165 protein-coding genes, 1 tRNA gene, 2 pseudogenes, 1 riboswitch and 1 other annotated feature (1 of these 170 cut by a window edge) are annotated in these 230,686 nt (G+C 53.5%); of the genes and pseudogenes, 129 read left to right on the forward strand and 39 right to left on the reverse strand.

The window, feature by feature from the left end; translation table 11 throughout:
- The 5 genes from GC101_RS20500 to GC101_RS20520 all read left to right on the forward strand — a co-directional run.
- Positions 1-426, forward strand: a 426-nt coding sequence (locus GC101_RS20500; protein WP_281365906.1) for an alpha-L-arabinofuranosidase C-terminal domain-containing protein, incomplete at its 5' end; no start/stop codon positions are given.
- Between the two features lie 64 nt (positions 427-490).
- Positions 491-1,822, forward strand: a complete 1,332-nt coding sequence (locus GC101_RS20505) for an ABC transporter substrate-binding protein (protein WP_171718763.1) — start codon at positions 491-493, stop codon at positions 1,820-1,822.
- Between the two features lie 90 nt (positions 1,823-1,912).
- Complete coding sequence (locus tag GC101_RS20510) at positions 1,913-2,806, forward strand: carbohydrate ABC transporter permease (protein WP_039310521.1); 894 nt, start codon at positions 1,913-1,915, stop codon at positions 2,804-2,806.
- 1 nt (position 2,807) lies between these two features.
- Positions 2,808-3,641 carry a carbohydrate ABC transporter permease gene (locus GC101_RS20515; protein WP_171718764.1) on the forward strand — a complete coding sequence of 278 codons (834 nt, stop codon included), beginning with the start codon at positions 2,808-2,810 and terminating at the stop codon, positions 3,639-3,641.
- 65 nt (positions 3,642-3,706) lie between these two features.
- A complete protein-coding gene (locus tag GC101_RS20520; protein WP_171718970.1) occupies positions 3,707-4,669 on the forward strand; it encodes a glycoside hydrolase family 43 protein in 963 nt (320 codons plus the stop codon).
- Positions 4,670-5,383: 714 nt separating this feature from the next.
- Here the strand turns inward: GC101_RS20520 and GC101_RS20525 are convergent.
- The 3 genes from GC101_RS20525 to GC101_RS20535 form a co-directional block, all read right to left on the reverse strand.
- The gene (locus GC101_RS20525; protein ID WP_171718765.1) at positions 5,384-6,709 is read right to left on the reverse strand and encodes a DUF4179 domain-containing protein; all 1,326 of its coding nucleotides are present in this window, start codon (positions 6,707-6,709) and stop codon (positions 5,384-5,386) included.
- Positions 6,648-7,244 (reverse strand): RNA polymerase sigma factor, encoded by a 597-nt coding sequence (locus tag GC101_RS20530; protein ID WP_171718766.1) that lies wholly within the window; start codon positions 7,242-7,244, stop codon positions 6,648-6,650. The genes GC101_RS20525 and GC101_RS20530 overlap by 62 nt, the downstream gene beginning before the upstream one ends.
- Before the next feature lie 142 nt (positions 7,245-7,386).
- Positions 7,387-8,241: an AraC family transcriptional regulator gene (locus GC101_RS20535; RefSeq protein ID WP_171718767.1), complete on the reverse strand. Its 855-nt coding sequence runs from the start codon at positions 8,239-8,241 to the stop codon at positions 7,387-7,389.
- A gap of 453 nt (positions 8,242-8,694) precedes the next feature.
- On the opposite strand from GC101_RS20535, the gene GC101_RS20540 reads away from it, so the two are divergent.
- From GC101_RS20540 to GC101_RS20555, 4 genes are all read left to right on the forward strand, one after another.
- Entirely contained in the window at positions 8,695-10,323 is a 1,629-nt protein-coding gene (locus tag GC101_RS20540; protein WP_171718768.1) for a type 2 periplasmic-binding domain-containing protein, read from the forward strand.
- A 134-nt stretch (positions 10,324-10,457) separates the two neighbouring features.
- Positions 10,458-11,414 carry an ABC transporter permease gene (locus tag GC101_RS20545; protein ID WP_042134843.1) on the forward strand — a complete coding sequence of 319 codons (957 nt, stop codon included), beginning with the start codon at positions 10,458-10,460 and terminating at the stop codon, positions 11,412-11,414.
- A gap of 27 nt (positions 11,415-11,441) precedes the next feature.
- Positions 11,442-12,347, forward strand: coding sequence for a carbohydrate ABC transporter permease (locus GC101_RS20550; RefSeq protein ID WP_171718769.1), 906 nt, complete (start codon positions 11,442-11,444; stop codon positions 12,345-12,347).
- Positions 12,348-12,362: 15 nt separating this feature from the next.
- Positions 12,363-14,240 carry a beta-L-arabinofuranosidase domain-containing protein gene (locus GC101_RS20555; RefSeq protein WP_171718770.1) on the forward strand — a complete coding sequence of 626 codons (1,878 nt, stop codon included), beginning with the start codon at positions 12,363-12,365 and terminating at the stop codon, positions 14,238-14,240.
- Positions 14,241-14,388: 148 nt separating this feature from the next.
- On the opposite strand, the gene GC101_RS20560 is transcribed toward GC101_RS20555, so the two are convergent.
- Together GC101_RS20560 and GC101_RS20565 are read right to left on the reverse strand one after the other, a co-directional pair.
- Entirely contained in the window at positions 14,389-14,802 is a 414-nt protein-coding gene (locus GC101_RS20560; protein WP_171718771.1) for a hypothetical protein, read from the reverse strand.
- A gap of 204 nt (positions 14,803-15,006) precedes the next feature.
- On the reverse strand, positions 15,007-17,610 hold the full coding sequence (locus tag GC101_RS20565; protein ID WP_343049781.1) for a beta-L-arabinofuranosidase domain-containing protein: 2,604 nt from the start codon (positions 17,608-17,610) through the stop codon (positions 15,007-15,009).
- A 234-nt stretch (positions 17,611-17,844) separates the two neighbouring features.
- On the opposite strand from GC101_RS20565, the gene GC101_RS20570 reads away from it, so the two are divergent.
- Complete coding sequence (locus GC101_RS20570) at positions 17,845-18,120, forward strand: hypothetical protein (protein WP_171718772.1); 276 nt, start codon at positions 17,845-17,847, stop codon at positions 18,118-18,120.
- Positions 18,121-18,469: 349 nt separating this feature from the next.
- Here the strand turns inward: GC101_RS20570 and GC101_RS20575 are convergent, their stop codons facing one another.
- Positions 18,470-18,997 (reverse strand): hypothetical protein, encoded by a 528-nt coding sequence (locus GC101_RS20575; protein WP_171718773.1) that lies wholly within the window; start codon positions 18,995-18,997, stop codon positions 18,470-18,472.
- A 266-nt stretch (positions 18,998-19,263) separates the two neighbouring features.
- Here GC101_RS20575 and GC101_RS20580 point away from each other — a divergent pair, with 266 nt between their 5' ends.
- Complete coding sequence (locus GC101_RS20580; protein WP_246354431.1) at positions 19,264-22,050, forward strand: YhgE/Pip domain-containing protein; 2,787 nt, start codon at positions 19,264-19,266, stop codon at positions 22,048-22,050.
- Positions 22,051-22,200: 150 nt separating this feature from the next.
- Positions 22,201-23,595: a helix-turn-helix domain-containing protein gene (locus GC101_RS20585; protein WP_171718774.1), complete on the forward strand. Its 1,395-nt coding sequence runs from the start codon at positions 22,201-22,203 to the stop codon at positions 23,593-23,595.
- Positions 23,596-23,750: 155 nt separating this feature from the next.
- Here GC101_RS20585 and GC101_RS20590 read toward each other — a convergent pair.
- Positions 23,751-23,930 (reverse strand): annotated as a pseudogene (locus GC101_RS20590) (aldo/keto reductase); the annotation flags it as partial.
- A 355-nt stretch (positions 23,931-24,285) separates the two neighbouring features.
- Here GC101_RS20590 and GC101_RS20595 point away from each other — a divergent pair.
- From GC101_RS20595 to GC101_RS20615, 5 genes are all read left to right on the forward strand, one after another.
- Positions 24,286-25,896, forward strand: coding sequence for a GAF domain-containing hybrid sensor histidine kinase/response regulator (locus GC101_RS20595; RefSeq protein WP_171718775.1), 1,611 nt, complete (start codon positions 24,286-24,288; stop codon positions 25,894-25,896).
- Between the two features lie 55 nt (positions 25,897-25,951).
- A complete protein-coding gene (locus GC101_RS20600; protein ID WP_171718776.1) occupies positions 25,952-26,620 on the forward strand; it encodes an SGNH/GDSL hydrolase family protein in 669 nt (222 codons plus the stop codon).
- Positions 26,621-28,453: 1,833 nt separating this feature from the next.
- Complete coding sequence (locus tag GC101_RS20605; RefSeq protein WP_171718777.1) at positions 28,454-30,208, forward strand: cache domain-containing sensor histidine kinase; 1,755 nt, start codon at positions 28,454-28,456, stop codon at positions 30,206-30,208.
- The gene (locus GC101_RS20610; protein ID WP_171718778.1) at positions 30,198-31,835 is read left to right on the forward strand and encodes a response regulator; all 1,638 of its coding nucleotides are present in this window, start codon (positions 30,198-30,200) and stop codon (positions 31,833-31,835) included. Before GC101_RS20605 ends, GC101_RS20610 begins: the two co-directional genes overlap by 11 nt.
- Positions 31,832-32,674, forward strand: coding sequence for an AraC family transcriptional regulator (locus GC101_RS20615; protein ID WP_171718779.1), 843 nt, complete (start codon positions 31,832-31,834; stop codon positions 32,672-32,674). The genes GC101_RS20610 and GC101_RS20615 overlap by 4 nt, the downstream gene beginning before the upstream one ends.
- Here GC101_RS20615 and GC101_RS20620 read toward each other — a convergent pair.
- Positions 32,671-34,176, reverse strand: a complete 1,506-nt coding sequence (locus GC101_RS20620; RefSeq protein ID WP_171718780.1) for an FAD-dependent oxidoreductase — start codon at positions 34,174-34,176, stop codon at positions 32,671-32,673. The two genes, GC101_RS20615 and GC101_RS20620, sit on opposite strands and share 4 nt — an antisense overlap.
- A 231-nt stretch (positions 34,177-34,407) precedes the next feature.
- On the opposite strand from GC101_RS20620, the gene GC101_RS20625 reads away from it, so the two are divergent.
- The 8 genes from GC101_RS20625 to GC101_RS20660 all read left to right on the forward strand — a co-directional run bounded on the left by GC101_RS20625 (position 34,408) and on the right by GC101_RS20660 (position 44,740).
- Positions 34,408-35,643 carry a glycoside hydrolase family 130 protein gene (locus GC101_RS20625; RefSeq protein WP_171718781.1) on the forward strand — a complete coding sequence of 412 codons (1,236 nt, stop codon included), beginning with the start codon at positions 34,408-34,410 and terminating at the stop codon, positions 35,641-35,643.
- A gap of 132 nt (positions 35,644-35,775) precedes the next feature.
- Positions 35,776-37,197 carry an ABC transporter substrate-binding protein gene (locus tag GC101_RS20630; RefSeq protein WP_171718782.1) on the forward strand — a complete coding sequence of 474 codons (1,422 nt, stop codon included), beginning with the start codon at positions 35,776-35,778 and terminating at the stop codon, positions 37,195-37,197.
- A 69-nt stretch (positions 37,198-37,266) separates the two neighbouring features.
- A complete protein-coding gene (locus GC101_RS20635) occupies positions 37,267-38,166 on the forward strand; it encodes a carbohydrate ABC transporter permease (protein WP_171718783.1) in 900 nt (299 codons plus the stop codon).
- A 13-nt stretch (positions 38,167-38,179) separates the two neighbouring features.
- Entirely contained in the window at positions 38,180-39,082 is a 903-nt protein-coding gene (locus GC101_RS20640; protein WP_171718784.1) for a carbohydrate ABC transporter permease, read from the forward strand.
- Positions 39,083-39,118: 36 nt separating this feature from the next.
- A complete protein-coding gene (locus GC101_RS20645; RefSeq protein ID WP_171718785.1) occupies positions 39,119-40,129 on the forward strand; it encodes a glycoside hydrolase family 130 protein in 1,011 nt (336 codons plus the stop codon).
- Positions 40,130-40,157: 28 nt separating this feature from the next.
- Positions 40,158-41,588 carry an FAD-dependent oxidoreductase gene (locus tag GC101_RS20650; RefSeq protein ID WP_425497153.1) on the forward strand — a complete coding sequence of 477 codons (1,431 nt, stop codon included), beginning with the start codon at positions 40,158-40,160 and terminating at the stop codon, positions 41,586-41,588.
- Positions 41,585-42,583 (forward strand): SGNH/GDSL hydrolase family protein, encoded by a 999-nt coding sequence (locus GC101_RS20655; protein ID WP_171718786.1) that lies wholly within the window; start codon positions 41,585-41,587, stop codon positions 42,581-42,583. The genes GC101_RS20650 and GC101_RS20655 overlap by 4 nt, the downstream gene beginning before the upstream one ends.
- A 1,389-nt stretch (positions 42,584-43,972) precedes the next feature.
- A complete protein-coding gene (locus GC101_RS20660; RefSeq protein WP_171718787.1) occupies positions 43,973-44,740 on the forward strand; it encodes a nucleotidyltransferase domain-containing protein in 768 nt (255 codons plus the stop codon).
- 326 nt (positions 44,741-45,066) lie between these two features.
- On the opposite strand, the gene GC101_RS20665 is transcribed toward GC101_RS20660, so the two are convergent.
- From GC101_RS20665 to GC101_RS20675, 3 genes are all read right to left on the reverse strand, one after another.
- Positions 45,067-46,272, reverse strand: a complete 1,206-nt coding sequence (locus GC101_RS20665; protein ID WP_171718788.1) for an ROK family protein — start codon at positions 46,270-46,272, stop codon at positions 45,067-45,069.
- A 126-nt stretch (positions 46,273-46,398) separates the two neighbouring features.
- Positions 46,399-47,211: an ABC transporter permease subunit gene (locus GC101_RS20670; protein WP_171718789.1), complete on the reverse strand. Its 813-nt coding sequence runs from the start codon at positions 47,209-47,211 to the stop codon at positions 46,399-46,401.
- Positions 47,208-48,095, reverse strand: coding sequence for an ABC transporter ATP-binding protein (locus tag GC101_RS20675; protein WP_171718790.1), 888 nt, complete (start codon positions 48,093-48,095; stop codon positions 47,208-47,210). The genes GC101_RS20670 and GC101_RS20675 overlap by 4 nt, the downstream gene beginning before the upstream one ends.
- A gap of 175 nt (positions 48,096-48,270) precedes the next feature.
- On the opposite strand from GC101_RS20675, the gene GC101_RS20680 reads away from it, so the two are divergent.
- A complete protein-coding gene (locus GC101_RS20680; protein ID WP_076242560.1) occupies positions 48,271-48,870 on the forward strand; it encodes a TetR/AcrR family transcriptional regulator in 600 nt (199 codons plus the stop codon).
- A gap of 57 nt (positions 48,871-48,927) precedes the next feature.
- Here GC101_RS20680 and GC101_RS20685 read toward each other — a convergent pair whose 3' ends face one another.
- Positions 48,928-49,383 carry a CBS domain-containing protein gene (locus GC101_RS20685; RefSeq protein ID WP_039309990.1) on the reverse strand — a complete coding sequence of 152 codons (456 nt, stop codon included), beginning with the start codon at positions 49,381-49,383 and terminating at the stop codon, positions 48,928-48,930.
- 118 nt (positions 49,384-49,501) lie between these two features.
- Between GC101_RS20685 and GC101_RS20690 the strand changes: the two genes are divergently transcribed.
- Positions 49,502-49,936 carry a MarR family winged helix-turn-helix transcriptional regulator gene (locus GC101_RS20690; protein ID WP_171718791.1) on the forward strand — a complete coding sequence of 145 codons (435 nt, stop codon included), beginning with the start codon at positions 49,502-49,504 and terminating at the stop codon, positions 49,934-49,936.
- Between the two features lie 81 nt (positions 49,937-50,017).
- Positions 50,018-50,485 carry a MarR family winged helix-turn-helix transcriptional regulator gene (locus tag GC101_RS20695; protein WP_042134894.1) on the forward strand — a complete coding sequence of 156 codons (468 nt, stop codon included), beginning with the start codon at positions 50,018-50,020 and terminating at the stop codon, positions 50,483-50,485.
- Positions 50,486-50,583: 98 nt separating this feature from the next.
- Here the strand turns inward: GC101_RS20695 and GC101_RS20700 are convergent, their stop codons facing one another.
- Complete coding sequence (locus tag GC101_RS20700; RefSeq protein WP_171718792.1) at positions 50,584-52,218, reverse strand: MDR family MFS transporter; 1,635 nt, start codon at positions 52,216-52,218, stop codon at positions 50,584-50,586.
- A 206-nt stretch (positions 52,219-52,424) separates the two neighbouring features.
- Between GC101_RS20700 and GC101_RS20705 the strand changes: the two genes are divergently transcribed.
- From GC101_RS20705 to GC101_RS20745, 9 genes are all read left to right on the forward strand, one after another.
- On the forward strand, positions 52,425-52,925 hold the full coding sequence (locus tag GC101_RS20705; protein ID WP_039309982.1) for a MarR family winged helix-turn-helix transcriptional regulator: 501 nt from the start codon (positions 52,425-52,427) through the stop codon (positions 52,923-52,925).
- Positions 52,926-53,576: 651 nt separating this feature from the next.
- Complete coding sequence (locus GC101_RS20710) at positions 53,577-57,527, forward strand: X2-like carbohydrate binding domain-containing protein (RefSeq protein ID WP_171718793.1); 3,951 nt, start codon at positions 53,577-53,579, stop codon at positions 57,525-57,527.
- A 257-nt stretch (positions 57,528-57,784) separates the two neighbouring features.
- Entirely contained in the window at positions 57,785-60,076 is a 2,292-nt protein-coding gene (locus tag GC101_RS20715) for a helix-turn-helix domain-containing protein (protein WP_171718794.1), read from the forward strand.
- Between the two features lie 1,292 nt (positions 60,077-61,368).
- On the forward strand, positions 61,369-62,253 hold the full coding sequence (locus GC101_RS20720; protein WP_039307795.1) for an ABC transporter permease: 885 nt from the start codon (positions 61,369-61,371) through the stop codon (positions 62,251-62,253).
- Positions 62,254-62,268: 15 nt separating this feature from the next.
- Positions 62,269-63,174: a carbohydrate ABC transporter permease gene (locus GC101_RS20725; RefSeq protein ID WP_171718795.1), complete on the forward strand. Its 906-nt coding sequence runs from the start codon at positions 62,269-62,271 to the stop codon at positions 63,172-63,174.
- Between the two features lie 94 nt (positions 63,175-63,268).
- On the forward strand, positions 63,269-64,948 hold the full coding sequence (locus GC101_RS20730) for a type 2 periplasmic-binding domain-containing protein (protein ID WP_171718796.1): 1,680 nt from the start codon (positions 63,269-63,271) through the stop codon (positions 64,946-64,948).
- A gap of 156 nt (positions 64,949-65,104) precedes the next feature.
- A complete protein-coding gene (locus GC101_RS20735; RefSeq protein ID WP_171718797.1) occupies positions 65,105-66,460 on the forward strand; it encodes an SGNH/GDSL hydrolase family protein in 1,356 nt (451 codons plus the stop codon).
- 19 nt (positions 66,461-66,479) lie between these two features.
- On the forward strand, positions 66,480-68,318 hold the full coding sequence (locus GC101_RS20740) for a right-handed parallel beta-helix repeat-containing protein (RefSeq protein ID WP_171718761.1): 1,839 nt from the start codon (positions 66,480-66,482) through the stop codon (positions 68,316-68,318).
- A gap of 61 nt (positions 68,319-68,379) precedes the next feature.
- A complete protein-coding gene (locus GC101_RS20745) occupies positions 68,380-70,719 on the forward strand; it encodes a glycoside hydrolase family 95 protein (protein ID WP_171718798.1) in 2,340 nt (779 codons plus the stop codon).
- 502 nt (positions 70,720-71,221) lie between these two features.
- Here the strand turns inward: GC101_RS20745 and GC101_RS20750 are convergent.
- Entirely contained in the window at positions 71,222-74,038 is a 2,817-nt protein-coding gene (locus GC101_RS20750; RefSeq protein ID WP_171718799.1) for a glycosyl hydrolase family 95 catalytic domain-containing protein, read from the reverse strand.
- A 297-nt stretch (positions 74,039-74,335) separates the two neighbouring features.
- On the opposite strand from GC101_RS20750, the gene GC101_RS20755 reads away from it, so the two are divergent.
- The 10 genes and pseudogenes from GC101_RS20755 to GC101_RS20800 all read left to right on the forward strand — a co-directional run bounded on the left by GC101_RS20755 (position 74,336) and on the right by GC101_RS20800 (position 83,724).
- Complete coding sequence (locus GC101_RS20755) at positions 74,336-75,064, forward strand: DsbA family protein (RefSeq protein WP_171718800.1); 729 nt, start codon at positions 74,336-74,338, stop codon at positions 75,062-75,064.
- A gap of 45 nt (positions 75,065-75,109) precedes the next feature.
- Positions 75,110-75,967: an AraC family transcriptional regulator gene (locus GC101_RS20760; RefSeq protein WP_171718801.1), complete on the forward strand. Its 858-nt coding sequence runs from the start codon at positions 75,110-75,112 to the stop codon at positions 75,965-75,967.
- A gap of 266 nt (positions 75,968-76,233) precedes the next feature.
- Positions 76,234-78,357 carry an alkaline phosphatase family protein gene (locus GC101_RS20765; protein ID WP_171718802.1) on the forward strand — a complete coding sequence of 708 codons (2,124 nt, stop codon included), beginning with the start codon at positions 76,234-76,236 and terminating at the stop codon, positions 78,355-78,357.
- A gap of 2 nt (positions 78,358-78,359) precedes the next feature.
- Positions 78,360-78,704, forward strand: a complete 345-nt coding sequence (locus tag GC101_RS20770) for a thioredoxin family protein (protein WP_171718803.1) — start codon at positions 78,360-78,362, stop codon at positions 78,702-78,704.
- Between the two features lie 110 nt (positions 78,705-78,814).
- Entirely contained in the window at positions 78,815-79,723 is a 909-nt protein-coding gene (locus GC101_RS20775) for a LysR family transcriptional regulator (RefSeq protein WP_171718804.1), read from the forward strand.
- A gap of 64 nt (positions 79,724-79,787) precedes the next feature.
- Positions 79,788-80,123: pseudogene (locus tag GC101_RS20780) on the forward strand (DMT family transporter); the annotation flags it as partial.
- Between the two features lie 125 nt (positions 80,124-80,248).
- Positions 80,249-80,563: an SMR family transporter gene (locus GC101_RS20785; protein ID WP_171718805.1), complete on the forward strand. Its 315-nt coding sequence runs from the start codon at positions 80,249-80,251 to the stop codon at positions 80,561-80,563.
- A 145-nt stretch (positions 80,564-80,708) separates the two neighbouring features.
- Complete coding sequence (locus tag GC101_RS20790) at positions 80,709-81,608, forward strand: ABC transporter permease (protein ID WP_083442783.1); 900 nt, start codon at positions 80,709-80,711, stop codon at positions 81,606-81,608.
- A 37-nt stretch (positions 81,609-81,645) separates the two neighbouring features.
- Complete coding sequence (locus GC101_RS20795) at positions 81,646-82,788, forward strand: taurine ABC transporter substrate-binding protein (RefSeq protein WP_171718806.1); 1,143 nt, start codon at positions 81,646-81,648, stop codon at positions 82,786-82,788.
- Positions 82,789-82,818: 30 nt separating this feature from the next.
- Positions 82,819-83,724, forward strand: a complete 906-nt coding sequence (locus tag GC101_RS20800) for an ABC transporter ATP-binding protein (protein ID WP_246354432.1) — start codon at positions 82,819-82,821, stop codon at positions 83,722-83,724.
- Between the two features lie 93 nt (positions 83,725-83,817).
- On the opposite strand, the gene GC101_RS20805 is transcribed toward GC101_RS20800, so the two are convergent.
- Positions 83,818-84,087, reverse strand: coding sequence for an NUDIX domain-containing protein (locus tag GC101_RS20805; protein ID WP_171718807.1), 270 nt, complete (start codon positions 84,085-84,087; stop codon positions 83,818-83,820).
- 215 nt (positions 84,088-84,302) lie between these two features.
- Here GC101_RS20805 and GC101_RS20810 point away from each other — a divergent pair, with 215 nt between their 5' ends.
- Entirely contained in the window at positions 84,303-84,761 is a 459-nt protein-coding gene (locus GC101_RS20810; RefSeq protein WP_171718808.1) for a GNAT family N-acetyltransferase, read from the forward strand.
- 717 nt (positions 84,762-85,478) lie between these two features.
- Here the strand turns inward: GC101_RS20810 and GC101_RS20815 are convergent.
- Entirely contained in the window at positions 85,479-86,984 is a 1,506-nt protein-coding gene (locus GC101_RS20815; protein WP_171718809.1) for an amidase, read from the reverse strand.
- A 122-nt stretch (positions 86,985-87,106) separates the two neighbouring features.
- Entirely contained in the window at positions 87,107-88,072 is a 966-nt protein-coding gene (locus GC101_RS20820; protein WP_171718810.1) for an AraC family transcriptional regulator, read from the reverse strand.
- A 216-nt stretch (positions 88,073-88,288) separates the two neighbouring features.
- Between GC101_RS20820 and GC101_RS20825 the strand changes: the two genes are divergently transcribed.
- The 8 genes from GC101_RS20825 to GC101_RS20860 all read left to right on the forward strand — a co-directional run bounded on the left by GC101_RS20825 (position 88,289) and on the right by GC101_RS20860 (position 99,965).
- Positions 88,289-89,317 (forward strand): oxidoreductase, encoded by a 1,029-nt coding sequence (locus GC101_RS20825; RefSeq protein ID WP_171718811.1) that lies wholly within the window; start codon positions 88,289-88,291, stop codon positions 89,315-89,317.
- Entirely contained in the window at positions 89,317-90,312 is a 996-nt protein-coding gene (locus GC101_RS20830; RefSeq protein WP_171718812.1) for an aldo/keto reductase, read from the forward strand. Before GC101_RS20825 ends, GC101_RS20830 begins: the two co-directional genes overlap by 1 nt.
- A 718-nt stretch (positions 90,313-91,030) precedes the next feature.
- Complete coding sequence (locus tag GC101_RS20835) at positions 91,031-92,665, forward strand: type 2 periplasmic-binding domain-containing protein (protein WP_171718813.1); 1,635 nt, start codon at positions 91,031-91,033, stop codon at positions 92,663-92,665.
- A gap of 77 nt (positions 92,666-92,742) precedes the next feature.
- Positions 92,743-93,690, forward strand: coding sequence for an ABC transporter permease (locus GC101_RS20840; RefSeq protein WP_047014013.1), 948 nt, complete (start codon positions 92,743-92,745; stop codon positions 93,688-93,690).
- A gap of 9 nt (positions 93,691-93,699) precedes the next feature.
- Entirely contained in the window at positions 93,700-94,581 is an 882-nt protein-coding gene (locus GC101_RS20845; RefSeq protein ID WP_171718814.1) for an ABC transporter permease subunit, read from the forward strand.
- A 38-nt stretch (positions 94,582-94,619) separates the two neighbouring features.
- A complete protein-coding gene (locus GC101_RS20850) occupies positions 94,620-95,744 on the forward strand; it encodes a glycoside hydrolase family 88 protein (RefSeq protein ID WP_171718815.1) in 1,125 nt (374 codons plus the stop codon).
- A gap of 191 nt (positions 95,745-95,935) precedes the next feature.
- Entirely contained in the window at positions 95,936-98,299 is a 2,364-nt protein-coding gene (locus tag GC101_RS20855) for a helix-turn-helix domain-containing protein (protein ID WP_246354433.1), read from the forward strand.
- Between the two features lie 28 nt (positions 98,300-98,327).
- Complete coding sequence (locus tag GC101_RS20860) at positions 98,328-99,965, forward strand: extracellular solute-binding protein (protein ID WP_171718816.1); 1,638 nt, start codon at positions 98,328-98,330, stop codon at positions 99,963-99,965.
- A 64-nt stretch (positions 99,966-100,029) separates the two neighbouring features.
- On the opposite strand, the gene GC101_RS20865 is transcribed toward GC101_RS20860, so the two are convergent.
- On the reverse strand, positions 100,030-100,611 hold the full coding sequence (locus tag GC101_RS20865) for an LOG family protein (RefSeq protein ID WP_171718817.1): 582 nt from the start codon (positions 100,609-100,611) through the stop codon (positions 100,030-100,032).
- A gap of 202 nt (positions 100,612-100,813) precedes the next feature.
- Positions 100,814-102,682 (reverse strand): S8 family peptidase, encoded by a 1,869-nt coding sequence (locus GC101_RS20870; protein WP_171718818.1) that lies wholly within the window; start codon positions 102,680-102,682, stop codon positions 100,814-100,816.
- 400 nt (positions 102,683-103,082) lie between these two features.
- Between GC101_RS20870 and GC101_RS20875 the strand changes: the two genes are divergently transcribed.
- The 7 genes from GC101_RS20875 to GC101_RS20905 all read left to right on the forward strand — a co-directional run bounded on the left by GC101_RS20875 (position 103,083) and on the right by GC101_RS20905 (position 107,920).
- The gene (locus GC101_RS20875) at positions 103,083-103,973 is read left to right on the forward strand and encodes an endonuclease I family protein (protein WP_171718819.1); all 891 of its coding nucleotides are present in this window, start codon (positions 103,083-103,085) and stop codon (positions 103,971-103,973) included.
- A 20-nt stretch (positions 103,974-103,993) separates the two neighbouring features.
- On the forward strand, positions 103,994-104,992 hold the full coding sequence (locus tag GC101_RS20880) for a S8 family peptidase (RefSeq protein ID WP_171718820.1): 999 nt from the start codon (positions 103,994-103,996) through the stop codon (positions 104,990-104,992).
- A 27-nt stretch (positions 104,993-105,019) separates the two neighbouring features.
- Entirely contained in the window at positions 105,020-105,190 is a 171-nt protein-coding gene (locus GC101_RS20885; protein WP_171718821.1) for a hypothetical protein, read from the forward strand.
- 72 nt (positions 105,191-105,262) lie between these two features.
- Positions 105,263-105,523, forward strand: coding sequence for a hypothetical protein (locus GC101_RS20890; protein WP_171718822.1), 261 nt, complete (start codon positions 105,263-105,265; stop codon positions 105,521-105,523).
- 51 nt (positions 105,524-105,574) lie between these two features.
- Entirely contained in the window at positions 105,575-105,751 is a 177-nt protein-coding gene (locus GC101_RS20895) for a hypothetical protein (protein ID WP_171718823.1), read from the forward strand.
- 15 nt (positions 105,752-105,766) lie between these two features.
- The gene (locus GC101_RS20900; protein WP_171718824.1) at positions 105,767-106,432 is read left to right on the forward strand and encodes a YukJ family protein; all 666 of its coding nucleotides are present in this window, start codon (positions 105,767-105,769) and stop codon (positions 106,430-106,432) included.
- 75 nt (positions 106,433-106,507) lie between these two features.
- Positions 106,508-107,920, forward strand: coding sequence for a M14 family zinc carboxypeptidase (locus GC101_RS20905; RefSeq protein ID WP_343049786.1), 1,413 nt, complete (start codon positions 106,508-106,510; stop codon positions 107,918-107,920).
- Between the two features lie 68 nt (positions 107,921-107,988).
- Here GC101_RS20905 and GC101_RS36780 read toward each other — a convergent pair whose 3' ends face one another.
- The gene (locus tag GC101_RS36780; protein ID WP_171718826.1) at positions 107,989-108,843 is read right to left on the reverse strand and encodes a CPBP family glutamic-type intramembrane protease; all 855 of its coding nucleotides are present in this window, start codon (positions 108,841-108,843) and stop codon (positions 107,989-107,991) included.
- Between the two features lie 347 nt (positions 108,844-109,190).
- Here GC101_RS36780 and licT point away from each other — a divergent pair, with 347 nt between their 5' ends.
- The 4 genes from licT to tyrS all read left to right on the forward strand — a co-directional run bounded on the left by licT (position 109,191) and on the right by tyrS (position 115,659).
- Positions 109,191-110,024, forward strand: coding sequence for a BglG family transcription antiterminator LicT (licT, locus tag GC101_RS20915; RefSeq protein WP_171718827.1), 834 nt, complete (start codon positions 109,191-109,193; stop codon positions 110,022-110,024).
- A 120-nt stretch (positions 110,025-110,144) separates the two neighbouring features.
- Positions 110,145-112,052 carry a beta-glucoside-specific PTS transporter subunit IIABC gene (locus GC101_RS20920; protein WP_171718828.1) on the forward strand — a complete coding sequence of 636 codons (1,908 nt, stop codon included), beginning with the start codon at positions 110,145-110,147 and terminating at the stop codon, positions 112,050-112,052.
- Positions 112,053-112,518: 466 nt separating this feature from the next.
- On the forward strand, positions 112,519-113,973 hold the full coding sequence (locus GC101_RS20925; RefSeq protein ID WP_171718829.1) for a glycoside hydrolase family 1 protein: 1,455 nt from the start codon (positions 112,519-112,521) through the stop codon (positions 113,971-113,973).
- Between the two features lie 426 nt (positions 113,974-114,399).
- A complete protein-coding gene (gene tyrS, locus GC101_RS20930; protein ID WP_171718977.1) occupies positions 114,400-115,659 on the forward strand; it encodes a tyrosine--tRNA ligase in 1,260 nt (419 codons plus the stop codon).
- A 1,626-nt stretch (positions 115,660-117,285) separates the two neighbouring features.
- Here tyrS and GC101_RS20935 read toward each other — a convergent pair.
- On the reverse strand, positions 117,286-117,471 hold the full coding sequence (locus GC101_RS20935; RefSeq protein WP_171718830.1) for a hypothetical protein: 186 nt from the start codon (positions 117,469-117,471) through the stop codon (positions 117,286-117,288).
- Between the two features lie 298 nt (positions 117,472-117,769).
- On the opposite strand from GC101_RS20935, the gene GC101_RS20940 reads away from it, so the two are divergent.
- Together GC101_RS20940 and GC101_RS36580 are read left to right on the forward strand one after the other, a co-directional pair.
- Positions 117,770-118,801, forward strand: coding sequence for an FIST signal transduction protein (locus GC101_RS20940; RefSeq protein WP_171718831.1), 1,032 nt, complete (start codon positions 117,770-117,772; stop codon positions 118,799-118,801).
- A 17-nt stretch (positions 118,802-118,818) separates the two neighbouring features.
- A complete protein-coding gene (locus tag GC101_RS36580; RefSeq protein ID WP_171718832.1) occupies positions 118,819-119,934 on the forward strand; it encodes a methyl-accepting chemotaxis protein in 1,116 nt (371 codons plus the stop codon).
- A gap of 492 nt (positions 119,935-120,426) precedes the next feature.
- Here GC101_RS36580 and GC101_RS20950 read toward each other — a convergent pair whose 3' ends face one another.
- Complete coding sequence (locus GC101_RS20950; RefSeq protein ID WP_171718833.1) at positions 120,427-122,415, reverse strand: beta-galactosidase; 1,989 nt, start codon at positions 122,413-122,415, stop codon at positions 120,427-120,429.
- A gap of 244 nt (positions 122,416-122,659) precedes the next feature.
- Here GC101_RS20950 and GC101_RS20955 point away from each other — a divergent pair, with 244 nt between their 5' ends.
- From GC101_RS20955 to GC101_RS21015, 13 genes are all read left to right on the forward strand, one after another.
- Positions 122,660-123,628, forward strand: coding sequence for an ABC transporter permease (locus GC101_RS20955; protein WP_171718834.1), 969 nt, complete (start codon positions 122,660-122,662; stop codon positions 123,626-123,628).
- A gap of 16 nt (positions 123,629-123,644) precedes the next feature.
- The gene (locus tag GC101_RS20960) at positions 123,645-124,529 is read left to right on the forward strand and encodes an ABC transporter permease subunit (RefSeq protein ID WP_171718835.1); all 885 of its coding nucleotides are present in this window, start codon (positions 123,645-123,647) and stop codon (positions 124,527-124,529) included.
- Positions 124,530-124,563: 34 nt separating this feature from the next.
- On the forward strand, positions 124,564-126,171 hold the full coding sequence (locus GC101_RS20965) for an extracellular solute-binding protein (protein ID WP_246354434.1): 1,608 nt from the start codon (positions 124,564-124,566) through the stop codon (positions 126,169-126,171).
- Between the two features lie 89 nt (positions 126,172-126,260).
- On the forward strand, positions 126,261-128,627 hold the full coding sequence (locus GC101_RS20970; protein WP_171718836.1) for a helix-turn-helix domain-containing protein: 2,367 nt from the start codon (positions 126,261-126,263) through the stop codon (positions 128,625-128,627).
- Positions 128,628-128,746: 119 nt separating this feature from the next.
- A complete protein-coding gene (locus tag GC101_RS20975; RefSeq protein WP_281365908.1) occupies positions 128,747-131,650 on the forward strand; it encodes an exo-rhamnogalacturonan lyase family protein in 2,904 nt (967 codons plus the stop codon).
- Complete coding sequence (locus GC101_RS20980) at positions 131,647-132,342, forward strand: DUF1961 family protein (protein WP_171718837.1); 696 nt, start codon at positions 131,647-131,649, stop codon at positions 132,340-132,342. Before GC101_RS20975 ends, GC101_RS20980 begins: the two co-directional genes overlap by 4 nt.
- Before the next feature lie 573 nt (positions 132,343-132,915).
- Positions 132,916-133,716 carry a polysaccharide deacetylase family protein gene (locus GC101_RS20985; protein ID WP_171718838.1) on the forward strand — a complete coding sequence of 267 codons (801 nt, stop codon included), beginning with the start codon at positions 132,916-132,918 and terminating at the stop codon, positions 133,714-133,716.
- A gap of 107 nt (positions 133,717-133,823) precedes the next feature.
- Positions 133,824-135,020: a hypothetical protein gene (locus tag GC101_RS20990; RefSeq protein WP_246354450.1), complete on the forward strand. Its 1,197-nt coding sequence runs from the start codon at positions 133,824-133,826 to the stop codon at positions 135,018-135,020.
- Entirely contained in the window at positions 135,017-137,419 is a 2,403-nt protein-coding gene (locus tag GC101_RS36785; RefSeq protein ID WP_343049788.1) for a glycoside hydrolase family 88/105 protein, read from the forward strand. The genes GC101_RS20990 and GC101_RS36785 overlap by 4 nt, the downstream gene beginning before the upstream one ends.
- A 272-nt stretch (positions 137,420-137,691) precedes the next feature.
- A riboswitch (cyclic di-AMP (ydaO/yuaA leader) is annotated at positions 137,692-137,879 on the forward strand.
- 157 nt (positions 137,880-138,036) lie between these two features.
- The gene (locus GC101_RS21000; RefSeq protein ID WP_171718840.1) at positions 138,037-138,582 is read left to right on the forward strand and encodes an NfeD family membrane protein; all 546 of its coding nucleotides are present in this window, start codon (positions 138,037-138,039) and stop codon (positions 138,580-138,582) included.
- A gap of 22 nt (positions 138,583-138,604) precedes the next feature.
- A complete protein-coding gene (locus GC101_RS21005) occupies positions 138,605-140,026 on the forward strand; it encodes a flotillin family protein (protein ID WP_171718841.1) in 1,422 nt (473 codons plus the stop codon).
- 178 nt (positions 140,027-140,204) lie between these two features.
- Positions 140,205-141,590, forward strand: coding sequence for an MATE family efflux transporter (locus GC101_RS21010; protein ID WP_425497155.1), 1,386 nt, complete (start codon positions 140,205-140,207; stop codon positions 141,588-141,590).
- A gap of 641 nt (positions 141,591-142,231) precedes the next feature.
- Positions 142,232-146,260 carry a glycoside hydrolase family 10 protein gene (locus tag GC101_RS21015; RefSeq protein ID WP_171718843.1) on the forward strand — a complete coding sequence of 1,343 codons (4,029 nt, stop codon included), beginning with the start codon at positions 142,232-142,234 and terminating at the stop codon, positions 146,258-146,260.
- Between the two features lie 115 nt (positions 146,261-146,375).
- On the opposite strand, the gene GC101_RS21020 is transcribed toward GC101_RS21015, so the two are convergent.
- Entirely contained in the window at positions 146,376-147,353 is a 978-nt protein-coding gene (locus tag GC101_RS21020; RefSeq protein WP_171718844.1) for a Gfo/Idh/MocA family protein, read from the reverse strand.
- A gap of 184 nt (positions 147,354-147,537) precedes the next feature.
- Positions 147,538-148,383 (reverse strand): SDR family oxidoreductase, encoded by an 846-nt coding sequence (locus tag GC101_RS21025; RefSeq protein ID WP_171718845.1) that lies wholly within the window; start codon positions 148,381-148,383, stop codon positions 147,538-147,540.
- Positions 148,384-148,477: 94 nt separating this feature from the next.
- Here GC101_RS21025 and GC101_RS21030 point away from each other — a divergent pair, with 94 nt between their 5' ends.
- Positions 148,478-148,891 (forward strand): MerR family transcriptional regulator, encoded by a 414-nt coding sequence (locus GC101_RS21030; protein WP_171718846.1) that lies wholly within the window; start codon positions 148,478-148,480, stop codon positions 148,889-148,891.
- Positions 148,892-148,927: 36 nt separating this feature from the next.
- On the opposite strand, the gene GC101_RS21035 is transcribed toward GC101_RS21030, so the two are convergent.
- Positions 148,928-150,121 (reverse strand): MFS transporter, encoded by a 1,194-nt coding sequence (locus GC101_RS21035; RefSeq protein ID WP_246354436.1) that lies wholly within the window; start codon positions 150,119-150,121, stop codon positions 148,928-148,930.
- Between the two features lie 218 nt (positions 150,122-150,339).
- A tRNA-Pro gene (locus GC101_RS21040) sits at positions 150,340-150,416 on the reverse strand.
- Between the two features lie 512 nt (positions 150,417-150,928).
- Between GC101_RS21040 and alaS the strand changes: the two genes are divergently transcribed.
- From alaS to GC101_RS21095, 11 genes are all read left to right on the forward strand, one after another.
- A complete protein-coding gene (alaS, locus tag GC101_RS21045; RefSeq protein WP_171718980.1) occupies positions 150,929-153,562 on the forward strand; it encodes an alanine--tRNA ligase in 2,634 nt (877 codons plus the stop codon).
- 319 nt (positions 153,563-153,881) lie between these two features.
- Positions 153,882-154,157: an IreB family regulatory phosphoprotein gene (locus GC101_RS21050; RefSeq protein WP_036696603.1), complete on the forward strand. Its 276-nt coding sequence runs from the start codon at positions 153,882-153,884 to the stop codon at positions 154,155-154,157.
- Positions 154,157-154,573 (forward strand): Holliday junction resolvase RuvX, encoded by a 417-nt coding sequence (gene ruvX / locus GC101_RS21055; RefSeq protein ID WP_042140895.1) that lies wholly within the window; start codon positions 154,157-154,159, stop codon positions 154,571-154,573. The genes GC101_RS21050 and ruvX overlap by 1 nt, the downstream gene beginning before the upstream one ends.
- A gap of 13 nt (positions 154,574-154,586) precedes the next feature.
- The gene (locus tag GC101_RS21060; RefSeq protein ID WP_036696606.1) at positions 154,587-154,895 is read left to right on the forward strand and encodes a DUF1292 domain-containing protein; all 309 of its coding nucleotides are present in this window, start codon (positions 154,587-154,589) and stop codon (positions 154,893-154,895) included.
- Positions 154,888-155,196, forward strand: a complete 309-nt coding sequence (locus tag GC101_RS21065; RefSeq protein WP_039295631.1) for a DUF1292 domain-containing protein — start codon at positions 154,888-154,890, stop codon at positions 155,194-155,196. The genes GC101_RS21060 and GC101_RS21065 overlap by 8 nt, the downstream gene beginning before the upstream one ends.
- Before the next feature lie 134 nt (positions 155,197-155,330).
- Positions 155,331-156,377 (forward strand): endolytic transglycosylase MltG, encoded by a 1,047-nt coding sequence (gene mltG, locus GC101_RS21070; RefSeq protein ID WP_171718848.1) that lies wholly within the window; start codon positions 155,331-155,333, stop codon positions 156,375-156,377.
- 48 nt (positions 156,378-156,425) lie between these two features.
- Positions 156,426-157,358: a peptidase U32 family protein gene (locus GC101_RS21075; RefSeq protein ID WP_171718849.1), complete on the forward strand. Its 933-nt coding sequence runs from the start codon at positions 156,426-156,428 to the stop codon at positions 157,356-157,358.
- Between the two features lie 259 nt (positions 157,359-157,617).
- Entirely contained in the window at positions 157,618-158,940 is a 1,323-nt protein-coding gene (locus tag GC101_RS21080; RefSeq protein ID WP_042134976.1) for a peptidase U32 family protein, read from the forward strand.
- 656 nt (positions 158,941-159,596) lie between these two features.
- Positions 159,597-161,795 (forward strand): methyl-accepting chemotaxis protein, encoded by a 2,199-nt coding sequence (locus tag GC101_RS21085; protein ID WP_343049789.1) that lies wholly within the window; start codon positions 159,597-159,599, stop codon positions 161,793-161,795.
- A gap of 226 nt (positions 161,796-162,021) precedes the next feature.
- Positions 162,022-163,086 (forward strand): LacI family DNA-binding transcriptional regulator, encoded by a 1,065-nt coding sequence (locus tag GC101_RS21090; protein ID WP_171718851.1) that lies wholly within the window; start codon positions 162,022-162,024, stop codon positions 163,084-163,086.
- A 123-nt stretch (positions 163,087-163,209) separates the two neighbouring features.
- Positions 163,210-164,172: an alpha/beta fold hydrolase gene (locus tag GC101_RS21095; protein ID WP_343049790.1), complete on the forward strand. Its 963-nt coding sequence runs from the start codon at positions 163,210-163,212 to the stop codon at positions 164,170-164,172.
- A gap of 114 nt (positions 164,173-164,286) precedes the next feature.
- Here GC101_RS21095 and GC101_RS21100 read toward each other — a convergent pair whose 3' ends face one another.
- From GC101_RS21100 to GC101_RS21110, 3 genes are read right to left on the reverse strand one after another with little or no spacing between them, the layout of a single operon-like run.
- Complete coding sequence (locus tag GC101_RS21100; RefSeq protein ID WP_171718852.1) at positions 164,287-165,459, reverse strand: glycoside hydrolase family 130 protein; 1,173 nt, start codon at positions 165,457-165,459, stop codon at positions 164,287-164,289.
- The gene (locus GC101_RS21105; protein WP_076242601.1) at positions 165,459-166,673 is read right to left on the reverse strand and encodes an AGE family epimerase/isomerase; all 1,215 of its coding nucleotides are present in this window, start codon (positions 166,671-166,673) and stop codon (positions 165,459-165,461) included. The genes GC101_RS21100 and GC101_RS21105 overlap by 1 nt, the downstream gene beginning before the upstream one ends.
- 46 nt (positions 166,674-166,719) lie before the next feature.
- A complete protein-coding gene (locus GC101_RS21110) occupies positions 166,720-167,682 on the reverse strand; it encodes a glycoside hydrolase family 113 (protein WP_171718853.1) in 963 nt (320 codons plus the stop codon).
- A 267-nt stretch (positions 167,683-167,949) separates the two neighbouring features.
- Between GC101_RS21110 and GC101_RS21115 the strand changes: the two genes are divergently transcribed.
- From GC101_RS21115 to GC101_RS21125, 3 genes are all read left to right on the forward strand, one after another.
- Positions 167,950-168,972, forward strand: coding sequence for a glycoside hydrolase family 130 protein (locus GC101_RS21115; RefSeq protein WP_171718854.1), 1,023 nt, complete (start codon positions 167,950-167,952; stop codon positions 168,970-168,972).
- A 181-nt stretch (positions 168,973-169,153) separates the two neighbouring features.
- Positions 169,154-171,217 (forward strand): methyl-accepting chemotaxis protein, encoded by a 2,064-nt coding sequence (locus tag GC101_RS21120; RefSeq protein WP_171718855.1) that lies wholly within the window; start codon positions 169,154-169,156, stop codon positions 171,215-171,217.
- A 109-nt stretch (positions 171,218-171,326) separates the two neighbouring features.
- Complete coding sequence (locus GC101_RS21125) at positions 171,327-173,132, forward strand: peptidoglycan D,D-transpeptidase FtsI family protein (protein WP_171718856.1); 1,806 nt, start codon at positions 171,327-171,329, stop codon at positions 173,130-173,132.
- Here GC101_RS21125 and GC101_RS21130 read toward each other — a convergent pair.
- Positions 173,093-174,319, reverse strand: a complete 1,227-nt coding sequence (locus GC101_RS21130; protein WP_171718857.1) for an AI-2E family transporter — start codon at positions 174,317-174,319, stop codon at positions 173,093-173,095. The two genes, GC101_RS21125 and GC101_RS21130, sit on opposite strands and share 40 nt — an antisense overlap.
- A 251-nt stretch (positions 174,320-174,570) precedes the next feature.
- Here GC101_RS21130 and GC101_RS21135 point away from each other — a divergent pair, with 251 nt between their 5' ends.
- Positions 174,571-175,956, forward strand: a complete 1,386-nt coding sequence (locus GC101_RS21135) for a polysaccharide deacetylase family protein (protein ID WP_171718858.1) — start codon at positions 174,571-174,573, stop codon at positions 175,954-175,956.
- 512 nt (positions 175,957-176,468) lie between these two features.
- Here GC101_RS21135 and ilvD read toward each other — a convergent pair.
- On the reverse strand, positions 176,469-178,154 hold the full coding sequence (ilvD, locus tag GC101_RS21140; protein WP_042234058.1) for a dihydroxy-acid dehydratase: 1,686 nt from the start codon (positions 178,152-178,154) through the stop codon (positions 176,469-176,471).
- A gap of 384 nt (positions 178,155-178,538) precedes the next feature.
- A complete protein-coding gene (locus GC101_RS21145; RefSeq protein WP_171718859.1) occupies positions 178,539-179,579 on the reverse strand; it encodes an acyltransferase family protein in 1,041 nt (346 codons plus the stop codon).
- 201 nt (positions 179,580-179,780) lie between these two features.
- On the opposite strand from GC101_RS21145, the gene GC101_RS21150 reads away from it, so the two are divergent.
- From GC101_RS21150 to mgrA, 4 genes are all read left to right on the forward strand, one after another.
- Positions 179,781-180,530, forward strand: coding sequence for an alpha/beta hydrolase (locus GC101_RS21150; RefSeq protein ID WP_171718860.1), 750 nt, complete (start codon positions 179,781-179,783; stop codon positions 180,528-180,530).
- Between the two features lie 49 nt (positions 180,531-180,579).
- Positions 180,580-181,350, forward strand: a complete 771-nt coding sequence (locus tag GC101_RS21155) for an HAD family hydrolase (protein WP_171718861.1) — start codon at positions 180,580-180,582, stop codon at positions 181,348-181,350.
- 36 nt (positions 181,351-181,386) lie between these two features.
- Positions 181,387-182,127 carry an NAD-dependent protein deacylase gene (locus tag GC101_RS21160; RefSeq protein ID WP_171718982.1) on the forward strand — a complete coding sequence of 247 codons (741 nt, stop codon included), beginning with the start codon at positions 181,387-181,389 and terminating at the stop codon, positions 182,125-182,127.
- Between the two features lie 97 nt (positions 182,128-182,224).
- Positions 182,225-183,229: an L-glyceraldehyde 3-phosphate reductase gene (mgrA, locus tag GC101_RS21165; protein WP_171718862.1), complete on the forward strand. Its 1,005-nt coding sequence runs from the start codon at positions 182,225-182,227 to the stop codon at positions 183,227-183,229.
- A 100-nt stretch (positions 183,230-183,329) separates the two neighbouring features.
- Here mgrA and GC101_RS21170 read toward each other — a convergent pair whose 3' ends face one another.
- Positions 183,330-184,187 carry an AraC family transcriptional regulator gene (locus GC101_RS21170; RefSeq protein ID WP_246354437.1) on the reverse strand — a complete coding sequence of 286 codons (858 nt, stop codon included), beginning with the start codon at positions 184,185-184,187 and terminating at the stop codon, positions 183,330-183,332.
- A 229-nt stretch (positions 184,188-184,416) separates the two neighbouring features.
- Between GC101_RS21170 and GC101_RS21175 the strand changes: the two genes are divergently transcribed.
- The 14 genes from GC101_RS21175 (at position 184,417) to pulA (ending at position 204,848) form a co-directional block, all read left to right on the forward strand.
- Positions 184,417-185,595, forward strand: coding sequence for a galactokinase (locus tag GC101_RS21175; RefSeq protein ID WP_171718864.1), 1,179 nt, complete (start codon positions 184,417-184,419; stop codon positions 185,593-185,595).
- A gap of 1 nt (position 185,596) precedes the next feature.
- Positions 185,597-186,583: a UDP-glucose 4-epimerase GalE gene (gene galE, locus GC101_RS21180; protein ID WP_171718865.1), complete on the forward strand. Its 987-nt coding sequence runs from the start codon at positions 185,597-185,599 to the stop codon at positions 186,581-186,583.
- 331 nt (positions 186,584-186,914) lie between these two features.
- A complete protein-coding gene (locus tag GC101_RS21185; protein ID WP_171718866.1) occupies positions 186,915-188,498 on the forward strand; it encodes a UDP-glucose--hexose-1-phosphate uridylyltransferase in 1,584 nt (527 codons plus the stop codon).
- 851 nt (positions 188,499-189,349) lie between these two features.
- Positions 189,350-190,513, forward strand: a complete 1,164-nt coding sequence (locus GC101_RS21190) for an iron-containing alcohol dehydrogenase (RefSeq protein WP_171718867.1) — start codon at positions 189,350-189,352, stop codon at positions 190,511-190,513.
- A gap of 265 nt (positions 190,514-190,778) precedes the next feature.
- The gene (locus tag GC101_RS21195) at positions 190,779-191,315 is read left to right on the forward strand and encodes an NfeD family membrane protein (RefSeq protein WP_042135018.1); all 537 of its coding nucleotides are present in this window, start codon (positions 190,779-190,781) and stop codon (positions 191,313-191,315) included.
- A complete protein-coding gene (floT, locus tag GC101_RS21200) occupies positions 191,315-192,889 on the forward strand; it encodes a flotillin lipid rafts scaffold protein FloT (RefSeq protein WP_281365907.1) in 1,575 nt (524 codons plus the stop codon). Before GC101_RS21195 ends, floT begins: the two co-directional genes overlap by 1 nt.
- Before the next feature lie 89 nt (positions 192,890-192,978).
- Entirely contained in the window at positions 192,979-193,686 is a 708-nt protein-coding gene (locus tag GC101_RS21205; RefSeq protein WP_042234087.1) for an ABC transporter ATP-binding protein, read from the forward strand.
- Positions 193,679-195,298, forward strand: coding sequence for a hypothetical protein (locus tag GC101_RS21210; protein WP_171718868.1), 1,620 nt, complete (start codon positions 193,679-193,681; stop codon positions 195,296-195,298). Before GC101_RS21205 ends, GC101_RS21210 begins: the two co-directional genes overlap by 8 nt.
- Positions 195,299-195,439: 141 nt before the next feature.
- Positions 195,440-196,318, forward strand: coding sequence for a glucose PTS transporter transcription antiterminator GlcT (gene glcT, locus GC101_RS21215; RefSeq protein WP_076242614.1), 879 nt, complete (start codon positions 195,440-195,442; stop codon positions 196,316-196,318).
- A 239-nt stretch (positions 196,319-196,557) separates the two neighbouring features.
- Complete coding sequence (ptsG, locus tag GC101_RS21220) at positions 196,558-198,615, forward strand: glucose-specific PTS transporter subunit IIBC (protein ID WP_171718869.1); 2,058 nt, start codon at positions 196,558-196,560, stop codon at positions 198,613-198,615.
- 98 nt (positions 198,616-198,713) lie between these two features.
- Positions 198,714-198,989 (forward strand): HPr family phosphocarrier protein, encoded by a 276-nt coding sequence (locus GC101_RS21225; RefSeq protein WP_039309348.1) that lies wholly within the window; start codon positions 198,714-198,716, stop codon positions 198,987-198,989.
- Complete coding sequence (ptsP, locus tag GC101_RS21230; protein WP_171718870.1) at positions 198,982-200,694, forward strand: phosphoenolpyruvate--protein phosphotransferase; 1,713 nt, start codon at positions 198,982-198,984, stop codon at positions 200,692-200,694. Before GC101_RS21225 ends, ptsP begins: the two co-directional genes overlap by 8 nt.
- 181 nt (positions 200,695-200,875) lie before the next feature.
- Positions 200,876-202,117: an MFS transporter gene (locus GC101_RS21235; protein ID WP_246354438.1), complete on the forward strand. Its 1,242-nt coding sequence runs from the start codon at positions 200,876-200,878 to the stop codon at positions 202,115-202,117.
- A 328-nt stretch (positions 202,118-202,445) separates the two neighbouring features.
- Positions 202,446-204,848 carry a type I pullulanase gene (pulA, locus tag GC101_RS21240; protein WP_171718871.1) on the forward strand — a complete coding sequence of 801 codons (2,403 nt, stop codon included), beginning with the start codon at positions 202,446-202,448 and terminating at the stop codon, positions 204,846-204,848.
- An 83-nt stretch (positions 204,849-204,931) separates the two neighbouring features.
- On the opposite strand, the gene GC101_RS21245 is transcribed toward pulA, so the two are convergent.
- A complete protein-coding gene (locus tag GC101_RS21245; protein ID WP_171718872.1) occupies positions 204,932-205,309 on the reverse strand; it encodes a MerR family transcriptional regulator in 378 nt (125 codons plus the stop codon).
- A gap of 175 nt (positions 205,310-205,484) precedes the next feature.
- Between GC101_RS21245 and GC101_RS21250 the strand changes: the two genes are divergently transcribed.
- Complete coding sequence (locus tag GC101_RS21250; RefSeq protein ID WP_171718873.1) at positions 205,485-206,339, forward strand: SDR family oxidoreductase; 855 nt, start codon at positions 205,485-205,487, stop codon at positions 206,337-206,339.
- A 37-nt stretch (positions 206,340-206,376) separates the two neighbouring features.
- A complete protein-coding gene (locus tag GC101_RS21255) occupies positions 206,377-207,321 on the forward strand; it encodes an alpha/beta hydrolase (protein WP_171718874.1) in 945 nt (314 codons plus the stop codon).
- A 78-nt stretch (positions 207,322-207,399) separates the two neighbouring features.
- Here GC101_RS21255 and GC101_RS36790 read toward each other — a convergent pair whose 3' ends face one another.
- From GC101_RS36790 to GC101_RS21280, 5 genes are all read right to left on the reverse strand, one after another.
- Complete coding sequence (locus GC101_RS36790) at positions 207,400-209,004, reverse strand: diguanylate cyclase domain-containing protein (RefSeq protein WP_171718875.1); 1,605 nt, start codon at positions 209,002-209,004, stop codon at positions 207,400-207,402.
- A gap of 564 nt (positions 209,005-209,568) precedes the next feature.
- The gene (locus GC101_RS21265) at positions 209,569-210,741 is read right to left on the reverse strand and encodes an ABC transporter permease (protein WP_039310234.1); all 1,173 of its coding nucleotides are present in this window, start codon (positions 210,739-210,741) and stop codon (positions 209,569-209,571) included.
- A complete protein-coding gene (locus GC101_RS21270) occupies positions 210,738-211,439 on the reverse strand; it encodes an ABC transporter ATP-binding protein (RefSeq protein ID WP_076242620.1) in 702 nt (233 codons plus the stop codon). Before GC101_RS21270 ends, GC101_RS21265 begins: the two co-directional genes overlap by 4 nt.
- A complete protein-coding gene (locus GC101_RS21275; RefSeq protein ID WP_171718876.1) occupies positions 211,436-212,947 on the reverse strand; it encodes an efflux RND transporter periplasmic adaptor subunit in 1,512 nt (503 codons plus the stop codon). Before GC101_RS21275 ends, GC101_RS21270 begins: the two co-directional genes overlap by 4 nt.
- Positions 212,948-213,001: 54 nt before the next feature.
- Positions 213,002-215,665, reverse strand: coding sequence for a hypothetical protein (locus tag GC101_RS21280; RefSeq protein WP_171718877.1), 2,664 nt, complete (start codon positions 215,663-215,665; stop codon positions 213,002-213,004).
- A 271-nt stretch (positions 215,666-215,936) separates the two neighbouring features.
- Positions 215,937-216,224 (forward strand) — a binding site (T-box leader).
- Positions 216,225-216,282: 58 nt separating this feature from the next.
- Between GC101_RS21280 and pheS the strand changes: the two genes are divergently transcribed.
- From pheS to GC101_RS21335, 11 genes are all read left to right on the forward strand, one after another.
- A complete protein-coding gene (pheS, locus tag GC101_RS21285) occupies positions 216,283-217,317 on the forward strand; it encodes a phenylalanine--tRNA ligase subunit alpha (protein ID WP_171718878.1) in 1,035 nt (344 codons plus the stop codon).
- A 349-nt stretch (positions 217,318-217,666) separates the two neighbouring features.
- Positions 217,667-220,111, forward strand: a complete 2,445-nt coding sequence (pheT, locus tag GC101_RS21290; protein WP_171718879.1) for a phenylalanine--tRNA ligase subunit beta — start codon at positions 217,667-217,669, stop codon at positions 220,109-220,111.
- Between the two features lie 196 nt (positions 220,112-220,307).
- Entirely contained in the window at positions 220,308-222,479 is a 2,172-nt protein-coding gene (locus GC101_RS21295) for a cell division protein ZapA (protein ID WP_171718880.1), read from the forward strand.
- A 277-nt stretch (positions 222,480-222,756) separates the two neighbouring features.
- Positions 222,757-223,077: a hypothetical protein gene (locus GC101_RS21300; RefSeq protein WP_171718881.1), complete on the forward strand. Its 321-nt coding sequence runs from the start codon at positions 222,757-222,759 to the stop codon at positions 223,075-223,077.
- 480 nt (positions 223,078-223,557) lie between these two features.
- On the forward strand, positions 223,558-224,550 hold the full coding sequence (locus GC101_RS21305; protein ID WP_246354454.1) for a sugar-binding protein: 993 nt from the start codon (positions 223,558-223,560) through the stop codon (positions 224,548-224,550).
- Positions 224,547-225,980, forward strand: coding sequence for a sensor histidine kinase (locus GC101_RS21310; protein WP_171718882.1), 1,434 nt, complete (start codon positions 224,547-224,549; stop codon positions 225,978-225,980). The genes GC101_RS21305 and GC101_RS21310 overlap by 4 nt, the downstream gene beginning before the upstream one ends.
- A 29-nt stretch (positions 225,981-226,009) precedes the next feature.
- Entirely contained in the window at positions 226,010-227,590 is a 1,581-nt protein-coding gene (locus GC101_RS21315; protein ID WP_171718883.1) for a helix-turn-helix domain-containing protein, read from the forward strand.
- 41 nt (positions 227,591-227,631) lie between these two features.
- Positions 227,632-227,799, forward strand: coding sequence for a hypothetical protein (locus GC101_RS21320; protein WP_156118572.1), 168 nt, complete (start codon positions 227,632-227,634; stop codon positions 227,797-227,799).
- Between the two features lie 29 nt (positions 227,800-227,828).
- A complete protein-coding gene (gene xylF / locus GC101_RS21325; RefSeq protein ID WP_042140901.1) occupies positions 227,829-228,884 on the forward strand; it encodes a D-xylose ABC transporter substrate-binding protein in 1,056 nt (351 codons plus the stop codon).
- Positions 228,885-228,971: 87 nt separating this feature from the next.
- Positions 228,972-230,483 carry a xylose ABC transporter ATP-binding protein gene (locus tag GC101_RS21330; RefSeq protein WP_171718884.1) on the forward strand — a complete coding sequence of 504 codons (1,512 nt, stop codon included), beginning with the start codon at positions 228,972-228,974 and terminating at the stop codon, positions 230,481-230,483.
- A gap of 2 nt (positions 230,484-230,485) precedes the next feature.
- On the forward strand, positions 230,486-230,686 hold the start of the coding sequence (locus tag GC101_RS21335; protein ID WP_171718885.1) for a sugar ABC transporter permease. Its footprint extends 993 nt past the window's final position; the window shows 201 of its 1,194 coding nt (coding positions 1-201); it begins with the start codon at positions 230,486-230,488; its stop codon lies off the right edge, out of view.

Consider the following 230,686-nt stretch of genomic DNA (forward strand, 5'->3'; position numbering starts at 1 on the left):
GGTGCTGCCTGGAAGCAGACCATCTTCTATCCTTATCTGCATGCTTCCAAATATGGACGCGGTGTTTCGCTTCAGCCGATTGTGAATTCACCGAAATACGATGCACAGGATTACACCGATGTTCCTTATCTGGACAGCGCGATTGTACATAATGAGGAGCAGGGGGAGCTGACTATTTTTGCGGTGAACCGTCATTTGGAGGAAGGCCTGCACCTGAAGGCCGATATCCGGGGCTTCGAGGGGTATACCCTGCTTGAGCATATCGTTCTGAAGCATGATGACCTGAAAGCTGTGAATACGCCCGCAGAACAGAAGGTACAGCCGGTGCAGGCTGCCGGTACCGTATGCAAGGATGGATACGTAGACACACTTCTCTCCAAAGCTTCGTGGAACGTAATCCGGCTGAAGAAAAGCGCAGGCTTGTGAGCCGGACTGTAAAAGCAGTTCTTATATAACTGATATTTTGTACACAAATAAGGGAGGTTTAAGGATGAAGAAGAAGGGGTTTCTCGCATTAATGGTAGTGGCTATGGTAGTATTCCTGGCGGGCTGTGGAGGGTCATCGAAGGAGGAGGGCGGAGAAAGTTCGGTACTTAATGCCGGTGCCGGCGAGAGTGCGACTGAACTCTCCTACTGGACATTCGTTGAATTACACGGCCAGCATTTTGAGAAAATGCTAGAGAAATGGAATGCGGCCAATCCTGATCGTCAGATCAAGCTGAATGTTACAGTAATGCCTTATGACGATATGCACAACAAGTTATCGATCGCCGTGCAGACGGGCGTAGGCGCACCGGATATTGCCGATATTGAATTGGGTAAATTCCCTGACTTCCTGGCCGGAACACCACAGCTGGAACCGCTTAATGATGTAGCTGAGCCTTTCAAGGGTACAGTTGTGCAATCCCAGCTGGATTTGTACAGCAAAGAAGGAAATATCTACGGCCTGTCTACTCACGTAGGGGCAACCGTTGCCTTTTATAACACAGAAATTCTCGAACAGGCAGGAGTCGACTATAAGACGATTGTAACCTGGGATGACTTCAAGAAAGCCGGCATGCAAGTGTACGAAAAAACCGGCAAATACATGGGTACCGCTGACACAAGCGCTATCTGGCAAGAGTCGCTCCTTCTGGCACAGCAAGGCGCTGACCTCACTGATGAAGCCGGCAATCCAAAGGTGAATTCACCGGAGCTGGTGAAAGCCCTTACTATGCTCAAGGATCTGCAGGACAACAATGTAATCTCCACCATCGCCGGAGGGCAGCCGGATACAGAAGAAGCTTATGGTGAATACAACTCCGGTAACTATGCAGCAGCCTTCATGCCGCTATGGCAAATGTCGAGATACACCAACTACATGGCGGACTTGCAGGGCAAGATTGCCATTGCTCCGCTTCCGGTGTTTGAGAAAGGGATGCCAAGATCGTATGGCGGCGGCGGAACCGGTACTGTAGTTACCAAAACAGCCAAAGATGTACAGCTGGCTAAAGACTTCATTGCTTATGCGAAGCTTTCCCTGGATGCCAATATCGAAATCTGGAACACTCTCGGCTTTGACCCGATCAATATGAGCGTATGGGATATGAAAGACGTGACTCATAATCCTGAGAATCAGTTCGTGAAGTATTTTGTCAACAACCCGTTTGATGTATTGAATGAAATTAAAGACGAAATCCAGCTGATCAAATCCACATCGGCTTCACCGACCATCAATAATGTTCTTTGCACTGTTACCCTAAATGAAATCTTCGAGGACGGCAAGGATGTACAGAAGGCGCTCGATGATGCACAGGCACAAATTGAACAAGAGTTGAAATAACCGGATAGTTAAACTGGGAGAGCTACTCTGCGGGCAGAGTAGCTCTATTTTAAAGCACTATCCAAGTTCCACCATGAAAGGAGTAGAGCAATGTTTAAAAACTTTCTGTACTCGCAAAAGGTCGCTCCTTACGTGTTCGTGCTGCCCTTTGTGCTGGTGTTCCTCATTTTTTGGGTATATCCCCTGCTTAGCTCGTTCGGTATGAGTTTTCAAAAGGTAACACTAGGCCAGGAGGCACAGTGGGTAGGAATCGACAACTATACTAAGCTGATGAGTGACACGATCTTCTTCAAAGCCGTCCGCAACAGCGGCGTATATATGATCCTGACCCTGCTTATTCTTATTCCTTTTCCAATGCTGTTCGCGGTCCTGATCAACAATAAATTTATGTGGGGACGGGAATTCTTCAAATCCTCCTTCTTCTTTCCGGCACTTACCTCAGTGGTTGTAGCCGGTACGATCTTCAGATTAATGTTCGGTGAAATGGAGGGCTCATTGATCAACAGCCTTCTGGGCGTATTCGGTGTAGAGCCGGTTAAATTTCTGAAGGGGCAGGTCACAGGATTTATCGCCCTTGTCGCCTTGGCCAGCTGGAGATGGATGGGGGTCAATATGCTGTATTTTCTGTCCGGCCTGAAGAACATTCCGGATGATTATTATGAAGCGGCATCGATTGACGGAGCGTCAGCTTTTCAGAAATTCACAAGAATCACCATGCCTTTATTGAAGCCTACCACCATATATGTACTGACGATCAGTATTTACGCCGGTCTGGCCATGTTCATTGAGAGCATGATGTTATGGAACGGCAATAATTCCCCGAAGAATATAGGCCTTACCATTGTCGGGTATCTGTACCGCCAGGGAATTGAAAAGAACAATCTTGGATATGCGGCTGCGGTGGGTATTGTGCTGCTCTTGATTACTATGGTGATCAACCTGACACAACTGGCCTTTAGCGGCATGTTTAAGAAGGAGGATTAAGATGAAAAAAGAAACTGCAATCAAAATCGTCCTCTTTGCCTTCTTTACAGTGGTATGCCTCCTAATCCTGATCCCCTTCTATGCGGTGACGATTGCCTCCTTCAAGCCTGGTGAAGATTTGATCCGATATGGGCTGAATCTGAAGTTCGACCTTTCGGTAATGAATTTCGATAACTTCGTGTACCTCTTTACAGGCGATCATGCCTACTTTACATGGTTCTTTAATTCAGTCCTGCTTACGCTGGTGCAGGTAACGTTGACCTTGCTGGTAAGTGCCACAGTGGCTTATGGTTTCTCGGCATATGAATTTAGAGGGAAGAACTTCCTTTTTATATGTGTGCTTCTTATCATGATGGTTCCGTTTGAGATTCTGCTGCTGCCTCTGTATACCTTGACCAATAATATGGGGCTGATGAACAGCTACTCTGCAATTATTCTGCCGGGGATAGCCGGTGCAGCGACGATCTTCTTCTTCAGACAATATTTAAGCGGAATTCCGAAGGAAATCATTGCTGCCGGCAGAGTGGACGGGGCCAGTGAATACGGGATTTATCTGCGCCTGATTCTGCCTATTATGAAGCCTTCATTCGCCGCAATGGCGATCCTGAACGGTATGAACAGCTGGAACAACTTCCTATGGCCGTTCATGGTGCTTAGCAGTGAGCACAAATATACCCTGCCTATCGGACTCAAGACACTCCTAACTCCATATGGCAACAATTATGATTTACTTATTGTCGGCTCTTTTTTCTCCATTCTTCCCATTCTGGCCTTATTCCTGGCCTTCCAAAAGTATTTCATCGACGGGATGACCGCCGGAGCGGTAAAAGGGTAAAGCTTGCCTGTACTATTCCCAGATAATTTCTTAGATAAAATGCTCAGACCAAAGGAGAAACCATGATGAGTACAAATAGAGAGTACAGCAATCCGCTTGTGGAGCAGCGCGCAGATCCCTGGGTGTACAAACATACAGACGGCTATTACTATTTCACGGCTTCCGTGCCGGAGTATGACCGGATTGAAGTGCGCAGAGCTGCAACAATTGAAGGGTTGAGAGAAGCAATACCGGTCGTAGCCTGGCGCAAATATGAGAGTGGCCCGCTCAGCGCCAATATCTGGGCTCCCGAAATTCATTACATTGACGGCAAATGGTATATTTATTTCGCTGCCGCCCGGACCACCGAAACGAAGGAAGGGCTGTTCGACCACCGCATGTTCGTGCTGGAGAATGCTTCGGCGAACCCGCTGGAAGGGGAATGGGTAGAGAAAGGCCAGATGAAGACTGCCTGGGAATCCTTCGCCCTGGATGCCACTTCGTTCGAGCACAAGGGAGTGCGGTACTATGTATGGGCGCAAAAACACCCCGATATCGAGGGGAATTCCAACCTGTATATCTCGGCCATGGCGAACGGCTGGACGTTAACAGGTCCGCAGACGATGATCACCACGCCGGAGTATCCGTGGGAGATTATTGGCTTCCGGGTGAATGAGGGCGCAGCAGTGCTGAAGCGCAACGGCAAGATCTTCATGAGCTTCTCGGCCAGCGCGACCGACTACAATTACTGCATGGGTCTGCTCACGGCGGATGAGGACAGCGATCTGCTGGACGCGGCCTCCTGGACCAAACATCCTGAGCCGGTCTTCAAGACCAGTGAGGAGAACGGGCAATACGGCCCGGGGCACAACAGCTTCACGGTTGATGAGAACGGTGAGGATGTGCTGATCTATCATGCCCGCAACTATAAGGAGATTACCGGAGACCCGCTGTACGATCCGAACCGCCACACCCGGGCCCAGCGCCTGCATTGGAATGAAGACGGCACACCGGATTTCGGCGTGCCGGCGAAGGACGGCGGGAAGTAACGGACCGGTTCGCGTCCCGGAGCCGCAATGGCAGATGACTGGCCTGCAAGATGCGGAAAGCTCCTGTTCCGCAAGATACAGAATATCCCGCTCCCCTGGCAGGGGGGGCGGGATATTTTGCGTCTTCTTTTATCAGACGGGTTATAACTGTATTTGGTACAACTAAAGTCACCAGTTATTGCGCGGTAAGTATTATAGTTGTATTCTCTGCAATTATATTGACCTTTATGCCGCAAAGGAGCACTTTTCGCTACTTTTAGTTGCACAAAATACAATTAAGAGGCCGAATTTGCTTAGGGGCCGTCTTTTAAGTGTACGGAATACAACTATCGGTGAGAGAAGCTACTCTTAAGATATTCTTGATAACCTGCCGTTTGTGTGAGTGCTCTGAGTGGTCTATTGAATTCATGCGAGATCCTGCACAAAATACAACATTTTCCTCAGGATATCAGCCCTAATCCAAGATTGTTGTATGAAATACAGCATTTCTTCTCCGCCAAGCGGATTAGGCTGATAATTCTTGTATTTCGTACAACATTCCTCCCAAACATCCGGATATATAGGGGGCCAAGTTGTAAAACGTACAACATTTATACTTAGGTGAAGCTCTGTGCCGCGAATTGTGCATTGAACACAGAACATAGAACATAGAACATAGGAAGCTCACTCCACTCCTGCTGCCTGGCGCGGCACTTCGGAGACAATAGTGTGTTTTTAATGTTTCTTGCCATCTATAGGAACTGTAATGGTCTTGTTATAAGTCTTAATGTAGTGGTATCCATCCAGCAGCAGGAACTGCGGCGCATCCTCCGTATTGAACGAGTAGGTCCGTTCCCACAGGATGTTGCCGTTCTTCAAGTCCCACGGACGGGCCTGGGATATAGAAGCAACGGGAACTGTGGATTCTCCGGCTAGAACAGCTAAAGTCTCCGTGTCGAGGAAGGTGAACTGCTTCCCGGCGATCACGATATCATAGCTGGTACTGGTCCGGGTAACACTGCGGATCCAGAGCTTCTCCTCGCCAAGCAGAATGGAGCGGTCAGAGGGTGCGGACAGGGAGACAGGCTGTTCTATTTGCTCATATCCGGTGAAATTATCGAGTACCAGTTCAACACTTTGCAGCTTGTCTGTCGGGAGCACATCGTATTCGATTTCAAAATCTGTGAGTCCCGTTTTGCCGGAACGTGCCGAACGCATGGACCAGTAATTCACTTCCATCCCGTTCACATAGAGCTTGGTTACAGCCGAAAATCTCGGAGTTTCCCCATCTTCCAGTTCATAATGCCCCTTCACAAGGGTGGAGGTCGGAGAAGCTGTAATAGAATCATAGTGGACAGTTCCCTGATCCACCGGAACAGCTTGGGATATATCCGCTGTGAGCAGGCTTTTCATGGCTCGGTTCGCTTCAAATTTGAAGGAGACAGGATAGTGTGCCACTGTCCCATTCTCCAGCCACTCGCTGAATGTAACGGTCAATGTTCTGGAGAAGGGGCTGGCCGGCTCAAATTTGTATACTCCCTCGAAACGGGTACCGTCTTTGCTGCTGCCGCCGCTCCCCCCCAGGGGATCTGAATCCGTCAGGAACCCTTCCAGTTTATCTACTCCGTAACGGAGAGAATAGTTGCCGGCAGGGAAGTCGCCAGTATATACACTGCCTGAAGCCGGATCAATGCTGTAATACATCGTCAGGGCGTTGTCGTCCGCAATCACCCCGTTAATGGTAATAACCGTTCCGTCATCTAACGTTTTGCTTTTATGGACGCTTTGACCGTATCCGTGGTCCGCCAATTCAGTGAAGGCCATGGTATCCAGCTCGCTTTTACTAAACAGCTTCCCGCCGTAATAAGCAAATGCAGGATATTGATAGATGCCCACCGTCAGCATAAATGCTGCCGCTGCTGAGGCAACCCAGGTTCTTGCTCTAATCCGGGTTCTTGTCTTCACAGGAACGCGCTCAAGCGCTGTACGAAGTCTGCCCTCAAGTTCTGATGGGGTCATGATCTGCTGATGCTCCTGTAATCTCTCCTCGATCGTTCTCATAACGGTCACCTCCGATCATGGCTTTTAGTTTCTGTATGCCCTGCGAGATTCTTGACTTGATTGTACCCACCGGTGAATCGGTCATCTCGGCAATCGTCTGATAGGGAAGATCGTGAACATAGCGGAGTTCAATCGCTTCCCGCTGCCGCGGGTTCAGGTGAGCAAGCAGCGCCGACATGTCCATCTCAGACTCCGTATAGCGGTAGGGGTTATCTGCAGTCCATGCGGCAAGTGAAGGCTCCCGGTCGACTTCACCGTCCAGAGGAAGATAACGCTCCTGCTTGCGGAGGACGGTCTTGCAGCGGTTCACGAGTATCGTTTTGCTCCAGCTGTAGAAGGCCTCCCTTTTGTTCAACTGCTCCAGCTTCTCGTAAAGCGTAACAATCATATCTTCCATGACATCCATTGCGTCGTGTTCATTTCCCATATAGCTGTAGGCAAGCCTGTAATAAGCGTCCTGTTCGGCCAGGATTAGTTCTAATAAGGCTTCTTTGTTACCCCGCTGGGCTTGTCTCACAAGACGGCTTACATTCATGTTCTCACCTCTTTCATAGATAAGAGTCCGCAGAGGTTCTAAAAGTTCATTATGCACAAAAAAAATCTCCACAGCCTGTTCCGGGGGGAATGAGTAGCCCCTGGGAAGCCGCGGAGGAATTAGTATGATGAGCTTTCTTAATTCATTCGTAGAACAGCAGACGTTTGGCATAGGCATTGCGGAAGTCGGTGGGGGTGAGGCCGACGATCTTTTTGAACGATTTCATGAAATTATGGCAATCCTTATAGCCGAGCTGCAGGGAGACTTCACTGACATTGTGGTTGGTGTCTGCGAGCAGAAATTTCGCCAGCTCCATCTTCTGCTGCAGAATATATTGCTTCAGGGAGATCCCGGAGATCACGGTGAACAGATGGGAGAGATATTTCTCATTGTAGCCGAAGTAGGCGGCGATTTGCGATACCTTGATGTGTTCACTGCGGCTCCACTTGATGTAGTCCACAATATCGTTATAGAGCTGCTCCTGCTTCGTCTTTTTGAGCGGGTCAGCATCGGCATTGCAGGTCTGGTTGTACAGCTCGCATAGAATCACAGTAGCCATGTAGTTGTTGAGTGTAGTCTGATTGTAGCCCCGCACCGAATCCTGCAGCTGCTTCATCATTACGATAATTTTCTCCAGGCTCCGGAGGGTTCCGTACTGGGGCAATAGAATCCGGTTATCTTCCTTGTCATAGGTACGGGGAGCAAGATCGGCAACCTGAATTCCGCTTGTGGAATGAAAGTGCAGCCAGTAGAAACTGCATTCAGAGGGCTTGTACCCGTATTGCTTGGTGAGCGGAGGGAGGAGCAGATATTCCCCTTTGGAGACCGTGAATTGCTGGTTGTCACCGGCCAGATAGAGCACTCCTTCGGTCATAACGATAAGCTCGTAATCCTGCAAAATTCTGCTCAGGTGAATCCACTCTGCGGAGGGGGCGACAAACTTGCCGGTAATCTCCAGATTCACTGGCTTATCCACAATCAGCTCGAAGGCAGTCATTTGCATGTCCCCTTTTTTCTGACTTTAGTACACTTCTTCTAACCTTTATTATTCCTTAATCCCGGCATGAAGTAAAGCGCTTCCTAAATAAAAAGTTTAGGTAATGACTAACCTTTTTACACATATTCGAACATTAAACTATTTATCCGAATTTGAAATAAGGGTAAGCTGTAGATAAGACAAACAGACAAACTTAACCCATATTCAAACAAAGGAGATGAGGCAAAAAGCTTGTGAAATATGGCATTTGCGCTACAAATGGCGAGGGGATATTTTTTTAGAGTCTTATGTAAGCGTATACATTTTTGTGCGGGCAAAAAGCCGGAAACAAATTGGATCAGAAATGTGTGAGGAAAAATCCGGAAAAACAGAAGCGGTTTCGGTTAATTTTAACAAATGTTGAAATATATCTTGCTTGATCATAGAGGCGGACAGAAAAAGGGAGGATACAAAATGAAGAAGTTACTAACGGGTATGCTCGCGCTTATGCTCGGTGCGGCGGCGTTATCGGGATGCTCCGGCGGCAACAATACAAATACAGATACAGATGCTGCCGGTGGCGGAGATACGGGCAAGAAGGTGAAGCTTACAGCAATTATGACCAAACATCCGCTGACCCAGGAATTCTCCAAAATGCAATGGCTGCAGGAGGCCGAGGAACGCGCCGGAGTTGAAATTGAGTGGCAGGAGGTCACGGCGGATTGGGATCAGAAGAAGGGCACACTGCTTGCCAGCGGCGATATTCCTGACCTGATTGTAGGTGTGAATTCCATTACGGATGCCGATTTCTCGCAGTTCCCGGGCCTCTTCGAGGATATGACCGGACTGATCAAGGATTACGGCCCTAACGTACAGGCGATGTTCGATGCCAAACCGGAGACCAAAGTGATTGCCACACAGCTGGACGGCAAAATCTACGGCCTGCCCAAATACCAGAGATTCTGGCCGGAAACCACAACACGCCAGTTCATCAACCAGAAGTGGCTGGACAATCTCGGCTTGCAGATGCCTACGAACTGGGATGAGCTGTTCGATGTGCTGAAAGCATTCAAGGATGAGGATGCCAACGGAAACGGCGATAAGAATGACGAAATTCCGATGGATTTTGCCCCTACAGGAACGGTAGCGTTCGGTGCCTTTATGCCGACCGTGCTGATGGGCAGCGAAGGGATTACACTGACGGATAACAGCGGACTGGGTTATTTCGTCGAAGACGGCAAGGTGAAGAACTTCTTCACGGATGAGCGCTACAAAACGCTGGTCGCGTTCCTGAACAAATGCTTCAGCGCCGGACTGATCAATCCTGAAGTGTTCACCCAGGACTATACCAAATACCAGTCCGTTGCCCGCGGCAACGGTGAGACAGCAGCCGTCGGCTTCACCTGGGGCTGGGAGGTCACGGACAGAGTCGGTAATACGCTGGCTCCACAGTATGCCTCGATGTCCCCGCTCAAAGTATCGGCTGATTCAACCAGCAAGATTTCCTGGAGCTATGATTACAACTCCCTGAACTATGGGGTGAATGCAGTACAAATGTCCGCCCAATCCAAGCATAAGGAAGCGGCCATGAAGTTCATCAATGAATTGTATGATCCTACTGTAAGTATGCAGGTGCTGTTCGGCTCCCTCGGCACGAATATCGGTGACAATGGAGATGGCAGCTACAGTATTCTGCCTCCTGCGGATGCAGCGATGGACCCTGGTACCTGGAAATGGACCTCCTCCTGGGCCGATAACGGAGCTATGTATATTGCCGATTCCCTTAAGCTGACGCTGGGTACCGATATGCAGTCTGTCGGCAGCCAGACAGAGCCGCTCAAAGCAGCGCTGGACGGGATCAACAAGGATACGGATGTGCTGCCAAGCATGTTCATCAAGTACAGTGCGGCGGACAACAACACGATGAGCTTGAATAACACCGGTATGATGTCACTCGCCCTGTCGAAATGGTCGCAATGGATTACCAAGGGCGGCATTGATGCCGAGTGGGACGACTATGTGAAGAATATCGGGAAGACCGGTGTGGACAAGAATATTGAGATCATCCAGAAATATTACGATGACTATAAGAAGAATCAGTAATACAGCCTTGCAGCAGTTAACGCGCCATTAATCGAGGCACAGGTGCATAAGAGAAACCGGGACCGGAGGAAGCGTCAGCGGACAATCAGGCTGAGACTGCTTGTTCCGGCTCCTTGATGGAAGGGGCGGTTCTGATGATATCGAAGAATCTGTATGAGCATCCGGCTCAGCCAAGGGCACATAAGAAGCCCACCGTACTGAATACCTTCAAGCGGGATCATCAGCTGTGGATTATGATTTTTCCGGCTATTGTCGTGATCTTTATCTTCAACTATATCCCGATGTACGGCATCCAGCTGGCGTTCCGTGATTATGATTTCAGCAAAGGGCTGACCGGGGGCGCGTGGAGAGGGCTGTTCTATTTCCGGCAGTTTTTTGACAGCTATATGTTTGCCGATCTGATGAAAAACACGGTAGCGATCAGTCTCGCCACTGTAATTCTAAGCTTCCCCGCGCCCATCATTCTGGCGCTGCTGATCAACCAGGTGCGCTGGAAGCGCGCCAAAAAAACACTTCAGACGACCGTGTATCTGCCGCATTTTATCTCCATCGTCGTTATGGTGGGTCTGCTGAACGTACTGCTCTCCCCGAATTCGGGGGTAATCGGGCATATCCTCAGCTCGGTCGGATTGGGCGATGTCAACCTGCTGGGCTCAACGGGGACGTTCGTTCCGGTATATGTGCTCTCAGAGATCTGGCAGCATTGCGGGTGGAACAGCATCATCTATCTGGCCGCACTGTCTACTGTGGACCCGCAGCTCTATGATTCCTCCAAAATCGACGGGGCCAGCCGCTGGCAGACGATCAAGCATGTGGATATTCCGGCGCTGATTCCAACCATTATTATTCTGTTCGTGCTCAGTATGGGGAATGTGCTCAGTACGGGGTTCGAGAAGGTGTTCCTGATGCAGAATGCCCTGAACCTTCCGGTGTCCGAGGTCATCGCAACCTATGTCTACAAAATCGGGATTATCAGCAACCAGTTCAGCTATTCCGCCGCCATCGGGCTGTTTAATACCGTGATCAACTTTGTGTTCCTGTACGCGATGAATATGATTGCCCGCAAGTCCTCGGATATCAGCCTGTGGTAGCAGAGCTTACGGAAGGAGTGGAGTAACATGCAGCTAATCACTAACAGTAAAGGTAAAAATAAAACTGACATCCTCTTCGATGCTGTCGTATATCTGGTCTGCCTGCTCATCTTTTTGAGCATTGTGTACCCGCTGTATTTCGTCATTATCGCCTCTGTCAGTGACTCCACGCTGGTGTCGACAGGTCAGGTGACTATTTTCCCCAAGAATATCAGCTTCTTCGGCTATAGTGAAATTTTCAAGGATGCGCGGATCTGGACGGGGTATAGCAATACACTGCTCTATACGGTGCTTGGGACGGCCGTGAACCTGCTGTTCACCCTGCCTGCGGCGTACGTGCTGTCCAGACAGGAGTTCCGGGCCCGGCGTTTTCTGATGCTGACCTTTGTAATTACACTGTTCTTCAACGGAGGACTGATTCCGACCTACCTGCTGATGAAGGATATGCATATGACGAATACGATGTGGGTGTTTATTATCCCGTTCTGCGTGAATGTCTATAATCTGATTATCGCCCGCTCGTTCTTCGAGAATTCGATCCCGAGAGAGCTGTTTGAGGCGGCTTCGATGGATGGCTGTACGCATTTCAAATTCTTCCTCAAGGTCGCCCTGCCGCTCTCCAAAGCGGTGGTTTCAGTTATCGGACTGTATTATCTCGTTGCCCACTGGAATGACTTCTTCACCGGACTGATCTACATCCGCAGCAATAACCTGCAGCCGCTGCAGATAGTGCTGAGAGATATTCTGCTGTCCAACCAGGTGTTCTCGCAAGGTGCGGGAGCGGGCGGTTCAGCCGGAGGTTATGCCCAGCAGTATGCGGATCAGGTGAAGTATGGAGTCATCATCGTGTCTACCCTGCCTATTCTGATTGTGTACCCGTTCATCCAGAAGTACTTCGATAAAGGGGTCATGATCGGCTCGGTCAAAGGTTAAAGAGGAGGATGAGTGATGAACACAGATACGAATAATAATGCGGCAGTAAACTCAGGCATGCTGTACCAGCCGGGTACGGTGAAAATAACCCCTGTCATGCAGGCCTTCGGCTACAGCCATGTCGCGCTTAAGCCCGGCCACTGGAAACAGCAGCAGGATGAGACCATCGAGATGTATCTGGGCATTCCGGATGAGGATCTGCTGCATATTTTCCGGGTCAAGGCGGGTGTGCCCTCGGAGGCTGACGGTTTAGCCGGCTGGTACGGGGCGGGGGCAAGCACCTTCGGCCAGAAGCTGGGGGCGTATGCGAAGCTGTACCGGGTGACCGGTGATTTCAGACTGCAGGAAAAAGCAGAGCTGCTCGCAGATGAGTGGATCGCCTGCGCCGAGCAGTCCGCTGAATTATTCGACAATGACACCTATGTCTATGAGAAGCTGCTCGGCGGTTTCCTCGATCTGTATGAATATCTGGGCTATGAGCGGATTCTCCCTTATGTGCTGAAGCTGACGGAAGCCGCGATGAACCGCTTCAAGCAGGATATTGCCAGGGACGGGCTGCAGGACCACGGGCTGTGGTCCAGTCATATGATCGAATGGTACACGCTGCCGGAGAATCTGTACCGTGCGTATCAGCTGACCGGAGAAGAGAAGTACAAGGACTTCGCTAAGGTATGGGACTACGATTACTTGTGGGATAAGCTGAACAGCAGGGATTTCGCGATCGGCCCGCGTCATGCCTACAGCCAGGTGAACAGTCTATCCAGCGCAGCGCGCGCCTATGAAGTGACCGGGGATGAACGTTATCTGTCGGCGATGAAGATCGCTTACGATGAGCTTACGGCCCATCATATTTTTGCCACCGGCGGTTATGGGCCTGCGGAATGCCTGTTCACGGAGAAGGAGGGCTACCTGGGGGATTCACTGAAATCAACCTGGGACTCTACGTTGTCCAGCCTGACCTATACCAATTTCGCCGGGACGGAAGTCACCCGCAATGATACCTGGGGCAGCTGCGAGGTCTCCTGCTGTGCCTGGGCTGTGTTCAAATTCAGCAGCTACCTGCTGCAATATACCGGGGAAGCCAAGTACGGCGAATGGGTGGAGAAGCTGCTGTATAACGGAACGGGCGCGCAGCTCCCGGTGAAGCCGGACGGAAGAGTGATGTATTATGCCAACTACTTTCTGGATGGTGCAGTGAAGACGGTGGAGGACCGGAGACTGCAAGAGGGCGGGCATAATTTCGAGTGGCAATGCTGCACAGGCACCTTCCCGCAGGATGTCGCGGAGTATAGCAATATGCTCTACTATCACAGTGAGGATAGCTTGTATGTAACGCAGTATCTGCCCTCCCGGGTGAAGTGGGCCAATGACGGCATGGATATTACGGTGGAAAACTATTCGCAGTATCCGGAAGTGGAGGGTCCGGTCAAGCTGCGGATCAGCCTGGAGGGCAGCGTGGAATTCGGACTGAAGCTGCGCGTTCCGGCGTGGGCCACAGGACTGAACAGCTTGAAGATCAACGGGGAAGAGGTGGAGACGGCGGTTGTGCCCGGTGAGTGGGCTTCAGTCCGCAGGGAGTGGAACGATGGGGACATTGTGGAGATCGACTTTCCGTTCCCGCTCTATTTCAGAGCTGTGGATGCTGCGAATCCCGGCATTGCCGCCTTGAGCTACGGCCCGCTGGTGCTGGTAGCCGATAAGATGACCCAGTTCATCGGCGACACCGCCGACCCGTCCGGCTGGATACACCCGGCTGAAGGGCAGCCGTATACCTTTGAGACGGACAAAGGCCATGTGGCAGGATACAGTCACCTGACCCGCAGCTTCAAGCCTTATTACAAAATCGGAGAAATGCAGTGGTATTATATGTACAACGAAATCCAGCCGCGTTAGCGGCTGGATTGTTTGTTTGTGGTTATGAACCGTAATACGAGCGTTGCTAGATAAGCTGAACATAAAACCTTAACATGAAACCTGAAAAAACTTTAACATAAAACTTTAACATAAAACTTGAACATGAAATTTTAACATAAATCTAACCTTAACCTTGTGAATATTTGAACCTCCGGCGTAGCGTCAAGAAGTTCGTGTGAAAGAGTAGAAGTACCTCCCCTGGGTATGGGAGGAGTATGGGTAGGGGTAGGGGTATGGGTAGGGGTAGGGGTAGGAGTAGGAGTAGGAGTAGGAGTAGGAGTATGAGTATGAGTATGAGTATGAGTATGAGTATGAATATGAGTATGAATATGAGTATGAGTACGGGTTCGCCTGTTGTCGCAGGAACCCTTGATTCATCCGCTTTCTGGGTAGTGATCAGCTGACTTTTACTAACTTTTATAAAATCCTGCACATAATACAACATTTCCCTCGTCTTATCGGCCGAAATCCAAAATTGTTGTATCAAATGCAGGATTTCAGCTTTTTCCAGCGGTTTAGGAGGATTATTGTTGTATTTCATACAACAATAATCCCGGACACCTAGCTATTCATCAATCCAAGTTGCAAAATATACAACATTTATGTCTACTGTGCTTCCGAAGAAGTCTCCATTCTGCTGCAGGTCACGAATCAAGTGCAGGGCATTGACGTATTCCGCCAGCCTCGCTGTGACTGACCGGTAACCTGCAGGTGTGTTGTCTAAAGTGCAGCTTATATAGCGTACTTATTCCTTCACGATTGTAATCACATATTCCTGCTCCGTCGTATGATCCTCTGCCTTAACCGTGAGGTTCAGCGTAGTGCGGTTTTCGGTCAGCTTAACCTGGCGCGGGAGCGAGTCCTCGATCAGGATTCCGCCCGCATAGACCAGGGCATTCTTATGCTCTGGTGTGACATTCAGCTGTACACTGCCGGCCGCTTGCGGAACGGTAAGGGTATAAGCGGTTACGCCGCTGGTGAAGGGAGCAGAGAGCGTGCCTTCGCTAAAAGCAAGCTGGCGCAGCCCGGCGCTACGGCTGTAGCCGGTCATCATGCGCAGCAGATCGAATATACCATTTTCCTGCCCCGGAATGACGAATTTGACCTCCACTTCGGTCTTGCCACTGATGACTTCAGCCGGGATAAGATAACTCCGGTTGTAGAAGCTGCGCGCCTGATCGGTGTGCAGAATTTCGCTGCTGATCAGCTCACCGTCCGCATAAATAGCGATCTCCTTGCCGTTGCTGCCGGAGAAATAGGTAACCGAGAGGTAGTTGTCACTCTGCGGCGCCACCTTCAGCCGGTAGCTGAACCAGCCGCCATTCTCCGCCTTGCGGATATTGTATCCGTCCCATATAGCCACAGAGGTATTCTCCCCTTGAATTCCGTGCTCCAGCTCGTATTGGTCATTGCCGACAGGCAGACTGTCAAGGGTGGCATCCTGCACACGCTGCCGGATTTTGCCCTGCAGAATATGCTGCTGCAGCTCCGCCGAATCGGCTTCCACCAGCCGCCAATAGATGCCGTAACGCTCATTATGCTGCTTATAATGGGGCGTAAATACCAGCCGGTTGTCTTCATCCGTTCCCTGAAGCGCAAACGCCAGTTCATTCTGCTCCAGCCGGACAACGCGGTCCGCAAGCTGCTCCAGCCATGATTCCGGACTTTCATTCACCGTGGTGATGAAATCCTTCACTAGCATATTGCGGGTCGGCACACTGACATCCACACCTGTGGCAGACACAGCCAGATCAGTCCGGCCCAGGGCGGCGCTGAGCACTGCCGGCCCGTATTTGAAGGCTGCAACATGCCGGGCATCCGGGAGATTGAAGTAAGTAAGCTTCATCGGCAGCCGGAGCTGCAGAGTATCGCCGTCTTCCCATACTCTGCCCACTACAGCATATGTTCCGCTCCCGTTGAATACAGCATTGACCGGCTCCCCGTTCAATAGGAGCTCCGCTTCACCGGCCAGCCAGTCCGGCAGACGAAGCTTGAGCGCAAGGGGACTGGCCTGAGGCTGCAGGGTGTTTATTGTGAATTGTACAGCATCGCTATAAGGCAAATTGGCCGATTGTGTCAGCTTCAGCCCGTGTTCACTGGAGTGGAGGGTGGAGCTTAGGTACTGATTGACCACAATGCTTGCGGCATCATAGAAATACAGGCTGTCATTCAGCTTGGTGAAGCTCTCCATGCCGGTTCCGGTGCAGCACCAGAAATGCTCGAACGGTGAGCTGTACACTTTGAAGTAACCCGTTGCCATAGGCTGAAAATACATCGTCATCCCGGTATGCGGATGCTGTGAGGACACGATCGCATTCAGGTACGTATTCTCGTAAAACTCAGCGTACTTGGAGTCTCCGGTGATTTTGAACAGCTCGCGTGTCAGCTTCAGCATATTATAGGTGTTGCAGGTCTCCGCTGTGAAATTGGAGCGTTCCCGGTCCAGCATATCCGGATCGCCGAAATGCTCCCACTCGCTGTTGCCGCCGGTAATGTAGCTGTGATGATGCACAACCATATCCCAGAACTGCCTTGCGGCCTCCAGATAAAAGACCTCACTCTCCCCAAGGGTCCGGTAACGGTTCAGCGCCCCGAGGAACTTCGGAATGGTTGTATTGGCATGTTTGCCTTTGAGGATATCTTTGCCTTCACGGACCGGAGTGAACAAAGTCAGCTCATCAAAGCTGTGGGCGGCGCTTAAGTGGTTAGCGTTCCCGCTGATTTTGTACAGCTCATAAAGGCAGTCATTCATCCCGCCATATTCGACGGATAATACGCGCTGCTGTATTTCGTCAGACCAGGAAGCCGTACGGTTGTACACCCAATCCCCCAGCTTGTTCACTACGTTATACGCTGTTGCGCTGCCGGTAGCAGAGTAGGCGGCGGTGAGTCCGGCGATAATCTTGTGCATTGTATACCAAGGCACCCAGGCAGGCTGTTTATTCTCGACATTATCGAACAACTGCTCATCGAACGCTGACAGGTAACCGCTCTCAAGCTGGCACAGTGCAAGCTCACTGAGCAGGTATTCCAGTCTGAGCGCAAGCGCATCATCTTGGGTGGTGGCATAAGCCTGGGACAAGGCAGAGAGATAATGGCCCAGCGTATGCCCGCGGATTTCGGTATTCTCCCAGCCCGGATACTTCTCGCTCTTCTTCGGGAGTCCCCGCTTCTCACGGAAGCCGGCCAGCAGCCGGTCAGGTTCCAAGCTGGTGAGGTACGCTACTTCTTTGGCAAAGGCGTTGACGATATACGGATCGGCTATGGAAACCTGATGCATGCGGTACTCCTGATACATGGGTTTGCCCTGAGTCTGGGCCGCAGACTGCGTTTGGGGTGTAATTGTCACTTTTTATCACCATTCCTATGGATTCTATAATGTTAAAGCAAGGCTGGTATCCTATGAATAAGCTTATATTTAAAGGGCTTGTCGGTAAATAGTGATAGGTTCGAATATGTGTGAAAAGGTTAGATTTGCGAGATGGAGTGGGATAAGAGATGAGTTGCGGGGCGGAGGAACTGCTGGCCAAAAGGATGGAGAGGACGGGGAGTATGGGAGAGGGACGGGAAGTACGGAAAAGAGATGGGAGAGAACGGGAAGTACGGGAAAGGGATGCGAGAGGGATGGGAAAGGGATGGGAGAGGGACGGGAAAGGCCCCGGAAAAGAGTGGGGACGGAAGCAGATTAGAGGAGAAAGGGAGCAGGGAGAACGGTGATAGTAAGGTAAGAAGCGGGGAAAGCGGTGGGAAGGAAGGAAGGAAGGAAGGAAAGAAAGAAGGCGCGCGGAACATGGGCATCCATAACTCTATGCGGACTCCAGAGCCGTTATTTTCTCGAAACTCACCATTTTCAGCCTGAAGCGGACTACAGTTCCGTTATGCTCCAAATCATCGTCCAAATCCCTGTTTCCAGAGGAAATAAGCGATCTCCAGTCCGCGTGGAGGTGAAAACAGCGAAAATCAGCTGAATAAGGGATTCTCAGTCCGCTTCCCTGCCGATTCAACTCTTCGGAGCCGATTCGTGAATCCATGGGGTGGAAGCTTTTTGGAGGCAGGCTTTCTGTTCAGCCCTTCCGCAGAATCGTTAGGGCCGCTGATTGATCTAGCCGGCTAAAAGGCACACAAAAAAACCGCAGCTGCTGCTTAGGGCAACAGACTGCGGCTTGCGCGTGATAGACAATAAAGCTAATTGAACCCATATATCTTACTTAAGGTGTGTACTGCTGCACGATGGAGACGATCTGTCCGTTCTGGATGGTGATGTGGTAAGGAGACTGACTTAGATCGAAAACATCAGTTTTGGCAAATTCCTGAGTGAACTGCTGCAGGCTGAGCGCCTCGTTCCAGTTAATGTCCAGTTCCTCAATATTACCAGTGTGGTCGTAGATCTGCATAGTTACTTTGGCATCAGGGGCTACCGGGTAAGAAGTCAGCGAATCGCTGTCATTCACGATATAGTAACCGTCGGGTACACCGCCGATTTCGGCTGCGGCTTCAGGCTCACGTTCAGCGAAGATAGCATCGGCTGCTGCGCCTTCGTACCATGTAATTTCGTCCCCGGTAAGGGTGGTTTGCCCCTTATTGGTTTCGAGTGCGTGTATGTAAACCGTCAAGTGCTGGATATGATCGCTACTCTGGGCTTCTGCGGTCTTCATGGTCGTGCTGGCCGTAGTCACGAGGGAGAGGAACAACAGGACCAATACAGGAAACAGATAGACATTTTTGTTTTTTAACATTGTGGAATTTCCCCCTTGGCATAATATGACACGGTGTAAGTCTATATACCTAATTACCCTTCGGTATAGTTCTCAAACGTGTTCATACCCTAATAACGTTGATTTTCAAAAAATGTTGCAAATATATTTTCAGATCTCCCTGCAGGAGCCGATCCAATTATTGGGTTGCTTACCTCCAGCATCATCGCGTTGCCAGTTATCGTCGTATAAAGCCTTAATCCGGGGCATATTAAGTTATCCAACTATCGGCTGAGAGGTGACTGGGATTGAAGGAGATCTGGCAAATATACAAGAGGGATTGGCTGAGGCTGTTCAGGATACCTGTGGCCATGCTGCTGATTGCAGCGCTTGTTGTGCTGCCCTCAGTCTATGACTGGGTGAATGTGGCGGCCGTATGGGACCCGTACAGCAACACCTCCGGGATCAAAATCGCCGTAGCCAGTCTGGATGAAGGTGCGGCCGTGCAGGGTACAAGCTTCAATATCGGTGCGGAGGTACTGGAAAGCCTGCGGAGCAATAAGTCACTCGGCTGGAGGTTTACAGATGCGGAGGCTGCGGTGGACGGGGTGCGGCGGGGGGATTACTATGCGAGCATTGTGATTCCGGCGGACTTCTCTGAGCGGATGACCGGAATTCTTGAAGGTAAGATGGAGAAGCCGGAGATTGAATATACCGTTAATGAAAAAATCAATGCGATTGCTCCAAAAATTACAGCCAAGGGTGCTTCCACGATCACCACGCAGATCACCGAGCACTTCACGGAAACGATCAGCAGTACGGTTCTGACCGCCCTGCGCGGGGTAGATGAGGAATTCCAGTCCGAGCTGCCCGCTATCCGCAGAGTGGAGGCCGGGCTGTTCAAGCTGGAGGCGGAGCTGCCGGAGATTGAGCAAGCCGGCAGGCTGGTACTGAAGCTGCAGGAGGATTGGCCGGAGATCTCCTCTTCTGCGGAGCGGATTGCCGGACTGGCCTCCAGGCTCCCGGAGGTAGAGCAGGCGGGAAAAGCCGTGGAGCAGATCGACGAATATTGGCCGCAGATTACGGCTGCCGCCGGACATCTGGAGGAGCTGCAGGAGAAGCTGCCCCGGATTGAACGTGCTGCCCTGCTGGTATCCGAGCTGGATTCGAACTTCAGCAAGTTGGACGGTGTGCTGGACCGGGCAGAGGCCCGGTTGGAAGAGGCCGCAGCCGCAGTGGACACTGCGGCCAAGGTTCTGCCGCAGGCTGACCGGATCACCGCTGCCGGCAGCAGCTTCGGGCTTGCGCTGCAGCAGTTCCTGGCCGGGAACGGCACAGCCTTTGCGGCTGTCCCCGGGGTTGTGCAGCAGAACTTGTATCTGCTGCAGCAGGCCGGGGAAGCGGCCGTGCAGTTGACCGCGCAGCTGCGGCAAGATGCCGCGCAGCCAAACGAGGCGCTGCGGCAAGATGCCGCGCAGCAAAGCGAAGCGCTGCAGCAAGACGGCGCGCAGCCAAGCGAGGCGCTGCACCAGAGTGCGGTGCAGCAGGAGCCCGCGCAGCAAAGCGCTGCGCGGCAGCTGCAGCTTGCCTCGGCCCGGCTGGCCGCGGCAAGCGAAGGGCTCGCCCACACAGCGCAGCTGCTGGGCGCCCTGAACACACTTGCGCCCGGGACCGCGGGCGCAAGTGATCTCCGCGCCGTCGAAGCGGCGCGGAAGCCCTATGCCGCCGCAGCTGCGCAGGCGGCGGCACTGGCACAGGCTGCGCAGGCAGGCGCGCAGCCCACGGAGGCTGAGCTGGACCAGCTCAGCCTAGCGGCAGGGCAGGCGGGAGCTGCCCTGGAGGGGATCATCCCGCGGTACAACGCGGGAATTCTGCCCGCAGCGGAGCAGGTGCTGCAGCAGCTGACTGCGGATGCGGGGAATGCTGCTGCAGCGCTGCAGCATATTCCGCAGCGGCTGGCCGCGCTGGACACCATACTGGAGGAAGCGGGGACCGCCATCCAGTATGGACAATCCGGCCTGGCAGCCCTGCGGCAGGATTTGCCGGCCATCCGCGAAGAGGTGCATAACGCAGCGGGGGGCATGACTGAGAAGATGGCGGCATTCAGCAATCTGATCACTAACGTACTTCCGCGTATTAAGGAAGGACTGCCGGGGGCCGGCGCGCAGATACACGAAGCGGCCGAATTTGCCAGAACCGGACTGCCTGCGGCGGAGGTGAAGTTCCGCAAGGCGGCGGATTTCATTACTGCCGGATTGCCGCGGGCAGACCAGGGAGTGGAACGCGCGGCGGAGCTGGTGCGCAGCGATTTGCCTGCACTGATGGCATCGGTCCGCAAAGCGGCAGCGACGCTCCGCGATATCAAAGAAGAGGTGGATCTGGAGGAAATTGCCCAGCTGCTGGGCGGCGATATCCAGAGCCAGAGTGATTTCCTGGCGAATCCGGTTGTACTGAAGCAGCAGACGTTATATCCAATTCCCAATTATGGATCGGCGATGACGCCTTTTTATGTCGTGCTGTCCCTATGGGTAGGCGGTACCCTGCTGATCTCGCTGCTGCGCACGGCAGTGGATACCGGCGGAATCCGTTACCTTGGGTATCAGCTCTATTTCGGACGCCTGCTTACCTTTCTTACAGTCGGTGTTCTTCAGGCGCTGGTGGCGGTGCTGGGCAATATCTTCCTGCTAGGCTGTTATGTTGCTGATCCGGTCTGGTTTGTCCTGTTTGCCGTACTGATCAGCGTGGTATTCGTGACGATTGTCTTCACGCTGGTCTCGGTGTTCGGCAGTATCGGCAAAGGGATTGCCATCGTATTTATGGTGCTGCAGTTCTCCAGCTCCGGCGGCACCTTTCCTATTAGTACCACCGGACACTTTTTTCAGGTACTGAATCCGTTTATGCCCTTTACCTATGCTATCAGCCTGCTGCGTGAAGCTGTAGGCGGTCTGCTGCCGGAGGTAGCGATCCGTGATGCGCTGCTGCTGGTCTTGTTCGGCGTGCTTGCGCTGCTGCTGGGTCTTACGCTGCAGAAGCCGCTGCAGGGCTTCATCCGCAAAGCGGCCGCGCAGGCAGAAGAGTCGAAGCTGATTTCGTAGATAAAATGGGGATATATAACATTTATTCCGTCTTTGTCAACCTATTTTGAACCGTTCAAACCGGATTGACCTGTATAATTGGGAGACTTATTATATAGGAATATCTGGATTATTATTCGAATATATGGTTTTTTGAGGGGCGGTATTGGTTTGCATCACAAGACTACAATTCAAGCGGAGCTGGCCGCTTTCCTAAGAAATGAAGGAATGACGATTAATCAATTCGCAGGGGTATCCGGCGTTAACTCCGGAACACTGAGCAGTATTATTAACGGCAACCGTCCCATTGCCATGCAGCAGCTGGACCGGATTACCTCCGGGATGGGGCTGGCTGAAGGGGCGTTCTACGAACTCTATATAGATGAATGTGTCATTCATTCCACACCCGACTGGCGGCGTCTGGGCCCGTTCCTCCACCGCTGCGCGGAGCTGAACAAACTGGAGTGTATCCGGCAGGTCGTCCTTATTATAATGGACAATATTACATATGCCCCTGTGCTGTTTGATACAGCGGAGCAATTCTACGGGCAAGGCAACTATCAGGCGGCGGCTCTGCTCTATGAGGGCGTTGCCGATAGTGAGAAATACCAGCATTCGGAGCGGCTGGCCTTATGCCAGTACCGGCTGTTCACCATTAGGGTCGGCCAGGACCGGGAGGCGGACTTCCGGGCAGCCACGCGGTTCGAATATTTCGTGGAGCGGCTGGATGAGAGCGATCAATTAGGCGCTTTGCAGCAGCTGGCTGATGTCTATCTGTCATTGCAGTACTGGGATAAGGTATGGCTGCTGGCCGAAGAGCTGTACCGTAAGACAGCGATTCAATATGAGATTAAGCATCACAAAGTCAGAAAGCAGAAAGAGCTGAGGGAACCTCCGAAGCCGCTATGCTTTTATATTTTATACGCCTACTGGCTGCAGTCCGTGGTATGTGACGGGCGGGGCGAATATGAGCGTGCTTTGCATTATGTAACTTTATATTCAGAAATGGACTGGATTGTGGAAGATTCAGAGGAAGTCCGGCAAATTAAAGAGTATTTCAGCAGTCAGGCAATAGTTAATACTTATCTGTTCCGTTTAATGTGCGGAGATTTGGAAGTGCTTCATAACTATGTGGAGTATATCGGCACGGGCGGCACCGGCCTGCTCCCCGGAATGCTGAAGGCCGTTCAGGCAGCCAACCGGTTTCACTGGAATGTGGATGAGCTGATCGGGCGGTTCCTGCCGCAGGTAGAGCAGGAGTGGTCTGCCCCGGGGCATGGCAAGCCGGGAGCGGACCTGCGGGATAAATACGCGGAATTGCTCTATGAACTGGCGGGATATTACCTGCGTGCCGGAGAGCAGGAGCAGGGATTCCGCTACTTATTCCTAAGCCTGGAGGCTTCGGCGGAACTGGGCAGCGAGACCTGTGTGATCCGCTGTGTGCGATTGTTTGAACAATATCGGCCGCAGGCTTCGGCTGCGCAGCAAGAGGACTATAAGCAGCTGATCAATAAAGTACAGACTGCCCATGCCAGCAGACACCTCGCGCCGGCAGGCAAATTGTAAGAGGAATAATATCCGCTATAGGCTTGCAACTATAGTAAAGCACCGTCCCATTTGCGGACGGTGCTTTTAAGTGCAGATATTTGCTGCAAATTGAATTGCACGGCGGGCTATGCCGTATAAGAACACAATAAGACATATTTTCCTCCCGCAGTTGCTTATCTTGCAGGTGCGAAATCAGCCACTTCACGCAGAATGCCTTCAATGACTTCCAGTGTATCCGGCTGAAGAACGGCATTTACGGCTTCGCCGTTCTCTTCGATCTGCTCCGGTCTGCTGGCCCCGATCAGCGCCGAGCTTACTCCGGGCTGCCGCAGTACCCAGGCCAGTGCCAGCTGCCCAGGCCGATTTTACTGACTTTAAGTCCTGTATTGCCCAGTTTTCTGTATTTCATCTTCTTCCCATTCCTTTCATAGTTTTTTTGTGCACTTTTTTAGGTTGTCTCTGTGTTTTTTCTGTTATGATGAGGACCAGTCCAGTTGATCGTAAAATATCCTCTTAATTAAGAGTAAGAACATAGAGAGTTTCCTTTCTAACTTATCCCAATGGCTTATCATACCGGCTCTGACTGGACAATCGGGCAGTACCAGATGAACGGTGACAAATAGGAATAACGGGCAAAGTTCATACAGTGTGGGAATTAAAAATAAGTAAAATAGTTAAATATGGATTTTGGAATGGAGTTCTAGAAAGATGATGGAGAAGATGAATACCCGGAGTCCGGTCATTTGCAATTTAGAGGATGCTGCAGACCGGATGATTGAACTGCTTAGCCAGATTTTTACGTCAAATACGATTATGATTACGATTCACGGTTTAGGCTTGGTTCCCCTGCTGCGGACCTTCAACCGGGAAGCGCCTATCATGAAGGAGGAGGACAATTTCGCCCTTCTTGATCCTATTCGCAGTCTGGTTATTCTTAATGACAATAAGCCGACACTGGTCGCTGACACGCATAATCATCCCGGGTCCACTGCCCTTGAATTTATACATGCACGGGGCATACACTCGTTCATTGGCGTTCCTCTGATCACGGAGCAAGGGGAGTCTGTGGGGACGATCTGTCTGATGGACCCTGCAGCCGGCCTGCATACGAAGGAAGACCTGGATATAATAAGCGCCATGGCCTATTTTTTCACCTATATTATGAATTTGGAACGAAAAGTTGAATTCATAGAACGGCAGAGCCAATCCAAGCTGGACCTGTTTGCCATGCTCAGTCATGAAATCCGCACCCCGATGAACGGCATTATCGGCATGACCGATCTGATGATGACGACTGAAATGGACGAGCAGCAGCAGTATTACATGGAGATCATTGAGTCGAGCAATGCCAAGCTGCTGCAATTTCTGAATGATGTTCTGGATTTCAGCAAGATGGAAGCGGGCAAGCTGGTCATTGAAAAGGAACCGTTTGATATTATTACCGCACTGGAGGAGAGCGTCTATTTGTTCTCCACCAAGGCTTTTGAGAAAAATCTGGAAGTCATTCTGAATGTGGATTCGGAAATTCCCCTGTATGTTCTGGGTGATGCCCCCAAGGTACGCCAGATCATCATGAATATAGTAAGCAACGCCCTGAAATTCACCCACGCTGGGGAAATCCTTATCGAGCTGAAATCGTTGCCTGTCCGCGGTGAAGAAATAGGGATAAGGATTACGGTGCAGGATTCTGGAATAGGTATTGCGGAAGACAAGCTGAAGCTGCTGTTCAACAAATATACCCAGGTTCACCAGAGCAGTGAGCTTCATCATTACGGAGGCACCGGACTGGGACTGGCAATCTGCAGACAGCTGGTGGAGCTGATGGGGGGAGAGATCTCGGTTGAGAGCCGGGAAGGGGTAGGGACGAAGCTGGAAGTCACTCTGTATCTCGAAAAATATACAAGCCTGCCCTCGATTCCCTTCGAGAAAGATGTGCTTGACGCCATTAAAATCCTGGTTGTTGATGATAATCAGACCAGTCTGCATGTTATCTCTTCGGTACTCGAGGATTGGAGTGTTGCAGTTACTTCCGCCGAGACTGCCAAGCAGGCAATGGACTTTTTGGCAGTAAACAACGATTATGATCTGATCCTTATGGACAAGGATATTGAGGGCACAGAGGCTACAGAGATTGCCAAGCAAATGCGTCAGCTTGCTCCGGACAGGAAGCTGCCCGTAATTCTGCTTGCTCCCCTGGGAACGAATCTGGACGAGGAGACCAAAGCGCAGTTCGCCTCCATCATTATCAAGCCCATCCGCAAGGTGCATCTGCTCAATAACATATTGGCTTTACTGAAGCACAGTAAGCCGGAATCCTAATTGCGCATTCTCCTGATATAATTGAATCAAATTATAAGGCGAAAGGTGAGTATACATGTCTATATCCATTTCCGGTGCTAACAAGGTATTTCTGTTTCAAGGGGATTCGATTACAGACGGCAACCGTGACCGGGGCAATGATCTTAACCATATCCTCGGGCACGGCTATGCATACATAGTTGGCAGCAAATTAGGCAATGAGCTGGCGGAGCTGCGGCCGGTATTCCATAACCGCGGGGTGAGCGGAGACCGGATCTCCGATCTGTATGCGCGCTGGAACGAGGATGCGATCTATCTGCAGCCGGATGTACTCAGTATCCTGGTCGGGGTTAATGATATCTGGAGAACGATGATGGGCGACCCGGGCGGCATCACGGACCGCTTCGAACGCGCTTACCGCCATGTACTGGAAGAGACACGCGAAGTGCTGCCGCAGACCCGGCTTGTACTCTGCGAGCCGTTTCTCCTGAAGGTAGGGGCACCGGCAGAGAATTGGCCGGAATGGCTGAAGCTCCTGACTCATTATCAGGAGGTTGTCCGCAGCCTTGCGGAGGAATTCGAGGCTGTGCATGTACCGCTTCAGGACGTTTTTGAGGCGGCCGCAGCAAGAACGGATGACGTATACTGGGTCTGGGACGGTGTGCATCCAACGGCGGCCGGCCACGATCTGATCGCTGCAGAGTGGCTGAGAATTGTGGGACAGAGCGGGATTCTGCAAGGGTAAACCAGCCCGTTCTCAGCTCCTCTTAGGCAAATTCGGGTTACAGCGACAACAGTGACAACAGAAATAAGAGTAACACCAGTAAGGCAAGAGTAAAAGTAAGAGTAAAAGTAAGAGTAAAAGTAAGAGTGAAAGTAAGAGTAACAGTAAAAGTAAAAGTAAAGTAAAAGCAATTGTAAGGTATTTGAAGCAAAGTATACAAAAGATGCAGCGCTAGAGCCTGTTTGAAGCCGGGATGTTACCGGAATTCAAGCGGGCTTTTTTGGTTAGGTTACTGTAGGGAATCATGAGTTTCGTCTGTTGCGGATAAGTTTCATTGGGATGTGGAGCGGATCTGCCAGTCAAAGGGATAAATCCTTCTGAAGCCGCCGAAAGCGGGAGGCAGGAGGAAGTGAGGAGCATTAGTGCCTCTGAATCTGCCGAAAGCGGGCGGCAGGCGGGAATGAGGAGCATTAGTGCCCCTGAATCTGCGGAAAGCGGGCGGCAGACGGGAATGAGGGGCAAAAGTGCCCCTGAATCTGACGAAAGCGGGCGGCAGGCGGAAATGAGGGGCATTAGTGCCCCTGAATCTGCCGAAAGCGGGCGGCAGGCGGAAATGAGGGGCATTAGTGCCCCTGAATCTGCCGAAAGCGGGAACAGGCGGGAATGAGGGGCATTAGTGCCCCTGAATCTGCCGAAAGCGGGCGGCAGGCGGGAATGAGGGGCATTAGTGCCCCTGAATCTGCCGAAAGCGAGCGGCAGACGAATGAGGGGCAAAAGTGCGCTTGATTTCACCGGCGGCTGCCCGGAACTAGTCTGTCTGGAGTGGCGTGGGTGGCCTTAATCTACTTAAGCTGCACAGGCTCCATCAACTCCATCAACTCCATAAGCTCATAAGCTCCAGCCCAATTTGCCTTCCGGGTGATTTTTTTCTTTGCCGGGCAGAGGTTGGCGAAATAAGCTAGTTGCTAATTGCCTAGTTGCCTAGTTGGCTGCTGGTTATTGGCTACTGGGTGCTGGATGTTGCTTGTTGCTTGTTGCTTGCTGGTTGTTGGCTGTTGGTTGCTGATAGTTGGCTGTTGGCTGCTGATTGTTGGCCGTTGCTTGTTGCTTGCTGGTTGTTGGCTGGCTGTTGGCTGCTGATTGTTGGCCGTTGCTTGTTGCTTGTTGCTTGCTGGTTGTTGGCTACTGGTTGTTGGCTGGTGGTTGTTGGTTGCTGGAGCAGGTAAGCGTACCGTCAGCAGATGAAGCGGACTGAAAAGACCCTATTTTCCGGAAAACCCCTTTTCTGAGGTTTAAGCGGACTGAGAATCAGCTATTTTGTTCATTTGGGCGTGAAATGGGCTGCGGGAGAGCCATTAACGGAATCTGAGTCCGCTTAGCCAGCAAATCTTCCAGATTTGGGCAAATAGCGGATTTTCAGTCCGTTTGATTAGTTGGTTGTCCGGGCAGATGGGCTTTGATAAGCTCCGCCAAGCACTCGCAGAGGACATGCGGGAGTGCTAACATGCAAATCCGCTTCAGCCATAAAACCTCATCCATGAAGGCGGCAACTCGACTTTATTTTTCAGGAAAGAGGCTGCCTGGCGAAAGGAGAGGGAGGAATTCCTCTGAATCCGGCTGGGACGGGGAACTGGTGGAATGAGCGGGAACAATTCCCTCGAATCGGGTTGTCCCAGAGGAAATCCCCTCGAATCAGATTGGAGCGGGGAAATTGGTTCCCCTCCCCTTGTACATACGGTAAATCCATGCTCCGCATACGGTGATTTCACTGTATCTTAAGCGGCTTATTGCCCGGCCCCGGGTCCGGGTGACATAATCGAAGAGCAGGCATGTACACAGGAAGGCGTGAAGAACTTGGACTATTTCCGGAAGCAATCGTTCCGCAGTAAATTAAAAACCGCATTCCTGGCCGTGATTCTCCTCTCTGTGCTGATGACCGGAGGACTGTCCTATTCCATCTCGGCGGCGATCCTGGAGAAAAATGCGCTGAAGCTCACCCAGGATACCGTCGTCAAATCGGCACAGATCATCGACGAGAAGCTGAACAAGCTGACACTGATTATGATGACCTTTATGATCAGCCAGCCTTTTCACGATATGATGAGGGATGTCGTCTCCGGGGACACAGGCAGATATTATACCCATCTGAATGATCTTGATAACGTTTTCTCGCAGGCGCGGATTGCCGAGCCGCTGATTCAGTCCATCTATGTGTCCACGCCGATCGGGGAGTTCTACCCGTCGTCGATGAACCGCAACCGGCTGACGGAATTCAAGGATACGTTTCTATATGAGCGCATTGAACAGGAGAAGAAGAACCTGTGGGTCGAGGGCCATGAGGATATGCTGTTCTCCGGCAAGGACCGGGTGATCTCACTGATTCTGGAGCCCATATTCGATACTCCGGTCAGCGGTGTCTATATCGTAGTCAATATCCGCGAAGACGGCTTCCGCAAGCTGGTAAGCGGAGGTACCGGGGGCGGGGCGCGCAGCTTCCTGCTGAACGCTTCAGGTGAGCCTGTGTATTCTGTGAAGGACCCGCTGGTCCGCCAGGCGGTGGAGGGCAGTCACCTGACGGGTAGGATCAGCAGCAGCCGGGATCTCAGCAATACGTTTAAGCTAGGCGGTGAATCCTATCTGCTGAACTATTCTCATCTGGGCATCGCAGATTGGACGATGACCACAATCCAGTCCAAAGCCAGCGTGCTGAAGGATATGATCTATGTTAAGTGGATGCTTGTGGTGGTGGCCCTCGCCGCCTTCACGGTCACAATGATGGTATCCGGCGCATTTACCCGTTATCTGCTGAGGCCACTGCAGGGTCTGATGAAGGTGATGAAAAAGGTGGAAAGCAACGATCTGACCGCCCGGTTCGAGAGCAGCAGCGGGGATGAGCTGGCTCAGGTCGGGATCCGGTTCAACCGGATGCTGGAGCAGATTGTGGTGCTGATCGGGGAAGTCACCGAAGCAGAGACGAATAAACGCTCGGCGGAGATCAAGGCGCTGTCGGCGCAGATGGACCCCCACTTCCTGTACAACACGCTGAATACGATCTACTGGAAGCTGAATCTGAAGCAGGTGGAGCAGTCGCAGCGAATGGTAGTGTCGCTGTCCCGGCTGTTTCAGCTGGGGCTGAATAAGGGGCAGGAAATCACAACGCTGTCCAAGGAGCTGGAGCATGTCCGCCAGTATCTGGAGCTGCAGTGCAGCTGCTATGAAGGGTTGTTCCGTTATGAAATCCACGTAGAGGATGAAGCGCTGAATACACTCCCTATTCCGCGCATTCTGCTTCAGCCGCTGGTAGAGAACAGCATTCTGCACGGCTTCCGTGATCTGGAAAGCGGCGGAGTGATTGATATAGAGATACTGGACGAGGGAGAACGCTGGTGTATTACGGTCCGCGACAATGGAGCAGGCATGGAGGAGGATCAGGTCCGGTCACTCTTCTGGAGGGAATCGGATAAGGGGTATGCCGTGTCCAATCTGATCCGCAGGCTGCAGCTGTATTACGGGGACAGTGCGGCGTTCCGGGTGGACAGCGGGCCAGGCCGGGGAACGGCGGTCATCATATCTTTACCCAAGAGAGAGGAGCATCAGGATGGACGATAAGGGTGTGATCAGCTTGTGCATTATAGACGATATCAAAAGCGTAGTCGCAGGACTCACCTGCATGAACTGGGCGGAGCAGGGGATCCGGGTGGCAGGTACGGCAGCCAACGGGGAGGATGGGCTGGAGATGATCTCGGAGCTGCATCCGGATCTTGTCATAACGGATATACGGATGCCGCGAATGGACGGACTGTCGATGCTGCGGGCCGTGCTGGAACGCCACCGGGACTGTAAGGTGATTCTGATCAGCGGCTATGCCGATTTTGAATATGCGCAGCAGGCTGTCCAGCTTGGCGCTTTTGACTTTGTCGTCAAGCCGTTTACGGAAGAGGATATTATGAAGGCGGTGCTGCGGGCGAAGGCGGAGATTATGGAAGAACGGTCGAAGCTGCTTACCCTGCGGGAGATGGAAAAAAGATTGCGGGAGAGTCTGCCGGTGCTGCGGCAGGAATACTTCGCCCTGCTGGTCAGCCACCGTACAGCCTGGGAGCAGGCGGCGGCCCGCTGGGAATTCCTGAATATCGATCTGAACCCGCAGGGGTTTGTGGTGATGCTGCTTGAGATCGATCACTTTCAGGAGCGGGCAGCCGAGCTGTCCATCCGCGAGGTGGAGCTGATCCGCTTCTCGCTGCTCAATATCACGCAGGAGACGATTGCCGAATATGCGCGCTGCGTAGTCTTCCGCGCCAGACATAACCGCTATCTGGCGGTTATGAATGATTGCAGCGCGGTCAGTGCAGTGGAGATTGCGGAACGCTGCTGCCGGAATATTGAACGCTACACCAAGTTCACGGTTTCGGTCGGGGTCGGAGGCAGAGTGGAGGAGACGAGTGAGCTGCCCGATTCCTATCTGCAGGCCAACCGGGCGCTGGCCTATCATCTGTTCACGGAAGGCAATGCAGCCATCCGTTATGACGATATTCTCCCGGCCGGCAGCCAGGAGCCGCTGTCCCTGGAATACAAGGACGAGCTGCTGCTGGCGCTGCGCTCCGGGAATACCGGCAAGGCAGCGGCTATTCTGGAGGATATCTCGACAAGCCTCCAGAGTCTGGTCTCCCGGCAGAATCCGGATTATCTGCTCAGCCTGTACGATGAGCTGGCTGCCTCGGCGATCCGGAGCTTCTATGAGCTGATTCCGTATGCGGATATCCAGCCGCTGATCCAGAGATTCAGGGCTGTTCAGGGAACAGCCGGACTGCCGCTGGCTTCTCTCCAGCGGCAGCTGCTGGAGTTATGCGTGGAAGGGGCCGCACTGGTACGCAAGAACAGCCTGTCCGAGGGGCAGAAGGTTATCTATGCCTCACTCGATTATATTCAGAGCCATCTCTCTGAGGATATAACGGTAGGGGATTGCGCCGCTCACGTCCATCTCAGCGCGAGCTACTACTCCAGTCTTTTCAAGAAGGTGACCGGTATGACGGTCACCCAGTATGTGACCATGGAGAAGATCCAGAAGGCCAAAGCGCTGCTGGTAGAAGGGATGCCGGTGCAGGAGGTCGCCCTTGCAGCAGGTTACGAGGAGCGGCGGTATTTCAGCGAAATGTTCAAGAAGATCACCGGGCAGACACCTTCGGAATTCAGGGCAGGCTATCATCCTGACCGTCCGGAGGAGAAACCTTACCGATGACGAAGCCAGATCCGCATCGTTCCGGCGTCATTTATGCTAATTATTTCGCACACACGAAACCCCACTCCGTTAAGTACGAAGAGGGGCTGACCTACTATCTGTTCCGGTTTCAGGCGGAAGGTACCTGCCGGGCGCTGGTGGCGGGCAATTACGAGACCATCATCCCCGGAGACCTGCTCATTTATCCTCCCGGTCAGCCCTACGGACTAAACGTTCAGCCCCGAAGCGTAACGGCATCGGGTGAGACTCAGCCTGCTTCGGACTATTTCCTGGCCGGCAAGGGGGAGTGGCTGGACTCGTGGTGGGCTAACACAAGCCTGCCCGTAAAAACGAATATCGGTTTTGACGATACGGTGCTTACGCTATGGAAGCATATCATCAGCGAGAAGAAAAAAATGATGCAAAACCTGGACGAGATCATGGACTATCTTCTGAGAACGTTTTGCCTGACCCTGGAGCATGTGATTGGGGTCAATCCGCGCACCAAGGGAGTGGATACCGCGTACAAGCTTAAGTTATTCATAGACAACCATGCCCATGAACCGCTTAGCCTGGAGCAGATATCGGCCTCGGCCGGGTTAAGTGTGTCCCGCTGCTCCTATCTGTTCAAGGCTGCATTTGGCCAATCCATGTTCGCCTACTGTATCAGCGTAAGACTGAAGCTTGCGCAGCAGCAGGTGCTGTACAGTGGTCTGACGCTTGAACAGATTGCCGACAAAACGGGCTTCCAGAGCTATGCCCATTTCTGCCGGATGTTTCGGGGACACTTTGAACATTCTCCGGGAGAATACCGGCGCAAATTCGGGTTCCGGTTCCATCCGGATGGATGCACAGATTAGACGTCTGTATACAAAACCTGATTTTCTTGAAGCAGGATGGAATGCAGCTTCTCCACCTCTACATTCTGAACAATCCCGTCCGCATCAAGCGCCAGCGCGGCAGCCGCAGCAGCCGATTGCCCCAGGATCATGAAGACCGGCTCCATACGGATCGAGCCGTAGGCTGCATGGGTAGCAGATACACATACCGGTACGATCAGATTGGTGCATTCCGTCCGTTTCGGCACAACCGCCCGGTAGCTGATCGGGTAAGGGGCAGCCAGCCTCACATAGAATCCGCCCTCTGTGCTTACATGACCGTCTTCGTTCACATAGTATTGGGTGTGGTGCGAGTCCATGGCGAAGGAGCCCATTCCGATGGAATCCGGCACCGGGTTGTCCAGTCTGACATCATGCTCTGTAACCACATAATCGCCGATCATTCTGCGGGATTCCCTGATATATAATTGGGACGTCCAGTGGCCGCTGTCCGTGAATTCATCAAGCGGCAGCCCCCACGGCTTGTAGACCGCCCGGATGTCCTCCGGCACCCGCGGATGATTCTGCAGAGTCCAGACATAACCTTGCTGATAGATGCGGTGGGCCTCCCATATTGCTTCTCTTGCCGGATAATCCGCCTCCGCATAGCAATGGTTCATTCCATTGTAATCCGTTGAAATGCCGCTATTGTTATTGGAGTCCGTCTTCTCTGCAGTAACCCGGTTTAATTTGAAGAAACGGGAGCGCTGTCCCTGCTCAATGGCCCGGAACAGAATTTCATAATCGGGCTCGTTATACCCCTCAGGCTTTCCAATCTCCAGGCGGTTGCCGGGATTGTCCGTCAGGCACATGCGGAAGTTATATGCCTGAAGCTTGTTGTCACCGTCACCGATGCCGCCGCCGCGGGTAGCATTGACACGCGGAAGCAAGCCGCTCGCGGGTACTCCTTTAATGATATAGGGATCAATACCGGCTGGAAGCTCGTTTAGCTCGTCGCCGGGCTGAATACCGTTGAGCGTCTCTCCGTAAGCTGAATTCGGCTCCCGGCCGACAGTATAGGATACACCCGATTTGCCCATCAGATCGCCTTCATACGTAGCGTCAATAAACATCCTGCCCCTATAGATGTTCCCCGATTCCATGCGTATAGAAGTGATTGTCGTGCCTTGTCTGGTCACCCCTTCCTGAAGCTCAAGCCTATCACCGCAGACAACTTCGATTTGGTGTTCGGCTACCAGGTCCTGCAATACTTCGAGCGCCACCTTGGGTTCGAACAGCCAGCGTGCCCCGTCCTGATTATATTTCCGGGCTACCCGCCGGTAGAACTCCAGGGACAGGCCGCCGACCGCCTGCTTCATCCCGACATCCGTATCTCCCAGACCTCCGCTGGTCAAGCCCCCAATACGCTGTCCCTGCTCGATTACCACCACGGTTTTGCCCATGTTTGCGGCTTGGACAGCAGCTGTAATCCCTGCTGCGGTTCCGCCGTAAATGACAATATCATACACTTGTTCCCGGTTCATAGTATGCCTCCTAATGCCTGATTTCACCTGCAGAAATTATCATAACCGCTGGCCGGCCAAGCGGGAATGATGGATCTTCCTTTTTGATTTGACGGATCTTACTGTTTTGTTCAAGCGGCTGATTTTATGGAAAAAGCCTTTTGAAATCAGGGGTTCCGTATGATAAGGTGATTCCTGAAAAACGGGGAACGCCCTTATCCTATGATGTATAACAGGAGGAACTATGAAACTATGAAACCGAAGAAACCGAAATTCCGCTATTTGGACAAACCGGCGCTTGAGCCTGTATCAGGCTGTGACTGGGCGGATAAAATGGTGTTGAATCCGGCGATTATTAAGGACCCTGATTCTGATGAAATCCATATGCTATTCCGGGCCACCGGACCATGGACGCACAAAAGAAGAGAGGGCTGTCATGATCCGTATCCGATTTTTCTGGGTTATGCGTGCAGCAGGGATGCGGGAGAAACCTGGGAGGCAGACTTCTCTAGACCCGCTCTGGCGCCCGCACTGGGGTATGAGGAGCACGAGCTGTACATCACGGATATTTACGGAAATGAAGTGCGGAATTATGCCAACGGCTGTGTGGAGGACCCGCGTATCTTTTATGTCGAAGAGGAGTTATACGTCACGGTGGCCTGCCGGCCGTTTCCCCCTGGCCCCTATTGGCTCAGCAGCCAGCAGCCTCCGGTGCAGACGCGGTTTGAATATGTTCCCGATTGGATTTTTACTGGAGATGAGGCAGACCCGTTCATTCAATCGGCCCGGGCCAATGACACCGTGAGTGTGCTCTACAAGCTTAATCTGGATAAGCTGAAGCAGGGTGAATATGAAAGCGCTTTTCAGTATGTGGGTCCGCTCACCGAGGGACATGTCAGCGATAACCGTGATGTGTTCTTATTTCCCCGGAAAATGAGGATCGCCGGTAAAATGCAATATCTGATGCTGCACCGGCCGATGAATGTCCTTCCCTTTGAAGGGGGAGAGAAGGCGGGTAAGCCCTCGATTTATTTGGCGGCAGCGGAAGCCGTAGCGGCTTTTGCCTCGCCCAAAGCGGCCCATCGGCTGCTGGCTTATCCGGTCTTTGACTGGGAGGAGAACCGGGTGGGTGCAAGCTGGCCGCCGATAGCCTTGGGGAATAGAGAGTGGCTGGTACCCTATCACGCGAAGAAAAATGTACAGTTCGGGTACACGCAATCCTTCATGATCCTCAGGGAGCAGGATAATGATTTCCCGGCTGTTATTCACCGGTGCTCCGACCGTCTGATGTATGCCGAGCGGGATTGGGAAATGCCGGAGGATTACCCGACACCTTGCCTGTTTACGACCGGAGGCATTGTCTTGGGCGAAGAATTAATCATGTCTTATGGCGCGGCAGATCAGAAGGCGGGGATATCGTGGGTTAATTTTGCAGAATTGCTGGCGTATATCCGGAAATACGATGAGAACGGGAACCTGACCGGATAAGGAAGCTTCAGCAGCTAAGAACCATGGATTTCTGTCCCTAGAGAGTGAGACTGCCGCACTCCTTTTGCGGGGGAGGGGGCTTATAATGAGAACGAGCTCACAATACAAATGTTAATCAAAGGGGTAGAACGTATGCAGAAAAAATGGTTGGGTCTCAGCTTGAGCCTTATGCTGGCGGCAGGAATCGCAGGCTGCGGCGGCGGGAACAGCAACAAGGGTTCGGCAACTGAAGCACCTGAAGCGGGTACGGCAGTTCCCGCAGCAACGGCTGCTGCTGGCAGCAATACTGCCGCAAGCGAGCCTGTACAGCTTAAATACTGGACGGACGACCGTCATGACCAGGAATATATCAAAGAGCTGATCAACAAGTTCAATGAGACGAACGGCGAGAATATCCAGGTGGAGCTGACGGTGATGTCCGAGAACTACGCGCAGAGCGTCGATATCGCTTTTACCAGCAATCAGGCACCGGATCTGCTCCGCCTGAAGAGCGGCAATACAGCCGAATTTGTCAAAAAAGGATATCTGGCACCGATTGACGGTTATCTTACCGATGACATCAAAACGAAATTTGGCAGCGTAATCATCGATAATGTTAACCGTTTTGACGGCAAGGTGTACTCATTAGCTAATACCGGCCTTACCCTGCGCCTGATCTACAACAAGGACCTCTTTGCCAAAGCGGGGATTGCGAATCCCCCGGTATCGCTGCAGGAAATGGTCGATGATGCCAAGAAAATTACCGAGCAGGGCAAAGGAGAGGGTGTGTATGGCTTCGCGCTGAACTTCAAAAGTCCGAAGTCGGCTTTTGACCGTTCGATCCGGGAGATTCTGTCCTTGAGCGGCTATCAGGGACTCGGCTTTGACCTGAAGACAGGGCAGTTTGATTTCGCACCTTACTCGCAGACCATCGAGTACTTCAAGCAGATGTATGAAGACGGCAGCATTCTGCCAGGTGCAGAGACACTGGACATCGACCCGCTGCGCGCCCAGTTTGCGGCAGGCAAAATCGGGATGTACCTCTCCTTCTCGACAGAGCCGGGGGTGTATCAGGACCAGTTCCCGACTGAAATCAACTGGGCAGGTGCCCTGGCTCCAACACTGGAGGGACAGATTAAAGGAACCTCTGAAATCGTATCCGCCGGTACCTGGCTCGGCATCAGTGCCAAATCAGCGCATCAGGAGGCGGCCTGGAAATTCATGCAATACATGTACGGTGACGATATTCTGAAGACGTATCATGAGAAGGGCTTCGGGATTGCCGTAGTGCCAACCATTGTAGAACAGGCCAACAATCCCGAAATTAACGGCATGGAAGGGTTCCTGGTCGGCGAGCATGACTCGCTCTGGCCTGCAGTGCCAAGTGTTACTCCTGAGGGCTCTACCTATGCGGATGCTTTCTTCAAATATATCCTTGCAGGCGGAGACGCCAAGGCCATTACTGAAGATTTGAACACAAGATACAATGCCGCCTTGACCAAAGCGGTAGAGAAGGGCGAGGTTACCGTTACGCCGGACCCTGCCTTTGATCCGCTGAAACCGCAGGGAGAATAACAGGTTAGGAAGGGGCTTGTACGGGATTCCCGGCGCAGCCCCTTTGCTTTCCCCGAAGGAGGACCACATATGATTTACAAATGGAGAAGGCTTGGGGAGAACTCCCTGTTCCTTGCGCCAAGCATTATTCTGACGATTACTCTTGGCATCTATCCGCTGTTCTGGATGCTGCGCTATATGTTCTATGATTATGCCGGATATGGCGAGGCACTGTTCATCGGGCTGGACAATTTCCGCCGGCTGCTGCGGGACGGCCTGTTCTGGGAGTCAGTCCGCAATACCTTCGTCTTTGCCGGAGGCAAGCTGCTGCTGACCCTGCCTCTGTCCCTGCTGCTGGCGGTTATTTTGAATGGCAAACTGCGCGGGGTGAGTCTGCTCCGGGGCATCTATTTCATGCCGACCGTGATCAGTACGGCAGTGATCTCCGTTGTTTTTTATAACATCTTCAATTCCTATAACGGGATGGTTAACACAGTTCTGATGAAGCTACACCTGGTCTCAGCGCCGGTCGACTGGCTGGGTCCGAAGCATGCGATGCTGACGGTTATCATCGTGGCGGTCTGGGGTGCGGTCGGCAACTATATGCTGCTCTTTCTCGCCGGGCTACAGAGTATTCCGCAGGATCTGTACGAGAGCGCGGCCATTGACGGGGCGAACGCCGGAAGACGCTTCTGGAATATTACGCTTCCGATGCTGGCTCCGGTTGCCCAGATGGTCATTATGCTGGCGATTATCGCTTCCCTGAAGGGCTATGAGAGCATCATGGTCATTACAGAAGGCGGACCGATCGGCAAAACCGAGGTCATGTATCTCTATCTCTACAAGCTGTTGTTCCCTGTATCCACCGGTTCGCCGGTAGCGCAGCAGTTGGGCTACGGCAGTGCCGTGGGCTTCGCCTCCGCCGTGATTGTCGGAGCGGTTACCGGACTGTATTTCTTCTTCAGCCGCAAAATGAACAAGGTGTATTAGGAGGTTGATTCAAATGAACGAACATGTGATATCCAAGCAGCCGGCCGGGCTGAAGCAGTCCGTCCCCCGAGAGCCCGGCGGCCATGCGGGAAGAATAGCGGTCCGGACGGTGATGTGGGTGTTCCTGCTGGCAACAGCGCTCCTGACCTTGTTTCCGCTGCTGATGACGCTGGCAGGCTCGCTGAAGACAGGGGCAGAAATGATGACCGGCGGCAGCCTGCTTCCGGCGAAGCTGCAATTCGCCAACTATGCGGAAGCCTGGAAACAGGCCAACTTCGCCCGCTATACCTGGAACAGTGCTTTTATGAGTGTAATGGTTACGGTGGGGACGCTGCTGGTAGCCTCAATGGCCGCCTATGTGGTGGACCGGCGTGAGTTCCCCGGCAAACGGATATATGTCACGGTGCAGGCGTCCATGATGTTCATCTCGGTTGGTGCGATTGTGCTGCGCCCGCAGTTCGATCTGATGGTTGCGCTGCATCTGAATACGACGCTGTGGGGAGTCATTCTGATTCTGGTCAGTGCCCATTCCAGCACCTTCTTCATGCTGCAGGGCTTCTTCAAAGCGATCCCCCGTGAGCTGGATGAAGCTGCTATGGTCGATGGCTCCGGCTTCATCCGTACCTTCTTCCGCATCATTCTGCCGCTGCTGACTCCAGGACTGGGGGTTGCCGGACTATTCGCTTTCCGCCATTCGTGGAACGAATACATCCTGCCGCTGGTATTCACCATGACCAATCCGAAGCTGCAGACGCTGACTGTCGGGCTGGCGAATCTCCGCTACGGCTCCTCGGCCGCGATGCAGATCCATCTGATGATGGCCGGGGCCTGCCTGTCCATTCTGCCGATGCTGCTGGCATATATTCTGGCGAACAAGACATTCATTCAGGTTACGGCCGGTTCGGTGAAAGGGTAGCTATAATCTTGTATGTGCAAAGGAGAATCTTCCATAATGAACGATCTGACGATAGGAACACTTACCTCAAGTCCGGTGATGGTCCGGCATCCGCTTAACCCCATTCTGAAGCCTGTGGATGTCCCGTACGGGCCGGCCATGGTCTTCAACGCTGGAGTGACGAAATTCAAGGGCAGATATGTAATGGTATTCCGCAATGACTACGGGGATCAGAGCAAGGGGATCGTCGCTCCCCACCATACAACGAATCTGGGACTCGCCTTCAGCGACGACGGAGTAAGCTGGGAGGTGCAGCCGGAGCCGTGCTGGTCCTGGCATGATGAGGAAGTGGTCCGGGTGTATGATCCGCGCCTGACCGTGATTGGCGAACGCTGCTATCTGTGCTTCGCGGTCGATACGCTTCACGGCCTGCGCGGCGGGATCGCCGTGACGGACGATTTCCGCTCCTTCGAGGTGCTGAGCCTGTCGCTGCCGGATAACCGCAATATGGTACTGTTCCCGGAGAAGATCGGCGGCAAATATGTTAGGCTTGAGCGTCCGCTGCCGGTCTACAGCCGGGGAGGACTGGACCGCTTTGACATGTGGATGAGTGATTCCCCGGACCTGAAGTATTGGGGGAGTCACAAGCTGCTGCTGGCTGTCGAGAATGTGGCGTATGCCAATGACAAGGTGGGTCCCGGCGCCCCTCCCGTTAAGACGGACAAGGGCTGGCTGACGACATTCCATGCCGTGGATCTTGACCGCAGCCGGGGCAAGAACGGCTGGGAAGACAGCTGGAAGAAGCGCTATACCGCCGGGATTATGCTGCTTGATCTTGAAGATCCGGGCCGGATCATCGGCCGGGCGGCAGCGCCGATGCTGGCACCGGAGGCGCTGTATGAGACCTCGGGCGGGTTCCGCAACGATGTGATTTTTCCCGGCGGGATGATCCTGGAGGATTCCGGGGAGGTCAAAATTTATTACGGTGCTGCGGATACGGTGGAATGCCTGGCGACTGCGCATGTAGATGACCTGCTCCGGCTGTGTCTGGAGAAGGGGACTGAATAACTAAACCGGCCTTACAAGGAGGACGATTATGAATCAGGAACATATGAATTACGGAGATATGGATTACGGACAGATTACTCTACCATCTGCAGCTGTGCCGGTCTCCCGTGAGGTAGATGTGCTGGTGATCGGCGGCGGGGCGGCGGGCATTGCTGCCGCCATCTCCGCTGCCGAAGGCGGTGCAAGCACCATGATCGTGGAGCAGCGGGGTTATTTTGGCGGCATGGGGACTGTAGCGCTTGTGCCTGCCTTCTGTCCCTACACGGACAAGGTCAAGCCGATTATCCGCGGCCTCGGCCTGAAGCTGATGGAGCGGATGAAGCAGGCCTGCGATCCCGGCTATCAGGAGGAATACCGCGAAATGCTGGACTGGGTGCCGATTGATCCTGAGGTGCTTAAGCGTGTCTATGACGATGCCATTCTTGAGAGCGGTGTGACGCCGCTGTTCCATACCTTTGTCTACGATGTTGTGCTGTCCCCGGATGGACAGAGTATCGAGGGCGTGATTATTGTCAATAAATCGGGTCGGTCCTTCATCCGCTGCCGGTATATTATCGACTGTACGGGTGACGGGGACATCGCTGCCCTGTCGGGCGTTCCTTTCCAGAAAGGCGGCGGGGAAGGGGAGCTTCAGCCGGGCAGCATGTGTTATCTGCTGGCAAATGTAGACCGCAAGGAGTTCAGCCGGTTCCTGGAAGAAACGGGAGATACGGGTCAGCTGCACCGGACGGTTGAGCAGGCTATGGCTGAAGGGGCGCTGCCGGAAGGCCGCAAGTCCATTTCCGGCCTGGCCTGGGTGAGTGATTATCTGGTCGGGGTCAACTTCGGCCATGTGTTCGGGGTAGACGGAACGAAGGCCGAGGAGCTTACGCTTGGAGCCATCGAAGGCCGCCGGACCGTGCTGCGGCAACTGGAATTCTTCCGCAAGTATGTGCCGGGCTTCGGGGCGGCACATCTGGTGGCGAGCGGTGAGCAGCTTGGCATCCGGGAGACGCGGCGGATTCAGGGCGATTACATGCTGACCGTAGACGACTTCATTGCGGCGCGTTCCTTCCCGGATGATATTGCCCGCAATGCCTATTACATTGATATCCACCTGGCTACCAGCAAGAGTGATATGACCTTCAATCATCTGCCGCCGGGCGTCTCCCACGGCGTGCCTTACAGGGTCATGCTCCCCGTAGGCATCCGCAATCTGTGGGTGGCCGGGCGCTCCGTGTCCTCGGACCGGGCGGTTCAGGGCTCCCTGCGGGTGATGCCGAACTGCTTCTCGATGGGCCAGGCTTGCGGAACGGCAGCATCGCTGGCGCTCCGGGATGGCGCGGATTCCCGCAGCATCTCGATCCCTGAGCTTCAGCAGCGTCTGCTGGATCAGGATGTATGGCTCGGGGAGGGTTTCGTTCCGGGCACCGGTGCGGCGGACAGCAGGGAAGCAGGGGAAGCAGGGGAAGGGCATTGAAGAGCCTTCCTCTGACAGATGAATGGTTTCACGGCGCAGTTTCACTGGAGCACCGGGAGGAGGGGATCAAGCCCTGGCGTATTTCTTACCGGGATTATGAGTTGTATCCGCCGGACGGGATCGATGGCAAGGCGGAAATCTGCTCCGGTATCCGGCTGCGGCTGGCCACCGGCTCCAAGGCACTGGCCTTGTCGTTCAGTCCGCTTGCGGAGGCTGCCGCACTGGACTGTCTTATTGGCGGCGTGCTGTTCCAGAAGCTCCGACTTGCTGCGGGCGGCACGGAAGCCTTATTCACCGGGCTTCCGCCCGGTATGAAGGATCTGGAAGTCTATCTGCCGCAGAATACCGGCATTACACTGAGCGGCTTGCGGATCGAAGATGAGGCGGCTGCTGAACCGCTGCCGGATCACCGGCCAAGGTGGATCACCTATGGAAGCTCCATCACCCAGTGTGTGGCAGCGTCCAGCCCTTCGCGCACCTGGCCGGTCATTGCCGCCGGGGAGTGCGGCTATCATCTGACCAATCTCGGCTTCTCGGGCAACTGCCTGATGGAGCCGATGGCGGGCCGGCTGATCCGGGATTTGCCGGCTGAACTGATTACCTTGTGCGTAGGAGTCAATATATATGGTGCAGCAGCCTCCAGCCCGCGGATGTTCAAGCCGCTGCTGATCGGCATGCTGGAGACGATCCGTGAGAAGCACAAGGAGACGCCGCTGGCCGTCATCTCTCCGATCTACGGGACGGAGCGGGAGACGGAGGAGAACAAGCTCGGCTTCACCCTGCCGCTCATGCGGCGGCAGATCGTAGAGACAGTGAAGCTGCTGCAGGAGCGGGGAGACCGCCATCTGCATTACCTGGATGGCCTGGAATGGTTCGGCCCGGAAGATGGGGAGCTGCTCACGGATGGCCTGCATCCGGGAGCCGAAGGCTATGAGCTGCTGGGAAGCCGTTTCGGCAGCAGGCTGGCGGCAGCGCTTCAGGTGGGGCGGGTGTAGCCAGGGGATGGAGCGCCTGAGCGGATTCAATGGGCGAGTATAACAGCAGGTGAAAGACAACTATAAAAGGCAGCAGCCTTCCCGGTTAAGGGATGGCTGCTGCCTTTCCTGTTGTATAGGAAATTCTGATATATGTCAGTTGTGGACAAATAAGTCCCTTGGAATTAGGAGCAGATCCGTAATCCCATTGAATCTCCTGGTAAGCGGGCCAAAGGTTGGCTAATGTACGCGAAAAACCGAACACAATGAGCTTCCGTGAAGGCAAACAGACCAAATGTATGCGAAAAACCGAATACAATGTGCTACTGCGAAGGTAACCGGAGCAAATGTATGCGAAAAACCGAACACAATGTGCTATCGCGAAGGTAACCGGGTCCAATGTATGCGAAAAACCGAACACAAGCAATGTGCTATCGCGAAGGTAATCAGGCCTAATGTATGCGAAAAACCGAACACAATGAGCTACTGTGAAGGTAACCGGAGCAAATGTATGCGAAAAACCGAACACAATGTGCTATGCGAAGGTAACCGGAGCAAATGTATGCGAAAAACCGAATACAATGTGCTACGCGAAGGTAACTGGACCAAATGTATGCGAAAAACCGAACACAATGTGCTACTGCGAAGGTAACCGGAGCAAATGTATGCGAAAAATCGAATACAATGTGCTACGCGAAGGTAATTGGGCCCAATGTATGCGAAAAATCGAATAGATTTTGTCCTTGTTAAGGCAATTATACCGTTTGTTGCTTGAACAATTGCTGATCACTCACACCTGCCAATGAAGCGGACTGAGAGGACGCTATATCTCCCAAAAGCCACTTTATGAGGCTGAAGCGGACTGAGAATCGCTTATCTTGCAGATTCGGGCCATAAATGAGGTGAATTCGCCCACATAACGGAATGTGAGTCCGCTTGTTCCCCAAATCTGCCTGATCTGCCCGAATAACGGAATCTCAGTCCGCGTTGCCGGCTGGTAGGCTGATTTGATGAGCCGCCAAGCATTCTGTGAACATCGGCACTCTACAAGGCCCGCCAAGCACTCACTGCGAATATTCGCAGTCAATAAGCCCAACCAGGAATCACCCTGACGCACCATTAGGAGTGATTGTCGGTATGCAAGAGTGATAAGCGGCGTGCTAGAGTAAGAATCAGTGCGTAAGTGTGATTACCGGTACGTTGACTATCGATGCTTTAGTGGGATTACCGGTGTCAAAAGATAATAAAGTTCTAGACTGAGAAAATAAAGTATTAGACTGTCAATACTTCATTAAGCTCTAACGGGCAGGATAGTTGAATGATTACGCGAATAACTTAAGTCATGACGAATTTACGAAGTTCGCAAAAAGATGTTAGCCGAAAGAAGTTCTTAGTTTAGGAGGAGTCTATATGATATTAGAAAAAGTTATAAATAAAATTGTAATACAAAGTGAATATAAGGATTTTGTTGATAAGTATATAGATAATATACTTACCGAATTTAAAGATAAGATTCATAGCATTTATATGTGTGGCTCGATTCCAAAAGGAACTGCTAAACCTTTTAAGTCAGATGCAGACTTTACTATTGTATGTGTAAATCCCAAAGATATTGATTACGAAAGATTGTCAAATATTAAAGACAGGCTTTTGGAAGAATATCCAGTAGTAACTAAGATTGATACGATAATTTGCTCGATTGACGATGTATTAAGTAAACCAAATGAGTGGGGTTTTTGGGTAAAGATAATTTGTGTTTGCATATATGGTCATGACGTTGGTGAAAAAGTACCACCGATAATTATTTCTCCAGAGTTTATTTTAGACTTAAATACAGAGACCAAGGAGGAAGTAGCTCGTATACATAGTTCACTTTCTAATGCTAGTGATAACACAATGAAAGCTAGATATATTAAAGGTTACTCTAAGAGATTAATTCGTGCATTATACTCTTTGGTTATAGAAGATACAGGTGTATGGCAAGATGACATCATTAAGATGAAGAATGCCATATTAAACTATTGTGAGATTGACTCCGCTTTAGTTGATTATCTGTATGCTTGTTACTTGGATAGTAATGTACTTGTTGAAGAGTTTCTGGGAGTTGCAGATGAAGTATATAGCTATTTTGAGAACGCCTTAAATGCAATGGCTGCTTCCAGAACTTCCTTCGGCTAAAACCATATTGACGCTCCGGGTCACTCTGAGAAGCGAGTGACCACATCCAGCCTCCTAAGCCCGTGGGGACATCACTGCGTTAGGGGTTCAGCAAGCCTCACAACTATAAGCAGCGACTCTAATTAAAACATAAGACGATTAAGCTAACCGGAAACGTTAGTCGAACGACAACAGCGGCAGTCAAAGACTTTATTTATCAGTCTTTGACTGCCGCTGCTTTTATTAATGGATCAGTCTAAGACTTTATTTTCACCGAACAACCAGTACGTTGACTATCGATGCATTAGTGAGATTACCGGTGCGTAGAGTGATACCGGCACTGTTCCCTAGTTCGTCAACTGGTGCAGCACCATAGCGCAAGCGCCTGCTGCCACCGAGCGTTCACCCAGTCTGCTGCGGGTGAAGCGGACGTTATACTGCTCGCGGTAATAGGTCCGCTCAAGGGCGATCCGGGTCGCCTCCTGATAGAAATCATCGGCCGCGAGGAATAGCGGGCCGCCGAGGATGACTTCCTCGGGATGGAGGATATTGATCAGATTGGCCAGCCCGATGCCGCAGTAGACGGCCATCTCGTGGAACAACCGGACAACCTCGGGATCACGGGCATGGAGCGCTTCTATTAGATGGGCGAATTCCAGCTGCTCCGCACTCTCGGCCAGGCTGCGGAGCAGCCCGCTGCTGCCCAGCCGCCAGACTTCACGCGCCTGTCTCTCCAGGGTGTGGATGGACACATAGCTCTCCCACGCACCGGCGTTGCCGCCGGGAATATGCGGCGGCAGCCCGGAGCCTTCGATGATCATCTGTCCGACAGCCCCCTCGGTATCAATCATGCCATAGAGCAGCCGTCCATCATTCATGATGGCGGAGCGCAGGCCGATTCCGGCATGGAGGTAGAGCAGATGATGCTGCATCCGGTTACTGCTGGCCCAGTATTCGCCCAGCAGAGCCGTATTGGCTCCATTGTCCAGATATACCGGCACAGCCAGCCGCTGTTCCAGCAGCTCCTTAATATGTACCTGAGACCAGCCCGGCGCAGTGAACCGTGCCGGATTCAGGATAACTCCGGCCTGGCGGTCCAGCGGGCCGACTGCGCCGATGCCAAGTCCCGCGACCCGGCCAAGATCAATGGAGGCTGCAGCTAGCATCTGCAGTGCCTGACTATGTAAGGATTCCATCAGATGCTCCGGGGTAAGGGCGGTATCCATGTTCCAGGTATATTCGCCCAGCAGCTGCAGATGAAAGTCCATCAATACGAGCTTGGCATGGGTACGGGAGATCTCCAGTCCCAGCAGATAGGCATAGGAAGGATTGGTCTCATAGAGAGTGGGACGGCGGCCTCCGGTAGATTCGCCGAAGCCGACTTCAACCAGCAGCTCCAGGGACAGCAATTCATCCAGTATGCGTGTTAACGTGCTTATGGTCAGTCCGCTTTCGTCCAGCAGACTTTGTTTGGAGACGGTGCCGTGTTTTCTTACAGTGAAATAGATTTCCCTGGCTTTGGGATTGGCGATAAGTTCATGAATAAGCAGCAAAGACGGTTCTCTCCTTATGAATATACTAAACCTGATGAATAGACAAGACCTGCTTTTACAATGACACAAAAAGCAAGGTGCCGCAACTGTCCCAAGGAGAGAATAGACTTGCAGGGTTCCATCCGGTTATAGCGGTAAATCCCGCCGTCTGAACAGCTGTATGCCGATCGTGAAGCAGGCCAGCCCAATCATCAGCAGCCAGATGGAGACCTCTGCCCAGGCTGCTGTTCCCTGGACAATCTCGCCGGGACGGTAGAAGCTGAATAGGGTGAAGAAGCGCAGCACATCCAGCTTATCACTGATTTTGCCGAGAATATCGAGGGTGAAGAACCCGAAAGTGACCGCCCCGGAGATTCCGAGCGCCTTCTTCTCGTCATTGCAGGCACAGGAGACCAGGAAGCAGAATCCGCCGATGGCGAAGAACAGCAGAAAAGCCACCAGGTTAAGCTGGCTGAACCGGGCAATTCCGAACTCGTAGCCGCTGCCGAGGAACCAGGCTTTGCCTGCGAAGCCGGATAGTGTGGTCACAGCCATTATGATGAACAGGGAGGTAACCAGCACCATCGCCTGGGTGAAGGCCACCTTGCTCCGTGTTGTCGGTGTAGCCAGCAGGTAGGCCATCGAGCCGCGGTCCACAAGTTTGGCCACCAGCTGTGTGGACATCTGTACGCAGACTATAGCCAGAATCAGGACGAGAATCAGCCCGTAATATTCGCCCGAGATGAAGCCCTCCGCGCTTGAGAAGCCGTTATTCAGCCCGAAGGCCTTGCCTACGCCTTCCGGCATCGCCTGCACCAGATCGTTCAGCGCCTTCGTGTTATCTGCCAGGCCGGGGTAGAGCCAGATCATGAACAGAATATAAAAAGCCGAACCCCCGGCGTAATTCATAATCCCCCGCAGGTTGACACGCATCATTTCCTTATATAGGGCCAGATTCATTGCACCTTCGCCTCCCGGTCATAATAGTCCATGAAGATATCCTCCAGGTTCTGGGTAAAGATATCCATGCTGCGGACCGGATATTTCGCAAGCTCAGCGGTGAACGGATTATAATTGCCTTGCACGGCAATCCTCACCCGGTTGCCTGCGATAGAATCTATTATCAGGCCGGAGGCGGCGAACCGCTGTGCATCTTCCGGGGTCTCGAATAGGATTTCAAACAGCTTGCGCTGCATGGATTGCAGCTCATGAATATTCTTCACGGCCACGATGCTGCCGTCTTTGATAATCGCTGCGCGGTCGCAGGTCCGTTCAATCTCCTGAAAGCTGTGCGAGGACATCAGGAAGGTGGTTCCGGCTGCTTTTTCCTCCAGCACCAGCTGGGTGAAGATCTTCTGCATCAGCGGGTCCAGGCCGGAGCTGGGCTCATCGAGAATGATCACTTCGGGGCTGTGCATGAAGGCGGCGACAATGCCGACCTTCTGCTTCATGCCCTTGGACATTTTGCGGATCGGGGTGGCCGCATCAAACTGAAGGCGCCGGATCAGCATCTCCCGTTTGGCTGTGTCCTTCACGCCCTGCATGGAGGCCATGAACTGCAGGAAGCTTGCTCCGGTCATGCCGTCGATGAAGCTGATCTCGCCCGGCAGATAACCGGTATGGCGCTGCACCTGGCCCTGACCCTTCCAGGCATCGAGGCCATTGATCGTTACCGAGCCGCGGTCTGGGCGCATGAAGCCCATAATATGCCGGATCGTTGTCGATTTGCCGGCGCCGTTGGGGCCGAGGAACCCGAATACCTCACCTTTATTCACGGTAAATGAGACATCGCGAATCCCCTTGCCGTTTGAAAATTGTTTCGTTAAACCTTCCACTTGCAGCATGCTGCCACCCCCGACAGAAAATAATGAAATAGTATTGAATGGATATTTCAGATGTTATAATAGTCCCAGGCTACGCCTAAGTCAATATAATTATGAAATGAATTCATTCATATATTTCATTATTTTTTCGGGTAGGGAAACAGCCCGGCTACAACGTCAAGTTAGGGTGAAGGAAATGAACGGTTTTGAGAAGCGGACGGCTCTAATCAAGGACAAAATCATGAAGACAACGATCTCCATGCTAAACACCTGGGAGCCGAAGCGGCTGAGAATTGCGGACATTGCCCGGGAAGCCGGCGTGTCACAGGTAACGATTTATAATTATTTCGGGAGTAAAGAGGCGCTGATTAGCGAATCTTTCAAGGATTTTATCCAGCAGGCTATTGATGAGTTCAGGGAGGAAATGAGGCGGCAGCAATCGCTCAAGGAACTGATTGCCTATAGCCTTTTTAAGGAGAAGGAGACCTATTCCAGCCTGCCGCCGGCGTCAATCAAGGAGATTATGGTTGATGATCAGGAGATGTACGTATATATTCAGCGGCAATATGAAGAGCAAATTGTACCACTGATGGTACAGATGGTGGAAGAAGGCAAAGCCCGGGGAGAAATTTCGGATAAAGTGTCAGTGAAAGCGGTTCTGCTGACCATACAGTTATATATTAAGAGCTCGGGAGAGATGCTGGGCAGCCTGGCAGGGCATGAGGATAAGGATGCGTTTCTGGAGGAGCTTATTCACATCTTCTTCTATGGCTTATGCGGCCGGGAGCCGCAATAGACGCGGCGCCGGCAACAGTCCGGTAAGGCAGCTTGCATAGCAGAACACAGCATCTGGCTAGAGCAGCGCCTTGAAGGAATGGCGGATCACATCACCGCGGCTGATGATCCCGACCAGCACACGGTTACGCTCAACGGGGACCTTTTTGATCTGCTTTTTGCCGAGAATGGTGGCGATCTGTTCAATGTCCTCTTCGTAGTGCACAGTGACCACTTTCTTCTTGGCGATGGCCATGACGTTCAGATTGAGCAGCTTGCGCGTCCGTTCTTCGAACTCATCATTATCCCCGACGAATACATTGATCTGGAAAAAAGAATCCACAATCAGATCCTCATGCCTGCCGATATAGCGCATAATATCTCCGTCGCTCAGATAAGCGACAATCTCGTTCCGGTCATTGACTACAGGCATGCCGCTGATCCGGTGGGTGATGCATTTCTCAATAAAAGTCCGTACAGTGTCTTCCTGCTTGACCTTGTAGACCTGGCGGATCATGAACTCATGGGCTTTCATATAGGTTCCCCCTGAAAAGTATCTCATGCACAAATAAGTTGCATAATGAAAGTATATACTTGTATTATACAAGTGGAAAGAACGATGTCAATGAAGAAAGAGAAGAGGATGGAATCGCATGGAGAAACGTTCAATAGAGACGATAGAGCTGGAAATGGCGGTTCTTGTCCGCCGTCTGACCTCACTTACCACGTACAAAAAAATCGGCAATCTCGACCGGGCGGCCTACCTGCTGCTGCATCAGATTGCTTTCAATAACGGAACTGCCGGAGTGAAGATGCTCTCCGATGAATTCCAGCTGGATATCTCCACCGTCAGCAGGCAGGCGGCTGCACTGGAGAACAAGGGATATATCATCCGTGTACCGGACCCTGTAGATGGACGGGCCTATACATTGCAGATTACGGAGCTGGGCGGAGAAATTCTGGATGAGAACCGGCAGATGCGGCAGGAAATAATGGGCAAGCTGCTGGTAAACTGGTCGGATGAAGAGGGAGATTCCTTCGGGGAGCTGCTGCGGAAATTCAATGCGACTTTTCTGGAAGAGGATTAACCAGGGCGAGCCGTTTCCTGAGTGGAGGGTTTGGGCTGTTTTGGGCTATACTTAAGTTAATAAAGCTTATGGGGTGTACCGATGAACGAAGATAAATATGAACATATTGATGACTTAATAGAGGCTTTTCAGCAGTTTGCCCGGATGAATTGGCGCAAGACGACGCTCTGGGGACTGAAGCCGAGTGAAATCCGCGTGCTGGTCTCGATCAAAAAGGGTATGGAGCAGGAAGGCAACAAGGGGCGGACGGTTTCCGATATCAGCAAGCTCCTCAAAGTGACTTCTCCCACGGTCACGCAGATGGTGAACAGCCTGATTGCCCAAGGCTACGCTGTGCGCACGCCGGATAGCCAGGACCGCAGAATCAGCGACATTACACTAACGGACAAGGGTGCGCATCTTGCCGATATGGCGGTGGCGAAATCCCGGGAGACCTTCCAGGGGATGATTGACCATCTCGGCAAAGAACGAAGTGAGACCTTAAGCGAGCTGCTGAACGGGGTATACGAATATTTCGAGCAGCTGAATAGCCAGCAGAATGATTTCTGAACAGTAATATTGGGCATTGTATACAAAAAGAGATGTCCCGCAGCTGCAGCTGTTCCGGGACATCTCTTTGTTGTTTATAGGATTAACTTGTGAATCTGTTAATGCCCTGCAGGCGCAGTTTCCTTCCGCAGCTTGCTCCCCGCACCGGATTCCTCTGCGGCAGCCTCTGTCTTGGATTCGCTGGAACGCAACGGAATCTCCTTCAGGAACAGAACAAGCACGGCTGCAATAACGAGCAGCGCAGTACCGCTCAGGAACACTACCGTCAGGGAGTCGCTTAGCGCCCCGCGCAGCATCTCAATCAATTGATTGAAGAGCGGCCGGATCTGCTCCGGCAGCGTTGTATGCAGCTCTTTCAGCTTAGGCTGGTCTAGCAGTAGCTGCGGATTCATGAAGGCTGTAAGCTGCCCCGCGGCTTCCGGATCAAGCTTGGACAGGTCGGGACCTTTGCCGGAGGCCACTGCAGATTCCAGCTTATGCGTAAGAGTTGTGTTCATCACGGTACCCATAACGGCAATCCCGATAGTACCGCCAAGGTTACGGAAAAGAGTTGTGGTAGCTGTAGCTACGCCCAGCATCTGCGGAGCCACGGCGTTCTGCACGGTCAGCGTGAATACCGGCATCGCCAGTCCGAGTCCGATCCCGAACACGATCATGCTGGCCACAGCCATAATTATGCTGTTCATGAAGGCCATCATGATCATGGCGGCGACCATAAACGGCATGCCGATCATGGCGTAGCGCTTGTATTTACCAGACTTGGAGATCCAGCGTCCGGCCAGTGTGCTGAGCACAATCATCATCAGCGACATCGGCATGTTGATGAAGCCGGAATTGGTCGGGGACACGCCCTCGACCCCTTGCACGAAGAACGGCAAATAGATCATGGCGCCCATCATGCCCGCATTCATCAGGAAGCCGATAATCATCGAGATGGTGACAATCGAATTCTTGAACAGGGAGAGCGGCAGCACCGGACTCTTGGCTTTGCGCTCAATCAGAATCAGAATGACTGCACCGGCAATCGCTGCCGCGAACAGTCCGAGAATCTCCGGTGAACTCCAGGCATATTTGGTGCCTGCCCAGGAGAAGCCGAGCAGCAGGGCGACGATGCTGAGGGACAGGAAGATGGAGCCCGGATAGTCAATCGTTTCGGAAGTTGCGCGCGTTCCTTTGGGGAACATTCTCCAGATCATGATGAACGCTACAATCCCGAGCGGCAGGAAGATCCAGAAGATCCAGCGCCAATCCATATGATCGACCATGAATCCGCCGAGGGTAGGACCGATTACGCTGGAGAAGCCGAACATGGCCATCATAATTCCCGTCCACTTCGCCCTTTCCCGCGGAGCGAACAGGTCGCCTACGGCAGTGACGGTGGCCGACATCAGAATTCCGCCGCCGACGCCCTGTATCCCGCGGTAGGTGATCATCTGATAGATGTTGTCAGACAAGCCCGACAGGAAGGCCCCAATGATAAAAATAACAATCCCGGCGAGCAGGAAGGGCTTGCGGCCGTAAATGTCGGATAACTTACCGACCAGCACCGTGGCAATGGTGGAGGTCAGCATATAGATGGTGATTACCCAGGTGTAATGCTCAATTCCGCCCAGGATGGCAATAATCCGGGGCATTGCGGTGCCGACAATTGTCTGGTTGATCGCCGCGAAGAACATAGCCGCCATTAAGGCGATCATAATGGTTACTTTCTTTTTTTGCGTGAGATGCTCCATGGCAGGGTACTCTCCTTTGATCCTATACGTATTATAGTTTGGCTTTTTATGATATTCTAATTAGGTAGCCAAACTACCTTTTATGTATAATACACAACTATTTTAAACATCACAATAATTTTATTTTTTATCGGAAGATAATAGCGGTTTGTATTGATTTTCACATGTTAGGTAGGTAATCTAATGATATAGAACGGAGGTGTCTCATGAGTATCCAGGACAGTCAGGAAAGGCAGCTGCTTATCACACTGGAAAATATAAAACGCCTAACCCCCCGTCAGCAGAGCATGGACTCTATCCCGCATGGAGAATTTGTAACGATGTTTGTCATACATGCAGCCATGAAGCAACAGGAGGCGGATGAACAGGAACGCGGAGGCCCGTGCCGCGGCCTGATGGTCTCCAGATTAAGTGAGCTGATGCAGGTCAGCCGGCCGACGGCTTCACAAATGGTCAGTACGCTGGAAGAGAAGGGTTATATTGAACGCGTGATGTCCGAAACCGACCGCAGGGTCATCTATATCTGCCTGACGGCCAAAGGCCAGGCGGTATTCGGCAGCAGAATGGACCGTTATTCGGATGTGCTGGCCGAGATTATCGATAAAGTGGGCCGGGAGGAGATTGATCAGCTGATCTCGACCTGCGGCCGTCTGATGGAAGCCGTGAACGAGGTACGGCCGCGGGTAATGGGGAATGCGTCCGAATGAGCCGTAATCCGGGTAACTTATAAACCTGTAAGCGATGAAGACTTTAAACTATAAATTCCACTTTTGCTAACCGTCTGATTTCAGGCGGTTTTTCTGTTGCGTTATTATCGCAGATTGGGCCAATGTCCTCTCCACAGCAGGCAATTTCTGCTTGGTCCACACGTAAAGAAGAAGAGAAGGCAGCTAAGTGGAAAAACGACATCTAATAACGCAGAAACCTCTGTATACGGTAGATAGTTGGAGAAATAGCACTTGCTGCCACACGGATCGGAGAAAAACGAGGGAAGAGGGGAAATTAGGTGGAGAAAATCCAGCTAAAATCGGTAAGGCTACCCGTGAGGCCGTGGGAAGTGGAGGAAATCCATTTAATCTCTGGGGCGCCATTCACCATCACAAGGAGCAATAACTGCAGGAAAACTGGATGCCCGCCTGAGTTTTGTCCCCCGTGAACAGGGGAAGCTGTACGCCGAACACCGCAGATGTACCTATCCAAGGAGGGCAGAACCCCTCTATGATCAACTCGTATGGAAAGCGCTACCATTATTGGCCGTCTCATCATGAGTAAGCAGAGAGCATGCAATGAGCATGCAGTGGGCAAGTTGCGGCAGGAATAGAAAGCGCTTTATAAATTGCCGAGGGGAGCTGGGATATTTGAAGTCTTTGGGTAAGGAAATCGGCTTGTGCCTGCTGATGCTGATCATGACAGCAGCGCAAACCGGACTTGCGGGAACCAGGCAGAATGTAGCGGAGGCAGCTGACAAGGAGCTGGCACAGAAGCCTTATATGGGCTGGAGCAGCTTCAGTATGCAGGTGTATGAGCCTTCAGGGAACTGGATATCGGCGGACAGCATCAAGAAGCAGTCGGATGCCATGCATGAGAAGCTGCAGTCGCACGGCTATGAGTATATTAATATTGACGCTGGCTGGAACGGAAGTATGGATGAATACGGCAGGCCTATTCCAAGTACTGAGCGTTACCCGAACGGGTTCCAGGAGGTCATCGACTATGTCCACAACAACGGGCAGAAAATCGGAATCTACCTGATCCCCGGCTTGTCCATCGACGCCTATAATCAGAATCTTGAAATCTACGGAACTGCCGGTGAATGCCGGATGCAGGACATTGCCGTGCAGCCGCTCAAGATTGTGGATGCCTGGAATGCCTACAGCTACAAGATCGATTTCAGCAACCCCTGCGCGCAAAAGTATATTGATTCCATCGCCGATATGCTTGGCGAATGGGGGATCGACTTCGTCAAATTTGACAGTGTAACTCCAGGGTCAGGCATCAACAATCTGAGTCTTGATGCACGCGGCGATGTGGAAGCCTGGTCCAAGGCTTTGGCCCGGCATGACATCTGGTTCGAGCTCTCCTGGGCGCTCGATCATAATTATGTGGACTTCTGGAAGAAATACGCCAACGGCTGGCGAATTCAGTGGGATGTTGAAGCCTACGACAGCAATGTGGGATTAACCCAGTGGGGCAATATCGCCCGGCTATTCCCGGATGCTTCCGTATGGTGGCGGGATGCCGGTCCCGGCGGATGGAATGACTTCGATTCGCTCAATGTCGGAAACGGGGCAATGGACGGTCTGACCAAGGATGAACGGCAGACAGCCATGACCTTCTGGGCCGTATCTGCGGCGCAGCTCTATATCGGCAACGACATGACCCGGCTTGACGACTATGGCCTGCAGCTGCTGACGAATGACGAGGTCATTGCCGTCAACCAGTCCGGGCGTCCTGCTCATCCGGTGTCGATGGATACGAAGCAGCAGGTCTGGTATGCGAATAACGGCGACGGCACCTACAATGTGGCCTTGTTCAATCTCGGCAGCCGCAGTGCAGCAGTGGAGGTGAAGTGGAGCGATATCGGACTCGAAGGCCCGGCTTCTGTCCGCGATCTGTGGAGCCACACGGAGCTTGGAACCTTCGGGGACGGTTACAATGCAGGAGCGCTTGAACCGCATGCTTCGCGGATGTTCAAGGTGACAGCCAAGGAGGGCACCTCGATTGTTAATGATGATGATACCGGGCTGCGCTATACCGGCTCCTGGCAGCGTAACGGCGGGAAAGAGCAGGTTCCCGGCAGCCAGGATATGAATATCAGCATCACTGATACATCTCCGGCTCCGGGTGAGGGAGATCCGGGGGACGGCGGGCAGCAGGGCGGCGGCGGAACAGACCCGGGTGATCCGGGGACTGGCGGGGGAACTTCGGTTACCCGTTCAGTCTATGTCAACGACAGCAATCCGGCTATTTCCTACAGCGGCTCCTGGTCAGCCTCGACCGGCAGATCTGCCGGAGACCACAGGGCAGATGTGCACTATACGGAGCAGAACGGTGACTATTTCCAGTATACCTTCAGCGGTACGGGAATTGAGCTGCTGACGGAGAAGGACCCCGCACAAGGCGATATGCTGGTGTATCTGGACGATGCCGTAAGTCCGGACCGGGTGAGCACGTATACGTCCGGGGATAAGGAAGCCCAGCAGATCGTATATAGCGCTTCGGGGCTGGCGGAAGGTGAGCATACTCTGAAGGTGGTCAAGGACTCCGGCCAATATATGCTGCTTGATGCGCTGCGGATTACGGCAGGCCAGCTGATTAATCCGCAGGCAGGCAGCTTCGACAAGGCGCCCGGCAGCCAGGCGGATCTGGAGCTTGCACTGGCAGCCGGCAGCGACTCGCTGCTGGCAATCACGAATAATGGCGTTGCCCTGCTGCCGGGCGCCGATTACACTGCTGACGGCAGCACAGTCATCCTGAAAAAGGAGTATCTGTTCAACCAGCCATCCGGCCTTACGGAGCTGGCGCTTAGCTTCGACGGTGGAAGCAGTGAGCTGTGCACTGTCCAGATAACAGGCTCCTCTACAGTGCGCTACGAACAGATCAACAATGATGATCCCGGAATTACCTATAATGGCTCCTGGTCGCGCAGTACAGGAAGAAACATGGGAGACTACAAGGATGATGTGCAGTACACCGAGCTGAACGGTGATTCCTTCGAGTACGCCTTCAACGGGACAGGGATCAGTCTGTATACCGAAGTAGACAGCTCGCAGGGGGATATGGATATCTATGTCGATGGAGAATTCAAAGAAACCGTAAGCGCGTACCGCAACGGGCGGCTGGCCCAGCAGAATCTGTACAGCATTTCCGGTCTTCCGGAAGGCATTCATACTTTGCGGGCAGTGAAGAAGTCAGGCCGGTTCATGCTGCTGGATATGCTGAAGGTGGAGATTCCCGATCTCGTTAATCCTGTGGAGGCTGTCTTCGACAAGGCAGCTGCGGCTCAGGCCGATATAGACGTGACGCTGCTCCGGCAGCCGGGACTGTTCGGCGGCATCCGCCAAGGGTCTTACACGTTGGTAGAGGATACGGATTATACGCTCTCCGGCAGTACAGTTACGCTCGCGAAGTCCTATCTGGCCGCTCAGCCGGCTGGAACACTTACGCTGACCTTTGAATTCAGCGGTGATTATCAGAATGATGTGCATTACACGGAGAGTGATGGTGATTATGTCGAATATGTCTTCAAGGGTAGCGGGATTTCGCTCGTAGGGCCGACGGGCCCGGAAATGGGCGACATTGAGCTGTACGTGGACGGCGAACTGCGGCAGACAGCCAGCGCCTATAGCGCGAACCGGCAGATTCTGCAGAGTATTGCCGTGATTACAGGACTTGAGGCAGGCCCGCATGTGCTGAAGGCTGTGAAGAAGTCAGGCGGTCTTATGCTGGCCGATCAGTTAAGAATCACCTTGCCGGCTGCTGACGAGGGTCCGGGTGAAGAGCCGACGGCAACACCGGCTCCAAGTGCAACACCGGAACCTGCTGCAACGCCGGAAGCTACAGCCACACCACAGCCCGGAGCCACGGCGCAAACCGGAGGTAATCCGGCTCCGGCTGCAACCGCTTCGCCTGCAGTAACTGTAGCGCCATCGCCGACATCTGCGCCGGTTCCATCTTCTACGCCGGGCATTGCAGAGGAACATCATTCCGCATATGCCAAAGGATATCCGGACGGCTTATTTAAGCCGAATCAGAAGATTACCCGCGCCGAGATGGCATCGCTGCTGTTCGCAGCCATCACACCAGAGGCCGGCGGATCAGCGGCATCGTTCAGCGATGTAAGCGCAGATTACTGGGCAGCAGCGGCGATATCCGCTGTGGCCGAAGCCGGGATGATGACCGGTTACAGCGATGGCAGCTTCAAACCGGCGCAGCTGATTACCCGTGCAGAGATGGCGAGTCTGGCAGCCGTACTGATACCGGCAGACACGGCAGACACGGCGGCAGGCCGCGGATTCCCGGATATTGCCGGGCACTGGGCAGAGGCAGCCATCCTGAAGGCGCAGGTTGCCGGAATACTGAGCGGCTACAGCGACGGTAGCTTCAAGCCCGGCAATCCTTTAACCCGGGCAGAGGCGGTTACGGTGATTAACAGACTTATCAGCAGAGGACCATTGCGCGGGATGGCAGTTCCCCCGTGGCGGGATGTTCCGCTTACCCACTGGGCTTATGCGGACATCATGGAGGCTTCGGTGAATCATGCCTGGAAGCCTGCAGACGGAGGCGGTGAGCAGTTCAGCGGCTCCTGATTCCTGGATTTCTAACATCTGACTAATGTTAATCATCCGCTTGCACTGCCGCTCGCGCGAATCTCGCGCCGGGCGGCAGTTGTCTGCAGCGAGATCGGAATTACTAATAAAAAGCAGTGATGCCGGCCTGCATCGCTGCTTTTTATTAAATTCCCGATGGCCGCCGCGCGGAGGCGCAGGACAAAAGCTTGACTGGGCGGCAAATTGTTTTAAGCTAATACTATGATAGCGCTACCAATAGAGGGGAGAATCTTACCATGCCCAAGTACTCCAAGGTGTTCCGCAGATTTCTGATCTCCTATCTGGTCATCTTAATTATTCCCAGCATTGGGGGCTATATGTCGTACCACACCTCAATCTCTGTAACCCAGTCCATTTCGATTGAGAACAGCGTGACCCAGCTGGAGAAAAGCCAGGAGATTCTGGAGCGCCGCATGGCTGAGGTTGAAGGGCTTACCCGGCAGCTGGCCATTAATCAGGAACTGAATGTTCTGATGAATGAACAAGGCCGTGAAACGAATGTGTTCGGGATCTGGAGAGCCATGCGCAATGTCCTGACCTTCGGACAGACGAATGATTTTTTGCAGGACTATTATATTTATCTGGCCAATTATGATCTGGTGCTCACTGCCGGCTCCTCCTACCGCCCGGATCATTATTACGAGATCTATCACTACAAGGATCTCCCGCTGGAGGAGTGGAAAAAGGAGATTCTGGACCGTACGCACCGGAGTGAGATTAAGCCGCTTAGCGCTTTTGTGAGTAAAGGTACACCTACCTCGGTAATCACCTACATGCAGTCGCTGCCGCTGGATAGCTTCAATAATTCTTCGCCGGCTGTCGTGGTGGTTAATATTGACGAGAAGATTATCGCCAGTCTGCTGTCCGGGCTGACCGAGCGTGATGGCGGCTGGGTGCATATCAGCGATGCGGACGGCAATACCATAGTGCTGCAGGGGCAAAATGATGGTTACGTGGATAAGCTGGCTGCTGATCCTTTTTTTGACGCGGATAAGGTAAGCCAGTTCTACAGGGATGATCTCGTGATCACGACCCGCTCCGGCACGAACGGCTGGGTGTACCAGGCGGGGATTCCCCGCAGTGTGTTGATGGAGAATGCCAATAAAATTAAGCATATGACCTGGCTGATTACGGCCGGCGCCCTGTTCCTCGGTCTGCTGGCCGGGCTTGTGCTTGCCTACAGAAACAGTATGCCGATTAACCGTCTGCTGGCCGTGATGAAGGAGCAGTTCGGCAAGGAGGACAGTCCGGAGCGCAATGAATTCGACTTCCTGAGCGGGAATATCGCCGACATGATTACGAAGAACAAGCTGCTGGAGACTGAGCTGAACCGTCAGCTGCCGCTGGTCCGGGATGCTTTCCTCAAACGGCTGATCGCCGGGGAATTCGAATCCAGGGAGGAGATTGTCTCGGCAGCCGAGCAGGCGGATATCGGACTGGGTGAAGGAACCGGGTATGCGGGAATTCTGCAGATCAAAGGGTATTCCGGTATGGACAGTGTTGAAATCCTGAATGAGCTGAATGCGGCCCGGCTTCTGCTGAAGCAGACGTTTGCCGAGCTGGCGGGTCCGCTCCCGATGACAGATATGGGCTCTGACAAAATAGTCATTTTGTTCTTCTCCAGCCCGGCTGACGGTGGCCCGGCGGGCAAGGAAGATGGGATGGAACGCCTGATGGATCAGGGGGTTCAGCGGGTGTTTGAGGAATACCGCATTTCGGTGCAGGGCGGCTTCGGGGAGTATTTCTCGTCGGTTACTGAGGTTAGCCAGTCCTTCGAGCAGGCCAGACAGGCGCTGGAATATGCCGTATATACGAACCGTAAAGGAGTCATGCGCCATCAGGAGGTGCAGATTGAGAATACGACCTACTATTATCCTCTGGAGACGGAGCAGCGGCTGATCAGTACGATCCGCGCCGGCGAGCTGGCCGAGGCGGAGCGGATTATGGAGGCCACTTTTGCACAGAATCTGGGGCCCCGCGAGCTGTCGATGGAAATGAAGCATCAGCTGATCGGGGAGATGAAGGGCACCTTCCTCAAGCTGCTGGATCAAAAAATATTCATGGAGTCCCCCCTGGGGGAGAGCGTCAAACGGCAGATTATCGACATTGACACCTCGGCGCCGCTGGAGAGAATCCAGACGGAATTCCTTGAGCTGACCGGAGAGCTATGCGGATTCATCACCAACAAAAAGAAGGATGCGCACACCCAGATCATCAAGCAGATGTACCAGTATACCGCAGAAATGTACGCCGATACCGAGCTCACCCTGTACCGCGTCGCCGAGCATGTGGAGCGGCCCGAGAAATATATCTCGCAGCTGTTCAAGGAAGTGACGGGGGTCAATTATTCGGATCACCTGATTAAGGTGCGGATGGATGAGGCGGCAGTCCTGCTGAGAGAGAGCCGGTACACGGTGGATGAGATCGCGGCCAGAGTCGGCTACAACAGCTCACATTCTTTCCGGCGGGCGTTCAAGCGGCTGACGGGCATTTCGCCGAGCACCTACCGACAATCGCATGGCGAATAGTATTGATTTCACATGCTTAAGCGGCTGCAGCTGTCCATGGTCCGGACGCGCGGCCGTTTTTTATTGTCTGGTAAAGTACAACGTTTAGAAAAGAACACCATTAGGAAAAGAACACCATTCAGATAACTGTTGATAAAACAAATTTTCTCATTTTAAATTAGTACCAAGTTGAGTTAGCCGGAAATAGCAGCTGCCTTTAACTGCGCCGGAAGTGAGCGGGAAGGCAGGGTGAGAGGGATAAATCCCCTTAAATGTACCGGAAGTGAGCGGGAAGGCAGAAAGAGAGGGATAAATCCCCTTAAATGCGCCGGAAAGTGGGCGAGATGGGAGAAAGAGAGGGATAAATCCCTTTAAATGTGCCGGAAAGTGGGCGAGATGGGAGAAAGAGAGGGATAAATTCCTTTAAATGTGCCGGAAAGTGGGCGGGACGAGGAAATGAGGGGCAGAAGTGCCCCTGAATCCGCCAAAAGTGGGCGGGATGAGGAAATGAGGGGCAGAAGTGCCCCTGAATCCGCCAAAAGTGATCGGGATGAGGAAATGAGGGGCAGAAGTGCCCCTGAATCCGCCAAAAGTGATCGGGACGAGGAAATGAGGGGCAGAAGTGCCCCTGATTCCGCCAAAAGTGGGCGAGATGAGGAAATGAGGGGCAGAAGTGCCCCTGATTCCGCCAGAAGTGGGCGGGACGAGGAAATGAGGGGCAGAAGTGCCCCTGATTCCGCCAAAAGTGGGCGGGACGAGGAAATGAGGGGCAGAAATGCCCCTGATTTGGACAAGGTATAAGCGGGATGCGGGATGTAAGCGTATGCAATGGACCCCGGAATCCGGGTGAACTGTACGCAAAATACGGAAATGTACCTGTTCAAGACCCGGCGCAGCACCTTATGATCGAGTCGTGGAGAAAGCGCTATCACACAATTTAGCCAGTCAAACCTAAACACCTGCTTCCGCAGCAAGTTCTGCTTGAAGCAATCCAAGTGAAGCAACTTAGCACAACCAAGTACCTGCTTCCGCAGCAAGTTCTGCTTGAAGCAATCCAAGTGAAGCAACTTAGCACAACCAAACACCTGCTTCCGCAGCAAGTTTTACGCAAAATGAACTAACGAAGCAACACGGAAACCAATCGCATGCTTCCGAAAAGATTTTTGCACGAGGTACAATCATGGGCACAAACCAACGCAATAAACGCTGGCACAACTTTAGGGGGGATTAATCTGGAGAAAAATCTGATATTAAACAACAAGCCGGCGCCCCGGAGGAAAGGCCAGAGCTGGCTCTCGAACGCCGGAAAAAGCATGCTGAAGCACTGGCAGCTCCATCTGCTGGTCATTCCGCCTTTGCTGTTTTTTCTGATCTTCAAGTATTATCCGATGGCGAATGCGGTTCTGGCGTTCAAGGATTATAACGTGATCAAAGGCATATGGGGCAGTCCATGGGTAGGCTTCAGGAACTTTGAACTCTTTTTCGAGAATCCGATGTTCTGGACGCTGGTGAAGAATACCATTCTGCTGAGCGGCTTCCTGCTGCTGGCGGGGTTCCCGATTCCCATCCTGCTGGCACTGATGATCAACGAAATCCGCGGCGGACGGTTCAAACGGTTTGTCCAGCTGGTCTCCTTCGCACCTTATTTTATCTCGACGGTGGTCATGGTATCGATTATTATGCTGTTTCTCGCTCCGCGCCTCGGCTTCGCCAATATTGCCCTGAATTTCTTCGGGCTGGAGTCGGTGAATTTCCTCGGGGAGCCTGGCATGTTCCGCTCGATTTATGTCTGGTCCGATATTTGGCAGACCGCAGGCTATAGCGCCGTCATCTATCTGGCCGCCCTGGCCGGCATTGACCCTACGCTGTACGAGGCCGCCAAGGTGGACGGAGCTTCAAGGTTCCAGAAAATCCGCCACATCGACCTTCCGGGCATCGTCCCGACAATCGTGATTATCCTTATTCTAAATGTAGGCAATGTGATGGCGATCGGTTTCGAAAAGGTCTATCTGCTGCAGAATCCGCTGAATATCGTCAATTCCGAGATCATCGCTACTTATGTGTACCGGATCGGCCTGCTGAATGCCAATTACAGCTTCGCCACCGCAGTCGGTTTATTCAATTCCCTGATTAATCTGGTCCTGCTGCTTACGGTTAACGGCTTGGCCAAACGAATCACGAACAACAGCATCTGGTAGGAAAGGAGTGCTCGTATGGCCGCTTCGGCAGCAATTTCCCAAAAAATCAAAGAATCCACCGGTGACCGGATTTTCCTCACTGTGGTCTATACGGTGCTCATCCTAGTGGTGATAGCCGTACTGTATCCGCTTATCTTCATTATCAGCAGCTCCATCAGCAGTCCGGCGGCTGTAACCTCAGGGCGGGTATGGCTCTGGCCCGTCGATATTTCCTTCAAGGCGTTTAAGGTGCTGTTCAGTACACATGAGATTGTTTCAGGTTATGCCAATTCAATATTTTATACGGCGGCCGGCACACTGATCAGCGTCACCCTGACGGTTATGATTGCTTATCCGTTGTCGCGCAAAGCGTTTTTTGGACGGAATGTGTTAATGATGGTAATAACGTTCACGATGATCTTCAGCGGCGGGCTGATCCCCACCTATATGGTGGTCCGGCAAATGCACCTGATCGATACCCGCTGGGCGCTCCTGATTCCGAATGCCATCTGGGTGTGGCAGGTGATCATCGCCCGTTCCTTTTTCCAAGCCTCAATTCCCGAGGAACTGCTCGAAGCCAGCGAGATCGACGGCTGCAGTGACATGCGGTTCATCCGCAGCGTAGTGCTTCCGTTATCCAAGCCGATCCTTGCGGTGCTGGTGCTGATGTACGCCGTCGGTCAGTGGAACTCCTATTTCGACGCACTGATCTATCTGAAGACGGCGGATCTGTTCCCGCTTCAGCTGGTGCTGCGCAGTATCATTATCCAGAACAACAGCTCCGGAGCGATGGATGCGATGGCGATGGTAGAACGGCAGCAGATGGCGGAGCTTCTGAAATATGCACTGATTGTTGTAGCTACGCTGCCGGTGCTGGTGATTTATCCTTTTGTGCAGCGTTATTTTGTTCAAGGAATGCTGGTCGGGTCCGTTAAGGGTTGAGTCACGGCAGATACATCTGCAAAGGGGGTGAGTTCATCCGCCGGCAGCAAGAAATATCCACCCTGTTCAACTCAAAAAAAGGGAGTGATTGATTTTGAAGAAAAGCCTTATTAGTCTGTTAATGCTGGTAACGGTATTTACAGTTGTGATCAGCGGATGCTCGGGCAAAAATACAGACAGCCCTTCGGGCGCCCAGGCCACCAGCGGGAATGCAAGCGGAAATACACCGGCTGCGGCAGCACCTGTTGAGGTCAGCGTCTTTGCCGTCCAGGAATCGGGCATTGATATTCCGACCAATAAATTCACCACCTTCCTTCAGGACAAATTCAACATCAAGTTCGATTGGCAGATCAACCCGTCCGACGGGGCCAAAGAGAAACGCCAGATCTCGCTGGCCAGCGGCGACTATCCCGATGCGTACCTGCTCACCGCCTACATTGATGAATTCTCGCAGGGCGATGTGCTGAAATACGGCCAGCAGGGCGTTCTTGTGCCGCTGAATGATCTGATTGACAAGTATGCACCGAACATTAAGGCAGCAATGGAAAAAACGCCTGCGCTGAAGACGCTGAACACGGCGCCGGACGGCAATATTTACGGTCTGGGCGCTTACACGGAATGCTTCCACTGCTCTTATCCGAATAAAATGTGGATCAACACCGAATGGCTCAAAAAGCTGAATCTGGAAGAACCGAAAACTACCGAAGAGTTCAAGCAGATGCTGGAAGCCTTCAAGACACAGGACCCGAACGGCAACGGCAAGGCCGATGAAGTGCCACTGAGCGGTTCCACTGAAGATTTCGGTGTACGGATTATTCCTTATCTGATGAACAGCTTCGTCTATGACGATGACCGCAATTATCTCAACCTGACGCCGGACGGCAAGGTCGAATCGGCAGCCATCAAGCCGGAATGGAAAGAGGGCCTGACCTATATCAAATCCCTGTTCGATGCCGGGCTGATTGATCCGGGGGCTTTTACACAGAATGCTGAAGCTTTCAAGAAAATCGGCGAGAACGCCGATGCGGAAATTCTTGGCGCCGGTGCGGGCATGCACCCTGCCATCTTCATCAATATTGACCCGGGCAACACGCGTTCAGCTCATTACAACCCGCTTGCTCCGCTTACCGGTCCTTCCGGCGTATCGTTCGCCACCCATGATGCAGGCGGTGTATCGCCGGGAGCCAAGTTTGTCATTACCAACAAAGCGAGTGAAGAAGCGCAGATTGCTTTGATCAAAATGGTCGATTATATGTTCACGCCGGAAGGCCAGACCAACTCGGCCAGCGGGATGAAAGGCATTGACTGGACCGATCCGGGTGAAGGCGATGTGGCACTCGGCAAGGATTCGAAGCCGGTGATCAAGCAGATTCCGATGGCAGAAGGCGAAGCGCCGCGTAATGCGGGCTGGAGCGGAATGGGCCACTTCTATATGCCGAAGGAGTACCGCGATACTTTTGTCCAGGGAACAGATATCTATGCTTCCAACGGATATGAACGCAGACTCTATGATGCTACGCTGCTGTATGAGGGCCATGAACCGAAGGATCTGTTCCCGCTCTGGTCGATCTGGATTGACCCAAGTGACATCGATGAAGCCAGCATGCTGCAGACGAACCTCAGAAACTACATTGAGCAGAACGAGCTGCAGTTCATTACGGGCAACAAGGATCTGAACAAGGACTGGGATGCTTATGTAAAAGGTCTTAAAGACCTGAAGCTGGACCGCTATCTGGAGATTCTGCAGAAGGCTTATGATGTGTCAGCGAAATAAAGCCGGATAGCGCGGAAAAGCGGGCGGCCTAACCGCTGCAAAAACGGATGCCGGCCTCCTTGGCCGGCATTGCTGTTTGTGGGTATGCAAGCTGAACTAAAGGACAAATAAAAAGGCATAAGGACGTATCCATTTATGGCTTCTGGAGGTGAACTCATGGGCAACAAGAACAGCGGCGGCAATCCAGGTATTACGCCGCGCCGGGGGCTGCCAGGGATGAAAAGTAAGCTTGCGGGGAATGCCCCGCTTACAGCCGCTTTTCTGGGCGGCTCGATTACGGAGGGGGCAGGCGCTTCGGATGCGGATACCACCAGCTGGCGTGCACTGACCGGAGCGTACCTGCAACGGTTATACGCAGGCCATCCCGTGCGCTGCATCAATGCCGGGGTCGGCGGGACCACCTCCACCTTCGGTGCACACCGGTTGCAGGAGCATGTGCTGCGCCACGGGGAAATAGACCTGCTGTTTGTTGAATTCAGCGTGAATGACGGGGAAGACCGCGGGGAGTCCATCCGCGGTATGGAGGGAATTGTCCGCCAGTGCCGGCGGCTGTCACCGGAGACGGAGCTGATCTTCGTGTACACGGCAGCCGACAAGAACCTGACCGGCTACAAGCCGTTCAATATCGCCGTGCATGAGGAGGTGGCAGATCATTATGGCATTCCGTCGATTGACTGTGCGGCGAAGGTGTACACCATGATCCACACGGGTGAGCTGAGTTGGAAGAGGTTCGCTCCGGACGGATACCATCCGCTCGATGCGGGGCATGCGCTGTATGCCGGCTTGGTGCAGGAGTACTTGCAGCAGGCGATTGTGCCATGCGGCGTTCAGCCGGGATGGCTGGAGGAAGCAGGGCCGGAAGCGGGGGAGGAAGTATCGGTGCCTGGAGAGGGAGCAGAAGCGCAAGAGACGGTGGTGCTGAAAAAGGAAGCGGGGCGGGAAGCAGCCGTACCTGGAGAGGAAGCGGATGCGCAAGAGACGGCGGTGCTGAAAAAGGAAACGGGGCGTAAAGCAGGAGTACCTGGAGAGGAAGCAGAAGCGCAAGAGACGGTGCAGCTGATAAAGGAAGCGGCACTGCCCGCTCCGCTGGATAGCCGGAATTACGAGTACGGCGGATTGCTGGATTACAGTGCCGCCGCCTATTCCGCAGGCTTCCACACCCAGGAGCTGCAGCCCGGCGAGCCGCTGATGAATTGGCGGTTCTCTACGGAGCATACCCATACAGATGATCCGCAGGCAGAATTCAGCTTCACGGTGACGGGACAAGGTGCCGGAGTGGTGCTGCTGTACGGGCCGGACTCGGGTATTGTGGAATATTCGCTGAACGGCGGGCCTTACGCTGAAGTCAATCTGTTCGATGACTGGTGCCTGAATGCTTACCGTCCAATCCTGGCACTATTCCCGGTTCAAGAGAAACGCGGCATATTGCAGGTTACAATTCGCAATACAGTGCACAAGGACAGCCGGAGTACCGGGACCGGTCTGCGGGTACTTAAGCTGCTCTGCAACTGAATAACTATTCATCCGGGAGGTGTTTGATATTCATCACGAAATTCATCCCGCAGACGATGAACAACCGGCTCACCGGACTGTGCTCCGGCTGACCGACTTCGGCGCGGTTCCGGATTCGGACGGGGATACCCAGCCTGCGATGCGGCGGGCGATAGAAGCCGCAGGCAGGCTGGAGGGTCCGGTGCTGCTGGACTGCCCGCAGGGCTGCTATCATTTCTACCCGGACGCAGCGTTCCGGGTTCCTTATTACATTACCAACACGGCCAGCGAGGAAGAGCTTCCCAATGTGACCAAAACCGCCGGGCTACTGCTGAAGGGGCAGCGTCAGCTGACACTGGACGGGAACGGCTCGCTGTTCCTCTTCCACGGGAAGCAGACGATGCTGATTCTGGACGGCTGCACGGACATGGAGATCCGCAACCTGCATCTGGATTATGTCCAGCCTACAGTAGCCGAGATGACCGTGGAGCAATGCGGTGCGGACTTCTGCGAAGTCACCGTGCACCCGGATTCACGGTATGAGCTGATAGGCGGCGGGCTGGATTGGATAGGCGAGGGCTGGCGGTTCCGTGAAGGTCCGATGCAGGTCTATGATCCCGTGCAGAACATAACCTGGCGGACGGATAACTGGCTGGCGGAAGCGCGGCTTGTCGAGGAGCTCAGCCCGCACAGGCTGCGTTTCAGTTTCTGTTTCCGGCCGGATGCTGTTCCGGGGACGGTCCTGCAGGTGCGGGACGGCATCCGGGATCAGGCCGGAGTCTTTATCACGGAGAGCTCCGGCGTGACGTTTCAGAACGCAGGCATACATTTCATGCACGGGCTGGGGATCGTGGGCCAGTTCAGCCGGGATCTTGTCTTCCGGCATCTGGATCTGTCGCCGCGTCCTGAGACCGGGCGGACCGTTGCTGGATTCGCCGATTTCATTCATCTGTCCGGCTGCCGGGGGCAGATTCTGATCGAAGACAGCCGCTTTAGCGGGGCACATGATGATGCAATCAATGTGCACGGCACCTATCTGCGGATTGCCGGGCAGTCTGCCGGAAACACGTTGAAGGTCCGCTTTATGCATCCGCAAACGTATGGGTTCATGGCCTTTCACCCGGGCGATGAGATTGAGTTCGTCCGTGCGGAATCCCTGACAGCTTATGCAGCCAGCCGGGTTGCCGGTGTCCGGCAGCTGAATCCGCGTGAACTGGAGTTAACGCTGGAAGGGCCGGTTCCGTCGGGCATCGGCGGAACTGATGTCATTGAGAATGTCACCTGGACCCCGGAGGTAGAAATCAGGGGGAATGTTTTCTCGCGGATTCCGACCAGGGGGATTCTGGCGACTACAAGGCGCAGGACTGTGATTGCGGACAATGTATTCGAGCGGATGCAGATGAGCGCCATTCTGGTTGCTGCCGATGCGGAGTCCTGGTATGAGTCTGGTGCTGTCAGAGATATGACCATTACCGGGAACACCTTCATTGCCTGCGGCAGCAGTGAAGCTCCGGTCATCCACATAGCCCCGGAGAATAAAGAAGCGGACAACAGGGCGCCTGTGCACCGGAATATCCGCATAGAGCACAATCTCTTTGAGACTGGGGATACCCCCGTTCTCAGTGCCAGAAGCACGCAGGGGTTAACGTTCAGGCATAACCGTGTGGTTGTTGCGGCGGCAGATGCGGGAGATCGAAACAGGAAAATGGGCAAAGACAAGGACAAAGACAAGGACAAAGACAAGGACAAAGACACAGACAAGGACAAGGACAAGAGCATGGACGAGGAAAGGTTCTCAAGCCTTGAGAATGCTGTCCGGCTTACAGCCTGTAGCGGGGTAGACGTGACAGCGAATTCTTTTTGCATAGAGGAACAGTGAATGTAAGCGTGCCTTGAACCTGCTGGAGGCGGGCAGATTATGACAGACAGGAGAATGCGGTATGAATGATTTCAAATTATGGTATTCTGAGCCGGCAGTGAGCTGGGCCCAGGGATTGCCTCTGGGGAACGGCAGATTAGGGGCAGTCGTGATGGCTGCTCCACACCGCGAAGTATGGAGTATGAGCGAGGTCACCTACTGGTCGGGGCAGAGCGACCCGGTACCTTCCTCCGGAGGGGGTAAGGCTGCGCTGGAAGAAATGCGCCAGCATTTCTTCAGCGGGGATTACGAAGGGGGCGACCGTCTGGCTAAGCGGCATCTGCAGCCTAAGAAGCAGAATTTCGGCACGAACCTCGGACTATGCGAGGTGGTGATTGATTTTGCAGAGCAGATGCAGAACCGGGAGCAGGAATCAGGAGATGGCGGACAATTCCGGCGGGAGCTTGATCTGACGAATGCCGTGGCCGGAGCGGTGCATCAGGGTAAGAGTTCAACGCTGCACCGTGAGGTTTTTGCCTCGCATGCGGGTGATCTGGTAGCGTCAAGGATCTGGGGCGGACTGCCGGGTACAGTGTCCTTTTCGCTCAGTCTGGTGAACGGGACGGGGCAGTTTAGAGCGACAGCCGTGGAAGGCGATATGCTGGAATTCAAGAGCCAGGCAACAGAAAATATACACAGCAACGGCACTTGCGGAGTCTATGCCAAAGGATGGGTCAAGGTGGTGATATCCGGCGGTTCGATTCATAGCGGTGACGGCCAATTGACTGTCAGCGGAGCGGATGAAGCCTGGATTTACTTCGCCGTCAGCACGAATTACCGCCGTACAGATGCGGACTGGGAATCAGAAAGCCGCAGCACCATTGAGCAGGCGGCAGGCAATGGCTATGAAATGCTGCGAGAGGAGCATGTTGCCGATTACCGCCGGGAGTATGACAAGGTGAATATTCACCTGGGGCGCTCAGATAAGGCAGATCTCCCTACCGGTCAGCGTATTCAATCCCTGGCCCGGGGCGGCGGGGATGATCCCCAGCTGTTCGCACTGTTCCTGCAGTACGGGCGTTATCTGACGATCGCCGGTTCACGGGCGGATTCGCCGCTGCCTATGCATCTGCAGGGCATCTGGAATGACGGGGAAGCCTGCCGGATGGGCTGGAGCTGTGACTATCATCTGGACGTCAACACCCAGATGAATTATTACCCTACGGAGATTACGAATCTGGGGGACAGCCATCTTCCGCTGATGCGCTATGTTGAAGAGCTGGCACAGGCGGGAAAATCAACTGCAGGCCATCTATACGGCAGTAAGGGCTGGGTTGCGCATGTATTTTCGAACGTCTGGGGATTTACGCTTCCCGGCTGGGAGACTTCATGGGGACTTAATGTTACAGGCGGACTATGGCTTGCCACACATCTGATACAGCATTATGAATATAGTCTTGACCGTGAGTTCCTGGCGCGCCAGGCCTATCCGGTGCTCAAAGAGGCGGCAATCTTCTTCCTCGATTACATGTGTATCCACCCCAAGTATGGCTGGCTGGTTACCGGCCCGGCGAATTCACCGGAGAACAGCTTCTATCCCGGTCATGCCGGGGAAAGAGCACAGCAGCTGTCCATGGGTCCGGCGATGGACCAGATTCTGGTCCGGGAACTGTTTGAGTTCTGCCTGATGGCGGCAGAGCTTCTGGACCAGGATGAAGCGTTTCGGCAGACGCTTCAGGCGGCTGCCGCTAAGCTTCCACCGCTCCAGATCGGCAGGAAGGGGCAGCTGCAGGAGTGGCTGGAGGATTATGAGGAAGCTCAGCCGGAGCACCGGCATCTGTCTCATCTGTACGCGCTGTACCCCGGCAATCAGATTACTCCCGGCCGGACACCGGAACTCAGCAGGGCAGCCAGAGTTACACTGGAGAACCGGATGCAACAGAACGAGCTGGAGGATGTGGAATTTACGGCGGCGCTGTTCGGACTCGGGTTTGCCCGGCTGCATGACGGGGAGAATGCCTATAAGCATATTTCTCACCTGATCAGCGGCCTGTGCTTCGATAATCTGTTCACCTACTCCAAATCGGGTATTGCCGGAGCGGAGAGCAATATTTTCGTCATCGACGGGAATTTCGGCGGTACAGCGCTTATAGCAGAGATGCTGCTGCAGAGCCACGCGGGAGAGATTCATCTGCTGCCTGCCCTTCCTGCGGCATGGAGCACTGGAGCGGTATCCGGCCTGCGGGCCAAGGGTAATGCGGAAGTGGATGTTGCCTGGGATAACGGCCGGCTGACTGCAGCCGAGGTCCGTACCTTTTCTCCGGGAACGGTGACGGTGCGATGGGGTGATGTACGAACAGACTTCCAGGCGGAAGCAGGCGGAAGCTACAAATTGGGCAGTCGGCTGGAGCTGTTGGCATAAGGAAGGCGGGGGCGAAATTCGCCTCCGCTTATTTGCTGCTTTTGCACGATAACCATGTGTTCTTGTTGGGAATGAAGCCTTAGGGGACTATGGCGCTATGGAACTGTCGACTGAATCGTACTACATCAGAGCTAGAGTAGTGGGTTCATTCAAACATTTCATACATGCAGCAATTTGAGTATTCAGTTCCAACGGGGAATTCCGTGATAGTTGTATAATGTACAACTAAAAAAGGCGAAAAGGGCTGCTCGCCTCTTATAACTGTAGTCTGTACAACTAAATTTGCCGAATCGGTAAAAACCATCTAAGTACGGCAGTTTAATTGTACGGAATACAACTAAACGGATAATCCGTGCTAAATCAGATAATATAGTTGTACAAAGTGCAACTAAGATTAAGCCTGCCGCATAAAACGGAATCCAGTCATTGCAAATCCTCAGCAAGCAAGCTGCCAAAGTGGCTTCACCTAGTTTGTTCTCTGGCGATTGATTTGATTTAGGAGCTATCCCCCCGCTTTAACGATGCGGATAATTTCCCCGGCAGAAGTCTGCATATCCGCGGTTATACCTGTGAAGGTCTGCATCTCCCCGGAGGAACGGGTACATTCGGCCCCTTGCTCCCAAGGAATGTAGAAGGACAGCGGAGCTCCTGCTTCACTGAACACCTCGATTTGCTGCACTTCACCTGCCCGGATGGACGCACTGACGAGGAAGCCGCCTACCGCGCGCAGGCTGCGGAATTCTGCGCTGTCATGCTCCAGCCAGTTGGGAAAAAAGCGCAGCACGCCGTTATAACTCTGAAGCAGGCATTCGTTGATAACGGCGGGCAGGGCGAAATTCTCGAACCAGATACCCATGCGCGCCATGAAGCTGAAGTCGTCCGTATCGGAGTAACGCCCGCCGCTCATCAGCACTTTATCTGTGCAGGTGCCGTTAGGCAGCAGGCAGTACCGGATCTGCCGCTTGAACCTCTCCAGATCAAGGATACCGAGCCGTGCCCCGGCCAGGGGCTGGAAAACCAGCTCATTTCCGCCTTCATTGAGATGATTGCGGTAAGTATTCACCGCCGTCTGATACTCTGCCGGAGGAGAATGCAAACCGTGTTCCTCGCCGGGGAACACGGTGGTCAGCGGAACCGGAACGTTGTAGACGGTGTCCGGGTCTTCGCCAGCTACGGATACAAATACACGGCCCGAAGCGGATTCGGCTGCCGGATACTCCGGGAAGTGATTCAGGATGTCCTGTACTTCTGTTAACAGGGCTCCTTCTGCTTCATCCTCTCCCAGAACGGCACAGGCACTGATGAATGCCCGGAAGATAAATTTGGTCAGCGTCAGATCGATCAGGCAATCGCTGTTGCGGGCAAATCCCGGTGTGATCTCATACAACTCAGGCACCACCGTCGGGAAAATATGATAACACCCGTCCTCCCAGGGCTGACCATAGGCTTCAGGACGTTTCATATAAGCCGTCATGAACAGGACGGCTTCCTTCATGGGCGTGAAGGCGCGGCTGCGCAGGAATTCCTTATCCATGGAATATAGATAATGCCACCATAAACTCTGTACAGTCCATGGGGTCTCGCATATTTCCCAGCCCCAATGCGGAACAGGGTAAGGCATCATGTTCATTGCTACCGGATAGGCAGAATGCGGGAAATTGGCGCCGGGCAGACCGTAATAGTTACGCGCCCACTTGCGGCTGACCGGCAGTACATGATCCACCATGTCTGCGTAGGGCAGATGCTTCTCCAGATGGTTGCTGGAGAACGTCACCCAGAATGGCTGCTGGGTGTTGTAGTTCATATGATAATCTCCGTGCCATTCCGCTCCGATGGAGCCGTAGCTCCAATTGGCGAACAGTCCGGGGCAGGTTATTCCCGCTTTGACGGAGCAGTTCAGGAAGTAGAGATTCCGGTACCAGATCTGCTCCAGGAATTCATCCTCCAAGGCGATGAAGGAATGCCCCCAGTATTCCTGCCATGCTTCCCGGGTCTGCGCCAGCGCGTGGTCGTAAGCGGCGCGTGTCGGCGCGTTCATCCCAGCAGATGCGCTAGGTCCAGGTTGAGCACACATTACAGTTCCGGTGTCAGCTATAGCTCCAGCATCGGCTTCAGACCCGTGTTCGGCTCCGGACCCGTTTCCGGTTCCGGTTTGTGGCACAATCCCAGATTTCGCTCCGACTCCAGGTCTGGACTTATATCCGGCTCCACACCTAACTCCGCCAGTCGCTATCTCCGCTGCCGGTCCCTCCCGCAATTCTGCGCAGGCCAGGAAGCCGCTGGATTTCCCGGAGATATCCAGCCGGGCAATGCTGCCGCTGCCGGTGAATTCTGCCCCCGGAAGCCGGAACGCCAGCCGGAACGCCTTGTCCTGCTCATGCGGAATATACGGCGAAGCGGGGAACTCCATGTGCGGCAGAATTTGTGTAAAAGCCAGCAAGCCAGCACCAGCATCGTTTTCCCAAGACGCCGGAGGGAACTCCTGCGGTGTCTTGGGATCGGGGATGAGCCTGGCCTCATGGAACAGCGGAACCTGCGAACCGGTCGCCGTATCTGTTACCGACATCCACACCCGGTCCTGCTCCGCCTCCACAAACAGCTCGAATACCGCCGGTTTGCCATTGATCAGGAAATCAACCGTGCAGCGTCCGTCGCCAATATGCACCGTGTGGCCGAGTACCTCCGCGCGGCGCCGGTCATACCGGAGCAGCAGCGAGCCGCAGGGCATCGGGCGCGGGTAGGGCTTGCTGTAGTTGTCTCCGGCCATTTCGCAGTATTCGCGGTACCACGGGTTGTCCGTAAGCTGGCGTAGATCAGCGGGAAGCGAAGCGAAGCGGTCGTACACTTCCTGGAAGTTCAGAATATCCTCTGCGTGATGCTCGGCAATGCGGATATCCCAGACATTGTTGTGTCCGAAGTGCAGTATAACCGCATCCGGCCGGGTGGTCACCACCACACCAAGCCCGCCGTTGCCCAGCAGCGCCCCTTCGAAGAAGTCCGCCGCCGGACCGCTGAAGGTAATATTATGCCGCCCCGCCTGCTCTTGGGTATGAAGCAGACTGCCTGCCGCTGTACAATCCGCCGCTGCCCCAGCCTCCGCCTTAGCTTCTAACGCAGTGACCGCCATAGAATCTACCTCCGCAGCTACTGCCTTAGCCTCTACCGAAGTGACCACCATAGAATCTGCCGCCCCAGCCTCCGCCCCAAACTCCTCCTTATCCTCTGCCGCCGCCACCGCCCCAGCCATCCCAAGCTTCACCACCTCTGCCTTCGCCGCCTCCGCACCCTCCGTCACCGATGATACCTTAGTTTTTTTCATCTTAGTTATGCCTCCTCCAAGCTGTATTGACCTGTTTTTCCAGATACACTAAATCGTCTATAGGGTTTGCCTGTATAAATCGTAGGCGAATCCCGCAGGAAAGTATTTAGCAGAGGGTCCGGTTGTTGCACGATCGGCGGGTGAATTAACGCTGGACTGTCACGCCCGCTCTGAACGGGGGAAAGGTACCCCGCTGCCGCAAGTGTACCTTTACGCTGAAACATCCCCCGGCTTATATTCAGCATAGAAAGCGCTATCAATAAGCGGTGTCAATTTGTTCTAGGGGGATAAATAGGGATGGCTAAATCAAAGGTAAAACAAACAAAGAAAAGTTACGGATTCGCAGTTCCGGTCATTATATTCATTATGCTGGTGCTGGCTGTATCCGTAGCGTTCCTTAACCGGACCAAGGCGGCGGGCGGGTTGGACGGACTGCCCAATTATACGGAAATCCGCGGAGACTTCGATGCGAATGGCCTGAAATATGAGAAGCAGCCGCATCTCGGCAGCACCACAGCCAAAGCCAAGGTGATTGAATTCGCCGATTTCAAGTGTCCTGCGTGCAAGAAGTGGAAGGAAACCTATTTTGAACAGTTCAAACAGGAATTCATAGATACCGGCAAGGCAGAGCTGTTCTTCATTAACTTCGCCTTCATCGACCGGGATTCGATTATGGCAGCCAGCGCGGGTGAAGCGGTATTTGCCCAGGACAACGATAAATTCTGGGAATTCATGAGCAAGCTGTACGACCATCAGGGGAATGAGACGAAGATTTGGGCTACCCCGCAGTTCATGCTTGATTTCGTGAAGGACAACATCAGCGGCATTGATTATGACCGCTTCGCGAAGGATCTGCAGGCGCACACGTATATGCTTCCGGTAAAAGAGGATTTCAAAACCGCAGGGAATTACGGGGTAAACGGGACTCCGAAGTTTATGGTGAACGGCCAATTGCTGCCGGGTTCATCTTACGAAGAGCTGGCAGCCGCCATTGAAGCCGCGCAGGCTTCGAACGTTACAGAGTAATCGCACCAACGAAAGGAAGGAAGGAAGGGAGGGGGGAAGAAGCGTATGAACTTTTCCGCTATGCATCCTTACGTCTATCTGGCTACCCGCTATCCCTTTGCCAAAGGGCAATCCAGCTCCCCGAGAATCTGCTATATGAGCTCGGTTTACCTGATCAGCGAAGGCTACGGGATGCTGTTAACCGGCGGACAGTCCCAACGGGTCAGTCCGGGAATGCTGATCCATCTCCCGCCCGGGCAGCTTCATGAATGGCGTGCGGACGCTGCCGAACCCATGGTTCATCTGTGCTGCTATTTCGATTGGCATCATGTGGACCGGGAGGGCGTCTTTGACTGGGCCTGTCCGATCTGCTATAAGCCGGAGCAACTGAAGGAGGAGCTGCTGGGACCTCTTTTCCCGTATCCGCTTCCGCTGTCCATGGATGTGGGGCTGCTGCGCGGGTGGACAGAGCGGTTTCAGAAGTTCTATAAGGCAGGAGAGTTCGATAATGAGCAGACCTTCATCCGCAATCTGAATATTCAGCGTCATTTCCAGGAGTTTATTGATGATCTGCTCCATCTGCTGCTGAGCGGCCAGCCCATACCGGACCGGAGGATCAGCAGTCTGCTGGAGCAGATGGAGCAGGATCTGCTGCATGATGTACCGAAGCCGCTGGAGGCATATTACAGCAGTCTTCAACTGAGCCGGGGGCATTTCTTCGAGCTGTTCCGCAAATCTACCGGGGTCTCACCTGTGGAGTATATGAACCGCTTCCGGGTCAACCGGGCCAAAGAAGACCTGCTGCATAGCCGGCTGAGTATTACCGAAATAGCCGAGAAATACCACTTCAGCTCACTCCACTACTTCTCCCGCCTCTTCCACCGCCAGACCGGCCAGACTCCGCGGGAGTTCCGCACGCGCTGAGCTAAGCTTCCGGACTGAAGCGGAATAGCGAGTCCAGAGGATATCCTGCAACTGTAATGGGGCGGGATATTTCGCTTTGAAACGATCCCGCCCTTTAAAAGGACAGCAAAGCCGAATCCACTCGTCCTGCGGGGATAAGCGCCGCTTATACCACTATAAGCAACGTCTATTTAACAAGCTCACGGGCTGCCGTCTATAATAACCACAGAGATTAATTCCTAGTTATCTCATTGGAATATCTAAATATCCCTGGACGGAGTGAGGTTATGGCAAACGGCAAAGATGGTGCTCACGGCAGCAGCAACAACAGCGACAACAATAACAGCATCAACAGCAAAGCGAAGAAGGTAATGCTGCTGGGTCTTGACGGCGCAGATCCTGCAGTCATCCGCAAATATGTGGCAGAAGGCAAGCTTCCGGGTTTCAAAAGAGCGCTCGATGCCGGTGTAACCACCAGCGATCTGGGTATGCAGAGCGTGCTTCCGGCGATAACGCCGCCGAACTGGGCATCTATTGCTACGGGCGCGTATCCGGCGACCCACGGCATTACCTGCTTCTGGAACCATACGCTCGGCAATGAGCTGGATGTGCTGGATTACGGCTTTGACTCGGGGCTGCTGAAGGCGGAGACCATCTGGCAGGCTTATGCACGGGCGGGCAAAAAGAGTATTATTTTCAACTATCCAACGTCCTGGCCGCCGCAGGTGGAGGATGCAATCTATGTGGACGGAACGAGCATCTACACCAATCTGCGCGGTTACATTGACTATGAGAAAGTATATGAAGGCCGCGCGGAATATACCGAGCTAATTGAAATCCCCCATGTCGTGGATAATACCGGGGCCAACTGCCGGTTTGAAGGAGAAGAAACGTCGCAGAAGGCCGAGATCAGCAAGGATACTTACGAAGGCTATGGCTATACCCAGCCGGGGCTGGTCACGACGACCCAGGATGGAGAGTTGTCTGCAGATGTGCCGACTGCGGATCAGATCTATACGCCGCTGAGACCGGCTGAAGGCTGGACTTCTGCTCCGGCAGGAGCGCGTGAGTTCGCGGTTCCGGTAAATAACGGCCAGGCCAGACGGTACGGTCTGCTGGTTGCCGACGAGCAAGGGCAGTACAGCAGAATTCAGATTTATGCCTCCAAAACGGCAGCAGAACCTCTCGGTGAAGCCGGACCCGGAGAATGGAGCGGCTGGATCTATGACACCTACAGCATAGAGGGCGCGGACATTCCAGTCGCCTACAAAATCCGTGTGCTGGAGCTGGACCCCGCCGGTAACAGCTTTAAGTTCTACGCCTCATACGTGCTCGATTTGAAGACGGGCAAATACTTTTATCCGCAAAATATCGGAGAGGAGCTATACAGCAAAGTCGGTCCGATGCTACAGCCCTCCAATTACAGCCGTCTGAATCCGCAGGCGGATCAGGTGCTGCTGGAGTCGATTGAGGAAATGTACAGCTGGCATGTGGATGCGATCAATCATCTGCTGGATAACAACGAGTGGGATTTGTTCTACACTCACATGCATGGTATTGATATGTTCAATCATTTCTACCTGGACCATACGCTGCCCGCTGCGTCTGCGGAGTATGAACGTTATCAGGAGATTATCTATAAAATCTATGAGATCAGCGACCGCTTCATCAGCGCTCTCTTGGACCGGCTGGATGGCGGGACGGCGGCCTTTATTGTCTCCGACCATGCGGGAGTGGCGAAGAACCCCGAGACTGATCATCCGCTGATCGGCGACATGTGGGGGATCAACGTCGGTATTCTCGGTGATCTGGGGTACACGCAGCTTAAGGAAAGCGGAGGCAGCTATGAGATCGACTGGAGCCGCACGACGGCCGTTGCCCAGCGCGCCACATTCATCTATCTGAATGTAAAAGGCCGTGATCCGCAGGGGATTGTAGATCCGGCGGAATATGACAAGACTGTAGCGAAGATCATCGATGATTTGTACAGCTACCGTGATCCCAAAACAGGCAGAAGAGTCATCAGCTTCGCGCTGAACCGTAATGACATGGAAGTCGTGGGTCTTGGCGGAGAGAACTCCGGCGATATTTTCTACATCCTTGAGCCTGACTTCACCCGCTGCCACGGCAACGGCCTCAGCAACCACACTCTGCTGGGGTACTCCATGAGAGCTTTGTTTATTGCCCTGGGAGCCGGGGTGAAGAGCGGGGAAGTCATCGGCCGCAAAGTCAAAGTCGTTGATATCGTGCCGACCATCTGCCATCTTACCGGGTCCCCGGTGCCGGAGAATGCTGAGGGCGGGATCATCTATCAGATTCTGGCCGGTTCTGCGGAGGAGGAAATTCCGGCGGCAGGACAACCCGCAGAGGCGGGAGAGCCAGTGACAGCAGGTACGGGGGGCGGAGCGTAAGCATGCGCCCGGAAATTCCGCGCAGGCCGGTCTCCCATATTACGGACAGTGAATTCGAAGCGCTCGCTTTCGGCAGTGAAGGTCCTGTACTTGTCTTCTTCGGCTCCCGGCGCTGCAAAATCTGCAGGCAGCTGTTCCCGGTAGCCGAGGCCATAGCCCATGATTTCCAGGGCCGGATGAATGTGTATGGCGTAGATGCCGGCAAATACCGGCTGCTGTTTCAGAGTCTGCGCCTGCGGGGCATCCCGCAGCTGGTGTTGTTCCTGAACGGCGAGGTCAAGCTGCGGCTTGGCGGGTTTCACCCGCATCCGGTACTGGTGGAGCAGTTAAAGCAATGGGTGCCTTGAACACTGGCGTAGCAGGACGCAGCAGGAAATGAAGCCAGACTTTTTTCCTAGTAGTCACATTGGTTTTATAGTTATATAATGAGGCTATTAAGAATCAAGAGGGAGAAGCCATGCGTCTGGAACAGCTCTATCATATAGTGGCGATAGCCCAAACGGGCTCCATATCGACGGCTGCCGAGCGCTCCTACATTTCCCAGCCTGCGCTGAGCTCATCGGTATCCAAGCTTGAGGTTGAACTCGGCATTCTGCTGTTTAAGCGGACCAACCAGGGCGTTCAGCCGACCGATATCGGCCAGGCTGTGATTCAGAAGGCGATGGAAGCTATCGACCTGCTGGAGGACATCAAGGCACTGGCTGAGGAGAATACGCAGGCCATGACCGGGAGTATCCATCTTGCGGTGGAGCCGTTCATCAGCAACACGATCATGGTCAATGCGCTAACTACGTTCAAATATAGGCATCCTGGTGTCAATGTGCTGATGAAGGTCGGGGAATCGAACAATAATCTGCGCGACATTGCGGCCGGCAAGGCGGACTTCGGTGTCGTTATGAAGACCTGCGGACAACAAGAGGAGAAGGATCTCTGCATCAAAGAGCTGTTCCGCGACCGGCTGGTGCTGCTTGTCAGCAAGGATTCAGAATTGGCAGGCCGGGGGGCAGTTCCCCTGCAGGAAGCGCTGGCCCAGCCGCTGGTGCTGTATAATACAGAGTTCGCCACCGACTGCTGGGTGTCCGAATTGCTGCAGAAGCACGGAGACTACAACGTAGCCTACCGGCTGGACAGCTTTCCGATGCTGGAGAATGTGATCGGCCAGAACCTGTGCGCAGCTTTTGCCCCGAAATTCATGAGTGATTATTTCCTGAACAAGGGCAGCATTGTGCCGCTCGATATTGCCGATACGGAGCTGGATGTGTCGATTGTCCTGGCCTGGACGAAGCGGCACCATCTCTCCTTAATGGAGAAAGAAATGATGGAAACGATCAAATCCTTCAGCTCCATGCTCCAGTTCATCGGCTAGACGGATAAGGAGAAGCACAGATATGAATGCACTGAAACAGACTTCTGCATTGCAGGACAGCAGCATGTCGGCCTGGTTCTATGTTGTTGTCGGAGGACTGGTGGATATCTTCTGGGCCACCGGGCTGAAATACAGTCAAGGCTTCCGCCTGTTCTGGCCGAGCCTGCTGGTCCTGTGCTGCATTGGAATAAGCTATACCTTATATGTAAAAGCCATGATGCGGCTGCCTGTTGGAACCGCATATACCGTATTTACCGGCATCGGGGCGGCAGGCACTGCCGCCGCCGGAATGCTGCTGCTGAGCGAACCCGCCGGGTTCTGGCGGATCTTCTTCATTCTACTGCTGCTCTGTGGCATGATCGGCCTGAAGCTGACGGCTGGGGATGAGAGTGAGCCGCAGGAAGGCGGCGGTGAAGCAGATGCAGCGCTTCGGGGCGGTGAGCCTGGCCGGGCACTGAAGAAAGGGCACTTCCTGCCATTGTCAACGACGTCCCCGGCAGACCGTGAACAAGGAGGCCTGCGCTAGTGGGCTGGCTGCTGCTGATCATTGCCGGATTGTCGGAGGTCGCCAGTGTTCCTCTATTAAAATATTCCCGGGGATTCCGTCGGCTCTGGCCCTCTGTTGCCGCAGTTGCCGCCCTTGCACTTAGCTTCTATTGCCTGTCGCGCTCGGTAATGACGATACCTGTCGGGACGGCCTATGCCGTGTGGACGGGCATCGGCTCCTGCGGAGCGGTCGTGCTGGGGGCCATGGTGTATAGAGAATCGCTTAGACCGTCCAAACTGATATGCCTGGCCATCATTATTATCGGCATGATCGGCTTAAGGCTGACATCGTAACGGGTTCAGAATAATAAATTCATAAATTCAGGTACAAGCCTACCGGACAGCCGGAGGCCTGATTAGCCGGAGCAAGGGCGGAAACTGCCCTGCTTGCCGGAGTCAGGCCTTTTTGTATGCCGGCAAGAGAGAGGAGACCCGCAACATGCAGAGCAATACACCGAAGGCAGCGCGTCCTGAGGAAGGGCAGAGTATCAGCGTTAGCGAACCAAAGGGCAACGGCCGGAATCCGGTTGAATCAACGGCATCCGCGTTACCGCCTGCAGCAGCAGGCTGGTCCAAAGAATGGCTGTACCGGGGAATTTCGGTGGCTTCCCTGCTGGCCGCACTGCTGCTGTGGTGGCTGGTCAGTGCCAGAGAGTGGGTGAATCCGCTGTTCCTGCCGGAGCCGCAGACCGTATGGGCAGCCTTCACCGATGTTCTGCATGAAGGGTACAAAGGCCAAACGCTGCTGAATCATATCGGCACCAGCATGCGCAGGCTGTTTCTCGCGCTGGCCGCAGCCTTTGTTACGGCTGTGCCGCTAGGAATATTGTGCGGACGTTACCGGGTGCTGCGCGCGGTTATTGATCCTTTTATCGAATTCTACCGGCCGCTGCCGCCGCTTGCCTACTACACTTTACTCATTCTCTGGTTTGGCATTACAGATGTGTCGAAGGTGCTGCTGCTGTTTCTCGGGGCTTTCGCTCCGCTCTTCATTACGGCCGTGTTCAGTGTGCAGCGGCTGAGTCCGGACCGGATCAACGGGGCCAGATCGCTGGGCGCACGGGGCTGGAAGCTGTATGCCTTCGTGATCTTTCCCTCGGTGCTGCCTGAGCTGTTAACCGGATTGCGGACCGCAGTCGGGGTAAGCTATTCCACACTGGTAGCTGCGGAGATGGTGGCTGCCGTATCTGGAGTCGGCTGGCTGGTGCTGGATGCGAGCAAGTTCCTGCGCAGCGATATTATGTATCTGGGCATTATCATCATGGCACTGATCGCCATCGTGATTGATCTGATTATCCGCAGCTTAATCCGGCGTGTATCGCCTTGGACGGAGCAATGAATAACTATGGTTTTCATAAAAGGAGAGTAGAAAATATATGAAACAGCTTCATTCAAAGTTTCGCTTAGGGACCCTTCTGGCAATATTCGCTTTGCTGGTGGTGGTATCCGGCTGCGGCAATTCTGCCAGCAATAGCGGGAACAGCGGTAATACAGCGAAAGCGGCGGCTGCCACAGAGAACGCCAACGCTACGGAGGCAGCTGCAGCGGTGGCTGAGGAAGCTACGCCAGCACCTGCAGCGGCGGAAGAGCTGCCGAAGGAAATCCGCATCGGCTATCAGGTCTCACCGAACGGAGAGCTGCTGGCCAAGTCCCTCGGCCTGCTGGAGAAGAAATATCCCGATATCGAAATATCCTGGCTCAAGTTCGATTCCGGCCGCGACGTGAACGTGGCGATTGCCAGCGGCGGAATCGACTTCGGCCTGCTGGGTACCCCTCCGGGAGCGTCCGGTGTGGCCCAAGGTCTGCCGGATCAAATCTATTATATTCATGATGTCATCGGCGAGAGTGAGGCACTGGTAGTCAAGAGTGCTGCCGGAATCAGCTCCCTCGCCGAGCTCAAAGGCCACAAGATCGCTACCACCTTCGGCTCCACCTCGCATTTCAGCCTGCTGTCGGCACTGAAGCAGGAGAACATTGATCCTGCATCCATTACCATACTTGATATGCAGGCTCCCGACATCGTTGCCGCCTGGCAGAGAGGCGATATCGACGGCGCTTATACCTGGCAGCCGAGCCAGTCGAAGCTGGTGGAGGATGGCGGCAAGGTCATAATTACCTCAGCCGATGTGGCGGCCAAAGGCGGCATTACCGGAGAGTTCGGCGTGGTGCACAAGGATTTCATCGGGAAGTATCCGAATGCCGTTAAGGGCTATATCGCTGTGCTGGATGAAGCGGTGAAATATTACCGGGATCACCCGCAGGAGTCGGCGGAAGCGATGTCTGCTGAGCTTGGACTTAGCGCCGAAGCCACGCTTAAGGCGATGAATGAAATTATCGTGCTGGATGCCTCGCAGCAATCAGCCCCTGAATATATGGGCACGCCGGATCAGCCGGGCGCATTCGGACAGCTGCTGAAGGACACGGGTGATTTCCTTGTAGAGCAGAAGTCGATCACCGATTCACCTGACCTCTCGGTCTACCAGCAGGCTTTGCGGAGCGATTTGTATACCGGTAATTAGACCAGCAATGACAAGGAGGCGGGTGGCGCGATGATCTTGGAAGAAAAACTGGACGGTCCCGGTGGTACAGGTGTACTGAGTGCCGGGAATTACGGGGAGAGCGGACGCAGGGGGGCGGCTTCCGGTATGGCCGGAGCTGCTGCGGTACCGGTAACCTCCAACGGCAGCGGACAGGGTATCCTGCTGGAGAGCATCGGCCTCACCTATGGCAGAGGGACCACAGCAAGGCAGGTGCTGCAGGATGTTAACCTGCAGCTGACACCGGGTGAATTCGTTGTAGTCCTTGGACCTTCGGGCTGCGGTAAAACCTCCTTGCTGAACATTATCGCCGGGTACCTGAAGCCTTCGCAGGGCAGCATCGCCATTAACGGCAAACGCCATACCCGGCCGGATTCCGAGGTCGGCGTGGTGTTCCAGCAGGCGAACCTTTTTCCCTGGCTGACGCTAGCCCGTAACATTGAGTTCGGGCTGCGGATGAAGAACCAGCCCAAGGCTGAGCGCAGGGAGCGTGTCGCTTATTTACTGGAGCTGATGGGCCTTACGGCCTCAGCCGGGCTGTATCCGCATCAGCTCTCCGGAGGCATGAAGCAGCGGGCGGCTATCGCCCGCACCCTGGCTGCCGAGCCGGAGATCGTCCTGCTCGACGAGCCGTTCAGCGCGCTGGACGCCCTGACCCGCGAGAATATGCAGATTCACCTGCGGGAGATCTGGCGCAAGACCGGGAAATGCATGTTCTTCATCACCCATGATGTGGATGAGGCCCTGCTGCTGTCCAGCCGCCTGATTGTCATGCATCCCGGACCGGGCAGAATTGTCGAGGACTTCGCCAATCCGCTCACTGAAGGCAGCGTTAGCCGCTCTTTCGCTGACATCCGCAGCGGCGGGGAGTACAGCAGTCTGCGCGAGTATCTGGTGTCGCGGATGGACGCGCCGTAGGAACAGCAGGCGCCATGGACACAACAAAGTCCATGGCGCCTGCTGTTATTTTATAGAACATGATCAGGTTCTTAGAAGTCCTATGGCCTTTTCTCAGATCATGACAAACACAACTTCATTTCCATTAGGATAGGTGTACATCATTCTTGCTCCTGTATAAATGGAGAGTAGATTATAGTGATTGACCTCAAGTCCGGTTTCTTCTTTAACTTCTCTGATCATGGTCTCTTCAATCGTTTCACCGGCCTCCATTCCCCCGCCGGGCAATCCCCAATCCCCGTAATCAGACCGTTGTTGTAACAATATCCGGCCGTGTTTATCTTTAATAATGGCTCCGCCTGTAACAATAATACTTCTGGTCATGATCTCAGTCCTTTTATTCGTAGTAGGCTGCTTCTTGCATGAATCTCACATACAGTATCGTTTAGCGGCCTTCTTTTTCACAGGGGAAAAGTCACAGTTGATTACGGCAGGAATCATTTATGATAGGGGCAAGAGATTAATCATCACGCTATTTTCAGCATCATCAGAGCCTTAAGCCATTCCAAATAAAATGGAAACGGAGATGAAACGGGACTATGCTGACGATAGCCAAAGCCGGGACAGAGCATCTGGAAGAAATGTGCCTGCTGCTGCAGGAGCTGTTTGGAATGGAGCAGGATTTCGCCAGTGCGGCGGCTAACCTGGATAAGCAGAGGGCGGGACTGCGGCTGATTCTGGCGCATCCGGAACGCGGTCAATTACTGCTGCTCAAACGGGGAGATAAGGTGGCTGGTATGGTGAATCTGGTGTTTGCGTTCAGCACGTTCGAAGGCGGGCCGGTAATCATGCTGGAGGATTTCATTGTAGCAGCTGAAGAGCGGAGGCAGGGCAGCGGCCGCTTTTTCATGGACGGTATAGTTGCTTACGCCAAAGAGCGCGGATTTCTGCGGATCACCCTGCTGGCCGATGCGGAGAACGCGCGGGCGCTGCATTTTTATGAAGCGGCGGGCTATGAGTACTCTAATATGAGATGTCTGCGGCTGGCGGTGAAGTGATGGAGAGCAGGGAGCCTGCCTGGTCATTCTTTTGAATGAGCGTTGTTGGCACCAAGACAATGAGCGTGCGAGGAAGTATATGTAATGAAGCGGATGTTAAAAAGCATATTTCGCGGTCCGGGAGCAGCGGGATGGCCTGCTGGATTCCTTGTTATTCTTATGTGCTTTTTGGCGTAACCCCTGCGCAGGCAGCGGCCCCGCTAAGTGCTTCAATTATAAGGTTGTTCCGGCAGGCAAGCCTACATGATGCGTGTGAGTTATGAAATGTAGAGTATTCCTGCCGGGACAACCTTTGCTATTAAGAGTAACCTTTCAATTCATATGCACAGTGAGAGCAGCCAGAAGCTGCGTCTAGGCTAATCTGCATATTCATAATACTCAGCTAATCCGTTCATAGACAGAACTATGATAAATTACAGCCGGAAGCTGTAATAAGTGGATTTATGACACTTAATTTTTCGCGCCATCTGCTGAATCGGAATTAGATGGATTTATGACACTTAATTGTGCCCAATATGCTCATATCAGCCAATATGCATGGAATTAAGTGTCGTTTATCCAACTAAAATCTCATATTCGAAAATTTCGAGGGAATTAAGTGTTGTTATTCCACTTATTAGTCGTATAGCCCTCGTTCCGCCAGCATACATCGCACGCAGCCGCAGTCAGTCTGCATCTCGTCCAGCTTTACACACACTCAGCCTCAGCAAATACATATCAGGCAAACAGCGGGTTCCCCTTCATTCCCACCCACAGCGGTGATTGTTCCAGACAAGCGGCCAGCTGGAGCAGCAGGTCCTCACGGCCTTTGGAGGCCATGACCTGAACCCCGATCGGCAGGCCTTCCGCCGTGAGATGCACTGGTACGCTCATCGCCGGCTGACCGGTCAGATTCGCCAGCTGGGTGAAAGGCGTATAGGCTAGGCTGGGCTCGAACATCTCATAGATCATCCGCCGCTGAGCGTCTTTGGACAGACTGCTGACTTCCAGCAGCTGCTGAATCTCCTCAGGCGTCTGGGTCAGCTCCCCGATCTTCGGTGCGGAATCCGCATTCGCAGGCGTGATGTACAGGTCGAACCGGTCCATCAGCGCCGCCATCTGCGCGGCGGCCACATCCCATTCATGCAGACTGTGTACGAATTCTGCAGCTGAGACCTGTTTACCGGCTTCGGCCAGCACCCAGGTAACAATATCCACTTCGCTTGCCGCAATCGTACGGCCCATACCGCTCTCGAGCGACAGGAACATCGCCGATACCTCACCGGCATTCATCGTATAGTAGTTATCCATCAGTCTGACCCCGTTAACCGGACTCAGCTTTTCCTCGACTGCATAGCCTTCCGATTCCAGCCACTTTACAGTGTTCATCACAGCTTGTACAGCTTCTTCCGATACCGGTGTACCCACCGGCGAAGCTGTAGTGTACGCAATCCGCAGCTTCCGCTGCGCAGGCTTCAGCAGATCATCCAGATAGACCCCCGGATACAGCGGGGTCTGAAAAGCAGCTTCCGGCTGCACCACCTGAAGCAGATCAAGCATCGCGGCACTGTCGCGCACAGTCCGCGTCAGGGCGAAGTCGATCGACGCGCCCTGCCACTGGCGGCCGATACCCGGGCCGACCGGCGTGCGCCCGCGCGTCGGCTTCAGTCCGAACAGGCCGGTGAACGAGGCCGGTATGCGGATGGAGCCGCCACCGTCACTGGCTCCGGCGGCCGGAACGATCCCTGCGGCTACGGCCGCCGCAGCACCACCGCTGGAACCGCCGGGGGAATAGGCGGGGTTCCACGGATTACGAGCCGGGCCGTGGAGCAGGGGCTCGGTAATATTTTTGAGGCCGAATTCCGGGGTATTCGTGTGTCCCAGCGGTATGAAGCCGCCGCGGCGGATACGGGCTACGTAATTAGAGTCCCGCTTGGCAATATTGTCCTTCATGAGCAGGGCACCCGAAGTCAGCGGTTCTCCGCCGATCGCCTGGGAGATATCCTTCAGCAGGTAGGGCACGCCGGCAAACGGCCGGGAAGTGTCATCATCAAGAACCGGCATCTCATCCGCTTCCTTCAGCGCTGCCTCCCGCCGGGTGCGGACTACTGCATTCAGCAGCGGATTCATTTCATCGAGCCGGGCGAAGGCGGTTTCCACGAGCTCGCGGGGTGAGACTTCACGTGCCTTAACAAGGGCGGCAAGCCCCAGAGCATCATGAGCGGAATAAGAAGACAACGACATGTGTACAACCTCTTTCTGGCAGGTGTGCAGGCTATAATCGCTATAGATGCGTCTGCGGATAGTAATAGTTGGGACCAGCTTCTCTAGTATACTTCGGGAGCGTCAGACTTCCCAATCGGCTGCTAGAACTCACCTGGGTCGATGCTTCTTCGCACAGCCCGGATATCCTTGAGCGGCGGGAGGCCGAACAGTCTGCGGTATTCGCGGCTGAACTGCGAGGCACTCTCATAGCCTACTTCCATGGCAGCAGCCGTGGCACCCATGGAACCGCTCAGCATGAGCCGTCTGGCTTCCTGGAGGCGCAGCTGCTTCTGATACTGCAACGGTCCCATTGCCGTAATGGCTTTGAACTTATGATGCAGGCCGGACACGCTTATATTATGGGCATCAGCAAGCTCATGGACGGTGAAGGAGCGGCTGTAATTCTGGTGAATCCATGCGATGGCCTGGCCGATACCTCCGGCATTCTGGTCAAAGAGCACCTCCTGCAGGAACAAATGCCCGTAATCGCCGGTCAGCAAATTGAAGATCAGCTCATGCTTGATGAGTCCGGACAGATAGACGGCTTCCCGGGGATTACCGTTGCCTGTGAGCTTCAGCAGCCGGCTGAACACCTCCAGAAGGCTGGCGTCGGCTTTGCCAATAAAGGTGGCATTATTCACCTTCTTGTCTCTGGGCTTTATGCTGATTCCGGCCTGCGTCATTACAGAGGCGATTTCCTGTGTAGTGATGTCAATGCGAAGACCGATATAAGGCATTTCCCTGGAGACCCCGGCAATTTGCGCGAAGGCAGGGAGATGGATCATGGACACCATGTAGTCTCCCGGCAGATATTCAAGACTGGTTGAGCCGTAGTGCAGCTTCTTCATGCCTTGTAGGATCAGACAAAAGGAAGGCGTTAAGACACTTGGAATCAGCGGGGTTATCCGGCTGTTGCGGGAAATCGAAAGATACGGGATCACAGTGGGATGGCGTCCGTCCGCAAGGGTGATTTTCTCAGTCTGCGCGATGATCCCGGCGATCTGCTCCTGATGATTACCGGTACTCTGTCCAGGAGCGGAGCGGGTCTCGAGCTGTTGCTCTGTCATTGTACATCCCGCCTTCCTGTTTATATAGGTTCAGTTCTCTCTAGCCTGTACTGTTAGTGTACAGTATAGCCGTAACTTGTACGGAAGCAATAGGCAGAATGGGATGGTAAAAGAGTGATTGCAGCTTTAGGCAAGTTTTAGGCAGAAACGGTCTATGATGTCTATGGAGGGCAAGCGATAATAGCCTTGAGATGTTATTCAAGGAGGTCCTGGATCATGACAGTTAACCAGCAACAACCTATCGGCTCCGGTTTTGGAGCCTCCACAACTGCCGAGGAGATTCTGCACGGCACAAACCTCAGCGGCGTCACTGCCATTATTACCGGCGGATACTCCGGGATTGGGCTCGAAACGGTGCGCGCACTGGCTTCGGCCGGTGCAGAGGTCCTTGTCCCGGCGCGGGATACCGCCAGAGCGGGAGCTGCACTTGCCGGAATAGACAATGTCAGAATTGGGCGGATGGATCTGATGGACCCGTACTCCATTGATGATTTCGCAGCACTGTTTCTTGCCACAGGCCAGCCGCTGCATATACTGATTAACAGTGCGGGTATTATGGCTGCTCCCCTGGTGCGCGATAAGAGGGGATACGAGTCTCACTTCTCTACCAATCATCTGGGACACTTTCAGCTGACGGCCCGTCTATGGCCCGCTCTGCGTCAGGCCGAGGGGGCTAGAGTCGTCTCGGTATCTTCATGGGGACACCGGCAATCCCCGGTCATATTTGAAGATCCGAACTTCGTACACCGCAGCTATGACCGCATGTCCGCCTACGGCCAGTCGAAGACGGCCAATATTTTGTTCGCGCTGGCGCTGGACAAGCGCGGCAGGGACGAAGGCGTACGTGCCTTCTCCGTTCATCCGGGCAGCATCGCCGGTACGGGCCTCGAGGAGCATCTGTCCTTCCAAGAACTTCAAGCCGCCGGTGTGATTGACGGAGCTGGCAACCCTATTCTAGATCCTTCGCGGAATCTCAAAACAGCACAGCAGGGGGCAGCGACCAGTGTATGGTGCGCGTTAAGCCCGCAGCTGGAAGGGAGGGGCGGCGTCTACTGTGAGAACTGCGATATTGCCCCGCTGGTGGAGAATGCCGAAGCTGTCACCCGTAACGAGGCTGCCCGCCGTATCGGCTCATTGGCACTTGGCGTGATGCCGCACGCAGTCGACCCTGAAGCGGCGGACCGCCTCTGGAGCCTGAGTGAGCAGCTGACGAATGTGGAATTCACAATTGGAGGGGAGGAATAATGACACTGCACACACGCAAGCTTGGCAGTCAGGGGCTGGAGGTACCCGCCATCGGCCTGGGCTGCATGGGAATGAGTCAATCCTATGGACCGGCGGATGAGGGTGAGTCCAATGCCACACTGCACCGGGCCATTGAACTCGGCTGTAATTTCTTCGACACGGCCCAGGGATATGGTCCCCTTACGAATGAAGAATTGCTCGGCCGGGCATTCAAGGGCCGCCGCAGCGAAGTCATCTTAGCAACCAAGTTCGGCTTCCGGTTCAAGGACGGCAAGCAGGTCGGTGCCGAGAGAGCCAGCCGGCCGGAGGAGATCCGCGAGGCGGTAGAAGGCTCGCTTCTGCGGATGGGCACCGACTATATTGATCTGCTCTATCAGCACCGCATTGATCCGGCTGTGCCTATCGAAGAGGTAGCCGGAACAGTAGGTGATCTGGTCAGAGAGGGCAAGGTACGTTACTTCGGCTTGTCCGAAGCGGGTGCCCGCAACATCCGCCGCGCCCATGCGGTTCATCCGGTATCTGCGCTGCAGAGTGAAAATTCGCTATGGGAGCGTAATCTGGAGGCGGATATCATTCCTGTGCTGCGCGAGCTGGGCATCGGGCTCGTACCGTTCTGCCCGCTGGGGCGGGGATTCCTGGCAGGAGGGGTGAAACGTTCGGAAGAGTATGCCGAAGGCGATACCCGCCGCGCCGATCCCCGCTACCAGGGGGCCAATTATGACGCTAACCTGAAGGCTGCGCAGATTGTGCATGAACTCGCTGCACTGAAGCAGGCGAAGCCCGCACAGATCGCGCTGGCCTGGATCCTGCATAAGAGTGCAGATTTCGTGCCGATTCCCGGCACGAAACGCCGGAAATACCTTGAAGAGAATGTGGCCGCGGGCAGCCTCGCGCTTAATCCGGCCGAGATGAAGCGGCTGGACGATGCATTGGCGCCGGGGACAATCTCCGGGCAGCGTTACCCCGACTGGATTATGGCAACGATTGACCGCTAAGACGTATCATAAGCGATATCCCCGTTAGAACCGCCCTGCATGATGGCAGCTGATGCCTTCATTATGCAGGGCGGTTTTTCATGAAATTTAAGAAATCTGACAGTTGAGCAAAAATTGCTGAGCATTTGGTGATAATCCAAGCTTTTATTTTATACGTAGTACCAACTCATCTTTTGTCCCTGAAAATAGACCCCGCATGGAGAAATTAGAGGGATAAATCCCTCTAATTTGGCCCGGAAGCGGGCTATGGGGGAAATTAGAGGGATAAATCCCTCTAAATTGGCCAGCCGCAGGCTATGGGAGAAAATTAGAGGGATAAATCCCTCTAAATTGGCCCGGAAGCGGGCTATGGGGGGGAATTAGAGGGATAAATCCCTCTGAATTGGCCCGGCAGCAGGCTATGGGAGAAAATTAGAGGGATAAATCCCTCTGAATTGGCCGGCAGCAGGCTATGGGAGGAAATTAGAGGGATAAATCCCTCTGAATTGGCCGGCAGCAGGCTATGGGAGGAAATTAGAGGGATAAATCCCTCTAATCCCTCCAGAAATGCCCAAAATGGCGCTGTCAGAGCGATTTTGCCCATTGCATTGGAGAAATTGTCACTGCAGCAGCCGGAAATCAGCATACAATCCCTGTTTTCGCCCATATCGTAAGCCCTGCCCATTCGTTAATCTGTGGAAGAGATGCATCTCACCACACCTTATTCGGAGGTCATGTAATGAAAAGACGGTTAACATCTGCACTGATTCTTATGATGCTCGCAGCATCGCTCTCCGCCTGTTCTTCTAATAATGCGGCGGCGGGCAACAACGGCAATACAGGCAACACGGCCAATGATACCGAAGCAAGTGGGCCGGTCACTTATCCGATCCAGACGGACGAGAAGCTCTCCTATTGGGGGGAAATCAATGGCAATCTGATCAGTGTTGCGGCGACGCATGATGAAATTCCTTTTTTCCAGGATTGGCAAAAGCAAACCGGCGTTCCGCTGAAGTTCACGGCCCCGCCGACCGGCCAGGTCAAAGAAGCGCTTAATGTCATGCTGGCTTCGGGCGATCTGCCGGATATGATTGAGTACAACTTTTTGGGCGACTTTCCGGGGGGGCCTGAGAAAGCGATCAATGACGGATACATTCTGAAGCTGAATGATCTGATTGACAAGCATGCGCCGAATCTGAAGAAATATCTGCAGGATCATCCGGACATTGACAAGATGGTCAAGACGGACAGCGGCAGCTATTATGCGTTCCCTTTTATCCGGGGGGATGAGTTCCTGCGCGTGTTCCAGGGGCCGATTATCCGCAAGGACTGGCTGGATGAGCTGGGCCTGCCGGTGCCGGAGACCATTGATGACTGGACCAAGACCCTGACCGCCTTTAAGGAGAAAAAAGGGGCGGCCGCACCGTTCTCCGTCGTCAGCAAGCCGCGTTTCTTCAATGAATCCGGCAACGGCGCCTTCCTGGGGGCTTTCGGCGTGACCCGCGGCTTCTATCAGGAAGACGGCGCGATCAAGTTCGGCCCTGCCGAGAGCGGCTTCAAGGAATACCTGAAGCTGTTCCGCCAGTGGTATGCGGACGGCCTGCTGGACAAGAATATCGCCACCTCAGATTCCAAAGCACTGGACGGCAACATGGCTTCAGGAGAGACCGGCGCATCCGTAGGCAACGCGGGCGGAGGGATCGGCAAATGGCAGCCGCTGGTCGAAGGCAATGATCCGAAGGCTGTGCTGGTCGCCGCACCTTATCCGGTGCTGAACAAAGGCGAAACGCCTAAGTTCGGACAGAAGAGCCAGGCCTATGCCTCCGAAGGAACGGTAGCCATCACAACCTCAGCCAAGGACCCGGTGCTCGCCGTGGAAATGCTGGATTACGGCTACAGCGAGGAAGGCCATCTGTTCTTCAACTTCGGTACGGAGGGCGTCAGCTACAATATGGAGGATGGCTATCCGAAATACACCGACCTGCTGCTGAAGAATCCGGACAAGCTGGCTCCGGCGCAGGCGATTTCGAAGTATGCCCGCGGCAGCTACAACGGTCCGTTTGTCCAGGATCAGCGTTATGCCGAGCAATTCTTCGCCCTGCAGACCCAGCGTGACGCGGTGGGCATCTGGAAGAACACGGATGCGGACAAATACAATCTGCCGCCGATTACACCGACTCCGGAGGAGAGCTCCGAGTATGCGACGATTATGAATGATATCAATACGCTGGTGGATGAAATGACGCTGAAGATTATCCTCGGCCAGGAGCCGCTGGAGAAGTATGAGAGCTACGTGGACAAGATGAAGTCGCTGAAACTGGACCGTGCGATTGAAATCCAGAAGGCAGCACTGGACCGCTATAACGCCAGATAATGGCCGGATAACAATGGGCTGAGGGCGGAAGCCCTCGCTCAACCCTGGATTTGAGGTGAAACAGCCGCATGGCAAAAATGCAAACCGGCGCAGCACAAAGAGCCCTGGCACCTGCGCGGACGACAAACCGTTTTCTCCGTGATTTCCGGATCAACAAGTACCTGTATCTGATGATGATTCCGGTCATCGCTTATTATTTTATTTTTCATTATGCCCCCATGTACGGTGCACTGATTGCCTTCAAGGAATATTCGCCGATGAAGGGCATTCTCGGGAGCGACTGGGTCGGACTGAAGCATTTTCACGATTTCTTCAACAGCTATTACTTCTGGCGGATTCTGAAAAATACGCTGGTCATCAGCTTCTACTCCCTGATCTTTGAATTTCCCGCGCCGATCATTCTGGCCCTGCTGATCAACGAGATCCGCAGCAAGTCATTCAAACGGGTGGCCCAGACGATCACCTATATGCCCTATTTCATTTCACTCGTAGTCATTTGCGGAATTATTACCGACTTCACGAACGCTGACGGTGTGATCAACGGGCTGTTTACGTTCTTCGGCTATGACGGGCAGGCCATGCTGCAGAAGCCGGAGTTATTCCGTCCCATCTACATCCTCTCGGAGATCTGGCAGCGGATCGGCTGGGAGTCAATCATCTATATTGCCGCCCTGATGAGCATTGATGTGGAGCAGTATGAGGCGGCGCGGATGGACGGAGCCAGCCGGATCAAGCAGATGTTCTATATCACACTGCCAGGCATTCTGCCGACCATCTCTATTATGCTGATTCTCCGGATGGGGAATCTGCTGAATGTCGGTTTCGAGAAGATCATCCTGCTGTACAACCCGATCACGTATGAGACAGCCGATGTGATCTCGTCCTTCGTCTACCGCAAAGGGCTGCTTGAATTCGGCTGGAGCTACAGCTCTGCCGTAGGCTTGTTTAATTCGGTAATCAACCTGTTCCTGCTGATTACCGCGAATTACGTGAGCCGTAAAGTCAACAAAAATAGCTTGTGGTGAGGTGAACCCGTGAAGGAACAAAGCTCTCTTTTCGATAAAATCTTCTATGCCGGCATCTACGTGCTGCTGGTCTTTCTGATCATCGTTACGCTCTATCCGCTGCTGTATGTGCTGTTCGCATCCTTCAGTGACGCCGGCCAGCTGATGGTGCATAAAGGCATCCTGTGGCGTCCGCTTGGCATCAGCTTCGATGCATACCGGAGCGTGCTGGCCAATTCGGGCATTCTGACCGGATACCGCAATACACTGTTTATCGTCGTGGCCGGACTTGCCGTGAATCTGGTGTTGACGGCCCTGGGCGCCTACGTGCTGTCCCGCAAAAATGTGCTCTGGAACAATACGTTTATGCTGCTGATCCTCTTTACGATGTTCTTTAACGGCGGGCTGATCCCCATGTATCTTGTGGTTAAGGGAGTGGGGCTGCTGGATTCACTGTGGTCTACGATTCTGCCCTTCTCCATCAGCACGTTCAATCTGATTATCATGCGCACGGCCTTCATGGGCATTCCCGACAGCCTAGAGGAATCGGCCAAAATCGACGGGGCTAATCATTTCACGATTCTGTTCCGCATCATTATTCCGCTCTCCATGCCGGTGATTGCCGTTATGATCCTCTATTATGCCGTCGACAAGTGGAACGGCTGGTTCTATGCCTCTGTATTCATCAGGAGCAGGGAGCTGTACCCGCTTCAGCTGGTGCTCCGGGAGATTCTGATCGCGAATTCTACGGACAGCATGTCAGCAGGAGCCAGCGCCGGCGACCGCCAGCAGATTGGCGAGACGATCAAATACGCGACGATTATGGTCGCCACGGTACCGATCCTGTGCGTGTATCCTTTTGTGCAGCGTTTCTTTGTCAAAGGGGTCATGGTCGGCTCTGTTAAGGGCTGACGGCAATCCCCAATCCACTATTGAAAAGGAGACTGGTTATGGCAGCAATCCAGCAGTTACTTGATATTCCTGTCCTCTGGGAGAAGCTGGAACATAAAACAGAGCAGATGCTGACGCTAATCGGCGGTAAATCGCCGCATGTTGCCAAGGATAACGGCAAATATGACGATCAGCGGCTGGACTGGTGGACGTCGGGCTTCTGGCCCGGCATTCTGTGGATTATGCATGACATGACCGGCAGAGCCGCTTACCGCGAAGCGGCCTGGAACTGGGATGAACGGCTCGAACGGCTAACGCTGGCCCCGAATTCCTTCGATCATGATGTCGGTTTTCAGTTTTTGCCGACGGCTGTAATCAAGCACACGCTGACTGGTGATCCGGATGCCCTGCGGCGGGGCTTGTCCGCAGCGGACTTTCTGGCGGGACGCTACAATTTGAACGGCAGGTTCATCCGGGCCTGGAACGGCGACAAAACGGGCTGCTCCATCATCGACACCTCGATGAACCTGTCCCTGCTGTTCTGGGCTTCGCGGCAGACCGGCGATCCCCGGTACGCCCAGATCGCGCAGGCGCACGCCGAGACCGTGCTTAAGCATTTCATCCGCGAAGACGGCTCGGTTAAACACATCGTCAGCTTCGATCCGCATTCCGGCGAAGTCCTGGAGGTGCTGGGCGGCCAGGGCCATGCACCGGACTCCGGCTGGAGCCGGGGAACTGCCTGGGCACTCTACGGCATGGCGAATACTTACCGCCATACGGGGGACAAGACGTTCCTGCATGCGGCCCGGCGCGTAGCCCATTTCTTCCTCGCCCACCTGCCGGAGGATCATGTGGCCCATTGGGACTTCCGGGCAGGCAGCAGCCTGGACGGTGAACCGCGGGATACTTCCGCAGCAGCTTGTGCGGCATCAGGGCTGCTGGAGCTGGCGGAGAGCTTGTCCGCTGTAGACGGAAGAGTCTACCGGGAATCCGCAGAACGGATACTGAAGTCCCTGTATGAGCACTATGGAACGTGGGAAGATGCAGAGCATGAAGCGATCCTTCTGCATGGTACGGGGCACAAGCCTGCCGGAGACAATGTGGATGTGTCGCTGATCTACGGAGACTATTTCTTTGTCGAGAGTATGGCCAGGCTGGCGGGCTGGAAGCACCGTATTTTCTAGTGCGGGCCCGCTCTGCCCATGTGTGTACCAGCCTGTCAGGCAATCTATCAGAACACCCGAAATGGCACCGGCCGTTCGGGTTGTTTCTGATTTTGTCTATCGGTTTCTACTTTTTAACCATTCCCTCTTCAGAGATGGCCGTTATAATAAGGTTACGCTGAATCCAAAACATACAGATATGAGGGGTCTTCTTGAATTTTAAATATTTGTGGGAGAAACGGAAGAGTATTATCGTGACCTGGCTTGTTTCCTACAGCGCTGTGCTGGTTGTACCAATGGCAGTCAGCCTGCTGGTGTACATGCAGTCCAGCCAGGCACTGAAGAGCGAAATTCACCGTGCCAACGACTCCATGCTAAGGCAGGTCCGGTATACGATTGATACCCAGATTGATTTAATGAAACGGCTGAATATGGAGATTACCTGGAACACCAAGCTTCAGGATCTGATGTATTCGAGCAAATCCTCCGGCGATGCCCAGTTCACCGCCTATCAGCTGGCCAAGGAATTCCGGATGTACCAGACCTCTTACGCGTCAATTGATGAGTTCTATGTAACCTGGGAGCAGGAGGCGGCTGTCATCCGGCCGGGCAATGTACGCGATTTCGCAACCGCTTTCAACACTATTCATAACACAGGAACTATGAATTATGGACAGTGGCTGGAGAATATTCATCAATCGGCCAATAACCGTTTTCTGCTGCTGCCGCATCTCGATTCCGCTGAACCCCGGACCGGAATCGCCTATCTGATCCATCTGCCCAAGGATCTGAACGGGCGGGAGACGGGGACGGTTGTGGTTATGGCGGATACCGGCAGGTTTCAACAAGCGATTGAGAGTATCTCCGGCTTCAGCGGCGGACAGGTGCTCATCCTGAATGAAGAGAATGAAGTGCTGCTCTCCAATCTGCCGGTATCGATCAATCAGGACAGCCTGCTGAAGCATTTGCCGCCGGACGGCAGCCGGATGGTCAATATGCCAGCGAGAGACGGCGATTCGGAGCTGTTCTATATTCAATCCTCCGTCTCCAAACTGAAATATGTGCTGGTGATTCCAAGCAGCATCTATTGGGAGAAGGCGGAGTATGTCCGGAGATTCACCTATATCAGCCTGTTCATCAGTCTGCTGAGTGCCGGAGTCTTAACCTGGTTCTTCATGCGCCGCAATTATTCGCCGATCCAGAAGCTCGTCCAGCTGCTGACGGACAAGAATTCCCATGAAGAACGGACCGACTGGAATGAGCTGAGCTTTATTCAACGGGCCATCTCGAATACGAGGAGAGAGAAGGAGACCATCGCGCTGCAAATGCAGATCCATCAGCATGTGCTGCGCTCCAATATGCTCAACCGGCTGCTGAAAGGGAAGATGGATACCCTCCTTCCTTACGAAGAAGCCCTGAAGTCCTTCGATATTCAGCTGCGCTCGGATGATTTCGCGGTGATCCTGTTCGTGGTGGAGAATAGCGAGAGCCTGTCGGCCCAGCTGCCGGGCATTGACCTGAATGAGAAGAACAAGCTGGTCCAGTTCATCATCAGCAATGTGGTGGAGGAGCTTGCAGGCCATTATCATCACGCCGGTTACATGGTCGAAGTGGATGAGATGATGGTATGCCTAGTGAATTGCGGAGAGCCGGAATCCGCCCTCTTCAGAGAGGATCTGGCCACCATTGCCGCTGAAGCACAGCGGTTCCTGAGCAGCTATCAGATGGATCTTACCGTATCCATCGGAGGCATCCATTCCTCTCTGCCCGGGATTGCCGAAGCCTATCGTGAAGCCGTCGATGCCATGGCGTATAAGATGGTGCTCGGCAAGCAGGAGATCATAACCTATGACGAGATCCGCAGTGAACAGGCGGATCATCCGCAGACCGGATACTACTACCCGCTTCAGGTCGAGCAGCAGATTATTAATATGATCAAGGTTGGCGACTTTGAGCAGGCGACCCGGCTGATCAGCGAGGTGACGGACCGCAATTTCAATCAGCCTATCACCTCGCTTACCCTCGCCAGATGCCTGATCTTCAATCTGGCCGGAACCATGGTCAAGGCGGTCAATGAGCTAGGCGGCGGGGACAACAGCCTGCTCGGGGACAATCCGCTGTGGCTGGACAAGATTATTGCCTGTGACACCATTCTGGAGATGAAGGCAGAGCTTCAGACGCTGCTCGCCGAGGTATGCGCCTACGCTGCGGCCCGGCTGGAGCAGAACGTATCCCATGAACGGGCCGAATCGCTGCGTGATCTGGTGGTGAAGGTAACGGAGCATATTGAAGAGCATTACAGCGACTCGAATCTGAGTGTTAATCTGATCGGCGAGCACTTCAATCTGAAGGGCAGCTATCTGTCCAAGCTGTTCAAGAATCAGACGGGGGAAGGCGTTCTGGATTACATCAACAAGTACCGGATCGGACAGGCCAAGGCCATGATCCGGGCCAGACAGGGATCAATTGCCGACATTGCCAAGCTGGCAGGCTATAATGAGGCAGCGACCTTTATCCGGGTATTCAAGAAATATGAAGGGATTACTCCGGGCAAATACAAAGAGATCAATGGATAAATTAACGAAGCGGACGGGGGATTAACCAATGCGGATCAAGAGAAGTAGCAAGTCTGTCCTACTGTTGCTTCTGAGTCTGATGCTGTTGACATCCTGCAGGGAATGGAGTCCACAGGCAGATCAGACGCAGCAGGTACCACCGCCGTCAGCAGCGGAGGTCCTTCCCGGAGCAGACGGTTATCCGTTACAGACGGACAAGACGCTGACCTATTGGGCGGAGCTGAACGGCAACGCCGGGAACATTAAGCCTACCTTCCAGGAGGTGCCCTTCTTCCAGGAATGGCAGCGCCGCACCGGGGTGAAGCTGGACTTCATCCAGCCTCCGGCGAATCAGGCCAAGGAGGCGATCAATGTCCTGCTGGCTTCAGGTGAACTGCCGGATATGCTGGAATATGAATGGGCCAGCTTCCCGGGCGGCCCCGAGAAGGCGATCAGCGACGGATATATTCTGCGGCTGAATGATGCAATCGAGAAGTATGCGCCTAACCTGCGGCGGTATTTGAGCCAGCATCCGGAGATCGACAAGCAGGTGAAGACGGACAATGGCAGCTATTATGTCTTCCCGTTCATCCAGGGAGATGATCCGCTGCTTACCTACCAGGGGCCGATTATCCGCCAGGACTGGCTGGATGAACTGAATCTCCCGGTCCCGGCTACCATTGATGACTGGCATACGGTGCTGAGGGCGTTCAAGGACAAGAAGGGGGTTGCCGCCCCGCTTACATTCCTGGGAGTGCCGAATCCGTTATTCGGAATTGAGAGCGGTGCTTTCGTTGGCGCCTACGGGATTAAGAAGGGATTCTATCTTGACCAGGGAGAAGTGAAGTATGGACCCGTCGAGCCCGGCTATAAATCTTTTTTGGCCTTATTCCGGAACTGGTATGCAGAGGGCCTGATTGATAAAAATATCGCGACCGTGGATACGAAGACGCTCGATGCCAATATGATCTCCGGCAGAAGCGGGGCCAGTATATGGAATGCCGGAGCCGGAATAGGCATGTGGCAGCCTGCAATCAAGGACCTGTGGCCGGAGGCGAAGTTTGTTCCGGCACCTTATCCGGTTCTGCATAAGGGAGAGAAGCCGAAGTTTGGTCAAAGGGCTAACGCTTATATGGGCAGCGGAGGCGTAGCGATCTCAAGCGGCAGCAGGAATGTGGAGGAAGCCGTCCGGATGCTGGATTACGGCTACAGCCCTGAGGGACATCTGCTCTTCAACTTCGGAATGGAAGGCACAAGCTATGCCATGAAGGACGGTTACCCGAAATATACGGATCTGATTATGCATAACCCGGATAAGCTGGCTCCGTCGCAAGCCCTTGCCATGTATACCCGTGCCAGCTACTTCGGGCCATTCGTCCAGGATGTCCGGTATCTGGAGCAATACTATTTCCTGCCGGAACAGAAGGAGGCGGTGCAGATCTGGTCGGACACTGATGCCAGGAACACCATGCTTCCGCAAATCTCCAAGACGGAGAAGGAGAGCACCGAGTTCTCCGCCATCATGCTGGATGTGACGACGCTTGTGGATGAGATGTCCCTGAAAATTATTTTTGGCATTGAGCCGCTGGACAGCTTCGATGATTATGTAGCCCAGATTAAGGCGCTGGGTATTGACAGGGCGCTTGAGATTCAGACAGCGGCGCTTACCCGGTATATGAAACGGTAGAACAAACCCCCTGCAGAGAGGCTCTCGCAGGGGGTTTACTATGCTCAATCACAATATGTGTCAATCAAGTCCGCTCATCCGTAAGATATTTCTTCACCGGAGGCGGACTATAATCAGCCAATTGCTGCAGAATTCCCTCCGCAGTCGTATCGTTCAGCATGATGGAATGCTGTTTCTCCTGCATGAACTTCTCCTGGACCATGTTGCCAAACAGGGCAATCAGCGGATCGTAATAACCGTTGACGTTCAGCAGCCCGCAGGGCTTCTGGTGCAGACCGAGCTGCGCCCACGTGAAAATCTCGAAATACTCCTCCATCGTGCCCGGCCCGCCCGGCATGGCAATGAATCCGTCGGCAAGCTCAGACATCTTCAGCTTCCGTTCGTGCATGGAGTCCACCATAATCAGTTCGGTCAGACGGGTGTGCTCGATTTCTCTTTTTTTGAGAAAATGGGGCAGAACCCCGATCACACGTCCCCCCGCCTGCATTACGGCATCAGCAATCGCGCCCATCAGGCCGACAGTGGCTCCGCCATAGACCAGTGTGATGCCCCGTGCAGCCAGCTCTTTGCCCAGAGCAACAGCATACTCCTTGTATACGGGCGAAGCTCCATCATTCGAACCGCAAAAAACAGCGATACTCTTCATATAATGCTGACTCTCCTTTGCCTAAGTATCTGAAAATAGCTTCATGTATGATGTTGCAACTGTATCTACTTCAAAGATACCACACGATGTCGTGCGGTAGAAGGATATGCTCAATGTTTAACTCTGTATTACATTCATTTTACATAAGAGTCCTATGTACAACAGGAGCCAACCAATGTTGTTGGCTCCTTTGCGGATGAGCTTAATGGACAGGCGTTAATTCGCCGACTAATTGAACGGCTTTAGCAGCATCAATGCGTCCAAAGCCATAACGGTCATGCCAGCTGCCCGACATAGGTCTTGCGGATTTGCGGAGAATCTCGTGGATTTCTTCACTGGATAAAGAAATGCCGTGGGCCAACGCTTCTGCGAGCATCAGGGCAATAATACCGGTTACTGCCGGGGCCGCCATGCTGGTGCCCATCATAGGAGTAACACCATCTATTGATCCCGATTTAGCGGCCATAACTTTGAATTTCACAGGTTCATCTTGGGTTTCATTTCCTCCAGGTGCGCTGATCTCGGGCTTTTGTCTTCCGTCCCGTGTCGGGCCGGCGCTGGAGAAGAAGGAAAGTGGTGTGCCTGCTTCTTTGGCGCTGTATGAACCGACAACGACCGTTTTTTTGCCGCAGCAGATTGAACCGAGGGTATGGGTATTATCCAGCGGTTCCTCGAAATGGGATTGGCCAAAATCATCCCGTTCAATCCAGGCATGATATTTCCCTGACCGGATCTTCTCTCCGCGCAGTCTAAGTGTCCATGCACCGGCCGGTAAACCTCTCTCCATGAAGATATTGATGACATTGTCACCGTTGTTCGGATCTTGTTTCCGGTGGGAGATGAAGATCAGGATTTCATTCCGGTTCCCGACCGCCTGGTGAGTCGTACCGAGCTTAACCTCACCGAGGTTCTGCCCATCCGGGGTGATTAACTGGCAGGAGAATTCATCTTCTGCATCGTACCAAAGCTCGATTTCATTAGAAGTACGGTCTGATTTTTCCACGATCCAGCTGAGATCCTTCACCTCATTCTGGCGGATTGTGCCACTGGCGTGTATGCCGTCAGTATAAGAGTTGCTGGCAGCCAATACGATGGCCCGATTGTTAGCAGCACTTAGGAGTGTATCGAATCCGACCTCAACCAGAGAAGTGCCGTCATGCGGGCCGCCATTGGTGCCCAGGCTTATATTGGTGACACACGGCCGGTCTCCGGCGAGCTTATAGATGTATTGCAGAGCCTCCAGCAGATGCACTGAACTCCCGAAATCCCCTTTTACCGCGTCAGGTCCCGACCATGGAACATCCTCGGCATTCAATTGCACAAATACGATATCTGCCTGAGGAGCAGGACCGGGTGTGTTGGTTCCGTTACCGTTGCCCGCAGCAGTATCCATAACGTGGGTTCCGTGCCAATCTTCAATATCATCTTTAGGATCAGGAAGGTGTAACGCCGCGAACGGAGCATCTGTTTGCAGAGCACGGCTTAACTGCTCTTGCGAGTACACCTTGCCATATCCAAACTCAGTGTCACTAGAGGCAATGGCCGTCTGATCCCAGTAGCTGAGAATCCGGCTTGTCCCGTCTGAATGGATGAAGTTCTTATGGGTAAAGTCACATCCATCATCTACAATCCCGATGACGACGCCTTTCCCGCCGTTGCTTTTAGTATTTTGATTCAGCAAATCCGCCCGGGCTTTAGTTTCTTCAATGGTCTTAAAGAGCTGGGGCTTTAACAATTGTGATGCCTTCAAGCTCATTACGGCCGGTGATTTGCGGATCTGCTCAATTTGGTCTGCGGCAATCCGGGCGGTGACGAGCCGTACATTCTTCTGCTCCTCAGGCACGCTGCCCAGGTCGGCAATTTGCCGGACTCCGGACAGGTTTTTCCACGCCTCAATATCCTTTACCTTAGCGATAACCGCGATTTCACGGGCATCTGCTGTCTCCGCTGATTCTGCGTTGAACAAATGCGGATGAGCCTCTTTGTGTTCACTTTGATTGAAAGCAATGACCCGCTGCAGTCTTGGATCAAGGTTAGCGGGGATCTCATTCGTGGTTTCTTTGAGTTTCATGTCATGTCTCCTTTAGCTGGCTAGTGTGCCGGAAAATACAACGTCCATATACTTTCACTAATTTGAATTTTTATAAAATCCATTATATTCAAGCAGAGACGTCATAAGGGGTGTGAAGAGTACAGCATGAAAATTATGGTCTTTTATACACGGTCATTCTGATTAAATACATAAATAGATAATGATAAAAAACAAATATGTAAATAAAAGTAAGTATCATCGAGTGAACGTTTTCACATAATAGCTCCGTTCCTTTTGGAGGTACCAGAGAAAATATAAACAGTTAGGGGTGAGCAACGCTTCAGGTGATACAGGCTTGAGCGTGGAGGGGTCAAGGGGCAGGGCTGGGCTATGAGGTCGTCGATGCATTTGATTTCTAAACTACAAGGAGATGTTAACTATGGGGACTTCAATTCGTTCAAATGATCAGTCAAGTACAGCAAGCAAGCTGCAAACGCTGGATGCCAATCTGGAGAGATTCAGTGCCGATGCCAATGCGTATTATGACGCTGTCAGGGATAAGGCCAAAGTGGAACAGTATTATGCCCGTTTGAACCGGAATGAACCGGATGGAAAGGTATTGTTCAAAGCATTAACCCAGTTGCTGGAGGAGACACATACTGAGAAGGTCCGTTACAACAAAAGTGACGATTATCTGAAAACCTCAGTAGACCTGCACGACGACGGACTTCTGCGAAGCATTTATTCCGGCAAAGAAGCCGAACCACATAAGGTTATTGAGGAAGATGCAGCTATGGTTGTTGCTGCGGGTGGCGTAAGTTCTACCGGACATATACTAAACGTTGAGCATGTGGTTCCGCAATCCTGGTTTAATGAAGTTGAGCCGATGCGTGGTGACTTACATCATTTGTTCTATTGTGAAGAAAAATGCAACTCATTCAGAGGAAATAAAAGATATGTCGATTTTGCCGACTACAATCCCGATGAGTTCAGAACAGATACAGTGCGGGGAGAATGCGGCAAAGGTGTCGGTGGTGACGGGGCGCTTGACGGCGAATTCGAACCTGAGTACGCCAAAGGCGTGGTAGCGAGAGCAATGCTCTATTTCATTCTCCGCTATCCGAAAGGTATTGAATCAAAGCACGTCAAAAAGCAAGACATAAATGTACTCCTGAAATGGCATAAGGACTTCCCGCCCAACCTGAAATACGAAAAGCACAGAAATCAGGAGATCTTTGCAATCCAGGGCAACCGGAATCCCTTTATTGATCTCCCTGAATTGGCTGACCGGATCGATTTCAGTGTGTATAAGCCGTCTTATAATAATTAAAACAGAGTGGGGGTTACACAATGTCTGCAATAAGTACGCTCACAAGCGATGCCGTAGAGCTTCAGCCTTTTCAAGCCGATGACGTAACGCGCCATATCAAAGAAATCCCCAAGGGGGTGCAGATGATCCAGGCTCCGGCTTTTTGGGAGAAAGGTAAATATGGCAAAGGTGTAAAAATTGCTGTTCTGGATACCGGCTGCGACAAAGACCACCCGGATCTGAAGGACAGGATTACCGGGGGCTGGAACTTCACCGATGATGACGGGGGCACCAAAGAAAGCTACAAGGACTACAATGGGCACGGCACCCATGTGGCCGGAACCATTGCTGCTACCAAGAACGACAAGGGCGTCGTCGGAGTCGCACCGGAAGCGGATCTGCTGATTCTGAAGGTACTGAACCGCAAAGGGAGCGGCCGTCCGGAATGGATCGCAGAAGCGATTGATTACGCCATTAAGCAGCAGGTCCAAATCATCAATATGTCCTTCTCTGCCGGAGCTGGTCATGATGGCATGCATGAAGCTATTAAACGGGCAGTAGGTGAAGGCATCATCGTAGTCTGCGCAGCTGGAAACAGTGACCGGAATGAGAAACGCTACCCGGCAGCATACAATGAATGCACTTCTGTAGGCGCGGTTGATTTTAGCGGAGAGCACGCCGAGCTCCTGACGAAGAATAATGAGGTAGACCTGACTGCCCCCGGTGTTAATGTGCTGTCCTGTTATCCCCTTGATCTGGTCCCTGACCGTAATGAACCCTATAAAGTAATTTCAGGTACCTCGATGTCTTCTCCGCATGTCGCTGGGGCATTAGCCCTTGTGCTCAACTATTATCAAAGTGAATCCCAATTCAACCGCAAGTTAACTGAAGATGAGTTATATGCGCAGATTGTCAGATGTACTTTGCCGCTGGGCAGTTCCAAAGCAGCTGAAGGTAACGGCTTGCTCTTTCTGACCGCACCGGAGCTGCTGGCCGAGTATTGGAGAAACAATAAACCGGATTTGAACTCATATTCATAATCCGCACCCTGACAAGGAGGTCCAATCATGCCCGAAGGAATGTCCTTTGAATTCAAGCTTTTCCTTGACCCTAAGCAGGTGCTGGCGGGAGATGGACAGTTGCTTCCCAAGATAGCGGGGCTATCCTTTGAACTCAAGGACAAAATGCAAATTCACCTGCTCGATACGCCTGAGTTGAAGCTTTATGAGACAGGGTAGATTGTCCGTAGCCGTTTCAAGGAAGAGAAATGGGAGCTTACCTACAAGAGACGGATCAGGGATTATCCGGATATGCGTAGCGCTATGGAACAAGCGGTGCAGGAAGGATTTACACTTGCAGAATACGAACTTGAAGTCGAGTGGGGGTACAAGAAGCAAGCGTTATCTCTGGCAAAAGACTTTGACATTGCTCTGGAAGACAAGCCTGAGGGACAATGGAGGCAGCTAATCCTGGACAAGGCCCCGCAGCCTTTTAAAGATAGCAGTGTCTTCAAGTCTATAGCAGATACCCGGGTGATGGGTCCTATCCGGTCCGAGAAATATAAAAGTTAGTGGGAACAGGAGAAAGTTCACCTGGAAGTCTGGACCCTCGGGGCAGAGCGCATGGCTGAAGCAACAATGAAAATAAAGAACGCCACCGAAGCCGAAGCAGCGGACAAGCATCAACAATTCATTACTCTGTTTAAAGAGGCTAAGCTGCTGCTCGAGCAGGATATGTCCAAAACCAAATGGGCACTTGAGCGGTTGAAGCAAGCACATACAACACAAACTACACACTAAAAAGGAGCGATTATTATGCCGCTGAATCCATACGGAGTGTTAAAAGGAAAGATCATCAGAGGAATACCTGCACCACCCACAGGTGACAGCACCCCGCATTATCATGCAGTAGTCAAGGCTGACGGCAGAGAATACAAATTAGCCATCAACGTTCAATCCAGAGAGACTCCTTCGGAGCTGTTATATCTGGTCGGTGATCAGTTCCATTCGGAGCAAATCACCCATTTGCAGGGGCTGAACGATGGCTTTACAAAAATCGGTAAATCCAACCGTGAAATTGCTTTGGATTACATCCGTGGCGGACTGTTTGACCCCTCCAAGATGGTTGCACTTCCATATAATGAAAACGGTCCTGACAATGATCTGAATGAGAAGCTGGATGCTTATCTGCAACGTGCCATCAAGGATGAAACAGCTGAAATTTATGTATACGGTGAGCCTTTCCCGGGCGGTATTCACAACATTCATATGAATCAAGGGAACGTTGAGCAATACAGAAAAGACGACGGCATCTGGCAGGATGGCGGAATTGTGATTCATTTCGAGCAGGAGGACAAATGGCTCGGCCTGTTCCTCGCCTTCCAGTCGCAGTCGTGGTGCACAGACGACCAGGGCCATATGGAACGGCCGGTTAGCAAGTGCAGTCATAAAACCGTTAAGATTGCCGAAGTGTCGAGATAACTGTATGAAGGACCAGCAATCATGCTGGTCCTTCACCTCATTATTGAACCCGAAGCAGAAGAAAGGGTGATAAAAGTGAAAGTAGTACAAGCGGTTATTCATGCTTCATCGCTGGAAAAATTGCATGAGCTGGAGAATTACAATCTGGATCTGGCAAGAAGCAGTGCCAAGCAAATCACAGAGGCAGAGTATTCCGTCTCCGGGATTCTGTCTGCAGAACAGGCGGAGCTCTTGAAGAAAGAGGGCTACACTCTGGAGATCGAGCTGGATGCTACAGATATTCCTGCTCAGCGACTACAGGAGGTTTACCATGGAAACCGGTTAGAGTCCGAATCCCAAGCCGCGAATTTCACAGCTGAGTCGGTGCGGGGCGGTTATATGACTGTGGACGAAATCGATAATACATTGCTGCAGCTTAGCCGGCAAAACCCGGGGCTGGTCTCGCTGATCACTCTCCCTAACCGGACGTGGGAGGGGCGGACATGCCGTGCGGTTAAGCTCAGTGCTGCCCGACAACAAGCCAGAGTAAAACCGGCCATTCTGATTACTGGTAATGTGCATGCGCGCGAGTGGGGTGGTTCTGACATTTGCATTAACTTGTTAACCAAGCTCACCCAGGCCTATACAAGCAGGCAGCCCATCCAGTATGGGAACAAAAGCTTTACTTATGAACAAATTAAGCAGGCGCTGGAATCTGTAGACCTGATTATCTTTCCGGAGGTTAATCCGGATGGCAAGGTGTATTGTCAGGAAAACCATGGTCAAGATTCATTGAATGATCAGCTGGCGGGTAATGGCTTCTGGTGGCGGAAGAACCGCCGGCCTGATGAGAACGGGAGACCGATGGGCGTTGATTTGAACCGGAATTTTGATTTCTTGTGGGGCAGTACAATCGGTACCTCAGCAGATAAAAACAGTCTGGTTTACCTTGGACCAGCCCCATTCTCCGAGCCGGAATCGCAGAATATCAAGTATCTTCTGGATACGTATCCGCAAATCCGCTTCTATGTAGATATTCACAGCTTTGGAGAGAAAATTATGTACAACTGGGGGGATGACAATAACCAAACCACTGACCCCGGCCAGAATTTCTTGAATCATCAGTATGACGGAATGCGTGGAACTACTGAGTTTATGAGGGACAGCTACAAAGAATACATTACGCCGCAGGATGAGAAACTGGAACGGGAACTTGGGAACCGGATGAACTCAGCGTTACAAGCTGTTCGAGGCAAGTCCTATAAGGTTGAAGAGTCGGCCCAATTGTATTATACCAGCGGGACGACGCAGGATTATGCCTACAGCCGTCATTTAAGCGACCCATCCAAGCCTAAGATTTACAGCTATACTTTTGAATTTGGTATCACCTTTGTCCCTCCTTATGAAGAGATGCAGCTCATCATTGCTGATGTGAGTTCTGCGTTAACGGAGCTGACTTACGCGGTATCCCAGATAAATGCACTAGAGCCTGTTCGCCCGGGTAATTAGAACCCATTAAGCAAGACCCTGCAGCTTCAGTCCGCAAACAGGGTCTTGCTTTTTTTACAGTTAAAACGTCAATAATGTATCACGGATTTCCGGTTATGTACTTTCTTTCTCCGCAGCAGGAGAAGAATTCCGATAGCAAAGCCCATACAGGTAAGCGATGCAGTGGTAGCGTAGCTGTTAGACCAGATCACCAGATTCACATTCAGCAGCGAGTGGACGCCCACTACGATGAACAGATTCCGGGTCAGGACATAGAGGAGTGCAAACAGCATCCCGAGAATGACCAGCTGGATAAAATCATACACAAACTCCATTCCGTGAAGACCGCCGTAAATCCGGTTCGGGATATGCATGAGGGCAAAGACCGTTTGCGAGATGAGCATCGCCTTAACTATGCGGGAAGAAGGCTTACCCGTTCCAGACAACCAATGATGAATCTGCACAAAAAGGAAGCCGCGGAAGATAATCTCCTCCAGCAAGGCATTGCCGAACAATTGTCCGAGTAAAGCGCCCAGAAACAGATTCGGAAAGTTGGCAAGGTCCTGATTCCATGTAAGTGCTGTACCGGCAATGAGATTAATGCAGGCACTCATTACATTGACAGCCAGCCAGAACACAAATGTCCATAGGCATCCGGCCAGCAGCTTCTCCCGTCTCAGTCCCAGATCCCGCAGCGGAATCCGGACCATTACCCATAAATAAATAATGACAATTACCATGAGACCGAGCAGTCCTGCGCATAACGTGGCATTTATCCACCCGTGGGTCAGCCGGTTAATGCCATCGAAGGTCCCCTTTTCAAAGAAAAGGAGGTTCACTGTCATCGCGAAAATAATCTCCAGAATAATAAGGCCAAAGATAAACCAGGCTGAAATACGTTTTCCGGTAAAAATCCCTGCATGTTCCCCTGTCTTAAGCTGCACCTAAGTAACACTCCTTTGAATGAAGAAAAATTTACCAGTTAATCCCTCCCCATTACTATATTGGCTATGCAATGGTTTCACTGTCACAGAAGTCACAACAGTCACAGAAGTCATTGAGGTCACACCGCTGCACTGCTACAATCCTGCCACTCATAAAAAGAGCACTGCTATGGGCATAATTAGCAAAGCAGATTTCTGATAATTACGGTTGACACCGTTTTCAGCATATGTTAAATTGTTTCCGAGGCTTGTTACCGGTAATGCGGGCAAAACCACAATGGGAATGATTGATTCGTTTCCGTTGTTGTTTTGCCCTTTTTTATTCCTCAAAAGCAGGTGGGTCGAAAGTGATAATCAAACAGATTTTTAACAATAATATCGTCAGCACCGTGGATGATAAGGATCAGGAGCTGCTTATCCTCGGCCGGGGTATCGGTTTCCAGTTCCGGGCGGGCGACCCGATTGACGAGGCGCGGATTGAGAAAGTCTTCCGGCTTCAGGATTCCTCCATCTATGAGCGCTTCAAGGCGATTGTTACAGAAATGCCGGTTGAAATCCTGCAAGTGACAGATGATATTGTAAGTCTGGCGCGCATGCAGCTGAATAAGCAGATCAGTGACGGGATTTATGTATCGCTGTCGGATCATATCCATTTCGCTGTGCAGCGGATGGAGCGGGAGCAGATTGTCCGCAACCCGTTATCCTGGGAGGTACAGCATTTCTACAAAGCCGAGTACGATGTGGCGAAGGAAGCACTGACGATTCTGCGGGAGCGGCTGGGGATTGATTTTCCCAAGGATGAGATCTGCAATATCGCGCTGCATTTCATCAATGCCGAAGTCAATGATTCGATGAACGATGTGACGCATCTGATGCAGCTGCTGCAGGAGATTATGAACATTATCAAATATCATTTTGGCATGGATTTGGACGAGGACAGCGTCAACTATTTCAGATTCATTACGCATCTCAAATATTTCTGCCAGCGGGTCATCACCCATACCAGCCATGACGATACCGAGGAGTATTTGTACAAGGTGGTTAAGAAGAATTATCCGGACACCTTCAAATGCATCCGCAAGATTGAATCTTTTATCCTGAAGAACTACGAGTACGTCATGACCCATTCCGAGCAGCTCTATCTGACCCTGCATCTGGAGAGGCTGATGAAAACCAAATAACAAGGGGCTTGTTACTGTTCAATCAGGCAAAACCCGAATGAAAACCGGCATGCGTATCTTTCGCGTATGCACGTGTTCATTCGGGTTTTTTTATTACCTACAATTTAGGGGGAAAGACGAATGAAACACCAGGAAACAGCACAGCAAATCGTCAAGTCGGTGGGCGGAGTATCCAATGTGAAGTCGGTGTACCACTGTGTAACGCGTCTGCGCTTCGAGCTGAAGGACAACAATAAAGCGGATCAGGCCGCGCTCAAAAAGCTGGATATGGTGATGGGCACCAATATCTCGGGTGAGCAATTCCAGGTCATTATCGGCAATGATGTGCCTAAGGTATTCGACGAAATGGTTAAAGAGTACCCGGCGCTCAAGCAGACAGCGGAAGGAAATAAGCAGGAGGACGGGAAGAAGCAGAATGTGATTCTGAAGATTTTTGAGACAATCGCCGGTGTATTCGCACCGATGCTGCCCGCAATCACGGCTGCCGGTATCCTGAAGGGACTGCTCGCTCTATTCGTGACCCTGGAATGGCTGTCAGCGGGAACAGACACGTACCGTATCCTGTCTGCGATTGGCGATGGCGTATTCTACTTCCTGCCGATGCTGATCTCCTTCAGTGCAGCGCGTAAATTCGGCAGTAACCCGTATATAGCAGTTGGTGTCGGCGCGGCGCTGATGTATCCGGATATGGGCGCACTATTGTCCAGCGGTAACCCCGTATCCTTCCTCAGTATTCCGGTAACAGCGGTCTCCTACGGATCTTCCGTAATTCCAATTCTGCTCGCGATCTGGATCCTTTCTTACGTGGAAAAAACAGTAGACCGCTTCATCATACCGTCTCTCAAGCTGCTGCTCGTTCCGCTGATCTCCCTCCTGGTGATGGTTCCGGTCACGCTGATCGCAATTGGACCTCTGGGAACCTTCGTCGGAGACGGATTGTCCGGCGGCATTAACTGGCTGCTGAATGAAGGCGGCCTGATCTCCGGGATCGTGCTTGGCGGGGCGATGTCCCTGATTGTTATGACGGGTATGCACTACGCACTGGTTCCGGTTATTATCAGCAACCTGGCTACACTCGGCTTCGATAAGTTCCTGCCGCTGACCTTCATCTCCAATATGGGTCAGGCGGGCGCTACTCTGGGCGTATTCTTCCGGGCCAAAGACAAGAAACTGAAATCCGTCGCCCTGTCCACCAGCTTCACCGCACTTATGGGTGTTACTGAGCCGGCCATGTATGGCGTCAATATGAAATACAAAAAGCCGTTCATCGCGGCAATGATCGGTAGTGCGGCAGGCGGCGGCTTCGCGCTGGCGTTCGGTGCCAAGGCATATGCGCTGGCTGGTAACGGCGGTATCCCGGGTCTGCCGGGATTGGTTGGACAGACCTTCTGGTACGCCTTTGGCGGGATGGTCATTGCCTTTGTAGTTGCAGCGGTTGTTACAGTGTTGCTTGGTTTCCAGGAAGAGGCTGATGATGCGGAGCAGATTTCCGGCAGTATCGCCGCTAAACCGGCAGATGTGACCCCGGCAGCTCCGGCACAGGTAGAGGTTGAGGTAGAACCGGCATCCGCTACCGCAGAAAGCACAGCTTATGCACCAATGACGGGTAAGGCGATTCCCTTAAAAGAAGTCAATGACCCTACCTTCGGCGATGAGCTGATGGGTAAAGGCATTGCGTTTGTGCCTACGGTCGGCGAGCTCGTATCTCCAGTCAGCGGTACTGTAATGAATGTCTTCAAAACCAAGCATGCTATGGTTATCCGCAACGCTGACGGCATGGAACTCCTGATCCACGTCGGGATCAACACCGTGAAGCTTCGCGGCCAATTCTTCGAAGCGCATGTGCAGGCCGGTGATCCGATTCAGGCCGGCGACAAGCTGCTTACCTTCGATCTGGCGCAAATTGCCCAGAATTATGATATTACGACCGCTATGGTCGTTACTAATACGGCCGATTACAAGCAGATTCTGCCGCTTAAGCTGGGCGAAGTTGCTTTCGGTGAGCCGGTGTTGAAGGCGGAGCTGTAAGGTTCGGTTGCCGGTTTAGGTTTGGTCGTATCTTCGATCTTTTATGGGGATTAGCTTGGATCTTCGATTTGGACTTTCGATTTTGGTTTTTGGGTTTAGTTTTTGGTCTATAATTTGGATTTTAGTTTTGGATCTTAGTTTTTGGTCTTCAATGTTGAGCTTAGCCTGAGTTATTTCCAGGCGCCAGCTCCGGTCTTAGCCTGAGTTTGAGCTTAGTGATTTCGGAACGAAGCGATCGGGTTGGCTTAGAATTTTGTCACCTTCGAATCCGCTTCATCCTAGCAAAAGGCTATTAGTAACGGAGGGAAGTTTGGAACTGTAGGAGCGATAGCGTCCGCCTTTGTCTCCGGATGTTATCCGCTAATAGCGGTATAATTCAGAACATCTGGAGACAACAGCGGCCGGAAGTCCAAACATCACGCAGTTACGGCCTGCCTTTTTATAACGAACAATGGGAGATGACAAAATGACCACTTTTCCACATGGATTCCTATGGGGCGGAGCAATCGCCGCCAACCAGGCAGAGGGCGCTTTTGACGCAGACGGTAAAGGATTATCCACGGCAGATATGGTGCCATACTATAAGAAAAAAGATTACACCAACCTCAAAGAGCTGATGCATGTCACCAGTGAAACGATCGAGCGCGGAATGCAGCATGCCTCAGCGGAGGGCTACCCGAAACGGTACGGGATTGATTTCTATCACCGGTTCAAAGAGGACATCGCCTTGTTCGGCGAGCTGGGCTTCAAAGTGTTCAGGATGTCGATCAACTGGTCACGGATCTTCCCGAATGGGGATGATGCCGAGCCTAACGAGAAGGGCCTGCAGTTCTATGACGACATGTTCGATGAGATGCACAAATATGATATTGAACCGCTGGTTACGCTCTCCCACTATGAGATGCCGATGTCGCTGGTGCTGAATTACGGGGGCTGGAGGAACCGTGCGGTGATTGCTTTTTATGAGAAATATGCCGAGACTGTGATGACAAGATACAAGGACAAAGTGAAATATTGGCTGACGTTCAATGAGATCAATACTACCGTCATCGAGCCGTTCACCGGAGGCGGGGTAGTAGAGGATACGGTGGATAACATCCGGGAGGCGTCCTATCAGGCGCTGCATCATCAATTCGTGGCCAGCAGTCTGGCGACCCGCAAAGGGCGGGAGATTAATCCGGAATTCCGCATCGGCTGCATGCTCGCGCGCATGATCCATTATCCGGCGACCAGCGATCCGGAGGATGTGCTGCAGGCCCAGATTGATAATCAGCTCAATCTGATGCATACCGATGTGCAGGCGCGGGGAAGCTATCCTCCGTTCATGAAGCGTTATTTTGCCGACAATCATATTCAGCTTGTGACTGAGCCTGGCGATGAGCTGCTGCTGCGTGAGAACACGGTGGACTTCATCTCCTTCAGCTACTATACATCGCTTATTTCCACAGTTACTCCTGAGAAATATGGTGTGACCGGCGGCAATCTGTTCAGCACCGTGAAGAATCCGAACCTGAAGATTACCGAGTGGGGCTGGCAGCTTGATCCGGTTGGCCTGCGGATTGTATTGAAAGAGCTGTACGACCGTTACCAGCTGCCGCTGTTTGTGGTGGAGAACGGGCTGGGTGCGAAGGATAAGGTCGAAGAGGATGGTTCCATCCAGGATGATTACCGGATCGATTATTTGCGCAAGCATATCACTCAGGTCAAGGAAGCGGTTCTGGACGGAGTCGAAGTCATGGGCTACACCGCCTGGGGGGCGATTGATATTATCAGCGCATCGACTTCGGAGATGTCCAAGCGTTACGGCGTGATCTATGTGGACCAGGACGATGACGGAAACGGAACGCTTGACCGGAAGAAGAAGAAGAGCTTCTACTGGTACCAGAAGGCAATTGCCAGCAACGGAGCAGATTTGGAGTAGGCAGCTCCTGGCTGGCGCTGCCAGCGCATTGACAACGATTTTAGAAGCGGCTATACTTTCTGTAATCTTATAGTTGGTATACGTTGAACGAGCCAGTAGCAGACTTGTCCCTGTTCCCAGAAAGCCGGGGGTTGATGGAACCCGGTATATACAATGGACTGCGAATTACACCTCGGGAGTATCTTGGGTAATGCCAAGCGGAGCTAAGCGAACGATAACTCGCGGAAGAGTGGTACGGACATACTGTAACATAGTGTCTGTGCAATTTGGGTGGTAACACGGTTAATGATAATCGTCCCTGTGTCTGAATAGACAAGGGGCGATTTTTTGTTGCCCAAATTCGGGAATTGCAGAGTTACCCGGTAAGCTGGCTGTTTTTCAATGCATACCAATTACACAACAAACAAACCAAAGGGGCTGTACATGTTGAACATTATCGACGAGTTGCTGTGGCGCGACGCCATTAACCAGCAGACAGATGCGGACGGACTGCGTGAATTAACGAATAGTAAGGCTGTTTCACTGTATTGCGGCGTGGACCCGACAGGGAACAGCATGCATATTGGTCACCTAATTCCTTTTATGATGCTTAGACGCTTCCAGCTGGCCGGGCACCGTCCGGTCATTCTGATCGGCGGGGCTACCGGAACGATCGGCGATCCGAGCGGACGCCAGAGCGAGCGCTCCCTGCAGACGCTGGAGCAGGTACAGGAGAATGTGGATGCGCTGACGGCCCAGATGAAGAAGCTGTTCATTACCGAAGGCGACAATCAGGTGCGGATGGTGAACAACTACGACTGGACCAAGGATATGAACGTCATCGAATTCCTGCGCGACATCGGCAAGAACTTCAGCATCAACACGATGCTGGCTAAGGACGTAGTATCCAGCCGTCTGGACAGCGGAATCTCGTTCACCGAGTTCTCCTACCAGATTCTGCAGTCCATGGATTACCTGCATCTGTACCAGCATGAGGATGTGCAGCTGCAGATCGGCGGCTCGGACCAGTGGGGCAATATTACGAGCGGCCTCGATCTGATCCGTAAAAAAGAAGGCAACGAAGCCAAGGCCTTCGGCCTGACGATCCCTCTGATGCTGAAGGCAGACGGCACCAAGTTCGGCAAATCGGCCGGCGGCGCGGTATGGCTGGATCCGAAGCAGACCACACCTTACGAGTTCTACCAGTTCTGGGCGAATACCGATGACCGCGATGTGGTGAAATACCTGAAATACTTCACCTTCCTGAGTAAAGAAGAAATCGAGGCGCTGGAGGAGAAGGTTGCGACGGAGCCGCACAAACGCGAGGCGCAAAAAACACTTGCCGAAGAGATGACCCGCTTCGTCCACAGCGAAGAGTTGCTGGAGCAGGCCAAACGCATCAGCGCAGCGCTCTTCAGCGGTGATATCAGCTCCCTGACTGCCGATGAAATCGAAGAAGGCTTCAAGGAAATGCCGACCTTCACCGCCGCTAAGGAATCGAAGAACATTGTCGACTGGCTGGTCGACCTGGGCATCGAGCCATCCAAACGCCAGGCGCGTGAGGATATTACCAAAGGTGCAATCTCCATTAACGGCGAGCGCGTCAACGAGCTGGAAACTGAGATTACGGCTGAGCTTGCCATCGGCGGCAAATTCATCATCGTCCGCAAAGGCAAGAAAAACTACAGCCTGGTGAAATTGGGCTAAGCCCTGCTGCTGGCTGAGAAGTCCATAGGTAAACAGGTAAACGGGCAAACAAGTAAAGAAGTAAACAGGCAAACAGGTAAATAGTAAACAAGGAAACAGGTAAATAGTAAATCGGCAAATAGGTAAACCATAAGAGGCTATCCCGCTGTGTCAGCAATGACGGGGATAGCCTCTTTTTTATAAGGTGATTAATTTGTTTTAGGGTGCCTGCAGAGTACGTGAGTAGTCAGCGTGGTTGTGAGTGAGGTGATCAGTAGTCAGCGTGGTAGGGAGTGAGGTAATGAGGAGGTGATCAGTAGTGAGTGTGGTAGTGAGCGAAGTAACCAGTAGTCAGCGTGGCAGGGAGGAGGTAACTAGTAGTCAGTGCGGTAGTGAGCAAGTAATAATGGTCAGCGAGGTAGGGATGAGGTAACCAGCAGTGTAGTAGTGAGTGAGTTGATGTGTGGTCAGCGTGGTAGATGTGGTAACCAGTGGTTAGTGTGGTAGGGATGAGGTAACCAGTAGTCAGCGTGGTGCGAAGTAAACAGTAGTCAGCGTGGCAGGGGGAGGTAACTAGTAGTCAGTGTGGTAAAGTAATCAGTGTTCAGCGTGGTAAGGAGGAGGTAACCAGTAGTGAGTGAGGTAATCAGTTGTCAGCGTGGCAGGGAGGAGGTAACTAGTAGTCAGTGCGGTAGTGGGCAAGTAATTAGTGGTCAGCGTGGTGCGAAGTAAACAGTAGTTAGTGTGGTAGTGATTGAGGTAATCAATAGTTAGCGTGGTGAGAAGTAATCAGTGTTCAGCAAGGTAGTGAGCGAGGTAATCAGTGTTCAGCGTGGTAGTCAACGAGCATAAGCCCCGCTCTTTTGGGGCTATTTCGTTGGACTCGCCGGGCGGACAGTGCCTGCTGGACGAGAATCCTGCACAAAATACAACATTTTCTTCCTATATCCGCCTCAAATTGAGAATTGTTGTATGAAATGCAACATTTCCTTTCTTTCCGGCGGCTTAGCCTGACAATTGTTGTATTTCATACAACAATCCCCTCAAACTCCTTGGAAACTAGGGGGCAGAGTTGTAATACGTACAACATTTCTGCCTGGACAAGGCTGTAAAGTGTAATCTTTGCTCAAAAACTCAATCGATGCCGGGCAGAACGCTCGGAATAACGCTCAGCACGCACCCAGCACTCAGCACACACACAACGCCCAGCACACACAATGCTCAGCACCTACCCAGCACCTACCCAGCACCTACCCAGCACTCACCCAGCATACCCAGCATCCACTCAGCACACTCCAGCACTCACCCGGCATACCCAGCACCCACCCAGCATACTCCAGCACTCACCCGGCATACCCAGCACCCACCCAGCATATTCCAGCACACTCAGAACAACCCCACATTCCCCGCACCGCAGCAGCCCGAAGCCCGGCCCTACACCGAATGACTATCGGTTTGCTTGAGAAAACAGGTGCCTCTTGCGTCGCTGCTGGAATCTGCATCTTTTTTGTCATTGATAATCATTATCACATGATCTATTGTTAGAGATAGAATCGAATCGAGAAGTGACGGTACTACAATAATCGGCTTAGTCAGGCTTAGTCAGATGTAATCAGGTGTAATCGGCGTAATCAGATGTAATCAGGTTTAATCCTCAAGTTGCGCCAGCTCATCTTCGAGTTTGGCAATTTTCTCGCGGATGGCCTCTGCCCGGGCTTCGTCTTGCGCCTTTACTGCCACCGCCAATTCTTCTGCAGCTAATTCGATCTGGTATTCCAGATAGGTGTAGTCCGATGCGGCGGCAGGGTGACTGGAACGCTGTGAATAAGTCATGGTCTCACACTTCCTTTCTATTATTAATGTGATGCCCGGCTCTGGGCATCGTATCCAACGTATCCATCGTATCTACAGTATGTTCATGATACAGCCTTTCTGTGAGCGGCTCAACCTTAGTCACCCGTGACAGCCGTATTTTTGCGCCGGAAATAAGGCTTTGGCGAGGGAATTGCGACATTATTCACAGACAGTAGGCCCGGTTCTGGTTTTACCATAAGAAGTATTGAAAATTAAAGCTTAATTTTTCAGTAACGTTTTCAGGGAGAGATCCCGCGAAGGAAGGTTGATATACATAATGAAAGCTTTATCTTTTAACACACCGGGCGAAGCCAGGCGGCATCTGGAACAACTGGATAGCAACAGAGGCTTGGTGCTGTTTGCTTCCGCTGCGGCAGTCAGCGAATTGTCCCGGCATGCACCCTCCCGGGCGGTATTGTGCTCGACCAAAGGCGAATATACCCCGCAGGGCTACCGCAGCGGCGTAGTCACAGGGTTCGAATACGAATCAGGGATAGCCGATATTGTGGAGATCCTGCATCCGCCCGTGCTTAGCGGCAATATACTAAGTGCCTCATATCACAAAGTCCAAGGCAACGCTAATGCCTTTCTGCTGCTGCTATGTGACGGTACAGGCGCGATGGAGGAGACGCTCCTCTCCTCGCTGTTTTTCATTGCCCCGGAATTCAAGATCGTCGGGGGAAGTGCAGCGGATGATGAGCATGGAGAGACTTATATTTACATAGGAAGCCGACGGGTGCGGAACCTGGGGATTTTCTTCAATATGCCGGGCCGTACCGCACTGGTTAAAGAGAATATTTATGTTCCCACCGGGACAACGCTGCTGGTGACAGAAGCCGATGTGTTCGGCAGAACGGTGTATTCCTTCAACGGACGTCCTGCTGCGGAAGAATACGCGCGCGTGCTTGGTGTCCCGGAGGCGGACCTGGCAGAGCATTTCCTGAGCAGCCCGCTGGGCAAAAGATACGAAGACGATCTGATCATCGCCTCACCGATGACAATTAACCCGGATGGCTCTGTCACATTTTACAGCCAGGTTATGTCTAGTACTTATGTGGAGGTGCTGAGTGCAGCAGATCCGCTTGCTGTGCTGGAGGAGACGCTGGGCGGGAGCCCGTACAAGCCATCCTTTGTGCTCAACATTAACTGTACGCTGCGGGATCAGCTCTTCATCCGGGACGGTCTGTGGGCGGATTTTGACAGGACGATGCTCGGATTCTGCGGCAACACTACAGGTTTCATCAGCTACGGAGAGCAATACTATAAAAAGCATGCCAACCAGACCATGATTCTGCTGCTGGTTGAATAAGGGAGAGTAGATTGATTATGCAGTGGATAACCAGATTACGCACTTCATGGGGCAAAAGCACCTCTGCCGGAGGTGTTCAAAGTCATAATACACTAGCCGTTCTTGAAAAAACGGACAGCTCCGGACAATCAGCCGGGACGGTAAATATAGCTGGAACAGCGGCAAATGCTCCTGAGCCTCCAGAGAATACTGGCGGGACAGCTGCCGTTAACGCCGCTTCAGCCACTGAATCCTATGGGATGCACGCCTATACCCTGGCCGGACAGATCCGCCGCGAAACTGATGAGATTCTCAAGGAAGAGGCACAGCTGGTAGAGGAGTTTGCGGCTTTACGGGCGGGCAGCGGTGAGCTGATCAGCCAGATCGGCGGCACCCAGCAGCTGCTGGAGCATCTGAAGACCAACAGCGGGCAGACCGAAGATCTCATCAATGAAATGTATGGCAGCCTCTCTTTTTCCTCCAATAAAATTGAATTCGCCAAAGAGTCCAATATCCAGATCTCGGCTGAAATGCAGAAGGCTTCGGCGGTATTTACTGAATTTGTCACCTTGAATGAGGACCTGCGGGGGCATTTCCGGAGCATCGAGCAGCTGGCGAAGATCATTACGGATATTGCTGAGCAGACGAATCTGTTGTCGCTGAATGCAGCAATCGAGGCGGCGCGGGCCGGAGAGCACGGACGGGGCTTCTCGGTGGTTGCCACAGAAATCCGCAAGCTGGCCGACAGCACGCGCAGTCATGTGAAGGAGATCATGGGCTCCCTTTCGGGGATGACCCAGGTAATGGAGCAGCTACACAGCAAGTCCGGTGACGGGACAACAGCGATGACAGAGACGAATGCGAAGATCAGCCAGTCCACGGTATATATGAACGAGATCGTGGAGGCGGAGGAAGAGGTGTTCCAGCATCTGGAGAAGATTCAGGAGTCGCAGGAGAGCAGCATGGAGGATGTGGAGCAGATCAATGGCGATCTGCTGCGTATTCTGGAGAAATCGGGACAGGATGCAGGTCAGTTCCAGAAGATGGTGCTTACCGTCCAGAAAAAAGCCGATCACTATCAGCAGCTGCTTAATCATCTGCACCAGATAGAGCAGTTGCAGCAGCTTGATGCAGTACAGAAGACTGGCGTATAAGCAGACGCAGGTATCGATAAAAAAAGACTACACCCGGCAGAGGGAATGCTGTGGTGTAGTCTTTCGTATGATTAGGTCAGCCAGAAACTTCTGGCTGGCCTTTTTGGTTACCGGGCAGAGGTTCGCGAAGATAAGGTACAGCGTGCTGGAGCAAGGGATGTCAGCAGAGTGAAGTGGACTGAAAAGCGCTTATTTCCCGGAAAACCCTAATATTGAGGCCGAAGCGGACTGAGAATCACCTATCCTGTTCATTCGTGCCCAAAATGGTGGCCAGCCGGCCCATTAACGGAATCTGAGTCCGCTTATCCCGCAATTCAGCCTGATTGGCCCGATTAGCGGATTGTCAGTCCTCCAGAGCAGCTGATGTGCAATTATAGCCTGGGCCTGAGGAGGCTGAGCAGTGGCGGTAAACTCCGCTGCGTTACTGCCGGATTCAGATTGCAGCAGCTCCAGCCCGGATGAATTCTCCCCCGCCCGCTTGGCGCCCCTTGCCTACAACGCAATAAGTCTGTAGCCGTAAGCACCGACCGTCAGCGGACCGGCTGGCACGTGCTCACCGCTCAGCACATCCTGTCCGCCCCGCGGCAGGGTTACACTGCCTCCGAGTCCGTCCATATTCACGATCGTCCATAGTTCACCGGACGCTCCGTGTCTTGGACAGACGACCGTGCCCTGGGTGACATCGCTCCGCAGAGTCACACCGGCCCGGGCTGCATAATGATCGATCAGCGCGCACAGCAGCTTGTCCCCCGCTTCTCCGGAGGGCAGGGAGCCGAGCATTACGATGGCTCCGCGGCCATAGGGCTGCTCGGTCAGGAAGGCCAGGCCCGGCGTCCGGCCTGCCGTGATCCTGCCGGTCACGGTTGCACCGCCCGGCAGCGGCTCGAACACCGCGCTCCACAGGGACAACGGTGCGGAGAGGCCGAAGGCCTCGCCAATGCTGCCCGTTCCCTCCATCGGGTAGACATATCTGGTGATTACCCCGGCGATGCGCTCCAACCCGCCCAGTGCAGCATCGGTATGCAGGGTATGGTCGGCCGTGCGGCCTCCGCTCAGCGGACCGGCGATCCAGATGCCGCCAGCCTCAGCAAAGCTGAGAGCCTTCTGGATATATTCCGGCGACAGATAATGCACAAAAGGGGTGAACAGCAGCTTGTAGCCGCTAAGCTCTCCGCCTTCGGGCAGCAGGTCACGGTGTATGCCCATATCGAGTATCCGCTTGTAGAAGTCCCCCAGCAGGGAGCGGTAGCTCAGCTTCCGGTGCGGCTCCGTCGCCAGGTACGCCTTGGTCCGGTCTGAATAGGTGATGGCGACCTCAGCCTGCGCCGGCCGGGTAGCCAGCAGGTGCGGCTCGATCAGCAGGCGCGCTGCGGAGGCTTCCCGCACATTGTCATAGCCGAGCGCAGGCTTGCCCCAGGCGCTGATGATGGAGCTGTGCGTCTGCTCGCTGCCGGTGCGCTGCTGCCGCCACAGCCAATAGCAGAAGGCTCCTGCCCCCAACGCATAGGCAGACACAGCTTCAGCGGTGAGATAGCCGTCCGGATGGGGTTCGCCGTAGCTCATGAGCGAACCGGCATAGGCCGGACTGGTCTCCAGCAGCCAGAAGTCCCGCTCTGGCTTGATATTACGCCACAGATCACAGTTCAGCAGATAGGCATGCTTATTGGCCTGTGAGGCGTAAGTGTCGTACGAGGCGAAATCGAGCTCCCGGAACAGCTGTTCATTGTCCACATGGAAAGCGACGCTGCTGTTATGGGTTATGGGAGCTGGCGAATAGCGGCGGAGAATCGCTGCCTGTTCAGCTGCGAATCCGGCGGTTGTCTCCATCTGGAACAGGCGGTACAGGGTTACAAGAGATGAGTTATGCAGGAAGGGAGTAGCCACCGGCTGCGGCACCTGAACGAATTGCTGATAGGTCTGGCTCCAGACTCCCGTTCCCCAGGCTTCGTTCAGCTTCCCGATATTGCCGTAGCGGCTCTCCAGCCACTCATGCCATAGGGACTTGCAGGTCCCGCACATGCATTCTGAGACATGTGCCTTGAGTTCATTATCGAGCTGCCAGGCGACTAGACCCGGCAGCTGCCCCAGCTCTTTTGCCAGCTGTTCAGTGATTATCGCAGCCCGCTGCCGGAAATAAGGGTGATTCGTGCAGACATGCTGCCTGGACCCGTGGCCCATAACCGCCCCGTCCGCCCTGATGATCAGGCGTTCCGGGTGCCCGTGTGTCAGCCAGACCGGCGGAGTGGCCGTCGGGGTGCACATTATGGTGTCGATGCCGTAGGCATGCAGCTGCCGGATCTGCTCAGCGAATGGCCGGATATCAATGGAGCCTTCCTCCGGCTCCAGCTCCGACCAGATGAACTCACCCATCCGGACGAGATTGATGCCGGTTTCCTTCATAAGCTGAAGGTCATGCTTCCGTTCAGCTTCCCCCCAGAGCTCGGGGTACCATGCAGCGCCGTAATATAGCTTATGATTCACTTGCTTTACCTCCCGGGGAGCCCATTATGAGCGTTTTGGTCTCCCGGCATCATAGTTGCCCACTGTGCAGCAGGCAATAGTAAAGTTTTGCCGGCTTTGCACTTTATTGTAGCGGGGCGGATCAGGGCAGGACAGGCCCCTGTCCAAAAAGTCCGATTGCCGGAAAAATCCGCTGAAACCATAATAGGAAGCGCAGCCAAGGCACGGCAGTGCAAGGCTGCTTATCTATATGGAGGTGAATGTAATGAAGCAAGGAGCGGCAATAGGGACAGCAGATATACATGCTGCTGCAACCTACCGCAGCAGGCGGGAGCTGCGCTTCAGACGTCTGAAGCGGGACAAATGGCTCTACATCCTGCTGACCCCGGGACTCCTGTATTTTCTCGTATTTAAATATGTACCCATGTGGGGAGTGCTGCTCGCGTTTAAAGATTATCAGCCCTTTCTGGGCTTCTGGAAAAGCGATTGGGCCGGTCTTGAGCATTTCCGCACGTTCTTCCAGAATCCTGACTTCTTCATGCTGCTGCGCAATACACTCGTGTTGTCGCTGTATAATCTGGTGTTCTTTTTTCCGGCCCCGATCATACTTGCCCTGCTGCTGAATGAAGTCCGGCTGTCCTTCTATAAAAGGACGATTCAGACGATGATTTATGTACCGCATTTCATATCCATGGTCATCGTCGCCAGTATATCGTATGTGTTCCTGACTACACAGGGCGGCGCTGTCAACGAATTCCTGTACTCCGTGACCGGGAGCAAGATCGATTTCCTGGCCAGCCCCGACTGGTTCCGCCCGCTGATCATCCTGCAGACCATCTGGAAGGAATGCGGCTGGGGGACGATTATCTTCCTGGCGGCGCTGGCCGGTGTTGATGTTGAGCAATATGAAGCAGCCGTAGTGGACGGGGCCAGCCGCTGGCGCCAGACCTGGCATATTACGCTGCCGGCGATCCGCAGCACCATTGTCATTCTGCTGATTCTGCGGATGGGAACCATTCTGGATAATGGGTTTGAGCAGATTTATCTGATGATGAATGCGCTGAACCGTGAGGTGGCCGAGGTGTTTGATACCTACGTATATGCACTTGGGATCACACAGGGGGCGTTCAGCTACAGCACCGCAGTCGGACTGTTCAAATCGGTGATCGGGGTTGTACTGGTGCTCGGCACCAACTGGCTCGCCAAGAAATCGGGCGAATCGGGACTTTATTGAGAGGGAGGCTGTGTGCGTGGCTAAACATTATAAGAGCCCCGGAGAGATTACGTTTGACGTATTTAATTATTTTGTATTGGGAGTTATCGGAATCGCCGCAATCCTGCCATTTCTGTTTGTGGTCTCCGGTTCGTTCGCAACCGAGGCGGAAATTACGAAACGCGCTGTCTTTCTGATTCCAACTACCATCTCGTTTGATGCCTACCGGTTCATTTTCTCCACGGATACCATTGTAAGAAGTATCGGGGTATCGCTGTATGTGACGGTGATCGGTACGGCGGTCAATCTGTTTTTCACAGTAAGCATGGCGTATCCGATGGCCAAACGTTATCTGATGGGCCGGAATGTAATCCTCAATCTGGTTATTTTCACCATGCTGTTCGGGGGCGGGATGATTCCCACCTATCTGGTGATCCGCGAGCTGCAGCTGCTGGATACGCTGAATGCGTTAATTCTTCCGGGTGCGATCAGCGCCTTCAATCTGATTATCGTCAAAAACTTCTTCCAGGAGCTTCCGGTCGAGATTGAGGAGGCGGCCCGCATCGACGGCTGTACCGAGCTGGGGCTGCTGTGGAAAATCGTACTGCCGCTCTCCAAGCCAGTGCTGGCGACGTTCACTCTCTTTTATGCGGTCGGGCACTGGAATAACTTCTTCTCGGCGCTGCTCTACATTAATGATCCGTCCAAGTGGCCGCTGCAGGTGATGCTGCGCCAGATCGTTATGCTGTCCCAGTCGGCAGCTGGTGATCTCAGCTCGATGGACCCGAATTTCGTACAGCCGCCTGAGCAGTCGATCAAAATGGCAGTTATCGTGGTCGGCACACTGCCGATTATGTGCGTCTATCCGTTTCTGCAAAAACACTTTGCCAAAGGGGTGATGCTCGGTTCGGTTAAAGGGTAACAGGGTATGCCAACATACAAAGGGAGGCTAAGTAATGAAGATTGCGCGTAAAGAAGGTTCCATACATTTGAAACGATGGTTGTTTATGTTACTAGCTGCTATTATGATTTTAAGTGTGTTCACCGGCTGTGCCGGCAATAAGGAGAATAATGCTGCAGGGCAGAAGGAGTCTGCCTCAAGTGAAGGGAATGCGCCTGGCGGAACTGAAGCTGCAGAACCGCTGGATCTGACGCTGATGCTGCCGATTTTCAAAACAAATTATCCGAAGGACGGCAGTCCGGTTGCTGCCAAGCTGGAGGAGCTGACGAACACCAAGATCCATTTCGAATGGGTGCCGAACGCTTCCTATGCCGACAAATTCAATATCACGCTGGCTTCCGGCAAGCTGCCTGACATTATCTATGTAGGCGATGTCAAAGCCTCGAGTTTCGTGAATGCGGCAAGATCGGGCGCTTTCTGGGAGGTAGGTCCGTACCTGAAGGATTATCCGAATCTGAGCGGAGCGAAGGAAGTCATTCTGAGCAACTCAGCCATCGACGGCAAGAACTATGGAATCTACAGAGGACGGGCGCTGGGCCGCAACGGCGTGGTTTACCGCAAGGACTGGCTGGAGAAGCTGGGGCTTGAAGCTCCGCAGACCGTGGATGATTTCTACAATATGCTAAAAGCGTTCAAAGAACAGGACCCTGACGGCAACGGTCAGGCGGATACCTACGGCATGGTGCTGGTGAAGTGGACCGGCGGATGGGCCAGCGGCTTCGATACAATCAAGCTGTGGTTCGGTTCCCCGAACAAATGGGGCGTACAGGATGGCAAGCTGGTTCCTGAGCATGAATATCCGCAGTACTTGGAAGCGCTTAAGTTCATGAAAAAGCTGTATGATGAGCAGCTGATCAACTCCGACTTCGCGGTGATGGACAGCTCCAAGTGGAATGATCCGGTGGTCAACAACAAGGCCGGTGTCATTGTCGATGTGGTGGACAACGGGGCACGGCTCGATGACAAGATTCATGCTGCACTCCAGAAGGAAGGCAAGGATGAGCCTGACCGTCATTATATGGATGTCATCGGCGGGGTGACAGGAACGGACGGAGCACTGCATACCCTTCCGACTTCCGGTTTCTCCGGCATGCTGGCTATACCGAAGTCGTCGGTCAAGACTGAAGCAGAGCTTAAGCAGGTGCTGACCTTCCTGGACCGGCTCAACGAAGAGGATCTGCAGACGATGCTGAACTACGGAATTGAAGGTGTCCATTATAATCTGGTGGACGGATATATTGAACGCTCAGGGGATACGGTTCTGCTGGAATCGGAAGTGGAAGGTCTCAACCAGATGCTGCCGTTCATTCCGGAGGACAAGGCGAAGCTGGTGAAGCAGACTGCCCTGCGGTTGAAGCAGACAGAGGTACAGAAGGCTAATGAAGCGACGATTGTGACCAATCCTGCCGAAGCGCTGATCTCTGCAGTATATACGCAAAAAGGCTCGCAGCTGGATAATGTAATCAATGATGCGCGCATCAAGTTCATTGTCGGCCAGATTGACGAAGCAGGCTTGAAGTCAGCTTTTGAGGTATGGCGGAAGACAGGCGGGGACGAGCTTGTGAATGAAATGAACGAACTGTATTCGAAGACGGGCAAGTAAGTCCGGCACTGCTCCAGGCACCAGCCGGTTTATACCCGTTATAGCCGTAAGGCTGCAACTCTAAACTATGGATTCGGCTGGTGATTGATATGGAGAATGGAACGGCAGGGGAACGAAAGGGATATACAGGGGGGCGTACCGGCCGGAAGGGCCGGTATTACCGCAATAATCTCATTATTGTGCTGATCGTTTCGTCTATCCCCGGCCTGATCATCGGGTCCCTGGTGTACTTTATGGCAGGGGGCAATCTGGAGAAGGAGCTGCTGGGTATGCATAACCGGCAGATCGAGCAGCGTGCGGACAACATTAATGACCAGCTGTCCAATCTGGAGCTGATGCTGGCCCACTGGGCGTTCGAGCCGAAGTTCGACTACAGCCTGAGCAACATGGATTTCACCCTGAATCATGAACGGGCCTGGGATATTACCAAAACCCTGGTGGTCATGCAGGGCTCGAATTCGATGGCGCGGCAGGTGGAGCTGTACCTGGCGGGCGATCAGCCGGTGCTGTTCGGCACGGAATACGGGACACTGGCGCCCGAAGAAGATGCAGTGTACGGCAAGCTGCTGGAGCAGGAGCGCAGTACCTATTGGACGGAATGGGCGTTTGATCCGGCCAAGCCGGAGCAGAAGGAGCTGACGCTGGTGCATCATATTCCCGGCGGAAGCCTGGAGCCCTTCGGGGCACTGCTGCTGCGGATGGACACAGAGAAGGTATCCGCCATGCTGCGGACCATGACCCCGTACAACACGGGGGAAGTATTCATGCAGCAAAAGTCCGGGGGCCTGTTCATCTCCGGCAACGGGATCGATGCAGCCACACCGTTTGTGACTGCGCTGCAGAAGGCGATAGCAGACAGAGGCAGTAAAGACAGCACATCGTTCCTGTATGACTGGGACGGAGTTACTTTCGCGGTGACCTACGGCGATTTCTCCCGGATTGCGAATGAATGGATGTATGTGTCGGCTTCTCCGATATCCAGTGTGACTTCACCGGTGGTGGGGTTATCCCGGATGATCATCCTGGTCAGCTTGTGCGCGCTGCTGCTTGCGGCAGTCCTCTCCTGGATTGCTTCCCGCAAAATCTACTCGCCTGTCCGCCGCCTGCTTCAGACGCTGCTTCCCGAGCATGCGGCCTCCGGGGGCCGGGTGGACGAGATGACGCTGATTGAGCGGCACTGGCAGAATCTTCACGGGCAGCGGCATGCCCTCCAATACACGCTTTCGGAGCAGCTTCCGCATGTGCAGCAGAGCTTTCTGCATCAATTGTTCCAGGGTTATCTGTATGCCTATTCCGAACAGGATCTGCTTAGCCGGATGAAGCAATACAAGTGGGAAGTGGACAATTGCGTTTTTGTAGTGCTGTATATTCAGCTTACAGGAATCTCCAGCCTGGAGGCCAAGTTCCGCAGCGGTGACGAGAGCCTGGTGTCCTTCGCGGCGGTGAACATCATCAGTGAACTGGCTGCTGAGCATTTCGGGCGTGCCGAGACCGTTAATCTGCATGATCTTACGTCGGGCATTCTGCTGATTGAGCAGGGAAGCGGCCCGGAGCCGGAGCGGGTTCAGGCTTTCGGTGAAGAACTGGCAGCCACGATCAACCGGATGCTTAAGCTGCAGGCAACTGTAGCGTACAGTGCAGAGGTGAACAGCATCTCCGGCATTCCGCGCTCGTTCGAAGCGGCGAAGCAGGCAGCCAGTCACCGCAGATATGGAGGCGGGAACCAGGTGATCAGCCTGGAGCAGCTGGAACGGGAAGGGCAAGGCACCCAGCTGCCGCAGTATTCGTTCGCGCTGGAGCGCGGCCTGATTCAGGCGCTGCGTACCGGCGAAGCGGAAGAGGCAGACCGGCTGCTGGAGGAGTTCCTGATGACGCTGTCCGAGGGCGGCGCGAAGGTCATTGATGTGCAGCAGGGAATGCTGCATCTGCTCGGCGCGATCCTGCATGCGGTGCTTGAGGCAGGGATTGCCCCGAATCAGCTGTTCAAGGGCAAGAACCTGTATGCAAGCCTGTCACAGATTCATGAGCCGGGCCTGATCCTCTCGTGGTTCCGCGGGCATGTGGTGGCCCCCTTCCTGAAGGAGCTGTGCGAACGTTCGGACGCCGGCATCCGGCGGACGGTTGAACAGGCCATGCTGTACATTCAGCAGCATTATATGGACAATATTTCGCTGGACAGCTGTGCAGATTATACGGGAACCAGCCCTTTTCTGCTCAGCAAGTCCTTTAAACGGGTTACCGGAATTAATTTTATTGATTATTTAACAGAGCTGCGGCTGGACAAAGCCAAGGAGCTGCTGCGCGATACGGATCTGAAAATGAACGATGTCGCCCAGCAGGTCGGCTATCAGCAGAGCTATTTTAACCGGATATTCAAAAAACAGGAGGACATCACTCCGACACGCTACCGTGAACTGAGCCGGCATGAAGGGGAGAAGGAGAACGGGATCAGGTGAGGCGGGTACCAAAGGGGTTCTCATTTACCGTGCACGAATAAGCAGCTTTCTCCGGCTCGGATCATTAGTCTCTGTGATCGGTGATGTCACATAAGGAGATGACCGTTTTGTCCTCAGCCATGCCAATACAATTAAGGTGGTTGAATCAGCCAACAGCTGCTGCGGGGGTTACCTGGGGTGTACCCTGGTCCAAGGGAGAACTGAGGCGCGGGGACCTGTCCGCCCTATGTCTTAACGGGACGGGTGAGGGTTGCAGTCTGCCGCTGCAGAGCCGCCCTGCCGCTTATTGGCCGGACGGCAGCATCAAGTGGTCGTTTCATTCGGCCGTATGCCCTGACGGGAGTACTGAGGGTTATACACTGGAACGGTCTGCAGTGCCGGGGGATATGCCGGCAGCCCTGCAGGTGTCCGTTCAAGAAACAGAAGAAGCCTATATTGTCGATACCGGCACCATCCTGTGTACCGTGGGCAAGCGGGGGGCGGGACCAATCTCCCGGATTATCCGCCGGGCTCCGGAGGAATCCGGAGGTGCCGGCAGTGATCATGGATATTCCGGAGCTGCGGAGGCTGCTGAAAGTGCGGCGTTGTCTGCGGGTGCAGGTGCAGATGTGGGCGCGGATGCAGGTGCGATTGCAGGTGCAGGTGTGGGCGCGGATGCAGGTGTGGGTGCAGGTGCAGATGTTGGCGCGGATGCAGGTGCGGGTGCAGGTGCAGATGTTGGCGCAGATACAGGTGCGATTGCAGGTGCAGGCATGGGCGCGGATGCTGGCGTGGAGCAGCAGGGTTGCCGCGCAGAGCAGCTCCTGTGCAGCGGAAGTGAGCTGGTCTGCCTCCGCGAGCAGCGCGATACGCTCAGCGGTGAGCTGACACTGCGGCAGGAACGCTTTACGGGCGTGACCCGCAGGGCAAGTCTGGAAGAAGCCGGACCGCTGCGTGCTGTAGTTCGGCTGGAAGGCAGGCATAGAAGTGTGAGGGGAGCCAGAGAATGGCTTCCTTATACTTTGCGGCTATACTTCTATGCCGGGCTGGATTCCATCCGGCTGGTGCATACCTTTCATTATGACGGCAATCCGCAGCAGGATTTCATTAAGGGGCTGGGCATCGTGCTCAAGGTGCCGCTAAGCGGTCCGCTGTACAACCGTCATGTCCGGCTGGGGGGCAGTGAAGGGATCTTCAGCGAGTCGCCCAAGACGCTTCATACCCGCAGGACCAAAGGCAAATACGCCGGCATGTTCGCCGGGCAGCTGGAAGGAAAGCTCCAGCAGTTTGACCCGGGGGAGGACGCGTATTTCACGGGACTGCTTCAGGATTCTGCAGTATGGGACAGCTTCAAGCTCGTTCAGGATTCGTCCGAGCATTATGTAATCCATAAGCGGACAGGGGCGGGCTGCACCTGGATTAAGGGGGCAGAAGGCCGGCGGGCAGGAGGGCTAAGCTATGTCGGATCGGAAGGCGGCGGTCTGGCTGCCGGAGTGAAGAACTTCTGGCGGAAGCACCCGTCCGGGCTGGAGATTACCGGCACCTCCGGCAGTGAAGCAGCGTTAACGGTCTGGTTCTGGTCGCCGGAGGTTCCGGCCATGGACCTGCGCCACTACGATACGAAGACGCATGTGGAGTCCTCCTACGAAGGCGCAGATGAACTGCGTGCTACACCGTACGGTATTGCGGGCACCAACGAGCTGACCTTGTGGTGCACCGCGGAAACGCCGGGAACTGCACAGCTGCTGCAGATGCAGCAGGAAGCGGATGAACCGGCGCTGCTGGTCTGCGCTCCGGAGTATTATCACCGCAGCCGGGCGTTCGGCCTGTGGAGCCTGCCGGACCGGAGCACACCGGCCAAGGCCTGCCTGGAGGACCGGCTGGACGGCATCCTCTCCTTTTACCAGTCGGAGATCGGGCAGCGGAAATGGTACGGCTTCTGGGATTATGGCGACTTCATGCACAGCTATGATCCGGTCCGCCATGTCTGGAATTACGATCTGGGCGGCTGCGCCTGGCAGAATGCCGAGCTGGTGCCGAATATGTGGCTGTGGCTCAGCTTCCTGCGGACCGGGCGCGCAGATCTATTCCGCATGGCGGAAGCGATGACCCGGCATACCAGCGAGGTGGATGTTTATCATTTCGGGGAATATGCGGGCCTTGGCTCACGGCATAATGTCGTGCACTGGGGCTGCGGCTGCAAGGAAGCACGGATAGCTATGGCCGGACTGCACCGCTACTACTATTATCTGACCGGCGATGAGCGGACCGGCGACATCATGGACAGTGTGAAGGATGCGGATTATTCCACGGTGACGCTGGACCCGATGCGGGCTTATTTTCCGAAGGATGAATTTCCGACCCATGTGCGGGTAGGCCCGGATTGGGCGGCGTTCAGCTCCAACTGGATGACCCGCTGGGAACGGTATGAAGATACGGCGTACCGCGACAAAATCATAACGGGAATCAACTGCATCAAAGCGGCCAATCTGCGGCTGATCTCCGGTCCAACCTATGGCTATGACCCTAAGACGGGAATTCTGAGCGCTATGGGTGATGACAACTGGGGACGGCATCTGGCGATCAGCATGGGCGGGCCGCAGGTATGGTTCGAGCTGGCGATGATGCTGGAGGACCCGGAGTGGGAGGATATGCTCGCGGAATTCGGCGTGTTCTACAACCTGCCTCAGGAAGAGAAGGATGTCATTACCGGAGGAGCGATTACAGGCAGGCTGCGGTTTGAGCATCCGGTGCTGAGTGTGGCTATTGCTGCCTATGGCGCATGGTACAAGGATGACCGGGCTACTGCTGAACGCTGCTGGAACATCCTGCTGGAGAATCCGTTCGGAGCCGTTGACCTTCAGGCAGAGCAGACGCAGGTTACTTATCTGGAACCGATCAATGAGATCGGCTGGATGAATACGAATGAAGCTTCGCAGTGGTCGCTGAACACGATCATTGCCCTGGAGCTGATTGCTGAAGCTCTTCCGGAGCGGGGAGCAGGAGCAGAGGCGGATGCCGGAAAGGCGGTGGCGGCTGAGTGACTGCGCAGCAGGACTTGACGCTGATTCCGGAAGGCTGGCGGGAGATCTACCGCAATACACTGGAAGGACCCGGGCATGTGGAAGGTTTCCGGATGGAAGGCGACGGCATAGCCACCTTTCCGCAGGGACGTTTAAGGCTGGAGAGTAAACGGGATGCAAAAGAAGGGCAGCAGGCGAATGTGGTCTTCTGGTGCCCGGAGGTTTGTCCGGCGGAGCTTGCGGTATCGTGGAAGTTCCGCCCGCTGCGGGAACCCGGATTGGCTATTCTGTTCTTCGCTGCTGCCGGCGCCGGGGGCAAGGATCTGTTTGATCCGTCCCTGCCGGTCCGCACGGGGGAGTATGACCAGTACCATCACGGGGAGATGAATGCTTTCCATATCTCCTATTTCCGCCGGATGTGGGAAGAGGAGCGGTCCTTTCACACCTGTAATCTGCGCAAAAGCTACGGCTTCCACCTTGTCGCGCAAGGCGCTGATCCGTTGCCGGATGTTGCCGATATGACCGGAGCCTACCGCATGCTGGCCGTGAAGCAAGGGCCTGCGGTGACCTTTGCCGTGGACGGATTGCCGCTGCTGCACTGGGTGGATGACGGTTCGTCCTCCGGCCCGCTGCTGGCAGGCGGCAGAATAGGCTTCCGGCAAATGGCACCGCTGATTGCAGAGTATAGTGATCTGGTTGTCTATGCTCCTTGATTGCCCGGCGGAACGAAAAGAAAAAAAGAGGCGATAGGGGAAATTTCGCACTGCAGGAGGATTGAACCGGTAATCTTTCGTATTAGCACCGGGTTCCTTGCTTGAAATGCTGGCTTTCTGTGACGCTCCCTTAGGGCCTAAGCTTTAACTGTATTTTGTGCAACTAAAGCGATCGATTATTGCACTGCGAGAGCTTTAATTGTATTTCATGCAGTTAAAAGTACACATATTTGGAAAAGAAGACGTTTCTCCATTTTTAATTGTACAGAATACAGTTAACCCGGCAAAACCCGTGTTTTGCCGTCTTTTAAGTGCAGGAAATACAACTATATAGAGTGAGCTTAAGAATCTGACTTGCTGCATGGACGAAATCCTTGCTCCGCAAGGGGGGGGCGTCCATCAACTGGCCATCATTCTATAATTGCTATCTGCTCCTCATTATTACACTCAACAGACCTGCTAGCGCAAGGTTCTGCAGAGGAAGTCTTTTACAAGTTCAAGCCATATAGTTCAGATCCTAAGTGTGTCTTATATAGATCATTCATTCTCATATGCAAAGGAGGCTTAACCGTAATGTCCGGAGTGTATTACTGCTATCCGCAAGGCCGGCATAAGGCGCTGACGATGAGCTATGACGACGGCAGACGGGCAGATGAACGGCTGGTCGGCCTGTTCAACATGCACGGAATCAAGGGTAGCTTTCACCTGAATTCGGGACTGCTTGGAGAAGGCGACCGCATTCGGGCAGAGGAAGTCGCCGCCTTGTACCGCGGTCATGAAGTCAGCGCGCATACGCGGAGCCATCCGACCCTGGCACGCTGCCCGCAGGAGTATATCGTTGAGGAGATTATGGAGGACCGCAAAGTATTGGAAGGGCTAATCCGCCAGCCGGTCCGCGGAATGTCTTATCCGAACGGGTCCTATACGGCAGAGATCAAGGGGCTGCTGCCCCATCTGGGCATCGAATATGCCCGTACTGTCCAGAGCAGCGGCGGTTTCGCCCTCCCGGAGGACTGGCTGGAGTGGCAGGCCACCTGTCACCATAACCGGGATTTGCTTGCCCACGGGGAGACTTTTATAGGACTGCATAAGCGCCAGTATCTCTATCTGATGTATGTGTGGGGCCATAGCTACGAATTCGACAATGATAACAACTGGGAGCTGATGGAGCGCTTCTGTGCCATGGCCGGCGGCCGGGACGACATCTGGTATGTGACCAACCTCGAGCTGGTTCATTATATGAAGGCCTGTCGGGGGCTGGTTTTTTCTGCCGCACGGGATTTTGTATACAATCCGGGAGCTGCTGCCGTCTGGCTGGAGGTTGCCGGAACTGTGGTCGGGGTGCCTGGAGGACAGACTGTGGAGTTAGGCTGATTACAGGACTGGGATAGAGATAAGGAGGAATTACTGTGAAAAAAGCGAATCAATCGCTGCACCGGCTGGCCGCAATAGATATTTCAGCCGCCGGTCCAAGATGTAAAATGCTGCTCGGTGATCTGGACGGGGACGGCAGGGCAGAGCTGCTGCTGGTTCAGCCGGATAACCGCCAGGATGTCCGTTATATTCCGCATCAGGTGCAGTGCCTGACTGCCTATGACTTGGAGGGCCGTCTGTTGTGGCAGACCGGGAGGCCGGATAAGGGTGCAGGCAGCTCAGGGTCGGATTATCCGGCCCAAATCTTCGATATTGACGGAGACGGCGCGCTTGAGGTGCTGTGTGTGATGGATGACCGGCTGCAGATTCTGGAGGGGGCGACGGGCAAGGTCAAGTCGGTCCATCCGCTGCCGGCCAAGGAAGCCCATGACTGCATCATTATTGCCAACCTGAAGGGCAGCGGACATCCTTCCGACATTATCCTCAAAGACCGCTATCATCAGCTGTGGGCACTGAACTCCAGCTTCGAATTGCTCTGGACCCATCAGGGCAATGTGGGGCATTATCCGTGGGTGTTCGATCTTGACGGAGACGGGCGTGATGAGGTCATGGCCGGATATGATCTGCTGGATGCGGACGGTAAGCGGCTGTGGAGCTGCCATGATCTGGAGGATCATGCGGATTGCCTGTGGGTCGGCGATGTGAATGGAGACGGAGTGCCGGAGCTGGTGATCGGCGGCAGTGTGACGGTGATGTATGACCGTGACGGGCATGAGCTGTGGCGGTATGAAGGCTCCATTGAATCGCAGCATCTGGCGCTCGGACGGTTCCGTCCCGACCTGCCTGGTCTGCAGATTGCCGGTCTCGACCGTATGGTCCGTGAAGATGACGGCAAGGGCCTGTGCGGTAAAGATGCGATGTTTCTGCTGGACCAGTCCGGTCAGGAGCTGTGGAAGGAAGAGCGCACCACGGACGGCTGGCTGACGATCGTTGAAGCCGTAAGTCATTTCTGGAAGGATGCGCCGGATTATATCCTGGCTTACCGCCGGGGCGAAGCTGTGCTTCCCGCGCTCTATGACGGCTATATGAATATCGTTGCCCGGTTTGCCGAGCAGGGATACGCCGTGCATGGGGACCTGCTGGGCAGCGGGACCGAGCAGGTCATTATTTATACGGATGAGCTTGCGGCCGTCTATGCCGGCGAACCGCTCCCGCTGCAGGCGCTGCATCCCGGGCGGCAGCTGCCGCAGCCCAAGCGGCTGTACAGCTCCACCCTCTATCCCGGCGGTGAGGTGGCGTTGTGATAGGCGGTGAGGCAGGCGATGGAAGGGTGACGGTGAAGAGCGGTGAGGCAGCGAAGAGCGGGAATACTGTGGAGGCTGGCGGAACTGTGAAGAACAGCAAGACTGTGGAGGCTGGCGTTCCGGCATATTTTGATCCGCAGAATTCTATCGTCCGTACGGCTGGAGAGCATACCGAATCCGTGCTTGCAATCGTAGCCAATCGCTATATCGGTGCCCATCCGCCGCAGCCTCCGGTGTACCGGGTGCATCTGGAGGACAGCTTTCCGCGGCTATCCGACTGCCGGTATGAGATGAATCTGAAGGAACGGCTGCCGGAGCTGCAGGACGGGGAATTTGTCTATGTCTGGGGCAAGCTGTGGAGCGAAGCAGAGAGCGATATCCCGCTGGCTGTCAGCTGCTTCGGTCCGGTAACGGTCTATGTCAATGGCTCCGCCGTGTTCCAGTCCAATCTGAACGACGATGTATTTCCGGACCGCAGGGCCTACTTCCGTACCGGGCTAAGCCAGGGCTGGAACCATGTGCTGCTGGAATTCACCGCAGTCGGCACGGGCTGCGGCGGCATCTTCGGCACGGGCAGCGTGAAAGGCGCACCGCTGCATTTCCTGGCCCCGACAGCCGGGCGCAGCGGCTGTGAGGGCTGGATTTACAGCGCGCCGCAGCAGAGCAGATGGATGCTGCAGCCGGAGTGCGAGCGCGCCGGCGTTCCTCAGGGAGGAACAGCAGCACTCCGGGCGGAGCCGCTGCAAAGCGCATTCCGCAGCGGCGCGGCCGAAGCGGCGCTCGCGTCCCGCTGTGCCTGGTATCCGCAGGCCGGATGGCCGGATACCGTGGCCTGCGCCGGGAATCTCGCGCGTATCTTCGGCGAGGTTCCCGGCGCGAAGGCGCTGGCCTGGAGCCGGCTGGCGGTGACAGCGCCGGGCTTCACTGACACCCGGCTGAGCCTCCGCAGCCGGGACGTGGCGGCACTCCGGGTCTATGTGGATGGCAGGCTTGCCGCCATCCAGCCCGGGGGGAGTGCCGGGCTTGAATGTGTGCTGCCGCTGGGCTTCGGCAGCCATGATCTGCTGGTTGAGGCCGTCTGCGGCGGCCCGGACTGGGGCTTCCGGCTGGAAGCGGCGGACGCAGGGGGAGAAGCGGAAGCGGACACCGTGAACCTGGTCTTGCCGCATCCTGTGGAAGGGCAGGCAGGACCCTGGCTGTATCTGGGGACCTTCCTTGCATCGGCTGCACCGGAGGCTGCGGCGGCTGCTGTGATGGATACTCCCTTTGGGGAAGGGGCGGAGAGCTGCTTTTGGCGGGTAGACCGCCCCGGCGGAGCGGTCAGGCCGTATCTGGAGAGCACGCTGTACGGACGCTGGAATTATCCGCTGGGCGTGACGTTATACGGGCTGCTGTGCACAGGGATTGTGCTGGATGATTCCCATTACACCGCTTATTCCAGAGGCCATATTGAGCAGTGCACACGGCTTCATGAATATGCACTCTGGGACACGGGCCGTTACGGCGCTCCGGGAATTAATCAGCAGCTGGCGCTAATCGACTCCCTGGATGATTGCGGCTCATTCGGTGCGGCGATGCTGGCAGCGCACAGCGTGCAGCCGCTGCCTGGAGCAGCCGGGGCGGCAGAATATATTGCCCGTTACATTCACGGGACACAGTCCCGTGACGAGGCGGGTGCGCTTTACCGCACCCGGGGCACGACCGACTTCATGCAGGGAACGATGTGGTGTGATGATTTGTATATGAGCACCCCTTTTCTGGTCCGGTACTATCAGCTAACCGGCAATGCTGAATATCTGGATGACGCCGTGGCCCAGTTTCTGCATTACCGCGCGCGGCTGTTCCAGCCGGAGCTTGGCATTATGCACCATGTCTATGACTATAAATTCGGCAAGCCGAACGGTGTGCCTTGGGGCAGAGGCAACGGCTGGGTACTGTTCTCACTGACCGAGCTGCTGGAGATTCTGCCGGAGCAGCACCCGCAGCGGCCGGAGCTGCTCGATTATTTCCTGGAGCTGTGTGAAGGGTATCTGCAGCTACAGGATGCCGCAGGGTTATGGCATCAAGTTCTGACGGATGCTGAATCCTATGCGGAGGCATCCTGCTCTTCAATGTTCGTGTATGCCTTCGCTAGAGGGGTGCGCAGAGGCTGGCTGCTCAAGCCGCACTCCTACGCCGCTGCGGCAATACGCGGCTGGCACGCCCTTGCCGAATACTGCATCGACAAGCAGGGGAATGTCTACGGCGTCTGCCGGGGATCAGGCTACTCGTTCAATAAGCTCTATTACAAGGAGCAACTCACCTGGCAGCTCAACGATACTCACGGAATTGGCATAGTACTGCTGGCCGGTATTGAAGCGCTTGAGCTTACGCGGGAGCTGGAAGCACAGAAACAATAAAGAAATTATACTGTATTTACAATATTTGCCGGCCGGGGCTGTCTAGCAAGCGGATTCACTGCTTACTAGACAGCCTCTTTGCTATGTAACAGCACTGCTCCAGAGAATCGGAGCAAGAAGGAGTAAATCATCGGCCGCTTAAGAGCGAAAGCAAAGAATGCGCCTTCATTCATGCAGGGACGGCATTTTTGGCTTCTTTTGTCAACTGCAGCGTTTTACATTAAATGGCTGCAGGCGTAAGATTCAAATCAACAACCGAATGAAATTTAACTGTTCTCATATGGCTGAATTCCAGTAATGGGAACGGGGGAACCAACGGTGATTACGGCTTTTGCTCAGATAGCGGCCGCACGCCTGGGGTGAATCCTTGCTTGCATGCTGTAACGGTGCTCCGGCAAGGTAGGGCAATCTCGCTGCCCGAATCCGTCAGCTAACCCCGTAAGCCTCGAAGAGAGAGGATGAGCGCCATGATCGATTAACCGACCACGGAGAGCCCTGCTGCTGCTGTGGTCTTTTTGCTGTGCAGGCAGCAGGGGAAGACGGTCTGAACTAAGAATAACAATTCTTATAACAACGAGAAAAGTCTATTCATAATGTGATCTGAACTGCCTAAGGAGGTGATCGTTATCTTAACTATATTTATCGTGTGCTTCTGGGTCGGACTGCTCCTGCTCCTCAGCGGCGGACTTCACGGACATGGCCTGGGGGGTCATCTGCATGCGGGGGGCGGTGACGCCGGGGGTCCGGGCTTTGTGCCTATACTCCCGCTGATGGTGTTTGTCACAGTCTGGGGCGGCTCCGGTTATGTGCTTATCCGCTTCAGCGGAATGAGCGTGCTTGCAGTAGTGCTGATCTGCACCATGATTGCCTTGCTGACAGGTTGTCTAATGTATGCCGTGCTGGCCCGGGTGATGAACCGGTATGACAGCAGCATGAATGAATTGGATTATGAGCAGGCAGGGCAGCTTGGATACATCAGTGTACCTGCAGCGGATGGGGCAGCCGGGGAAATGAAATATGTGCTGCACGGAACGATGCGCTCCATTGGAGTGAGGGCAGCAAGCGGCCAGCAGCTCATGAGGGGCGACAGGGTGATTATTTTGAAGGTGGATAAGGGAATGGCGGAGGTAACCCTCTTCGAGAGGGAATTCGGAGAATTATAAATGACGGGGAGTGTCGGACCAAATGGTTATTCTTTATTTAATCTCGGGCATTGTTGTTGTTATTCTGCTGGCTTTGTTCAGTATTGTGACCGCTTATAAAAAAGTCCCGCCCAATCAGGCGATGATTGTATACGGTCTCGGCGGTAAAAGAGTGGTGCAGGGCGGCGGGACGTTCGTCATCCCCGGCTTCCAGAACAATAAGACCATCTCGATGATGCTGATGAGCTTCGATGTCATTCCGGCGCAGGCGATGTTCTCCCGGCAGGGCATCAAGCTCAACCTGGAGGCGGTCGCCCAGATAAAAATCAAAAGCGATCCCACCGCTATTCTGACGGCCAGTGAGCAGTTCATCGACCGGCCGGAAGAAGACCGCGAGACGATTATCCTGCATTCGGTGGAGGGACACCTGCGGGGCTTGATCGGGCAATTGACGGTGGAATCCATCCTCAAGACGCCTGATGAAATCAACAGCAAGATGAGGGAGACCTGCTCGGAGGACCTCGACAAGATGGGGCTTGAGGTCGTCAGCTTCACCATCAAGAAAATTACGGATGACAAAGGGTACATCGACAATATGGGGGTTCCGGAAATTGAGCGCATCCGCCGCGATGCCAGCATTGCCAAGGCGGAAGCGGAACGCGACATTCAGATCAAGCAGGCCGAGGCGGAGAAGGAATCCTCCATTGCCAAAGCCAATGCGCATCAGGCCACCATTGAAGCGGGAACTGCCGCCCGTGCGAAGGAATCCCTGTTCGAGAAGGAACTGAACATTAAGCAGGCGGATTTCAAGCTGGAGACAGAAGTGAAGAAGGCACAGGCGGATCTTGCGTATGAATTGCAGCAGAACAAAATTAAGCAATCGCTCGTTACCGAACAGGTCAAGATTACGCAGATGGAAGCGGAGGCCAACCGCACAGTCCGGGAAATTGAAGTCGAGCTGAGACAGCGGGAGCTGGAGGCAACGGTGATCAAGCCTGCCCAGGCGGAGAACCAGGCTACGGTCATGAGAGCAGAAGCCACTAAGCAGCGGCAGATTCTTGAGGCGGAAGCCGAGGCAGCGACAACGACCAAGCGCGGACTGGCCACGGCGGAAGCTGAGCTGGCGAAAGGAAGAGCGAATGCGGAGATTGTCCAGCTGGCCGGAGCGGCAGAAGCGGGAGCCCTGGAGAAGAAAGCCGAAGCGTACAAACAGTTCACACAAGCTGCGCTTACCGTGGAATTCCTGAAAATTCTGCCGGAGCTGGCTGAGAAAATTGCTTCCCCGCTCGCCAAGGTGGATAAGATTACAGTGATTTCCCAGGATGGAGCTACCTCAGGCGTGAACAAAATTACCGGTGATATCGCCAAAATAATGGCCCAGGTTCCTGAGTTGACCCAGACGCTTACCGGTATGAATGTCACCGAAGCGCTCAGCGGGCTGCTTGGCCGGGATAAAGAGCAGTAATTCATATACAGCAGCAATAAAGCCGCCGTTCTTTCGTTAATGGAGAATTGCGGATTTATTGCTTTTTTGTGTGCCGGTTTTTCTCACTGGTCACAGACGTGAAGTTAGATTTGTAGTAAACTGGAAGGAATGTAAAGTCTGCTCGCAATTATTCTACAGAAAAGAATGTGATATGTTTATGCAGCTTCAGGCTCGACTGCCGGCCAAGAAATGGCTGGAGAAGTACCTTTCCGGGGAAGGGATGGATTACCGGCAAATTATAGCTTTATTTATTCCGATCCTGATTGACCAGGCTTTCATCATCGGGCTTAATCTGGTAAACACTGCGATGATCAGCTCATCCGGCATGGCGGCGGTCAGTGCGGTGAATATGGTAGATTCACTGAATATATTCCTGATCAACGTGTTCGTTGCCATTGCTACCGGCGGAACAGTGGTCGTTGCGCAGTACAAAGGCAGCGGCAACGACCGGTTGGTATCCCAGGCTACGGCGGGTTCGGTTACCTCGGTATCGCTGATCGCCGTGGGAATCGGACTTCTGCTCATGGGCTTCCACACGCCGATACTGAACCTGCTGTTCGGAACAGCTTCCGCCGATGTGCTGGATAATGCCCGGATCTACATGATCGGCAGCAGTATTTCTTATCTGGGGATCGCCGTGGTTCAGGCTGTGTGCGGTGCGCTGCGCGGCGTCGGCAGGACGCGGGCTTCGCTGATGCTGTCGCTGATCATGAATCTGTTATACGTACTACTGAACGTAGTCTTCATTAACCTGCTGCACATGGGTGTGCTGGGGATGACGCTGGCGGTCAATATCGCGCGGTATGCGGGAATGATCTTTGCCCTGGTGTACCTGTTCAAGATTGACACGGTACTGCGTGTGCGGGTCCGCGACCTGTTCCATGTTCCGGTCTCCATGCTGCGCAGAATTATGTTCATCGGCGTTCCATTTGCAGCTGAGCAGATGTTCTTCAATGGCGGCAAGCTGCTGACCCAGATTTTTATTGTTAGTATGGGCACCTATGCGATTGCGACCAATGCTATTGCCGGCTCGCTGGCGATGGTGTTTCAGATTCCGGCCAGTGCATTGTCGCTGACGATCGTAACGGTGGTCGGCCAATGCATCGGGCGGGGGGATGTGGCGGATGCCAGAAAATTCATCAAGTCCTTCCTCTGGATCGGTTCAGCCTCGTATGCCTTGGTCGCCCTGCTCCTGATGCCGCTGTTCCATCCGCTGGTGTCAATCTTCTCTCCGCCTCCTGAGATCATTGACGACTTGTTTGTAGTCCTGCTGGTGAATGCTATTGCCCAGATTCCGCTGTGGGCGGTCAGCTTCATTCTGCCGTCCGCGCTGCGGGCAGCGGGGGATTCCCGCTTCACCTCTATCACCTCCATGCTGTCGATGTGGCTGTTCCGGGTCGTATTCGGCTACATTCTCGGGATCGTCCTCGGCTACGGTGTGCTGGGGGTCTGGCTGGCGATGAACTGCGAGTGGGCCGTCCGGGGATTTGTGTTTCTATGGCGCTTCAGAGGCGAGAAATGGTTTGCGCACAAGCTGATCTAAACGCTGTCCCGTAAGTGGGTTTCCCATAATGAAATAGTCCTATTTAAGAGAAAAAGATAACAGAGCAGCACTTCTCGCGTTATGAGAAGTGCTGTTCTGCGTTTTTGGCATTGCGTGCAGATTCCCTGCACGTGGTGTAATGAAGTGAAGGCTGGCGCGATATGATGTCGAGCCGCGTCGGGCTGTCCAAGTGTTCTCCGGTAGGAGTGGCTTCTTCAGGCAAGCAAGTGGATAAACGTATCTTAATTCGTCAACTTCTGAGCAATGTGCGGAAGCAAGTGGAAAAACAGCATCTAACATGGCTGGTTTTCACTACTTTGAATGATATGGGATGATTTAAGTGCTGTTTATCCAACTGCTGATTAAGCAGGAGGACATTCCCCTATCAGCAAGTGTAGTAAATCCAACTGCTATTAATCCGGCCTCTGCAGCATCCGGCTTATAAAGTGGCAGACAGGTGCTTCTTAGTTGTGACACTCCTAGTGAAATGAACTATAAAAAGCACGGTACAATCTTTAGTTTCGGGTAAGACGCTTTTTTTGCATTATGCTACGATTTGGGTTGAGAAGGGGGGCAGCTTTCACATAACTGTAAGCGCTTAACTCAAAAGAAACCCAAATTCATACAGAGGAGTGCAATGCATGAAGCGAATAATCAAGCAAGTCTCTCTCGTATTACTGGCGGCCGTCCTGCTTCTTCCGGCAGGCGGGTATATTCCGGCTGCTCAGGCAGCAGAGGCCCCGGCCACGGTATATCACGAAAGCTTTGCGGGCGGCACAGGCAAGGCAGTCCAATCCGGAGGCGCCAGCCTCAGTGCAGTCACGGGAGTTCCTTTTGACGGAAATGCCGATGGGGCAGCGTTATACGTAAACAACCGGGTAAATAACTGGGATGCGGTTGATTTTAATTTCTCGGATGTCGGCCTCAAGAACGGGCACACGTACACCGTCACTGCTGTCGTCTACGTTGATGCTAATGTAGCGGTCCCGGACGATGCGGCGGCGGCGCTCCAGACGGTGAAAAGCTATGGGAATTATACGGCAGTACCCTATGTGGCAGGCCAATCAGTCACACTAAAGAAAACATTCACTGTGGATACCAGTGCCGTGGACCCCGACAAGAAGGATTATGCCTTGCGCATCAACTCCAACGAGGCCGGGGCCGCAGTGCCATTTTACCTTGGAGATATTCTGTTCACTGAAGAGGGCACTCCAGGCGGCGGGGAAGAACCTGTCCGGGACCCGGCTTTACCATTCAATACGATCACCTTTGAAGACCAGGCGGCAGGCGGCTTCACCGGCAGAGCGGGAACTGAGCTGCTTACGGTGACCAATGAAGCGAATCATACGGCAGGTGGTTCCTACGCGCTGAAGGTGGAAGGCAGAACCTCTACCTGGCACGGGCCTTCCCTGCGTGTGGAGAAATACGTGGATAAGGGCAGCGAATACAACATCTCTGCCTGGGTCAAGCTGATCGATCCTGCCAGCTCGCAGCTCCAGCTGTCTACGCAGGTAGGCAATGACAGTGGTGCGAGTTATGTGGCTCTGTCCCCCAAGACGATCAGCACTGCTGACGGCTGGGTGAAATTTGAGGGCAGCTACCGTTATAACAGTGTGGGCGGCGAATATCTGACCCTTTATATTGAAAGCTCCAACAACACAGCAGCCTCCTTTTATATCGACGATATCACTTTTGAGCATACAGGCACCGGCCCGGTGGATATTCAAAGGGATCTCGTTCCTCTAAAAGCAGCCTATCAGAATGACTTCCTGATCGGTAATGCGATTTCAGCCGAGGATCTGGAAGGTGTCCGGCTGGATCTGCTGAAGCTGCATCACAACGTTGCTACCGCAGGCAATGCCATGAAGCCGGATGCACTGCAGCCGACTAAGGGGAATTTCACTTTTACAGCGGCAGATGCGATGGTGAACAAGGTGCTGGCTGAAGGGATGAAGATGCACGGGCATGTGCTGGTATGGTACCAGCAGTCGCCTGACTGGATGAACCTGACCACGGATGCGGCAGGCAATACCGTTCCTTTGGGGCGTGCCGAAGCACTCACCAATCTTAGAACTCATATCCGGGAGGTTATGGAGCATTTTGAGGGCAGGGTGATCTCCTGGGATGTAGTCAACGAAGCAATGAATGATAACCCATCCAACCCGTCCAACTGGCAAGGGGCTCTGCGTCAATCCCACTGGTATGATGCTATCGGAGCGGACTATGTGGAGCAGGCTTTCCTGGCGGCCAGAGAGGTGCTGGACGATCATCCAGAGTGGGATATCAAGCTGTATTACAATGATTACAACGATGATAACCAGAACAAAGCCCAGGCCATCTACAGTATGGTCAAGGAAATCAACGACAGGTACGCGCTTGACCACCCCGGGAAGCTGCTGGTTGACGGTGTGGGGATGCAGGCACATTACAATATCAACACGAATCCCGATAACGTCAAGCTGTCGCTGGAGAAATTCATCTCGCTTGGAGTAGAGGTCAGCATTACCGAGCTCGATATTCAAGCCGGAAGCGACAATAAGCAAACGGAGAAGGAATTGGTGGACCAGGGCTATTTGTATGCGAAATTGATGGATCTCTACAAGACACATGCCGCCAATATCGCGCGCGTTACCTTCTGGGGAATGGATGACCGTACCAGCTGGAGAGCTGTCTCAAGTCCGCTGCTGTTCGACAGGGATTTGCAGGCCAAACCGGCATATTACGGCGTCATTGATCCGGCAAAATATATGTCAGAGCATCAACCGAACACGACAGAGGCTAATGTGTCTGAGGCCGTTTACGGCACACCGGTCATTGACGGAACAGCGGATGCAATCTGGTCCTCAGCGCCTGAGATGGCAGTGAACCGGTATCAGCTGGCCTGGCAGGGTGCAAGCGGAACCGCGCGTACTCTGTGGGATGAACAGAATCTATATGTACTGGTTGAGGTCAGCGATGCCCAACTGGACAAGAGTAACGCGAATGCGTGGGAGCAAGACTCGGTTGAGGTTTTCCTGGATGAGAATCTGGGCCGTACCACCTTCTATCAGGACGATGACGGACAGTTCCGGGTCAATTATGACAATGAAGCCTCCTTCAGTCCGGCAGCCATCGGTGCAGGCTTCGAGTCGGCAACCAAGGTAGCCGGAACAAGCTATACCCTTGAAATGAAGATTCCGTTCAAAAAAATCACCCCGGCCGGCGGCACCAAGGTCGGCTTCGACACTCAGATTAACGATGCCAAGAGCGGCGTCCGGCAAAGTGTTGCCGCCTGGAATGATACCACCGGGAACGGTTATCAGGACACGTCTGTATACGGCATATTGACTCTCAAGAGCAGGGATGAAGAACCGGAACCGACAACGGCACCAACGCCGACACCGGCAGCAACGGCACAACCAACAGCAGAACCAACACCAACAGCTACACCAACCCCGGCACCGGTATCAGGCGGAACAAACTATGTCAATAGCACACCTACACCGAAGCCTGTGAATCTTGAGAGTAAGGACGGCGTGGTTACGATCAGACCTGAAATCAAGAATCAGGGAGGAGAGGCAAAGGCCACGGTTAAGGGCGATATTCTGCGCAAAGCGCTGGAGCAGGCAGTCCCGGCAGCAGACGGCATGAAACAAATCGTGATCGACCTGCCGAAGCAGACGGGTGCAGCCTCATACGAAGTTGAACTGCCGCTGCAAAGCCTGAAGGGGCAGGCGAACTTCGTGCTTGTGATCAAGACAGGCCCTGCAACGCTCGCAGTCCCAGGCGGGCAGCTGGCAGGCATTACAGCAAACAGTGAATACATCTCCATTCATGTAAAAGAGTCCCCGGCGGCCAGTCCGGATGCGGCAGCCCGCAGTCTGACCGGCAGTCGTCCGGCAGTGGAGCTGAAGTTGTCGGCCGGAGGCCGGGAGATGGCCTGGAGCAACCCGGATATGCCTATAACTGTTTCAATTCCTTACAAGCCGGCAATGGAAGAGCTGGGTTACCCCGATTCACTGCTGGTAAGGCATCTCAGTGAGGATGGCCAGATGACTGCTGTCGTGAACAGCCGTTATAATGCGGCGAACGGATCACTTGTGTTCCAGACATCAGAGTTCGGCACTTTTGCAGCGGCGTATGCTCCATTGACATTCACGGATCTGGGGAATCTGTCTTGGGCTAAGCAGGCTGTCGCTGCTATGGCGGCGCGTGATCTTGTCCTGGGAACCTCCAGCGGCAATTTCTCACCGGCTGTTCCAGTGAGCAGAGCAGATTTCACCGCATCCCTTCTGAAGGTGCTTGAACTCAAAGCTGCTGCTGAAGCAGGTGCTGGATTCGGCGATGTCGGGAATAATGCGGAGCATTTCAAGGAGCTTGCCGCCGCGAAGCAGCTCGGCATCGTCACCGGCTATGCAGATAACACCTTTAAGCCGGACAGCACGATTTCACGTCAGGAGATGATGGTGATCGCCGCCCGCGCGCTGAAGTCAGCAGGGATAGCGGCACAAGGCAGCGGAACTCTGGATGCTTACGCGGATGCAGAGCGGATCTCCGCTTACGCCAAGGGCAGTCTGGAAGCTCTGCTGAAATATGGAGTTGTGAACGGTAAGAACGGCAGGCTTGCCCCGGACGATACTCTTACCCGGGCGGAAGCAGCGGTCATTCTGTACCGGATCTGGAAGCTGTAATTAGGACTTAGAGTTTTCTTTCTGATTGAGCGCAGCAACAGCCAGCCGCCGGGCGGATTCCCGGAGGCTGGCTGTTTATGCTGCAGGTTTATTTTTGTTTTTAGTATGCCGGCAATCAGCGTCCATTGTAATTCCGTACAAGTTCATCCATCACGCGGCTGGTACGGATAGCGGTATCGCCGGTGCTGAGAGCGGTGCCGCATCCCAGAAGCTCATCTACAATGGACTGGATCAGCGGCTGCTGGATATGGGGCGGGTGGGCAATGAATTCAGGGTACTCCCCATCTTCGGTCCTGAGAATAACCGGCTGCTCCGCAAAGGTGGAGAAGGTGATACTGCCATGGCTGCCGATAATTTCAGTAACGTCTTCGTTAGTAAAGGCATTAAAGCACCAGATGCCCGTCCCATGCACGCCTGTCTCAAAGCGGTATCTGCCGGATACGGTATCCTCAGGTTTGTAGGGGCTTCCAAAGTTGGACGCATGTCCGTTGACATCTTCAATCGGGCCAAGCAGGAAATCGAGTAGATCCAGCGTATGGCTGCCCACATCCAGTAATAACCCGCCGCCGGAAATTTCCGGGTCCACCCGCCAATTCTCCTCACTTACCGCTGCGAGCGGCTTAGTCATATGCAGAGTGCGCACAAACCTGGGTTCGCCGATCGCTCCCGTGTCCAGCCACTCCTTAACCTTGCGGAAGCGCGGAAGCCCTCTGCGGTAATAAGCGACGTACAGCGGAACCCCCGCCTGCCCGCAGGCAGCAATCATGGCTTCGCATTCCGCCGTATTAAGACCCATGGGCTTCTCCACATAGACTGGCTTTCCGGCCTGCGCTGCCGCTAAGGTGTACTCCATATGGGTGGACGGCGGTGTAGCGATATACACGGCGTCCACGCCGGTGTCGGCTATCAGACCGGCTGCCCCGTCGTACCAGCGGGGTACCCCATGCCGCCGCGCATAGTCCGCTGCAAGCTCTCCGCTGCGCCTCATGACGGCCGCGAGCTGTGATCCTCCGGCCTTTTGCAAGGCCGGACCGCTCTTAACTTCAGTTACATCCCCGCAGCCGATAATGCCCCAGCGAATGTTTTTGCTCAACTCAGTATCCTCCTCCGGATCTTGTCCTGCTTACAACATTCTCTTCATTATATCAACCATATTCCTGAAATGTTGTACGAAAGACAGCATTTTTGCGCCTCCGAGCGGCTTGGCAGGAGAAATCTTGCAGTTTCTGCAACAATTCTCCCGGACACCCCGGTATCTATGAATCAGAGTTGCAGAGCTATACGAAATAATGGCCTGCTTCCAGATCGGCGATCAGTCCGGGCTGTACCGGCTGCCAGCCCAGAAGCTCCCGCGTTGCCAGGCTTGCCTGCGCAGTGTTGTATAAGCTTGTAATGTCGAAGGCCGCGATGGCACCAAGGAAGCCGAAGTGGCCTGCGGCTTCTTCAGCTGTTATGCTGGCCGCCGGCACACTCAATTGCTGCCCGATGACTGCGGCGATCTCACGCAGCGGAATGCCTTCATCGCCGGCGCCCAGCAGCCGCGAGCCCGCCGGGGCGGCTTCCAGCGCCAGGCGGTACAGCACCGCTGCATCCAGGCGGTGGACTGCCGGCCAGCGGTTACTTCCGTCGCCGATGTAGGCGGCGAAGCCCTTCTCCCTGGCGATGCTGATCATCATCGGCACAAAACCCCGGTCGCCTTCGCCGTGCACAGACGGTGCAAGCGAGACGATGGATGCCCGGATGCCCCGCTCTGCCATTGCGAGCACTGCAGCATCGACGGCATGTCCATTTGCGTGAGCCGTGGTAATGAATGGCTTCCCGGAGCCTTCCAGCGCCGCTCCCATAGCTTCAACGGCCCCCAAATCCAGAGCCAGCGCACCTTCAAAGTCGGAGAAATCATTGGTGAATGCCAAATGAATCACGCCGTCCGCAGCAGCCGCGCCGCTGCGCAGAACCTCAAGATTATCCAGTGTGCCGTACAACGCTTCAGCCCCCGCCGCCGTTAGTCCCGCGGCTTTCTCTTCTGAACGGCAAAGACCCGTCACAGTATGTCCCGCACTGATCAGTTCCTTGACGACCGCAGAACCGATATACCCCGTTGCTCCTGTAACAAAAACATGCATAATGATATCCTCCTTCATAAGTTGACTGCCTGATCATGTTAAGCATAAACTATGAAGTGAACTCTAGGGCAAGCGGTCCAAAGGAGAAATAATAATGAAAATTCAGGAACTGGCAGACAAGATGGGACTCACGATCCATACGATCCGTTTTTATGAAAAGGAAGGCCTGCTGGATGAGCGGCATGTCCGGCGGGAAAGCAACAATTACCGCAACTATTCGGAAGAGGCTGTCCAGCGGCTCAAGCTCGTCAAGAAGTTCCAGTCCATCGGCTGTTCACTGGCGGAACTGAAGGAAGCTCTGCAGGACCACGAATCCAATGCGCATACGAACCAGCAGATCATAGATTGGATTCGCAGCAAGAAGAGGGAGATCGAACGCAAGAAGGAAGAATACGACCAAATGCTGAATACCCTGAACTGGATGCTGGAGTACCGCACTCTGCTCATGACAAATCCGCAGCAGGCGCAGGAGATGATGAAGAGCTGGCAGGCGGGCTCATCAGTGTGATCGTATGACAGTTCCCACACGCTTCAAGCGCCTGTATCATATTTCAGGCGCCTTAATGAAACAGGATAACCCGAAGGCAACAAGTAAAAGTGCAGCCAGTGCTTCAAACGCCGACAGACTGCTGCCTGCCTTTAACAGATTCAGTGCAACCTGCGGACCGGCTGAGGCCCCGATGAACAGCATAAGCGAATATACGGTAATTGCCGGGCCGCGTCTGTCTCCTGCGAGCAAGCCTATCAGTGATATCAGCACCGGGATCATGATGGAGATACCGGCAATATAAACAATGCTCATTACAACAAGTACGGGCAGGCTGGAGCTTAATCCGACTGCGCTAAGGCCCAGGGCGGCGAGCAGAAGTCCGGCTTGGAGCGTTCGCTTGAAGCCGAATTTGGCTGCCAGACGTCCCGCAAACGGCGCCAGGATCATCCCCGCGAGTCCAGCGGCTCTTACCTGCATAAGCTGAGGGGCAGTAAGCGCAAAGGGAAGCTTCGTTAAATAGTCCTGAAATATCGTGTACATGCCGACAAACGAGAGAAGAATCGTCAGGCAGATCAGATAGCACAGCACAAGCCGTTTCTGGAGGAATAATGCGGGCAGCTGTTTGTAGAGTGCGGCCAGCCCTGCCTTTGTCCGGATCTCTTCACCCCTCGGAATGAAGATGCTGAATAACACTGCGGCTACGAGACATAAGACCCCATGAATATAAAATACATAACTCCAGCCCCAATTTTCACTGACCGCACTGCTGAACAGCTGCCCGGCGATGGCCGAAACCAGAAATCCGGTGCTTACAAACCCCATGGCAGCAACTCTGCGTTCTTGCGGGAAGCTCTCGGCGACATAGATCATAACCGTCGGTGCAAAGGTTGCTGCTGCCAGTCCTTGTACTGCGCGGAGCGCAATCAGGGCAGATAGGCCCGGGGCCAGCCCTAACATAGGGGTGATGACGCCTAGCGCCAGCAATCCTGAGAGCATCAGAGGCCAGCGGCCGAAACGCTCAGACAGTGGAGCAAACAGCAGGAATCCCAAGGCGTAAGCGAACGTAAAAGCACTGCTTGCCCATGCCACCCTGGCCTGCGATGCCTGAAAGGCATCAGCCAATAAGGGGCCTAACGGCAGCGTAACATAGATGCCGGATACGACAACAAGTGAACAAAGGACCAGAACGGCAGTTATCATAGAATACCGTGCAGGCGAAGCAATCTGTTTCTGAATAGGTTCTGCCAAAAGTATCATCCATTCTTATGTGTATTCGTTGTAGAGTATTGCTCTGCACTCATTATAATCTGCGCTTCATCGTGACCTTTGCCCGTTTCCTTTGACTTGTTGCCAGATCCTACACAAATTCCAGCCTGGCCTTTGAACGCAAATAAGCCCGCAAACCATCCGGCTGCGGGTATTCATGGAACGTCAACTTATAGACTGTCTCTTTGGATTATTAAATATGGTCGAGACGACAGGATTCGAACCTGCGGCCTCTTACTCCCGAAGCAAGCGCTCTACCAAGCTGAGCTACGTCTCGACGTGTGGAACAATTCGAATTATACGCCTGTATGTAAGCGCTGTAAATATTCTTTTTAGCACAGCTTACCGGCCCCGATCAGGCAATTTTCCTGCCCGAGATTGACAGATATCAGGCCGCTGGCTATACTTGAAATGTTAAAATGCAAATCGGACAAAACGTTGATGAAAACAAGTACGCCGGAGAATGGCTCCATCAGAGAACAGGTTCCTTTGCGGATTCCCCGCAATTGGCTGTGAGAACCTTGAAGACAGGCCGGCAGAAAGCTAGTTTCGGAGTGCGGGGACAATCCCGCCGGGGGGCACCCGTTAACAGCCGCACAAGGCGATCGTCTGCAATAGTCCGTGTTCTCACGGAACAAGGCGATAACCAGGGTGGTACCGCGATAATCATCGTCCCTGAATTTAATTCAGGGGCGTTTTTTGTTTTTGATTTTTCGGGTAACTTTTGGGGCAACAATGAGATTTTCGGCCAAAGTGCCGCATTAAATGATGAGACGGGAGCTGTACATGATGAAAGCAAGTGAAATCCGTTCCAAATGGCTGCAGTTTTTTGAGAGTAAAGGTCACCGCATTGAGCCGAGCGCCTCGCTCGTGCCCCACAACGATCCATCGCTGCTATGGATTAACGCAGGCATGGCGCCGCTGAAGGCTTACTTCGACGGCCGGGAGATTCCTGAGAATCCCCGCCTGACCAACTCGCAGAAATGTATCCGTACCAATGATATTGAGAACGTGGGCAAGACGCGCCGTCATCACACGTTCTTTGAGATGCTGGGGAACTTCTCCATCGGCGATTACTTCAAGGAAGAAGCGATTACCTGGGCTTGGGAATTCCTGACCGGCAAGGAATGGATCGGCTTCGACGGCGACCGGATTTCCGTTACGGTATATGCCGAGGACGAAGAAGCGTTCAAGCTGTGGAATGAAAAGGTCGGTCTGCCTGCAGAACGCATCATCAAGCTGGGTGACGAGAACTTCTGGGATATCGGCGAAGGTCCTTGCGGCCCTTGCTCGGAGATCTTCTATGACCGCGGCGAAGCTTACGGCAGTGATATGAGTGATCCTGAGATGTATCCGGGCGGTGAGAATGAACGCTGGCTGGAAGTGTGGAACCTCGTGTTCTCGCAGTTCAACCATAACAAGGACGGCAGCTACACACCGCTTCCTAACAAGAATATTGATACCGGCGCAGGTCTGGAACGCTTCGCTTCCATTCTGCAGGATGTGGACTCCAACTTCGATACCGACCTGTTCCAGCCGATTATCCAGAAGACTGCCGGTCTTGCCGGTGTAACCTACAAGGATAATGTTGATCAAGATATCGCGCTAAAAGTCATTGCCGACCATGTGCGTACCGTTACTTTTGCAGTAGGTGACGGAGTGCTTCCTTCTAATGAAGGACGCGGCTACATTATCCGCCGTCTGCTCCGCCGTGCCGTACGCTACGGCAAGACCCTGGGACTGGACCGCCCGTTCCTGCATGAGCTGACAGAGACAGTGGGCGACATCATGGGAGTGTATTATCCTTCCGTAGTGGAGAACCGTGAATATATTGCCAAAATCATCCGTCTGGAAGAGGAACGCTTCCACGAGACACTGTCCGACGGTCTGGCTATCCTGGGCGAGATCAGCGCCAAAGCCAAAGCTGAAGGCCTGAGTGCTATTGCAGGCGCTGAAGCGTTCAAGCTCTATGATACTTATGGATTCCCGTTTGACCTGACGGAGGACTTCGCTTCCGAGCAGGGGCTTACGGTTGACCGTGAAGGCTTCGATGCTGCGATGCAGGAGCAGCGGGACCGTGCCAGGGCTGCCCGCCAGGACAGCGCCAGCATGAAGATTCAGGGCGGAGCACTTGCCGAGCTGACGGTTAAAAGTGAATTTGTTGGATATAATGACACGGTAACCGAGTCAAAAGTGCTGGCGATTGTAGTTGACGGCGCACTTGCTGATGTCGTCAGTGAAGGCGCCCAGTGCCAGGTTATCCTTGAAACGACTCCGTTCTATGCGGAAAGCGGCGGCCAGGTCAGCGACACCGGACTTTTGACCGGCGGCTCTGTGACTGCCAAGGTTACCGGACTCTTCAAAGCTCCGCATGGCCAGCATGTGCATCTGGTTACTGTCGAAGCTGGAGACTTGAAGGTTGGAGATACAGTCCGTGCGGAAGTGAACCGTGCCGAGCGTGAGGATATCGTGAAGAACCATACGGCAACCCACCTGCTGCACAAAGCGCTGAAGGAAGTGCTTGGCGGCCATGTTAATCAGGCAGGCTCTTTAGTAGAAGGCTCACGCCTGCGCTTTGACTTCTCGCATTTCGGAGCCATCACTGCGGAGGAGCTCAGCGATATCGAACAACGCGTGAACGCCCAGATCTGGCGCGGCCTCGATGTTGTCATTGAGAACAAGCCGATTGATGAAGCCAAAGCTATGGGAGCGATGGCCCTCTTCGGAGAGAAATACGGCAATATCGTCCGTGTCGTGCAGGTCGGCGACTACAGCCTGGAGCTGTGCGGCGGATGCCATGTAGCCAATACATCGCAGATCGGAATCTTCAAGCTGCTCAGCGAGAGCGGCATCGGTTCCGGTGTGCGCCGGATCGAAGCGGTGACCGGCCGCTACGCCTACCAGTTCACGGAGAGCCAGCTGGATCTGCTGAAGCAATCGGCAGCACTGCTGAAGTCCTCGCTGGGCGATGTGCCGAAGCGGATCGAAGCCCTGCACGCCCAGGTTCGTGAGCTGGGCCGCGAGAACGAATCGCTGCAGTCCAAGCTGAGCGCAACCTTTGCAGCTGAGCTGACCAGCAGTGTAATTACAGTTGGCGGCGGCACGCAGCTGTTGGCAGTATCCGTGCAAGCCGGCAATATTGATGCTCTGCGCTCGACTGCCGATGAACTGAAATCCAAGCTTCCGGATGCCGTACTGGTGCTCGGTGCAGTAATGGATGACAAGGTGAACTTTGTGGTTGCTGTGCCGCAGGACCTGGTGAAGAAAGGCTTCCACGCCGGCAAGCTGGTCAAAGAAATCGCTGCGGTCTGCGGCGGCGGCGGCGGCGGACGTCCGGACATGGCACAGGCTGGCGGCAAGGATGCCTCCAAACTGGGCGAAGCCCTGAAGAAGGCCGAAGAGCTTGTAGCTGCATTGGCTTAACGGATTGCCTGAAATAGCTGAGAAATTCCCCGGATAAAGATACAGCGGTACTGAGGGCAACATATCAGTACCGCTGCTTTATTCACAAAATGTATAATTTTTGGGGTTATTCATTATTGACCCGGGGCTTGCAATAGCTTAAAACCCAAAAAAACATCTATTTTTGTAGATAAAATGCCAAAAAAAGCGCTTTTACAGTGGCAGGATTTCCTCGTTGGGCCATGAATATGTTATGATGAAGGCAGCAAGTAAGCTGTACAGCAGCAACTTTGCGAAGCCGCCCGAATCGGGGTGATTTTGCAGAAGGAAGGTGTCACAAATGGACTCCATGGACAAAACGGTCAAATTCAATGTGAAGGGCGACGAAAAGGAAGCTTCTCCCCAGGAAATTTTACTCGCCGTGTATGACGCGCTGGTGGAGAAGGAATATCATCCGATCAACCAGATCGTAGGGTATCTACTTTCCGGAGATCCGGCTTACATTCCGCGCCACAACAATGCGAGAAGTTTGGTCCGGAGAAAAGAACGTGATGAGCTGATTGAGGAACTGGTCCGGTTCTATCTGGCCAATCATCGGGTGGACCAGCCGAAATGATGAAGAAGCTGGGACTGGATTACGGCGACCGCAGAATCGGTGTCGCCACAAGCGATATTTTCGGGTGGACAGCGCAGGCTTTGGAGACTATTGAGCGGCGCGGAAACGGCAACGAATTCGACCGTATCCGTGAACTGGTCAAGGAGTACGAAATCGGTGAGATTGTCGTTGGGCTGCCGAAGAATATGAACGGCTCAGTAGGACCCCGTGGTGAAATTTGCATCGAATTCGCAGACCAGCTGCGGGAGCAACTTGATTTACCCGTACACCTTTGGGATGAGCGTCTGACGACGGTATCTGCTGAGCGGGTGCTGATTGAAGGGGACGTCAGTCGGAAGAAACGCAAGGGGATTGTGGACAAAATGGCCGCAGCCCTAATATTGCAAAATTTTTTGGATGCTAACAGTAAAAGGTGAGGGGTGTGCGGATATGACAAACGAGCAGATCGGCCAAGAAGAAGAACCGGAAATTATCTATATTCCTGATGAGGAAGGTAATGAAGAGGAATTTGAGGTCATTATGAAGTTTGAAGTCGACGGATCGGACGCGAAGTATATGATGGTGGTTCCACTGGATTCTGAGGATGAAGAGACTGATGAAGTCTATGCGTTCCGTTACGAAGAAGACGGCGACGACTTGCAGCTGTTCATGATTGAGAATGACGAGGAATGGGCTATTGTAGAAGAAACCTTCAATACTTTGGTAGACGAGCTGGATGGAGGAGCGGAGAATGACTGATTTTTCCGCTGATCAAGCGGTATGGACTTCGAAGCTTAAAGAAGTATACGGAGAAACAGTAGAACTGGAAGATGAGCAGGGCAAGTCTTCCGTTTACGATATTATTGCTGAATTTGCTGTCGGTGACCGTGCTTATGCTGTTTTGGCCGGTTCAGGAAGAGCTGCGGAGCAGGAAATTCTGCGGATCGTGGTTTCCCCTGACGGGCTTCCTGAGCTGGAGAGCATTATGGACGATGAAGAGTGGGAGGATGTTTCCGAGCTGTACGATGAGCTTACCTTCCCGGCTGAAGACACCGAATAAAGTCATAGCATTAGCACGGAAGAGGGCGGATTTTTTTCCGCGCTCTTTTTGCTTGGGATGCAGGAAATAAAAAAAGTGTTGAATTTAAGACAATACAATTTTATACTTTATAGTCGGAAAGTGAGGCGTAATATTTGAAAGCCGTGATCCGCACTGTGCTTATTATAATCCTTGTCCTGGCAGCTGCTGCAGGGGGAGGAGCATGGTATATCTGGAATGGAATGCAGCCGGTGGAGCCCGCAGGGCCGGCCGTGACGGTTACGATAGAGAAGGGTATGGGAAGCTCGCAAATTGCCGACCTGCTCGAAGAGAAGGGAATCATCAAGAACGGATTATTTTTTAAAGGGTATTTAAAATGGGTCCAGGAAGGCTCCAGCTTCAAGGCAGGAACCTATAACGTGAGCCCGGGCGACTCTTATGATACCTTGATCAGCCGGATGAATGCAGGGGATGTCGTGAAGGAAGATACCATTGTATTCACGATCCCCGAAGGGTATACGGCGGTTCAGGTTGCAGATAAGCTGGCTGAAGCGTGGAACCAGAAGGCAGAGGTTTTCCTGCAGTTGATTGACTCAGGTGCGGGCCTTGAGGCAGTAGGGACTTTAGGAATCCCGGAGAATAAGGAGCTGCGGCACCGTCTTGAGGGGTATCTGTTCCCGGAAACCTATGAGCTGGCCAAGGACAGTACTCCACAGGAGGTCATTGAAGCCATGCTGGAGCAGCTGGTGAAGAAGCTGGACACGATCCCTGAGTGGAAGGCGAAGCTGGCGAACCGTGGACTTACCTTGCATGAGCTGATGACGGTTGCTTCGCTCGTAGAGCGTGAGGTGGTAGTGAACGAGGAACGTCCGCTGGTCGCCGGTATTATTTATAACAGACTGGACAAGGGTCAGAAGCTGGAGATTGATGCTACGGTCCAGTATTTGCTGGATAAGCAGAAGGAACGGCTCTACGAGAAGGACCTGAAGGTGGACAGCCCTTATAATACGTACAAGCAGGAAGGATTGCCGCCTGGACCGATCAGCAGCCCGGGGCTTGCTTCTATTGAAGCCGCATTGACTCCGGAGGTATCGGAATATTTCTTCTATGTCACCAAGAAGGATGGTTCCCAGGCGCATTTATTCGCCAAGACCTACAAGGAACATTTAGCCAATATCGAAAAAAGCAAACAAAATCAGTAGGAAAAGAGCTACAATAGTATTGATGCGATAGGCACAGGAGGTAACACAATGAATAACAAACCGGAGCTGCTGGTGACAGCAGCCTCGCTGGAAGAAGCGGCGGCTTTGCTTGCGGCAGGTGCAACTGCGCTGCTGATCGGAGATGACCGTTTCGGCATGCGGCTCGCCGGGCATTTCTCGCTGGAAGATACTGCAGCAGCTGTAAAGCTTGCACATGATACAGGTGGTAAGGTGTACGTAAGCATAAACGGGCTGATCTCCAATAAAATGCTGGAAGAGCTGCCGGCTTACATCAAAGCAATCGGCGAATTGGGTGTAGACGGGGTCGAATTCGGAGACCCTGCTGTCCTGGCAGCCGTAAAGGCAGAAGCACCGGAACTTAAGCTGCACTGGAATGCGGAAATGACCTCCACCAACTACGCCACAGCCAACTATTGGGGCAGTAAGGGAGCTTCGCGGGTTGTCTTGGCACGTGAGCTGAATATGGATGAAATGACCGAAATGGTACCTCATCTGCAAGTCGAGGCTCAGGTCCAGGTGCATGGCATGACGAATATTTATCATTCCAAGCGTAAGCTGGTAGCCAGCTATATGTCTCATCAGGGGCGTCCGGGTGATGGCGGCAGTCTTGGCAAGGAGCGCGGACTTTTCCTGATTGAAGCGGAACGGCCGAATGAGAAGTTCCCGATATATGAGGATGAGAACGGAACGCATATTATGAGCTCGGACGATATTTGTATTCTTGAGGATCTGCATTTCCTGCTGAAGGCTGGTGTGCACAGCCTGAAGATTGAAGGGCTGCTGAAGCCGGTGGCTTATAATGTAGCTGTGGTTAAGGCTTACCGCCATGCCATTGACTTGTATTCCGCTGATCCGGCTGAATATGCTTACGATGAGGCCTGGATGGATGAGATCCGGGCGCTGCAGGACCCTGAGCGTGAACTGTCGTTCGGCTTCTTCTACAAAGAACAGGTATATTAAAATATATAAATATTTAATTTGCTGTTTTAAAATTGGACTTAAAGCTTAACCTTAAAGATGAAGTAACGGAGGGGATTTTTGAAACTGGAGGAGCGGCAGCGTCCGCCTTTGTCTCCGGATGTTATCCGCAAAGCGGTATAATCAAAAACATCTGGAGACAACAGCGGCCGGAAGTTCAAACAATTCCCGCAGTTACGTTCCATCTGAAGGGGAAGTTTTTAGGTCGGTTTTGACAGCAAAGATAGGAGGGAGAACAGGAATGGGAACCATGACCAAGCCCCAATTCAAGGGCAAACGTTACCGTCTGGACAAACCGGAGCTCCTGGCTCCGGCAGGAAACTTAGAGAAATTGAAATTCGCCGTGCATTATGGTGCGGATGCAGTATATATCGGAGGACAGAAATACGGCCTGCGCTCGGGAGCGGATAATTTCACTTTTGAGGAAATGCGCGAGGGCGTTGAATTTGCCAAGAAATATGGTGCCAAAGTATTCGTAGCGACGAATATCTATGCTCACAATGAAGACATCGCCGGGATTGAAGAATACCTGCGTAACTTATATGAAGCCGGCATTGCTGCCATTATTGTAGCCGATCCGGTGATTGTGGATACCGCGCTTCGCCTGGTACCGGGTCTTGAGGTGCATCTGAGCACCCAGCAGTCCACGCTCAACTGGCAGGCAGTATCTTTCTGGAAGCAGGAAGGACTGCCGCGGGTCGTGCTTGGCCGGGAGACCAGCCTGGAGGAGATTGCCGAGATCAAGCAGCATGTGGACATTGAGATCGAGAGCTTCATCCACGGTGCGATGTGCTCCTCGTACTCCGGACGTTGTGTATTGTCCAATCACTTTACAGACCGCGATTCCAACCGCGGGGGCTGCTGCCAGTCCTGCCGCTGGAAATACGACCTGTTCGAAGATGGCCGTCCGGAAGGAACCTGGGTATCGGAAGAGGACCAGGCAGTGGCGCCTCAGGCATTGCAGCCTGGCGTAACCCAGCTGCCGCTGCATCAGCCGGAGGATAATCCGTTCTCGATGGGTTCGAAGGATTTGTGCATGCTGGAGAGTATTCCTGAGCTGATCGAAGCCGGGATTGACAGCTTCAAGATCGAAGGCCGGATGAAGTCGATCCATTACGTGGCAACGGTGGTCAATGCGTACCGCAAAGCGATCGATGCCTATATGGCGGACCCGGAAGGTTATGTGCTGAAGCCGGAATGGCTGGAAGAGCTGCAGAAGGCCGCTAACCGTCCGCTCAATACAGGCTTCTTCTACGATACGCCGGATCATGAGGATCATATTTATGAGCCGGAGGAAAAAGCGGCACCTTATGATTTCGCCGGCCTGGTGCTGGAATATGATGCGGAGAGCGGCATGGCACTCGTTCAGCAGCGCAATAACTTCAAGCCGGGCCAGGAAGTGGAATTCTTCGGACCGGATGACACCTTCTTCAAGCAGACTGTCGGCGAGCTGTGGGACGAGGCGGGGAATCCGCTGGACGTTGCCCGTCATCCGCTGCAGCGGGTGCGCATGAAGGTGGATCAGCCTGTAGCTTACTTTGACATGATGCGTAAAAGAAAATAAAGTCATAAGAATGATTTAAAGGGATGTCCTTCTTCTGGAAGGGCGTCCTTTTTTGCGTATATTCCTTGGAATCCGCCGGATAGCAGGCTGGTGCTGAATAAGGATGAATGCGGAATGAACTTTTCCGGCAGCTCTCCCCGGAGTGAGGTACCTCTTACTGGATCGGACTGAGAAGCCGCTATTTTGCCAAAAGCCTGCCTAATCTGGATGAAGCGGACTGAGAATCCTTTATCTTGTTCTTCTAAGCTTCAAATGAGCTGATTCAGAGCAATTAACGGAATCTCAGTCCGATTGTCGCGAGATTTCGCCAGATTTGGCCGAATAGCGGAATTTCAGTCCTCCTCACAAGCCGATGTGACCCTGGAGCGTCTGCCAGGTTCCGGATGGAAAATAAGGAAACCGGAGAGCTTCATACGCTCCGGTTTGATTCACCCGTAGGGGGATTTTAGTTCTAGACCAAAATACTTATGCAGTTCGACAAAAACATAAAAATTCTGAAGCAATTTCTATAAAATACTAAGAAAAATGAGCCTTTGTGCCGATATATATCACAGGTAACGCTTACATACGTCTTCTAATCTAATTGGCAGGTGATTGTAATGGGGGCTCCAAATCCGGAGAGCGACAGAGACAAACCGAAAGAGAGAAGGATTAAAGTGGGAAAGAACAGTAAAAAGCCTAAGGTTATACAAAAGGCTGAGACAGGCCAAGCAGGTGATACCCAGTCAACAAGTAAAGCGGCAGTTCAAAAACTAACTTTAAAGAACGTACTGAATGGTTCAGTGCGCCAGGTTAAGAGAGTTAACCCGCTGAGATCAGTTGGTGTTAAGCTTTTCCTGATATTCTTATCTTCTATTGTGATTGTTGTACTGTTCCTGGGGATTCTGTCTTACAACAAAGCCAAGAATACCATTAAGGATAATGTTTCCGAAGCCAACCGGCAGACGATTATCCAGACTTCCGAGAAGCTTGATATTACCTTGAAGCAGTATGAAAATTTGGCACTCCAGCTGTATTTCGATACGCAAATGCAATCGAATCTGACTGAGCTTGCCGCTGCTGCGAGCAGTTATGATAAATTTGTGGCTACAGATGCCATCAGCAAAAAGCTCTCCAGCCAGACTACTACAGATTCCAATATCGTAGCGATCTCACTGATTCCAGAGGATCCTGCGATGACGATCATATCGAGCGGGAGCTCCGGTCTTACCGTCGATGGCTTAAGAGATCAGGAATGGTACAAGACTGCTGTCAAAAATTCAACCTCATATGAGCCATACTATACCTCGGAAGCGAAGTCCGCACAGAACTACTGGTTCCCGACTTCCGTTGAAGGCGATGGCGGCAAGAATATCGCTATGGTCAGATCACTCAAGAACCTGGGCTCTAATGCAGGGTATGTTGTTTTGCTTGAGCTTAAGAGCACTCTGCTTGAAGAAGCCTTCGAGAGCGTGAAGCTTGGGGAAGGTTCGCGGATTCAGCTGGTATCACCGGAAGGAATGGTAGTTGCTTCTTCCGTACCGGCAGAGGACGGCAAGGTCTCAGAGCTTAACTTTATTATGGAGAGCAAGAAGAACAGCGAGAGTCAGGAAGCTAAGGATGCGAATGGCAAAGATGTCCTGGCTGTCTACAACCCGATGGAGAAGGCGGACTGGAAGCTCGCCGGAGTTGTTCCTACCGGCCAGCTGGTTGAGGCTGCCACTCCGATTCTGTTTACAACATTCATAGCGGCTGGAGCTGCAGCCCTGCTTGCCATTCTGGTCGGCTTCTGGATGGTACAGATGATCGCCAAGCCGCTGGCACGTCTGAAGGATCTTATGGTTCAGGGGGCTCAGGGTGACCTTAGCGTCCGTACAGAGTATGTCTCGAAGGATGAGATTGGAGATCTGTCCGCCTCCTTCAATCTGATGATGGGGCGGATCACCGAGCTGGTTGCCCAGACAACGGAAACTGCGCGTGAGGTGCTTGAAACAGCCAATGATCTGGGCGACGCTTCCCGCAAGACGGCGATTTCTGCCAAGGAGATTGCTGCTGCTACGGAAGAGATTGCCGGCGGTGCCGGAAGCCTGGCGCAGGAAGCGGAACGCGGCAATGAGCTGACGGATCTGATTGCTACGCAGATGCAGAGTGTTATTGCTGCTAATGCCGAGATGGACCAGGCCGCCCGCGGAGTAGGGGAAGCCAGCGGACACGGTGCCAGCCAGCTCGAAGAGCTGCTGGAACAGACGGGCCGCACCGGTGAGATGACCAGCGCACTGGTGGACCGGGTCAACAACCTGAAGGACACGGTATATTCGGTGATTAAGGTACTGGATGTCATGAAGAATATTACCCAGCAGACGAATATCCTGTCTCTAAATGCAACGATTGAAGCGGCAAGAGCGGGTGAAGCAGGCAGAGGCTTCATGGTCGTAGCTGGCGAAGTCCGGCAGCTCGCTGACCAATCCAAGCAGTCTATCGCCCTGGTTGCCGGCATTACAGACAAGATTATGGCTGAAATGGATGAGACAGTAGCCGTACTGTCAGAAGTGGCCCCGCTGTTCAAGGAACAGATGAGTTCAGTCAAGAGTACCAGTGACATCTTCGTATCGGTGAAGGGTCAAATGGAAGACTTCATTACCAGCCTGGAATCGGTCACCGGTGCAATTGACAGCCTGAATCATTCCCAAGGCGTATTGTCCGATGCCATGAGCAATGTAAGTGCGGTTGCACAGCAGTCTTCTGCTACTTCTGAAGAAGTTGCTTCCCTCAGCAATGAGCAGCAGAATGTTAGTGATCAGCTCGTATCGCTGTCCGGTAAGCTGCAAAGTGCATCGACACAGCTGGAGAGCAAGCTGTCACTGTTTAAGATATAGTCAGCTGGCAACGTACAATAACAAATTGAATAGTTTCAGGTATATAAATGTTGCATTCCGCCGCTTCTTTCCATCCGGGAAGGAGCGGTTTCTTTATGCTTGTGCATCGGTTCGCGACCCCGTATAATTATTTTGTTAGCTAAATGTTATGATTTCCGAAAAAGTTAGCAACAATGAATAAAGACTCGTTATGTGAAACCGTGAATAGTATCTGGAGGTCTTATATATGGCTAAGAAAGTCACTATGCAAAAAATCGCCGACCATCTCGGCGTTTCCAAGTTTGTCGTGTCCAAATCCCTGTCCGGCAAAGGCGGCGTCAACGAAACTACCCGGGAGCGGGTCATTCAGGCGGCTTCGCAATTAGGCTATTTCACTCAAAAGAATGCCTATGTTCAAAGCATCAAACGTCCTCCGCAGTCTGCGGACAGTGACCGGAACAAACAATCTGTGCTGGTGCTGATGCCTAATATCCGTTCGCAAACCCAGGATTCCCTGTATTGGGGGAAGATTGTAGACGGCATTGCATTGGCGCTGGACCAGGAAGGTCTGGGCATGGTCATAGTCTCTGAGCACCGGACGGATAACTTCGTCAATATTCTCAACCCTAACGGACTGCTCGGGCTGATTGGCGTGGGCCAGATCTCGACCTCACTGCTGCTGGAGGTGCACCGCATCGGCCTGCCGATGGTGCTGATTGACCATGAAGATCCGCTTATTCCAAGCGATACCGTATTCGCCAATAATACGGATTCCATGACCCGGCTCAGCAATCACCTGATGGGCACGGGACATACAGAGCTGCATTTTATCGGAAATATCCGCTATTCCCGCAGCTTTCGTGACCGCTGGATCGGCTTCCGCAGCGCCCTGGAAGAGAATGGAATGAAGACGCCTGCCGGGGATGATGAAATGCTGCAGCTGGAGGGAATGGATGATGGAACTTTTGATGAGAGCTTTAAGCAATGGCTGCAGAGACGCAAGAAAACCAAAAGTCTGCCAACCGCACTAGTGTGTGCCAATGATTTCATTGCGCTCACCATTAGTGATGTGCTCAAAGCAGAAGGCTTTGCCATCCCGGGTGAAGTTTCGGTAACCGGCTTTGACAATATTGAGGACGCCACACGGGGGGTTCCCCCGCTCACTACTGTTCATGTTCCGAAAGAGGCAATGGGCCGGGCGGCTGTAGAGAAGCTGCTGAACCGTATCCATAACCCTGCCGCACCGCTGGAGAAGATCCTGATTGCTGCCGACATTGTCCACCGGGATTCGGTGACTGGACCAAGAGCATAGTTGGAATTATATTGTATTTCGTGCAGGATAATCGAAGGTAAAATAGGAAATGTCCCGGTTATAGTTTCTCTTTTTGGCCTGAGCACACGCCTATATAATTTGGACATCAGTTAAGAGAAGGGTGTGACCTTACACATGGCCGCGATTCCGCAGAACGAGCAGGCTCTGCACCGGTTCATTTCAATAATCTGTTCACCGCTGTCCATCGTTCAATATGTCCTTACGAAGCGTGATGCTCTAACCTACAAGCCTCCTGGAGAAATGGTTCCTGTGCAGGATGCCTGCCTTCATGCCCATGTTATGGGGAAGGGAGACCACACCGTAATTCTGGAAGCGGGTATGGGCGGATCATCCCTGGACTGGTCAATGGTGCAGCCGGAGCTGTCGCTGTATGCCAAGGTGGTCTCGTATGACCGGGCAGGCCTGGGCTGGAGCGGGAGCGGCAGCCAGCCGGAAAGTGCAACCTGCAGGAAATACGTCCGGGAGCTCAGGGAACTGCTGAAGGCAATGGACTGCAAGCCTCCCTATATTCTGGTAGGCCATTCCTATGGAGGCATGATTGTGAGATGTTTTGCAGGGGAATATCCGGATGAAGTGGAGGGGCTGCTGCTGGTTGATGCTGTACATGAGAGCCGTTATCTTACGGATGAAATGAGCAACCGCCGGAAACAGCAGCGGGAGGCGAACAGACGGCAATATAAGCTGGGTTATCTGTTGGCGCCTGCGGGGATTCCCCGCTTGCTTAGAAGGCCTGTAGGAGGGCGGAGGCTCCCTTCAGCTATCCAAAAAAACGCCTCAAGTCTGGGATACCGCAAGAGTGCTTACCGGGCCGCATATGCAGAACTGCTCTGCGCGGAAGAGAGTGCCCTGCAGCTGAAGGCGGCAAAGCCGCTAAGCAGCAAGCTGCCCATTACAGTGCTTAGCGCAGGCAGTCCGGATGAAGAATGGAAGCAGGGCCAGCAGCGCTTAGCCAGGCTGACCCCAAATGTACAGCATATTACCGAAGAAGATCCCCGGCATTCCATTCCCATTCACAGACCGGAGACGGTCGTTAAATACGTCACCGAATTATTGAATACCTTATAGCCAGCGGCTCAAACGAATAAAAGGCAGTACCGGCAGATCATTCTGCAGGTACTGCCTTTTTACTGGTATAAGTGCTTCGTGCAATCTGCCCTCATACGGATATTACAGCTGCAATTACAGCTGGAGATTCCGGTCAATCAGGGCAATGCGCTGCTGGACACAGGCATAAGAGCGGAGCGGATCTTCAGGAGTATTCAGCACATAATCAAGCATTTGATCTACCGTAGTGGTAGCTACATGAATCCGGGTGTCGGAGGAAGCGTAGTAGATGTAGATGTCCCCGTTGTCCCGGGCGATTACGCCGTTGCAGAATACAACATTGGATACATCGCCGACGCGTTCTTCACCATCCGGAGCGATGAAATGTCCGCCGGGAGCATGGGTAACCTTGTTCGGCTCATCCAGATCGGACAGGAATGCGTACAGTACATAACGCAGTCCCGCAGCAGTGTTGCGGACACCGTGGGCGATGTGCAGCCAGCCTTGAGGGGTTTTGACCGGCGCCGGGCCCTGGCCGTTTTTCACTTCCTTGATCGTATGATAATAACGCTGATCCATAATGGATTCGCTGGTAATTACAGCATTCTCAATGGTATCGGACAGTCCCCAGCCGATGCCGCCGCCGGAGCCTGCATCAATGAACCCATCCTGCGGGCGGGTGTAGAAGGCATATTTGCCCTCTACGAATTCAGGATGCAGCACCACATTACGCTGCTGGGCAGAGCCGGTCTTGAGGTCAGCCAGACGTTCCCAGGTCTTCAGGTCCTTGGTGCGGGTGATCCCGCACTGGGCAACTGCGCTGGACAGATCGCCGTGCGGGGCAGCGGGATCTTTGCGCTCAGTGCAGAACAGGCCGTAGATCCAGCCGTCGGCATGCTTCACCAGACGCATATCGTAGACGTTGATATCCGGATCTTCAGTTTCCGGCAGGACAACCGGATGATCCCAGAAGCGGAAGCCGTCTACACCGCTGTCGCTCTCGGCTACAGCGAAGAAGGATTTGCGGTCATTCCCCTCGACACGGGCCACAATGTAGAACTTGCCGTCCAGCTCAATGGCCCCCGGGTTGAAGATGCCGTTCACGCCGATCCGTTCAGCGAAATAAGGATTGGTTGCCGGGTTAAAGTCATAACGCCAGATCAGTGGCGCATGTTCCGCTGTGAGCAGCGGGTATTGATAACGGTCATAGGTACCGTTGCCAAAGGGAACCTTCTCATTTTTGCGGCCAATCAGTGATTCGTATCGTTCTGTTAACTGCGCCTTGCGTTCTGTGAATAATGTGCTCATTATTTAGTCTCCTTTGAGGTTGTTGTCAGTCTTCCGATCATTTCAAAGCAGGCTCTGCTGTTATGATAAGGGCATTTCCAGGCACTGACCTTGGAGGCATGCGCCAGCGGCTGCAGGGATTCATCAACGGCCCAGAACCACTCGCCTAATGTATGATCGACCATGTAGCTGTTAGTGAACGTCCAGGCTGCCTCAGCAGCATCGCGGAACCTCGGATCTCCGGATAGCTGGTAGGCATTATAGAAGCCGACGATCGCTTCGGCCTGCGGCCACCAGTCTTTATTCTTATCCAGCAGCCCGTTCGAATCCGCCTCATTCCAGATTCCGCCGTCAGCGTCAATGCCTTCAGCCAATGTTGCTTCGGCCATGGACAAAGCCACACTGCGCACCCGGTGCAGCAGCTCCTCATCCCCAAGCACTTCAGCCGCTTCGACCAGGAGCCAGCTGCCTTCGATATCATGACCGTAGGAGATATGGTCGGACTTGATATTCCACTCCTCATCCAGGAACAGATGGAAATGCTTGCCCTCCTTATCAATGATGTGGAGGAGCATGACCTCAATCAGCTCAGCCAGCCGGGTCCGCAGCTCTTCGGATTTCCACACACGGTACAGGCCGGTGTAGCCTTCCAGCACATGCAGATGGGTGTTCATCGATTTCTTCTCATTCATGTCCTTGCTGCTGAGACTCAAATTCTCTGTCATCTGCCACTGCTCAGAGAGGGCTTCGATATAACCTTTATTAAGCGGATCATAGCCGTATTGCTCGACCAGACGGAACAGTGCCACAGCCTGATCGAGTGCATCCTGGCGTCCGGTAGCATGATGGAACTCAGCCAGGGCGTAGATGGCGAAGGCCTGGCCGTAAATTTGTTTTTTGCGTTCGGAAGGGGCGCCCAGCGCATCTACCATCCAGTAATAGCCGCCGTATTCGGCGTCGGTGAAATATTGAAGCAAATAGGCGTGGGCCCGTTCAGCCATAGTCAGGTATTCAGCGTTGCCATACATGCGGTAAGCGCTCGCAAAGGTCCACAGAATCCGCGCGTTCAGCACCAGGCTTTTTCCGGCCTCCGGATTGATATTCATCTGGTTATCTATTTCACCTACGAATCCGCCATGCTTGTCATCCAGGGTATGCTTCATCCAAAAGCTGAGGATATTGTCTTTCAGCTCTGCTTCCATTTCATTCCGCCAAATCTGTGGCGATTTCGTCATATGGTTGTTCACTCCTAAACAGTAATGGTAGATATTGAAATTAAGGCTATAAGGTATGCGGGGATTTCGTCTTGGAACTGTAATACTCTTCAATAATGCCTGCCGCCGGCTTGCCGTACATGCAGTAATCATCGTTGCCTGCTGCTTCGTCCAGCGGATAGAGCTGTGCCGGCCAATCCCACAGCATGAAGCCCTGTACCCAGTCCCGCTTCCCGCAAGCGCCGAACATGGCAAGGTAGAACCGGCTCTGCTCTTCAAGATCCGGGCCGCCCTCGAGACTCCAGTCATTCGGGATGGCGGCACTGCCGGTCCGGCTGGGGCATCCCGCTTCCATGAAGAAGAAGGGCTTGCCGTGTTTCGTGACCACCGCCTCAATCCGGTCAAGCTGTACTTCCCAGTCCTGCTCGGGATAATAGCCGCTCGAAGAGATTACATCAAGCGCATCCCACCAGCTCACGTTATCCTCCTGATACTTATCACAGTTGTAGGTGATTACACCGCTGTACACCTTGCGGACTTCGGCAATCAGGGCACGCCATTCTGCGGCCCGCCGGTCCGTCTGGACCAGCTCACAGCCGACACAGAACATCTCGCAGCCGCTCTCTTCGGCAAGCACAGCATAATGAAGGATAAAGGCTGTATAGGAACGGAACCACTCTGACCATTTCGGCTCGCAGGGAACATCCTTGTCGAAGAAGTTGATATGAGCCCGCCATGTGCCGTCTGCACAATTCACAATGGGCTTCAGGCAGACCTTCAGTTCAAGTGACTTAGCCTCGCGGATGGCCCAGCGTACCTCTTCATCACTGACCGTGGGTTCTGACCAATAGGGGATCTCTGTAGATTGCGGGGTAGCTTGAAGTGCGCTGAATGCGATGGCGGTCCAGTTCGCACCGGTAGACCTTTTCATCAGCTCCATGGAAGACTCCGCTGCATCATTGGCCCAGGTTCCCCGTCTGCCCATGAACCCCCAGGTTACGCCTCCGATATACTCGCTAAGCAGTGACATGTGGTAACCTCGCTTTGCTGTAGAATGAACAAAAAAATATAGTGTATAAAACAAAAATAATAATTTATTTGTATTTTGTTATTATGTTATTGTTATTTAACGATAACAAGAATACAATTAAGTTATAACGCTTTTTATGAATGTTTTCAAGGGGGAATTGTGCGGGAAGCCTGAAACCGGCCTCTATGTATGTCCATTCTGCGGAGTGGATGGAATCATCAGTCAACTGCAGCCGCGGCTGCGCCAATCTGAAAGGAGACTATTGCTATGAGAGAAGTTCAACTGATCGGAAGTAACATTCCGAATATGCCTTGGCAGGACAGACCGGAAGGAAATGAGAATCCGGTATGGAGACACAATGACAACCCGGTCATCAAACGCAATCCGGCCAAAGGGGTTGCACGTATTTTCAATAGTGCGGTAATTGCCTATGAAGGAAGCTTCCTCGGCGTATTCCGGGTAGAGGATAATACAACCCGCCCTCATCTGCGTATGGGCCATAGCCATGACGGACTGGACTGGAAAATTGAAGACGCTCCCATTTCGTTCATTGATGAACAAGGCAACCCCTACATGCCGAGATATGCCTACGATCCGCGTCTGGTTAAGGTTGAAGATACGTACTATATTATCTGGTGTACGGATTTCTACGGCGCCGCCATCGGTGTAGCCAGAACGCAGGACTTCAAGACCTTCATCAGCCTGGAAAATCCATTCCTGCCGTTCAACCGCAACGGCGTGCTGTTCCCTAAGAAACTTAACGGCAACTTCGTGATGCTCTCCCGTCCAAGCGACAGCGGTCATACCCCGTTTGGCGATGTCTTCCTGAGTGAGAGTCCTGACTTCGTCTACTGGGGCAAACACCGTCATGTGATGAGCAGAGGCGGACAGGGCTGGTGGCAGAGCACCAAGATTGGCGGCGGTCCCGCCCCGATTGAAACCTCCGAAGGCTGGCTCATGTTCTACCATGGTGTAACTGGGACCTGCAACGGGCTGGTGTATAGCATGGGTGCGGTTATTCTGGATAAAGACGAGCCGTCGAGAGTCAAATACCGCTCCAGGAACTTCGTGCTTACACCGGAAGAATGGTATGAGGAGAGAGGCTTCGTGAACAATGTGCTCTTCCCGTGCGCGACCTTGAATGATGCCGAAACGGGCCGCATTGCCATCTACTACGGGGCGGCTGACACTTATGTAGGTGTTGCATATACGACAGTGCAGGAAATCGTCAACTACGTGATCGACACCCATGAAGAGGTTGGCGATGATGCGGATTTAGGCAAAATCTAGGCGAAATCTAGATCGGATAAGGCTGCAGAGTCCTTTTCACCTGACACCGTTGGTCCGCATTCTATGGTACTCATCTCATACAACAAAATCACAGCGTTACAAGATCTGATGGTATATTATTAATACTGGCCTTGTGCGGAATCATTCCCTACAAGAATACAGCAGATCCGGCGGTGATTTTTTGAGCAAGTCAACAGTTCGCGGTAAAAGTATTCTTACTCGGCTGCATCCCTCCAAGTCGCTGGGGGTGCGGCTCTTTCTCGTGTTTTTCGTTGCGACGATGGGAATCGTCCTGTCTTTGGGCTATACATCCTACTCTGTTGCCAAACAAACAATCGAGAACAATGCACTGTCCGCTAATCAGCAGACAGTCGAGCAAACGGCAGAGAAGCTTGATGTAACTCTGCTGCGCTTTGAAGATAATCTGGGCCAGCTGTTCTACAATAAGGATATCCGGCAGGCAGTCTCGGAAGAAAGTGCTGCTGACGCAGGCGGGGGGACGGAACAGGCCGCTGTGATCAGCGGCGAATTGAACCATTGGCTCTCTGCAGTTACTAATGTGCAAGCGGTTTATCTGATTCCTCTTAATGAAGCACTGCCTGCCGCATCGGCGGGGGCTGTGGACAATGAATTCCTGGCGGGTGCCCGCGAAGCTTCGTGGTACAAGCAACTTCAGGATAAGCCGCAGGGCTTGTGGATTACCGAGGCCCTGAAGCAAGGGGAAGCAGAAGGCGTGGTCCATTTCGCCAAGTCCGTAGCGGGGGAAGCCGGAAGCTTAGGATACATAGCGGTCTGTGACATCAAGACTACGGAGCTGGCCAGCCACCTCAGCAAAGTCGATCTGGGGATGGACTCTTATATCCAGCTGCTGACTACCAAAGATGAGATGATTGCCTCTTCCCAGCATCAGGAGACAGACACTTACTTGCGTCTGGGAGGCACCCTGTTCAAGGGACTCAGCGAGAGCTCAGGCTCCCTGCCGACCAAGGATGAGAAGGGCAAATCCATTCTTGCCGTGTATGGTACGCTGGAGAGCTCGGGCTGGAGACTGCTTGGCGTTGTCCCTTCCGAGAATCTGATTAAAGATGCGGGACGTATCCTTAACACCACTTACATAGCAGTGGCTGCCGCTGCCGTCATCGCCATTCTTATTGGCCTCTGGATGGTACGGATGGTCTCACGGCCGCTGTCGCGCCTGCGGGACCTCATGTTCCAAGGGGCAGAAGGTGACCTGCGCGTGCGTACAAAGGTAGTCTCGCATGATGAAATCGGCCAGCTGTCAGGCTCCTTCAATATGATGATGGAACGGATCACAGAGCTGGTCGTGCACACCAATGAGACCGCACGTGAAGTACTGGAGACCGCAGATGCCCTGGGCAATGCATCCCGTGAGACCGCAGTGGCCGCACAGGATATTGCCGCAGCAACTGAACAGATTGCCGGCGGTGCAGGAAACCTGGCGCTGGAAGCAGACCGCGGAAATGAGATGACCGCCCAGATCTCCGAGCGGATGGATGCGGTGATTGCTGCGGCCCAGGAGATTGGCGGGACTGCACATAACGTACAGGCGTCCAGCAGGGAAGGTGTCGTCAAGCTGCAGGAGCTGCTGGGCAGAACGCATGAGACCGGCGATAGGACAGGGAAGCTCGTCATTAAGGTCAATGAACTGAAGGATACCACCTCGTCAGTCATCCGGGTGCTTGAGGTCATGCAGAACATTACCCAGCAGACTAATATTTTGTCGCTTAATGCTACAATTGAAGCAGCCCGGGCAGGCGAAGCAGGCAAAGGCTTCACCGTGGTCGCTGATGAAATCCGCCAGCTGGCTGAACAGTCCAAGCGTTCCATTGCAGTAGTGGCTGAGATTACCGACAGAATCATGAATGACATGCATGAGACTGTAGCCGCATTATCCGAGGTGGCACCTTTGTTTGGAGAACAGATGACCTATGTTCAGAACACCAGCGAGATCTTCGTCAGTGTACAGGGGCAAATGAATCATCTGATCACCCGGCTGGATTCCGTGTCAACATCCATTGACGGACTAAACCACTCGCAGAGAGTACTGTCCGAGACGATTGGCAATGTCAGCTCGTTTGCGGAAGAATCCTCTGCCGCCTCTGAAGAGGTTGCATCCCTCACCGGCGAGCAGGAGAGCGTGAGCGAGTATCTGGTCAATCTCTCCGCCAAACTGGAGAATGCCTCGTCCAAGCTTAATGAAAGATTGTCTAAATTTAGCGTGTAAGCTGCAAGTACATTAACCGCTTTTCCTTCGGGGGAAGCGGTTTTTTGCGGTTTGGGGTGGGCATAATAGAACTCATAGTTCCGCAGCCCACTTGATGGAGGAATAACACTTGCAGAAGCTGATTCATAAACGTATATTTTGGAGTCTGCTGATTCTGTCTGTGCTCGTTGCAGGCTTGATCATCAGACTGGCCTGGGTTCAGCTGCTGCTGAAGAATCAGGCGGTAAGCGGAACAAGGTATACAATGGCACAAATGGCCGAAATTCAGAGCGAGCGGGAGACAGTACTGGACAGCGGGCGCGGCCGGCTGTATGACAAGAACGGAGAACCGCTGGCCGGAGAGACTGTATGGACAGCGGCACTGTTTCCGCAGGAAGAGTCACTTCCGCTGCATACGGTTACCGGGGAGCCTGCCGGGGATAACCATTTGCACCGCCTGGCAGAAATTCTTGGAGTCAGCTACAGCCAGCTGCAAGCCAGACGCACAGGACTTAAGGAGCCGCTGCTATGGCCCTCCGGCAAAGGGGACACTCCGCTGGCATTGTCGTTGTCACAGGCCCGGGAAGTGGAAGCGCTGGGGATTGAAGGGGTTAAGGCGCTGCCCTTTGCCCGCAGATATGAGGGCACCGCTTCAGGACGGCAATGGCTCGGCTATTTGTCTGAAGCTTCAGGTGAAGCCCTCCTCCAGTCGCCTACAGGCCTGAGAATTCCGCGGACAGGCACAGACGGGCTGGAAAAAACACTGGAACCACTGCTGCAGGGAGTGGGGCACACGGAGGCGGTTGCCCAGGTGGATGCCCGGGGCAACCGTGTTCCAGGCAGTCCGATTGTAGTCAAAGCACCGGGGAATCCTTATTACCCGCTGTCTTTATATACCACGATTGATAAGAAACTACAGGAGAGTATTGAGCAGCTGGCCGCAGAAGCGGGCGTGAAGGAGGGAGCCGTTGTAGTCCTGGATAGCCAGAACGGCGATATTGCGGCGATGGTCTCCTTGCCGTTCTATAACCCGGAGCAGATCTCGCCGCAAGGGGGCGAATGGAACAACCGGGCGCTGCAGGCAGCGGTACCCGGGTCCATCTTCAAGATAGTCACTGCTGCTGCTGCCCTGGAGGCCGGATTAACTTCACCGGAGGAACCGTTCTATTGTAAGGGGGAATACGGGAAATACGGATTGACCTGCCTGAACGGCAAAGGACACGGCGCCCTTACGATGGCGCAAGGGTTCGCCGTGTCCTGTAATACCGTGTTCGCCACGCTTGCCGAGCGGCTTAGTGGAGCACAGCTTAATGCTGCTGCTCTGGCACTGGGCCTTGGCCGGGACATCGGCTGGCAGGCGGAGAATACGCTGGGCCTGCCGCTGCTCCGGCCGCTCTCCGGGGAGCAGGCGGGGACGATCTTCACCACGCTGCTGCCGGATGACGGCGGGGCCAGGGTGCAGACTGCAATCGGCCAGCGCGATGTGCGGATTACGCCGCTGCAGGCAGCGAATCTCGTAGTCACGCTGCTGCATGGAGGGGCGGTTAGAGCACCGCGTATACTGCAGCGGGTTGCGTTTGCCAACGGCCAGACGCTGAAGGAGCTTCCGGGGCATCTGGCCCCTGCGCCGCAGGGCAGAATATCCGGGGCAACCGCCCGCGTGCTGCTGTCCATGATGCGTAAAGTGGTGACAGAAGGAACAGGCAGGACGCTGCAGGGCCTTGAATGGCCGGTCGCCGGCAAATCAGGCACAGCGCAGACTCTGGTCAAAGGCGTGGCCCGCAATAATCAATGGTTCATCGGCTATGGCCCGGTAGACCATCCGAGATATGCTGTATCCGTTGCTGTTGAGAACGTGGCTCCAAGCAGTCCGCAGGCAGCTGCCAAATTATTCGGTCAAGTATTTGAGCTGCTGTCCGGGTCAACGGGGGCCTGAGTACCGACTGTGCCTGCTGTACCAGCCGAAGCTGTACCTGCCGTATTACCCGATACGGGGCCGCCGGCTGTGGAGGGTTCAGAAGCGGCAAACGGAGACACGATGAATTCCTCCTGCGGCAGATAGATCCAGCGCTGCAGATACCCCTGCTGAATCAGCTCCTTGAGCAGGATCAGCAGGATCGGCGACAGAATAAGGCCGGCGATGCCAAATACAGAGGAAGACAGAATTACGAAGGATAACATCAGGAACGCCGAGGAGACGCCGATCGAATTTCCGGTGATTTTGGGCTCCAGCAGCTGCCGTATAACCATCACCACTGCCAGCAGAATGATCAGACCAATGGCAAGTGAGGTATTGCCGACAATAAACAAATATATAATCCAGGGGATCAGTATCGCCGGTACTCCAAGTAGCGGCAGCAGGTCGAACAAGGCGCAGATTAGAGCCAGAGTAAGAACATTTCCAGTCTGCAGAATCAGCAGTCCGGCGAGAACGATCACGAAGGTGATGCTGATCAGAATCAGCTGGGCTTTTAGATAAGAACCGATAGCCTTGAACACATTCCCCTGCAGGAAAGCGTAAGCCGTCTTAAAGGTCTTGGGCAGCTTGTCATGGGCGATCCGGCGCCAGTCCTTAATCTCCATACTGAGGAAAAAGGCCAGGATAATCGCAATGCCGAAATTAGCCATAAAGGAAGAGAAGGAGCCAAGCACACCGATCATATATTTAAAGAAGGTGACCATCCACGTCGAGAGAACATTGGTCGCATCAGTGAAATAACCGTTCAGTTTATCTGTGAGATCGGGCGGGAGCGCATCGATTTTTTGCTGGAGATAAGTGGTAGCCTCAGTAAAATGCTGCTGGACTATGTATGTATATCTGGGCAGATTGTCCTGGAATTGAATGACCTGAGTCGTAATCAGCAGTCCGGCAGCAAATAATGCGCCAAGCAGGATCACTAAGAAGAGTACCACGGAGATAGCGGAGGCGAAAGGCTTAGCCATTCCCTTGCGGTTCAGGAACCGGGCCAGCGGCTCAATCAGCAGGAAGACAAAAAAGGACAGGAACACAGGAGCGGCCAGCTGATACAGCTTACTGAAGCCCAGCATCACGAGATATAGCGTCAGAATAACCAATCCGATGTCGAAAAAAGTGCGCCAATATTTTTTGTACAGCGGCAGCATAGAGATAAACGACTCCTTTTTTAGATAAATTTACAATAATCACTTCAATTCATTGTACACGATTTTAATAAAAAAGCGTCTATTTCTTTGGCAGCTGTGTTAAAATAGGGGGTAACGTTTTTTTGAATGTACTACTTGTCGCCACAACGGTATTGTCCTCTTGCAGGACAGCAGACGCTTCTACTTACTCTACTTGGCCGTATCACACGTAAGACGAGCCAAAGTCAACTCTGGAAAAGCGGGGAATTTACATGCAGACTTTGCTGCTCTGGCTATTTTACATTTCTACCTTTTATGCTTTCATTCCTGGAATGATCAGCCGTATATTTGGTTATCGTGTCTTTCGCAAGGGAATCGGGCGCACGGATTATGGCCTGACCTTTGATGACGGACCTGACCCGCATTATACACCGTTATTGCTGGATTTGCTTAAGCGCTATGGAGCTAAGGCGACTTTCTTCGTGGTTGGTGCTCATGCTGAAGCGCATCCGGAGATTATTAAGCGTATGCATGACGAAGGGCATCTCATCGGGATTCACAATTATGTGCACAAGACGAACTGGCTGATGCGTCCGGCAACGGTGAGGAAGCAAATTCAGCGGACCGATGATATTATCTTCAAAATAACCGGCGAGCGCAGCACCTATTACCGTCCGCCGTGGGGAATTGTGAACCTGTTTGACTTCTCCAAGCGCCGTCAGGTGCAGATTGTACTCTGGTCGGCCATGTTCGGCGACTGGAAGGAGAAGCTGGGGGCGGAACGGCTGACCGAGAAGCTGATCTCCAAGCTGGGTCCGGGTGAGGTCATGCTGCTTCATGACTGCGGTACTACACTCGGTGCCGATCCGCATGCACCGGAGCATATGCTTATTGCCCTGGAGCGGATGCTTCAGGAAGCGGATAGGCGGGGGCTGCGAAGTATCCGGATTGACAAGATGATCAAGGCGGTGCAGGAATCACCTATCACAAGGCTGTCTTTCGGCAAGCGGCTGGTTGTCGGCTTATGGCTGGCCTGGGAACAGGTATTCCAGCTGTTGTTCCAGATCAAGACGATCTCACCGGCAGATCCGTTCCTGCATTACCGGCTGCGTAAGTATCAGGGGAATCCCGTGCAGATGGATAACGGCGAGACCTTAAGCAAAGGCGACAAGGTAATAGAGCTGCATATCGACAACAGGCAGCTGTTCGAGCTGGGGGTTCATTCGCGTTCCTCGGCACAGCTTGCCATCCGCATGATCCGCCGCATGGAGAAGGATCTCCCGGTGCTTGCGGAGCGGATTGCCGGTGATGTGGATCTGGCGGAAGCCAAGGCGCTCTACGGTGTGAGCATGCTGAACCGCGGGCCGGAGAAATTCGGATTCATGGTTCTGGATCTGCCAAGCGGCCTGTTCGCAAGTTCCACCAAATTCTATCTCAGTATTCTGCTCAGCGTCATTCACCCGTCAGGCGGAGCAAGACTTAAAGTCCGCAGTGAGCTGCTGGTACCCAAAATGATGCTGATGCCCGTGTCGCAGCTGCTCGACCAGATGAACCAGCATCGGCCGCAGAAGCCGGTGAAGCAGCGGGAGCGGGTGCGGGAAGAGGAGCATTCCCTTGAAGCTGAACTTGAACTGCCCGGAGCAACGGTTGTTCATTGAATGCAGCAGGCAAACAGCACTTATAAATTTTGATATTTATCTATATCGCAACTGAAGCTGCTTCTTATGCTCCGCTGGCCTGAATGGGCTGGCGGGGCTTTTTATATATCTGGAGCTATTGCCGATATGTTCGCTGCCTGTGTCGGACGGAGATCCTGAGACCTCCATCCTAAGTCGAAATCCTGCACGAAATACAACATTTCCCGAGGTAAATCGGAGATAACCGGAAAATGTTGTATGAAATGCAGGATTTCACCTCCTCCAGGCGGCTTAGCGGGAAGATTATTGTATTTCATACAACAATCTTCCGGAACAACCCGTTATCGATGAATCAAAGTTGCAGAGTGTACAACATTTCCCTAGCGAACAGCGATAGGGACCCTTCGGGTGATTCCTGCTAAGTGCGCCACGTGTATTAAAGGACCCTTACATGTCAAAAAAGAGCAGTCCCGCCGCATTAACGGAGGAGACTGCCCTTTCAGTTCGTTCTTTCTATCTCAGGCTGCGGCCGATTAGATCTTCAGCACGCCGCCTTTGCTTGCATTGGTAACCAGCTTGGAGTAACGGGCCAGGTAACCGGTCTTCACCTTCGGTTCGAAGCCTTTCCAGCCGCTGCGGCGGACAGCCAGCACTTCTTCTTCAACCAGCAGCTCAATCTTGCGGCCCTTCAGGTCCAGCTCGATGATGTCACCATCCTCGACAAAAGCAATCGGTCCGCCCTCAGCCGCTTCCGGCGAGATGTGGCCGATACTGATGCCGCGGGACGCTCCGGAGAACCGGCCGTCGGTGATCAGGCCGACCTTGGCGCCAAGACCCATACCGACGATCTGCGAAGTCGGTGCCAGCATTTCCGGCATACCCGGTCCGCCCTTCGGACCTTCATACCGGATAACAACGACATGGCCTTCTTTGACCTTGCCGTTCGCGATCCCTTCCAGCGCCTGCTCCTGGGAGTCGAAGCAGATGGCAGGGCCCTTGTGGTAGCCGCCAACGGAAGCATCTACGGCACCAACCTTGATGATGGAGCCTTCCGGAGCCAGGTTGCCGTAGAGTACAGCCAATCCGCCTACCGGGGAATAAGGGTTGTCTATTGTATGAATAACCGACGTATCCTGAATCTCATGACCCGTGACATTCTCGGCCAGAGTCTTGCCGGTTACGGTCATGCAGTCGCCGAAGATGGCGCCCGGCTTCTTCAGCAGCTCGTTCAGCACAGCGCTGACGCCGCCCGCCCGGTCCACATCCTCGATGAAGATATCGGATGCCGGAGCCAGCTTGGCCAGGTAAGGCACGCGGTTGGCTACTTCATTGATGCGCTCCAGCGGATAGTCAATTTCAGCTTCCTGAGCCAGTGCCAGGGTATGCAGCACAGTGTTGGTGGAACCACCCATAGCCATATCCAGCGCAAAGGCATTGTCCAATGATTCATGGGTTACGATATCACGCGGCTTCAGATCCAGCTTGATCAGCTCCATTAGCTGGGTAGCTGATTTGCGGACGAAATCTCTGCGTTCTTCGGCAACAGCCAGAATGGTGCCGTTGCCCGGGAGAGCAAGGCCCATAGCTTCTGCCAGACAGTTCATGGAATTGGCTGTGAACATACCCGAACATGATCCGCAGGTTGGACAGCCGAATTGTTCCAGTTCAAGCAGTTCAGCGTCATTGATCTTGCCGACCTGATGGGCGCCAACGCCTTCGAACACGGATGTCAGGGATAGCTTCTTGCCTTTGCTGTCTACGCCGGCCTTCATCGGTCCGCCGCTGACGAAGATCGTCGGGATGTTGACGCGCAGTGCGCCCATCATCATGCCCGGGGTGATTTTATCACAGTTGGGAATGCACACCATTCCATCGAACCAGTGAGCGGAAACCATCGTTTCCACAGAATCGGCAATAATCTCGCGGCTTGGGAGCGAATAGCGCATTCCGATATGTCCCATGGCAATACCGTCATCTACGCCGATGGTATTGAATTCGAACGGAACCCCCCCGGCTTCACGGATAGCTTCCTTAACGATTTTGCCGAATTCCTGCAGATGCACATGACCCGGTACAATGTCGAGATAGGAATTGCAGACTGCGATGAACGGCTTGCCGAAATCCTCTTCCTTAACACCTGCAGCACGCAGAAGACTGCGGTGCGGAGCGCGGTCAAAGCCCTTTTTGATCATGTCTGAACGCATTTTCTTGTTTGCCATGATGAAATTTCCCCCTAAAAGTATTGTGAGCCTAACCTCTTGGAACGGTGAGAACAAATATAGTGCCGCATTAACGCATTGCAATCCCAAAAGCTGCGTGTCTGCGGTTTATAGAAGGATCAAGGTCCAGCTTCCTGCAGTAAACAGAAGTAGGGCGGAGCCGTTTCTATAAAACAAGCGGATTGGATACGAACGTTAATAGAGAGTCTATCACAAAAAACCTCATTTTTCTACCGGGCAATGTGAAGTTTGTCGCAGTCATCTCCCGGCATACCAATGGAAACGGCTACACTGTCCTCCACAGGAATTCATACACAAAAAGCCTATCCGCGGCGGGACAGGCTTCTACATATTAATAAGGGAAGAGGTTTCTGTGAATAATTACTAAAGTGAGCGCCGGATGGCGGCGCGCTGGAGCGAGATCATCCAGTCTACAGACGGCTCAACCAACGGGTTCAGCATACGTCTGACAGCGGGCTGGGCCAGCAGCACCGTGCAGGATACTGCGCCTGCAATCAGAAGAGCGGCACCCGCAGCATTTCCGATATAGGCATAGAGGCCGGAAACGGCAGCCGCCCGGACAATGAATCCGTGAAGCAGGAAGACGTAGAGGGTGCGGCGTCCCAAGTCTGTCATGCGGCTTAACCCGTAAGGGACCAGGCCCAGAAATGCCAGCGAAGCGGCAAATTGCAGACCATACACAGCGAGCCGGAACACACCCGCATACCATTCATGGGCACCGAGCTGCATGTAGGTCATACTGCCGAACAGCCAGCCCATCGGGAGATCGCGTCCCGCTACGCCCATCACTATAAGCAGCAGGAGGGAAGCGGCAGCGGCAGCGGTTTTGACATATTGCTGATACAGCTTAACGAAAGCTCCGAATGAGAAATGATATCCGATGACGAAAAAGGGCAGATAGACAAAGGTGCGGCTGATGCTGAACCAGATTCCATCCAGCTGCAGATAACCTACAGCCACACCTGCGGCGATGGCGAACGCAAACTGGGCGCTCTTGCTCCAGCGGCTCATCCCCAGCATGAGCAGACGCCAGAAGGCGTGGCTGGCCAGGAACCACAGCAGCAGGTAAGGAGCGAAGAAGGAATGCTGTATGTTATTTACATGGAATAAGGAAATGTCGAGTGCGGAGTAGAGGCTCTGAAAAATAATATATTGCAGTCCGATCTGCAGCAGCACCTTACGGCCGGCCGCGCCATTTAAGCTTTTACGGGCAAAGTAACCGGTCACAAGCACAAACAGCGGCATGTGAAAGCTGAAGATCCATTGGTACAGGGTGTGGAGTCCGCTCATTTCAAGAATCAGGGGTTCGATCGCATTGGCCACAAAGACAGTTACAATAAGCATGAAGCGTAAATTAAGAAAAAACGTTTCTCCACGCGTGTCGAGCGAGCTTTCCCGGGTCATGACGTTACCTCCAATAAATGCGGTTTGCGCGATGCTTAATACTTTAATTTTAAAATACATGATTTCCGGTAAATAAATTGTGAAATACATCACAATGGTAAGCGCTCTCATGGCCGCCATATGTGGCGAAGTGTTGAAGGTTGTTTGATTTCATTGATTACACTATAATTTTCTGTATGCAGTATCCGGGAGTGAATTCTATTGAGAAAAAGCAGTACCAAACGCAATGTGCTTATAGGAATTGTATTGATTCTGCTGGTGGCAGGGGTGTTTATATGGAAGTACCTGACTCCGTATCAGCCTGCTGAAAGAGCCGAATCCGCACTTGTCTCTGCCGGGGGAGTTACAGTAGAGCAGAATGACAACTGGATCTCGTTCGAGCCATCGGTTGCACTCGGCACCGCCGTGATCTTTTATCCCGGCGCACTGGTCGAGGCGGAAGCATATGCTCCGCTTGCCAGGAAAGTCGCAGCAGCCGGCCACCCGTTCTATATCGCGAGAATGCCGCTCAATCTGGCCGTGATCAAGGGGAATGCTGCCGAAGAGATTATCCGCGTGCATCCGAAGCAGTCCTTTGTGCTTGGCGGACACTCGCTTGGCGGGGTAATGGCCTCGCGCTTCGCCGCAGATCATGCCGACCAGCTGGAAGGCGTTTTTTTTCTGGCTTCCTACCCGGATGAGAAGGGCAGTCTGAAGGATACTACGCTGTCCGTATTGTCGGTGCTGGGTACGGAGGACAAGGTGGTTGATCAGGAGAGCTATAACGAAGGCCGGGCTTATCTTCCGGGCAACACTGTATACACGCCAGTCAACGGTGGCAATCATGCCCAGTTCGGCAGCTACGGCCCCCAGAAGGGTGACGGGACAGCCACCATCACAGAGGAAGAGCAGCAGACACGCACTGCGCGGGCCTTGCTGGATTGGATAGGGAATCTGCGTCAGAGCAAGTGAGCACCGAATGACGGAAGTAACTCCGCCTGGGAGAGGAGTGTCAGTCTGAATGCCTGAATTGCATATTAATGAGATATCCGTTCCGTGCAGGGGCATCCTGTTCGACAAGGATGGAACGCTGCTGGATCTGCTTGCCACCTGGGGAAGCTGGGCTGATCTGATTCTGGAAGGGCTGGGCAGCCAGCTGGCATTCATCGGCGGCCTGCCGCGAGCCGGGCCGGATATTGCTTCTGTGCTGGGTACGGTTCATGATGCCAACGGCAAGGTGACCGGCTATGATCCCGCCGGACCGCTCTCCATGGCGACCGCCGAAGAAACGACCGGGCTTCTGGCCTGGCAGCTGTATGCTGCCGGCGTTCCCTGGAATGAAGCGGTAACGCGTGTGAATGCGATCTCCAAGGAAGCTATGAACGAGCTGCGCCGGCGGAGGGCGGCGGTAGCAATGCCGGGGCTGCATGCTTTTCTGGAGCAGTGTGCGGCCGCTTCCCTGAAGCTCGGTGTAGTGACCTCCGACCATATGGCCACTACCCGCGAGCAGCTGGAGTGGCTTGGGATATCCGGTTATTTTGATTCCGTCGTCACCAGAGACAGAGTGAAGCACGGCAAGCCTGCACCGGAGATGGCCGAGACGGCCTGCCGGGAGCTGGGCCTGCTGCCCGGGGAGACGGTCATTATCGGTGACAGTAATGCGGATATGCAGCTTGGTAAGGGAGCCGGACTGCGTCTTGCTGTGGGTCTGTCTCCAGACGGGGCCGCAGCCCACCTGCTGGATGCGGATATTGTTGTTTCCGGCTATCCGCAGCTCCGGTTAACATTCTGATTTCATTTCAGTACAGAGAGGAAACGTGTGGACTCTATGGATCAATTGCAGCTACTGGCTTCCTGGATCAAAGACAGCGGGAATATTGTTTTTTTCGGCGGCGCCGGAACATCAACGGAGAGCGGCATACCGGATTTCCGTTCGGCGGCCGGTCTATACCAGACTCAGCACAACTCTCCTTATCCGCCTGAAGTGATGCTGAGCCGCAGCTTTTTCATGTCCTCGCCGGACATTTTTTTTGATTTCTACCGCAGCAAGATGATTCATCCGGAGGCGAAGCCGAACGGAGCCCACCGGCTGCTGGCTGAACTTGAAGCCAAAGGCAAGCTGAAGGCAGTCATTACACAGAATATCGACGGTCTGCACCAGCTGGCGGGAAGCCGCCGGGTGCTGGAGCTGCACGGCTCGATTCACCGCAATCACTGCATGGACTGCAATACCTATTACGGTCTGGAGCAGATTCTGGAGCAGACGGCTGCTGTACCGCTGTGCCCGGAATGCGGCGGCATTATTAAGCCGGATGTGGTGCTCTATGAGGAAGCGCTTGATCACGATGTACTGGTCGACGCAGTGGCGGCGATTGCGGCAGCGGATCTGCTGATTATTGGCGGAACTTCACTTACCGTCCAACCGGCGGCGAGTCTGATCACCTATTTCCGCGGAAGGCATACGGTACTGCTTAACGGCGATCCGACCCCGTATGACCACCAGGCAGATCTGATTATTACCGACCGGATCGGCGATGTGATGGGCAGAATACAGGGGCTGCTCGGGTGAGGATTCATGCTTTTCCCCTTGAGAAGATTATAAAGTCTGTCGGGAGTTTAAATTAGGGTAATGAATCAACTGAGGAAACGAGAGGCAGGGATAAGCAATGGTATATGTGGCTAACGATGAACGGTATGAAGTCATGCGTTACAACCGCACTGGCAGGTCAGGCCTCAAGCTTCCGGCTATTTCACTGGGCCTCTGGCATAATTTCGGCGGTATCGATACCTATGAGAATGGCCGTGAGATGATCACCCGCTCTTTCGATCTCGGAATTACCCATTTCGATCTGGCTAACAACTATGGTCCTCCGGCAGGCTCGGCAGAGGAAATGTTCGGCAAAGTTCTCGCCCGGGATCTGGCTCCGTACCGTGACGAGCTGGTAATCTCCACCAAGGCGGGATATTATATGTGGCCCGGCCCTTACGGCGACTGGGGTTCACGCAAATATATACTGTCCAGCCTGGACCAGAGCCTGAAACGGCTGGGACTGGACTATGTGGATATTTTCTATTCCCACCGTCCGGACCCGGAAACACCAATGGAAGAAACGGTGGGAGCACTGGATCATGCCGTGCGTTCAGGCAAAGCGCTCTACATCGGCTTGTCCAACTACACGGCCGAGCAGACGGAGCAGGCAATTGGCATCCTGAAGGAGCTCGGAACACCGCTTCTGATTCATCAGCCGCGGTATTCCATGCTCGACCGCTGGATCGAAGGCGGGCTGCAGGATGTGCTGGAGGAGCATGGCGTCGGCAGTATCGCCTTTACACCGCTGGCGCAGGGCCTGCTGACCAGCAAATACCTGAACGGCATTCCGGGCGATTCCCGGGCCGCCGGGCCATCCGCCTTCCTGAACGAGAGCCGGATTACGCCGGAGGTGCTGCGCAAGATTCACGCGCTCAACCAGATGGCGGTAGCGCGCGGCCAGAGCCTGGCCCAGTTCGCGCTCCTCTGGACGCTGCGCGGCGGCAAGGTGACCTCGGCGCTGATCGGCGCCAGCCGGGTAAGCCAGATCGAGGAGAATATTGCCGCTCTGGCGCATGGCGATTTCTCGCAGGAAGAGCTGGAACGGATTGAGACGATCCTTGGAACAGAGGATGAAGCCTGAGTAATCTATAGAATTGACAAGAAACAGCCCGCTTCCGGAACAGGAAACGGGCTGTTGGCTTAATTGGAGTTCTGGTAGAACGGCGGATGCTCTCCTGAGCCTATTTCTCCCCGGGATTGGCAGTTGCCTGCCGGTAAGTGCTGGGAGACTGGGCACAAAAGCGTTTGAACTGCCGGGAGAAGTACAGGGCATCGGTCAGGCCGACGGAGGCTGCGACCTGCTCTACCGACAGCTCAGGGCGTTCGCGCAGCAGCTGGCGGGACTTCTCAATGCGCAGCTTCAGCAGATAGGTCACCGGCGAGAGGCCGGTCTCCTGCTTGAAGATGCGCGACAGATAAGCGCGGTTATAGCCCAGGCTGCCGCACATCTGTTCAATGGAGACCGGATGGGCATATTGGGAAGCCATATAGTTGATCATTTGCTTCACCGTGCGTTTGACCTGCGATTCTGCCCCGGGCAACCGTGACGAGGAGATCAGCAGACCGGATGCTTCGCCGATGATCAGGTAAAGATAGCCGAGCGAGGTCAGATGCGCGCTCTCCTTGCCCGCATAGAAGGCGGACATCATCCCGGCGAGTGCGCCCGGGATCACACTGCCTTCAGCCGAGGTCAGGACCGGCTTCTCCGGGGAGAAGCCGGCCTGCAAGGCGAGCTGCTCCGCGTCCGCTCCGGTGAAGGCGGCCCAGCGGTACCGCCAGGGCTGCTGCTGATCCGAGATGTAGCTCACCAGCTGGGCCGGATGGATCAGGAAGCAGTCTCCCGCTCCCAGTTCATATTTGCGCTGCTCGGTCCGGAAGACACCGGAGCCGGACTCAATGTAGTGAAGCAGATAATAATCGTAGATCTTGGGGCCGGCCTGATGAAGCGGAAGCGTCTGGCTCTCCCCGGCGAACAGCACATGCAGAGGCTGCTGATCGAAATACACGGGATTTGATCCTACGGAATAGGTATGTTCCAACGGCCATCCGCCTTTCTTGAATATAACGCTATCATAGCTTAGCATGAGGGGAAGCGCAGAAATGAATCTTTATCTCCAGTATATCCTCCCGGCGGCTGGAAGTCACATTTGTCCATGTATTGCACACATGATTGCATTATCAGGGCAAGTCTGATTTTATTATAATGTAAGCATGAAGGAAGCAAGTTGCAAGCCCAAGCACAAGCAGCGAAAGGATGGAGTGGCAATAATGAGTGTACAGGAACTTAACAGTAAATTTATCGAGAAATACGGGGAGAGCAGCGAAGAGGCGCGGGTATTCTACGCACCGGGCCGTGTGAATCTCATCGGAGAGCATCTGGACTACAACGGCGGGTACGTGTTCCCGGCAGCACTGGACTTCGGAACTACCCTTATCGTACGTCCGCGTTCGGACGGTAAGGTTCAATTCGCATCAACGAATTTCCCTTATGAAGCCTCTATCGACTACAGCGAAATCGGCAAAGCCAAAACCGGCGAGTGGGTTGACTATCCGGTGGGTGTGATGGTCGAGCTGGCCAAGAAGGATCTTCCGGTATCCGGAGGGTATGACCTCTTGTTCCACGGAGAGATTCCGAACGGCTCGGGCTTGTCCTCTTCCGCTTCCATCGAGGTAGTAACAGGTTATGCCTTCCTGACGCTGCTTGGCGGAGACACGGATACTGTAGAGATCGCCCTGCTGTCCCAGCGTGCGGAGAACCAGTATGTCGGCGTAAACTCCGGCATCATGGACCAGTTCGCTGTCGCCAACGGCAAACGCGATCAGGCCATCCTGCTGATGTGCGACACCCTGGAATACAGCCTGGTTCCTTTTGTGACAGGCAGCTACAAGCTGGTTATCGGCAATACGAACAAGAAGCGCGGCCTTGTGGATTCCAAGTACAATGAGCGCCGCAGCCAATGCGAGGAGGCTCTGGCTATTTTGAAGCAAGAGGTGCCAACCCTGTCCTACCTAGCCGAGCTTAAACCTGAACAATTCGAGCTTCATCAGCATAAAATCACCGACGAAACCGTCAGACGCCGCGCCCGCCATGTGGTGGAAGAGAACCAGCGTGTGCTCGATTCGGTTGAAGTGCTCAAGAACAATGACCTGAAGCAATTCGGACTCTATATGAACGACTCCCATGTCTCCCTGCGTGACCTGTATGAAGTCAGCTGCGAAGAGCTGGACATCATGGTTGAAGAGGCACAGCGTATTCCGGGAACACTCGGCTCGCGTATGACAGGTGCAGGATTCGGCGGATGTACAGTATCTCTGGTGCATGAGGATGATGTGCAGCGGTTCATTGCCGAAGTCGGCGAAGCTTACAAGAAGAGATCCGGTCTGACCGGCGAGTTCTATGTATGCACGATCGGTAACGGCGTCGAAGAACTGAAAGGAGTGAAATAAGATGGCGATTCTGGTAACGGGTGGAGCAGGATATATCGGTTCCCACACAGTGGCGGAGCTGCTGGACCGGGGCGAAGAGGTTGTAGTTATCGACAATTTGCTGACAGGGCACCGCGAGGCGCTGCTGGGCGGCAAGCTGTATGAGGGAGACCTGCGTGACAAGGCACTGCTGGCCAAGCTTTTCTCCGAGAACAAGATTGAAGCGGTCATCCATTTCGCAGCGAGTTCCCTGGTGGGCGAGAGCATGAAGGATCCGGTAAAATATTACGACAACAACGTGTATGGTACACAATGTCTTCTCGAAGCGATGCAGCATGCCGGAGTGGATAAAATCGTCTTCTCCTCCACCGCCGCAACCTACGGCGAACCGGAAAAGGTGCCGATTGAAGAAACGGACCGCACTGAACCTGCGAATGTGTACGGGGAGACCAAGCTGACCATGGAACGCATGATGGCCTGGTTCGACAAGGTGCTCGGCATCAAATACGTAGCGTTGCGCTACTTCAATGCTGCAGGTGCACATGCCAGCGGCAAAATCGGCGAAGACCACCGTCCGGAGAGCCACCTGATTCCGCTGGTGCTCCAGGCTGCACTTAAGCAGCGGGAGAACATCGCGGTCTTCGGCGAAGACTACCCGACAGAAGACGGAACCTGCGTACGCGACTATATCCATGTCAGCGATCTGGCGGATGCGCATGTCCGTGCGGTAACCTACCTGCGCAGCGGCAGTGCAAGCAATATCTTCAACCTGGGCAACGGCCTGGGCTTCTCCGTCAAGCAGGTGATTGAAACTGCGAAGAAGGTCACCGGCCTGGACATTCCGGTTGTAATCCAGGAGCGCCGCGCCGGTGATCCGGCGGTACTGGTCGCTTCTTCGGCCAAAGCCCGGACGATCCTGGGCTGGGACCCGCAGCATGACGATCTGGAAGGCATCATCCAAAGCGCCTGGAACTGGCATTCCGCGAATCCGGAAGGGTACGGCGGCTAAGCCTGCCACTGTACTTGTTGTGAACAGTACGGAAGCCTTGCTTGAAGAATAAGCAATCCTAAGATGAACAAAAGAAAAATAAAAAGCCAGAAGGATCGAAGGGGGATTTTGGAACTGTAGGAGCGTTAGCGACCGCCTGAAAGCTTTCCGCAGGAAAGCTCGCTTCGGAAGCATCAGCAGTCACCGGATTTCAGCCGCAATCAGCGGGTCAATCAAGAAATCTGGGGACAACAACGGCCGGAAGTCCAAATATTCACCGTAGTGACGTCTATGGCTTAAGTTAATATCTTAAGTTCAGCTATACAGGTTGCAGCAAATAAGGAGAATTGAAATGCAGAACGATAATATTACGGCTGCAGCCTCTGAGAAGGCATTGTATGCGATTGAACAGCTGGTCCTGTTCGCGCAGCACAAGGAGCTGATTCAGCCGGCTGACGTTGATTACAGCCGCAATGAACTGCTGGACCAGTTCGGCTTCAGTGAGCCGTATGCCGGTGAATTCACTGAAGGTCCGCTTGAGAGTCCGCAGGCCCCGCTGGATCAATTGATCGACTACGGGTTTGAGACCGGGCTGATTCCGGAGAATACAGACACATACCGCGATCTGCTGGACGCCAAGATCATGGGCCTTCTGATGGCCCGGCCGTCCGAGGTGAATGCAGAATTTGCAGCGATCCAGGCGGAGCAGGGCATTCAGGCGGCCACTGACCGCTTTTATAAGCTGAGCATTGATTCCAACTATATCCGTATGGACCGGGTGGCCAAGAATGTATATTGGCTTCAGGATTCGCCTTACGGGGATATCGAGATGACGATCAATCTCTCCAAACCGGAGAAAAGCCCGAAGGAAATCGCCATGGCCCGGCTGCTCCCGCCGCCGGTCTATCCGAAATGCCAGCTCTGCCGCGAGAATGTCGGCTATGCCGGACGGGTCAATCACCCGCCGCGCCAGAATCTGCGCGTGATTCCGCTCGCGATGAACAATGAGAAATGGTTCTTCCAATACTCGCCGTATGTGTACTATAACGAGCATTGTATCGTGTTCCACCATGATCATGTGCCGATGAAGCTGACGAAGGATACGCTGAAGCGTCTGCTTAGCTTTGTTGAATCCTTCCCGCATTATTTCATCGGCTCGAATGCCGATCTGCCGATTGTCGGCGGCTCCATTCTGACCCATGATCACTTCCAGGGCGGACGCCACACCTTCCCCATCCAGAAGGCACCCAAAGAGGATAGCTTCACCCATGCTGCATATCCAGGCGTTAGCCTAAGCATTGTGAAATGGCCGATGTCTGTGCTGCGGATGCACGGGGCAGATCCTGCCGTGCTGCTGGAAGCCGGCAACAGTATCTATGAGGCCTGGAAGACTTACAGCGATCCGTCAGCTGATGTCCTGGCCTTCAGTGAAGAGACCGGGGAGAGCGTGCCGCATAACACGGTTACACCTATCGTCCGCCGGGCAGAAGACGGCGGCTATGAGATGGATCTGGTGCTGCGTAACAACCGGACCAGCGAAGAATATCCCGAAGGGATTTTCCACCCGCACCGGGAAATGCACCACATCAAGAAGGAGAACATCGGCCTGATCGAGGTTATGGGCCTGGCGATTCTGCCGGGGCGCCTCAAGGAAGAGCTCGATGCTGTCGCTGGCGTTCTGGCCGGAGACACCGCGCTGCTTGAAGCCGTCCAGAGCCAAGGTGCTGATCATCCGCTTGCGCTGCATGCCTCCTGGATCGCGGAGCTGGCCGGCCGTTTCGGCACCTCCCTGAGCCGCGAGGAAGCGGTGAAGACGGTGCAGAACGAGGTAGGCACCAAGTTCACGCATATTCTGGAGCATGCGGGAGTCTACAAACGCACACCGGAAGGCCAGGCGGCATTCCGCCGATTCGTGAACAGCAGCGGGTTTAACTAAGACCCCTGTGTCTTGTAAATGAGATGTCCCTGCCGGAGTGTCGGCGGGGGCATTTTTTGTTGCGCGGGAAACTACGATGCAATGATGTGTCCGCCGAAAGCGGGCGACAAGCGGAAAAGAGGGGCAGAAGTGCCCCTGAATCTGCGGAAAGCGGGCGGCAAGCGGAAAAGAGGGGCAGAAGTGCCCCTGAATCCGCCGAAAGCGGGCAGCAAGCGGAAATGAGGGGCAGAAGTGTCCCTGAATCCGCCGAAAGCGGGCGGCAAGCGGAAATGAGGGGCAGAAGTGCCCCTGAATCCGCGGAAAGCGGGCGGCAAGAGGAAATGAGGGGCAGAAGTGCCCCTGAATTCGCCGAAAGCGGGCGACAAGCGGAAATGAGGGGCAGAAGTGCCCCTGAATTCGCCGAAAGTGGGCGGCAAGCGGAAATTAAAGGGATAAATCCCTCTGATTCCGCCGAAATTGGGCGGTAAGCGGAAATTAAAGGGATAAATCCCTCTGATTCCGCCGAAAGTGGGCGGCATGAGGAAATTAAAGGGATAAATCCCTTTGAATTCGCCGAAAGCGGGCGGCAAGCGGAAATTAAAGGGATAAATCCCTCTGATTCCGCCGAAAGTGGGCGGCATGAGGAAATTAGAGGGAAAAATCCCTTTAATCCCGCCGAAAGTGGGCGGCATGAGGAAATTAAAGGGAAAAATCCCTTTGAATTTGTGCTAGGCAGGCGTTAAGGGAACGCCGTGTCTTTTAAACACGATACCGGCCTTTTGCCGCTGCTTCGCTGTCATTTGAATGCGGCAAGCCGGAGGTCTATAATATACAAGTGCGTCACATTCATATACTCATGGAGGTTTACCCATATGCGTAAGTTTGAGTTCTATAACCCTACCAAGCTGATTTTTGGACAAGGGACATTGCAGGCACTCCGCACCGAAGTGCCGAAATACGGCAAGAATGTACTGCTGATGTACGGCGGAGGCAGCATCAAGCGCAGCGGCCTGTACGACAATGTAATTGCTGAGCTGAATTCCATCGGCGCTGTAGTTACTGAACTGGCCGGAGTGGAGCCTAACCCGCGCCTGTCCACCGTACATAAAGGCGTGGATTTATGCCGCGAGAACGGGATCGAACTGATCCTCGCCGTCGGCGGCGGCAGTGTGCTGGATTGTGCCAAGGCTGTAGCTGTCGGTGCGAAGTACGATGGGGATATGTGGGACTTCGTGGAGCGCAAAGCGGCGCCTCAGGGAGCTCTTCCGCTGGGCACTGTGCTGACTATGGCGGCTACCGGTTCGGAAATGAACAACGGCTCGGTAATTACGAATGAAGTGACCAAGGAGAAAATGGGCTGGGGCAGCGTGCATGCCTATCCGGCCTTCTCGATTCTTGATCCTGAGAACACCTTCTCCTTGCCGCGTGACCAGACGGTCTACGGTATGGTGGACATCATGTCCCATACACTGGAGCATTATTTCCACACAGACGGCAACACGCCGGTACAGGACGGCTTCTGTGAAACCCTGCTTCGTACAGTGATCGAGACTGCACCGAAGCTGATCGAAGATCTGAACAACTATGAACTGCGTGAGACCATCATGTACTCCGGCACCATGGCACTGAACGGGATGGTCAGCATGGGCTTTGCCGGAGACTGGGCTACGCACAATATTGAGCATGCCGTATCCGCCGTTTACGATATTCCGCATGGCGGAGGATTGGCGATTCTGTTCCCGCAATGGATGAAATACAACCTCAGTACGAATCCTGCCCGTTTCCGCCAATTGGCAGTGAACGTATTCGGGATTGATCCGGCGGGCAGAAGCGATGAGGAAGTCGGCCTTGAAGGCATCGAGGCGCTTCGCAGCTTCTGGGATTCCATTGGAGCTCCCAAGACGCTTGGCGATTATGACATCGATGACAGCGAAATCGGCAATATGGCTGACAAGGCTGTCCGTTTCGGCCCGTTCGGCAACTTCCGTAAGCTGCAGCGTGAGGATGTTGTAGAGATTTACAAGCTGGCTCTGTAAGCTGCATTTACAAGCAGTTAACCTTGTAAGCCGGCCTTGCAAGGCAGCTGGATAGACATACCGGCAATGGTTAACCCTATATGCTGCTCCCAAAGATCAGCCGCTCCCGTTCACCGGGAGCGGCTTTTTAACATGGAAATCCCTTAATGTTCTCTCTCCAGAGATACAATAATGAGATTAATACCCAACTTTGTGAAACCAAGGACATGGTTTCTGCGTTTAAACTAGTATGACAGTCCGGAAGTAAAGACGGGAGGAGACCAATATGCAAACGCTGTATTTGGGCTGTTTGGCGCTGGGCATTATTTTTGCCGTAGTCAGTGTACTTGTAGGCGACCTGATCGGAGGCGCTCTGCACGGGGTTTTTGACTTCGTATCTTTTGATTTCGTCAATCCTGCCATCTTGGCAGGCGGAGTAACGGTGTTCGGCGGAGCGGGGGTGCTGCTTAGCCGCTACAGCGGACTGGAAGATGGCGCAATTCTTGCCTTGTCCCTGCTGATTGCGGCTTTTATGGGAGTGGTGCTGCATCTTGTTGTAGTGAAGCCAATGAGGAACAGCGAAATGTCGAACGGATTCTCCATGAACGATCTGCCGGGAAGAATCGGTGAGGTTATGGTTCCGGTTCCTGCATCAGGCTATGGTGAGATTATGGTGAAATTCGGAGCAGGCAACAGTCTGCATACTGCAGCCAGCTTCGAACAGCATCCGCTGCCGGCCGGCATTAAAGTTGTGGTGGTAGAGGTCCGGGAGGGCGTAGCCCTTGTGTCAGAATTCGAAGACAGAAGAGGAGTGGATTCTTAATGTTCGGTATTCCTGATTTTTTGTTTATTCCCGCAGTCGTTGTGGCTGTATTATTTGTACTAGGGATTGCATTCTGGGCCCGTTACAAAACGGTAGGGCCTGATGAAGGTATGATCGTTACAGGTTCCTTCCTGGGCAGCAATCATATCTCAGATGACGGCTCCGGCCGTAAAATCAAAATCGTCCGCGGCGGCGGTGCATTCATCCTGCCGGTCTTCCAGAAGGCAGAATTCATGTCACTGCTCTCCCACAAGCTAGACGTGACGACCCCTGAGGTCTACACGGAGCAGGGCGTTCCGGTCATTGCCGATGGAGTGGCGATCATCAAGGTGGGCAGTTCCACCGAGGATGTGGCGACGGCAGCCGAGCAGTTCATGGGCAAGCCGATTGAGGCGCTGAAGAGCGAAGCCCAGGAAGTGCTCGAAGGCCATCTGCGGGCGATTCTCGGCTCGATGACCGTTGAAGAGGTCTACCGCAACCGGGACCGTTTCGCCCAGGAGGTTCAAGGCGTTGCGGCCCGTGATTTGAAGAAAATGGGGCTGCAGATCGTCTCGTTCACCATTAAGGATGTGCGTGACAAGCACGGCTATCTGGAAGCGCTGGGTAAACCGCGGATTGCCGCAGTGAAGCGGGATGCGGAGATTGCCGAAGCCGAGGCTGTGCGTGACGCGCGGATTCAGAAGGCCAATGCTGAAGAGCAGGGGCAGAAGGCAGAACTGCTGCGTGATACCAACATCGCCGAAGCCTCGAAGGAGAACCAGCTGAAGGTAGCGGCGTTCAAACGTGATCAGGATACCGCCAAAGCGGAAGCGGACCAGGCGTACCATATTCAGGAGGCGCGGGCTAAGCAGACGGTGGTTGAAGAGCAGATGAAGGTCGAGCTGGTCCGCAAGGAACGCGAAATTGATCTGCAGACCAAGGAAATCCAGGTTCGCGAGAAGCAGTATGATGCGGAAGTGAAGAAGAAAGCGGAAGCGGACCGTTACGCGGTGGAGCAGGCGGCGGAAGCCGACAAGGCCAAGCGGATGCGTGAAGCCGATGCGCTGCAGTACAGTATTGAGACTCAGGCTAAAGCAACCTCCGAGCAGAAACGTCTGGAAGGGCAAGCGGTCGCCGATGCCGAGCTGGCCAAAGGTAAAGCGGAAGCGGAAGTTATCCGCCTGCGCGGTCTGGCCGAGGCGGAAGCCAAGGAGAAGCTGGCGGAAGCCTTCCAGAAATTCGGCGAAGCGGCGGTACTCGATATTATCGTCAAAATGCTGCCGGAGCTGGCCGGGAAGATTGCCGAGCCGCTGGCTTCCATTGACAAGCTGACGGTTGTGGATACCGGCAACGGGGAAGGTGCGGCCCGGGTCAGCAATTATGTGACCCAGCTGATGGCGACAGCCCCCGAGATGCTGAAAAGCGTGTCCGGCATTGATGTCGAAGCGCTGATCAAAGGGCTGACCAAAACCAAAGGCAAGCCGGAGCTGGCAGCAGCTGCCGAGTATACCGGAGCGCCAGTAACCGCCCTCCCAAGCAAACCGAAACCGGCCGTAATACCACCGGCCGCCCCGGTTGAACAACCAGAGGAATAATAGCGTATCACCGAGGTATGGCCGGCAGGTTTAACCGCCTGTCATACCTTTTTTATAGAATTACGGCGATAGGAAACGGAGGTGCAGGCATGGAGCTCATTTTGGATAATATACGCAAGAGCTTTGACGGTAAGGAAGTGCTGAAGGGAATTGACTTCACCTTCGAGCAAGGCAAGATTTACGGGCTCCTGGGACGCAACGGTGCCGGCAAAACCTCACTGTTCAACTGCCTCAGCGGTGAGATACGCATGGACAGCGGCGGGGCTTTCCTGCGGCGGGAGGAAGTGAGTCTTCCGCTTCGCGAAGAGGAGATCGGCTACGTCTTTTCCCTGCCGATTCTGCCGGATTTCTTAACGGGTTATGAGTTCGTGAAGTTCTACATGGATATCAACAAGGATAAAATTGAACCGGGCAGAAGTATCGAAGAGTATTTTGATATCATCCGTTTTGAGGAGGAGGACCGCCACCGCCTGATCAAAGGCTACTCCCACGGGATGAAGAACAAAATCCAGATGCTCTGCTTCATCATTTCCCGGCCGCCGCTAATTCTGCTGGATGAGCCGCTGACCTCCTTTGATGTAGTGGTGGCGCTGGAGATCAAGAAGCTGCTGCGTGAGATGAAGCAGAAGCATATTATTATTTTCTCCACCCATATTCTGCAGCTGGCTGCCGATCTCTGTGATGAGCTGGTGATTCTGAATAATGGCTCACTCCGTGAGATTCCCGCGGAAACGCTGCGCAGTCCGGAATTCGAGGAGCAGATTATCGCGCTGCTGAAGGATGGAGACCATGATTAGCACGCTGAAGGCGATCATGGAGATTCGCGGGATGTCCGGCGCTAACCGGCTGATGTTCTATTTCAGAAAAATCCCCGTTATCGGCGAGCTGTTACCGGCCTCGGCCTATGCCGAGACGTCGCTTAAGCGGACTTTATCGGTAATTGTCTATATCCTCAAAGCCATCTGGGCTTTCTTGTCCAAGTTTGCCTATTTGGGGCTTATGGTCTATTTGCCCGTCAAGCTTGCAGGCAGTGAATTAACATTAACGCTTTCAGCACAATATCAGCTGTACCTTCAGGTCCTGCTCTGTTTAAGCTTTCTGGTCGCTGCAGTTTCCAGCGCGGTTATTCTGGAGCCCAAACGGGACAAGTATATCTTCGTTAAGCTGATGAGGCTCCCCGCGGAGAGATATATGCGTGTTACGCTAACGCTGCGCGGGATCAGCTTTGCGGTTACGTTTATCCCGGCGATGATGGTCTTCGGGAATCTTCTGGGGGCTCCGCTGTGGCAGGGAGGTGTTCTTGCTCTGCTGCTGACCTTCTGGCGTATTGCCTGCGAGGCCCTGCATTTGTGGATTTTTGATAAATACGGCATTGTGGTTGTCAAAAAAACAAGCTGGGTCTGGACCGCCATTGGTGCAGGTTACCTGCTGGCTTATGTACCTCTGCTCCCGGGTTTTGCGGTGGTGGACAGTTCTATGTTGTTCAGTCTGCCTCTGGTGCTTGGTGTGACTGTGCTGGGAGCCTTATGTACGGTCTACATCGCCCGTTATCCGGATTACCGCAATGCAGTGGATGCCGTTACCAAAATTGATGATCCGCTGCTGGATATGGGACGCATGATGAAGGAGGCACGGGTGAAGGATGTCGCAACCCGGGAGCAGCAGTACACGGCGGAGCAGCTGAACCCCGGACAATTCGCAGGCAAAAGCGGGTATGCTTATCTGAATGCGATTTTTTTCTCGCGCCACCGGCGGTTACTCATTCATCCAGTGCAGCGGCGTCTGGTAATTATTGGCGCACTCTTCGCAGCTGCTTTGCTGACGCTGCTGTTCTCGCAAGCAGCTTTTAACAGAATGGCTCATTATCTGATCAGCGCTTTGCCGACCTTTCTGATCCTTATGAATTACACCTCCATCGGTGAACGTGTCTGCAAGGCTATGTTCTACAACTGTGATCTCAGTCTGCTGCGTTACGGGTTCTACCGTGAACAGTCGGCGATCCTGAGCAACTTCCGGATCCGGCTGCTGCGCATCAGCCTGCTTAATCTGATTCCGGCGGCAGCCATCTGCCTGGGGGTGAATCTGCTGATCCTGCTGTCGGGTGAGAGCTGGGGCGCGGCGGATGCGGTTATCTTTTGCGTGACGATTGTGGCACTGTCCCTGTTCTTCTCGGTGCATCATCTGTTCATGTATTACATCTTCCAGCCGTACAGTACCGAGCTGAATGTGAAGAATCCGTTTTTTACAATTGTGAACAGTATCGTGCTGGCAGCCGGTTTTATAGCCATACAGTTCAAGAGCGAGCCAGGGATTTTTGCTTTTATCGTAGTACTCTCTGCTGTTGTCTATATGCTGGCGGCCCTGATATTGGTCTACAAATTCTCAGGCCGGACGTTTCGGGTGAAATGAGCCTCCCGGCTCTTTGCCGCACACTTCTAATTTGAGATTCTTGATGTTATGATAGTAGCTCAAGGTTAATTTTCACATGCTGATACGTGTATCGTGCTGCCTTAATAGATCGGGTATTCAGAATTAAAAGAGGTGTCGCATTTGAGCAGCAGCATAACAGTGGCCAAGGTACTCAATAACAACGTTATCATTGCCGAGCATCCCCAGTATGCCGAGGTAGTGGTCATTGGCAAGGGTATCGGCTTCAACCGTAAGACACGGGACCGGATCAACCTCTCTTCTGTGGAAAAAATGTTCATCCTGCGGAGCCAGGAGGAGCAGGAGCAGTATAAGCAGCTTGTGCCCCAGGTGGACGAGAAGCTGATTGAGGTGGTCCAGGAGATTGTACTGCATATTATGCAGAGCAGCCGGCAGGCGCTTAACGAGCATATCCATATCGCGCTCACAGACCATATTTCCTTTGCCATCCGCAGAAGCGAGCAGCATATAGCCATACATAACCCTTTTCTGTACGAGACCCGGGAGATCTATCCGGAGGAATACAGGCTGGCCGAATATGCAGTGGACCGGATTAACGAAGCCATGAAGGTTTCACTGCCGCCGGATGAGATCGGATTTGTGGCGCTTCACATTGTCAGTGCACTCAGCAACCGGCATATCTCGGAGGTTAAGCAGCATTCGCAGCTGATCGGGGACATGGTGGGACTGGTGGAGGATAACCTCGAATACCGCATTCCGCGTGATTCCCTGGACTATTCACGTCTGGTGACTCATTTGCGTTTTGTGCTGGAGAGGCTGCGCCGGGGGGAGACTGTACGCGAGACTTCGTCCCTTGACGGGCTGATGAAACGTGAATATCCCGAGATGTACATGCTTGCCTGGAAGCTGACCAAGGTTATCGAACAGCGCGTGCATATCCCGGTATATCCTGCCGAGGTGAGTTATCTGACGATTCATCTGCAGCGTCTTGCCCAGAAGAAGGAAGATGAATCCGGTATGGAACAGCAGGACAGCATTTAGCCTGTTAATTAATGCTTGCAACTTCAAATTATCGGTGCTACAATGATCCCTGTTATTAACAAAACAGAATACAAACGTGTAACTGATACGATCAGGCATGAGTGATTTACAGTATTATGGTTGTCTTGCCCCAACTCGGGGTACTCTAACGTTAGCGTTAGACGACAATCTGTTCTGTATTGCTCATGCCTTTTTTGGCTTCTGTTTTGAATGAAATTTAGGATTAGGAAGTGACCTCAATGTTCAAAAAGTTATTCGGCGTTTTGCAGAGAGTCGGTAAAGCGCTAATGCTGCCAGTTGCCATTCTGCCTGCAGCGGGACTGCTGCTCGGAATCGGGAACATGCTAGTTAATCCGGATTTCCTGCAGTATGTGCCGGCACTGGAAAATCATGTAGTTCAAGCTATTGCTACCGTATTGATGAACTCGGGGCAAATTGTATTTGATAATCTCTCCTTGCTGTTCGCAGTCGGCGTAGCCATCGGGCTGGCCGGAGGTGAAGGTGTAGCGGGTCTGGCAGCTATCATCGGATTCCTGGTTATGAACGTAACCATGGGTACGGTTGTTGGCGTCAACGCCTACGTCCTGACCTGGAAAGATTTCGCCTACTCCAGCGTGCTGGGGATTCCTACGTTGCAGACAGGGGTGTTCGGTGGTATCCTGGTGGGGATATTGGCCGCATCCATGTACAAAAGGTTCTTCCGTATAGAGCTGCCGTCCTATCTCGGCTTCTTCGCGGGTAAACGTTTCGTACCGATTATGACTGCGGTAACTTCCCTGATTCTCGGTCTTGCGCTCACACTGGTATGGCCGCCGATCCAGCACGGCCTGAACTATGTATCGCAGAGTATGATCAACACCAACCTGACGCTGTCGGCCTTTATCTTCGGGGTCATCGAGCGTTCCCTTATTCCTTTCGGCCTGCACCATATCTTCTATTCGCCGTTCTGGTATGAATTCGGAAGTTATGTGGACAAGGCAGGAGATCTGGTCCGTGGTGACCAGCGGATCTTCATGCAGCAGCTTCGTGACGGTGTGGATTTCACAGCCGGTACATTTACCACTGGTAAATATCCGTTCATGATGTTCGGACTTCCGGCAGCCGCCCTGGCGATCTATCATGAGTCCAAACCTGAGAACAGACGGGTTGTCGGAAGCTTGATGATTTCCGCAGCGCTGACTTCGTTCCTGACAGGTATTACCGAGCCGCTGGAATTCTCATTCCTGTTCGTGGCTCCGCTGCTGTTCGCTGTACATGCGGTATTTGCAGGTCTTTCCTTCATGACCATGCACATCCTTAATGTCAAAATCGGTATGACCTTCTCCGGCGGTTTCATCGACTATGTGCTGTTCGGCGTCATTCCGAACCGTACAGCCTGGTGGCTGGTTATTCCGGTAGGTCTGGTGCTCGCGGTGATTTACTACTTCGGATTCCGCTTCGTGATCCGCAAGTTCAACCTCAAGACTCCGGGCCGCGAAGATGCATCTGACGACGAGGAAGAAATGAGCACAGAGAGTGTATCGAAGTCGGGCGACGATCTGCCGCGCAACATTCTGTCCGCCCTGGGCGGCAAAGAGAATATCACGCATCTGGATGCCTGCATCACCCGTCTTCGTGTTGAAGTCAAGGATAAAGCGGGCGTTGATAAGAACCGGCTGAAGAAGCTGGGTGCTTCTGGAGTTCTGGAAGTGGGTAACAACGTACAGGCGATCTTCGGAACCCGTTCGGACACCATCAAATCGCAGATTCAGGATGTCATGAACGGAAGAACACCGGCTGCTGCTCCTGTAGCGCCGAAGCCGGAGCTTGAGAAGCAGGCCGGCGAGCAGGGTGAGGCTATTATCGCTGAGGATATCGTATCCCCTGTAAACGGCGAGCTGATGGATATTACACTGGTTCCTGATGCGGTCTTCTCGCAAAAAATGACCGGTGACGGCTTCGCCTTCCTGTCTGATGACGGCAAGATTGCTTCGCCGGTATACGGCAAGGTGTTCAATGTCTTCCCGAGCAAGCATGCAATCGGCATTATGTCCGACGGCGGCAAGGAAGTGCTCGTGCATATCGGTGTCAATACCGTTAAGCTTAAGGGCCAGGGCTTCACGGTTCTTGTAGAAGAAGGCGATCTCGTAGCTGCCGGACAGCCGATTATGGAAGTGGATCTGGAGTATGTGAAGGCCAATGCACCTTCGGTCATTTCTCCGGTCATCTTCTCCAACCTGCCTGAAGGCTCTTCTGTCACCCTGAAGAAACCGGGCAAAGTATCCATCGGTGATAAGGATATCATCACCATTCAGTAAAATGTGCAAAGGCGAAGCGCTTCCATTATAATTAAAGGGAGCGCGGCCTTCACCATAAGCAACTATCCTAATTAATAGAAAGCGAGTTGGATATTATTATGCAAACAACTTTCAGAATCATTGACGAAGATGGAATTCACGCACGCCCGGCAACAGCGCTGGTAAATACAGCTACAAAATTCAAAGGCACTGAGGCTTTTGCGGAAGCCAAAGGCAAAAAAGTAACCCTTAAATCCATCTTGGGCGTTCTATCCCTGGGCCTTGAAGCAGGAGATACCCTGACCCTTATTACTGAAGGCAGTGAAGAAGCTGAAGCCCTCAGCGCACTGCAGGAAATCATGGTTAAAGAAGGGCTGGGAGAAGTTCATGAGTAAAATTTCAGGAATCGCGGCTTCCGCAGGTATTGCAGTAGCCCGTGCCTTTATCCTGGAACATCCGGACTATACCATTACCAAAACAGCGGTCACTGATGTGGACGCTGAGCTTGCGAAGCTGACTGACGCCCTGGACAAATCCAGAGGCGAACTGCAGAGCATCAAAGAGCGGACACTGGCAGAGCTTGGCGAGAAGAAAGCTGAGATCTTCGAATCCCATCTGCTGATTCTTGATGATCCTGAGCTGATCACGCCTGTAATGGATAAAATCCGCGAGGAATCGGTTAATGCGGACTATGCCTTGAATGAAGTAGCTAATCAATTCGTGGAAATGTTCCAGAACATGAAGAGCGCGTACCTGCAGGAGCGCGCAGCCGATATGCGTGATGTAACGAAGCGCGTACTGAACCATCTGCTTGGCATTCACTATGTGAGCCCGGCTGAAATCAGTGAAGAGGTTATCGTTATCGCACTCGATCTGACGCCTTCGGATACAGCGCAGCTTAACCGTAATTTCGTAAAGGGCTTCACGACCAATATCGGCGGACGTACTTCCCACTCCGCGATTATGGCCCGCTCCCTGGAAATTCCGGCTGTAGTAGGAACTAAGAACGTATTGTCTCTCGTCAAAGCTGGCGATCTGATCATTGTTGACGGTCTGAACGGCGATGTGCTGATTAACCCTACTGAAGCTGAAGTAGCTGAATACACCGCGAAGCAGGAAGCTTATGATCTGCAGATTGCCGAGTGGAAGAAGCTCCGCGATGAGCCTACCGTATCAGCTGACGGCAAGCATGTAGAGCTGGCTGCCAATATCGGTACACCGAATGATGTAACGGGTGTAATTGAGAATGGCGGCGAGGGCGTAGGCTTGTACCGTACAGAGTTCCTGTATATGGGCCGCGACAAGCTGCCTTCTGAAGAGATTCAATACAATGCCTACCGCAGCGTGCTTGAGAACATGCAAGGCAAGCCGGTAGTTGTGCGCACGCTGGATATCGGCGGCGACAAGGAGCTGCCTTATCTGGATCTGCCGAAGGAAATGAATCCGTTCCTCGGCTTCCGTGCCATCCGTCTGTGTCTGGACCGTCAGGATATCTTCCGCACCCAGCTGCGGGCCCTGCTCAGAGCCAGTGCCCACGGTGACCTGCGGATTATGTTCCCGATGATCGCGACTCTTGGCGAATTCCGTGCAGCCCGTGATCTGCTGCTGGAAGAGAAGGTCAAGCTGCGTGAAGAAGGCAAGGAAGTATCCGATAACATCCAGCTGGGTATCATGGTTGAGATTCCTTCGACAGCTGTACTGGCTGACCAGTTCGCCAAAGAAGTGGATTTCTTCAGTATCGGTACCAATGACCTTATCCAATATACAATGGCTGCGGACCGTATGAATGAACGGGTATCCTACTTGTATCAGCCATACAACCCGGCAATTCTCCGTCTGGTCAAAATCGTCATTGATGCAGCACACGCCGAAGGCAAATGGACCGGCATGTGCGGTGAAATGGCCGGCGACGCTACAGCGATTCCGCTGCTGCTCGGCCTTGGCCTGGATGAATTCAGTATGAGTGCAACCTCCATTCTGCCGGCTCGCAGCCAGATTGCCAAGCTGTCTGCTGCTGACATGAAGGAAATGGCTGCCCAGGCGCTGCAGCTCGGCACTGCCGAGGAAGTAGCCGCACTTGTGCAAAGCCGTGTGAATTAATTCGTTTTTGGTTTTCTGTTTGAGGCAATTCCACTTTTCCAACTACTTTAGCCGGTCTCCGTTACAGGAGGCCGGTTTTTTTTGAATTGTGAGCATGCATCCACTTCAGCAAGAACGGAACCGCCCATTCCGGCAGCATTATATATAATGAGTCCATTACTTCCGAAGGGTGGAACCATTTTTGCAGAAATTCAATGCCTCGCAGCTGTATATGTTCATGGTTTTTATGATGTCATTAGCGGGCAGCACCATATTTACAACCTACAGCATTTATTACGTCACTGAGCTAGGGTTAAATCCATTTCAGCTGGTGCTGGTTGGAACGGTTCTGGAGATAACAGTGTTAGTGTTCGAAGGCATTACAGGTGTTGTAGCAGATACATACAGCCGTAAGCTGTCGGTTATTATCGGAATGTTCGTGCTGGGAAGTGCTTTTGTACTGGAAGGCTGTATTGTCTGGATGATGCATCCGGCCTCCATGCTGCCTGCATTTGCCTGGCTGCTTATGTCCCAGATGCTGTATGGCATCGGCTGGACGTTTGTCAGCGGGGCAGACACGGCCTGGATTGTAGACGAGCTGGATGAGGAGCAGACAGGGGCGATTTTTATGCGTTCCAAAGTATTTGCGCTAAATGCATCTCTGCTGGGCATTGCTGTCAGTGTAGGATTATCACTCCTTGCGCCTAATATGCCGTTTCTGGCAGGAGGCGCGGTCTATTTCATACTTGGGCTGGTATTGATCCGTTATATGAAGGAAACGGGCTTTATCCGGCGGGAGCGTGAGCCGCACACCTCACCAATCCGTGAACTGGGCAAGACCTGGGTAAGCGGCGTATCCGTACTCAGACATCACCCGCTGCTTCTGCTGCTGACCGTTGTAACATTATTTAACGGGGCTGCGTCTGAAGGGTATGACCGTCTGTGGCAAATCCACCTGATCGATGAAATCGGCTTCCCGGATGCCCCCGTGTCAATGGCGGTATGGTTCGGCCTGATCAGTGCAGCGGCTACAATGTTGGGGATGCTGGCCGTGCGTTTTGCCGGGAAAAGGATGGACCTGCTCCTGGAACGAAAGGTCTCTGCCGCATTGTTCATACTTACCTGTATCCGCATGGGCTGCATCCTGCTGCTTGCGCTTGCGCCGAATTTCACGGCCGCAATCTTTGCGGTGCTTCTCCTGGGGGTGGCCGGCTCCGTGAGCGATCCTATCTACACTACCTGGCTGAACTCGAAGCTTCCAAGCCGGAACCGGGCCACGGTCCTGTCGATGATTAGCCAATCGGATGCACTCGGCCAGTCCGCAGGCGGTCCGGTTGTTGGTTATATTGGCAGCCGTTTCTCGATCAGGGCCTCCATTCTGGCTGCCGGCTTCCTGCTGCTTCCAATTCTGGCGCTGTTCGGAAAGGTCATGCGTAAGCGCTAAAGGAAGCAAAACAACATTTAACGGTTGTTATTTGGCTGCAGGACAAGTATACTTCCGGGTAGATTCGCAGCTGTCACCTCATGAGCTTAAATACCCGGGACTTCATGCCGATATAGGATATAGCAAGCAGATGCAATTCTACCCCGTAACCCAAACCTGTGAACATAATGTTACATATTATAAGATGAACCGTGAGTAAGAATTCTCAGCAATACCCGCTTGCAGAGCTGTGCAAGTATTAGATTGGTGATATGTGGAAATAGCTTGGTTGTAATAGAGTGATCAGTTTTCGGCCGGATGGCAGAGAGCATTAGGATGGTGAATATGAATGAGCAGCAATTATATAAATGCAGAATCAGTAATGGAGACCTATGAAGGCAAAGACCTTGGCTTAACGTATTCTACGGAGTACAGTATGTTTAAAGTCTGGGCGCCGACCGCGTTTGCAGTATCGCTGGTGCTGTATGCTACCGGCGGGAATGGCATCTCAGCCGGTCATACCGGAGATTACAAGGACAGCGGACGGATTATCAATATGCAGCGCTCAGACGGCGGAATCTGGGAAGTCAGGGTTTCCGGTGATCTTAAGGGCAGGTATTATATGTACCGGGCTGTATTTGCGGACGGAAGCATCAACGAAGCTGCAGACCCTTATGCAACGGCTGTATCGGCTAATGGTGTGCGGACGGCGGTCATCGATTTGCAGGATACGAATCCGGCTGGTTGGGATCAGGATACTTCTCCTGCTCTGCCGCATCCGGCTGATGCTGTAATCTATGAGCTGCATGTACGTGATTTCTCGGCTCATGAGAGCTCGGGTCTTACCCATAAAGGGAAATTCAAGGCGTTCACTGAGATAGGGCTGCGGGATGCTGCGGGTCATGCACTGGGCATAGACCATCTGGCTGAGCTGGGGATTACGCATGTGCATCTGCTGCCGGTATTCGACTTCCAGACGGTGGATGAGCTGAAGGTTCCCGGTGAAGCACCGCGGTCTCCTCTATTCACAGACTACAATTGGGGCTATGACCCCCAGCACTATAATGTGCCTGAAGGCTCATACAGCACAGACCCGGCCAGTCCGCCTACCCGTATCCATGAGTTCAAGGAGATGGTGCAGGCCCTGCACAGCCGTGGTATCTCTGTCATTATGGATGTGGTCTACAACCATACGTATTCTATAGAAAAAGGACCCTTCCAGCCGCTTGTGCCGGATTATTACTACCGCCATGACTATAGCGGCCGGCTCTCCAACGGCTCGGGTGTCGGCAATGAGCTGGCTACCGAGCAGCCGATGGTCCGCAAATATATTAAAGACTCCTTGTCCTACTGGGCATCAGAGTATCATATCGACGGTTTCCGCTTCGATCTGATGGGATTGATGGACAGTGTGACGATGCGTGAGATCACGGAAGAGCTGCGGCTGGAGATTAATCCGAATCTGCTGCTCTACGGTGAGCCCTGGACAGGCGGAGACTCTCCGCTGGCCACCAAGACCCTGAAGGGTGTGCAGCGCGGCAAAGGTTATGCCGTCTTCAATGATAACTTCCGCTCTGCCATCAAGGGAGACAGTGACGGCTGGGGCAAGGGCTTCGCTACCGGAGAATACGGTAAAGAAGGTGCGGTTGCTTCCGGGATCAAGGGGGCCATACATGAGTTCACCGATTCGCCTGTAGAGACAGTTAACTATGTAACAGCACATGATAATCTCAATCTGTGGGACAAAATTCTCGCTACCCAGGGATTACGCCAGGAAGCGCGTTTACTGGAGCTTGAGAATGGCAGGCTGCGGAGCGGCGGGGATCTGGAAACCGCTGTGGAGCAGGCTGACCCGTATTTCGCGATTGATACCCTTGATGTGCTGGAGAATGAGACTGTACGGCGTTCTCTGCTGGCTAACGGAATCATTCTGACCTCGCAGGGAATACCATTCCTGCACGCCGGGGATGAGCTTCTGCGCAGCAAATACGGGGACCATAACAGCTACCGCAGTCCTGACTGCATCAATGCCATCCGCTGGGAGAACAAGAAGAAGTTCATTCCCGTCTTTCAATATTACAAAGGACTGATTGAGCTGCGGCGGGGACATCCGGCTTTCCGTCTGCATGGACGTCAGGAGATAGAGCGCAGCCTTGAGTTCCTGCGCTGTGACAGCGGAGTCATTGCCTATGTGCTGAAGAATCATGCCGGCGGCGATGGTTGGAATAATATTGTCGTGATTTACAATGCAAATATGGGACCGGTAACCCAGTGTCTGCCTGAATCCTCCGGCTGCTGGAATATCGTTGTCGACCATACCCATGCAGGAGCGGAGGCATTCCGGCAGACGGAGAACGGCAGTATTGAAGTTGCCGGGCTGTCGATGATGGTGCTCTACGATAAATACGGCGAGCCTGAACCGAGATCCAAGGTAGTCGAAGTTCATTATGAACGGCCGGACGGCGATTACCGGGGCTGGAATCTCTGGGTATGGGGTACAGGCATTCAGGATGGACAACGGGATTTCCAGCACATGGAGGACGGTCACGCAGTAGCGCGGATCGAGGTGCTGCCAGGCACAGCGTCTATCGGGTACATCCTCCGGCTGAATGACTGGGAGGAGAAGGACGGTACCGGAGACCGCTTCATCAACTGCTCCGGCAGCGAGGAGCAGGTGTTGAAAGTAACCATACGGGAACGTAAGCTGGAGCACGACGGTGAGGCGGCTGATCCGCTGCAGCGAACCAGTTAAATAGAATAAGAGCTGATCTGTATCGTCCCGCGGGGGACGGCAGATCAGCTTTTTTTATAAGGCACACCATGAAAATTCACTTATCAGGGAAGTCTGTCAAACTTGTTTTCTTGGGCATCGATTAAAGCGAGCTTGTAATTGATCTTTTCCAGCATTTTTATCATCCGTGTTAATTGTTCCTCCACTTTGCTCTTTTGGGTGAACAGCATCGTTTTTCTCAGGTCCAGTGTACGGTCTCCGCGCTTGTACAGCTCAACGTATTGTTTTATTTCTGACAGCGGCAGCCCTGTCGAACGAAGAGCCTGAACCGTCTCAACGCACTCAATGTAGTGATCGTTGAATTGGCGGACCCCGTTTGTATCCCGGTCAACAGCCGGCAATACGCCTTCCTTCTCATAATAACGCAATGTATATGCGGTAATGCCCGTTCTCTCAACGATATCCCTAATCGTATACGCCATAAGATGTTTCACCGCCTATTGAATGTTAGAGTGACTCTAGTATATTCTACAATCCGGACTTGCCTCCAGTCCATATTATCCCTATATAAAAGGCTTGAATTGATAGATTTGACTTAGAGCCGCTTCAATCCGCTAAGCTGAGAGAGCAGCAACAAACTAATGAGGAGGATGTTCAATGCCCAAAACAGTGTTGATCACCGGGAGTTCGACCGGACTGGGAAATACAACAGCAAAGAAGTTTGCGAAGGAAGGATGGAATGTGATTGCGACGATGCGCAAACCGGACCAACGCTTGACTGAGGAGAATCCCGAACGGATTTTCGTCACCGGGCTTGATGTTACTAAGCCCGCTTCCATCGAGGCGGCCATTGCGGCAGGGATCAACAGGTTCGGCCGGATCGACGCCGTCGTGAACAACGCCGGAGTCAGTATCCTCTCGATATTTGAGGCAACCCCCATGGACATTACCCGCGGGATTTTCGAGACGAATGTCTTCGGTGTCATGAATGTCATTCAGGCAATTACCCCTTATTTCCGCGAAGAAGGCGGCGGCACAATCATCAATATCACTTCAAACGTAGGCTTTGCCTCCAACCCGCTCCTGGCCGTATATGTCTCAACCAAACATGCTATTGAGGGGCTGTCCGAATCACTCTCGTACGAGCTGGAATCACAAAATATCTCCGTTAAGCTCGTGGAACCCGGAGCCATGATTACTACGAATTTCTCATCGAACACCATGGCCGCAACTCAAAACCTGTCCGTTCCGCAAGCGTACCAGCCTTATTACGAACATATGATGAACTGTATGCTGGACTATCCGTTTGAGAGTTCAGATGAGAATCAGGCTGCAGATCAGGTGTATGCCGCTGCATGCGATCCGTCTGACCGGCTGCGCTATCTGGCAGGTCCGGACGCAGAAGAAACAGCAAGGCTAAGATGGTCCCAATCGGAAGAGAAGTACATGAAGACCATGCGGGAGCTGTTGGGGCAAACGGCGTGGCGAAATGGACAAGCCGGCATTCAATAAAGAATACTAATTCTGCTTCACAAAGGATGGTTGGACAATGGAGGATAAAGTGCATCCGGAACTTCAAAATATGTTTGCTGCTCTACCAAAAGTTGTATATACGCGAGAGAATTTGGCAGCCCAGAGGAAAGAGATGCAGGAGTTTACTGCCGGAATGGCGGCATCTCTGCCCTTTAATGATGAAGTGCTGATCTCAGAAAGAAAGGTTCCGGGTGCAGAAGGGGAGCCGGAGGTCCGTATTAAAATATACGAGCCCAGAGTGAAAAATCAAACTCTCCCGGGTGCCTTATATATTCACGGTGGAGGATATATTCTGGGATCCGCCGATATGATGGACTTTACCCTGCAGCAGCTGGTATCGGAGCTCGACTGTGTCATCGTTTCTGTGGATTACCGGCTGGCTCCGGGGCATCCGTTCCCGGCTCCTCTTGAAGATTGCTATGCTGCACTCACCTGGTTCTCCGAAAACGCAGAATCACTGGGAAGCGATTCATCCAGAATCGCAGTATTCGGTCCAAGCGCCGGCGGCGGATTAACGGCTGCTCTCTCCCTGCTGGCAAGAGATAGAAACGGCCCTCCGATTATGTTTCAAATGCCCCTCTATCCGATGCTTGACGATCAGCTCCTTACAAGGTCCAGTAACGAAATAACGGATGACAGAGTATGGAACAGGGCCAAAAGCCAATTGGCTTGGGAAATGTACTTAGGAGAACAAGGCCAAGAATCCCCGTATGCCGCTCCGGCACGGGCAGACGATTTGTCAGGACTTCCGCCCACATACACCTGCGTCGGTGACTTAGATCCGTTTCGCGATGAAACCATTCAGTATGTGTTAAGGCTCACGCAGGCGGGTGTGCCGACTGAATTTCATTTGTATCCCGGATGTTTTCATGGGTTCGAAGAATACTTTCCTTCTGCGGAGATCAGCCAGAGAGTTGTGCAAGAATATTACACGGCTCTGAAGCATGCCTTATACAAATAAACAGCTGATTTCTTCAGCATAACAGATAGAGGGGGCGCATTCGCTAAGGAATGCGCCCCCTCTATCTAAGGGCTTAAGCTATTTCGGCTGTCGGGTGTATTTTTCATCCACATTCTCGCTGTACAGATTGGCCTCATTGCCGCCATGATTCTTGGAGCGGTACATGGCCAGATCGGCGGCGCGGAGCAGATCATTGATGCTGCTGCCATGCTGCGGATAGAGGGCTACACCAATGCTGGCAGAGGTATGGAAGCTGGAGCCCTTGTTGACCGACCAGGATTTATTGAACAGCTGGAGCAGACGCGCCAGCATTTCATCTAGCATTTCCGGACTTGTGAACCGGTGCAGTACCACCGCGAATTCATCACCGCCGATGCGGAACGCCTGGCCTGAGCCCTTAACGGTCTGCTGCAGCTCCCGTGAGAGCAACTGCAGGAATTCATCGCCTGCCAGATGGCCCAGCGTATCATTCAGCTGCTTGAACCGGTCGCAATCCAGCAGGGCTACGGCAATCTCCTGCCGGCGCTCCTCCGGCTGGTTAATCAGGTTCTCCATGTACATTTTGAAATGGGCACGGTTGGGAATGGCAGTCAAATGATCATAGAAGGCCAGCTTGTGCAGCCGTTCCTCATATTGTTTGCGCTGGGTAATCTCACGCGATACCAGCATGAATTGTGCAGGGAAAGCCCGGCTTCCCGGAATAGGTGTGACTTTGGTCTCCAGCCATACCCAGTGCCCTTCTGCCGAACGCATACGCAGCTCGGAAATCCGCGGTGAAGCCTGAACGACACTCTTCAGCTTGGCCCAGGAGATTTCGGCTTCGCGGATATAATTGGAGAGAGGGGCGCCCTTGCTTGGAACATACCCAAGTACACTTGAATGTGATGGGGATGCGTACAGGATCAGGCCATTGTGATCGGTCAAAATAATGAAATCGGACATGGTTTCGCCGATCAGCTGGTATAGTGATTTCTCTTCCAGCATTTCATTCTGCAATGAGATGAGTCTGCGGCAGAGATAAATAATAACCAGGACCAGCAGGAACAGGAATACTGAATAGACGGCAAACAGCGAGCTTTTCAGATTCTTGAACTCGAGAATAACCTGCCGGGCATAGCTGTCAATCAGACCCTCGGCGGTATCCAGCGTCCCCCTTACCTGGGTGAGCTGGGTATGAACGGCCAGCGGGGAGTAGGCCGCGGGGTTCCAATCACTCTGGACCCGCTGCGAGATCAGTTCCCTTCCACTATCCTTCCAGAGATCTAGTGAGGTCTCGAACTGCTCCAGCTCGCTTCTCAGCTCAGCCAGCAGCAGCTCACTCTGCTTCATTCCATTGTATGGACTCTCTACAGAATCCAGATTATAACGGGCAGTACTGACCCGCTGCTGCGCCTGGGCATTATTGTCCTCGAACTCCTGCGAGAGCGCGCTGCGCTGCGCATCGGTTATACTGCCGCTGAGCGAAGTCTGGAGCGCGATGGCAGACTGATGCAGATCACGGTCAGCATTCAACACGAGCTCGGAGTTCTGGTATACATCACTGTATAAGGAATCCGATAGTTTATTCATCGTATAATTCAGATATAACAGGGAGGCAACGCTGACGCCAACCAGAAGAACGGAGATGGATGTGAATAATAGGATTAATCTGCGTGTACTTGTGATTTCGGAAAAAACTGCCACTGTCATCCTCTCCCCGCATAGAACTTTGCGAATCTCATTGGTGTACCTTGGGTGCATGCGGAACTTATCCTTATGCGGCAAATGGCTGTTTGCTGGCATGATAAAGAGAGTTTATGTTAGCGAGTCCTAAAAGCAGGGGAAGAAGGAGGGAAATGAGAGAAAAAATCCCGGTTTAACCGCGTTTTCTTTTCACCAGTATATAGGACTACCTTCATGCAGAGCAATTGCTGAAAAAAATAATAAGCCTCATCATCTCCTGCTGCCGGATTTACGGGTCGTCAAGCGAACCGGGAAACCGGGAAGGAAATTGCTTGAGACATATCACGTGCTACTTATACGAAGATTTATGTATAACTGACTACTATAAGTATTCTACCCTTGAGACCTATTACCCACATTTATTGCAAACGATACCCTCCCGGGATCAATTAAAAGTTAATTTTGCTGAAACGGCTGCAGTTTACCCGGAAGGGTTGGATGGAACAGGAAAATCCGCCAGCCTCAACCAAAGATGAGACGGACGGATGGAGTAAATAAGATATAAGGCTCGTTAATACAGGAATGCTAATCGTTTCGCAGCGCGTAGATAGGCCGCATTCTGGCTGCCTTGTTAGCCGGGATCATACCGAAGACAACCCCGATGATCAGGGAGAATGTGAAGGAGATCAGGACCATGTTCCAGGATGTCGCCACATTCATGGTTGTATATTTCCCCACGGCCCAGCTGGCACCAAGCCCCAGCCCGACTCCGATCAGGCCCCCTGTTCCGCTTAAGACTACAGACTCAATCATGAACTGCATCATGATGTTGATTTTTTTGGCCCCGATCGCTTTGCGGATTCCGATCTCCCGCGTCCGCTCGTTAACGGAGACAATCATGATATTCATGATTCCTATGCCGCCGACGAACAGGGAAATGCCGGCAATGCCGCCAAGTGCCATAGAGAGCGTATCACTGGTCTCGTTTACCGTTTCCAGCATTTCCTGAGAATCGAAGACAGAGTAGGAGTTCTCCGCACCGCTGAATTTGGCATCGAGCGTAGACTCCAGCTCGGTCTTTACATCCTCCACATTATCGTTGGAAGTAGTTGTGATGGTAATCGAGCGGACCCCCTTACTCTGCAGGAACCGTTCAGCGGTTGAAATAGGAATCAGAATCTTCTCGTCGCTGGAGCCGCCGCTGGTTGAGCCTTTGCTCTCCAGCAGACCGACGATCTTGAAGCTGCTTCCGTTGAGCTGTACCTTTTGGCCCACAGGATCATCCGTGCCGAACAGATCCTCAGCCGTATCTGTTCCGATCAAGGCTACCTTTTGACGGTAATCTGTATCAATCTCCAGCAGAAACCGTCCGGATTGCACATGGAAATCCTGGACTTCCTCATAGGCAGGTGTTATCCCTTCTACGGATACAGAAACGTTCTCGGTCCCATTCTTGGCGGTAACATTCCCCGTGATTACGGGAGATACATTCTCCACCCCTTCAATCTCTCCAAGTGCCAGAGCTTCCTCGTAGGTTAAGGAAGTCGTCGCCCCGCGTCCCATAATGTTAACCGTCAGCTGGTTGGTTCCAAGAGAGCTTAAGGATTCCGTAATCTGCGAAGTCGTTCCCTGTCCTACCGAGACGAGGGCGATTACAGAGGATACACCGATAATGATGCCCAGCATCGTGAGGAAGGCTCTGATTTTACTGCTGAGAATACTTTTAAAAGCCATTTTCATGCTCTGATACAGCATCATGAGTGGGACACCTTCCGATCCTCAACGAGATCCCCGTCCTGAATCCGGATAATCCGTTTGGCCTGCTCGGCGATTTCGAGGTCATGCGTGATTAGAATAATAGTATGTCCCTGTTCATTAAGCGCCTTGATCATCTCCAGAACTTCCTTGCCCGTCTTGGAATCAAGCGCACCAGTCGGTTCATCGGCAAGCAGGATAGGAGGAGTGCCGGCAAGGGCGCGGGCGATTGCCACACGCTGCTGCTGGCCTCCCGACAGCTCGGACGGACGATGATCAATTCTGCTCTCCAGGCCTACCCTGACCAGAGCATTGCGGGCAACCTCTCGGCGTTCCCGGTGAGACATTCCCCGGTAGATAAGGGGCAGCTCCACATTCTCTACTGCCGATAATTTCGGCAGCAGATTGAAGTTTTGAAAGATAAAGCCGATTTTCTCATTGCGGATCTGGGCCAGCTTGTTGTCTGACAGCTTGCGGATTTCCTGGCCATCCAGGAAATAATCACCTTCATTCGCAACATCCAGGCACCCCAGCATGTTCATCAGGGTCGACTTGCCCGAGCCTGAGGGTCCGATGATCGCAACAAACTCACCGTAATCGATGTTGAAGGTCAGGCCCTTGAGGATCGCCATTGATTCTCCGGCCATGGTATAGCTGTGCTGCATGTTCTGAACCCGGATTAACGGTTCGGAGGTGCTCATCGTCCGCCACCGCCTCCGGAGAAGCCGCCTCCGCCGCCCGTCATTCCGCCGCCAGCACCGCCGCCAGTGAAGCCGCCGGTCATTCCGCCGCCGCCGAAGCTGCCGCCCATACCGCCTTGCATCTGTGTCTGCTGGGTGGATGTGTTGCCTGTTGAGATCACAGTTGGAATGATCACTTCATCACCTTCATTCAAGCCGCTCACAATTTCGATATTGCTCTCATTATGAATACCAACCTCAACGGCAACCCGTTTCTGGCCGGATGCTGAGCTTGCTGCGGTTCTGCCGCCGGATGCGCCGCCCGGGAACTCGCCTCCGCCGTAGCCGCCACCACCACCGCCGCCGTAACCGCCGCTGCGCATGCCCCGGCCGCCGGTCTGGCCTTCTCCGCCTTGCCATTCACCGCTCGGAGGGCCGCCCGCTGTGTCACCGCCCGGAGCTTGTCCGCCCGCCGCGTCACCGCCCGGAGCCTGGCCGCCAGCCGCATCACCGCCCGGAGCCTGGCCGCCAGCCGCATCGCCGCCCGGAGCCTGGCCGCCAGCCGCACCGCTGTCCGTTGCCGCAGATTCCCCGCCTTCGGTCACAGGTACATTCACGTAATATTTGCCGTTCACTTCGGATACCGCCTCGATCGGCACGGTCAGAATATCATTTTTCTCTTCAATGGTAATCGCCACTTCTGCGGACATGCCGACCAGTACTCCCTCAGAGTCATTCAAGCCTACAGTGACATTGAACAGGGAGACGCCGTTTGAGGAGGTTCCTTCCTTGGCGATATCAATAACCTTGCCGGCAAACTCTTTATCCTCAAGCGCATCCAGCGTAATCGTTGATACCTGATCCAGCTTGATCTGAGGAATATCCAGTTCATCCACCTGTACAGTTACGCTCAAATTAACGTAGTCAGTCATGGTGAACAGCTCTGTACCATTTTGAGCCTGTTCGCCGTCCGTAATATTTACAGCTGTAATCGTTCCGTCGATAGGAGCCGTTAACGGATCTGGCGGAACCATATCCTCATAGATGGCAGCAATGGAATCCTGCTGATCGGCAATATCGCTTTTGGCTTTATCAATGGCTGTTTTTGCCGATTCCAGCTCTTCATCTGTAGCATTATTCATCGCGATCGTTTTGTAATTTTCCTGCTTGTTCGTAAGCTCTGTTTTGAGATTCTCCAGCGATTTGTTGGCTTCCTTCAGCTTGTCGTCGAAATCGCCCGCCACAAAGGTAATCAGCACATCGCCTTTTTTGACGACATCGCCTTTTTTAACCATGACTGTATCCACTTCACCGGCTTCTTTGGTGCGGATGCTCTCACTGTTGATTGCCGAAACGGAACCGGAGCCGGAGACACCAACGAGGATATTTCCCTTGGTCACCATAGAGGTGTTCATGGGAGCGGCTTTGACCTGCGGGTTCTGATCCGGCCATAATACATAGCCCAGAATACCTGCAATAGCAATAACAACAACGGCTGAGGCGATAATCATTTTCTTCTTCTTTTTCATTCCGATCCTCCATCTTACTCAAATAATATAAGGGGCCAGTTGTACCTGAGAATCTTAAGAACCGCTTGCTTCGGTGCTGCCATTGCCTGCGGCCGCTGTAGTGCCGGTATCCGTAGTTGAAGCTGCTTTGGTCACAACATCGACGGAGTAGACCTGTCCGCCAAGCTCTGTCCGCTGGCCTTGGAATTCGTCGTACAGAGTGAGCTTGTAAGTGCCTCCGCTTAAGTTCTTGAACAGTGAGTTGGTAATGGTCGTTGTGTAGGAGCCATAAGTTCCTACTGCCAAATCCGTTCCAAGGGACAGCGTTTTCTCGAAATATTGTCCATACGGGTCAGTAATGTGCAGAATCAGCTTATGGTCGAATGCTCCCATCTGGTAAGTTGTATCCCGCGAGAGATTGTAGTTAAATGCCAATGCAAGACTGGTGGTGCCTGATGTAATGGTGCCTGTGGAATTTGATATGGCCAGCGTGTAAGGATACAGGGACACAGAAGTCAGGTTACCGGCAGGCGTAGGCACCACAGGAGCCAGAGTCAGTGCTGATGTATTCACATAAGCTGTAGCCGCGGTTCCGGCTGAAGTCAGCTTACCGTCTGCAATCTCCTGGCTGACATACAGCTGGAGGCCGTTTGTGTCCACGGCAGCTGGTATATTAGCCCAGAAGGTAACCAGAGTCTTGCCTGCAGGACTTGTGGAACTCTCCGACTGGATCGCAGTTGCCTCGAAATACTGTCCGTCTGCGGTTTTGAATTGTCCATACAGCCGGGAGAGGTCAGTCTGCCGGGTTTCTTCACTGTTCATTTCTACTTCACTGTATATGAGGTTATTGCTGGTTCCGCTGTATACAAGGGTTGAACGTTCCTTCACGCTGGCTTTTTTACCGGTCGATGTAATCTTGAACGATTCACCCACAGCCAGAGGCGTAATACCGCTGCTAAGCCCGTCCGTAGTGCCAAGAGAGAGGAACTGGGTAGTGCTGGTGCCGGAAGTCTCTTGAAGAATAATCTGGGCCAGGCTGAAATCAAGCGTATAAGGCACATGAGCAAGAACCGAGACCTGCGTGCTGGCTCCAGGCGCAAGAACCGTGCTGGTACTCTCCGTATATAGCTGTGAGGACGAGCTCAAATCCGTCTGGTCCACTTTCAGAACACCGGTAAGTGCAGGCAGAGTAATTGTTTTGGAGGAATGATTGCTGATGGTGACCTTAGCCTGTACGATATCTTCGCTGCCCCATGGCAGACGCTGCAGGGAATTCAGTGTGACGCCGAAGGTGCCGTAGCTGTTGGTAATGCTGTTCTCTGTAGTGATATGAGTGTTGCCCGCCAGGGAATAAGGGATTTTGAAATAGGCTACAGGCAGTATTACTTTACTTGAACTGGTGCTGGTCTCACTGCTGCCATTGCTGCCATTGCTGCCGTTGCTACTGGTGCTACTGGTGCTGCTGGTGCTGGTGCTGCTGCCCGCAGGGGCAACCATTTGCAGTTCGAGCGTATCCTGAGCCAGCTCAAGCGGAACGCTGGCGGTTAGTTCAATCAGCTTTTCTTCCAGCGGCTTTAAGGTAAGGGAGCTGAACGCAGTCGTTGTTACCGGGAAGGTATAACCTTCAGAGGATTTGACAGCAAGCTCATACGCAGGCAAAGTCACTGCTTTGGTGCCGGCATTTTTAAGGGTGAGCTGATAACTCCATACGGCATTGCCATTGTCTGCATGCACACTTGCGTCCGCGAGCTTCATGTCTACAATATTGCTGTCGATGGAGATCTTCTTGGTATAGCCGGCCGCTACGGTGAAATCAGCTGTACCCGCAGCAGGAAGGGAATAGGAGGAGACCGGAAGATAGAGCTTCAGCCCTTCATCCAGCTTGGCGATCTGCAGCGTCATCTTGGTGACGTTCATGTAGGATGGAATCTCAGTCATATAGTAGAGCGTCTTCTTCTCCTGAGGCTGAATCTTGTATTCAGAGCTGCTGTCATCCAGCGTGAGCGTGAAGGTAGAGCCGCCCGAGGATTTCAGGTATAGGCTGTAGCCCGGGTCGGTGAGCACTTTGGTGCCCAGATTCGTGATACTGAGTCCAACCTTGGCATAGACCTTGCCGTTATATTTGTAGATTTGTGCAGACTCAGCCTTGGTGTTGACCGGAATGCTGCCGAGTTCAACTTTACGGGTCTCACCGGTAAGGGAGGACAGCGAATAATTAGAAGGAATGGTGAACGTGCCGATGCGCTGTTCATAATTGGCGGCACTGAAATTCCAGCCGTACATGTTGATTTTGAGCCCTTTGGCCGAGGCGGCTGTTCCGATATTCGCATAATATGTAATGCTGGTGCTCTGCTTAGCAGCGATCTTTTTGACAGCACTGTCTGCGCTGACCGGGATTCCCTTAATGATGCTGCCGCCGGCAGTCACGATTTTGGAGAAATAATTGACCATATTGACGCTGCTGCTTGCATTGTTAGTATAGGTGAGTGTATAAGTAAGAATATTTCCGCCGGTTTGGCTCTGAATGCCTACATTGCCCAGCTTCACACTAAGCGTGGTGCCGAGCTTGATTGCGCTGAGGCCTGTAAGACTGGAGACTTCCGTTACTGTGGCAGCTGTTTTGGCAGTGGTTGTACTGGCCGAGGCAGCAAACGCCGTGGTTCCCGCGATCCCCGCGAGTTGACTTGCAGCAAATGTACTGAGTAACAGCAGAACAAATGCCTTTCTTCGTTTAAGCATGAAATTCCCTCCCTGTATAAAAGCCGATACTATCCAAAAGCCGCCCTGTTCTAATGAGGACAGCCAGGCTTATCTCAAAAGGGAAAATATCAAAATTGGCTGAACGTTCGCTGAAAAAAAGCCCCCAAAACCGCGCTGAAGCTTAAAGGAAGCTTAAAGGAAGATAAAAATTAACCTAAAATTGTGCAACTTGTCAAAAGCGCCGTTATTGCATATAATAAATAGACATATCTTCCGAACTGGAAGATCGAGTATATTTGACACAATCCGCATAAATGCATTGATGGAGAAGAGTACGCAGTGCCTGACTTACAGGGAGGAAGCGCCGCAGATTGAGAGCGTTTCTAAGAGAGCAGAGCTGCCGAAGTTCACTCCGGAGCAGTTCCCTGAATTCCATTCAAGGCTTCCTTGAGGGACACAGTAGGGGATACCGGCCGCAGACCGTTATTTCTGTTAAAGTGAGACAGGTCTCCGCCGGTCCGAAAGAGGGAATATTGCTCTTAAGGGAAGCGTCGCAGCCGTCTAACAAGGGTGGTACCACGGTCTTTTCGTCCCTTTACCGGGAGGAAAGGCCTTTTTTTGTTGACAATACGAGATTTAAGGGGGCAGTACAAGGCATGAAAGAGAAATTGGAAGCATTGAAGGCCGAGGCATTGGCTAAGCTGCAGGAGGTAACCGATCCGCAGATTCTGAATGATTTGCGCGTCAAATACCTTGGCAAAAAAGGTGAGCTTACGGAGGTTCTGCGCGGTATGGGCGGACTCAGTGCGGAAGAACGCCCGGTGATCGGCCAGGTGGCCAATCTGGTGCGCAGTGCCATTGAAGAGGTAATCGGCACGAAGCAGGAAATCTTCCAGCAGCAGGAGACACAGAACCGCCTGAATGCGGAGAAGGTCGATGTGTCGCTGCCGGGCCGCGGCCTGCCGCAAGGTGGTATTCATCCGCTGAACCGCGTAATTCAGGAGATTGAGGATATTTTCATCGGCATGGGCTACCGGATTGAAGAAGGTCCGGAAGTAGAGACAGACTACTATAACTTCGAGGCTCTGAATCTGCCGAAGAACCATCCGGCCCGCGATATGCAGGATTCCTTCTATTTAACAGAAGATCTTCTGATGCGCACACAGACTTCTCCGGTGCAGGTCCGCACCATGCAGGCTATGAAGGGCGAAACGCCGGTCAAAATCATCTGTCCGGGCAAAGTATTCCGCCGTGATGACGACGATGCGACCCACTCCTTCCAGTTCCATCAGATTGAAGGCCTGGTTATCGGCCGCAATATCCGCATGAGCGACCTGAAGGGCACCCTGCTGCAGTTCATGAAGGAAATGTTCGGTCCTACAGCAGGCATCCGCCTGCGTCCGAGCTTCTTCCCGTTCACCGAGCCGAGTGTTGAGGTAGACGTGAGCTGCTTCAAATGCGGCGGAGAAGGCTGCCGTCTCTGCAAGCAGAGCGGCTGGCTGGAAATCCTCGGTGCCGGCATGGTACATCCGAATGTGCTGCGGATGGGCGGCTACGACCCTGAGATCTACAGCGGCTTCGCTTTCGGCGTAGGTGCGGAACGGATCGCGATGCTGAAGTACGGCATCGATGACATCCGCTACTTCTACACGAATGATATGGGCTTTGTGAAGCAGTTCAAGGGGATTTAGAGATTTGGCGGGTGTGCGGGGTGTGTGGGATTGGATATTGGCAAGCCGGATGGATGACGGCTGTTCTATAGAATTGACTGTAATAGAAGGACCGGAGGGGAATTTTGGAACTGTAGGAGCGGTAGCGTCCGCCTTTGTCACCGGATTTCAACCGCGAAAAGCGGTATAAATGAAGAAATCTGGGGACAACAGCGGCCGGAAGTCCAAATATTCTCTGTAGGAACACTGCTATACAGGAATTTTAATAGAACGAAGTTGGCATCGTGGCTTGTTCCTTATCCGTTTCCGCAAGCCAAGCATAGGGCGGCATGGAGATAAATACATCTGAAACAAAAGGAAGTGTGCGAAAATGAAAGTATCAACCGCCTGGCTGGCTGATTATATATCGCTGGACGGGGTGACCGCTGATGAACTTGCGGACAAAATCACTACCGCCGGCATTGAGATTGACGGAGTTGAACGCCGTAACAAAGGGATTTCCGGAATCGTAACCGGCTATGTGAAATCCAAAGAGAAGCATCCGGACGCCGACAAGCTAAATATTTGCATCGTGGATGCCGGACAGGGCGAGGATCTGCAGATTGTCTGCGGTGCCAAGAATGTCGCAGCGGGACAGAAGGTTCCGGTCGCACTGGTTGGCGCTAAGCTGCCCGGACTGGAAATCAAGAAAGCCAAGCTGCGCGGCGTGCTGTCGCAGGGGATGATCTGCTCGGCCAAAGAGTTGGGGCTGAACGACAAGCTGCTGCCCAAAGAGCTGCAGGAAGGCATTCTCGTATTGCCTGAGAATACGGAAGTCGGCCAGGATATTCTGAAGGTGCTTGGCCTGAACGATGAGATCCTGGATTTCGACCTGACGCCTAACCGCTCCGACTGTCTGAGCATGATCGGTGCTGCTTATGAAGTGAGCGCAATTCTGGGCCGTGACCTGCAGCTGGCAGATCCGGCGGCAGAGCTTGTGGAAGCAGGCGGACGGGCAGCGGATTCCATCACTGTCAATATTGAAAAGGAAGAATACTGCAGCCATTATGCAGTGCGTTATATTGCCGGAGTGAAGACAGCTCCATCCCCGCTGTGGATTCAGAACCGCCTGATGGCGGCCGGGGTACGCCCTATCAACAACATCGTCGATATTACCAACTATGTGATGCTGGAATACGGACAGCCGCTGCATGCGTTTGACGGCGATCAGCTGGCAGGCGGAACAATTGGTGTGCGGTTCGCCCGTGAAGGCGAGCTGCTGACAACACTTGACGGCCAGGAGCGCAAGCTGGAGCCGCAGATGCTTGTCATCGCTGACGGGTCAGGAGCTATCGGCCTGGCTGGCGTTATGGGCGGATTATCGACTGAGGTTACAGCAAATACCGTCAATATCGTATTGGAATCCGCCAAATTCGACGGCGGGACTGTACGCAAGACCTCGCGTCAGCTGGGTCTGCGTTCTGAAGCTTCCCAGCGCTTCGAGAAGGAAGTCGATCCGAATGCTGTCATTCCTGCACTTAACCGTGCAGCTGCTCTAATCGCCCGCTATGCTAGCGGCTCTGTGCATGAAGGTATTGTTCAGGCAGGCAGTGCCTCTGCTGAGGAGAAAGTACTGACCCTGTCACTGGAGAAGCTGAATCAATATCTGGGTACCGAGCTGTCTTTGCTGGAAGTGAAGACCCTGTTCGGCCGTCTGCACTTCAAGTGCGGTGATGCTGCCCAGGGAATCGTTGAAGTTCAGGTTCCCACGCGGCGCGGCGATATCAGCTATGATGTGGATCTCATAGAAGAGATTGCCCGCCTGTACGGATATGACAACATCCCGACAACCCTAATTGAAGGGACTACTACACCGGGGGCACTCACCAGAGAGCAGTTCCTGCGCCGTGAGCTCCGCCGCCTGCTGGCTCTTGGCGGGTATCAGGAGGTTATGGGGTATTCCTTCATCCAGCCGGAACAGAGCAAGCTCTTCCCGGCACTTGCGGACGGCAAGCTCTCCGTGAAGCTGGCGATGCCGATGAGTGAGGAACGCAGCGTGCTGCGTACCAGCCTTCTGCCGCAGCTGCTGGACATTGCCCTCTATAACACCAACCGCCGTCAAGGCGATCTGGCGCTGTTCGAAATCGGCAATGTTTTCTTCACTGATGAAGAAGTGCTTACCCGCCAGCCCGGTGAACTGCCGGTACTTGGACTGCTGCTGAGCGGTACACGTGCTGCCAAGCAGTGGAATGTAGCGGCCGAGCCTGTAGATTTCTTCGATCTTAAGGGGGCGCTTGAAACTGTATTTGCCCACCTTGGCCTTACGGACCGCATAATCTATGAAGGGGATGCTCCTGAAGGCTACCATCCGGGACGCTCTGCTTCGGTCTACCTGCTGCAGGCTGAAGGCCGCGATAAGATCGGTACCATCGGACAGCTGCATCCGGAACTTCAGCGCCAGATGGATCTGGAGGATACTTATGTAGCTGAAGTGCTGCTACAGCCGCTATATGATGCGGCGCGTGCCCAACTACAGTACAGTGAGCTTCACCGCTTCCCTGGTATGGAGCGGGATATAGCGGTAGTTGTAGACGCAGAAGTTCCTGCAGGGCACCTGATAGCTTCCATCCGTGAACATGGCGGAACACTGCTGCAGAATGTGCAAGTGTTCGATGTCTACACCGGCGGCAAAATGGAAGCAGGAAAGAAGAGCGTAGCCCTCTCGCTGCTGTACCGTCATACGGACCGTACACTTACCGATGAAGAGGTTGTGGAAGTGCATGACAGAGTCGTTTCTGCCCTGGAGCAAACTTTTGGCGCAGAATTAAGAAAATAGCAGGAATTGTGCAAAGCCGCAGCGAATCCATTTAGAAACCGATTCGCTGCGGCTTTGCTGTACCCTTGTGAAGTACGGAGTCCGGTTTAAATCTATGAAATGAACACGTTTTTTTGCCAAAGGTTAAGGAATAACGCTACAATAGCAGTAAGGAAATCAGCTTAGAATCCGCACACATACAAAGGAGGGCACAACTGTGGCTATGGACCGGACTCGTGTCGCCGTGGAGATATACGGAACTTCCTATAAACTTGTCGGAAGCAGCACTGAATATATGAAGCAGGTTGCCCGTTATGTCGATGAGCATATGCGTGCAATATCCAAATCACATTCCAGACTGGATACCCCGCGGATCGCGGTGCTTGCAGCTGTACATATGGCAGAGCAGGCTATCCAGGTTCAGGATTTCAAGAATGAATTGAATATGCTGACCGGTGAACGTACCGAGTTGCGCGTCGAGGTATCACGCCTTCAAGAGGCGCAGCGCGAACGGCAGGAAGAATACGAGAAGCTTGAAGCGGCTGCCAAGGAAGAAGCGGCGCGGCTGATTGCCGCCGTGGAAGAAGAACGCGCAAGGCATCTGGAGCTGCAGGAGCAGGAGCGCCAGATGCACGTACAGCTGCTGGAGGAAGAGAAGCAGGCTGCTGCTTCCAGCCGCGGGCAGCTGACAGATGAACTGCAGGCGCGCGAAGCAGAGCTGAAAGCGCTGCGGGAGACTTATGAAGCAGAGCAGGCTGCAAGCCGCGAAGCTGCAAGACAGGAGCTGGAAGCGGCTGAAGCGTTACGGCTGCAGCAGCTTGAAGAGCTGAAGGCTGCTCATCTGCAGGAGCTGGAGCAGCTCCAGGAGACACTAACCCGTGAGAAAGCGGAGACGTTGGCAGGTCTGGAGCAGGAGCTGATTCAGACCCGGGAGTCTATGGGCAGTGAGATTGTTGAGATCCGTACTACCTTGAGCAAGGAGCTCGCCGATACCAAGGCAGCGCTCACCAGTGAGCTCAGCGGAGAGCGGGAAGCGTTTGAGAAGGAGCTGGCCAAGAATAAGGAGCTGCGGCAATCCCAGGGGACGCAGGAGCACAGGCACAAGCAGCAGCTTCAGGAGCTGGAGAAGCAGCTTGGTGAGTTGCGCGGCGGAACCGGGCAGCTACAGTCCCGGCTGCGCGCGGCGGAAGCCGGGCTCAAGGGCGAGCGCGATGCGCGCCTGACGCTGCTCGCGCAGTACGAAGCTGTGCTGAAGCGGGAAGAGCAGCTTGGCGAAGAGCTGCGCCTTGCGGCAGAGCAGGGGCAGCAGCATAGCGCAGAGCTGGAAGAAGTGCGCCAGCATTACGTCCAGGCGCAGGATGAAGCAGCTGGGCTTAACCGTGCACTGCAGGAAACAGCGGACAAGCTAAGTGCGGCGCTGGAAGAACTGCAGACTGCCAATGAGCTCAGCGGTCTGCTGAATGATGAGCTGGAGGGGCTGCGTCAGCGTTATGAGCTGACGCAGGAAGAAGCTGCGTCTCTCCGCAAAACTCTGCGGGAGACGACGGATAATCTGAGCCGGACACAGGCGGAATTTGACCGTACCGCGCTCGAAGCCAGCTCCTGGCAGGAGCTGGCGAACAAGCATATGGAGGATATCGGCGAGCTGGAGATGAATCTTCTGGAAGCCGGCGAGAAATCGGCAGCGCTGCAGCGTGAAGTCGAGACCCTCCGCGGACAGGCGGATGGAATGGTGCAGCAGCTTGACCTGGAGGCCCAGCTTCGTGCTGAGGCGGAGCAGGAAGCTGCCCTTCAGCAGGAAGCGGCAGAGGCAGCCCGTAAGGAACTGGCGGCGCTGCGCGGCCGCTACGAAGAGCTGATCGCCCAGTATGATGAAATTCTGCAGGATGGCGAACAGCTGAAGGAACGTTATGAGCTGCTGGAAGCTGAAGGCGAGGAAGCTGCGCGGCGTCTGGAAGAGCTCTACGAGGCGGGCCGCGAAGCTGCCGCAGCGGCGGCGGAGCAGCAGGAAGCGCTCCGCGAGACCAGGGAGTACGAAGCTTCATGGAAGCAGAAGTACGAAGAGCTGCAGCAGCGCGAGCAGCAGTGGAGCGAGCAGGAGGCGAAGCTGCGTGAGGAGATTGAGATCTGGCAGCAGGAAGCCGGGGACGCTGAAGCCCAGGCGGAATCCGTGAGCCGCTCGCGCAGCGAGACTGCGCAGCAGCTTGGGGAGATCGGCGAGAGCTACGAGCTCGTCCAGGGCCAGTTGCGCCTGGTTCAGGCCCAGTTCGAGCTGCAGCAGGGTGAGCTGGACAAGCTCTCCCAGGAGCACCGCAGCCTGCAGGCGGAATATGCCAAGCTGCAGAGTGAATATAATGAATGGATTCAACTGATCGAACAGGACAGTTGAATGGCGGATGCATTAACGAAAGAGCTGTTTTAAGCAGGAGACTGCTTGGAACGGCTCTTTTGCTGTTTAGGGGGGAGTCCCACCGAGTCCACCTGAAGTGAATGGTAAGGAGAATCAAAGCAACCTTGATTTCTTCAGAAGCGGACCAAAGGGCGGGAATGAAGAGCCAAAGTGCACCTGAATCCGCAAGTAGTGGGCGGCAGGCAGAGTAGATGAGCCGAATGTATTCGAAAAACCGAATACAATGCGCCTCCGAGCGAGTAGATGAGCCGAGTGTATGCGAAAAACCGAGTTCAATGTGCGTCCGAGAAAGCAGATGAGCCGAATGTATGCGAAAAACCGAATACAATGTGCGTCCGAGAGCGTAGACGAGCCGAATGTATGGGAAAAACCGAGTACAATTAAAGGGATAAATCCCTCTGAATCCGCCGAAAGTGGGCGACATGAGGAAATTAAAGGGAAAAATCCCTCTAACTCCGCCAAAAGTGGGCGACATGGTGAAATTAAAGGGATAAATCCCTTTGAATCCGCCGAAAGTGAGCGGCATGGGGAAATTAAAGGGAAAAATCCCTCTGAACCCGCCCAAAGTGGGCAGTAGGAGTAAATGAGGGGCACTAGTGCCCCTGAACCCGCCCAAAGTGGGCAGTAGGAGTAAATGAGGAGCACTAGTGCCCCTGAATCCGCCGAAAGCGGGCATCAGGCGGGAATGAAGAGCAGAAGTGCCCCTGAATCCGCCGAAAGCGGTCGACAGGAGGAAATGAGGAGCAGAAGTGCCCCTGAATCCGCCGAAAGCGCGCGGCCGGAGGAAATGAGGAGCAGAAGTGCCCCTGAATCCGCCGGAGGTGGACGGTGGAGGGGACTGAGGAAATCACAAATCCCTTTTGACTCTCGTAATGGGCAAATGGAGATAAGCCAAACACTGGTGTGCCGCTTAATTCGCCATCGGGCGGATTTGGCTGCGAATAGGCAACCTCCACAATTAATGATTCTGAATTTCTAGGTTTCACATAACAAGTTATTCATAAATTAAATATTGCAACCGTTTACAACTCGGGGTAGGATGTTGATTGAGGTGAGCATGATGGATAAAAAATGGGTCAGCGGCGCGGGGGTTATTGTGCTATTTCTGCTGCTGGCATATCTGTTTATAGACTTTGCCAATCATTCAGGCCGGATGGGCAATATTGTCAATGAATTAAGCGGGCATCCCGGCGGAGATAATACCGGCTATCATATTGTGCTGATCGAGCAGGAGCGGTACCATCCGTACTGGGAAATGGTCGAGAAGGGTGCCAAAGAGGCTGCTGCGAAATACGGAATTGATATCGAGTTCACCGGCCCGGTGCGCAATAACATGGAGGAGCAGATCAGCCTGCTGGAAAAAGCGATTGCCGCACAGGCGGATGCGATCATCGTGCAGGGGCTGAACGACGAGAAGTTTACCCCCGTAATTGATAAAGCCGTGAACCGGGGGATTCCGGTGATCACCATTGATACCGACGCTCCGGCGAGCAGGCGGCTGGCTTATGTAGGGACCGACAATGTTGCAGCCGGCGAGGCGCTGGGTCGTATGGTGGTGCAGACGACCGGCGGTAAAGGGAAGATCGGCGTGATCATCGGCAGCGAGCTGGCCAAGAATCAGGTTCAGCGTCTGAACGGCCTCAGCAATATTGTGAAAAATTACAGCGGCCTTGCAATTGTGGATGTCCGCAGCTCCAACATCTCGCATATGGAGGCAATCCAGCAGGCAGCTGATATGCTGCGGCTTCATCCGGAGATTGATGTGATGGTCGGCACCAGCTCAACCGATGCGCTGGGAGTACTGCAGGCCTCCAAGAGCCTGAAGCGTGTTCCGATGACGATTATTGGCTTCGATAACCAGGCAGAGACCCTTGCTGCCATCAGCCGCGGGGATATCACGGCCACAGTGGCACAGCAGCCTTATCTTATGGGGGCTACGGCTGTGCGGCTGCTCCATGAGCATTTTCAGGGAATGCAGCTGGAGTCCAAATACTTCACCGGCGTGAAGGTGCTGGACAAGTCTAATGTGCAGGAGGGAGAGAGCCTATGAGTATCCGCCATAAGCTGCTCATCTGCATTCCGCTGCTTGTGCTGCTGATGAGCTCGGTCTCTTTTGTGCTTTTTGAGAGCGGAAAGAATGTGCAGGAGAGCTACCATCTGATGATGAACCGGATCATGCTGTACAAGGAAGTATCCTATGAGGTAGGAGAGAATATGCGCTCCCTGAACCGTTTCATTATGCAGGTGGACGCGGACAGCTTCCCGGAGGTGCAGAAGCATCTGAGCGCTGTGCAGGAGCTGCGGGCGAAGCTGGACGGAATGGCGACCATCGGGGGAAGCGGCCTTCCGCTGATGAACTACAGCCATATCATTGATACGTTTCTGGAGCAGGCCGGGCAGATGATTACAGAGATCGACGGGCAGGACTCCAACACGCTGGCCGGTGCCTATATCGAGGCGGAGCAGACGCAGCGGTTCATCCGCGAGGAGGCACAGGAGCTGGTTGACCTGGAACTGGACCAGTACAAGCCGATCTATGCGGAGATCATGTCCACGACGGCCAAGCTGAACCGGCTGGGGAGCCTGCTGGTAATTACCGCTGCGCTGCTTAGTATCTGTATGGCGATCTGGCTGTCCGGGAGCATCACAGGACCTATCCGCCGCCTCGTAGCCACCGCCAAGCAGATCTCCAAGGGGAGGATGGATACGAAAGCGCCGGAGAGTGTTAACAACGATGAGATCAGCATCCTGTGCCGGGCTTTTAACGGAATGATCGATAATATCCAGGAGCTGATGAAGGAGAATATCAAGAGCGTGGAGAAGGACCGGCTGGTCAAGGAGCTGGAGCTGAAAATGCTGCAGAGCCAGATCAATCCGCATTTTCTGTTCAACACACTGAACTCCATCGCCAAGCTGGCGTATCTGGAAGGAGCGGCAAGGACCAGTGATCTGACTGTATCGGTATCCCGCCTGCTCCGGTATAACCTGCAGAAGCTTGACCAGGCTGTACCGCTGCGCGAGGAAGTAGAGCATGTGAACGAGTATATTAACATTCAGCGGGCCCGCTTCCGTGACCGGATCGCTTTTGAGATGGATATTGATGAGCAGGCGCTCGGCGGAATGATTCCCTGCCTGACCCTTCAGCCGATCTTCGAGAATGCTTTTGTCCACGGGCTGGAGCAAATGGAGGAGGGGGCGGTGCTGTCACTGTCGATCCGCTACCGCAGCGGACTTGTAGAGATTGAGATCAGCGATAACGGAGTGGGCATGAACCGGGAGACCGTAGCCAGGCTAATGGGATCGATTCAGCAGGAAGCTCCGTATTTCAGCGGCAAAGGCCAGTCTACCGGACTGGGGACACATAATGTATTCAAACGGCTGCATCTGTTCTTTGACGGACAGCAGCTGATCGAGATTGACAGCAGTGAAGGGCAGGGGACGGCGGTGCTGTTCAAAGTACCCTTCCGCCCGTCTGCCTGAGCCGCAGCTGAGAAAGGAGATGGATTACGATGTACAGACTGCTGATCGCCGATGATGAGGCGCTGGAACGGGAAGGGCTGGAGCTGATGATCCGCCATATTTTCCCGGATGGTTTTGAATTTCTGCATGCCGAGAACGGACGGAAGGCCATTCAGCTCGCGGAGGAGCACCGGCCTGATATTATCTTCATGGACATTAAGATGCCGGGCATTCAGGGACTGGAGGCCGTACGGCAGATTCTCACCAAGCTCCCTTCCGCGCAGATCGTGATGATTACCGCTCATGATTACTTCTCCTATGCCAAGGAGGGGCTGCTGCTGGGCGTGCGGGATTATCTGCTGAAGCCGGCCAGACGGGACGAAGTGGCGGATGTGCTGAAGCAGCTGATGGCGGTGATCCAGGAGGAGAAGCGGCGCAGGAATGAGCAACTGGAGCTGCAGGAGAAGCTGGCCCATCTGCTTCCGCTGGCCGAGAACGAGCTGACAATGATGCTCATGCTGGAGCATGTGCAGGACCTGGAGCTGGAACAAGTGGCTGGTCTGCTGGAGCTGCAGTGGGCCAAAGGCTACGCGATGGTGCTGTCATTCCCGAGGCATTCTAGCTCAGCTTGGGAAGAATTCCAGCAGGGCAAGCGGGAGATCTATGAGGCGGTCAAGCAGTTTGCCAGAGCAGGGCTCGGCTGCCTGTCCGGGCCGCTGATCGGGCATCAGCTGGCGTTGTTTATCCCCTTGCCGCCGGGGCGGACCGGTTACTCACAGCGCGTCAGCTCCATGGATTGGGGGGAGCGGCTCCGCAGTCTGATGGAGCAGCGGTTCGGTCTGCCGGTCAGCATAGGCATCGGCTCGATCCGTGAAGGCTGGGACGGGCTTAGCCGATCCTACCGGGAAGCGGTCCGTGTCTGTGCGGATCACCATGATTCCTTCAGCGTGCACCACTATGATGATATCATCCAAAGCTCCGGGCAGACGGCCGTATCCCTGGATGAGGAGAAGCGGCTGCTGGATGCCCTGCTGCAGCGCAGCAAGCAGGAAGCCGTAGAACGCTTCGGAATTCTGTATGCCGCTTTCGAGCAAGGCGGCGGGCGGCCGCTGCCCGAAGTGCGGGGAGAGGTGACCGGGCTCCTGCTGTTCCTCGCCAGAGGCGTTCACTCCGCAGCCGGAGCGGAGATCCTGGCCTCCTTGCATACAGCGGAGGATCCCATATCGCTAAGGCTGAGTGCTGAATCCTGGCTGGAGCGGCTGATCCACAATCTGGAGCAGGAACAGGAGCATAACCGTTCCCATGTCCATCAGCGGGCGCTGCTCTACATCAGCCAGAAATATAAAGAAGACATATCAATGGAGCAGACGGCTGAATATGTGAATTTAAGCCCGCATTATTTCAGCAAATTGTTCCGGCAGCATGCGGGCGAAACCTTCATTGATTACGTCACACGGCTAAGAATCAACGAAGCGAAGCGCCTGATCACCGGAGATCAGCTGAACCTCAAGGAGATTTGTTACGAGGTAGGCTATAAGGACCCGAATTACTTCAGCAGGGTCTTCAAAAAAGCGGCCGGCATGACGCCAAGCGAATTCCGGCAGCAGCATGAGAAGCAGGGTCCTTGCTGACAGAGCAAGGACTTTTTTGTGCTCCGGCCCCGGATAATCCTATGAAAGCGGCCGGGAAGAATTACATTACAGGAGAGGAGGACGGAATGCAGGCGGAGAGCAAGAAAGTGCTGGGAATAGCGGCTCCTGCGGCGGATGATCCATGCTACACTTTTTTTGTAAGCGCAATCAAATATGCGGCTAATGAAAAGGGGCGAAGGGCAGAGTGAGAAAATACGGAAGAGCAATTTCACTGGGGATGGCAGCGTTAGTGCTGGCAGCGTCAATGGCGGGCTGTGGGGTGGTCTCAAACGGTGATAATCAGAAGAAGGAGACATCAGGCGCAGCGAAGGACGGGGACAAAATTGTCATCGGCATGTCGATGGATACCTTGAAGGAGGAGCGCTGGCAGAAGGACCGGGATATCTTTACGGCAAAAGTGGAGGAGCTTGGCGGTGAAGTGAAGGTGCTGGCTGCAAACGGCGATGATGCTACCCAGTTAAGCCAGGCGGAACAGCTGATCTCCCAGGGTGTGGATGTGCTTGTGGTTATTGCCCATAACGCGGAAGCAACGGCTCCGATCGTAGAGAAGGCTCACAAGGAAGGCATCAAGGTCATTGCCTATGACCGCCTGATCAATAATGCCGAGGTAGACTATTATATTTCGTTTGATAACGTGCGTGTCGGAGAGTTCCAGGCTCAGGCGGTCATTGATAAGGCTCCTAAAGGCAATATCGTCTATATCGGCGGTGCCGATACGGATAACAACGCCCATATGTTCAAAGAAGGGGCGATGAATATTCTGAAGCCTCTTGAAGAGAAAGGCGACATTAAGATTGTCTACGACCAGTTCTCCAAGGACTGGAAGCCGGAAGAGGCGCTGAAAAATATGGAGAATGCGCTGACCGCGAACAATAATGATGTTCAAGGTGTGGTAGCAGCCAATGACGGGACTGCAGGCGGTTCGATCCAGGCGCTCACGGCTCAGGGTATGGCCGGTAAAATACCGGTATCCGGCCAGGATGCTGACCTTGCTGCGGTACAGCGCATCGCCGAAGGCACGCAGCTGATGACAGTCTATAAACCGATCAACGCGATTGCAACGAAAGCTGCGGAAATGGCAATAGCAGCTGCCAAAGGCGAAAGTATTTCGACGGAAAAATCAGTTAACAACGGTAAAATTGATGTTCCTTCTGTGCTGCTCGATCCGCTAGCGGTCAATAAGGATAACCTGGACGTACTGATCAAGGACGGCTTCCACAAGCTTGAGGATGTCTACAAGAACGTTCCGAAGGACCAGTGGCCGAAACAATAAGGGCGGCCTGTCGTCAAGCAGATGCGGCGCCTGTGGCGTTACCGCATCTGCTTGCAGGTTTAAGGGCCGGAAGGAGGAGCGGAAGGCATGAATGTACTTGAAATGGTAGAGATCAGCAAGACATTCCCCGGTGTTAAGGCGCTGGACCATGTGAACTTCAAGGTCAGGCAAGGGGAGATTCACGCCTTATGCGGCGAGAACGGCGCTGGTAAATCCACGCTGATGAAGGTATTGAGCGGACTATACCCTGCAGGGACATACGGCGGGGAAATCCTGATCAATGGGGAGAAAAAGTCTTTTCATAGAATAACGGATGCGGAGAAGGCCGGTATCGCGATTATTCACCAGGAGCTGGCACTCGTGAAGGAAATGACAGTCGGAGAGAATATTTTCCTGGGAGCTGAACCGGTCAGACGTGGGGCCATCCAGTGGAATGAGCTCTATCATCAGGCTTCGCTATGGCTGAAGAAGGTCGGGCTGAATCTGTCTCCGGACACGAAGATCGGCAATCTCGGCATCGGCCAGCAGCAGCTGGTCGAGATCGCCAAGGCACTCTCCAAGCATACCAAGATTCTCATTCTGGATGAACCGACGGCAGCTCTGACCGAGAGCGAGGTGTCTATCCTGATGGGCATTCTGAACCAGCTGCGGCGCGAAGGGGTAACCTGTGTCTATATTTCACACAAAATGCCTGAAGTGTTCGCACTGGCTGATTCGATCACCGTGCTGCGGGACGGGCGGACGGTAGCTACACTTGACCGCAGTGAGACAGATGACGACCAGATTGTATCCCTAATGGTTGGCCGTGAACTCACGGAGCGGTATCCGCGCGTGGAGCATTCGCCTGGGGAGAAGGTGCTTGAGGTCAGAGATTATAATGTATGGCACCCGGAGAAGCGCCAGCAGAAGGTGCTCCGCGATATTGAATTCAGCCTTCGTCAAGGTGAGATACTGGGTATTGCCGGTCTGATGGGCGCCGGACGTACGGAGCTTGTAAGCAGCCTCTTCGGTGCCTATGGGGGCCGGGCCGAAGGAACGGTGCTGATTGAAGGCAAGGCCATTAAGATCCGTTCCATAGCCGAGGCGATCAAGGCGGGCATTGCCCTGGTCACGGAAGACCGTAAGCGCCAGGGGCTGGTCATGGGGATGGATGTCAAGCGTAACACCACTTTAGCCACACTGGGCAAAGTCGCAAGGCTGGGGGTCATCAATGAGAATGAGGAAATTAAGTGGGCAGACCGGTACGTGCAGGATCTGAAGACGAAAACAGCTTCGCTGGAGACGCTGGTAGGTACACTGTCCGGGGGGAACCAGCAGAAGGTGGTTATCGGCAAGTGGCTGATGTCAGATCCCAAAATCCTGATTATGGACGAACCTACCCGGGGCATCGACGTCGGGGCGAAGTACGAAATATATAATTTGATGAATCAGCTGGTAGAGCAGGGCGTTGCCATTATTATGATTTCCTCGGAGCTTCCGGAGGTACTGGGCATGAGCGACCGGATTCTGGTGATGTGTGAAGGGCAGTTCGTACGGGAATATGATTGGCGGGAAGCGACGCAGGAGAATATTATGCTGGCCGCTACGGGAGGTAGATAGAGATGCAGCTGCAAAAAGAGCTTAGGGAACCTGAAGCGGTTCCGGATGCCGGGGGATCGCGCTTACGCGGCTTGTTCGGTAAAATGGATATGCGTGCCTATACGATGGTGGGTGCATTAATACTGATCTGGGTGCTGTTCGGAGTACTGAATCCGACCTTCTTGACTTCGCGGAATCTGTCCAATCTGTTCACGCAGATGTCG

The sequence above is a fragment of the Paenibacillus phytohabitans genome (genome assembly GCF_013141775.1).
Lineage (GTDB): Bacteria > Bacillota > Bacilli > Paenibacillales > Paenibacillaceae > Paenibacillus_AQ > Paenibacillus_AQ phytohabitans.

Excerpts from the sequence above, each read along its gene's own strand:
- GC101_RS20505 (WP_171718763.1), top strand. The coding sequence starts at position 491 with ATGAAGAAGAAGGGGTTTCTCGCATTAATGGTAGTGGCTATGGTAGTA.
- GC101_RS20510 (WP_039310521.1), top strand. The coding sequence starts at position 1,913 with ATGTTTAAAAACTTTCTGTACTCGCAAAAGGTCGCTCCTTACGTGTTC.
- GC101_RS20515 (WP_171718764.1), top strand. The coding sequence starts at position 2,808 with ATGAAAAAAGAAACTGCAATCAAAATCGTCCTCTTTGCCTTCTTTACA.
- GC101_RS20520 (WP_171718970.1), top strand. The coding sequence starts at position 3,707 with ATGAGTACAAATAGAGAGTACAGCAATCCGCTTGTGGAGCAGCGCGCA.
- GC101_RS20525 (WP_171718765.1), bottom strand. The coding sequence starts at position 6,709 with ATGAGAACGATCGAGGAGAGATTACAGGAGCATCAGCAGATCATGACC.
- GC101_RS20530 (WP_171718766.1), bottom strand. The coding sequence starts at position 7,244 with ATGAATGTAAGCCGTCTTGTGAGACAAGCCCAGCGGGGTAACAAAGAA.
- GC101_RS20535 (WP_171718767.1), bottom strand. The coding sequence starts at position 8,241 with ATGACTGCCTTCGAGCTGATTGTGGATAAGCCAGTGAATCTGGAGATT.
- GC101_RS20540 (WP_171718768.1), top strand. The coding sequence starts at position 8,695 with ATGAAGAAGTTACTAACGGGTATGCTCGCGCTTATGCTCGGTGCGGCG.
- GC101_RS20545 (WP_042134843.1), top strand. The coding sequence starts at position 10,458 with ATGATATCGAAGAATCTGTATGAGCATCCGGCTCAGCCAAGGGCACAT.
- GC101_RS20550 (WP_171718769.1), top strand. The coding sequence starts at position 11,442 with ATGCAGCTAATCACTAACAGTAAAGGTAAAAATAAAACTGACATCCTC.
- GC101_RS20555 (WP_171718770.1), top strand. The coding sequence starts at position 12,363 with ATGAACACAGATACGAATAATAATGCGGCAGTAAACTCAGGCATGCTG.
- GC101_RS20560 (WP_171718771.1), bottom strand. The coding sequence starts at position 14,802 with ATGAAATACAACAATAATCCTCCTAAACCGCTGGAAAAAGCTGAAATC.
- GC101_RS20570 (WP_171718772.1), top strand. The coding sequence starts at position 17,845 with ATGGGAGAGAACGGGAAGTACGGGAAAGGGATGCGAGAGGGATGGGAA.
- GC101_RS20575 (WP_171718773.1), bottom strand. The coding sequence starts at position 18,997 with ATGTTAAAAAACAAAAATGTCTATCTGTTTCCTGTATTGGTCCTGTTG.
- GC101_RS20595 (WP_171718775.1), top strand. The coding sequence starts at position 24,286 with ATGATGGAGAAGATGAATACCCGGAGTCCGGTCATTTGCAATTTAGAG.
- GC101_RS20600 (WP_171718776.1), top strand. The coding sequence starts at position 25,952 with ATGTCTATATCCATTTCCGGTGCTAACAAGGTATTTCTGTTTCAAGGG.
- GC101_RS20610 (WP_171718778.1), top strand. The coding sequence starts at position 30,198 with ATGGACGATAAGGGTGTGATCAGCTTGTGCATTATAGACGATATCAAA.
- GC101_RS20615 (WP_171718779.1), top strand. The coding sequence starts at position 31,832 with ATGACGAAGCCAGATCCGCATCGTTCCGGCGTCATTTATGCTAATTAT.
- GC101_RS20620 (WP_171718780.1), bottom strand. The coding sequence starts at position 34,176 with ATGAACCGGGAACAAGTGTATGATATTGTCATTTACGGCGGAACCGCA.
- GC101_RS20625 (WP_171718781.1), top strand. The coding sequence starts at position 34,408 with ATGAAACCGAAGAAACCGAAATTCCGCTATTTGGACAAACCGGCGCTT.
- GC101_RS20630 (WP_171718782.1), top strand. The coding sequence starts at position 35,776 with ATGCAGAAAAAATGGTTGGGTCTCAGCTTGAGCCTTATGCTGGCGGCA.
- GC101_RS20635 (WP_171718783.1), top strand. The coding sequence starts at position 37,267 with ATGATTTACAAATGGAGAAGGCTTGGGGAGAACTCCCTGTTCCTTGCG.
- GC101_RS20640 (WP_171718784.1), top strand. The coding sequence starts at position 38,180 with ATGAACGAACATGTGATATCCAAGCAGCCGGCCGGGCTGAAGCAGTCC.
- GC101_RS20645 (WP_171718785.1), top strand. The coding sequence starts at position 39,119 with ATGAACGATCTGACGATAGGAACACTTACCTCAAGTCCGGTGATGGTC.
- GC101_RS20650 (WP_425497153.1), top strand. The coding sequence starts at position 40,158 with ATGAATCAGGAACATATGAATTACGGAGATATGGATTACGGACAGATT.
- GC101_RS20660 (WP_171718787.1), top strand. The coding sequence starts at position 43,973 with ATGATATTAGAAAAAGTTATAAATAAAATTGTAATACAAAGTGAATAT.
- GC101_RS20670 (WP_171718789.1), bottom strand. The coding sequence starts at position 47,211 with ATGAATCTGGCCCTATATAAGGAAATGATGCGTGTCAACCTGCGGGGG.
- GC101_RS20675 (WP_171718790.1), bottom strand. The coding sequence starts at position 48,095 with ATGCTGCAAGTGGAAGGTTTAACGAAACAATTTTCAAACGGCAAGGGG.
- GC101_RS20680 (WP_076242560.1), top strand. The coding sequence starts at position 48,271 with ATGAACGGTTTTGAGAAGCGGACGGCTCTAATCAAGGACAAAATCATG.
- GC101_RS20685 (WP_039309990.1), bottom strand. The coding sequence starts at position 49,383 with ATGAAAGCCCATGAGTTCATGATCCGCCAGGTCTACAAGGTCAAGCAG.
- GC101_RS20690 (WP_171718791.1), top strand. The coding sequence starts at position 49,502 with ATGGAGAAACGTTCAATAGAGACGATAGAGCTGGAAATGGCGGTTCTT.
- GC101_RS20695 (WP_042134894.1), top strand. The coding sequence starts at position 50,018 with ATGAACGAAGATAAATATGAACATATTGATGACTTAATAGAGGCTTTT.
- GC101_RS20700 (WP_171718792.1), bottom strand. The coding sequence starts at position 52,218 with ATGGAGCATCTCACGCAAAAAAAGAAAGTAACCATTATGATCGCCTTA.
- GC101_RS20705 (WP_039309982.1), top strand. The coding sequence starts at position 52,425 with ATGAGTATCCAGGACAGTCAGGAAAGGCAGCTGCTTATCACACTGGAA.
- GC101_RS20715 (WP_171718794.1), top strand. The coding sequence starts at position 57,785 with ATGCCCAAGTACTCCAAGGTGTTCCGCAGATTTCTGATCTCCTATCTG.
- GC101_RS20720 (WP_039307795.1), top strand. The coding sequence starts at position 61,369 with ATGCTGAAGCACTGGCAGCTCCATCTGCTGGTCATTCCGCCTTTGCTG.
- GC101_RS20725 (WP_171718795.1), top strand. The coding sequence starts at position 62,269 with ATGGCCGCTTCGGCAGCAATTTCCCAAAAAATCAAAGAATCCACCGGT.
- GC101_RS20735 (WP_171718797.1), top strand. The coding sequence starts at position 65,105 with ATGGGCAACAAGAACAGCGGCGGCAATCCAGGTATTACGCCGCGCCGG.
- GC101_RS20745 (WP_171718798.1), top strand. The coding sequence starts at position 68,380 with ATGAATGATTTCAAATTATGGTATTCTGAGCCGGCAGTGAGCTGGGCC.
- GC101_RS20750 (WP_171718799.1), bottom strand. The coding sequence starts at position 74,038 with ATGAAAAAAACTAAGGTATCATCGGTGACGGAGGGTGCGGAGGCGGCG.
- GC101_RS20755 (WP_171718800.1), top strand. The coding sequence starts at position 74,336 with ATGGCTAAATCAAAGGTAAAACAAACAAAGAAAAGTTACGGATTCGCA.
- GC101_RS20760 (WP_171718801.1), top strand. The coding sequence starts at position 75,110 with ATGAACTTTTCCGCTATGCATCCTTACGTCTATCTGGCTACCCGCTAT.
- GC101_RS20765 (WP_171718802.1), top strand. The coding sequence starts at position 76,234 with ATGGCAAACGGCAAAGATGGTGCTCACGGCAGCAGCAACAACAGCGAC.
- GC101_RS20770 (WP_171718803.1), top strand. The coding sequence starts at position 78,360 with ATGCGCCCGGAAATTCCGCGCAGGCCGGTCTCCCATATTACGGACAGT.
- GC101_RS20775 (WP_171718804.1), top strand. The coding sequence starts at position 78,815 with ATGCGTCTGGAACAGCTCTATCATATAGTGGCGATAGCCCAAACGGGC.
- GC101_RS20790 (WP_083442783.1), top strand. The coding sequence starts at position 80,709 with ATGCAGAGCAATACACCGAAGGCAGCGCGTCCTGAGGAAGGGCAGAGT.
- GC101_RS20795 (WP_171718806.1), top strand. The coding sequence starts at position 81,646 with ATGAAACAGCTTCATTCAAAGTTTCGCTTAGGGACCCTTCTGGCAATA.
- GC101_RS20800 (WP_246354432.1), top strand. The coding sequence starts at position 82,819 with ATGATCTTGGAAGAAAAACTGGACGGTCCCGGTGGTACAGGTGTACTG.
- GC101_RS20805 (WP_171718807.1), bottom strand. The coding sequence starts at position 84,087 with ATGACCAGAAGTATTATTGTTACAGGCGGAGCCATTATTAAAGATAAA.
- GC101_RS20810 (WP_171718808.1), top strand. The coding sequence starts at position 84,303 with ATGCTGACGATAGCCAAAGCCGGGACAGAGCATCTGGAAGAAATGTGC.
- GC101_RS20815 (WP_171718809.1), bottom strand. The coding sequence starts at position 86,984 with ATGTCGTTGTCTTCTTATTCCGCTCATGATGCTCTGGGGCTTGCCGCC.
- GC101_RS20820 (WP_171718810.1), bottom strand. The coding sequence starts at position 88,072 with ATGACAGAGCAACAGCTCGAGACCCGCTCCGCTCCTGGACAGAGTACC.
- GC101_RS20825 (WP_171718811.1), top strand. The coding sequence starts at position 88,289 with ATGACAGTTAACCAGCAACAACCTATCGGCTCCGGTTTTGGAGCCTCC.
- GC101_RS20830 (WP_171718812.1), top strand. The coding sequence starts at position 89,317 with ATGACACTGCACACACGCAAGCTTGGCAGTCAGGGGCTGGAGGTACCC.
- GC101_RS20835 (WP_171718813.1), top strand. The coding sequence starts at position 91,031 with ATGAAAAGACGGTTAACATCTGCACTGATTCTTATGATGCTCGCAGCA.
- GC101_RS20840 (WP_047014013.1), top strand. The coding sequence starts at position 92,743 with ATGCAAACCGGCGCAGCACAAAGAGCCCTGGCACCTGCGCGGACGACA.
- GC101_RS20850 (WP_171718815.1), top strand. The coding sequence starts at position 94,620 with ATGGCAGCAATCCAGCAGTTACTTGATATTCCTGTCCTCTGGGAGAAG.
- GC101_RS20860 (WP_171718816.1), top strand. The coding sequence starts at position 98,328 with ATGCGGATCAAGAGAAGTAGCAAGTCTGTCCTACTGTTGCTTCTGAGT.
- GC101_RS20865 (WP_171718817.1), bottom strand. The coding sequence starts at position 100,611 with ATGAAGAGTATCGCTGTTTTTTGCGGTTCGAATGATGGAGCTTCGCCC.
- GC101_RS20870 (WP_171718818.1), bottom strand. The coding sequence starts at position 102,682 with ATGAAACTCAAAGAAACCACGAATGAGATCCCCGCTAACCTTGATCCA.
- GC101_RS20875 (WP_171718819.1), top strand. The coding sequence starts at position 103,083 with ATGGGGACTTCAATTCGTTCAAATGATCAGTCAAGTACAGCAAGCAAG.
- GC101_RS20880 (WP_171718820.1), top strand. The coding sequence starts at position 103,994 with ATGTCTGCAATAAGTACGCTCACAAGCGATGCCGTAGAGCTTCAGCCT.
- GC101_RS20885 (WP_171718821.1), top strand. The coding sequence starts at position 105,020 with ATGCCCGAAGGAATGTCCTTTGAATTCAAGCTTTTCCTTGACCCTAAG.
- GC101_RS20890 (WP_171718822.1), top strand. The coding sequence starts at position 105,263 with ATGCGTAGCGCTATGGAACAAGCGGTGCAGGAAGGATTTACACTTGCA.
- GC101_RS20895 (WP_171718823.1), top strand. The coding sequence starts at position 105,575 with ATGGCTGAAGCAACAATGAAAATAAAGAACGCCACCGAAGCCGAAGCA.
- GC101_RS20900 (WP_171718824.1), top strand. The coding sequence starts at position 105,767 with ATGCCGCTGAATCCATACGGAGTGTTAAAAGGAAAGATCATCAGAGGA.
- GC101_RS20920 (WP_171718828.1), top strand. The coding sequence starts at position 110,145 with ATGAAACACCAGGAAACAGCACAGCAAATCGTCAAGTCGGTGGGCGGA.
- GC101_RS20925 (WP_171718829.1), top strand. The coding sequence starts at position 112,519 with ATGACCACTTTTCCACATGGATTCCTATGGGGCGGAGCAATCGCCGCC.
- GC101_RS20935 (WP_171718830.1), bottom strand. The coding sequence starts at position 117,471 with ATGACTTATTCACAGCGTTCCAGTCACCCTGCCGCCGCATCGGACTAC.
- GC101_RS20940 (WP_171718831.1), top strand. The coding sequence starts at position 117,770 with ATGAAAGCTTTATCTTTTAACACACCGGGCGAAGCCAGGCGGCATCTG.
- GC101_RS36580 (WP_171718832.1), top strand. The coding sequence starts at position 118,819 with ATGCAGTGGATAACCAGATTACGCACTTCATGGGGCAAAAGCACCTCT.
- GC101_RS20955 (WP_171718834.1), top strand. The coding sequence starts at position 122,660 with ATGAAGCAAGGAGCGGCAATAGGGACAGCAGATATACATGCTGCTGCA.
- GC101_RS20965 (WP_246354434.1), top strand. The coding sequence starts at position 124,564 with ATGAAGATTGCGCGTAAAGAAGGTTCCATACATTTGAAACGATGGTTG.
- GC101_RS20970 (WP_171718836.1), top strand. The coding sequence starts at position 126,261 with ATGGAGAATGGAACGGCAGGGGAACGAAAGGGATATACAGGGGGGCGT.
- GC101_RS20975 (WP_281365908.1), top strand. The coding sequence starts at position 128,747 with ATGCCAATACAATTAAGGTGGTTGAATCAGCCAACAGCTGCTGCGGGG.
- GC101_RS20985 (WP_171718838.1), top strand. The coding sequence starts at position 132,916 with ATGTCCGGAGTGTATTACTGCTATCCGCAAGGCCGGCATAAGGCGCTG.
- GC101_RS20990 (WP_246354450.1), top strand. The coding sequence starts at position 133,824 with ATGCTGCTCGGTGATCTGGACGGGGACGGCAGGGCAGAGCTGCTGCTG.
- GC101_RS21005 (WP_171718841.1), top strand. The coding sequence starts at position 138,605 with ATGGTTATTCTTTATTTAATCTCGGGCATTGTTGTTGTTATTCTGCTG.
- GC101_RS21010 (WP_425497155.1), top strand. The coding sequence starts at position 140,205 with ATGCAGCTTCAGGCTCGACTGCCGGCCAAGAAATGGCTGGAGAAGTAC.
- GC101_RS21015 (WP_171718843.1), top strand. The coding sequence starts at position 142,232 with ATGAAGCGAATAATCAAGCAAGTCTCTCTCGTATTACTGGCGGCCGTC.
- GC101_RS21025 (WP_171718845.1), bottom strand. The coding sequence starts at position 148,383 with ATGCATGTTTTTGTTACAGGAGCAACGGGGTATATCGGTTCTGCGGTC.
- GC101_RS21030 (WP_171718846.1), top strand. The coding sequence starts at position 148,478 with ATGAAAATTCAGGAACTGGCAGACAAGATGGGACTCACGATCCATACG.
- alaS (WP_171718980.1), top strand. The coding sequence starts at position 150,929 with ATGAAAGCAAGTGAAATCCGTTCCAAATGGCTGCAGTTTTTTGAGAGT.
- GC101_RS21050 (WP_036696603.1), top strand. The coding sequence starts at position 153,882 with ATGGACTCCATGGACAAAACGGTCAAATTCAATGTGAAGGGCGACGAA.
- ruvX (WP_042140895.1), top strand. The coding sequence starts at position 154,157 with ATGAAGAAGCTGGGACTGGATTACGGCGACCGCAGAATCGGTGTCGCC.
- GC101_RS21060 (WP_036696606.1), top strand. The coding sequence starts at position 154,587 with ATGACAAACGAGCAGATCGGCCAAGAAGAAGAACCGGAAATTATCTAT.
- GC101_RS21065 (WP_039295631.1), top strand. The coding sequence starts at position 154,888 with ATGACTGATTTTTCCGCTGATCAAGCGGTATGGACTTCGAAGCTTAAA.
- GC101_RS21075 (WP_171718849.1), top strand. The coding sequence starts at position 156,426 with ATGAATAACAAACCGGAGCTGCTGGTGACAGCAGCCTCGCTGGAAGAA.
- GC101_RS21080 (WP_042134976.1), top strand. The coding sequence starts at position 157,618 with ATGGGAACCATGACCAAGCCCCAATTCAAGGGCAAACGTTACCGTCTG.
- GC101_RS21090 (WP_171718851.1), top strand. The coding sequence starts at position 162,022 with ATGGCTAAGAAAGTCACTATGCAAAAAATCGCCGACCATCTCGGCGTT.
- GC101_RS21100 (WP_171718852.1), bottom strand. The coding sequence starts at position 165,459 with ATGAGCACATTATTCACAGAACGCAAGGCGCAGTTAACAGAACGATAC.
- GC101_RS21105 (WP_076242601.1), bottom strand. The coding sequence starts at position 166,673 with ATGACGAAATCGCCACAGATTTGGCGGAATGAAATGGAAGCAGAGCTG.
- GC101_RS21110 (WP_171718853.1), bottom strand. The coding sequence starts at position 167,682 with ATGTCACTGCTTAGCGAGTATATCGGAGGCGTAACCTGGGGGTTCATG.
- GC101_RS21115 (WP_171718854.1), top strand. The coding sequence starts at position 167,950 with ATGAGAGAAGTTCAACTGATCGGAAGTAACATTCCGAATATGCCTTGG.
- GC101_RS21130 (WP_171718857.1), bottom strand. The coding sequence starts at position 174,319 with ATGCTGCCGCTGTACAAAAAATATTGGCGCACTTTTTTCGACATCGGA.
- GC101_RS21135 (WP_171718858.1), top strand. The coding sequence starts at position 174,571 with ATGCAGACTTTGCTGCTCTGGCTATTTTACATTTCTACCTTTTATGCT.
- ilvD (WP_042234058.1), bottom strand. The coding sequence starts at position 178,154 with ATGGCAAACAAGAAAATGCGTTCAGACATGATCAAAAAGGGCTTTGAC.
- GC101_RS21145 (WP_171718859.1), bottom strand. The coding sequence starts at position 179,579 with ATGACCCGGGAAAGCTCGCTCGACACGCGTGGAGAAACGTTTTTTCTT.
- GC101_RS21155 (WP_171718861.1), top strand. The coding sequence starts at position 180,580 with ATGCCTGAATTGCATATTAATGAGATATCCGTTCCGTGCAGGGGCATC.
- GC101_RS21160 (WP_171718982.1), top strand. The coding sequence starts at position 181,387 with ATGGATCAATTGCAGCTACTGGCTTCCTGGATCAAAGACAGCGGGAAT.
- mgrA (WP_171718862.1), top strand. The coding sequence starts at position 182,225 with ATGGTATATGTGGCTAACGATGAACGGTATGAAGTCATGCGTTACAAC.
- GC101_RS21175 (WP_171718864.1), top strand. The coding sequence starts at position 184,417 with ATGAGTGTACAGGAACTTAACAGTAAATTTATCGAGAAATACGGGGAG.
- galE (WP_171718865.1), top strand. The coding sequence starts at position 185,597 with ATGGCGATTCTGGTAACGGGTGGAGCAGGATATATCGGTTCCCACACA.
- GC101_RS21185 (WP_171718866.1), top strand. The coding sequence starts at position 186,915 with ATGCAGAACGATAATATTACGGCTGCAGCCTCTGAGAAGGCATTGTAT.
- GC101_RS21190 (WP_171718867.1), top strand. The coding sequence starts at position 189,350 with ATGCGTAAGTTTGAGTTCTATAACCCTACCAAGCTGATTTTTGGACAA.
- GC101_RS21195 (WP_042135018.1), top strand. The coding sequence starts at position 190,779 with ATGCAAACGCTGTATTTGGGCTGTTTGGCGCTGGGCATTATTTTTGCC.
- floT (WP_281365907.1), top strand. The coding sequence starts at position 191,315 with ATGTTCGGTATTCCTGATTTTTTGTTTATTCCCGCAGTCGTTGTGGCT.
- GC101_RS21205 (WP_042234087.1), top strand. The coding sequence starts at position 192,979 with ATGGAGCTCATTTTGGATAATATACGCAAGAGCTTTGACGGTAAGGAA.
- GC101_RS21210 (WP_171718868.1), top strand. The coding sequence starts at position 193,679 with ATGATTAGCACGCTGAAGGCGATCATGGAGATTCGCGGGATGTCCGGC.
- ptsG (WP_171718869.1), top strand. The coding sequence starts at position 196,558 with ATGTTCAAAAAGTTATTCGGCGTTTTGCAGAGAGTCGGTAAAGCGCTA.
- GC101_RS21225 (WP_039309348.1), top strand. The coding sequence starts at position 198,714 with ATGCAAACAACTTTCAGAATCATTGACGAAGATGGAATTCACGCACGC.
- ptsP (WP_171718870.1), top strand. The coding sequence starts at position 198,982 with ATGAGTAAAATTTCAGGAATCGCGGCTTCCGCAGGTATTGCAGTAGCC.
- pulA (WP_171718871.1), top strand. The coding sequence starts at position 202,446 with ATGAGCAGCAATTATATAAATGCAGAATCAGTAATGGAGACCTATGAA.
- GC101_RS21245 (WP_171718872.1), bottom strand. The coding sequence starts at position 205,309 with ATGGCGTATACGATTAGGGATATCGTTGAGAGAACGGGCATTACCGCA.
- GC101_RS21250 (WP_171718873.1), top strand. The coding sequence starts at position 205,485 with ATGCCCAAAACAGTGTTGATCACCGGGAGTTCGACCGGACTGGGAAAT.
- GC101_RS21255 (WP_171718874.1), top strand. The coding sequence starts at position 206,377 with ATGGAGGATAAAGTGCATCCGGAACTTCAAAATATGTTTGCTGCTCTA.
- GC101_RS21265 (WP_039310234.1), bottom strand. The coding sequence starts at position 210,741 with ATGATGCTGTATCAGAGCATGAAAATGGCTTTTAAAAGTATTCTCAGC.
- GC101_RS21270 (WP_076242620.1), bottom strand. The coding sequence starts at position 211,439 with ATGAGCACCTCCGAACCGTTAATCCGGGTTCAGAACATGCAGCACAGC.
- GC101_RS21275 (WP_171718876.1), bottom strand. The coding sequence starts at position 212,947 with ATGAAAAAGAAGAAGAAAATGATTATCGCCTCAGCCGTTGTTGTTATT.
- GC101_RS21280 (WP_171718877.1), bottom strand. The coding sequence starts at position 215,665 with ATGCTTAAACGAAGAAAGGCATTTGTTCTGCTGTTACTCAGTACATTT.
- pheS (WP_171718878.1), top strand. The coding sequence starts at position 216,283 with ATGAAAGAGAAATTGGAAGCATTGAAGGCCGAGGCATTGGCTAAGCTG.
- pheT (WP_171718879.1), top strand. The coding sequence starts at position 217,667 with ATGAAAGTATCAACCGCCTGGCTGGCTGATTATATATCGCTGGACGGG.
- GC101_RS21300 (WP_171718881.1), top strand. The coding sequence starts at position 222,757 with ATGCGAAAAACCGAGTTCAATGTGCGTCCGAGAAAGCAGATGAGCCGA.
- GC101_RS21305 (WP_246354454.1), top strand. The coding sequence starts at position 223,558 with ATGATGGATAAAAAATGGGTCAGCGGCGCGGGGGTTATTGTGCTATTT.
- GC101_RS21310 (WP_171718882.1), top strand. The coding sequence starts at position 224,547 with ATGAGTATCCGCCATAAGCTGCTCATCTGCATTCCGCTGCTTGTGCTG.
- GC101_RS21315 (WP_171718883.1), top strand. The coding sequence starts at position 226,010 with ATGTACAGACTGCTGATCGCCGATGATGAGGCGCTGGAACGGGAAGGG.
- GC101_RS21320 (WP_156118572.1), top strand. The coding sequence starts at position 227,632 with ATGAAAGCGGCCGGGAAGAATTACATTACAGGAGAGGAGGACGGAATG.
- xylF (WP_042140901.1), top strand. The coding sequence starts at position 227,829 with ATGGCAGCGTTAGTGCTGGCAGCGTCAATGGCGGGCTGTGGGGTGGTC.
- GC101_RS21330 (WP_171718884.1), top strand. The coding sequence starts at position 228,972 with ATGAATGTACTTGAAATGGTAGAGATCAGCAAGACATTCCCCGGTGTT.